The following is a 228309-nucleotide window of genomic DNA, read 5'->3' as shown; positions in this document are numbered from 1 at the left end:
GCGAAGAAGGGACAGGATCGCCATGATCAATCGACCGGCAATTCGAACGTCGCGCGGGCGCGGATAACGTTGCCCGGCGACGGAACGAAGCTTGATCGCAAGAGGCTGTCCTGCGGCACGGTGAAGGTCACAGCGACGGTGATCGCCTCGGTCGTTTCGGATACGGCGACACTGTGCGTGCCGCCGACCGCCTGCAGGCTGCGGCCGACCGCGCGCGATGCGACCGCGCTGCGGTCGGCCGCGTCGAGACCGACGATCGACGCGCGCGCGCCGTCGTTGGCCGCCTGCTGAACACTATGCGCGAGCATGAAATATTGGCCATAGACCAATATCCCCATCAGCAACGCGAGGAGCAGCGGCAGCACCAGCGCCATTTCGACGATGGCGGCGCCACGCTCCCCGCGCGCCAAGGTAAGACCCGTCAGGGCGATTTTGCGGACGCGCCGCGAAAGTCGGATGGAACCTGTCATGCCGGCAGAATGGCCGCCCGCAAATGAAAGCGGCGTCGAGAGAGCCCGACGCCGCTTTTGCGTATTTTGCAGGTTTTTTCGGCACCGGAACCGGGCGGATTTGGTGGCGCGCTGCCTATCGTTGAAGAACCGCTAATTTCGGCGCGGCGTCTTCAAACGAATAATGTGAATTATTCGGCCCCCTCCAACTTGTCCTGCGTGCGCAATTCAAAGTCCGACGCGTCGTGCCGCTCGCGCAGCTGGCTCGCCGGATCGCCCGTCACGCGGTTGACCATCCGCCCGCGCTTGACCGCCGGGCGCGCCGCGATCTGGTTGGTCCAGCGCTGGACATTCTTATAGTCATCGACCTGCAGGAATTCACCGGCGTCATAAACGAGTCCTTTGGCGAGCGCGCCATACCAGGGCCAGATCGCCATGTCGGCGATCGTGTAATCAGCCCCCGCGATATATTCGCTTTCCGCAAGGCGGCGGTCGAGCACGTCCATCTGGCGCTTCACCTCCATCGCATAGCGGTTGATCGGATATTCCTGCTTCGTCGGCGCATAGGCATAGAAATGCCCAAAGCCGCCGCCGAGGAAGGGCGTGCTGCCCATCTGCCACATCAGCCACGACAGCGTCTCGGCGCGCTTCGCGGTTTCGGTCGGCAGGAAGGCGCCGAATTTCTCGGCGAGATGGATCAGGATCGCGCCCGATTCGAAGACACGGATCGGCTCGGCGCCGCTGCGGTCGACGAGCACGGGGATCTTGCTGTTCGGATTGGCCGCGACATAGCCGCTCGAAAACTGGTCACCTTCACCGATATTGATGAGCCACGCGTCATATTCGGCGCCGCTATGTCCCGCCGCGAGCAGTTCCTCGAGCATCACGGTGACCTTCACGCCATTGGGCGTGCCGAGCGAATAGAGCTGCAAGGGATGCTTGCCGATCGGCAGCTCCTTGTCGTGCGTCGGGCCCGCGACCGGGCGGTTAATATTGGCGAAACGCCCGCCGCTTTCCTTGTCCCAGGTCCAGATTTTCGGCGGCACATACTCGCTATTATCGGTCATGGAGAACTCCTGGGCTGATTTTTGTACTGACCGGTAACTTAAGCGGCGATTGCCGTTTGTCCACCCTTCCCGGCTCAAATAATGTTTGCGGCGCGCAAAGCCGAAATGGCTTCGGCGTCATATCCGAGCTCAGCGAGGATCGCGTCGCCATGCTCGCCGATCTGCGGCGCGCGCCGTGCGGTGCCTTTGTCGCTAGCTGAAAGGCGGATCGGCGCGCGGATCATGGGAACCTCGCCCAGCGCGCCCGGATAACCCACCGGCTCGACCAGTCCCATCGCCGCGACCTGCGGCTGCGCCAGCGCCTCGCCCGCGCGCAGGACCGGGGCAGCCGGAACGCGACCCGCGGCGAGCTCATCAATCGCCTCCGCGCTCGTGCGCTCGATGCACCAGCGCTGCATGACTGCGCTCAGCTCCGCGCCATTATCGCCGCGCAAGATATCGCTGGCATAAAGCGGATCGCCGACCAGATCGGGCCGCCCGACCAGTTCGGCCCAGCGCGCGAAGATGCCATTGCCGACAATCTGGGTGATGATCCATCCGTCGCGGGTGCGGAAGATGTCGGTGGGTCCCGAACTAAAGGCGCGGTTGCCGATCGGCTGGCGATCGATGCCGTTCAGCGCATGATCGATCGTCAGCGCGTTCGACATCGCGAGCGCGGTGCCGAGCAGCGATCCCGATACACACTGCCCCTTGCCCGTCGCCTCGCGTTCGCGCAGCGCGAGCATCACGCCAAAGGCACAGTGGAGCGCGGTCCCGAAGTCGACATAATTGACCTGCGCACGATAGGGCTGGTCGGGCGTGCCGGTCAGATGCACCGTCCCCGACATCGCCTGCCCCACCGCGTCGAACCCGACGCGGCTCGCCAGCGGTCCCTCGCTACCGAATGCCGATGCGGTCGCAAGGATAATGCGCGGGTTTATCGCTGCCAGGCTGTCGTAATCGAGCCCGAGTTTTACCAGGGCATCGTGCGGCAGGTTCGCGATCACGACATCGGCGGTTTCGACCAACCGGCGGACGATCTCCCGCCCCTCCGGACTTCCGGGCTTCAGCGTCAGGCAGCGTTTGGCGCGGTTCATTTGCATGAACATCGCGCCCGACCCATCTTCGGCGACCGGCACTGAATAGCGATCGTCATTGCCCCCCGGCGCCTCGATGCGGATGACATCGGCGCCATAATCGGCGAGCAACGCCGCGCAATAGGGGCCGGCGATATAGCGGCCGAAATCCAGTACCTTGATTCCCTGCAGCGGCACGCTTTGCTCTCCCAATCCCGTTCTTTCGACCGGGCTAGCAGCCGCTTGTCGACCCTGCCAGCGCCTTCGTCGAAAGCTGCAGCTTGCATGTTCGCGAGCGAACCATATGGTCGGCACATAATTTCAAACGGGGATAATTTCATGGCGCGCTTCGCTCTCGCCCTCGCGGCGACTTTGGCTTGTTCAACCTCGGTCTGGGCGCAGAGCGCGCCCGCCTCTCCTCCCGCCGCCGACGCGAAACCCGACAAATGGGACGTCAACGCGCCCCCCGGCCTCGCAACGCGCAAGGTCCAGCTGTCGGTCGACGAGGGCAGCTGGATGAACGTCGACGTCGCGCCCGACGGGCGGACGATCGCGTTCGACATGCTCGGCGACATTTATACGATGCCGATCGAAGGCGGGACGCCGACGCGGATCGCCGAGGGGCTCGCCTATGAGCATCAGCCGCGCTTCTCGCCCGACGGCAAGCGCATCGCGTTCGTCTCAGATCGCGCGGGCGGCGACAATATCTGGCTGATGAACCGCGACGGCAGCGACAAGAAACAGATCTCGAAAGAAGATTTCCGCCTGCTCAACCAGCCGAGTTGGTCGCCCGACGGGCAGTTCATCGTCGCAAAGAAGCATTTCACCACGGGCCGCTCGCTCGGCACCGGCGAGGTGTGGATGTACCATGTCTCGGGCGGCGCGGGCGTGCCGCTCGTCAAAAAGCCGAACGAACGCCATCAGAAGGAACTCGGCGAGCCGATTTTCGCCGCCGATGGCAAGAGTGTCTTCTACACGCGCAACGTCACCCCGGGTCCGATCTTCGAATATGCGCAGGACAGCAACACCGACCTCTTCCACATCGAACGCTACAATCTTGAGGATGGCAAGGTCAGCACTGCGGCGTCGGGACCCGGCGGCGCGGTGCGCCCGACCCCCTCGCCCGACGGCAAGCGCCTTGCCTTCGTGCGCCGCGAAGGAACGCAGTCAAAGCTCTATGTGAAGGACCTCGCCTCGGGCACCGAGAAGAAGGTCTATGACATGCTCGACCAGGATGTGCAGGAAACCTGGGCGGTCACCGGCGTCTACCCGAATATGGCGTGGACCCCCGACAGCCGCGATATCGTCTTCTGGGCCGGCGGCAAGCTCCGCCGCGTCAGCGGTGCCGGCGGCGACGCGCGGATCATCCCGTTCAGCGTCAACGACGACCGCACGATCGTCGATGCGACGCACCCGGCGGTGGAAGTCGCACCCGACAGTTTCGCGACCAAAATGCCGCGCTGGGCCGAAGTGTCGCCCGACGGGCGCAGCATCGTGTTCGAAACGCTCGGCAAGCTGTGGGTCAAGCCCGCGACCGGCGGCAGCGCACGGCGGCTGACCGCGGCGAAGGACGATGCGATGGAAGCGTGGCCGAGCTGGTCGCGCGACGGCAAATCGCTCGTCTTCGTGCGCTGGACCGACGGCGGCATGGGTGAAATCCACGTCGTTGGCGCGGGCGGGGGCGCCTCGCGCAAGCTGACCAACTCCCCCGGCCATTATGCCGAACCGCGTTTCTCGCCCGACGGCAAGACGATCGTATTCGAACGGCGCGGCAGCGGCGGGCTGACCTCGGCGCGCTGGAGCGAGGATCCAGGCGTCTATCGCATCGCCGCGGGCGGCGGGGCGGCCGAGCGGATCAGCAGCGACGGCGCCAAACCGCAGTTCGCGTCGACCAGCGACCGCGTCTTCATGGTCACGGCGGGCGACGGCAAAAGCCAGCTCGTCAGCACCGACATGAGCGGCCAGGACAAGCGCGTCCACGCCAATGGCGAGTTGGTCAGCGATTATGAAATATCGCCCGACGGCCGCACCTTGGCGTTTCGGCAGAACTACGACGCCTATGTCACTCCGCTGATGCCCGGCGGACAGGATGTCTCGCTCGGAACCAAGAGCGGCGCACTGCCCGTTACGCGCGTCAGCGGCAGCGGCGCCGAATATATGCACTGGTCCGACGGCGGTCGCCGTCTGCACTGGAGCCGCGGCGCGACTTTGTTCAGCGCCGATCTCGCCAGCCTCTTCACCAACGCTCCCGTCGACGACAAGGCGCCGAAATTCATCCCACCGACCGATGGTATGTCGCTATCGATGACGCAGGCGGCGTCGAAGCATAAGGGCATCGTCGTCATCACCGGCGCCAAGATCGTGACGATGGCCGACAAGGACGGCGTGATCGAAAATGGTGCGATCGTCATCGACGGCGACCGCATCACCGCGGTCGGCCCCGCGGGCGCGATCACCGTGCCGGCGGGCGCGGTCACCGTCGATGCAACGGGCAAGACGATCGTCCCCGGCTTCGTCGACGCGCACGCGCACGGCTCGCACGGCGACGACGAGTTGGTGCCGCAGCAGAACTGGTCGGAGATCGTCAATCTCGCGATGGGCACGACGACGAGCCATAACCCTTCGTCGCGCGCGTCGGAAATCTTCGTCTCGTCCGAAATGCAGCGTGCGGGGCTGATCCTCGCGCCGCGTATCTTTTCGACCGGCGAGGTCATCTATGGCGCCAAGGCATCGGGGGTTTATGCCGAGATCAACGGCTATGACGACGCGCTCGCGCATGTTCGCCGCCTGAAAGCGCAAGGCGCGCACAGCGTCAAAAACTACAACCAGCCGCGCCGCGACCAGCGGCAGATGGTCGTGAAGGCGGCGCAGGTCGAGGGTCTGACGGTGGTGCCCGAGGGCGGATCGCTGTTCACGCAGGACGTCACGCTGATCCAGGACGGCAACTCGACCGTCGAGCACAACATCCCGCTCCACACCTTCTACAAGGATCTGGTGCAGCTGTGGGGGCAGACGCAGGTCGACTATACCCCGACGCTCGTCGTGACCTATGGCGGCCCCGCTGGCGACCCCTATTGGCGCGCGCACACCAATGTGTGGGAGCATCCGATCCTGTCGCGCCACGCGCCGCCGACCGAGCTTGCGGCAAACAACAAGCGCCGCGTGATCGCGCCTGAGGGCGACTATGTCGATGATGATTCGGCGCGTGAGGCGGGCAAGATCGCCGCGGCGGGCCGCATGGTGTCGATCGGCGCGCATGGTCAGCAATCGGGGCTCGGCGCGCATTGGGAAATCTGGTCGTTCGTACGCGGCGGGTGGAGCAACATCGATGCGCTGCGCGCCGCGACGATCATGCCTGCGACCTCGCTGGGCTATGCGAAGGATGTGGGATCGCTCGAGGCGGGCAAGCTCGCCGATCTGTTGATTCTCGACGCCGATCCGACCGAAAATATCCGCAATACCGAGCAAATCCATCGCGTGATGCTCGGCGGGCGGCTCTACGATCCGCTGACGATGAACGAGGTCGACACGGGGACGCGCAAGCGCCAGCCCTATTGGTGGGAAGCCGACAAACCCTGAGCGATCCTTATAATCCCGCGGCGGGCCGTAATTTTGTGACGAGAGGGTTGCAAGACGTTCGGACCGCCGCTAGGGGCGTCTCCTCTCAGCGAGGAGAGTTGGCTGAGTGGTCGAAAGCGTCGCACTCGAAATGCGAAGTGCCGGCAACGGTACCGAGGGTTCGAATCCCTCACTCTCCTCCATTTTTCTACAATTTGACCACAGCAAGCAGCCCCGGCGCATCACCGGGGCCGCTCGCGTGCGCGTTACCTTATGGTAGCGAATGATGGCGCGGCGAGCGCCGCGACGACAGCGCCAACGATCAGGAACAGCACAATATAGACGATAATCACGACCACCGTGTAGCCGAGCGCCTTGTCCTGCGGCGCCTTCATCAGCACCGGCAGGCCGAGATACAGCAGATAAAGTCCGTAAAGCGCAAACAAGAGGCCGATGACGGCGAGCGCGGGCAGGATCCCGAAAATACCGCCGACCCAGCCGGCGGTCGCCGAATAGGCCGCAACCTTCAGCGCCTGGACCTGATCCTTTTGCCCGCCGAAGTTCGGTGCGAGCCCGTCGATGACCAGCGCGAGGATGAAGATCGTCGCCAGCGACAGTCCGTAAGAGACGATCGCCGACACCAGCGCGCCCACCAGCGGTGGATGATAGGTCACACCGAGCATGGTGAACCCGAAAACCTGCCCGCCGATGAACCCGGCGAGCGGGCCGATCGCCGCCAGGACCAGCACATAGGGCACATAGATCGATTGCGTCGTCGCCGGCTCGGCGGCGATGACCGGCCAGGTCTCTTTCGGCTTGAGAAGGATGTCCTTCGCGCGCTGGATAATGCCCGAAGCCGGGCCGGAAATATTGGGTGGTAAGTCCGTCATAATGCGTCTCCCCTGATCGTGCGGCCCACAACCCGAATGGGATATGCAAAAGCCAGAAGAGCACTTTAGCCCGCATCGCCAATGCATCTGTAACGCTGATCACAGCCCGATTCGGCAAACCACAGCCGAATTGGAATGTAACGGACTTGAAACGTGCGTAAACTGCCATAGATTGATCCTATGACGCCCGAATCCACTTCCGAACTTCCCGCCACCGTTACTGCACCGCTGATCGGTCGCGCGCGTTTCGCGCCGGGCGATATCGTGCGCCATCGGATGTTCGACTTTCGCGGCGTCGTGTTCGACATTGACCCGGTCTTTGCGAACAGCGACGAATGGTATGAAGCGATCCCGGAGGATATCCGCCCGGCGAAAGAACAGCCCTATTACCATCTGCTCGCCGAGAACGGCGATTCCTCGTACATCGCCTATGTCAGCCAGCAGAATCTGGTCGCCGACGGCGACAGCGGACCGATCGACCATCCACAGATCGACGCGATGTTCGAGGGGCTGGAACGCGGCCGCTACCGCGTCCGCGCCATCCATCGCCACTAATCAGGCTTTCAGCTTCCACCCCGAGGCAAGCAGGCGATAGGTCAGCAGGCCCAGTCCGATATTGACCCCGACCAGCACCAGCGCCGCGGTCAGCACAGGGTTGGCGATCGTCGAATCGACCGTGCCGATGAAACCGTAGCGAAAACCCATGATCGCATAATAGACCGGATTGCCGTGCGCGATCGTCTGGAACCATGGCGCGAGCTTGTCGACCGAGTAAAAGGTCCCCGACAGCAGCGCGAGCGGGGTGACCACGAAATTGGTCACCGCGGCGGCATGATCGAACTTCTCGGCCCAAACCGAGGTGATGAGGCCGAGGAACCCGAGCATCGAAGCGCCAAGCACGCCAAAAACCGCGACCGCCCAAAGATGATCGGGCATGACATGCACACCGGGCCACAGCAGCATCGCGAGCCACAGCGCCAGGCCGACGAGGATCGAGCGCGTGATCGCGGCGCCAACCAGCGCGATGATCAATTCGCCCACGGCGAGCGGCGGCATCAGATAATCGACGATCGTCCCCTGGATCTTGCCGACGAGCAGCGAAAAGCTCGAATTGGCGAAGCTGTTCTGCAGCATCGCCATCATGATGAGGCCGGGCGCGATGAAATCGGCGAAGGGAACCCCGATGACCGTCCGCCCCGCCCCGCCCAGCGCGACGGTGAAAATGACGAGGAACAGGAGCGTGGTAATCGCGGGGGCCCAGATTGTTTGCAGCTGGACCTTGAAAAACCGCCGCACCTCCTTGACATATAGCGCGTGCATGCCGGGCACGTTCAGCGTTCGAATATGGGGAACGCCGGGTTCGGCAAAAGTTGGAGTCGCGGCGGAATTTGTCGAGTCGGGGCGCGAAATTTGGGGCTGGTCGTTCATGGCGTTCTCGCCTATCGCCTCCCCGATCTTACCGCAAGCTGGGCAACGACTGAATGCCGGTCCCGAAAGGATCGACAATGCGGATCGCCTGACCGCCCGCAGCGTGAATGATGAGGAATAGATTATGTCATGGACCGACGAGCGCATCGAAAGCCTGCGCACCATGTGGGAAAAAGGGCTGACCGCCAGCCAGATCGCCGACGAACTCGGCGGCGTGAGCCGTAACGCGGTGATCGGCAAGGCGCATCGCCTCGGCCTGAAATCGCGCCCGTCGCCCGTCAAGGCGACCGAAAAGACGAAGCCGGTCAAGGTGGCAGCGCCCGCCACGCCGAAACCCGCAGCCCCCGTTTCCGCGCCGCGTGCTGCCGCACCGGTGGCGCCGCGCCCAGTGGCACCTGCCCCGAAACTCGATGCCAAGCCGGTCGTCGACACGCCGAACGCGGACGGCGGATTGGGTGATCCGACGCCGAAGGCCGATGCGCCGCGCATCGTCTCGATTGGTCCCGGCGGTTTCATCCGCCAAGGCCCCGGCGATCAGCAGGCGCCGATTCCGCCCGCGCCGCCGCGCCGGCTGGTGCCCGCCAAGCCGAGCCCCGAGATCGCCGACAAGACGACCTTGCTCGACCTCAATGACCGCATCTGCCGCTGGCCGATGGGGCATCCGGGCGAACCCGACTTCCATTTCTGCGGCGAAGCCGTGAACCCGGGCTTCCCCTATTGCGTCGAGCATTGCGGCCGCGCCTATCAGGCGCAGCTGCCGCGCGGCACGCGCCGTCCGCCCCCGCCGCCGCCATTCGGTGGTCCCCGAGTTCGTTAAGGCGCGTCCGGTGAGGCCTTTCGGCCAGGATTTCCAGTTCGCGCGCGCGCTTGGCCTGCAAATGGTCGAGCGCGGCGACGGGCGCTGCACGATGGCGATCGACATCGAACGCGAACGCCACTTCAATCCGAACGGCGTGGCGCACGGCGGCGTTGCCTATTCGCTCGCTGACACCGCAATGGGCGGCGCGCTGATGAGTATGCTCGAAGACGGGCTGGTCTGCGCGACGCTGGAGATCAAATTCAACTATCATGTCGGCGTGCGCGAAGGCCGGCTGACGTGCGAGGCCACCGTCCTTCACCAAGGCAAACGGATCGCCAATATCGATGCGCGGCTTTATCAGGACGGCCGCCTCGTCAGCAGCGCGAACGGCAATTTCGCAATTTTCGCGGCGCCATCGGCCCGATAGGCGAAAGGCGCCGGGTCCTTCGACCCGACGCCTCCCGTTCCCGCTCCCAAGAGGTCAGAAGCGGTAACTGATGCTCCCGCGAACACTGTGCGTCCGGAAATGCGAGCCGCTGCGCTGGATATCGGTGCCCCCGCCATTCAGCAGGAACGGATTGGTCGGCGGCGCGGTGCCCGGCCCGACGTTCACTCGGTAATCGTCGTCCTTCACGTCGGAATAGAGATACTCCAGTCCGACCGCGATCTTGTTGGTGAGCATCAGCTCGGCGCCGCCGCCCGCCGCGTAGCCCCAAGCGTGCGTCTTGCCATTGTCGGCAAAGCTGTTCGCGGTGTTCGAGGTCACGAACTTGTTGTCGAGGCGCGCGTAAGCCGGGCCGCCGGTGACATAGAAGAGCGCGCCGCCACCGGGCGTATAACCGGCGCGGACGCGCAAGCTGCCCTGATAGTCGGCCTCGCGGCTCATCGTATAGCTCGCGGGCGTGGTCGAAAAACCGCTCGCGCTGTCGCGCGCGACGCTGCGACCGCCTTCCAGAAGCGCGCCGACAACGAAATTACCCATGCGCTGGTCGAGGCCGATGCGGCCAAAGAATTCGGGGCCATCCTTGTCGTTGCGGCAGCCGAGGTTCGCGGTGCCCGTCGCGGCGCCGTTACAAAATCCCGGCGAAAAGGCGTTGGCGCCGCCCGACGTCGTCACCTGGTCGCCATAGGTGCCGTCACGGTTGGTGTCGAAGACGAGCGTTTCGCCGCGGTCGTTGCCCTGAAGCGTGCCGCCGCCACCGATGCTGATATAGGGTCCGTTGAAATCCTGCGAGGTGTCGCGGCCTTCCTGCGCCATCGCGGGCATCGCGATAGCGGTGGCCGCAAGCGCGGTGAGGAGAGAGAGGTTTTTCATTTTTTACTCCACTTTTTGAACGACTTTGCAGTCGGCATCCCAACCCTTCGCATCCGACCAAGGTTCCCTCTTGCCTCGAAAATGGGGTGAACCGGGCTGCGCACTGTCGCCGAAAAGCGCCCTTGCCAGCCGCCTTGGCAGCCCCCTATAGCTGGGTCATGAGTCACGATTTGTTCGACGCCGCGACCCCCGCCACCGACAGCTATAACGCTTCGCAGATCGAGGTGCTGGAAGGGCTCGAACCCGTCCGCCGGCGTCCCGGCATGTATATCGGCGGCACCGACGAGCGCGCGCTGCACCACCTTGCCGCCGAAGTCATCGACAACAGCATGGACGAAGCGGTTGCGGGCCACGCGACGCGGATCGAGATCGAGCTCGACGTCGGCAACCGGCTAACCGTCGTCGACAACGGCCGCGGCATGCCGGTCGACCCACACCCCAAATTTCCCGGCAAGTCGGCGCTCGAGGTCATCATGACCATGCTCCACTCGGGCGGCAAGTTCGAGGGCAAGGCTTACGCGACTTCGGGCGGCCTGCACGGCGTCGGGGTCAGCGTCGTCAACGCGCTATCCGTCGATACCGAAATCGAAGTGGCGCGAAGCAAGCAGCTCTATCGCCAGCGCTTTTCGCGCGGCACGCCGCTCGGCGGGCTTGAGGAGCTCGGCCCGACGCCGAACCGGCGCGGGACCAGTGTCAGTTTCGTCCCCGACCCCGAGATTTTCGGCGATCACGGACGGTTCAAGCCGCAGCGCCTGTATCGCATGGCGCGCTCGAAAGCCTATTTGTTCGCCGGGGTCGAAATCCGTTGGAAATGCGCGCCCGAGCTGATCGGCGACGACACCCCTGCCGAGGCGGTGTTCCAGTTTCCCGGCGGGCTTGCCGATCATCTCAAAGAACAGATCGGCACACGCGAATGCGCGACCGCCGAACCTTTCGTCGGACGCCAGGATTTCCCGGGCGACCAGGGCCGTGCCGAATGGGCAATCGCCTGGCCGCTCTGGTCCGATGGATCGTATAGCTGGTATTGCAACACCATCCCGACCCCCGCCGGCGGAACGCATGAAGCGGGTCTGCGCTCGGCGCTGACCAAGGGTTTGCGGGCCTTTGGCGAGTTGATCGGGCAGAAAAAGGCGGCACAGATCACCGCCGAAGACGTTTTCAACGGCGGCGAGATGATGCTCTCGGTCTTCATTCGCGATCCGCAGTTCCAGAGCCAGACCAAGGATCGCCTCTCGAGCCCCGAAGCCGCGCGCTTCACCGAAAATGCCGTGCGCGACCATTTCGACCATTTCCTGTCGGACAATATGGACCGCGGCCGCGCGCTCTTGGGCCTCGTCCTCGACCGGATGGACGAGCGCCTCAAGCGCAAGGCCGAGCGTGAGGTAAAGCGCAAGACCGCGACAAGCGGCCGCAAGCTGCGCTTGCCGGGCAAGCTCACGGACTGTGCGAACGACGGCCCCGAAGGCACGGAATTGTTTATCGTCGAAGGCGACAGCGCGGGCGGCAGCGCCAAGCAGGCGCGCGACCGCAAGACACAGGCGATCCTGCCGATCCGCGGCAAGATCCTTAACGTCGCGAGCGCCAGCAACGACAAGATCCGCGCCAATCAGGAAATCGCCGACCTCGCGCTCGCGCTCGGCTGCGGGATGCGCAAGGATTGCGACGCCGACCGGCTGCGCTACGAAAAAATCGTCATCATGACCGATGCCGACGTCGACGGCGCGCATATCGCAACGTTGCTGATGACCTTCTTTTTCCAGGAAATGCCCGACATCGTGCGCCGCGGCCACGTCTATCTGGCGCAGCCGCCGCTCTATCGCATCACCTCGGGCAACACCTCGGTCTATGCGCGCGACGATGCCCATCGCGCCGAGATCGAGGCGACACAGTTCAAGGGCAAGAAGGTCGACGTCGGGCGTTTCAAGGGTCTCGGCGAAATGAACCCGAACCAGCTCAAGGAAACGACGATGGATCCCGCGACGCGTTCGATGCTGCGCGTGACGCTGCCGCAGGAATATGAAGAGCGGCATTTGGTCAAGGACCTGGTCGACCGGCTGATGGGCAAGCACCCCGAACACCGTTTCCAGTTTATTCAGGCCAATGCCGCGACGCTCGACGAGGCGGCCATCGACGCCTGATTTTGAGCTTTGACCGATACCTTCCTGCGTTCGGGGAGGATTAATGAGCGGGCGGCGGACAGAAATTGAAGAAGGGCGTTGGTGAGCAAGCGATACAGCGGCGGATGCCTGTGCGGTAGCATTCGGTTCGAAGCAGCGGGAGCCGCCGCCAAACCCCATACTTGTTCTTGTAAAATGTGTCAGCGGCACACGGGGGCACTGACCACGGCCTGGGTCGAATTCCCTACCGACGAAATAAGCTGGACCGGTCCCGGAGGGCCGCCTTCCACTTGGCGATCATCGGATTTTTCCAGCCGGACCTTCTGCCCGACCTGCGGGAGCAGCTTGGGCGCGATCGATGACGAACCGATTGTCGCCTTGCTTATCGGGGTGTTCGACAAGCCGGACGACAAGGCGTTGATGCCGATTTCGCACGCCTTTCGCGACTGCCGTCCCAAATGGTGGTGTGCTGACGTAAAAGCCGCGCTTCCCCAAAACGACCCGTCCGCCGGGGCGCTGGATTGAGGAGAAGGCCTTGATATCCGTCTTCAATAGGCTCGCCGTCGCAATGCTTGCGGCCGCCCTGCCCGCTTCCACCACGCTGGCCCAATCGCCCGAAACGACCGCGCCGGCTCCGGCTACCGCCTTCGACCGTCGCGCTGCCCAACTGGTCGATCTCCTCGCCGGCAGGATCGCCTTTGCTGACTATTTCGACCCGTCATTCCAGAAGGCCGTCCCCGAAGCTCAGTTCAAGACGTTCATCGCCGGCCTGATTGCGCAATATGGAAAGCCGGTCGCCATCGACAGCGCTACCCCGACCAGCGGCCGTTCGGGAACGGTCCTGCTTCGCTTCGAAAGGGGCGTCGCAACCGTTCTGCTGGACGTCGGCGTAGCGGCCGGCGAGCGCGTCACCGGGCTGCGCGTCACCGGCGTCACCGTGGCCAACGACAGCTTCGACAAGGTCGCGGCCGAAATCGCCGCGCTGCCAGGGCAAACGGGTTTCCTCGTCGCCGAACTGGGTGACGCCGGCGTCCGGCCCCTTGCCTCCGCGAACCCCGACCGGCAGTTCGCGGTCGGATCGACGATCAAGCTCTATATCCTCGACGAACTCGCGGCGCAGGTTGCCACGGGCAAGCGCAAATGGTCCGACGTCGTGCCTCTGTCGCATTTCAGCTTTTCATCGGCGGGGACCGCGAACTGGCCCGCCGATACGCCCGTGACGCTGCAGACGCTCGCGAACTGGATGATCTCGGTCAGCGACAATGGTGCGACCGACACGCTGATCCACCTGCTTGGCCGCGCGCCAATCGAAGCGCGGATGAAGGATGCGGGGCACAGCGATCCGTCGAGCAACATCCCGCTGCTCACGACGGTCGAAGCCTTTGCTCTTAAGGGAAATAATTTCAATGATTTGCGTCCCGTATTTATCAAGAGCGAGGATGCCGCGCAGCGGAAGCTGATCGAGAGCAACCAGAACCGCCTCACCCTCGCCAATGTCGACGGGATCAGTTTCACCGACGGCCCGCGTTTCATCGACAGCCTCGAATGGTTCGCCAGCCCCAACGATATCGCACGGCTGATGGTTGACCTACGCGCACGCCAGTCGAGAACCCTGCTCGCCGCGATGGCGATCAACAATGGCGTCGGTCCGGTCGCTGCGGCCGACTGGACATATCTCGGTTACAAGGGCGGGTCGGAAAATGGCGTTTTGTCGATGAGCCTGCTCGGGCAGCGCAAATCGGACGGAAAATGGTACGTCGTCACCGCGAGCTGGAACAACCCCGATGCCAATGTCGACACCGGCCCTTTGGTCGGGTTCGTCACACGCCTGCTCGCGCTGGCCGCGAAAACCGCTTCCTGAGTCAGGCCGCCGGTCGGGCGTGCGGCGTTTCCCGCAATGCATGACCGGCGTGAAGCGCCAGTGCCAGACAGGCGGCAAGCAGGACGGCATCCTTGAACAGGAATTGCGCGGTCGACCCCATGAACGGAAAACCATAGCCTTCCTCCCACAAGGTCGCGCCAAAGCTGAAGCTGAGCGTGATAAGAAAAGTCGCCATACCCATCAGGCCGCCAAGCAGGCCTGCACGATGCGACCATGCGCCCAGCCCGATCAGCGCGCCGGTCGACAATTCGATCGTCCCGATCACATTGCTCGTCCCCTGAACGCCGATCAGCGGGTACATCCAGGCGAACAGCGGATAGTGCATCGCCGTACGCGCGACGCCTTCGGCTTCATAAGCCGCAAATTTGGCGATTCCGAATAAGGCGAAGATGAAGACCATCGACCAGCGAAGAGCGCCGACGGCGAAAGTCTGGGCCGGCAGCTTGTCCAGAATTTTGTACATGAGTCCCCCTGAATGACTGTTGCTGGGGTATTCGTGCGCTATCCCGGTTCGGTTACATCAGGCGGCGGTCAGCGCCGCCACCAGCGCCTTGACCTTCGCCTGTCGCCATTGCGGGGTGGGAGCAACGAGCCAGTAGCCGCGCTTCACCGCGACCGCCTCACCGACCTGCCGGACACGTCCCGCCGCGATATCGGCCTCGGCGAGCATCGCGGGGACATTCGCCTGTCCGAGCCCGTTGGCGGCCGCGTCGATCGCGAGCCCGGCATCGCCGAGGCGCAGCGCGGGTTCGCCGTCTGCCACGGGGCAGCCCGGCCACGCGATGCGCGTGTCGCTGGTGCTTCCCGGGCCGGTAACGGTGACCATCGACGCGTCGGCGAGCGCCACGCCTTCATGTTCGCCCGCCCCGTCGGTCCAGAAGATCGCAAGATCGAGGTTCGCTTCGGTGAAATCGATGCCGCTGTCGGCCGACACCAATGTGAAGCGCACATCGGGTGCCTGCTGGCTGTAGCGGGCGAGGCGCGGCGCGAGCCATTTGGCGGTGAGGTCGCGCGGCGCGGCGATCGTCAGCGACTGCGAAGATTGCCCCGCCTGCATCGCACGCACCGACTCTTCGAATTGCAGGAAGCCCTGCCGCAGCGCGTCGAGCCCGGCATCGGCCTCGCCCGTGAGCTCCAGCCCCTTCGGCGTTCGGCGGAAAAGCACGACGCCCAGCATATCCTCGAGCGCACGGATCTGCTGTCCGACCGCGGCGGGGGTCACTGCCAGCTCGTCGGCGGCGCGCGTGAAGCTCAGGTGGCGGGCAGCGGCGTCGAACACGCGCAGGGCGTTCAGGGGCAGATGGGTGCGCTTCATGACGCGGTCGCAGGCGCCACGAGCGGGAAATGCGGGATGGCGACAAGCAATTGCGACCCGTCGCCGAGTTCCATCGCATAACTCCCCACCATCGACCCTTCGGGGGTCGGCAGCGGGCAGCCCGAGACATAATCGTACGCGCCGCCGGGCACGATCAACGGCTGCTCGCCGACGACGCCCTCGCCCTCGACTTCGCTGATCTGGCCGCGTCCGTCGCTGATCCGCCAATGACGGCTGATCAACTGCACCGCGCCCTCGCCGTGATTTTCGACACGCACATGATAGGCCCAGAACCAGCGGCCGAGCGCCGGATGCGATTGTTCGGGCAAATAGCTGACCGCCACGCGCACGGTGATCGACCCGGTGGTCGCCGCAAAGGGGAAAAAGGAGTCGATCATCGTGCTCATGGCGCCAGCGTCGCTCAAAGCCCGACCTTGGTCAATGCCTGGTCCAGATCGACGATCACGTCGCGCGGATCTTCGAGCCCGATATTGATGCGCAGCATACCCTCGACGACTCCCATGTCGATACGCGCTTCTTCGCTCACGCCATAATGCGTCGTCGACCAGGGATGGCAGCAGAGGCTGCGCGAATCGCCGATATTGTTGCTGATGTCGACGAGTTCGAGCGCGTTGAGGAACGCCATCGCCTGCTCGCGGCCGCCATCGAGCACGAAAGAAAAGATCGGTCCGCACGCGCTCGATTGGCTCATCGCCAGGTTATGCTGCGGATGGCTCGCAAGCCCCGGGTGGAGCATGCGCGCAACGCGGCCTTCGATCGCCTTGCCGACCGCGAGCGCATTTTCCGACTGGCGCCGCGCGCGCAGGTCGAGCGTCTCGAGCCCCTTCAGCACCACCCAGGCGTTGAACGGCGACAGGTTCGGCCCCGTGTTGCGCTGGAACGGCAGCAGCACGTCGTTGATGAATTTCTCGGTTCCGCACACCGCACCGGCGAGGACGCGCCCCTGCCCCTCCATCAGCTTCGTCGCGGAATAAGCGACGACATCGGCGCCGAAATCCATCGGACGCTGGAGCACCGCGGTGGCAAAGGCATTGTCGACCACGGTCGTGATACCATGCGCCTTCGCGAGGCTGCACACATGCTTCATGTCGACGATGTCCATCGTCGGATTGGCCGGGGTTTCGAAGAAAAAGACCTTGGTGTTCGGCTTGATCGCCTTTTCCCACGCGTCATTGTCGCGGCCATCGACGACGGTCGTCTCGATGCCGAAGCGCGGACAGAGATGGTCGACGAGCCAGCGACACGACCCGAAGGCGGCCTTCGCGGCGACGATATGGTCGCCCGCCGACAGCTGGCAGAGCAAGGCGGTGGTCATCGCGGCCATGCCCGTCGCCTGCGTGCGGCACGCTTCGGCGCCTTCCATCAGCGCGATGCGTTCCTCGAGCATCGAAACGGTCGGGTTCTGGAGGCGCGAATAGGTCATGCCCTGCTCTTCGCCGGCAAAGCGCGCCGCGACTTCCTCGGCGCTGTCATAGGTATAGCCCGAGGTGAGGAAGAGCGCTTCCGACGTCTCGCCATGCTCGCTGCGCCAGGTGCCGCCGCGCACCGCCTGCGTCGCGGGATGCCAGCCCTTTGTTTTGCTGCGGTCGAAACCCGTCGTTTTTTTCATCTTATCTATCCGTTCAAAGCCGAAACAACCGCATCGCCCAATGCCGCCGTTCTCATATTGCCCCCCAGATCCGCACCGCGGCACCCATCCGCCAGCACCTTTGCGACCGCCGCCTCGATCCGCACCGCGCTCGCCTCGTCGCCGCCCGAATGGCGCAGCAGCATCGCGAGCGACAGGATCATCGCCAGCGGGTTGGCAACGCCCTTGCCCGCGATGTCGGGCGCGCTGCCGTGGATCGGCTCGTACAAGCCCAGCTTGCCGTCGCTGAGCGATGCCGAGGCGAGCAGCCCGATCGACCCGACGCACATCGACGCCTGATCGGACAGGATGTCGCCAAAGAGGTTGCCGGTGACGACGACGTCGAACTGGCCGGGGTTGCGCACAAGCTGCATTGCGGCGTTATCGACATACATATGGGTCAGCGCCACGTCGGGGTAATCGGCGGCGACCTCGATCACCACATCGCGCCAAAGCTGCGAGGTTTCGAGCACATTCGCCTTGTCGACCGAGCACAGCCGCTTTTGACGACCCTGCGCCGCGCGGAACGCGACATGCGCAATCCGGCGCACTTCGCTCTCGCTGTACGACATGACGTCATAACCTTCGCGCTCGCCGCCGGGCGTGGTGCGCGTGCCCTTCTCGCCGAAATAGACGTCGCCGTTTAGTTCGCGGACGATCAGCAGGTCGATCGCCGACGCGACCTCAGGACGGAGCGCCGAGCTGTCCTCGAGTCCGGTGAACAGCTTGGCGGGGCGCAGGTTGGCAAACAGGCCGAGTTCGGCACGCAAGCCGAGGATCGCCTGTTCGGGGCGCAAATGGCGTTCGACATTGTCGAAGCGCGGATCGCCGACGGCGCCAAAGAGGAGCGCATCGGCGGCTTTCGCCTTCGCGAGCGTTTCGGGGGGCAGCGGGTGGCCCGTGGCTTCATACGCCGCCCCGCCAACGAGCGCGCGGTCGAGCGTCACCGGCAATGCGAGCGCGGCGAGGACCTTCTCGGCCTCCGCCATGATTTCCGGACCGATACCATCGCCAGCCAGCAGCAGGATTTTCAACGTGTCGCCCTTTCGTGTCTCGCCAGCCGCTTAGACAGCGGCGGCGCGTCACGCAACCGCCCTGCCCAGCCGGGAGACCAATCTTTCCCTTACGGTCAGCAAGTCGCGGTTGCGGCCGTCGAGGATATCGCGGTCGATGAAATGGCCCGTGATGATCAGGCCGTCGAGAACATCGGCCATCGGCGGGCTCGCATCATGGCCCCGCAGAAACGGCGGCAGGCGAAACAGCCGTTCTTCATAACCCGCCGCAGCGCCGGCGCTCACCGCGCCGCCCGATTTGGGGCTGATAAAGGCGAGATTGTCGGGCGAGCCGGTCACGACGCATTCCTCCAGGTTCAGCCCAAAGCCCAGTTCGGCGAGCAGCAGTAACTCGTAGCGCGCCAGCGCCGCAGCCCATTGCCGCGCCGAAGAGGCCACTCCAATCGCGTCCAGAACGGCCGACAGCGCCGAGTAGAGCGCCGGATAAGGTTGGCTTTCGGGTAGAGTCGACGCAGTGAGGCTCGTCGCCCAGTCGATCGCCGCCGACGCCAACGGCTCGGCGAGCAAAGGCGCGCGGCTTTCCAGAAGCTCCACGGTTGCACCGCCAAGCTGTTCCTCGGTACGCGCGCGCAATTCGAGCACGATCAGATTGCCGGGCATGAGGATCGGCCGCAGCCGCCGCGAGCGTCCGCCGCGCACATAGCCCGCGATTAGCCCCGCTTCCTCGGTCAGCGCGCGCAGAATCGCGCCATGCTCGCCATGCGCGCGGACCGCGCAGACGATGGCATCGGCGGTCAGGCTGGCCAAAGCACCATCTGCGTCTGCGTCACCAGCGCGACTTCGGCGCCATCCTCGGTGCGGATGCGTGTCTGCCACACCGACAGGCGCTTGCCGATCTTCACCGGGGTGGCCTCGCCGATCAGCACCGATCCGACCGGCCCGGCGCCGAGGAAATTGGTTTTGCTCTCGATCGTCGTCGTGCCGTTGGCGCCCTCGGGCAAGGTCAGGAAGGCCCCAACGGCGCCGAGGCAGTCAGCAAAGGCCATGATCGCTCCGCCATGAACGATCCCGCCCGCGGTGCAGATTTCGGCGCGGACCGGGAGCTTGCCCGCGATACGATCCTTGCTGCCTTCATGAATCGTGACGCCCAGCGTTCCCGCAAGCGGCATGGCTGCTGCAAAATCCATAATACTCCCCTCACCGTCCCGAATGATAGAAATCATGCACCGCCTGCGCGACCGCTGCGCTGACCCCCGGCGCTTTCTGCAAATCCTCGAGGCTAGCGCCGCGCACCGCGCGTGCGGTGCCGAAATGCATCAGCAGCGCCTTCTTGCGCGACGGTCCGATCCCCGGAACCTCGTCGAGCGGCGATGCCCCCATCGCCTTCGACCGCTTCGCCCGGTGCGCGCCAATCGCGAAGCGGTGCGCCTCGTCACGCAGCCGCTGAATATAGAAAAGCACCGCATTATTCGGCGGCAGCGTGAATTCGCGGCCGTCGGGGTGGTAGAAGGTTTCACGCCCGGCGTTGCGGTCTGGCCCCTTGGCGACCCCGACAAAGGTCAGATCGTCGATCCCCAGTTCGGCAAACACCGCCGCGACCGCCGACACCTGCCCCTTGCCGCCGTCGATCAATACCAGGTCGGGCCATTCGCCCTTCGTCCGCTCCGGATCCTCCTCGATCGCGCGCGCGAAACGGCGCTCGAACACCTCGCGCATCATCGCGAAATCGTCGCCCGGCTGCGTCTCGGCGCGCTTGATGTTGAACTTGCGATAGGCGCCCTTGATCCAGCCCTCGGGCCCCGCGACGACCATCGCGCCGAGCGCATTGGTGCCCTGGATATGGCTGTTGTCGTAAATTTCGATGCGCCGCGGCGGATTTTCGAGATCGAAGAGCTCGGCGAGCTCGCGTCCGAGTTTCGCCTGGCTGCTGCTCTCTGCGAGCCGGCGGTCGAGTTCCTCGCCCGCGTTGCGCACCGCCTGTTCGAGCAGGCGGCGACGATTGCCGCGCTGCGGTACACTGATCTCGATCTTGCGGCTGCCGCTCTCCCCCAATGCCTCGGCAAGCAGCGCGCATTCCTCGGGCTCGCGGTCGACGAGGATGAGCTTCGGCGGCGGCACGCCTTCGTAGAATTGCATCAGAAAGCTCGCCATCACCTCTGCCTCGGGTACCCCCGATACATGCGCCGGAAAAAAGCTGCGATGCCCCCAATTCTGCCCGCCGCGGATGAAGAAGCCCGCGATGCACAGCTGCCCGCCCTTCGCCGCGAGCGCGAACACGTCGGCGTCGCCGAGCCCGTCAGCGTGGACCGACTGGCTCCCCTGGATGAAGGTCAGCGATTTCAGCCGGTCGCGCAGCACCGCCGCCTGCTCATAATCCATCGCCTCGGCCGCCTGCGTCATCGCCGCCCCCAGCCGTTTCTGGACTGCGGTCGAGCGGCCCTCGAGGAAATCCTGCGCGTCGCTCACCAGCCCGGCATAATCCTCCTTCGAGATGCGGTCGACGCACGGCGCGCTGCACCGCTTGATCTGATACAATAAACACGGCCGCGACCGGTTGGCGAAAAAGCTGTCGGTGCAGCTGCGCAGCAGGAAGGTTTTCTGCAGCGCATTGAGCGTCTGGTGGACCGAGCCGGCACTGGCGAACGGGCCATAATAGCGCCCCTTCGCGCGCCGCGCACCGCGATGCTTCTGCACGCGCGGGAAAGCGTGATCGGTGCGCAGAAGGATGAAGGGAAAGCTTTTGTCGTCGCGGAGCAGCACATTGTACGGCGGGCGGTACCGCTTGATCAACTGCGCCTCGAGCAGCAACGCCTCGGCCTCGCTCGTCGTCGTGACGATCTCCATCGCGCGCGTCTGTGACACCATGCGCTGCAACCGCTGCGGCAGCCGCGCGACCTGCGTGTAATTGGTCACGCGGTTCTTCAGCGCCCGCGCCTTGCCTACGTACAGCACGTCGCCGCGCGCATCGAGCATCCGGTACACGCCCGGGCGCGTCGGCAATTTGCGCACCACGCTGCGGATCGCCTCGGCGCCGCGTTCGAGGTCGGGCTGGTCGCCCTCGCCGTCGCCGCCGCGGATGACATAGGTCGCTTTTTCTTCGTTGAATCGGTCGGGAGCGTTCGGGCGAGCCATGATTTTGCATGTAGGCGATGGCGGTGCGACCCGCCATAGTGCGCGAGGTAAAACATAGGAGGGGTCTTATGGAACTACGTGGAAAGCTCGCGCTGGTGACCGGCGGCAGCGACGGCATTGGGCGCGAGATTGCGCTGCAACTGCAGGGTGCGGGCGCCAACGTCATCGTCACGGGCCGCTCGGCCGACAAATTGCAGGCGATGGCGGCGCTTGGTTTCGGCACGATCGCGGGCGATTTGTCGACCTCCGCGGGCATCGATGCGGTCGTAAGCGGTGTGGCGGGCAAGCCGCTCGCACTGCTCGTCAACAACGCCGGCGTCGGCAGCGAATATGAGCTCGACGATGCCGCGACGTTGGAGAATGCGGCGCATTGCATCCGCACCAATCTCGACGCGCCGATCGCGCTCTGCACCCGGCTGCTGCCGGGGCTGCGCGCCCAGCCCGAGGCTACCATCGTCAACGTCACCTCGGGCCTCGCGATCGCGCCGCGCGCCGGCGGGTCGATCTATTGCGCGACCAAGGCTGGGCTGCGCAGCTACACGCAGGCGATCCGGTATCTGCTGAAGGACAGTAATGTCCGCGTGATCGAGGCACTGCCTCCTGTGGTCGAGACCAACATGACCGCGGGCCGCGGCGGCAGGAAGATGCGTGCACACGACTGCGCCGCCGAGATCGTGCGCGGCATTCGTACCGGCAAAAGCGAGGTCGATGCGGGGATGGTGAAGATGTTGCGGCTCGTGCACAGCATCTCGCCCGCGCTGGCGCGGCGCATCATGATCCAGTTCTGAGGATTGCAGGCATGATCACTCTATACGGCGAAGGACGCGGCTTCCGTGTTGCCTGGTTGCTCGAAGAAATGGGGCGCCCTTATCGCGTACGGCCGGTAGATCTGCTCGACGGTGTCGAACAGGATACCGAATTCCTGGCGATCAACCCTGCCGGATTCATCCCTGCGATCGTCGACGGCGACACGGTGATGGTCGAATCGATCGCGATCATGGAATATCTGCTCGCGCGCTACGGACCGGGCCCGCTTGCGCCGACGCCCGACGACGCGGCGTTCGCGACCTATCAGCAATTTCTCCATATGGGTGAGGCGGGCCTCGCGGGTCCGATCAACGCCATCGTCGCGACGAACATACTCGCCCCCGAAGCCGAACGGGAAAACTGGACCACGGGCTGGGCGCTCGGCATTTTCAAGAGCCGCCTCGGCCTCGTGAGCCGCCAGCTTGCGCGTACGCCCCATATCGCAGGAGACCGCTTCACCGCCGCCGACATTTCGGTGACCTACGCGCTCCAATTCGCCCAGCGCACGATCGGCTTCGCGTTGGGTACGGTGGAACTGGACTATGTCGAACGAACCACGGCGCGCGCGGGATATCGGTGCGCGATGGACAATTTCCCCGCGACAAAGGCGTGGGTCGCGGGATTGGCCGGAGCGAACTAGCCCCAAAGCAAAACGCCCGCGGAAATCCGCGGGCGTTTCGGTAATCGGCGATGGAAAGGCTCAGCCCTTGGCGACGCCCGCGATAGCCTGATCGACCAGCGCCTTGTCGGCCGTGGCGTCATGCTTTTCGGCAATCAGCGCGGCGGCGGCTTCGGTCGCAGCCTTCGCAGCGGCCGAGCGGACTTCGCTAAGCGCGGTTGCTTCGGCCGCGGCGATGCGGTCTTCGGCCATCTGCTTGCGGCGGCCGATCAGCGCGGTGGCGTCGGCCTTGGCTTTGGCGACGAGCGCTTCGGCCTCCGCATCGGCGCGGGCGCGCATCTCGTCGGCTTCCTTGGCGGCGTCGGCGAGCTTCGCCTCATATTCGGCCTTCAGCGATTCGGCGTCGAGACGCAGCGCTTCGGCTTCCTTGAGCTGCTTCGAAATCTCGGCAATCTTGTTGTCGAGCATGCCCGCGACCATCGCCGGCACCTTCTTCCACAGCAGGATCGCGATGAAGATCGCCATGGCGATCGAAACCCAGACGGTCGCATCGATGAAGCCGAACGAGGCCGGCTCGACATGCACTTCGCCCGCGGCTTCGGACAAGATGGTCAGAACATTAGCCATGGAGCACCGCCTTCACCGCCGCCTTGGCGTCCGCCGCAGCGACCTTCACGCCCGACAGCTTGGCGACGAGATCGCCCGCTGCTTCGGCCGCGACCGATTCGATTTCGGCCATCGCCGAGGTACGCGCCGCATTGACGTCGGCTTCGGCCGCCGACAGCTTGTCGGCGAGTTCGGCGTCGACCTTTGCCAGACGCTTTTCGGCGTCTTTCGCGGCCTTGTCTTTGGCGTCGGTTACCGCCTTTTGCGCAGCGGCGCGGCTTGCGTCGCTTTGCTGGCGATAGCTTTCTTCGAGGTTGTCGGCGGCGGCATGCGCGGCTTTCGCAGCGGCCAGATCGTCCGCCACCTTGCGGTCGCGTGCGTCCACCGTCGCCTCGATCTTCGGCAGCATGCCGCGGCCGATGACGAAAAAGACGAAGCCGAAGGTCAGCAGCACCCAGAAAATCTGCGATGCGGCGTACCAGCTTTCAGCGAATTGGCTGATTTGAGGCATGGATTTACTCGACCGACAAAAGAAAAGCAGTCGCGGGGCCGGCTTTTAGCGAGCCGGCCCCGCAGACGAAATCAGGCTGCCTTGAGGTACAGCAGGATTGCGATCAGGAACGACAGCAGGCCGAGAAGTTCGGCAGCCGCGAAGCCGATGAACAGGCGGCCCTGCTGGCCGTCGGCAGCAGCCGGGTTGCGCAGCGCGCTTTCGAGGAAGCTACCGAAGACGTTGCCCACACCGATGGCGGCCATACCGGCACCGATAGCGGCCAGACCGGCGCCGATGAGCGAAGCAGCTTGAACGTCCATTTTATACTCCTTGGGAAAAACGTTGATTATACAGTTGAAATATCAGTGCAGATTGACCGCGTCGTTCAGATAGAGCGACGTGAGCAGCGCGAACACATAAGCTTGGATACCCGCGACCAGCAGCTCGAGGCCGCTGATCCCGACCATCAGCGCCATGCTGGGGATGCCGACGCCCAGACCGACAGCCGGACCGGCAGCGATCCCGTCGATGATGAACGAGGCGAACACCTTCATCAGCACGTGGCCAGCGGTCATCGCGACGAACAGTCGGAGAGCAAGGCTGAACGGGCGAACAAGGAACGACACCAGCTCGATCACCGGGATCAGCCACAGCAGCCACCAGGGCGTGCCGTGCGGGACGAACAGCGAGAAGAAATGCAGGCCATGGCGCCAGAAACCGACGATCAGCACGATCGAGAAGCTCAGGATCGCGAGGAAACCGGTGATCGTGAAATGGCTCGTCACGGTAAAGGGATGCACGCCGAACAGGCCGAGCGGCATCAGCCCGATCACGTTCAACATCAGGATGAACATGAAGAGCGAGAAGACATAGGGCGTATATTTGCGGCCTTCGGGGCCGATATTGGCGTTCATCATGCCCGAAATGAAGCCGGTGAAGCCTTCGACGGCGACCTGCCAGCGGCCGGGGACGAGCTGGCGCTTCATCCCGCCGATCATGAAGACCCACAGCAGAAGGCCGGCGACGACCATCCACATCGCGCTGGTCGTAAAGGCAACCTCATGATTGCCGACATGGAACATGTCGAACATCTTCTGCACCTCGAACTGGTGCATCGGGTCCACTTTGCCTTGATCCGCCACGCGATACCTCGCCTAAATCCCAGTAATTCAGCTTCAATCCGGCTTTGAAGGCCGGATATTCGCTATTCGAAATATGCTTCTGAAGGCGACGACTATTCCAAGGAACAGCACCACCAACAGGCCCCAGGGAGCGGTGCCGGCAAAATGATCGATCGTCCAACCGACCAAGGCGCCGCCACCGATACCGCCCAGCAGTTCGGCCAGAACGCGGTTACCGAGCTTATAGTTAGCATCGGTCTCCGGTCCGGCGTTCACTGCGGTCCGTTTCGCTTCTGCGGCTTCGGCCCGGTCCAATCGCTCTTCGAGCGAGACCAGGCGCGAATCCTCCGAAGCTGGTTCCGGATCGCTGCCATTCCCCGTCATTTGTGCCATCCTCCTGAAACAGAGCCGATATCGATCGATTCCGCCTGCGAAAAAAGGCCCGAAAATTCGGGGGACCCCTAAGGCGCGGTCCGTTTAGGAACGACACCCGATTAAGTCAATGCTTGTGCGCAGGTGCACAAAAATGTCGCCGTCGGGGCGCACAAAAATGCCGCCGACCTCTCCGCCCCGTTCGCATCGAGCGAAGTCGAGATGCCGTGAGGTCGCACGCCGTCGGGGGGTGTCTCGACTTCGCTCGACACGAACGGATATCGGGTATGGATTTCGCACCCAAAACTCGCAAAAATGCCGCCGCGTTTAGGGGCGCGGCGGCATCTGAGGGCCCGCAGGCCCTATTATGCGGCTTGTTCGTTTACGGGCAGCGCGCGTCGCGTTCGGGCGGGCTGCCGTCGCGGGTTTTCCAGGCGCCGCCGGGCGTCTGATATTTTTCGCCCGGCTTGGTCTGCGCGATCAGGTTGCAGCCGCTGGTAAAGGCGAACTGCTCGACCGTGCTGCCGGTCGACTGCGCGCTCGCGGTATAGGCGGCCTTGCGCTTGATATTGAGGTCCTGCACCAGCGCGCGGATCGCCGGGGTCGGCGTGGTCGCGAACCCCAGATAGCCGTCGACCTGCTCGCCGATCTGCCCCGCGGCACGCGCGGCGGCATAGGCGGGATCGCGCTGCGCCATAGCCGACGGCACGGCCAGCGCAACGGCGGCGGTGGCCGCAATCGCAGCAAGTGCCAGTCCGGTCGGTTTCCACATCGTCTTGGTCATCTTCTTGTTCCCCATCAGAATATCTCGCTATTCTGCTCGATGAGCTTCTTGGCGTCGCCATCCAGCCTGTACACCACTTCCTGACGGATGTTGATATTCAGGTTGATTTCGATCGGCTTGTCGGGAGTGTCGATCTGGACGCAGCCCGCAAGCGCGGCCGCCCCGATCGATACTGCAACATACCTATAGCCTATGGCCAGCCTCCTAGCTCCGGTCTCGGGTATCTTCATTGCACGGGCTCGCTTTCTGGGGGCTGAACGGGGACGATTGTTGCTTTTTTCGCGTCTTCCTGCGCGCGGATCAGCGCGGGCAGATTCTGTTCGATCAGCAGCGACGGGTCGTAAAAGCCCTTCGCCGATGTCAAAAGCTGGCGGAACGGCGCCCGAATCTTCACGTTGAAGATCAACGGCAGTTTCGCGACCTGGTTGGTCAGGAAATTACGCGTCGCGCCTTCGCCCTGCCCCACGCCGCCAAAGCGGATATCGGTCACCATTTCGCCGTCGAGGTCCCCGTTCAGGATGATCGTCAGATCATCATATTTGAGGCTGCGCAGCGCGCCAAAGGCAAAATTGGCGATGACACCCAGATTGCGGTTCGACAATTCGCCGACATAAGCGAGCGTGCCGCCGCCGCCGCGCGAATCGATGCGGCCACCCACGATGCGCCCGCCCATCCCATCGAACTCGACCGGCAAGGTTCCGTCGAACACGCCCGTCGCGTTGATATTATCAAAGCCGAAGCTTTGCAGGAACACCGCCGCATCGACCCCGACGATATCGAACGACAGCCGCCGCGCTTTCTCCGTGCCGAAATCGAGCGTCGTCGGATGGAGGAGCAACTGCCCGCCGCCAAAGGGCCAACTCCCGCCCTCGACCCGGACACGATTATTGTCGAGCAACTGATATTCGATCTCGCCGTCGACGACCGGAATACCCGGGTTGATCTCCTTGATCTTCGCGATCTGACCCGGCGCCGATCTAAGGCCAATCAGGTCGTCGAAACTGAGCGTCGTCGTCAGCCCCGTCACCGGTCCAAACGCCGCGGCGAGGCTGGCGTCGGCGGTCGCGAAGGTTCCGCGGCTCGTGACGCCGTCCGCGGTCCATTCGATACGGCCGTCGCCGACCACCGAACCTTGCACGTTGGCCACGACGCCGAGCGCGAGACTGGTCAGCTGGTCGGGCTGGAACGCCTCATTGAACCGCAGCTCCTTGACGACAAGGTCAGCCGAACCGCTGCTGTCGGAAAGCCGGTGGCGGATCAACGTGTCGAGGATTTTTGTTCCGGTCTTCTGCTCGCTGAAACCCGCCTTCGCTTCGATCATCCCGTTCGCGAAGCGCAGATTCGCTTCATTGCTGACCAGCGGGAAGAAGCGCGGATCGGGCGCCGCGTCGGTGAGCAGCAACCCGCCGTCGAGCGTCAGCGCGCCATTCGCGAAGCGCCATTGCCCCGCAATCTCGCCCATGTTCAGGGGCACCGCGCCGATCTTGCTGCTCGCACCGTTGAGATCGCCCGCCATACCTTGCGGCGTCGCACGCCCGGTCAGGCTCTCAGCGGCAAAGCGGGTCACGCTCTCCCCCTCGCCCAGCCGGATATCGGCTCGCGCCAGCGACCAGCGCATCGCGGACAGGTCGATGTTCGCCGGGCCGCTTTTCAGGCTGAACGGCGAACTGCCGCTCGTCCCGCGCAGTGCAATACCGGGAATGCGGATATCGCCGCGAAGCCCGTCGGGCCCGGCGCTGAGCAGCGGCGCGCCCGGGCGACTGCACAGGTCGATCGCGCTGCGGCCCAGCCGGAAGCCGCTGACATCGATCCGGTCGGCCACTACGCGGCTGCATCCGCCGTCGAACGCGAGAGCTCCGGTCGGGGCGAGAAAGCCGTTCAACGGCACCGTCAACCGCTCGACGCGCCCGCCCGCGAGCGGCCCCGACAGCGTCGCGGCCGTTGCGAAGCGCAGCAACCCGCCCGCGCCGCCCGAAAAACGCACCGGCGTCAACGCCAGCCGCGCGCCTTCGGCGCCATAAGGATCGAAGCTGGCGAGCCCCGTCACCCTTCCCTCGGCGCTGCGATCGATACTCAGCGTTCCCGACGGCAGGTCACCGCCCGCGATGCTCCAGCGTCCCGTCGCAATCACCGCGGGCTCGTCCGCGCCATAAAGATAGCCGATGCGGCTGTCCGCGCTGCCGGTGAAATGCGCGCCGCTCGCGCTCGTCAGTTCGGGCGCGATCAGGTCGACGCGCGCCGTTGGCCCTTCGCCCGCAAGCGCGAAGCCCGCGCTACCGCTCGCATCGGCGAGCACGCGGCTCAGCGCGCCGACGGCCTTCACCGCGAGAGGCCCGACCGGCGTGCCCGCCAGCCCGCGCGCGCTTTCGGCGAGCGAGCGCCGCAAATCGGCACTGCCGCTGGCCCGAGCGAAGCTGATCTGCCCGTCGAACTTCGGCGCAGCGCTACCGACGCTGCCCTTGGCTTCGAGGTTTACCGTCTCGGCCGCGAAATCGGCACCGCGTAGGCGCGCCATGTCAGCATCGATGTCGAGCTTTGTCAGCACCGCAGTGCCGTCGAAGCGGGCGACCACGCCCATCCGGTCGGCCGCGACGGGTCCCGCGACGAGCCGCGCGATGCTCGCGTCGGCCTTGCCCTTCCAGCTTTGCAGATCCTCCGACAGCGAAAGGTCGAGCGCGACTTGCGGCGAAGCCGCACTGACACTGCCGTCTGCGCAGCGCAACGAACCACCACGCAAGGGACCGACGAGCTGCGACCGCACGTCGCGAACGAGAAGCGTGCCGTAGAAACTGATATCATCGCCGCTACACCCCGCCGCCGCAATGCGCGGCGCGACGAGCGCGAGTTTGCCGGTGAAGTCGCGGCGCAGATTGCCGCCGCCGCTAAGCGCCGCACCGATATTGCCCCACGGCGTTTCGACGCGGGCTCGCGCATCGCGCAGCGCGACCGACAGGTCGGGCAAGGCGAACGGATCCTTGCTCGTCGGATCGCGGAACTTGTCGAGCGAGCCGAACGACAGGCGGCCGTCGACGAAGCGGCCATAAAGCCGAACGCCCTCGGCATTGATTCCCGAAACATAGGGACCGCGCCAGCCATAACCGAGCAGGACCTCTACGCGCTTCGCGGTCAGGTCGGGATGCTTCGGGTCGCCGATGACAATGTCGGATAGTTGCTCGCTGCGAAAGCCGATCCGGTCGATCCTATAGCGCGCCGGAACATCGCGGCTTTCGAGCTGGTCGCGAATGAATTCATCGGCGATCGGCTCGCGCGCGACCCAGACCCCTGCGATGAGGATGATTACGGCGCCAGCGGTCAGCCAGCGCTTTTTGAACAGCAGCTTCCGATATTTCCACCGCGGTTTTACGCCGTCTTCCGTGTCAGTCATGGAATATGGCCGATGACGTCATGGCGGCAAAATCTCGTCCCTCGGCCCGAACCCCGTTCAGGGCACAAACGCCGGAAATCCCGTTTCGATGCAGGAATTTGATCCGGTTCGCCATCTTCCTTACCCTATGACCGTTGAGTGCGCCTCACAAGGCGGTTATTGCCGCGTCATGGGGGATACGCCGGACCATCTTGGGCATCGCGCGCGGTTGCGGGCTCGCCTGCTCGACGACGCCGAAGGCTTGGCCGATTACGAGCTGGTCGAATATCTGCTCACGCTCGCAATCCCGCGCCGAGACACCAAGCCGCTCGCGAAAGCGCTGCTCCGCGAATTCGGTTCGCTGGCGCAGCTGGTCAGCGCCGACCCCGAATCGCTGCGCCGGGTCGACGGGCTCAGCGATACCGGCATTGCGGCGGTGAAGATCGTCCAGGCCGCGAGCCTGCGCCTGCTTAAAGGCGAATTTCGCGACAAACCGTTATTGTCCAGCTGGGACGCGCTGCTCGACTGGCTGCGCGCCGACATGGGGCCGATCGACGTCGAGCGCGTTCGCGTGCTCTATCTCAATTCGCGTAACATGCTGATCCGCGACGAACTCGCGAGCGAAGGGTCGATCGACCAGTCGGCGATCTATGTTCGCGAAGTCATCAAGCGCGCGCTCGAACTCGGCGCTTCGGCGATCATCCTTGTCCACAACCACCCCAGCGGCAGCCCCGAACCGAGCCGGCAGGATATCGCGATCACCAAGGATATCGCAGGCGCCGCCGCGAAACTTGGAATCGCGCTCCACGATCACATCATTATCGGCGGGTCCGATTACCGCAGCTTTCGCGCGATGGGACTGCTCTAGCCAAATTTGACTTCCGCCGCGCGCGGCCACATCATCAGGGCCATGCAGATTCGGCGCAGCCTTCTCCATTTCCGCCATCACGGGGGACAACTTCTCGCGGGCATTTAGCCCCGGGTTCCGGCGCGCTCGCCCCGAACCCGGGGCACCTTCCGTCCAGACATTGCCGCGCGTGGCCAGCCGCCGCGCGCCAGCCGGAAAGTCCGCGCCATGACCAAGAAGAAAAACGGGGCCGCGATGCCCCATATCCGCATGATCGACAGCGAAGCCGACGTGCTGACCGAACTGACCCTGCAGCAGCAGCGCGATTCGGTTCGCTTCTATGAATTGCTGCTCGATGAGATCGATCGCGCCGCGATCTGCGAACGCACCAGAATCCCGCCCGACGTCGTGACCATGGGCTCCAACGTCACCTTCATCGATGAAAAAAGCGGCGCCGAACGGACAGTGCGCCTCGTATATCCCGCCGAAGCCGACATATCCGCCGGGCGGATGTCGATCCTGACGCCGATCGGGGCGGGCCTGATCGGCCTCAGCGTCGGCCAGTCGATCAACTGGCCCGATCGCGGTGGCATCGAACACCGGTTGACGATCGTCGCGGTCGAGCAACCCGCTTAGCTGGCTGCAAACGGCTTAGCTTGCTGCAAACGGCGATGCAGCCGCCGGATCGCTCCGACGGCTGCACCACCCCGCGGGACGCCGTTTAGGCGCCGCGCGACAGGAAACCGGTCAATTCGGTCTTGTTAACCGCGCCCGACTTGTCGCCATCAGCCGATGCGAAAGCCTGACCAATCCAGGTCTTCACTTCGGCCGATTCGACGTCGGCGCTCGGATCGGTCGCTGCACGCAGCTTCTTCATCCACGCGCCGAACTCGGTTTCGTTCAGGTCGCCATTCTTATCCCCGTCATAGGTCGGGAATTCCTGGTCGACGATCTGCGCAATCTGGGTCGGCGTTGCCGCTCCACCCGAAGGCGCGGCCTGGCCCGAAGCCGGCGGGGTCGACGCATCGGGTGCCGGGGCGGGTTCAGCCGGGGGCGTCGATGCGTCGGGTGCCGGAGCCGGCTCGCTCGCCGCCGGCGGTGTGGTCGGGTCCGACGCTGGGGCAGTCGTCTGAGCCAGGGCCGGGAAACTCACGGCAGCGGCGCCGATCAAAAGCATCTGTTTCAACATGGTCTATCTCCTGTGTGCGGGGTTATTCGGGTTCCGATTCGGGCTTTTCTTCGGAATCCGGAGCAGGCTGGTCAGCCGGAGGGGCGGGCTCAGCGGCGGGGGGCGTATCGCTCGGGGTCGCGTCCTCGGTGGGCGCCGTTTCATCCGTCGGCTTCGTTTCGTCCGTCGGCTTGCTATCGGGCGCGGGGGCCGTGGTGTCGGTCGGCGCCGGCTGCGACTGCGTCGTGGGGGCCGGCTCTTCGGCCGGGGCAGTCGTCTGGGCCAAAGCGGGGAAACTGACAGCCGCCGCGCCGATCAAAAGCACTTGTTTCAACACATTTATTCTCCTGTAACGGCGACTTCGATGGTCTCTGCGACCCGTCGCCTTTCTGATGGGGCATAGGAGCAACCCATCGTCTTTCCGCAAAGTTGCGCGCCCTCGGCATTTGGCGAAACGCCCCGTCCCTGCTACGGGGCGCCCCATCGTGGTTCCGCGTGGATTCCGCGATAAGGCGCCCGAAAAGGAAGGAAATTCAATGGTTCCGCGTTACGCACGGCCGGAAATGACCGCGATCTGGTCGGCCGAGAATCGGTTTCGCATCTGGTTCGAGATCGAAGCGCACGCGACCGACGCCCTTGCCGAACTCGGCACCGTGCCGAAATCGGCCGCGAAGGCGCTCTGGGACTGGTGGGCAACGAACCCGGTGATCGACGTCGCCGCGATCGACGCGATCGAGGCGGTTACCAAGCATGATGTCATCGCCTTCCTGACGTGGGTTGCCGAGAATGTCGGCGACGAAGCGCGCTTCATGCACCAGGGCATGACCAGCTCGGACGTGCTCGACACCTGCCTCGCGGTTCAGCTCAGCCAGGCGGCCGACATATTGCTCGCCGATCTCGACGCGCTGCTCGAGGCGATCAAGCGCCGCGCCTATGAACATAAGCTCACCCCGACGATCGGCCGCAGCCACGGCATCCACGCCGAGCCGGTGACCTTCGGGCTCAAGCTCGCCGAAGCCTATGCCGAATTCTCGCGATGCAAGCTGCGCCTCCAGGCCGCGCGCGCCGAAATCGCGACCTGCGCCATTTCGGGCGCGGTTGGCACCTTCGCCAATATCGATCCGCGCGTCGAAGCGCATGTCGCGGCAAAGCTCGGCCTCGCGATCGAGCCCGTCTCGACGCAGGTGATCCCGCGCGACCGCCACGCGATGTTCTTCGCGGTGCTCGGCGTCGTCGCGTCGTCGATCGAACGGCTGTCGGTCGAAGTCCGCCATCTCCAGCGCACCGAAGTGCTCGAGGCCGAGGAATATTTCTCGCCGGGCCAGAAGGGCTCGTCGGCGATGCCGCACAAGCGCAACCCGATCCTGACCGAGAATCTGACCGGCCTCGCGCGCATGGTGCGCAGCGCCGCGATCCCCGCGATGGAGAATGTCGCGCTGTGGCACGAGCGCGACATCAGCCACTCGTCGGTCGAACGCTTCATCGGCCCCGATGCGACGATCACGCTCGACTTCGCGCTCGCGCGCCTGACCGGAGTCGTCGACAAGCTGCTCGTTTACCCCGCGCGGATGCAGAAGAATCTCGACCGCATGGGCGGGCTCGTCCATTCGCAGCGCGTCCTGCTCGCGCTGACGCAGGCAGGCGCGAGCCGCGAAGAAAGCTATGTCCTCGTCCAGCGCAACGCGATGAAGGTCTGGGATTCGGACGGCCAGCTCTCGCTGCTCGAACTGCTCAAGGCCGATACCGACGTCACCGCAAAGCTCTCGGCCGACGAGCTGACCGCGCTGTTCGACCTCGGCTATCATATGAAGCACGTCGACACGATCTTCGACCGGGTGTTCGGGGCGGCATAGCTCCCGGACTGGAATCGCGCGGCAATCTGTCATAGGGTCGGCGCCAGACCGACAGAGGAGCAAGACGAAGTGGGCATCCTGCGAACGATCATCTGGGTCTCGTTGACCGCCATCCTCGTCATTTTCGCGATGGCGAACTGGATTCCGGTCACCGTCACGATCTGGCCGGGACAGGTGCTCGACACCAAATTGCCCGTGTTGATCCTCACAGCGTTCCTTATCGGCAGCGTGCCGATGTGGATCGCGCTGCGCACGACGCGCTGGTCAATGAAGCGCCGCCTCGACGCCAGCGAGCGGCAGGCGGCGGATTTGCGCGCGCTCGCCAACCGGCCCGTCGAGGTCACGCCCACTCCTCCGGTCAACGACATCCCGCCCGCCCCATCCGACCTTTTCTCCACGGACAAGCCATGACTTCACCGCTTTATCTCGCCATCGACACCACGCACCTCGATGCCGCGCTGACGCTGGCGCAAAAGGTGCGGCGCCACGTCGGCGGGCTGAAGCTCGGTCTCGAATTCTTCTGCGCCAACGGGCACCACGGTGTGCATGAAATGGCGAAGCTGGGCCTGCCGATCTTTCTCGACCTCAAGCTCCACGACATTCCCAACACCGTCGCCAAGGCGATCCAGGCGCTGCGCTCGCTCGAACCGGCAATCATCACCGTCCACGCCGCGGGCGGCCGCGCGATGCTCGAAGAAGCGAAGGCATCCGCGGGCACGAACACCAAGGTCGTCGCGGTAACCGTGCTCACCAGCCTCGACGCGCCCGATCTGGAAGACATCGGCGTCGGCGGCAGTCCGCACGACCAGGTGGTGCGCCTCGCGGCGCTCGCCCGCGAATCCGGCCTCGACGGCATTGTCTGTTCGGGACAGGAGGTGAAAGCGGCGCGCAAGGCTTGGCCCGGTGGCTTTTACGTCGTCCCCGGGGTGCGCCCCGCGAACGGCAAGATCGGCGATCAGAAACGCGTCGTCACGCCGGCGCAGGCGATGGCCGACGGCGCCTCGATCCTCGTCGTCGGCCGCCCGATCAGCCAGTCGGCGGACCCCGACCTTGCCGCGCGCGAAATCGAAGCGACGCTTTAAAACCCTTTCCCATTCCCGTTCGTGTCGAGCGAAGTCGAGACACCCATCGGAGCAGCGCAAGATCGAGGGGCCTCTCGACTTCGCTCGATGCGAACGGACAAATTAGAGTCTGACCATGCCCCCACTCGTCAAAATCTGCGGCCTCAAGACGATCGAAGAGGTCGATGCCGCCATCCGTCACGGCGCGACGCACATCGGCCTCAATCACTATGAGCCGAGCCCGCGCTATGTCGACCTCAAGACCGCGGCCGAGCTGCGCAAACGCGCGGGCGCGGCCAACATCAAGGTTGCGCTGCTGTTGGTCAACGCACCGCAGCAACTCACCGGCGACGCGCTCGGCATGGTGCGCCCCGACATCGTCCAGTTCCACGGCACCGAAACCCCCGAATGGCTGGGTGTCGTAAAGCGGCTGACACCCGCCGAAGTGTGGAAGGCCATCGGCCTTAAGGACGCCGACACGCTCGTGCGGATGCAGAAATATCAGGGCGTCGCCGATCGCATCCTGTTCGATGCGCCCGCCGCCGCCATGCCGGGCGGCACCGGCACGCGTTTCGACTGGTCGCTGCTCAAAAACCATCGCCACGGCATCGACTGGGGCATTGCGGGCGGCCTCACCCCCGAGAATGTCGCAGAAGCGATCGCCGCGACCGGCGCGCCGCTCGTCGACGTTTCGTCGGGCGTCGAAAGCGCGCCGGGCGTCAAGGATGTGGACAAGATCGCGGCTTTCCTTAAAGCGGCGGGTCGATGACCGACTTACCCAACAGCCTTCGCTCCGGCCCCGACGAACGCGGCCATTTCGGCCAGTTCGGCGGCCGCTATGTCGCCGAAACGCTGATGCCGCTGATCCTCGACCTCGAGCGCCACTATCGCGCGGCGCAGGCCGATCCCGCGTTCAAGGCCGAGTTCGACTATCTGCTCAAACATTATGTCGGCCGCCCCAGCCCGCTGTGGTTCGCCGAGCGGCTGACCGAGCATCTCGGCGGCGCGAAGATTTACCTCAAGCGCGAGGATCTCAACCACACCGGCGCGCACAAGATCAACAATTGCATCGGCCAGATCCTGCTCGCCAAACGCATGGGCAAGACGAAGATCATCGCCGAAACCGGCGCCGGCCAGCACGGCGTCGCGACCGCAACCGTCGCCGCGCTGTTCGGCCTGCCCTGCACCATCTTCATGGGCGCGGTCGATGTTGCACGCCAGCAGCCGAACGTGTTCCGCATGAAATTGCTCGGCGCCGAAGTCGTCGCAGTCGAATCGGGCGCCAAGACGCTGAAGGATGCGATGAACGAGGCGCTGCGCCATTGGGTCGCGAACGTCCACGACACCTTTTACATCATCGGCACCGTCGCGGGCCCGCACCCCTATCCCGAGCTCGTCCGCGATTTCCAGTCGGTGATCGGCGACGAAGCGCGTGAACAGATCCTCGAGGCCGAAGGTCGCCTCCCCGACATGCTGATCGCTCCCGTCGGCGGCGGATCGAACGCGATCGGCCTCTTCCATCCCTTCCTCGACGATGCAGACGTCGAAATCGTCGGCGTCGAGGCCGCGGGCGAAGGGCTCGACAAGAAGCACGCCGCCAGCCTCGCGGGCGGGCGCCCAGGCATTCTCCACGGCAACAAGACCTATCTGTTGCAGGACGAGGACGGCCAGATCACCGAGGCGCACAGCATCTCGGCGGGTCTCGACTATCCCGGCATCGGCCCCGAACATAGCTGGCTCCACGAAATCGGCCGCGTCCGCTACGAACCCGTCACCGACGATGAAGCGCTCGCGAGCTTCCAGAAGCTCACCAAGCTCGAAGGCATCATCCCCGCGCTCGAAAGCGCGCACGCGATCGCCGCCGCCGAACGCATCGCGCCGACGCTGGGCAAGGACAAGATCATCATCGTCAACTGCTCGGGCCGCGGCGACAAGGATATCTTCACCGTGGCCGATGCGCTGGGGGTGGAGCTGTAATGCAATCGAAGCCGGTTCGGATTTTTACCGATTTCTGCCTCTTTCTGGTCGTCTTGTCGTTCGCCGACCTGCTGTTTCGGCATGGCTTGAATTTCGACGCCTGGAATCTCGCCTCCGCAAGACTGGCCTATAATGCGAGCATTGCTGCCGTGTTCGCGATTGTCTTTTATTTGAGGGCGCCTTCCCGATGACCCGCTTCGCCGCCTCCTTCGCCAAGCCCCATCCCGCGCTTGTGGCCTTCATCACCGCGGGCGACGGCGACACCGCCGCGAACCTCGACGCGCTCGTCGCGGGCGGTGCTGATGTGATCGAGCTTGGCATGCCCTTCACCGATCCGATGGCCGACGGCCCCGCGATCCAGGCCGCGAATTTGCGCAGCCTCGCGAAAGGCACGACCACCGCCGACATCTTCGCCATCGCGTCAGCTTTCCGCCAGCGCCATCCCGAAACGCCGCTCGTCCTGATGGGCTATGCCAACCCGATGACGATCCGCGGGTCCGACTGGTTCGCCGCCGAATGTGCCAAAGCAGGCGTCGACGGCGTGATCTGCGTCGACATTCCGTCTGAAGAAGACGCCGAACTCGGCCCGAGTCTTCGCGCCGCTGGCGTTGACCTGATCCGTCTTGCCACGCCCACCACCGATCCGGCGCGCTTGCCCGCCGTGCTCGATGGAGCAGGTGGTTTCCTTTATTATGTCTCGGTCGCGGGGATCACCGGCCAGCAACAAGCGGCGCAGGCGAGCATCGACGAAGCTGTTGCACGCCTCAAAGCCGCCACCGACCTTCCCGTCGCCGTAGGGTTTGGCGTCCGCACCCCCGAACAGGCGGCCCCGATCGCCAAGGTCGCCGACGGCGTCGTCGTCGGATCGGCTTTCATCGACATCATCGCGCAGCATGGCGACGCCGCCGCGCCTTATGTCGAGACCTTCACCCGTTCGCTCGCCGATGCTATCCACGGCGCAAAGGAGATCGCCGCATGAGCTGGCTCGACCGCGTTCGCAACGCGCTGCCCTTCGGGGTCAAACGCGACACCGCCGACAATCTCTGGCACAAATGCCGCCAGTGCCAGCAGATGGTGTTCGTCAAGGAATGGGAAGACAATCTCAACGTCTGCCCGCGCTGCGATCATCACGACCGCATCGGCGCGACCGAGCGTTTCGCGCAGCTGTTCGACGGCGGCCTCCACGAACTGATCAGCGCACCAGCGGCGCCCGAAGACCCGCTGAAGTTTCGCGACACCAAGAAATATGTCGACCGCATCAAGGCGGCGCGCGCGCAGACCGGCGACCGCGATGCCTATCAGAATGCGGCGGGCAAGATCGACGGCCAACCCGTCGTGATCGGCGTCCAGGATTTTGCCTTCATGGGCGGATCGATGGGCGTCGCCGTGGGCGAAGCTTTCGTCGCCGGGGTCGAGGAAGCGATCAGGCGCGGCTGTCCCTATCTCGCAATCACCGCCGCCGGCGGCGCGCGCATGCAGGAGGGTACGCTGTCGCTGATGCAGATGCCGCGCGCCACCGTCGCGCTCGCGCGCCTGCGCCGCGCCGGCCTTCCCTATATTGTGCTCCTGACCGATCCGACCACGGGCGGCGTCACCGCCAGCTATGCGATGCTCGGCGATATCCAGATCAGCGAGCCCAAGGCATTGATCGGCTTTGCGGGTCAGCGCGTGATCGAGAATACGATCCGCGAAAAACTGCCCGAAGGTTTCCAGCGCGCCGAATATCTGCTCGATCACGGGATGATCGATATGGTCGTGCATCGCAAGGAATTGCCCGAGACGCTGGGACGACTGATCGGCTATCTCGCGCCCGAGAAGGCGGCATGAGCACGGCAACGTTGCTCTCGCCAGCAACAAACTATGCGGTTGTCCAACTCCCCGGCCGGAATTTTCCGGGCGTTGTTGTCCAAGGCGATTCCTTGAACAATTTGGTCAGCCTGTTGGATTCAGCTTTGCTCGATGAAAATGAGCGAATGGATTTGATTGCGGAAGCGTTGGACATACTGAAGGGCGCGCGAAACAGGTACGAAGAAACCTGTGTGAACGCAGGCATACCGCTTCCCTACTGATATGGCAGATCACGCTCGTTCCAGCGACCCTGCGGTGCAGGCCCAACTCGATCGCCTCGCAGCCCTATCACCGGGCCGCGACATCCTCGGGCTCGAGCGCATCGCCGAACTTTGCGCGCGTCTCGGTAACCCGCATCTTCAGCTTCCGCGCACCTTCCATGTCGCGGGGACCAACGGCAAGGGATCGACCTGTGCCTACCTCCGCGCGATCCTCGAAGCGAGCGGACGGCACGTCCACGCTTACACCAGCCCGCACCTCGTGCGCTTCAACGAACGCATCCGCCTCGCCGGAACGCTGATCGACGACGCGCTGCTGGCGGCATTGCTCGAAGAGGTGCTCGACGAGGCGGCCGACCTGCAAGCGAGCTTCTTCGAAGTCACCACCGCGGCCGCTTTCCTCGCCTTCGCGCGCATTCCCGCCGACGACTGCATCATCGAAGTGGGCCTCGGCGGCCGCCTGGACGCCACCAACATCATTCCGCCGCCCGCCGTCTGCGGCATCGCCTCGCTCGGCATCGACCATGAAGCCTTCCTGCTAGCCCCCGAAACAGGAACGCCCGACGATCCGGCGATACGCATCGCGTGGGAAAAGGCGGGAATCATCAAATCCGACACGCCCGTGGCAACGTTCGACTATTCTCCGGGCGTGCGCGACATCATCGCCGCCAAGGTCGCCTCCGTCGGCGCCACCCTATTTCCCGAAGGAAACGGCTGGGCGATAGAGGCCGGCGGCGACAGCTTCCGCTGGACCTCGAAACTGGGTTCGGTAGCGGAGCCCATGCGTCCGCGCATGGCCGGGCCGCACCAGATGCGCAACGCCGGGCTCGCCATCGCGATGCTGCGCCTCGCCCCCGGTCCGCAGCCGACCGACGAAGCGATCGCGCACGGCGTCGCGGACGCCTTCTGGCCGGGCCGCATGCAGCACCTCGGCGCCGGCCCCCTCGCCGCGCTGTTGCCCGGCGGCACCGACGTCTGGCTCGACGGTGCGCATAATGTCGATGCGGGGCTCGCGCTTGCACGCCAGTTCGCGGACGAGCCGCGGCGCGTCCATCTGATCACCGGCATGCTCGCGAACAAGGATCCGGCGGCGATTGTCGCGCCGCTGGCCGATCGCCTCGCCAGCCTGACCGTCGTCCCCGTCCCGGGGCACGAGCATCATGGCGCCGCCGCGTTTGGCGCCGATGCAAAGGCGGCCGCTTCGGTTGCCGACGCACTGAGCGATCTCGCTGTCGATCCCGCGCGCGAAATCGTCCTGATCGCCGGCTCGCTCTATCTCGCCGGCGAAGTGCTCAGCGCGAACCTGCAGTTTCCGGACTGACGGCCTGAGGCGACGCTTCGGGTATCTCGACCTCGCCCGCCGTACCGATCGAGCGATCGACCAGTCCCGACCGCATCATCCACCAGAAGATAAGGATGCCGGGAACCGCCAAAGCAGTCGTCAGCAGATAGAAATCGACATAGCCGAACTGTTCGATCAGCTGGCCCGCGCTGGTCCCGGTGAGGAACCGCCCGAGGATACTCGCGGCGGCCGAGAAAAGCGCGAAGTGGGTCGCGGTAAAGCGCAGATCGGCCAGTGCCGACAGATAGGCGACAACGCAGACGCCGCCGATTCCGCTGGCAAAATTCTCGAACCCGATCGCGCCGGCCATGCCCCAATTGCTGTGCCCGGCGGCGGCCAGGCCCGCAAAGCTGAAATTCGAAATCGCCATCAGGACGAGGCTGAGCAACACCGACCGTTTCATGCCGAGCCGCGCGTAGATGATCCCGCCGACGAACACCCCGGCGAGCAGCGCCCAGAAACCCAGGCCGACATCGTAAAAGGCGATTTCGTCATTGGTGTAGCCGAGATCCTCGAACAGCAACCTGAAGGTCAGGTTGGCGAGCGTGTCGCCGATCTTGTGGAGCAGCAGGAAGAAGAGGATCAGGATTGCCCCCTCGCGCGAGAAAAATTCCGCCAGCGGCCCGACGGCGCCCTTGTCGGCGGCCTGCCCTTCGCGCGATTTGGTCGGCAGCGCGACCAGCGCCCCGATGACGAGCGCGCCAACGGCAAGGACGAACCAAAGCAGCGTCGACCCGACATAGGCGGCGATCGTCCCCCAATCCGCCGCCAGCACCGCGACCAGCGCCAGCGCCGGCAGCGCGATGATCCAGTTGATGTGCCCGCTCCACCCGATGTCGCGGGCGCGCCGGGCACTCAGGTCGAACAACGGGAACAAATATCCGACCAGGACCATCAGCGTCAGGATGTCGACGCCGAGCCATAGGTCGATCTGCCGCGCGATCAGAAACGCGAGCGGGAAGCTGCCAATGAAGAGCGCGTAGTGGGCACGCGACAGGAACGCCGGCCAATGCCGCTCGATCTTGCGTTCGGGCTCGCCCATCACCAACCCGGTGATGATTGCCGGGAGGACCAGCGCCGCGCAGACCATATAGGCAACGCCCCAACCGGCGCGTTCGGCGACAACGAGCGCCAGGGCGCCCGCCACCGCCGCACCGATGCGCCAGCCGTATTGCGACATGCCCGACCCCGTGCCCAATTGTTCTGGCGCAAGCAGTTCGATGCGATAGGCGTCGATTACGATGTCATAGGTCGCGCCGGCGAGCCCGACCGCGATCGCCGCGAGCGCGACGACCGCAAGCGAAGCCTTTGGATCGAGATTGCCCAGCACCGACACAGCGACGAAAACAAGCGCGCCGACAAGGATCAGCCACGATCGCCGCTGGCCGATCCGCCCGAGGACAGGGATGCGGAATCGGTCGATCGCGGGCGCCCATGCCCATTTCAGATTATAGGCGAGAAAGGTCAGCGCAAAGGCGGTGACGGATGACTTCTCGATACCGTCCTGTGCGAGCCGTGTCGTCAGTGTCGCGCCGATCATCGCGAACGGGAAACCCGACGATATGCCAAGGAACAGTGCAGCAAGGGGCGCAGGCTCCAGATAGGGTCGCAGACTGTCGCGCCACCCCTTCGGTGCCGGCATCGCCGCATCTGTCGCCATCATATTCCCCCTTTTGGACCTGTGACGGGCCGCGGCCGGTCATATCTTGGCCTAAAGCGTTGGGGACAAATTGGAAGCGGCTAATTGGCTGCCGATCCGCCGTGCGCGGTCGGTCCGTCGCATCTCACGCCGCTTCGGGACGCCAAAAGGTCGTGAGGCCGCTGACCTTGCGCGGCGCCTGATTCTTGCACGCCATCGTCTCGACCGCACGCAGCGCCGCGACGAGCGCAGAGGCGCTGTGCGGCTTGCCGAGGCAGGCGACCGCGATGTCGGCGCCGTCCTCGGGGCATTGGCCGGTCACCAGCAGCACGGCAATACCGCGATCGCGTGCGAGACGCGCGACCTCGCGCCCCGTCATATGGCCCGCCAGCCCCAGATCCAGAACGACCGCGTCGATCGGCTCGGCGGCCATAATCGCCACCGCGGCCTCGCCCGAATCGACCGTTGCGACGATGTCGTACCCGCTGAGTTTCAACGTGTGCTCATTGTCGAACGCGGTCAGCGGATCATCCTCGATGATCAGCAACCGCTTGATGCAGGTGGGGCGGTGGGCGAAGAGCATGATGACTCCCTTTAACATCGCCATGACTCGCTCCGCGCCGTCCTGCAAGATTGCTTCTGCTTGCCATCGACGAAGCGAGTCTTTTCCGGCTATGAGCGTGATCACAACGCAACACTATTTTCCTTGAAAACGACAAGAAAGCCGCATCCGTTCCGATGACGACACGCCGTCCACCCCGCTCGACGCCTCGCCCCACCGCAGACCGCGACGCCCCCAAGGGCCGCCGCGCCGCACGCGGCGCCGCAACCGCGCTCAAAACCAAACCCGCCGAGGCCGAGCGCGAGGACGGACCGCAGCGCATCGCCAAACTGCTCGCGCGCGCCGGCGTCGGCTCGCGCCGCGACGTCGAACGCATGGTTGAAGAAGGCCGCATCGCGCTCAACGGGCAGGTCATCGTCCATCCCGCCCCGCTGCTCACCTCGCTCGAAGGATTGACCGTCGACGGCAACCCCGTTGCCAAGCCCGTCTCGACGCGCCTCTACCGCTTCAACAAGCCCGCGGGCTGCATCACCGCGGCGCGTGATCCCAAGGGACGCAAAACGATCTACGATCTGCTGCCCAAGGATCTTCCGCGCCTGATGCCCGTCGGCCGTCTCGACTATAACACCGAGGGGCTTTTGCTCCTCACCAATGACGGCGAATTCAAGCGCCAGCTCGAACTGCCCGCGAGCGGCGTCGAGCGCACCTATCGCGCGCGCGCGTTCGGCGACATCAGCCAAGCGCAGCTCGAGGAGCTCGCGATGGGGATCGAGATCGACGGCGTCCGCTACGGCAAGATCGACGCCAACCTCGAACGCCGCACGGGCCGCAACCAGTGGGTCGAAATGACGCTGACCGAAGGCAAGAACCGTGAAGTCCGCAAGGTGCTCGAACATTTCGGGTTGCAGGTCAGCCGACTGATCCGCACGCGCTACGGCGCGTTCGAACTCGGCGGCATGCCGCTCGGCGCGGTCGATGTCGTCCCGCGCGACGAATTGTTCAAATTCCGGCGGCACCTCGGCTGATGCGCGTCATCGCTGGCGAATGGCGCGGCCGCAAGCTGCTCGCGCCCAAGAATGACGCGACGCGCCCGACCGCCGACCGCACGCGCGAGACGCTCTTCTCGATGCTGACGAGCCGCGTCGGCAGTTTCGAGGGACTGGTCGTCGCCGATCTCTTCGCGGGGTCGGGCGCGCTCGGGATCGAGGCGCTGTCGCGCGGCGCCGAACAATGCCTGTTCGCCGAGCAGGATCGCGACGCGCTCGACGTGTTGCGCAAGAATCTGGGCGCATTGGAGGCCACCGCACGCGCCGACATCCGCGCCGGCTCGGTGATGAGCCTCGGCCCCGCCAAGCGCACCTACGATCTGCTGTTGCTCGACGCGCCCTACGACACCGGAGCGGGCAGCGTCGCGCTCGATAAGCTCAACCGCCTCGGCTGGATCGGCGCCGACAGCTGGGTGTCGATCGAGACCGCGCACAATGAAGCGGTCGACGTCGCAGGCTTCGAGATCGATGCCGAACGCAAGGTCGGCAAGGCGAAGCTGACGCTGCTGGTCCGGGCGGGCCGGCTTTGACCGCAAGAAGCGGGATGCTTCGCCGTTCCGTTCGCCGCTAGGGCCCCGTCATGACAGCACCGATCAACTTCCGGATGGGCGCCGCCGAATGGGGCATGTTGATCCTGCTCTCGATCCTGTGGGGAGGCTCCTTCTTCTTTCTGGGCATAGCGCTGCGCGAGGTTCCGCCCTTCACCCTGGTCCTCGCCCGCCTTGGCCTCTCATCGTTGCTGATGCTGGGCTTCATGGCCGCTACCCGCCGCGTTATGCCGCGCCGCGCCGGGCTCTGGCCCGCGCTTTTTCTTCTCGCCCTGCTCAACACTGCGCTCCCCTTCTCGCTTTTCGCCTATGCGCAGACCCAGATCGCAAGCGGCCTCGCCTCGATTCTCAACGCGACCACCCCGCTCTGGGGCGTGATCGTCGCGCATCTTTTCACCCCCGATGAAAAGGCCACGCCCGCGAAACTCGTCGGTGTCGGCGCGGGCATCGCCGGGGTCGCGGTAATGATCGGCGGCGGTGCGCTGTCGGGGGTAGGCACCAGCCTCTCCGCACAACTCGCCTGCCTTGGCGCGACCTTCTGCTACGCGCTCGCCGGGGTTTACGGCCGCCGGTTCCGCGCTTGGGGCGTCGGCCCGCTCGACGTCGCGACGGGGCAGCTTGTCGCGGGCACACTGCTCATTTTGCCGGTCGCGCTGTTCGTCGACGCCCCGTGGCAGCTTGCCCTTCCCGGCACGACCACGCTCTTTGCGATCGGCGGGCTCGCGCTGCTTTCGACAACGGTCGCCTATTTCCTCTATTTCAGCCTGATCGCGCGCGCCGGTGCGACCAACGCGCTGCTCGTCACGCTCCTCATTCCGGTCACCGCGATCCTCCTCGGCACCCTGCTGCTCGGCGAAGTGCTACTACCGCGGCACTGGATCGGTATGGCGCTGATCGCCGCAGGTCTCGTCGCGATCGACGGCCGCCTCTTCGACCGTTTTCGCGTCAGGCGTCCCGCCTGATCCCCCGCCGCCGGACCATCAGCAGACCCAGCCAGCTCACCACGCCCGCGATCGCGAGATAGAAGCCAACCGTCGCGGTCCCACCCCATTCGGCGAGCGCCTGCGCGATGATCGGCGCCATCGCGCCGCCCAATATCCCGCCCGCATTGAAAGCGACCGAGGCGCCGGTATAGCGGACATGCACAGGAAACAGGCCGGTCAGCCAGCTGCCGAGCGGGCCATAAACGAGCCCCATCACAAAGAGCGCCGTCGCGAGGCCAAGGAAGATGAGCAGCCAGCTTCCCGACGCCAGCGCCGGCCCGAACACAAACCCCACGAGCACCGTCGCGCCGCAGCCCCAGGTCAATACGCGCTGTTCGCTCGACGCGTCGCTGACATAGCCTGCGAAAATGATTCCCACCGCCATGAACAGGATCGCGCCGAGCTGGATCAGCAGGAACTGCTCCTTGGGATATCCAAGCGTCTGCGTCCCGTGCCCGAGCGCAAAGCTCGTCGCGAGATAGAAAATCGCGAAACAGGCGACCACCGCGAACGTCCCTGCGAGCGTCGCAACCAGATGATGCCGGAACAGGTCGCCGAGCGGCACCGCGACCGGCGCCTTATTCTCCAGCGCCTCGGCAAAGTCGGGCGTCTCGGTGATCTTGAGCCGCACCCACAACCCCAGCCCGACGAGCACCGCCGACAGGAGGAACGGAATGCGCCAGCCCCATGCCGCAAAATCGGCATCGCTGAGGCCCAGCCCGAGTAACAGGAACAGTCCGTTCGCCGCGATGAAACCCACCGGCGCCCCCAATTGCGGGAACATCCCAAAGCGCGATTTCCACCCCGGCGGCGCATTCTCAACCGCGAGCAGCGCCGCCCCACCCCACTCGCCGCCGAGCCCGAACCCCTGTCCGAAGCGCAGGATGCAGAGCAAGAGCGGCGCGATCCACCCAACCATCGCATAGGTCGGCAGAAAGGCGATCAGCAAAGTCGAGGCGCCCATCAGCATCAGCGACGCAACGAGCGTCGACTTGCGCCCGATCCGGTCGCCATAATGGCCGAAGACGATCGCCCCCACCGGCCGCGCGAAGAAAGCGAGGCCAAAGGTCATGAAGCTGTACATCAGCTGCGCCGAGTCCGAACTCTTCGGGAAAAAAAGCGGCCCGAATACAAGCGCCGCCGCGGTGCCATAGATATAGAAATCGTAAAATTCGACCGCGGTGCCGACAAGGCTCGCGGTCAGGATGCGCCGATGCGCGCGATAGGGTGCCAGATCCAAGGTGAACGCCTTTCGATATCGGCGCCGCTTTGAACGCGTTCCCCGGTCCGGCGCAAGCCGGAATGCGCTCCGCCTAGCGCCCCTTCACCGGAAGCTGTGCCCTAAGCCGTTGCAGTTCCTCCCCCGACAGAGGCCGGAGTCCCGCGGCGGGCTTGCCCTCGCGAAGCCGTTTGCGGTCCTTTTCCGACGGTTCGACACGGCGCACGCGCACCGGGGCGTGGCCCTGTGCCTTGATACCGAGCTCTTCGGCGGCGCCGCGCGAGAGGTCGATGATCCGCCCGAGCGCAAATGGGCCGCGATCGTTGACGCGCACGATGACACGGCGCCCTGTGTCGAGCGCGGTCACCTCGACATAGGTCGGCAACGGCAGCGTCGTGTGTGCCGCGGTGATCCAGCCCGGACGGAATTGTTCGCCATTAGCGGTGCGGTTGCCGGACTCGCTCCCGTACCAGCTGGCATAGCCGACCGCGTCATAGGCCGGGGCGGCGGCGGGCACATAGGTCGTGCCGCGGATCGAATAGGCTGGCCCGATCCGGACCGGCGCGTCGACCACGGGCCGGAAATTGCCGCCGGCACAGGCCGAAAGAATCGAAATTGCCGCGGCGGCGCTCGCCAGCCGGATTGTGGGATATGCGTGCATCGCCCGACCGTAGATGCAGAGAATGTCGAGATAAAGTCCCGACCGTCGCTAAAGGACGGCCATCAAAGATATCACCCCCGTCGTTCCAGCATCGGCGTCTCGTCGCGGCGCAGCGTCAGGACCTCGACGCCGCTGCCTGTCACCGCGACCGTATGTTCGAATTGGGCGGAGAGTTTCCGGTCGTTGGTCACGACGGTCCATCCGTCACGTGCCGTCGTGACCTTGCGGGTGCCCTGGTTCACCATCGGCTCGATGGTAAAGACCATGCCCTCGCGCAGCTTCAGGCCCGTTCCCGGCCGTCCGTAATTCAGCACCTGCGGCTCCTCGTGCATCTCGCGGCCGATGCCGTGCCCGCAATATTCGCGCACGACCGAATAGCCGTTCTTTTTGGCATGCCGCTCGATCGCGAAGCCGATGTCCCCCAGATGTGCCCCGGGGCGCACCTGACCGATGCCCTTCCACATGGCTTCCTGCGCGACGCGGGCAAGCCGCCTTGCCGCCGGCGGAACATCGCCGACCAGATAGGTCTTGCTCGAATCGGCGATGAAGCCGTTCTTTTCGAGCGTGATGTCGAGGTTGATGATGTCGCCGTCGCGGATGATCTCGTCCGGATCGGGCACGCCGTGACAGACGACATGGTTGATCGAGCAGTTCAGGACATATTTGAAGCCATATTGCCCCTTGCTCGCCGGACGGGCGGCAAGGTCGACGCTGATGAAGCGATCGACGAGGTCGTTGACCTGCATCGTCGACATGCCGGCCAGGTCCAGCCCGTCCAGCATTTCGAAAACCGACGCCAGCAGTTTACCCGATACGCGCATCAGCGCCAGTTCGTCCGAGGTCTTGACCATGTCAGGCGGCGGCCACATCCACGAGGCGCACCTGCGCCGCAACGAGCTGCGACTGCACGATATCGTTGAAGGAGAGGGTTGGATTGGCTTCGGCCAGCATGCCGATCTTCATCCAGAACTCGGCCTGCGCATTGATCGACCGGCACATTACCGTGCTGGCCCGCCGCGCTTCTTCATGCAGGTCGTCGTCGATTTTCACAATACCCATGGGCTTCTCTTCCAGCTGATCGATATACGAATCATATATGTTTTGTGTGCAATTTGGTCAATCGGAAGCCGTGACGAAAGATGCCCGTTCGCCACATTGGCGAAACCGCTGCCGACACGTTACAGCGCTGGCATGGACAATCCCCCATCCCGTAAGTTCGGCATCATCGGCGCGGGCCGCGTCGCCCAGGCGCTCGCCATCGCGTTCGCAGCGCATTCGGCCGCCCCGCCGCTGCTCTGGAGCCGTTCCCCCGAAAGCGCGCGCGCAGCCGCGGCGCGGATTGGGCGTGCCGATGTCGCCGCAGGTGCCGATCGCGTGATGGCCGCGTGCGACATTATCGCCATCGCGGTGTCGGACGACGCCTTGGCAGAAATTGCCTCTGACATTGGAAAGATGCTGCCGACGGACCGCACACCCTTCGTCTTCCACGTCAGCGGGCGCAGCGGCGCCGCGATTCTCGAACCGGTTCGCGCGGCGGGCGGGCTGACGGCAGCGGTGCATCCCGCGATGACATTCACCGGACACCCCGAAAGCGAGGCCCGGCGCATGGCCGGGGCGCGGTTCGCGATCACCGGCTCGACGCCCGAAGCCACCGGTCAGGCGAAACATATTGTCGACCTGTTGAACGGCGTCGTCGTCGAAATCGCCGAGGAACGGCGCGCGCTCTATCACGCCGCATTGTGCCATGCGTCCAACCATCTGGTGACGCTGATCGCCGGCGCATCGGACGCGCTGGTCGACGCCGGGGTCGACGATCCGGCGGCGCTGCTCGCTCCGCTTGTCCGGGCAGCGCTGGAAAACAGTCTCGATCGGGGTTTTGCAGGTTTATCGGGGCCGTTGCTGCGCGGCGATGACCGGACGATAAGCGACCATATCGACGCGCTCGCCGCCTATTCGCCGAAGCTTCTGCCCGCCTATCGCGCAATGGCGCTCGCCACGATCGACGAGTTGAGGCGCACCGGAACGGGCGCTTCCTCTCGCCTCACCGCACTGGACAGCCTGCTCGCTGTTCCCTAATCGTTCGCGCGTGAACGATACCCCTGCCTCCCTGCCCGACCTGACCCGCCCCGACCCGTCGGACCCGCCCTATCTGCAGGGCCTCAACGGCCCGCAGCGCCAAGCGGTGCTGACCACCGAAGGCCCTGTGTTGATGCTTGCGGGCGCGGGCACGGGCAAGACCGCCGCGCTGACCGCGCGCCTCGCGCACATCATGGCGACGCGCCGTGCGTGGCCGTCCGAAATCCTCGCGGTGACCTTCACCAACAAGGCGGCGCGCGAAATGCGCGAACGCATCGGGCGGATGGTCGGCGACGTCGTCGAAGGCATGCCATGGCTCGGCACCTTCCACAGCATCGCGGCCAAGATGCTGCGCCGCCACGCCGAGCTTGTCGGCCTGCAGAGCAATTTCACCATCCTCGACACCGACGACCAGCTGCGCGTCCTCAAACAGCTGATTCAGGCCGAGGGACTCGACGAGAAACGCTGGCCCGCGCGCCAACTCGCCGGCCTCATCGACAAATGGAAAAACCGCGGGCTCGTTCCTGCCGACCTCGACGCCGCCGACAAGGAATCCTACGCCGACGGCAAGGGCCAGCATTTCTATGCGCTCTACCAGGCGCGGCTGAAGACGCTCAACGCCTGCGATTTCGGCGACCTGCTACTCCACATGCTGGTGATCCTGAAGACGCACCGCGACGTGCTTGCGCAATATCAGGATCGCTTCAAATATATCCTCGTCGACGAATATCAGGACACCAACGCCAGCCAGTATCTCTGGCTCCGCCTGCTCGCGCAGCAACGGAAGAATATCTGCTGTGTCGGCGACGACGACCAGTCGATCTATTCGTGGCGCGGCGCCGAGGTCGCGAACATCCTGCGTTTCGAGAAGGATTTCCCCGGCGCGACCGTGATCCGCCTCGAACAGAATTATCGCTCGACGCCGCAAATCCTCGCGGCCGCCTCGGCGTTGATCGCGCAGAATTCGGGGCGCCTCGGCAAGACGCTGTGGACCGACCTCGAACCCGGCGACAAGCTCCGCGTCGTCGGCGTGTGGGACGGGCCCGAGGAAGCCCGGCGGATTGGCGAGGAGCTGGAGACGCTCCAGCGCCGCCGCGTGTCGCTGGAGCGCGCCGCAATCCTCGTCCGCGCGCAGTTCCAGACGCGCGAGTTCGAAGACCGCTTCATCGCCATCGGCATGCCGTACCGCATCGTCGGCGGCTTCCGCTTCTACGAACGCGCCGAAATCCGCGACGCGCTCGCCTATCTCCGCCTCGTCCAGTCGAGCGCCGACGATCTCGCCTTCGAACGGATCATCAACACCCCCAAGCGTGGGCTCGGCGACAAGGCGCTCGCGCGCATCCACCAGTTTGCGCGTATCGAGCAGGCGCCGCTCCTTCATGCCGCGTCGCGCATCACCGAAACCGACGAGCTGACGCCGCAGGCGCGCCGCCAGCTCGCGAATTTCATCGCCCAGATGCGCGGCTGGCAAACCAAGGCGAACGAGCTGTCGCATCCCGAGCTCACCCAGCTGATCCTCGACGAATCGGGCTATACCGCGATGCTCCAGGCCGACCGCAGCGTCGAGGCCGCGGGCCGGCTTGAGAACCTCTCCGAACTCGTCCGCGCGATGGAGGAATATGAATCGCTCGAGGCCTTCCTCGAACATGTCAGCCTCGTCATGGACCGCGACAACAACGATACGACCGAAACCGTTACGATCATGACGATCCACGCCGCCAAGGGGCTTGAGTTCGACCATGTCTTCCTTGCCGGATGGGAGGATGGCGTCTTCCCGTCGCAACGCTCGATGGACGAAGGGGGAGTGCAAAGCCTCGAAGAGGAGCGCCGCCTCGCCTATGTAGCGATCACACGCGCCCGCGAACGCGCGAGCATTTATCACGCCGCCAACCGGCGCATCTATGGCCAGTGGGTGAGCAGCATCCCCAGCCGCTTCATCGCCGAAATTCCGCCCGAGCATGTCGACAGCGAGAACAGCTTCGGCGGCGGCCAGAGCCTGTGGCGCGCCAACTGGTCGGCGCAAGGCGATCCCTTCGCGCATGTCGCCGAACGCCAGCCCGCTCGCACGATGACGCGCGGCCCGGCATGGCAGCGGGCGGCGGCGCAATCGTCGACGATAACCCGCGCGCCCGCGCCGTCGGAACGCGGCCCCGCCGCCTCGGTCGGTGCGAAGGCACGATCGGACCTCGCGATCGGGATGCGCGTGTTCCACGAGAAGTTCGGCTATGGCGACATCACGGACATCGACGGCAACAAGCTCGAAGTCGAGTTCGAACAAGCGGGCAGCAAGAGGGTATTGGACAGCTTCATCAAGCTCGCCTGAAATTGATTGTCTACTCTTTCAATTATGATATTTCATATCATGCGACCATGAGTCGCATATTGGGAGAGACTTCATGAAAACCAAGCTCTTAGCGGGCGCGATGGCGCTCGCCCTGGTCGGCTGTTCGGAAAAAAATTCGGAATCGGTGAGTGTCCAGGGATCTCCTACCTATGACATGGCCCCGGTCGATACCGCCGCGGAAGCCACGCCGCTGTCGATCCCGGCTCCTTCGGATAGCTCGGCACGGGCCGTGCGTCCGCCCAACGTCGGGGTCACGTCGGCGCCCGGCGTCGCTTTCAACTATGCCTATGCTTTCCGCCTCGACGACAATCGCATTGCCAAGGTGCAGGAGGAACATGCCGCCGCGTGCGAAGCGCTGGGGGTCAACCGTTGCCGCATCGCCGGCATGACCTATCGCCTCGTGCGCGAAAATGAGGTTGAAGCCCAACTCCTCTTCAAGCTCGATCCCGCAATAGCCCGCAAATTCGGCCGCGATGCCCTCGCAAGCGTCGAAAAGGCGGAAGGCGTGCTCGCGGCGACGCGGATCAGCGGCGAGGATGTCGGGACGCAGATCAGTGACTCGCAGCGCCGCAGTGCCGACCTCAACGCTGAGATCGCGCGTCTCGAAACGCGGCTCCGGCAGGGTGGTCTCGGCGATCGCGAGCGCGCCGAATTGCAGCAGCAGATCGCGGGAATGCGCCGCCAGCTCGACGGCGAACGCGACACGCGCCGGACCGGCGAGGCCATGCTCGCCACGACGCCGATGCAATTCGATTACGTCGGCACCGGCGGGCTGCCCGGCATCGGCTATGGCAACCCGTTCAGCGACGCGTTGAACATGCTCGTCCACAGCGGCAGCGTAATGCTGTCCTTCATCCTTGTCGTTGGGGCCGCCGTCCTGCCGTGGGCGCTGTTCTTCGCGCTGCTGATGATGATCTGGCGGACCCGGCCCATGCTCGTCGCCCGGAAATGGCTCCGCGGCGCAACCAGGCCGCCCGAAGCTTCCCCTACTGCAGCCTGAGGCACGCGGGGCGTCGCTTGCAAAGGTCCGATGCTGCGTTATGGCAAGAGCCATGACGCAGCAGACGACATGGCTGGACCGGGCACGCGACGCCCATCGCCGCGGCGATATTGCGGCGGAAACCGCGGCGCTCGACGATGCGATCCGCGCCGACCGCGGCAATATCGCGGTGCTGCTCGCCATGGCCGAACTCAAGCGCCGCCTCGCCGACGATCGCGCGGCGGTGAGCTTTTACCGGTTAGCGCTCGGAACCGCAGCACAGGCCCGGAGTGTCCCGCCTGCCCTTCATCCCGGCCTCCAGCGCGCCGAACAATTCCTCGCCGAAACCGACCGCGCCTTTGCAGAGCATCTTCTCGGCCAATTGCGCGGTGCCGGGATCGACGCCGGCACCGCAACACCGCGGGTCGCCGAGGCCCTCCGAATGCTTGCGGGCGAACAGCCGCTTTATTTGCAACAACCCAGCATGTTTTACTTCCCCGGCCTCGCGCAGCGCCCCTTTTTCGACCGGGCCGACTTCGATTGGGTTCCCGCAGTCGAAGCCGCAACGGGGGCAATCCGCGCCGAACTCAGCGCCTTGATCGACAACTCGTCCGATCGCTTCGGTCCCTATGTGACCGCCAGCCCCGACCGACCGCCGCCCAACAACCCCCTGCTCGACAAGCCCGACTGGGGCGCCGCGTGGTTATGGAAGGACGGGGTCGTTGCCGACGGGATGGACGAACGCTGCCCCGCCACCCTCGCCGCGCTCGAACTGGCGCCGCAGCCGGTGATCCTAGGCGGCGCACCGATCGCACTCTTCTCGCGCCTCACGCCCGGCACGCATATCCAGCCGCATCACGGCCTGCTCAACACGCGCCTTATCTGCCATCTGCCGCTGATCGTCCCCGATGGCTGCGGTCTGCGTGTCGGCGCGGAAACGCGTGCGTGGCGCGAGGGCGAGATGCTGATCTTCGACGACAGCTTCGAACATGAAGCCTGGAACCGCGGCACCAGCGACCGCACGATCCTGCTGTTCGAAATCTGGCGCCCCGACATCGACGCCGACGAACGCGAGCAACTCACGCGTATTTTCTCGGCGATCGACACCTACGCCGAACAATAATCAAGGGACAGGAAGACGATGACCAATCCGGGAATGGACGCCGATATCTATGAAGCCTTCATCGAACAGCTGCAGCGCTATGTCCGCGAGCGGTTGATCCCGGCGGAAGACCAGCTGGAGGAACTCGGCCGCGTTCCCGACGATATTCTTGCGGGAATGCGCGACATGGGCCTGTTCGGCGTCACGATGCCCGAGGAATATGGCGGCGCGGGCATGAACGTCAGCCAATATGTCGGCTTTATCCGCGAGATCGCCTATGCCTCGCCTGCCTATCGCTCGATCGTCTCGATCAACATCGGCATGGTCTGCAAGTCGCTCGTCGGGTTCGGCACGGCGCAGCAGAAGGAGCATTGGCTGCCCAAGCTCGCCGCCGGAGAAATCGCGGCATTCGGCCTCACCGAGCCCGACAGCGGATCGGACAGCGCCGCGATGAAGACGCGCGCCGTGCGCGACGGCAATGGTTATGTCCTCAATGGCACCAAGCGTTACATTACCAACGCCCCCTTCGCCGACGTCATCCTCGTCATGGCGCGCACCAATGCCGAGGCGCTGCCCAAGAATGCGCATGTCAGCGCCTTCATGGTCCCGCGCGACGCGCCGGGGGTGTCGATCGGCAAGCCCGATGGCAAGATGGGCCAGGCCGGGTCGCAGATCGCCGACGTGATCCTCGAGGATGTGCATGTCGACGGCGACGCACTGCTCGGCGGCGAGGAAGGCATCGGGTTCCGCGCGGCGATGCAGAGCCTCGATAACGGGCGCCTGTCAGTCGCGGCGGCGAGCGTCGGCTATGCCAAGCGCATGCTCGACGCCGGCCTGAAATATGCGATGGAGCGCAAGGCGTTCGGCGAGCCCATCGCCAACTTCCAGCTGATCCAGGCGATGCTCGCCGACAGCAAGGCCGAAATCTATGCCGCCGAATGCATGCTCGCCGATGCGTGTGCGCGCGCCGACCGCGGCGAGAAAATCCTCGTCGAGGCCGCGGCAACGAAAATGTTCGCCAGCGAAATGTGCGGGCGCGTCGCTGACCGCGTCGTGCAAATCCACGGCGGCGCGGGTTATCTCAAAGAATATCTGGCCGAACGCTTCTATCGCGACTGCCGCATTTACCGCATTTATGAAGGGACGACGCAGATCCAGCAGCTAGTGATTGCGAAGAATATGATTCGCGATTTTGCAGGCTGATCGGTCGGGAAGGTCGCTGGTGGAGCCGAGGGGAATCGAACCCCTGACCTCTGCAGTGCGATTGCAGCGCTCTCCCATCTGAGCTACGGCCCCGCGACCGGCAGCGTATTAACGACGCTGATTGGCAGTGGCAACGGCTTTTCTGACGATGACCACCGTCGCCGGCGAAATTGGGAATGGGGGGATTCCGATGGCCAAGGCTTGGCATTTGACCAGTCGTCCGCAGGGGCTGCCGACGATCGACAATTTCGCGTTGCGCGAGGTGCCCGACGCGCCGCTCGAAAAGGACCAGCTTCGCATCCGCAATCTCTGGCTGTCGGTCGATCCGTACATGCGGGGGCGAATGAACGACGCCAAAAGCTATGCCGCCAGCTTCCAGATCGACCAGCCGATGACCGGCGGGGCGATCGGTGAAGTCATCGAAAGCAGGATGGAGGGCTTTGCTCCGGGTGACCTGATCCTCCACATGGGCGGTTGGCGCGACGGCGGCGTCATCGGTCTCGACATGATGCCGAACAAGCTGCCCGGCGACATGCTGGCCGCGGGCCTGACCCCGCAAACCTTCCTGCACAATATGGGCCTGACCGGCGGAACCGCATGGATCGGCTTGCTCCGCATCGCGGCGGCCAAGCCCGGCGATACGATATTCGTCTCGGCGGCCGCAGGTGCGGTCGGTTCGGCGGTCGTACAGATCGCCAAAGCGCGCGAAATGACCGTAATCGGCTCGGCCGGCGGCGCGGACAAATGCGCGTGGGCCCTTGATCTCGGCGCCGACGCGGCGATCGATTATAAGGCTGGGCCGGTGCTCCCCCAACTCGCCGCCGCGCTCAAACGCCTCGGCAAGTCGGGCATCGACGTCTATTTCGACAATGTCGGCGGCGAGCACCTCGACGCGGCCTTTGCGACGGCGAATGATTTCGCGCGCTTCGCGATCTGCGGCATGATCGACGTCTACAACGACGCGAAGCCGCAGGAGATGAAATATATAATCCGGGCCATTCCGGCCCGGATCCGCATGGAAGGCTTCATCTACACCGACCAGTTCATCGACTGCATGGAAGAATTCTATGCCGACATGGGCGGCCTGATCGCCAGCGGCGCGGTCACGATGCGCGAGACAGTGCACGACGGGTTGACGTCGGCGCCCGACGCCTTCCTCGGCCTGTTTTCTGGCAGCAATATGGGAAAGATGCTGGTCAGGGTCTGACCAGCAACCGCTTTCCGCCCGGCGTCAGCTGTCGAAACCGACCGACAGGAAGCCCGGCATCGGGCCGTTCCAGCCATCGTCGGGGCCGTCCAGATCGTCACGCTTGGCGGGCGCCGGCTTGCGATCATTGCGCGGCTTCCTGTCCTCGCGCGGCTTCGCGGGCTGCGCTTCGGCGGCGGGTGCGGCCGGCGCCGGACGCGCAGGTGCCTTCTCCGGCTTCGCAGCAGCTTTGCCGCGCCCGCCGCGCGCCGAACGTCCGCGCCGCGGCTCGCCCTCTTCCGCATCGCGGTCGGGCTTGGCGACATCCGCCGCCGGCGCGCCGCCGCCATGGATCGGAATCTTGTAGCCGGTCAGCTTCTGGATATTGTCGATCGCCTCGTCATCCGACGGCGTCACCAGAGTGAAGGCGCGCCCCTGGGCGCCTGCGCGGCCGGTGCGGCCGATGCGGTGGACATAATCGTCGGGGTGCCACGGCGCGTCGAAATTGAAGACGTGGCTGACGCCCTTGACGTCGAGCCCGCGCGCCGCGACGTCCGACGCGACCAGGATGTTGATCGTGCCGTTCTTGAACCGTTCGAGTTCGGCGGTGCGGCTCGACTGGTCCATGTCGCCCTGGATCTCGCCCGCCTTATAGCCATAGCGTTGCAGCGATTTAGCCAACTCGCGCACGGTCGTCTTGCGGTTGCAGAAGATGATCGCGGTGCCGACCTTCTCGGTCTCGATCAGGCTGCGAAGCGTGTCACGCTTGCTGCGTTCCGATGTCTTAACCAGGAACTGCTCGATATTCTCGTTCCGGCTTGCCGGACGCGCGACTTCGATCGTCTTCGGGTTCGACAGAAACTTGTCGGCGAGCCGCTTGATCGGCGCCGGCATCGTTGCCGAGAAGAGCAGGGTCTGCCGAGTCGCCGGCAGCTTGGTGCAGATATTCTCGATGTCGGGAATGAAGCCCATGTCGAGCATCCGGTCGGCTTCGTCGATGACAAGCAGGTTGCAACCGGTCAGCAAAATCTTGCCGCGTTCGAACAAATCCATCAGGCGGCCCGGCGTCGCGATCAACACGTCGACACCCTTTTCGAGCGCCTTGACCTGATCGCCCATCTGCACGCCGCCGATCAGCAGCGCCATCGAAAGCTTGTGATATTTGCCGTATTTTTCAAAATTTTCAGCGACCTGCGCCGCGAGTTCGCGCGTCGGCGCGAGGATCAGCGAGCGCGGCATCAGCGCACGGGCGCGGCCATGAGCGAGGATGTCGATCATCGGCAGCACGAACGACGCGGTCTTGCCGGTGCCCGTCTGGGCGATGCCGATGATGTCGCGCATCATCAGGACCGACGGAATAACTCCCGCCTGGATCGGGGTCGCTTCGTTATACCCCGACTCGTCGATCGCGCGCAAAAGTTCGTCGGAAAGGCCGATGTCGGCAAATTTCATAAGATCATCATGTCCGGAAAAGAGTTGGCGCCCAGCCTCCCACGCAGGCGGACGTTGCCGCGGCCATTGGGCAAATGATGGGGAAAAGTCAAGGAAAGGCCGCGATAAACGCGATTAATCGTCTTCGCGGACCGGAACCATCAGCTTGAACTTGTCGATCTCGCACTTTGCGCCGGTCCGAGCGTGGATCTGATCACGATCCTCGCACAATTTTCCGTCCTTGCTACCTTGCATGTAGAAACCGGCATAAAAATCGAGCGCGCGGCAACCGCGGTTGAGTTGCGCGCGTAGCCGCTGCTTCTGCCGCGTGATGATATCGATGCTGTCGCGCTGGACCGCCTGCATCCCCAAAATATTGCGCATCGATACGCATTTGGGTGCCTTTTTCTCTTTCCAGACGACCGGCAGTTCGGTCGCGCGTTTGGACATCGATGGGCCCGCCGCGAAATTGTTGAGCTGCGAACGCTGGGCGGGCACGCGGATGATCAGCTGCTGCTCGATCACCACCTGCCAGAAGGAAGAAACCTGTTCGGGCGTCGGCGAGGAAATTGCGACCAACGGTTCCGGCGCGGCAACGGGCACCGCCGCGTCCGCCGCTGGCGCCGCGGCCACAAACCACAGGAATGCCGCCGTCAGCACAGCCCCGCTGCCGCTCCTTTGGCGTTCTGACCGAAGATTTCGCTCACCTATGGCTCCCGCGTCCATGCCCGCTGGACGAAAAGATACTATTCGTCCATCGCTCCCTTTAACAAGGATGATTGAACATCAAATGAACTGCTGTCACCCCCTGCCCGCTTGTGGAGCAGGAAATTTCCGGAGTGGACCGGCATGACGCGCCCGCCATCTGCATCGCTGCTCGACGCATTCGCAAATTTGCTCGGCCCCAAAGGCTATAGCGCCGACCCGGATGCGATGGCGCCTTGGCTGACCGACTGGCGCGGCAAATATCACGGCCGTGCCGCCGCGATGCTATCGCCCGCGAGCACCGACGAAGTCGCTTCCATCGTGCGCCTGTGCGCCGAGGCCGAGGTCGCACTGGTCCCCCAAGGCGGCAACAGCGGCATGGTAGGCGGCGCGACCCCCGATGCCAGCGGTGATCAGCTGCTGCTCAGCCTGCGGCGCCTGAACCGGATACGCCATATCGACGAGGCGGGGCAGCTTGCCGTTGCCGAAGCCGGCGTGATCCTGGAGAATTTCCACAACGCCATCCTCGCGCACGGGCTCCGTTTTCCGCTCACTCTTGGAGGCAAGGGCTCAGCAACGATCGGCGGGCTGGTGTCGACCAACGCCGGCGGCACCCAGGTGCTCCGCCACGGATCGATGCGCGCGCTGGTTGCAGGCATCGAAGCGGTTTTGCCCGATGGCAGCATTTTCGACGGGCTGGCCCCGCTCAAAAAGGATAACCGCGGCTATGACCTGCGGCACCTGTTCTGCGGGGCCGAAGGGACGTTGGGGATCGTCACCGCCGCATCGCTGCGCCTCGTCCCCGCGGCCGCCGCCCGGCGGACGGCGTGGATCGGGATCGATTCGCCCGAAAGCGCGCTGCTGCTGCTGCGCCAAGTCGATGCCGCGATCGGGCGCGAGCTTGAGGGGTTCGAGCTGATCCCGGACGCCTGCCTCGACGCGGTGCTGCGCCATATTCCCCAGACGCGCGCGCCGCTTGCGACCGCGCAGCCGTGGTATGTCCTGCTCGAACTCGCCGGCGAAAGCGATCAGGCTTTGGGTGAAGCCTTGGAACGGCAACTCGCTGCGGCACTCGACGCCGGGTTGATCCGCGATGTCGTGATCGCCAAAAGCGACCGCGAGAGCGAGGATTTCTGGCGTCTGCGCGATTCCATCTCGGAAGCGGAACGCGCGGAAGGTCCGGCGCTCCAGCATGACATCAGCGTACCCGTCGATCTGATGCCAACTTTCATCGCCGAGAATCCGGCGCGATTGAATTCGGTCTTTTCGGGTGCTCGCGCGCTATCTTTCGGGCATCTTGGCGACGGCAATGTCCACCATCATGTCCAGCCGCCCGCCGACGCCGATGGCGCGGCATGGCTCGCCGAGCATGGCGCAGCCGTCAGCCGGCTGGTCTATTCGCACGTTCTCGAACTCGGAGGGTCGATCTCGGCCGAACATGGCATCGGCCAGATGAAGCGCGACATCCTGGCCGAACTGGACAGTCCGGCGCGCTTGTCCGCGCTGCGCGGAGTCAAGGCCGGGCTCGACCCAGCGGGCATCTTCAATCCCGGCAAACTGGTCGCCTGACCACCGCTCCGTCCCGCCGCGCCGCATATCACCCGCTTGCATCATCCCCCTCTTGCGCCGCGCGGCGCGGGTCAATAAGGCGCTTTATCCTTTTCGTCCCGAGCTTCGGGACTTTTACCGGAGTTCAAACATGGCCACCGCGCCCGCACCTGCCAATCTGCCGCTGTTCTACAAGGACCTTGCCCCGCTTTCGAGCGTCGAGCACGCCGATTTCCACGCACGTCCGCTCGACAGCGCCGAATTCCTGGTGGGCCAGCACGCCATCCCGCTGACCTCGGACGAATTCGTGTCGGCATGCCGCTTTTTCCCGATCGTCTTCTCGGCCGGCGACAATCCGGTTCCGCTCGCGCTGATGGGCCTGAACGAAGGCATCAACACCTTCGTCGACGACGAAGGCAAGCTGATCAATCCGGTCTATGTCCCGGCCTATATCCGCCGCTACCCCTTCCTCCTCGCGCGGCTCCAGCCCGATTCGGAAGATCTGTCGCTGTGCTTCGACCCGACGTCGGGCGCGATCGGCAAGTTCGACGAGGGCGATGCGCTGTTCATCGACGGCCAGCCGTCGGAACAGGTTCAGGCCGTTCTCGAATTCTGCAAGAATTTCGAAGAAGCCGGCCAGCGCACCGGCATGTTCATGGACGAACTGAAGAAGGCCGACCTTCTGATGGACGGCGAAGTCGCCATCCAGCAGGAAGGCAATGACAAGCCTTTCGTCTATCGCGGTTTCCAGATGGTCGACGAGAACAAGCTGCGCGAACTGCGCGGCGATGTGCTGCGCAAGCTGATGCAGAACGGCATCCTCGGCCTGATCTTCGCGCACCTCTTCTCGCTGCAGCTTATGCGCGAAGTGTTCGCCGAACAGGTCAAGAGCGGCAAGATGCCCCTCAACACCGAGCTTCCGGCCGTCTAATCACAAAAAACTGTGGCCGTCCTTGCTCAGTGCAAGGGCGGCCATTTAAATTCCGGCGCTATCTCTAGATTATCGGCCGAACCGCGGCGCCCCGATCAGAAGTCGACCGCGACCCCCTTCAATTCCCAGTCGCCATAGCGCACAGGGTTGCGCCCGCCGGGTTGGTCCTCGGCCCTATCCTCGTGGATGGGCTCGGGCGACGGAACCGCGCTGTTCGTCCAGCCTGCGGGAGCTTTCACATGCGCAGGGCGCTTTACAGCGCGCGGCGTTCCGCCGATGGTTCCATTTTGGCTGCTGTCGGTCATGATACCCGCCTTATAGGATTTTTCATGCGTCACGCCAACCACGCCGTTGCCCATCATGGCTGATCGCCGCCCGCCCCGGCGCCCGCGATCGTCCGGCGGCGCCGATCCCGCGGGTACGGCGACGCGACGCGCCGCGCTGCGGTTGATCGACGCGATCCTGCGGCGCGGCGACCCGCTGGACATCGCAATGCATGCCGCCACCCAAGGCCTGACGGCCACCGACCGCGCCTTCGCGGTGGCGATCGTGTCCGAAACGCTGCGCTGGATGGTCGACCTCGACGCGCTGATCGACGGCGCGACGGCGCAAATTCTCCCTGACGACGTCAAATCGCGCGCTGTGTTGCGGATTGCGCTGGCGCAGTTGCTCGTTCTCAAAAGCCCCGGCCATGCGGTCGTGTCGACCGCCTTGCCGCTCGTCGATGGCGGGCCGCGACGGCTGGTTCACGCAATCCTGTCGCGCGCGCAGCAGGAAGAATGGCAGCTGCCCGACCGCGCCACGCTTCCCCTGCCCACCGCCGAACGGTGGGCCGAGCAATGGGGCCTGCCGATGGTCGAAGCGGCAGAAGCGGCGTGGAGTGCGCCGCCGCCGATCGACCTCAGCTTCGCCGCCGAACCGGGTACGGAAGAATGGCCCGACGCCGTTTCGCTCGCACCGCGCCATCGCCGCCTGCCCCGCGGGCAGGCGGTCGAGACGATGCCAGGCTATCGCGAAGGCGGCTGGTGGGTGCAGGATCTGGCGGCCAGCCTGCCCGCGCGCCTGCTCGGCGCCGGCGAAGGCCGGACCGTACTCGACCTCTGCGCCGCGCCCGGGGGCAAGACAATGCAGCTCGCGGCGGCGGGATGGAACGTCGTCGCGGTCGATTCCAGCGCCAAACGCCTCGAACGGCTGCGCGCCAATATGGAACGGACCGGCCTGTCGGCCGACATCGTCCAGGGCGACATCCGCTCGTGGGCACCCGAAGATCAAGCCGACGCGGTGCTCCTCGACGCCCCCTGCTCGGCTACCGGTATCTTCCGCCGGCACCCCGATGTGCTCCACCGCATCGAACCGCGGCAGATCGCCGAAATGGCAGAGCTTCAGACCGAACTGCTGTCGCGCGCGGCGCGCTGGGTCAAACCGGGCGGGACGCTGATCTATGCGACCTGCTCGCTCGAGCAGGCCGAGGGCGAGGATCAGGTCTCGACCTTCCTCGACCGCCATGCCGGATGGAGCATCGATCCCGCGCGCGCCGACGAACTGCCCGAAGCGGTTGTCGCCGACGACAAGGGCCTGATCCGTACGCTCCCCGCCATGCTCGCCGACGCGGGCGGTCTCGATGGCTTTTTCGTCGCGCGGCTGCGCGCACCATCAGGCTGAGCTGCGCGACAATCGATAGAGGGCGAGCTCGCCATAGTCCTTGGCGAGCTGCACCTTGCCGACATAATCGCAATCGAAATCGCGGGCGTTGCGGAGTGCGAGCATCGCCGCTAGCGGCTGCGTGCAATAAACCTGCCCCACCAGTGTGACCGGCTCGATCCGCGCAGTGCGGGTCACCTCGGTGCCGTACCATAGCTCGTTCCCGACGACGGGATCGATGCCGCGATAGATCGGCCCGAAATGAATGCCCGTCCGCATTCCGGCCTTTTGGCCGTCGAGCCCGAGCCCCGGTGGCAGAATATCGAGCCGCTCCTGCATAGCGAGCGCGATCCGCGCCGCCGTCGCCGGGTCGTCGATGATCGCATAGACTGCGTCACCCCAGCTATTGCGGAACAACACCGCATCACCGAAATCGTCGAGAATGCGGCCGATCCCGCCCATCACCTCGCTGGCAAAGATCGGCAGTTCAGCTTCGCCCAGCTTCGAAAAGCCCGCGAAATCCGCGAACAAGATGGCGTAAAGCCCGCGGCGCGTCCCGTCCGGCGGCGTTGGCGCTGCGGGAAAGTCGAGGTTGCGGTCGAGAGCGCCAACAGAAATCGTCAGGGTCTCGCCGCCATGCTCCTGCCACAACGCAATATCGGCATTCGTCCCGGCGATCGCAGCTGAGGAACGCGCCGCGACTTCGGGATCGACCACCGCGAGCTGGATCGCGGTCGTTTCCAGTTCGCGCGCGCGCAGCTTCGCGAGGCCCATCATCGTGTGCGAGCCGAGGACGAACTGGCAATCGTCGCTGACATAGCGCGAACCGCTGGCGAAATGGACCATCGCGGCCCGGTCGCGGCACGCGACATAACGCGCCAGCCAGGCCTCACCGCCCGACAGCACCGACTGGGCAATGAAGTCTTCCTCGGCGAAGGGCAGCACGACAGTCAGGTCGATCCCGCGCGCGATCGCTTCTTCAGCGAACAGGATGTCGGCGCCGCAAGCCAGCGGGCCGATCAGCGCCGAAAGCGGCTGCGTATCGAGCGCGGTGGCGATGGCGGTGCGGGCATTGACCTCGCCGGCGCCGCCCGCACGGAACATCCGCCCGCAATAGACCCCGACCGGGGGCGGACGAAGCAGGTCGACGATCGCACCGGCATGACCTGCGTCAATCGCACCGCTTTCGGCAAGGCGCGACAGCTGGCGGCACGTTGAGGCGCGGTCTCCTGCGCGGATCCCCGCCTGATTATTGGCCGCTTGTGCGGGACGCAGCGCTTCCTCGCCGCGGTTCAGCAGCAGCAGTGCCTCGACCAGCGTCACCAGATCCCAATAATTATCGGCGGCGCCATTTGCGGCGATCGGCCCCGCCAACGCCGCGGCGCGCTCGCGCTCGCCGAGCAGCGCATAGAGGCTCGCGGCGTTGATCGCCGGAAAGGCGGCGCCCGAAAGCGTCCACGCATGATGATAGGCGGCCACGGCCTGCCCCAGCAGCACCGTGCGGCGGTCGCCGCTTTTGTCGAAGGCGGCATCCTTCCATATCCGCCCCGCCAGCGCGAGGCTGTCGACATCGCCCGACGCGGCGAGGCCCAGCTGCTCATAGAGGTGCATTGCGCCCAGGCTGTCGCCCGAGGCGGCGAGTGCGCGCACCATCAGGTAGCGCAGGCGCGGGCTTTCAACGCCGTCGCGCCGGGCCGCAGCAGCGCAATCGAACGCACTCAGCGCATCGCCCTCGGCCAGCCGGTGCGCGACCTCGGCTTCGGCGGCCGTGGTTCGGTCCGCCGATCCCGTCATCGTGCCGCTGTTTCGGCCGATTTCAGCAACGCGACATTCGCTTTCTCGGTGGCGGACAGTTCGACCGTGTCGCTGGTTGGGCTATACCAGCTGAATTGGCTGAAATGCTGGCGGAGCGACGGATCGCTGAAGCGGAACCCGTTGCGTGCGAAAATCTCGTTGCGTGCTATCCGGAGTTCGAGCGCGCTGTAATTGCCCAGCTCGTCGGCCGAAAGCAGCCGGTCCGAGGAATCGGGAATGACGACACCGCTGCCACCGACGCCGGTCGGCGCGGCACCGGCGGGGATCGCCGGCGTGCGGCCTTCGACGAGCCGGATATATTTGCGGAACATGAAGCCCGTCGTGCCGTCGGCCTTGCGCACGCGCCACCACTGGCCCGACTGCTTGTAAGTCAGGAATTTCTCGCCCTCGAGCACTTTGCCAAGGATCCTGCTTTGGGCGCTGTGCTCCGAACGGATGTTGGTGAAGCCCTCTGGGTCGTCGATCACGGCCGCCAATGTGAAGGCTTCGACTGGCTCGCTCGGCGCAGCCCTGGCTTCATCGGCCGGAGCAGGCGCGGCATTGGTCGCTGCCGAAGTCGCAACCACGGTCGCTTCGGGCGCCGCCGCCGGCTGCAATAACTTCCACGCCAGCAGTGCGACGGCGATCACGGCCAACCCGAGCAGGGCCCAAGGGAGGAATGATGACTTTGAGGGCGGCGATGCTGCCTGCCAATCACCCGAAGCGAGTGGTGGAGGCGCGACCGGCGCCGATGCGTTTTTTTCCACCGGTGCGGGCGCCGCTTCGCGCCCGCACAGCTCCTCGAGACTCATCAGAACCTTGCGCCAGCCGCTGTGCGCCGGATCGCCGTTCCAGTCGCGCAAATCGGCGAACTGGATCTGGTTGAACGGCAGCGGCGGCATCACATCGTCGATGGCGGTCTGGACGAGCTTCTTCTGGTTTCGCGCGACGTCGGCCTCGGCGCGCACCCATTCGGATTGCGCCGATGTGTACGACCAGACGACGATCGCCGCCTTCGCACTGCCGATCTTCTCGGCGATCACATCGCCGTACGAGCGATGCGGCGGCAGCTCGGCATCCCACCAGACATCATAGCCCGCCGCGGTTACGGCCGCGGCGATGTCGGCGACGCGCGCCTTGTTGTCGCGCGAATAGGAAATGAACACGTCAACCATCGGCTAGCCCCCTGTTTTGAAGAGGCTAGCCGTCGGTCGTTCGATTCGCCAGCCTCAGAAGACCGCCTTCGGCGCCTCTTCCTTCATCATCGCCGCGCGAACCATCGGGATCGGCGGGCCGCCGTACGACAGGAACTCGTCGTGGAACGCTTTCCACCTCGTCTTGTCGCCCTTGGTCCAGTCTTCGCGCAGCTTGCGGATCATCAGCTTGCCCATCGTGTAGTTGAGATAGGCGGGATCGTACGTACCGCGCGCCGCCTGCTGCCGTGCATTGCCCTCATCCTGATAGCATTGCTCCTTGAACAGCTTTTCGGAGTCCGCGACGGTCATGCCCTTGGTGTGCAGCCCGATTGCCGACAGGTAACGGCAATCGCGCAGCAGCGCGTTCGAAAGCTGGCCGATGTGCGTTTCGGGATCGCCCTCGCCGAGCCCCGCGTCCCACATCATTTCCTCGGTATAATGCGCCCAGCCTTCGGCGAAGGCATAGCCGACGAACAGCTTGCCGAAGATGCTTTCGGCGCGGTTCGAGTGAAGGAAATTGAGGAAGTGGCCCGGCCAGACTTCGTGGACCGAAGTGAACATCAGATCCTTGCGGCCCGGTACGAAATCGGCCTGCGTCTGCTTGTCCCACGCCGGATCGGGCGGCGAGATATAATAGACCGACGGCAGACCTTTCTCATACGGCCCGGGGATATCGATATAGGCGCTGTTCTGCCGGTTGTACGGCGGCGATTCCTCGACCTGCGCCTGCTCGGTGCCCGGGATCGTGACGATATCCTTTTCGATCAGGAAGGCGCGCAGCGTCGGCAGCTGGCGCCGCGCCTCCGCGACCGGGCCGTCGGCGGGCTTGTCCGAGTTCATCTTCTTCATGCAGTCGGCGATCGTCATCCCCGCAGCATAGGTGGAACAAGCCGCCTTGAGCGCGTCCTGATTGCGCTTGAGGTCGGCCTGCCCGATGCGCTCGAGTTCGTCGAGCGGCGTGTCGACGCCTTCGTTGGTCAGGATCATCTTCGAGAATTTCGCGGCGCCGAGCGCGTAGCCGTCGGGCGTGCCCGGCTGCGATCCGACATATTTGGCAAGGTCGGTCATCGCTGCACCCGCCTTCGTAGCGGCCTCGTCGAACTGCTTCTGCAGCGCCGCATCCTTGACCGAGGCAAAGGCGGCTTTGGCGTCGCCCTTATAATAGTCGGCAAAACCGCCGAAGCCCGCGGTGCCATATTTGACGAAGGTCGCGGGCAGCGGAAGCTTGAGGTTGGCCTTGATCTGCGCAGCAGCCGCGGGGACCTTTTCAGCGTAAGCGATAAAGGCCTTCATCCGCGTCGTCGCGTCGGCATAGGGGCGCGCGATATAGACGTTGGGGTCGAGCGCGCCAGTGTAGAAGGACGGGTTCTTCTGCGCGAAATCGGTATCGCGAAGGAAGAAGAGCTGGCCCTGCGCAACATGGACTAGGTAATCGCGCTCGAACTTCTCGGCATCGGTCATCTCGCCGTCGAAAGCCTTGGCATCGGCAATCGCCTTTTCGAGATAGGCCGCCTGCTTTTCGAGTCCCTCGGGCGACCAGTCGGGCAATTGGCCGTCGAACTCATGCTTGCCCTGATAGACCGCGAAATTCGGATTGAGCGGAAAATAGCCTTTCAGGAAATTATCGCGGAATTCGGTCCAGTTCTTCGCGCTCGGGGCGGTTGCCGACTTGTTGTCGGATGCGTTGCACGCGGTGAGAACCAGCAAAGTCGCGGCCATTGCAGCGCCGCCGAAGCGGGCAAGTTTGTTTTTCATTCGAGTGTCTCCCTGACTCCTGTGGGGGTGCTTCTGCCAGCGGCCCCGATCAATGACATCCGATAATCGACGAACGGCAAAGCTATGCCATCTGGACAGTCCCGAAAAGCGGGCTACGGCGGTCTGCAATGGCGACGATCCCTCCCCCCGAAGGCGAAGACCCGGTCATGCCGGAAGCAACGCCCAAAGCCCCCTCCCCGCTCAGTTTTCCCGACTTTCGCTATTTCTGGCTCGCGCGCTTCACCGCGGTCATGGCGACGATCGCGATGGTCGTCGTGATCGGTTACCAGCTCTATGACACCGCGCGCACCGACTATGGCATGTCGATCAAGGAAGCGTCGTTCCAGCTCGGGCTGCTCGGCCTCTTCCAGTTCGTTCCGCTCGCCATCCTGACGCCCGTCGCGGGATGGGCGGCCGACCGGTTCGAGCGGCGCAGCGTCGCGATCTTTTCGAACCTCATCGATCTCCTCATTGCCGCCACGCTCGGCTGGTTCACCTGGCACGACCAGTTGACGCTGCCGTTGCTCTTCACCCTCGCCGCGCTCCACGGCGTCGCGCGCGTCTTCTCGGGGCCAGCAATGAGCGCGATCGCGCCCAATATCGTCCCGCCCGCGGTGCTGCCCCGCGCGATCGCGATGAGCAGCATCGCGTGGCAGTCGGCGTCGGTGATCGGCCCTGCGGCAGGCGGCCTCATCTATGCGGCTCATCCGGGCGCCGTGTATGTTTTCTCGGCCATCCTCCTTGCCATATCGGCCTTCACGCTCAGCCGGGTGCGGCGGGTCCAGCCGCCGCACCCGGCTGAGCGTGAAGGCCGATATGGCAAGGAGGATGGCGGGTCCAGCCGCCGCCCGCCGAAGTCCGCCGCCATCCGCTGCGCGAGATGGTCGACGGTTTGCGCTTCGTGTGGATCGAGCGTTTCCTGCTCGGGACGATCACGCTCGACCTGTTCGCCGTGCTGCTCGCAGGCGCGACCGCGATGTTCCCGGTGTTCGCGCGCGATATATTGCACGCCGGACCCGAAGGCGCCGGATTGATGCGCGCCGCCGTCGCCTTTGGATCGGTTGGCGTAGCGGTCGGCCTCGCCATCCGTCCGATCGAGCGCAACGTCGGGGTGAAGATGCTGTGGGCGGTCGCCGCCTTCGGCGCCGGGACAGTGGTGTTCGGGCTCTCGACCAACCTGTTCCTGTCGCTCGGCGTCCTTGTCCTGATGGGCGCCGCCGACATGTTCTCGGTCTTTGTGCGCGGCACGCTGATCCAGCTCAACACGCCTGACCATATGCGCGGCCGCGTCAGCGCCGCGTCGGGGCTTGCCATTTCCGCTTCGAACGAGCTCGGCGAAATGCGCGCCGGGGCGATGGCGGCGGCGCTTGGTCCGGTCAGCGCGGTTGTCGTAGGCGGCGCCGCGGCGGTCGGTGTGACCGCGCTCTGGGCCTGGATATTTCCCGAACTGCGGCGTGCACGGACGTTCGAGCCGCAGTTCAGGCAGACCAACGGATAAGATAAAACCATTCGCCGTACCTCGTGCTCCTTTCGTCAAAAGCATATTGTCAATTTAATCAGTTGAGTTAAATAGGGCTCACCCGTCACCGCGGTTCCCCTCTCTCCCCCGATGGAGCGACCGCCATGCACAATTCGAATATCCGCCATAAAATCCTGACCATTCCCGGGCTTTACAACAGCGGCCCGACCCATTGGCAAAGCCTGTGGGAGCGAAGCTTCGCTCGCTGCGAACGAGTCGAACTCGGCGGGTGGGACGAACCCGTGAAAGACGAGTGGGTCGAGAAGATCGCCGCCGCGATCGATGCCGAACATGAACCCGTCCTCGTTGCGGCACACAGCCTTGGCTGCCATGCCTTTGCCCATTGGTTCGCCGCCGCCAGCAGCGTCGCACGCGACCGGATCGCCGGCGCGCTGCTCGTCGCGCCGCCCGACCTGACGCAGCTCAGGCGCGACACGCGGGTCGAAAGCTTTACCGACTCGCCGCCGCTTTCGTCGCAGACGCCGATGATCGTCGTAGCCAGCGATGATGATCCTTATGCCAAAACCTCCTATGTCTGGCGCCTGTCGCGGCACTGGGACGCGCGGTTCGTCAACGCCGGGCCGTTCGGCCATATCAACGCGGACTCGGGCATCGCGGACTGGCCTTATGGACAGTATCTGCTCGCCTCGTTACAACCCGCGACCACGCCGGCGCTGGCGGACGAGGCGCTCTGGCTGCGTGCCGGAGACTGGCCAAATCGTGTCCGCCGCGACCCGCGGTTCGAATTCAAGGAAAGAGCGCACCGATCATGAAAGCCAATTCGATCCTCGATACCATCGGCAACACGCCGCACATCCGTGTCGCCAAGCTGTTCCCCGACGCCGAAGTCTGGGTGAAGTCGGAACGCAGCAATCCCGGTGGATCGATCAAGGATCGAATCGGCCTTGCGATGATCGAGGCCGCCGAAAAGGACGGCAGCCTGAAAGCCGGCGGCACCATCGTCGAGCCGACGTCGGGTAACACCGGCATCGGCCTCGCGATGGCCGCCGCGGTCAAAGGCTATAAGCTCGTGCTCGTCATGCCCGAAAGCATGTCGGTCGAACGCCGCCGGTTGATGCTCGCCTATGGCGCGACCTTCGACCTGACGCCGCGCGAAAAGGGCATGAAGGGCGCGATCGAGCGCGCGATCGAACTGGTCGAGACGACCCCCGGCGCGTGGATGCCGCAGCAGTTCGAGAATGAAGCCAATATCGACGTTCACGTCCGCACGACGGGTCCCGAAATCCTCGCCGATTTCAAGGACAGCCCGATCGATGTGCTGATCACTGGCGTCGGCACCGGTGGGCATATCACGGGCGTTGCACAGTTCCTGAAAGGACATTGGCCGAATTTGAAGGTCTATGCCGTCGAACCCGATCTCTCGCCCGTGATTTCGGGCGGCCAGCCCGGCCCGCACCCGATCCAGGGCATCGGCGCCGGCTTCATCCCGCGCAACCTGCACACCGACCTGCTCGATGGCGTGATCAAGGTCGATGCTGCCGACGCCAAGACTTTCGCACGCCGCGCCGCGACCGAGGAGGGCATGCTTGTCGGCATCTCGTCGGGCGCGACCCTCGCGGCCATCGCACAGAAGCTCGCCGAACTTCCCGCGGGCAGCCGCGTGCTCGGTTTCAACTATGACACCGGCGAGCGTTACCTGTCGGTTCCCGATTTCCTCCCGGAGATCTGAGGACCGCTCGTGCACCCCCACGACGATCAAACGGCGTTGCCCCTGCGGCGCGACTGGACGGGCTGGCTGTTCGTCCTGATCGTCGTCGCGGCGGTGGTGGCGGTGATCTATACGAGCCATTCGACCGGCACGCGAAAGCATGTGGCGCATCGGCAACCGGTGGCGCCGCCCGCCGACATCGTGCCCGAAGTCGAGCCGATGGTACTGGCGCCGGTCACCGAAGACGACGCGCGCGCGCAGAACGCCGAGGTCGCGCTGATTACGAAGGGCTTCGTCGCGGCGCGACCGTTCGTTTATGCGGGCGGCGGCGACGCGAAGGCCCGCGCCCGCGACTGCCTTGCCGCCGCGATGCTTTATGAGGCGGGCGACGACGCCAAGGGACAGCAGGCGGTCGGCCAGGTGGTGATCAACCGCGCCCGCCATCCGGCCTTCCCCAAGTCGATCTGCGGCGTCGTGTTCCAGGGTTCGGAACGCACGACGGGGTGCCAGTTCACCTTTACCTGCGACGGGGCATTGAACCGCCGCTATTCGGACGCGGCCTGGCAGCGCGCGCGGGGCAATGCCGACATGATGCTGTCGGGCGGCACCTATCCGCCCGTCGGCCTCGCCACCCATTATCACACCGACTGGGTCCGCCCCTATTGGAGCGACAGCCTCGAGAAGATCGCGATCGTCGACACCCACCTCTTTTTTCGCTGGCCGGGCTATTGGGGCACCCCGGGCGCGTTCCGTGGCGCGGTGTCGGGAAGCGACGGCCCGGTGGCGAAGCTCGCGGCGATATCGCCGCTGCACGCGATGGCACTTGGCTTGCCGGTCGAAATGGCGGGCGTCGATGCCAATGCCGCGGTCGGCGAAGCGCGCGTCGTCGCCGGCGCGGGCGAGAGCGCGGGCCGCGACACCATCTACACCCAGCTCGACCGCAAGGCGGCGCCCGAGAGCTTCGTTACCACCGCGCTCCGGCTGTGCGGCGACAAGCCCTATTGCAAGTTCATGGGCTGGACCAATCCGGTGTTGAAGCCCGACAGCGACGCGATGAGCGACACGCAGCGCGCGGCGATGACCTTCTCCTACCTCCGCGACGACAAGGCGGGGTTCGAAAAGGCGCTGTGGAATTGCAGCGAATATAAGCGCGACGATGTGCGTCAGTGCATGAAACGCTGATTCACGAAATGGCGGAACTCCGCCTAACTTCACTCTGAAATCGCACTTCGTTCGGCGATAAAGCCACAAAAGCCCCGCATGCACGCATGCGAATTGTGGCTTTTGTGGCTTTAAGGCGGCAAATGATACCAATGCGCGCGTCGAAAATATCGCCTTTGTCGCTTTAAGCAGCAGACCGAGTTTCTACGAAATCAAAGAGCCAGAGCCGACGCTGACATATGGAAATAATGTAGGAAAGCTGTGTTTTGTGGGTCGTGACCGATCGGGGATGGGAAGCGGTCCGCGCACCCTTTCCCTTCGTACGGGGTGTCCGCTTCCGGTCGTGACCGGACGCAACCCCATCCTATCCGTGCGGCTTGATCAGATATTTCTCGCCCGTGCGCTTCGCATTATACGCCTGCGCCGTATCGACATTCAGCGCCTCGGTCAGCGAGATTTCGTGACTGTAGTGGCTCTTGAACGTCGTCGTCAGTTCATCGACGACGCGTTTCCGCATCCGCCCGACGGTCTCCATGCCCGCCTTCGCCATGAACGGGGTCAGCAGGAAGCCGCCGAGCGCCCAGGTCAGACCGAAGCTCCGCGCCGAGAAGGTCGTCGGGGACAGGTCGAGCGCGCCATAGATATAGACCTGCTTGAACGTGTCCGAGCCATAGCGGCTGTAGGTCGTCATGCGCTTGACCGCGGCGGCTTCCATCGCGGTCAGGATCTGGCCCGCGAGCTTGCCGCCGCCGGTCGCATCGAAGCCGATCGTCGCGCCGGTCTCGACGATCGCGTCGACCAGTCGCTCCATGAAATCGTCGGCGCTGCTGTTGACGATATATTTCGCGCCGATGCCTTTCAGTATCTCGACCTGCGCGTCGCTGCGCACGATGTTGACGAGCGGGATGCCGTCCTTGGCGCAAATCTTGACGAGCATCTGACCGAGGTTCGAGGCCGCGGCGGTGTGGACGATCGCGCTGTGATTCTCCATCCGCATCGTCTCGGTGAACGCGAGCGAGGTCAGCGGATTGACGAAGCAGGAAGCCCCGTCGGCGGGATCGGTGCCGTCGGGGAGCGGCATCACCATCTGCACCGGCAGGCAGCGATATTCGGCATACATTTCGCCGCCGAGCAGCGCGACAGTCTTGCCCAGCAGCGCCTGCGCCTCGGGCGTGTCGCCCGCTGCGACGACGGTGCCGCAGCCTTCGTTGCCGATCGCGAGCGCATCGCCGATGCGGCCGCCCATTGCGCGCATGCCCGCGGGCGGGACGTCAGCGGTGATCCGCGGCTGGCCGTCCCTGGTCGACGCACGCGCGGTCGACATGTCGGCGCCGCCGAACAGCAGGCCGAGGTCCGACGGATTGATCGGCGCGGCAAGCACCTTCACCAGCACCTCATGCGGCTTCGGCGTCGGCATCGGGCGGGGTTCGAGCGACACCTCGAGCTGCCCTTCGGGCTTCACGAGCGTCAGCATGGTAAGGTTGGTTTCAGGCAGGTCGGTCATCGCGCATCTCCCGTATTCGGTTTCTTGATGCAACGGATTAGGCGAGGCGGCCGCGCGTGACAATGGGCCCGCCGTCACTTTTCTCTCCGTTCGCATCGAGCGAAGTCGAGAGGCCTATTAGGCACGCGCTCCCGACGGGTGTCTCGACTTCGCTCGACACGAACGGGATTTGAGTCGCTTTTAGCCCGGCGAATATTGCGCGGCGAGGCGAAGCACCTCGGCGGCAAGCTCTTTCCGGCAGATCAGCAGGTCGGGCAGATAGGTGTCAGCGTTGTTGTAGCGAAGCGGCGATCCGTCGACCCGGCTGACGTGCAGCCCCGCCGCCTGCGCAACCGCGACGGGCGCACAATTGTCCCATTCATATTGGCCGCCGGTGTGGAGATAGATGTCGGCCTCGCCGCGCACGACCGCCATCGCCTTGGCGCCCGCCGAGCCCATGGCGAGCAGTTCGGCGCCGATCCGTTCGGCGACGAAGACGGCTTCGGCAGCGGGGCGCGTGCGGCTGACGAGCATCTTGAGCGGGGTATTCGCGGGCTGGAGCGGCGCGGGGGCGGCCGATGTCAGCGTCAGCCCGAGCCCCGGCAGCGCGACCGCGCCGACGCTTGCCACGCCATCGACCGCAAGCGCGACATGCACCGCCCAATCGTCCCGCCCCTCGCCATATTCGCGCGTGCCGTCGAGCGGGTCGACGATCCAGACGCGGCTCTGGCCACAGCGCGCCACATTGTCCTTTTCTTCCTCGGACAGCAGCGCGTCGTCGGGACGCACGGCGCGGATTTCGCGGCACAGCATCGCGTTGGCGGCTTCGTCGCCCGCTTGACCCAGCGCTTTGCCGTCGAGGTCGCCCTTTCCGCGCAGGTCGAGCAGGATCGCGCCCGCGGCGGCCGCGAGCCTTTCGGCGAGTTCGGCGTCACTTTCAGCCATATTGTTCCAATTATCCCAGCAGGCGGTCGATGATGAGGTCGGCCGCTTCCTCGGGCGTCATCGCGGTCGTGTCGATGCGAATTTCCGGGCTCTCGGGCGCCTCATAGGGGCTGTCGATGCCGGTGAAATTCTTGAGCTGCCCCGCGCGCGCCTTTTTATAGAGGCCTTTGACGTCGCGCTTCTCGGCCTCGGCCAACGGTGTATCGATGAAGACTTCGATGAACTCACCCTCGGGCAACATGCCGCGCACCATTTCGCGCTCGACGCGGAACGGCGAGATGAAGGCGGTGATGACGATCAGGCCCGCATCGCTCATCAGTTTCGCGACCTCGCCGACGCGGCGGATATTCTCGATCCGGTCGGCCTCGGTAAAGCCGAGGTCGCGGTTGAGCCCGTGACGGACATTGTCGCCGTCGAGCAGGAAGCTGTGGCGGTTCATCCGGTGCAGCTTTTTCTCGACGAGGTTCGCGATCGTCGACTTGCCCGATCCCGACAGCCCGGTGAACCAGAGCAACGCGGGCCGCTGGTTCTTCAGGTTCGCGCGCATGTCGCGGTCGATGTCGGTCGCCTGCCAATGGACATTCTGCGCGCGGCGCAGGCTGAAGTGCAGCATGCCCGCGGCGACCGTCGCGTTGGTCAGCTTGTCGATCAGGATGAAGCCGCCCATCACCTTGTTGGGGCTTGTGCGGTTGTCGCCATAGGCCTCGAACACGATCGGCTTGTCGGTCGACAGCTCGACGACGCCGATACCGTTGAGGTCGAGCGTCTTCGCCGCGAGATGGTCGAGCGTGTTGACGTTGATCTCGTACTTCGGCTGCTGGATCGTCGCCGAGACGGATTGTGTCGCGAGCTTGAGCCAATAGGCCCGGCCCGCAATCATCGCCTCGTCGGCCATCCACACGAGCGTTGCCTCGAACTGGTCGGCGGCCTCGGGCGGCGCGTCGGCGGCGGCGATGACGTCGCCGCGCGAGCAGTCGACCTCGTCGGCGAGCGTCAGCGTCACCGACTGGCCTGCGACGGCTTCGCCCAAGTCGCCATCGAGGGTGACGATACGATCGACCGTCGTCGTCTTGCCGCTCGGCAGGATGCGCACGGCGTCGCCGGGCCGGACCTTGCCGCTCGCAAGCTGGCCCGAGAAGCCGCGGAAATCGAGGTTCGGGCGGTTGACCCACTGCACTGGCAAGCGGAAGGGCTTGGCTTCGTCGGCGGCGGCTCCGATCTCGACATTTTCGAGATGTTCGATCAGCGCCGGCCCCTTGAACCACGGGGTGTTGTCCGAGAGCGCGGTGATATTGTCGCCCTTGAACCCCGAAATCGGGATCGCGGTGAAATTGGTGATGCCGATCTCGCTCGCGAAAGCGCGGTACGCCAGCGTGATGCGGTCGAACACACTCTTGTCATAGCCGACAAGGTCCATCTTGTTCACCGCGAGCACGATATGCTTGATGCCGATCAGGTGCGCGAGGAAGCTGTGGCGGCGCGTCTGCGTGAGCACGCCCTTGCGCGCGTCGATTAGGATCACGGCGAGGTCGGCGGTCGAGGCGCCGGTGACCATGTTGCGCGTATATTGTTCGTGTCCCGGGGTGTCGGCGACGATGAACTTGCGCTTCTCGGTCGTGAAAAAGCGATAGGCGACGTCGATCGTGATCCCCTGCTCGCGCTCGGCGGCGAGGCCGTCGACGAGCAGCGCGAAGTCGATCTCCTGCCCCTGTGTGCCGACGCGCTTGCTGTCGGCTTCCAATGCTGCAAGCTGATCCTCGAAGATCATCTTCGAGTCATAGAGCAGGCGCCCGATCAGCGTCGATTTGCCGTCGTCGACCGAGCCGCAGGTGATGAAGCGGAGCAAAGATTTCTGCTGATGCTGTTCGAGATAGGCGTCGATATCCTCGGCGATAAGGGCGTCGGTGACGTAAACAGGATCGGTCATCAGAAATACCCCTCCTGCTTCTTCTTCTCCATCGACGCGTCACCACCATCCTTGTCGATGATGCGCCCCTGGCGCTCGCTGGTGGTGGTGAGCAGCATTTCCTGGATCACCTCGGACAGCGTGCTCGCCTCGCTCTCGACCGCGCCGGTGAGCGGGTAGCAGCCTAGGGTGCGGAAGCGGACCGAGCGTTCGACGGGCGTCTCGCCCGGCAGCAAGGGAAAGCGGTCGTCATCGACCATCAGGAGCAAGCCGTCGCGCTCGACGGTCGGGCGCGGTGCGGCGAAATAGAGCGGCACGATCGGGATATTCTCGCGCGCGATGTACTGCCAGATGTCGAGCTCGGTCCAGTTCGAGATCGGGAAGACGCGGATGCTCTCGCCCTTCGCCTTACGGGCGTTGTAGAGGTTCCAGAGCTCGGGGCGCTGCTTCTTCGGATCCCAGCCATGGGTCGCGGTGCGGAACGAGAAGATGCGCTCCTTGGCGCGGCTTTTTTCCTCGTCGCGGCGCGCGCCGCCGAAGGCGACGTCGAAGCCGTGGAGGTCGAGCGCCTGCTTCAGCCCCTCGGTCTTCCACATGTCGGTGTGCAGCGGACCATGGTCGAACGGATTGATCCCACGCTCCTTGGCCTCGGGGTTCTGATAGACGAGCAATTCCATCCCGCTTTCGCGCGCCATGCGGTCGCGGAGTTCATACATCGCCTGGAATTTCCACGTCGTATCGACGTGGAGCAGCGGGAACGGCGGCGGCGAGGGATAGAAGGCCTTGCGCGCGAGATGCAGCATGACGGCGCTGTCCTTGCCCACGCTGTACAGCATCACGGGCTTGGCCGCGTCGGCCATCACTTCGCGCATGATATGGATGCTCTCGGCCTCGAGCCGGTCGAGATGGGTCAGCTCCAGTGATTTTGTCTGTAACTCAGACGACAACAAACTCGCCTCCTCGCGCTTCCGCCGTGGAGAGCGGAATAGGGCATTTTTCATCTAGTCATACGTCCAAATGGACGGGGTGAAGGACGCCGCCGTACCGCTGCGTGATGCGAGGGGGCAAACGTTATGGCCTTTCGACGCTGCAAGCCAGACTTGGGGGTGCGGGTCTTGGGAGCGCGGGTCATGCGGCGGTATCGACCTTCATCTGTCGCCATTCGGCCGCGATCGCGCCGATCGTTTCGAGCGCGTGCGCGAGACGCGGCGCGATTTCGGGGAGCGTACGCCACGCGGGGTCGGCGATCAGCCCGAGTTCGCGGCGGAAGTCATAGCCCGCGACCTTGAGCGGGACGATGCCGTCGATTGCGAGCGAGACGGGCGCTGTGGTGATCCCGATCCCCGCCGCGACCATGCGCAGGCAACGCTCGTCGCTTTCGCTGCGCAGCGCGAAGCGCGGGCGGACGCCGTGGCGCGTGAAGAAGCGGCTGGTCGCATCGAGGAATTCGCACGAGCGGCGCGCGATCATCGTTTCAGCAGCTAGCTCCTCGGGGCCGACCTCGATGCGCCCGGCCAGCGGATGGTCCGATGCGATGAACATCGCGAGCGGTTCTTCATAGAGCGGCATCACATGGTCGCCGCGCTCGCCCGGCCGCAGCGGGACGAGCGCCATGTTGATGCGGCCGCTGCCGAGCGCGGCGCGCAGTTCGGAGTCGCTGTTTTCGACGAGTTCGATCGCAAAGCTCGGCCGCAGCGCGGCGGCGATCGCTTGCAGCAATTCGGCAGGCGCCGAGCGGATCACCCCGAGCTTGAGTTCGCTCGACCGGCGGTCGCTATCGCGCCCGAAGCCGTCGGCGGCGCGAAAGCCGCGTTCGAGATCGCGCGCGATCGGCAGGAAACGCCCGCCCGCCTCGGTCAACCGGATCTGGCGGCGGTTGCGAATGAACAGTGCGGTCCCGACCAGCTTTTCGAGCTCGGCGATGCCCGTCGACAGCGCCGGCTGGGTGACGCGGATGCGCAGCGCCGCCTGGGTAAAGCTGCCGGCGTCGACGACGGCGAGGAACTGGCGGATATGCGTGCGCTTTATCATAAATTTTCTTTATGCCAAATCTCACCTCGTTTCAATTTCCCTATGCTGATATTTTGATGCACACTCGCGCGCAGTCCCGCCCCCTCGATCGATAGGTAATCCATGCGCGCCACCCCCGATTTCGATTTCGCGCTCGGCGAAACCGCCGACATGATCCGCGACACCACCGCCCGCTTCGCCGACGAACAGATCGCGCCGCTCGCCGCCAAGGCCGACGCCGACGACTGGTTTCCGCGCGACGAATTGTGGACGCAGATGGGCGACCTTGGGCTGCACGGCATCACCGTCGAGGAAGAATTCGGCGGGCTGGGCCTTGGTTATCTCGAACATGTGATCGCGGTCGAGGAAGTGAGCCGCGCGAGCGGCGCCATCGGCCTCTCCTACGGCGCGCATTCGAACCTTTGCGTCAACCAGATCCGCCGCTGGGGCAATGCCGAGCAGAAAGCCAAATATCTCCCCAAGCTGATCAGCGGCGAGCATGTGGGCAGCCTTGCGATGTCCGAGGCCGGCGCGGGCAGCGATGTCGTGTCGATGAAGCTGAAGGCCGAACGCAAGGGCAGCGGCTATGTCCTCAACGGCACCAAATTCTGGATCACCAATGCGACACACGCCGACACGCTTGTCGTCTATGCGAAGACCAGCCCCGAGGCGGGATCGCGCGGCATCACGGCGTTCCTGATCGAAAAGGACATGCCGGGATTCAGCATCGGACAGAAGATCGACAAGGTCGGCATGCGCGGCTCGCCGACCGCCGAACTCGTCTTCACCGACTGCGAAGTGTCCGAAGAGCAGGTCATGGGCCCCGAAAATGGCGGCGTCGGCGTGCTGATGTCGGGGCTCGACTATGAGCGCGTCGTGCTCGCCGGGCTGCAGCTCGGGATCATGCAGGCGTGCCTCGACACGGTCATCCCCTACGTGCGCGAGCGCAAGCAGTTCGGCAAGCCGATCGGGTCGTTCCAGCTGATGCAGGCGAAGGTCGCCGACATGTATGTCATGCTCCAGACGGCGCGCTCCTATGTCTATAACGTCGCGAAGGCGTGTGACGCGGGGCAGACGACGCGCTTCGACGCCGCGGGCTGCATCCTGCTGGCGAGCGAGAATGCCGTGAAGGTCGCGGGCGAAGCGATCCAGGCGCTGGGCGGCGCGGGTTACACCAAGGACTGGCCGGTCGAGCGCTACTGGCGCGACGCCAAGCTGCTCGACATCGGTGCGGGCACGAACGAGATCCGCCGCATGCTGATCGGCCGCGAACTGATCGGCGCCGGCGCGTGATCTGGCTGTGGCTGTCGGCCGCCTTCATGGTGACGACGGCCATTGTGCATGGCGCTTTGGGCGAACGGCGGTTGATTGGACCGCTGATGATGCTCGATCAAGGCATCATGGGTGTCGATCTCGCGCGCAGGGTGTTTCGCCTCGCGTGGCACGCGCTGTCGCTTCTGATGCTGGTATCGGCGGCATCGGTCATCTGGCCGGGGACACCGCGCGAGCTGATCCTGCTGATCGGCGCGGCGTGGACCGCAACCGGATTGTTCGACGCGATCTACACGCGCGGCCGCCATATCGGCTGGCCTATCCTCACCGCTTCGGGCGTCTTCGCACTGCTGGGGGCGGCATGAGCGCGCGCGGGCTGGTCCATCATATCGACCTGACGGTCAGCGACCTTGCCCGCTCGCGCGCCTTCTACGAAGCCGTGCTCGGTTTTCTCGGCTACCGGCGCTCGGCCGATCACGACAATGGCAGCGACTGGGACCGCGTCGGCGAGCCCTTCCATTCGATCGGCATCGTGAAGGCGCGCGGCGACGGCGCCGGGCGCACGCATGATCGATACTCGCCCGGCCTCCATCATCTGGCGTGGACGAGCGACAGCCGTGCGGATGTCGACCGGCTGTACGCGCTGTTGCTGGAGATCGGCGCGATGATCCTCGACGCACCTGCCGATTATCCGCGCTATGGCCCGACCTATTACGCGGTCTTCTTTGCCGATCCCGACGGGCTGAAGCTCGAATATGTCCATGGCGCAACGGCGAGCGAACGATGAGCGGATTTCACGTCACCGGGTTCGACCATATCGTTCTTTGCGTCCGCGACGTCGCGGCGACGCGCGCCTTCTACGAGCGCGTGCTCGGCATGACTGCACGCGAGGAGCGGCCGGGCAAATATTCGCTGCAGTTCGGCGCGCACAAGATCAGCCTGCAGGATGCCGCGACCAGCCCAGCCATCGCGCGCGACACGGTGCCGGGCAGCGGCAACTTCTGCCTGCTCAGCGACGCCCCGGTTACTGAGTGGCGCACACATCTGGAATCCCAAGGCGTCGCGATCATCGACGCGGGATTGCGCGATGGCGCGACCGGGACAATCGACTCGCTCTATTTCCACGATCCCGACGGCAATCTGGTCGAGGTCAGCAATCTCATCGAGCCGCGATGAGCGATACATTGCTCACCGCATTGCAATATTATGGTGCCGGCGCGGCGACCCTCGCGGCACTCGTTGTGTCGCTCAACCTCGGGCGGCGCTGGACCGGCTGGGCGTTCGTCGTCTTCGTAACGAGCAGCGCCGCGCTGATCGGCTGGGGTTTCCTGCAGCCCGATAGCGAGGGTATCGGGTGGCAGAACATCGCGCTGCTCGTCATCAACGCGATCGGCGTCTATCGCTACCTGATCCTGAAGGAAAAGCCCGGCGCGCCGTCCGGTGAGGGCGAGGCGAAATGACGCCCCGCCCTTCCCGTTTCTCAACCCCAGACGCGGACGCGCTTGTCGGGCGCAAGGTACAGCTTGTCGGTCGGCTGGACGTTGAACGCCTTGTACCATGCGTCGAGGTTGCGCACTGTCAGCGCGCGGTACATGCCCGGCGCATGACCGTCGGTCGCGACGCGCGCGCGCAGCGCCTCGGCGCGCATCTTGGTCGCCCAGGTCTGCGCAAAGGCGATGAAGAAGCGCTGGTCGCCGGTGAAGCCGTCGATCACCGGCGCTTCCTTGCCGCCGAGCGAGGCGCGATAGGCGTCGTACGACGCCTGCAGCCCCGCAACGTCGGCGATATTTTCGCCCAGCGTCAGCTTGCCGTTGACCGCGAGGTCGGGGAACGGCTTGTAGGTGTCGAACTGCGCCGCAAGCGCATCGCCAGCGGCGTCGAATTTCGCCATATCCGCCGGGGTCCACCAGTTGCGCAGCGCGCCGGTCGAATCGAACGCCGCGCCATTATTGTCGAAGCTGTGGCTGATCTCGTGCCCGATCACGGCGCCGATCGCGCCATAGTTGAACGCCGGGTCGGCCTTGGCGTTGAAGAAGGGCGGCTGCAGGATCGCGGCTGGGAAGTTCAGCGCGTTCTGGACGGGCAGGTTCACCGCGTTGACGGTCTGCGGGACCATCCACCATTCACCCTTGTCCATCGGCTTGCCGATCTTGGCGAGCTGGTGCGCATATTCGGCCTGTTGCCCCGCAACCTCGTTCGCATAGGCATTGGCGCCGACGGTGTAGCTGCCGTAATCGCGCCAGGTATCGGGGTAGCCGACGCCGACCGCGATCGTTTCGACCTTCTTGATCGCTTCCTTCTTGGTCTCGGGCGCCATCCAGTCGATCGTGTTCACGCGGGTCGCGAAGGCCGCCTTGATGTTCTTCACCATGTCGCCGACTTCGGCCTTGGCCGAGGCGGGGAAATATTTGTCGGCATAGGCTTTGCCCACCGCATCGCCGAGATAGGTGTCGAGCGCGTCGAGCGCGCGCTTGTCGCGGCTGCGTTGCTGCGGAGTGCCCGCCATCGTCGTGCCGTAGAAGGTGAAGTGCGCGCCATCGATCGCGCTCGGCAGCACGTCGGCGTGGCTGTTGATCTGGTGGAAGGCGAGCCAGTCCTTCCACGCGTCGAGCGGTTCGGACGCGACGAGCGCCGACAGGCCGGTGATCGCGTTCGCGTGATAGGCGCCGAACTTCGCCGCGCCGTCAAGCTTCGCGGCGCTCATAAACGCGGGCCAATCGATGCCGGGCGCCTTCTTGGCGAAATCGGCCTTCGCCCAGACGTCGGCCGATTTGGTAAAATCCTCGCTCTGTTCGCGCGTCGCGTGGGCCTTCGCGATCTTGACCTCGAGATCGTAGATGCGCTTCGCCTTCGCAGCGGCGTCGCTCTGACCCGCGGCGGTCAGCAGCTTGGCGATATAGGCTTGGTACGCGGTGCGGATGCTCGCCATCTTGGGGTCGGCCGACAGATAATATTCGCGCTCGGGCATGCCGAGCCCGCCCTGCAGCAGATAGGGGATGACCTCGCCCGGGGTCGCGAGCCCCTGCGTCACGAAGACGCCGAAGAGATTCTCGGTGCCGAAATCGGTCGCGTTCAAGGGGTCGACGTCGGCGCGGAGCTGCTCGCCGAGGACCTTCGACAGCGCGGCCTTGTCGGTGATCGCGGCAAAGCGTGCGAGGTCGGCGGCGACGGGCTTCATGCCCGCGGCGTCGATCGCCTTGGTGTCGGTGTAAGCTTTATAGAAAGCGGCGATGCGGCCCTCGTTGGTATCGGCGGCTGCGTCGCCCTTGACGATCGCATCGACCAGTTCGCGGTTCCGCTTTTCGGTTTCGAGCTGCGCGACGTAAAAACCACCGATCGACGAGCGGTCGGCGGGGATTTCGGTCGTCTTGTCCCAATTGCCGTTGGCATAGGCGTAGAAGTCGTCGCCGGGCTTCGCGGCGGTGTCCATCGCGGTCTTGCTGATCCCGATTTCGGTGCCGACGGTGTAGGCGGCGGAGCTGTCCTTGCCGCTGCTACAAGCGACGGGGCCCGCGAGAATTGCGGCGGTGGACAGAAGAACGGCAAAGACAGCTTTTTTCATGGAAATGACCTTGTTTTGTCACGGATAGGCAGGCGGCCGACGCGTGCGAAAAACTGGTTTCAACGCCAACCATTTTCGGCCTGCTGCGCTTTTCAATCGACGAGCGACGGGTTAGTTCCGCACCGACTTCCAGGAGAGATGATACAGTGAGCGCACCGGTTCTAGGCACCAGCATCAACGCGGACAGCGACGAATATCGCACCTGCAGCGCGCATAACCGTGCGCTGACCGACGCGCTGCGCTCGGCGGTTGCCGAAGCGGCGCTCGGCGGCAACGAAAAGTCGCGCGAGCGGCACACGAGCCGCGGCAAATTGCTGCCGCGCGAGCGCGTCGAACGGCTGCTCGACCCGGGCGCGCCCTTCCTCGAAATCGGCCAGCTGGCGGCGAACGACCTCTACCATGGCGAGGTGCCGGGTGCGGGCCTCATCTGCGGGATCGGGCAGGTGTCGGGACGCCAGTGCATGATCGTGTGCAACGACGCGACGGTGAAGGGCGGCACCTATTACCCGATGACGGTGAAGAAGCATCTGCGCGCGCAGGAGATTGCCGAGGCGAACCGCCTGCCCTGCATCTACCTCGTCGACAGCGGCGGCGCGAACCTGCCGCATCAGGACCAGGTGTTTCCCGACCGCGACCATTTCGGGCGCATCTTCTTCAATCAGGCGAATATGTCGGCAAAGCGCATCCCGCAGATCGCGTGCGTGATGGGAAGCTGCACCGCGGGCGGCGCCTATGTTCCAGCGATGTCGGACGAAACGGTGATCGTGCGCAATCAGGGCACGATCTTCCTCGCCGGCCCGCCGCTGGTGAAGGCCGCGACGGGCGAAGAAATCAGCGCCGAGGACCTTGGCGGCGGCGACCTGCACGCGAAAAAGTCGGGCGTCGTCGATCATCTCGCCGAAAATGACGAACATGCGCTGACGATCGTGCGCGACATCGTCAGCCATCTGGGCGCGGACAAGGGGTTCGAGGTGCCGATGAAGGCCCCGCGCCCGCCCAAATATGACGGCGAAGAGCTGTACGGCGTCGTCCCCGACGATGTCCGCGCGCCGTACGACGTCCACGAGGTGATCGCGCGCATCGTCGACGCCAGCGAGTTTCACGAGTTCAAGGCGAATTACGGCGCGACGCTCGTGTGCGGTTTCGCGCATATCTGGGGCATTCCGGTCGCGATCCTCGCGAATAACGGCGTGCTGTTCAGCGAAAGCGCGGTGAAGGGCGCGCATTTCATCGAACTCGCGCAGCAACGGCGCATTCCCCTGCTCTTCCTCCAGAACATCTCGGGCTTCATGGTCGGCGGAAAATATGAGGCCGAAGGCATCGCCAAACATGGTGCGAAGCTGGTCACCGCCGTCGCAACCGCAACGGTGCCCAAGATCACGGTGCTGATCGGCGGCAGCTTCGGCGCGGGCAATTACGGCATGTGCGGGCGCGCCTATAGCCCACGTTTCCTGTTCAGCTGGCCGAACAGCCGGATCAGCGTGATGGGCGGCGAGCAGGCGGCGAGCGTGCTCGCGACCGTCCACCGCGACGCCGACAAATGGACGCCCGAGGAGGCCGAAGCCTTCAAGGCGCCGATCCGCCAGAAATATGAGGATGAAGGGAATCCCTATCACGCGACGGCGCGCCTGTGGGACGATGGCATCATCGACCCCGCGCAGACGCGCGATGTGCTCGGGCTGGCCTTTTCCGCGACGCTGAACGCCCCGGTCGAGGACCGCGGGTTCGGCGTGTTCCGGATGTGATGATGCGCGACCGGCTCTTCCTTCTCGATCCGCTGTTCGAAGACCCGGCATTGCCCGGGCGGAATTTCTATTGCCGGGATTGCATTACCGTCGACGGGTTGCTCGCGGCCTATCCCGAACAGGCAGCAAAGCTCGACATCATCCGCATCGGCTATCCGCGTCCACGAAATGCCGTGATCGCCGCGATCGGCGCGGCGAACCAGAATCTGCCCGTGCTGGTGTTAGCCGATGACGCGCCCGGCGAGCTTGCCGACGGCGAGCATGGAGGCACACGCTTTGTCGGCGATTTCAAACGGCTGCTGCACGCGCTGCACGTCCGCCACGGCTTTCCGGAGGCGCATCCATGATCGCGCGGCGCTGGCATGGGATCGTCCCCAGGGGCAAGGCCGAAGCCTATTTCAGGCTGATGCTCGACGTCGCGATTCCCGACTATCGGTCGGGCGCGGGCAATCGCGGCGCCTGGTGCCTTCGACGCGCCGAGGGTGATGTCGTCCATTTCGAGATGCTGACCTTCTGGGACAATCTCGAGGTGATCGAGGGCTTTGCCGGCACGCCGGTCGACGCCGCCAAATATTATGATTTCGACGATGACTTCCTGATCGAAAAGGAAGCGCATGTCCTGCATTTCGAAGTGAACGGAACCCTATGATCCAGTCCCTCCTCATCGCCAATCGCGGCGAAATCGCCTGCCGCATCATCCGCACCGCGCGCGAAATGGGTATCCGCACCGTTGCGGTCTTTTCGGACGCCGACGCCAGGGCGCTGCATGTGCGCGAGGCCGACGAGGCGGTGCATATCGGGCCGTCGCCGGCGCGTGAGAGCTATCTGATCGGCGAGAAGATCATCGCCGCAGCGAAAGCGACCGGCGCCGATGCGATCCATCCCGGCTACGGCTTCCTGTCCGAAAACGCCGAGTTCGCGCAGGCGGTGGCCGATGCCGGACTGATGTGGGTCGGACCGAAGCCTTCGTCGATCACCGCGATGGGTCTGAAGGACGCCGCGAAGAAGCTGATGGCCGATGCCGGTGTGCCGGTGACGCCCGGCTATATGGGTGAGAATCAGGACCCCGCCTTCCTCGCCGAACAAGCGGCCGAGATCGGCTATCCGGTGCTGATCAAGGCGGTCGCGGGCGGCGGCGGCAAGGGGATGCGCAAGGTCGATGCGGCAGCGGATTTCCTCGACGCGCTCGCCTCATGCCAGCGCGAGGCGGCGGCGTCGTTCGGCAACGACCATGTGCTGATCGAGAAATATATCCTGACCCCGCGCCATATCGAGGTGCAGGTGTTCGGCGATACGCACGGCAATGTCGTCCACCTGTTCGAGCGCGACTGCTCGCTGCAGCGCCGCCACCAGAAGGTGATCGAGGAAGCCCCAGCCCCCGGAATGGACGAAGCGACACGCGCCGATCTCTGCGCCGCCGCGGTGCGCGCGGCGAAAGCGGTCGACTATGTCGGTGCGGGCACGATCGAGTTCATCGCCGACGCGTCGGAGGGTCTCCGCGCCGATCGCATCTGGTTCATGGAAATGAACACGCGCCTGCAGGTCGAGCATCCGGTGACCGAAGAGATCACCGGCGTCGACCTGGTCGAATGGCAGCTCCGCGTCGCGTCGGGCGAGCCGATCCCGCTCGCGCAGGACGAACTAGCGATCAACGGCTGGGCGATGGAAGCGCGGCTCTATGCCGAGGATCCGGCGAAGGGCTTCCTGCCCTCGATCGGCACGCTCGAACTCTTCCAGCTCCCCGAGCATATCGGCCGCGTCGATACCGGCGTTTATGAAGGCGCCGAGGTCTCGCCCTTCTATGACCCGATGATCGCGAAGGTCATCGCCTGGGGCGAGGACCGCGAGGAAGCGCGCGAACTCTTGTCGGAGATGCTGGAGGACAGTGCGATCTGGCCGGTGAAGACCAATTCGGCGTTCCTGATCAACGCGCTCGATCATCCCGATTTCGTCGCCGGCACCGTCGACACCGGCCTGATCGGCCGCGACGGCGACGCGATGACCGAAGAGCCGGTGCCGACAGCGCAGGCGCTGACCAACGCCGCGATGGCGATGGTGCCGCGGTCGCTGCAGTCGGGCTTCCGCCTCAACGCACCCGATGTGCGCTCGGCGCCCTTCCTGCTCGACGGCAAGCGCGTCGAAGTCGAACTGCACGGCCCCGGCGCCGAGGAGCCGTCTCCAGCGATGCTCGTTGCGGAGGGTGGTTCGGTCTGGCAGTTGACGCCGTGGCGTGCCGAAGCAAGCGCGGGCGTGGGTGCAGGCGACGGCGCGATCCTGTCACCGATGCCCGGCAAGGTCATTGCGGTCGAGGTCGCGGCAGGCGACAAGGTGACCAAGGGGCAGAAATTGCTGACGCTCGAAGCGATGAAGATGGAGCACAGCCTGACCGCGCCGTTCGATGGCGTCGTCGCCGAGCTCAACGCATCGCCCGGCGCGCAGGTGCAGGTCGAGGCGCTGCTCGCGCGGATCGAGGCGGCGGAGTGAGCAACCTCGTCCTTCGCGACGCGGCGGTGGCGGACCTTCCCGCCATCCTCGCGATGCTCGCCGAAGAGACGATCCCGCCGGGGCGCGAAGCCGATCCGTCGGACCCGCGCTACCTTTCGGCTTTCGCGGCGATCGACGCCGATCCGAACCAGCGCCTGATCGCCGCCGAACTGGACGGACGCGTGGTCGGGACGATGCAATTGAGCTTCCTTCCCGGGTTGTCCTTCATCGGCAGCTGGCGCGGGCTGATCGAAGCGGTCCGCATCGTGGCCGACCTGCGCGGGCAGAAGCTCGGCGAGCACATGATCCTGTGGGCGGTCGAGCAATGCCGCGCGCGCGATTGCAAGCTCGTCCAGCTCACATCGTCGGCGACCCGCACCGACGCGCATCGCTTTTACGCCCGACTCGGCTTTGTCCAAAGTCATGTCGGCATGAAACTCCATCTAAGGGACTGAACATGGCAGGACGCTTTTTCGACGAATGGGCCATCGGCGATACGCTGACCCACGACATCCGCCGCACGGTGACCGAGACCGACAATCTGCTGTTCACCGTGATGACGCACAATCCGCAGCCTTTGCACCTCGACATCGAGGCGGCGAAGGCGTCGGAGTTCGGGCAGATCCTCGTCAACGGCACCTTCACTTTCAGCCTGATGGTCGGGCTGTCGGTCGGCGACACGACGCTCGGCACGCTCGTCGCGAACTTGGGGTACGATAAGCTGGTGATGCCGAAGCCGGTGTTCATCGGCGACACGCTGCGCGCGACAAGCGAAATCATCGGCCTCAAGGAATCGAAATCGCGGCCGAATGCGGGGATCGTGACCTTCCTCCACCGTGCGATCAATCAGCGCGATGAACTTGTCTGCCAGTGCGAGCGTTCTGCCCTTGTCCAGCGGAAGGCCAGCTAATGCGACTTCGTTCCCTCCTCTTCGTCCCCGGCGACCGCCCCGAGCGTTTCGCCAAAGCCGCCGCGTCGGGCGCCGATGCGATCATCCTCGACCTGGAGGATTCGGTGTCGCTCGCGAACAAGGAAGCCGCGCGCCACGCGATCGCCGACTATCTGGCGGGAACGCGCGAAGTCGTGACGCTGGTGCGCGTCAACCCGCTCGACGGGCATCTGACCGCCGCCGACGTTGCCGCGATCGCCGCGGCGCGGCCCGACGCGATCATGCTGCCCAAGGCCGAAGGCGCGCCGAGCATCGCACAGCTCGACACGATCCTGCGCAGCGAAGCCGCGCGCGATGCCACGCTACCGCCGATCCTGCCGATCGCGACCGAAACCGCTGCGGCGATCTTCACGCTCGGCAGCTATCGCGAGGCGAAGGACCGGCTGCTCGGGCTGACCTGGGGCGCCGAGGATCTGCCCGCCGCGATTGGCGCGACGACGAGCCGCGAGGCCGATGGCAGCTACACCTCGCCCTATGAGGTCGCGCGCGCGCTGACGCTGTTCGCCGCCCATGCCGCGGGCGCCGCGGCGATCGACACAGTGTTCCCGGCGATCAAGGACGAGGCGGGACTTTCTGCCTATGCGGCGCGCGCACGACGCGACGGCTTTACAGGGATGATGGCAATCCATCCCTCGCAGGTCGAGGCGATTAACGCCGCCTTCACGCCGTCGGCGGAAGAAGCCGCGCGCGCGCAGGCGATCGTCGATGCCTTCGCCGCCAATCCCGGGGTCGGCGTGTTGCAGGTCGACGGCAAGATGGTCGACGCGCCGCACCTCAAGCAGGCGAAGCATATTCTTTCGCTGGCGGATTAGGGCAACCCGCTATTCCCGTTCGTGTCGAGCGAAGTCGAGACACCCATCGAGATAGCGCCACGCCGAGGGGCATCTCGACTTCGCTCGATGCGAGCGGAATTTTAGTTCGATTTGCGCCCGAAGGGCCGGTGGTGCTTCATCCAGTTGCGGCCACGGTGCCAGCTCTTCTTGAGGCCGCGTTCGGTGAAGCCTTCGAACATCGCATCGGGACTAGTCGGATCGAGCACCTCGTTCTCGGCAATGAATTCGTCGAACGGCCCTGGCGCGACAAGGTCGAGCAGTTCGAGCGAACGCCCCTTGCCGCGCAGCGCCTCGATCGTGTCGATCAGCGAGCCGGTGCGCTTGAACGTCGCCGCGACCTCTTCTTCCTTCACATCGAGATGCTCGGCGATCAGCGACGTGCGCAGCCGTGCGATCGCGGGTTCAATGTCTTTATTTGCTGGCAGCGCGGCGTCGATCGTCACGTCGCACTCGCTGTCGAGCCCCATCGACCGGTTGTTCATATTCGCCGAACCGACGCGAATCATGCGGTCGTCGACGATCGCAGTCTTCGCGTGGACATAGATCGGCTCGCCGCGCCTCGTGCGCGGATAATAGACTTTCAGGCGGTCGCCATGCTTCGCCTTCGCAATCTCGCGCACCAGTTGCACGCGCGCGGCGTCCATCGCCATCTGCTCGAGCCAGCCGTCGGCGGTCTGCGGCATCACCATCACGAATTCGGGCGGCTCATCCTCGTTCAGCCGCGCCGAGAGGGCGGCGGCGATCTTGCCGGAGGTGAAATATTGATTTTCGAAATAGATGAAGCGTGTCGCAGCCGCGATCATGTCGAGATAGAGCTGCTCGATCTCGTGGATTTCCTCATAGCCCTCATATTCGGCGCGCGTGCGCGAGATCGCGACATCGACGCCCTCGAAATCGGGTTCGAGATCATCGGGCCAATTCTCGCCATCACCCTTGACGTCGCGCAGCGGCTTTTTGGTCGCACGCTGCCAGCGCTCGTTGCCGAGCTCGGCGAGCGCGTTGCCGACGGGACCGGCGAGGATCATCGTCGAATCGTGCCAGGGCATATAGGCTTTACCGTCGGGCGCGGTGCGGTGCGCGTCGCCGTCCTTGTGATCGCGCGTATCCCAGCGGCGCGCGCCCACGTCGATCCCGCCGCAGACCGCGAGATGATCGTCGAACACCGCGACCTTCTGATGATGGCTGCACCCGACGGGATGCGCGCTGTCGAGGCGAAAGCTGATCGCGCGCGTCAGTTTCCAGCGTGCGATCATCGACAGGATGCGCGGCATCGCAAATTGCTTCAGCCCGCCGAAATTCCAACGCAATATGTCGATGTCGCGGTCAGGTTTTTCCTTGGCGAGCCGCAGCAGATAATCGCCGAGCGGTTCACCCTTGCCCTGCTTGTCGGGCTTCAGCGCGATGCGCGGATCGAAATCCCAGCCGATGAGCAGGATGCGCTCTTTCGCCTCGGCCATCAGCCGTTCGAGCAGCGCATAATAATCCGCCGCATCGACGATCATCCGCGCCTTTTCGGCGCGTTCGATGCGCCAGCAATTGCGGCCTTCGACGACGATTGGTGATAGCTCTGTCCCCATCGCCGCCACCACGCATGATGGCGGCGATAGTTGCAAGGGCTAACGTCAGGCTGAGACGAACTGTTCGGGCGTCAATGCCATCATCGCGTCGCTGCCCGCCTCGATCTTGCGGCGGAGCGAGCCCGCGTCGGGCAGGAAGCGTTCGGCGAAATAGCGTGCGGTGACCAGCTTGGCTTCTAGGAAACCCTTGTTGCCGCGGCCTTCGGCGAGCGCCTTGCCCGCCGCTTCGGCCATCATCAGCCACATCGAGCCGAGCGCGACGATCCCCAGGATATGCATATAGTGATGCGCGCCGGCGCCGACATTGTTCGGGTTCGCCATGCCATTCTGCATGAACCACATCGTCGCGGCCTTGAGCTCGCCATTGGCTTTTTCGAGACGCGCCGCGAAATCGGCGAGCGCGTCATCGCCCTTGGCGCGCGCGCATTCCTCGTCGACGATCGCGAAAAATGCCTGGATCGCGCGCCCGCCATTCTGCGCGAGCTTGCGGCCGACAAGGTCCATCGCCTGCACGCCGTTCGCGCCTTCATAGATCATCGTGATGCGGGCATCGCGGACATACTGGCTCATGCCCTGTTCTTCGATATAGCCGTGGCCGCCGAAAACCTGCTGCGCGTTGGTCGCGACTTCATAGCCCTTATCGGTGCCAAAGCCCTTGATCACCGGGGTGAGCAGGCTGACAAGATCGTCAGCGCGCTGGCGCTCTTCCTCGCTCTCGGCGACATGCGCGAGATCGACCTGCAGCGCGCCCCAGGTGCACAGCGCGCGCAGCCCCTCGACCGTCGCCTTGCCGTCCATCAGCATGCGGCGGACGTCGGGGTGGACGAACAGCGGATCGGCCTTTTCCTGCGGGTCCTGCGGACCGGTGAGCGCGCGGCCCTGGCGGCGGTCTTTCGCATATTGGACCGCGTTCTGGTGAGCGACGTCGGCCTGGCCGAGGCCCTGGATGCCGACGCCGAGGCGCGCGGCGTTCATCATCACGAACATCGCGGCGAGGCCTTTATTCTCCTCGCCGACCATCCAGCCCTTGGCGCCGTCATAGTTCATCACGCAGGTCGAGTTGGCGTGGATGCCCATTTTGTGCTCGATCGACCCGCACGACAGCGTGTTGCGTGTCCCGAGCGAGCCGTCTTCATTGACGAGGAATTTGGGCACGATGAACAGCGAGATGCCCTTGACGCTGTCGGGCGCGTCGGGGGTCTTTGCGAGAACGAGGTGGATGATGTTGTCGGTGAGGTCGTGCTCGCCCGACGAGATGAATATCTTGGTGCCGGTGACGGCATAGCTGCCGTCACCGTTCGGGACCGCGCGGGTGCGGATCATGCCGAGGTCGGTGCCGCTGTGCGGTTCGGTCAGGTTCATCGTCCCGCCCCATTCGCCCGAAATCATGCGGGGGACATAGGTCGCCTTCTGCTCGTCCGATCCTTTGACGAGGATCGCCGCGGTCGCGCCCTGCGTCAGCCCCGGATACATGGCGAACGCCTGATTGGCGGCGTTGCGATATTCCTCGACCGGAAATCCGATGACGTGCGGCAGCCCCTGCCCGCCGAATTCCTCGGGGGCGGTCAGCAGACCCCAGCCGGCTTCGGAATAGGCCTTATACGCTTCCTTGAAGCCCTTGGGCGTCGTCACCGAGCCGTCGTCGTGGCGCGTGCAGCCTTCGAGGTCGCCCGACTGGTTGATCGGAAACAGCACTTCCTCGCAGAATTTGCCCGCCTCGGTCAGCACCGCCTCGATCATATCAGGGGTCGCGTTCGCGAAACCGGGCAGGTTCGAATAGCGCTCGATCCCGAGCACGTCGTTGAGAAGAAAGAGGGTGTCCTGCACGGGAGCGCGATAGACGGGCATGGGTTATCCTTCTGAAAAGCAGCTAACAATGTCACACTTGCCCGGGGAGAGGCTCAGGCCGGCTTATTGGCCGGCGTCGACTTTTTTCACCATGTCGATGAAACGTGACAGCTCATCTACAGCGCTGTCAATATCGTCGCGCTGGCGTTGCAGCAAGCCGATGCGCTGTTCGCATTTCTCGATCGTCACCTGCCGCTGCAGCTTACGGCCATCGCCGACGTCGTAGAGGTCGATCATCTCGCGAATGTCGGCAAGGCTGAAACCCGTGCGCTTGGCGCGCAGGATCCATGCGAGGCGGGCGCGGTCGCGTTTCGAATAGATGCGCGACAATCCCTTGCGCGACGGGCTGATCAGCCCTTCATCCTCATAGAAACGCAGCGCGCGGGCGGTGACCCCGAACTCGGTCGACAAGTCGGTGATGCTGAATTGTTCGCGCCCCAGATGGTCGGGCGTATCGATATGGGCGTGGCCATATTGTTCGGTCATGCCGGTGAAACTAGTTTCCGTTGACGTGAACGTCAAGCCCGGCAGAGCGGGTCAATTCGGGGCAGGTCCGCCCTCGCAAGGACGCTGCATATTGCCGTCTCGATCGGTAATCCGCAAGTCCCCCGCGTCGCTTGCCGACCAGCTTGCGCGCGGCAGGCGGAGCCCCGCGAGCGAGGCGCGGCCGGGGCACAGGCGGCGGCATTGCGGCGGCAGCTTTCCGGGCAAGCGAAGCTCATCCTCTTCCTCATGCACAAATGCTTCGCAGCCATCGGCGCCGGCAAAGCGCATCCGCCAGCCGCGACCCTCGCGAACCATCGTTCCGCTGGCGGCGCACGAGAGGCTGGGACCGAAGGCGGCGGTGACGGCGAAGCGCCATTTCCCGGCGCCATCGGGAACGACGCACATCGCATCGCGGCCAAGATCGTGCGCGCGCTCGAACACGCCGACCGGCGTCGCGGCAGCGGAGTGCACGACGCCGCGCTGACGCGCGGTCACTTCAAGCGGGTTGCCAGTGTCGATCCCAGTGGCGCGCTCGTCCGGCGCAGGCCGCCCGCACGCCGCGAGCAGCAGAACCGCAAGCGCGGCAGCGTCAACCTTGCGCATCGTCCGCCAGGAAGGTCAGGCCGCCATCGGCCTCGACACGGCGATAAAAGCAGGATCGGCGACCCGTGTGGCAGGCGGGGCCCGCCGGCTTCACGCGGAGCAGCAGCGCGTCCTGGTCGCAATCGACGCGCATCTCCAAGACCGTCAGGCCGTTGCCCGACGTCTCGCCCTTGCGCCACAACGCAGCGCGCGACCGCGACCAGAAATGCGCCTGCCCCGTCGCGCGAGTCTGCTCGATCGCCTCGGCGTTCATATGCGCAACCATGAGCAATATATGGCTGTCGGCGTCGACGACGATCGCCGTCACCAGTCCGGCGGCGTCGAAACGCGGAGAAAATCGGTCGGTCGTGTCGCGCTGATCATCCATAAACCGCGCTTTAGAGCAGGTTTGAAGCCACTGTCACGCCGTTGTTCGCGCCCAGTGTGACAAATGCGTGATTAGGGGGGCGACATTTGCGATTGCCGTCCCTATATGCGCCGCAGTCACTGCCCCCCTGCCCCTGGAATGACATGCTGACGACCCACCCTTTTGATGACGACAAGCTCCGCGAGGAGTGCGGCGTATTTGGTATTCACGGCGCCGATAGCGCTGCCGCGGTAGTCGCGCTGGGGCTTCACGCCCTGCAGCACCGTGGACAGGAAGCCGCGGGCATCACTGCCTTCGACGGCAAGGAGTTCCACACCCACCGCGCGATGGGCCATGTCGCAGGCAATTTTGACCGCGACGACATCATGCGCCAGCTGCAAGGCGGATCGGCGGTCGGCCATGTCCGCTACTCGACGACGGGCGAGACCGCGCTGCGCAACGTTCAGCCGCTGTTCGCCGACCTGTCGACCGGCGGCTTCGCGGTCGCGCATAATGGCAATATTTCCAACGCGGCGGCGCTCAAGAAGGTGCTCGTCCGCCGCGGTTCGATCTTTCAATCGACCAGCGATACCGAGGTGATCATCCACCTCGTCGCAACATCGGCCTATCGCTCGCTGCTCGACCGCTTCATCGACGCGCTGAAGCAGGTCGAAGGCGCCTATTCGCTGATCTGCCTGACCGCCGAGGGCATGATCGGCTGCCGCGATCCGCTCGGCATCCGCCCGCTCGTGATCGGCAAGCTCGGCGACGCGCACATCCTCGCGTCGGAAACCGTCGCGCTCGACGTTGTCGGCGCCGAATTCGTGCGCTCGGTCGAGCCCGGCGAACTCGTCATCATCCGCGACGGCCAGCTGACCTCGCACCGCCCCTTCGCCGACCATGCGGCGCGGCCGTGCATTTTCGAATATGTCTATTTCTCGCGCCCCGATTCGATCGTCGACGGGACGAGCGTCTATTCGGTGCGCAAGGCAATCGGCGCCGAACTGGCGCGCGAAAATCCGGTCGATGCCGACCTTGTCATCCCGGTTCCCGATTCGGGTACGCCCGCGGCGATCGGTTATGCCCAGGAATCGGGCATTCCGTTCGAACTCGGGATCATCCGCTCGCACTATGTCGGGCGCACCTTCATCCAGCCGGGCGACAAGGTCCGCCATCTCGGGGTCAAGCTGAAGCACAACGCCAACCGCGCGCTGATCGCGGGCAAGCGCATCGTGCTGATCGACGATTCGATCGTGCGCGGCACGACCAGCCTGAAAATCGTGCAGATGATGCGCGATGCCGGCGCGACCGAGGTGCATATGCGCATCGCGAGTCCGCCGACGCAGCACAGCTGCTTCTATGGCGTCGACACGCCCGAACGCGCCAAATTGCTCGCAGCGCAGATGAGCGTCGGCCAGATGGCGAATTTCATCAACGCCGACAGCCTGTCCTTCATCTCGATCGACGGCCTGTATCGCGCACTGGGCGAAGCGAAGCGCAGCGACGACGCGCCGAAATATTGCGACGCCTGCTTTACCGGCGACTATCCGACCACGCTGACCGATTTCGACGAGCATGGGCTGGAAGATCAATTTTCGCTGCTTGCCGAACGGGTTGTCTGACAGAATGAATACGACGTCTAAAGAACTGGCGGGCCAGGTTGCGCTCGTCACCGGGGCAAGCCGTGGCATCGGCGAAGCGATCGCCGAATCGCTCGCCGCACGCGGCGCGCATGTCGTGATCACCGCACGCACCGCAGGCGGGCTCGAAGAACTCGAAGACCGCATCCACGAAGCCGGCGGCAGCGCGACGATCGCGCCGCTCGACCTCACCGACGGCGACAGCATCGCGCGCCTCGCGAGTGCAATCGCCGAACGCTGGCAGCAACTCGACATGCTCGTGCTCAACGCCGCGATGCTCGGCACGCTGACCCCCGTTGCCGCCATCGACGGCAAGGAATTCAACAAGCTGCTGACGCTGAACCTGATCGCGCAGCAGGCGCTGATCGCCAATTTCGACCCGCTGCTGCGCCGCGCCGCGAACGGCCGGCTGATCGCATTGTCGAGCAGCGTCGCGCGCGAACCCCGCGCCTATTGGGGCGCCTATGCGGCGTCGAAGGCGGCGTTCGAGACGCTTGTTACCAGCTATGGCGCCGAAATGCGCAATATCTCGACCGTACGCACCGCGATCCTCGATCCCGGGGGCACGCGGACGCAGATGCGCGCGCGCGCCTATCCGGGCGAAGACCCGCAGAGCATCAAGGACCCCGCCGCAGTCGGCGAATTTGTCGCGGCGCTGATGGTCGAGGGCTTCGACAGCACCGCCTTCCACGCGCTGCCCAAGGTCATGGAAAAAGCTTAACGCCATCTTTGTTTTCCTGCGCTAAGACGCTCGCATAAGAGGGTTTGCGAGGGCGCGGGAATGACCAAGGATATTTTGCGGACGGCGATTGCGGCGGTGATCGGCATCGTCGTCGCGTTCGGGCTGATCTGGCTCGCCCAATATGCCGGCAGCGAAATTTCGCCCGACGTCTATGACCCCGACAGCGGCGAAGTCCTGATCCCGATCGGATCGACAATCGCGCTGATCGTCGGCTGGTTCATCGGCACCTTCGGCGGCAGCTGGTTCGCGATGCGCATTTCGGCAGGCACCGGAGCCGGGTGGATCGTCGCGGGCGCGGTGATCGGCGCGGCGCTTTACCGCGCCGTCACGCTGGCTGACGCATGGTGGATCATGGCGCTGGGCGTCGCCGTCCCGCTTGTCGCGGTGTGGCTGGCCCAGCGCGCGACGGCAACTGCCGTCGATTAATGCACGTCGCCCCCGCGAAGGCGGGGGCCGCTGGAAGCCTTACGCTACATCGCCAGCGGCCCCCGCCTTCGCGGGGGCGACGGCTTATTTCGCTTCCTTGTCTACAGCGGCCTGCACGCTCTTGTAGAACGCCTCGCGCGCGGCGCCGACGCCCTCGGGATCGGTGGCGGTCGGCCAGTTGCCGTTCGACGCGATCACCAGTTTGCGTTTCGGGTCGATGAAGATGCCCTGCCCGAAGATTCCCTGCGCCGCGAAGCTGCCATCGTCGTTGGTCCACCACTGATAGCCATAGCCGCGGCCCGGCAGGTCGATCCCCGCCTGCTTCGTCGTCGCCGCGGGCAACCAGTCGTCGGGAAGCACCTTTTTGCCGCCCGCAACCCCGCCGTTCAGGATGAACTGGCCGAAGCGCGCATAATCCTTGAGGCTCGCCGACATACAGCAGCCACTGATCTCGTGCCCCGTCGCGCCGAGCATCCACACCGCGTCCTGCTCCATCCCGAACGGCTTCCACACCTTTTCGGACAGATAGGCCGACAGCGTCTTGCCCGTCGCGCTCGACACAAGCACGCCGATCAAATTGGTTTCGCCGGTCTTGTACACCCACTTCGACCCGGCAGGCGCTTCGCGCGGCAAGGTCTTCATATAGCTGACCGTTATGTCCTCGCCGGCAACGGGCTTCTGCATATTGAACAAAGCGACGTCGGACTTGGGATCGGTATAATCCTCGTTCCATTTGACGCCCGAGGTCATGGTGAGCAGCTGCTTCACCGACACATCGTCATAGGCCGAGCCCTTGAGGCCCGGAATATAGACGGTGACCTTGTCGTCGAGGCTCTTGATATAGCCGTCCTTCACCGCCGCGCCGACGAGCGTCGAGGTGAAGCTTTTGGCGACCGAGAAACTCGTCCAGCGGCCCGCGGCGCCATAGCCGAGCGCATATTTCTCGAGCCGGATCTTGCCGTCCTGCACGATGATCAGTCCGGCATTGCGCTGCTTCGCCATATGGGCATCGATATCATCGAGGTCGATCGGCTTGCCCTGCGGCAGCGGATAGACGGGTCCGCCCGCCTTCACGGTGTTGACGACAACCTTGGGGACCGTCTCCATCGTACGGAAGGCGGCGTCGCGTTGATCCTGGGTCCAGAACAGCACATTCAGATCCTTTGGCAGTTTATCGGTGGTCTCGGTCGGTGCGGGCGCGCTGCACCCCGCCGCCGCGGTGCACAGCAGCACCGCCGCCAAAAATCTTCGCATGTACGTCTCTCCCCCTGTTTTCAGGCTGTCTTTTCGAGTGTGACTTGCGCGACGTCGATGCCGCCGCCACGAAAGCCGCCCTCGCAATATTGCAGATAATAGCGCCAGAGCCGGACGAAGCGCGCGTCGAACCCCGGCGGAAGCTGGTCCGCAGCAACCGCCGCGTCGAAGCGCTCGCGCCATTGGCGCAGCGTCTCGGCATAGTCGCCGCCGAAGCGGTGCACGTCGCGCCACGCAAGGCCGCGCGCCTCGGCAAGCGCGCGAAAGCGGCTTTCCGAAATCAGGCAGCCGCCCGGAAAGATATAGGCCTGGATGAAATCGCTGCTCGCAGCGTAGCGGTCGAACAGCGCGTCGTTGATCAATATATACTGGATCGCCGCCTTGCCGCCGGGGCGCAGCAGCCGCGCGATCGCGTCGAGATAGGCGGGCCAATAGGCCTCGCCCACCGCCTCGACCATCTCGACGCTGGCAATCGCGTCATAGGGGCCCTGCGCGTCGCGGTAATCGCAGATTTCGATGCGAGAGCGATCCGACAGATCGACCGCCGCGAGCCGCGCGTCGGCGATTTCGGCCTGCGCGGGCGACAAGGTGATGCCGGTGTAGAGCACGTCGTGGCGTTCGACCGCGCGCTCGGCGAGCGCCCCCCAGCCGCAGCCGATCTCGAGCAGCCGGCTTCCCGACCGGAGATCGAGCCGGTCGAGGATCGCGTCGACCTTTGCCGCCTGCGCCTCCTCGAGCGACTGGCCGGGATCGGTGAACAGCGCACTCGAATAATTCATGCTCGGATCGAGCCACAAGCGATAGAAATCATTGCCCAAATCATAGTGGGCGTGGATATTCCGCTTCGCGCCGCGCCGATCGTTGCGATGGAGCGCGTGGATCGCCTTATTAAGCCATCGCCATGGCCCATGCGCGCGCGCGACATTGCCCAGCGCTTCTCCGTTGCGCATGAACAAGTCGAACAAAGGCACCGGATCGGGCGACGACCATTCGCCGGCTTCCCACGCGCGATACCAACCCACCGAGCCCGAAAGCGCCAGTCGTGCGAGCGAGGCCCAGCTGTGGAGATGAACGACCGCAACCGGCCCTTTGCCGCGTCCGCCGAGCAGGCGCACGCTGCCGTCGGGCAGATGGCTCTCGATCGTTCCGTGGGCGAGCCCCGCATCGATCCGGTCGAGCATGCGGTGAAAGAGACTCGCGGGCGCGAGCGCGATCAGCCGCGCCATGCCGCCGCCCGAGCGATAGGCACGGTCGGCGCGAAGCAGTTCCTTACCGCGGCGCGGGCTGACATGCGTGTTCATTGTCACCTTCCTGCCTCAAACGCATCGCGCTGACAATCGGTTGAAACACGCGGCGCCATGACGTCACGCGGGCGCGCTCATTCGGGATGGCTGGCGGTGTCGGGCGCGGTCAGCCGAACCTGGAACCGATCCTGCGCGAGCGGGTGCATGAAACGCTGGTCGCGCAGCAGGATCGCGTCGCCATCGCTTTGCGCCACGGGCATCCGCGACCAGAACAGGAAAGCGCGCGCCGCGGGATCGGCCTTGACCCAGGTCGCGAGGCGCGGATCGTCCATGCCGGTCGGTGCGCCGGTCAGATTGACTTCGCCGCCGGCGCCCGGAACGAAGCTTGCGTTGCCATAGCGGTCGGCGGTCCGCCAAAAAATGTCGCGCTTCCAAAAGGCAAGCGGCGGCGGGCTTGCAACGACGAGTGCGTCCTTTTGACCGCTCGCCTCAAGCGCGCGCGAGGCCATGCGCTCGGCAGCGCCGGTGATGAGGCCGTTAACGAAGATATAGGCACACACAGCGGTGAAACCGATCCACGCCGGGCGTCGCCAGTTCGCCGCCCCGCGCCGCTCGCCGCGCAGCGACAGCCAGAGCGACACGGCGAGCGCGATCCATATCCACAGGTCGATGATGAAGATGCTGTCGCCGTAAAACCAGCGATGGCTGAACGGTTCGAGCAGGCGAATGCCGTAATTGTTGAGCCAGTCGAGCGCCGGATGGCTGAGGCAGCCGATATAAGCGAGCGCGAGCAACCAGCCCTTGTGGACCGGAAGGCGCCCCGCCGGCCGTTTTCCGCGCCGCTCCTGCCAGCGGTCGAAGGCGAGCATCAGCCCCCACAGCAGGATCGGCAGCACCAGCAGCGCGATCGGCCCATGGGTGATCCCGCGCCGCATCGACAGCGATTCGATGCCATAGACCGCGCAGGCCGCGTCGATATCGGGCAGGTTCGCCGCGATGATCAGCGTCGGCATCGCAAGGCCGGTTTTCTTCTTGAGCCCCATCTGGCCAAGAACCGCGCCGACGAGGCTGTGGGTCAGATTGTCCATACCGAGCTATAGATCCGGCGCGCGGTGCCGCGGCAAGATCAGAGCTCGGGCCCGCCCTCGGTCACCGTCCAGGTCTGTCCCTTTTTGAGCAGGCTCTGCAGGTCGGCCGTCTTGCCTTCGGCAGCCGCCTTGTTCTGGCGGACGACGTCGGCCTCGAAGGTCGGGCGCGGGTCGTCGTAGAGGACGCCCAAGGCCATCGGGAATTCGCCGAAGCGCATTTCGACGAGCATATGCGCGACGCTGCGGTTCGTGACGTCGTGGACGATGACGCCGGCCGCCTGCCAGTCGCCATCGACGACATCGACGGTCTTGAGGTGCAGCGCCTCGGCGTCGAGCGCGATGCCCTTGGTCCCCTTGGCATAGATCATCGGTTCGCCATTCTTGAGCCAGAGCTGGCGATCCTCGGCGCCCTTCGGCGCGGCGAAATCCTCGAACACGTCTTTGTTATAGACGATACAGTTCTGGAAAATCTCGATAAAGGCCGCGCCCTTGTGGGCGTGTGCAGCCTTCAGCACGTTCGGCAATTCCTTCGACACATCGAAGCCACGCGCAACGAAGCGCGCTCCGGCGCCGAGCGCGAAGGCCGCGGGCTGCGCCGGGCGGTCGACCGAGCCATAAGGCGTCGACGGGCTGGTCGTGCCGACGCGGCTGGTAGGAGAATATTGCCCTTTTGTAAGGCCATAGATCTCGTTGTTGAACAGCATGATCTGACAGTCGAGATTGCGGCGGATCAGGTGCATCGTGTGGTTGCCGCCGATCGACAGCCCGTCGCCGTCGCCGGTGACGATCCAGATGTCGAGGTCCGGGTTGGCAAGCTTCAGCCCCGTCGCGAACGCCGGCGCGCGGCCGTGGATCGTGTGAAAACCATAGGTTTCCATATAATAGGGGAAGCGCGACGAGCAGCCGATACCGCTGACGAACACGGTGTTTTCGGGCGTCGTGCCGATTTCGGGCATCGTGCGCTGCACGGCTTTCAGGATCGCATAGTCGCCGCACCCGGGGCACCAGCGGACTTCCTGATCGGTTTCCCAATCCTTGAGCGTCGTCGTCCGCGCGATGGTGGTCATTTCATTCACTTGAGTGCCTCCTCGATGGCGGCTTCGATTTCGGCGATGGTGAAGGGCTGGCCCGACACCTTGTTCACCGGCTTCGCATCGACCAGATACTGGTCGCGCAGCACGGTCTTGAGCTGACCGGTGTTCATCTCGGGGACGATCACCTTGTCATAGCTTTTCAGCAATTCGCCGAGATTGGCGGGCAGCGGCCAGATGTGGCGGATATGGACGTGGCTGACGTCGAGGCCTTCGGCGCGCTTGCGGCGCACGGCCTGATGGATCGGGCCGAAGGTCGAGCCCCAGCCGACGACCGCGAGCTTGCCGCCCTCGGCGCCGAGTTCGACGACCTGGTCGGGAACCTTGATGCCGTCGATCTTGTCCTTGCGGATATCGGTCATCGCCTGATGGTTTTCGGGCGCATAGTTGATGTGCCCGGTGTCGAGTTCCTTCTCGATCCCGCCGATCCGGTGGAGCAGGCCCGGCGTACCCGGCTTTACCCACGGACGTTTGAGATTTTCATCGCGGCCATAGGGCTTGAACCCGCCCTCGGGCGCTTCGGTGAGGAATTCGACCGGGAAGGCTTCGTAGGTCGTGAGATCGGGCACTGCCCACGGCTCCGCCGCATTGGCGATATAGCCGTCGGTCAGCAGCATCACCGGGGTCATATATTGCACCGCGATACGCACCGCCTCGATCGCGCATTCGAACGCGTCTCCGGGCGAGCGCGCGGCGACGACGGGCATCGGCGCGTCGCCGTTGCGGCCATAGACCGCCTGATAGAGATCGGACTGTTCGGTCTTCGTCGGCAGGCCCGTCGAGGGGCCGCCGCGCTGCGAGTTGACGATGACGAGCGGCAGCTCGGTCATAATCGCAAGCCCCATCGCCTCGCCCTTCAGCGCGATGCCGGGGCCCGACGAGCTGGTGACGCCCAGCGAGCCCGCATAGCTCGCGCCGATCGCCGAGCAGATCGCGGCAATTTCGTCCTCGGCCTGGAAGGTCGTGACGTCATATTCCTTGAGCCGCGACAAATGATGCAGGATCGCCGATGCCGGCGTGATCGGATAGCCGCCGAAGAACATCGGCAGCTTGGCCAGCTGCGCGCCCGCAACGAGGCCGAGCGCGATGCCCTCGGCGCCGGTCAGCGTGCGATAGAGGCCGGGCGCCACCGGCGCGGGATCGACATGATGCTGCTTGAGCGGGCCCGCGAGCTCGGCGGTCTCGCCATAGGCGTGCCCCGCGTTGAGTGCCGCGACGTTCGCCGCGGCGAGATCGGGCGCTTTGGCGAATTTCGCGTTGAGCCAGTCGATCAGCGGCTGGCGGTCGCGGTCGAACATCCAGAGCGCGAGCCCCAGCGTCCACATATTCTTGCAGCGGAGCGCTTCCTTGTTGCCGAGCCCGAACGGCTTCACGGCATCCATCGTCAGCTGGCTGATGTTGAGCTTGAGCAATTGCCACTTCGCGAGGCTGCCGTCGTCGAGCGGGTTCGCCTCATATTTCGCTTTGGCGAGATTGCGGTCGTTGAACTCGCCCTCGTCGGCGATGATCAGGCCGCCCTGCTTCAATTGCGGCACGTTGGTCTTGAGCGCTGCGGGGTTCATCGCGACGAGCACGTCGGGCGCGTCACCCGCGGTGTCGATCGCCGACGATCCGAAATTGATCTGAAACGCCGACACGCCGAACAATGTGCCCTGCGGCGCGCGGATTTCGGCGGGGAAATCGGGGAAGGTCGCAAAGTCGTTGCCCGCGAGCGCGGAGGACAGAGTGAATTGACCGCCGGTCAACTGCATCCCGTCGCCACTGTCCCCGGCAAATCGTACAACTACCGCATCCGAAAGGGGGGACTGCCGTTTGTCGGCCTGGTCCACTACCGCTGTCGCCATTATCTCTTCTGCCTCAAATCTTGCGAACCTGTGACATCGGCCTAGGCCGGTGTGCGCCAAGCCGCAATTGAGAAAAAATTGTACCCTGCAAAGCGTGAAGCGCAGGTGAGTTTCATTTCGGGATTGAATTTGCCCCGCCGATCCCGAATAGCATGGCGAAAATGGCGATCAGGGAGAGACGCAGATGACCGACGGCACCACCCCATATACGCGCCCCGACGTGGCGGCTTTCCTTGCTTTCCTGAATGCGCAGGAAGGCCCGAAGATGGAAGAGATGCCACCCGAGGGCGCGCGCGCGATGTTCCGCATGATGGGCCAGCTCGCCGATGTGCCGCGCGGCGAGATCGCGCATGTCGAGAATCGCACCATCCCCGGCCCCGCCGGCGAGATCGCTATCCGCATCTACGACGACCGCCCGGCCCGCGAAACCGGCCCGGTGATGGTTTTCTATCATGGCGGCGGCTGGGTGATCGGCGACCTCGACACGCATGACGCCTATTGCGCGGAAGCGGCGCGGCTGCTCGACATGCCCGTAATCGCGGTCGATTACCGCCTCGCGCCCGAACACCCCTTCCCCGCCGCGCCGATCGATTGCGAGGCCGCGACGCGCTGGGTCGCCGACAACATTCCCTGCACCGGGCTTGTCCTCTCGGGCGAAAGCGCCGGGGGCAATTTGACGATCGCCACCGCGCTCACGCTGCGCGACAAGCCGGCCTCGAAACCGGTGATCGCGATCCATCCGATTTATCCCGCCGTGACGACGCACGACGACTGGCAAAGCTATCGCGATTTCGGCGAAGGCCATCTGCTGACGCAGGGCAGCATGACCTGGTTCGGCAATCATTACGCCGCCGACCCCGCCGACTACCGCGCCTCGCCGCTCGATTTTCCGGCCGCGGGACTGCCTCCGACGCTGCTGATCACCGCCGGGCTCGACCCGCTGCGCGATCAGGGGCGCGCCTATGCGGCAAAGCTGATCGAGGCCGGGGTGCCGACCACCTATCGCGAGGCGACGGGAACAATTCACGGCTATATCAACCTCGCGCAGGGGATTCCGAGCGCCAAAGAAGATATTCGCGGGGCATTGACCGTATTGAAAGCGATCGTCGCTGAAGCTACCGGGGCGGCATGATCGACCATAGCTCTCTCCCTTACCGTCCCTGCGCGGGCGTCATGCTCGCCAATCGTGATGGCCGCGTCTTCGTCGGCCAGCGGCTCGATACGTCGAGCGAGGCGTGGCAGATGCCGCAGGGCGGGATCGACGATGGCGAAGATGCCGAGGAAGCGGCAATCCGCGAACTCGGCGAGGAAACCGGCGTCCATGGCGGGTTGGTCGAAATCATCGCGCGCAGCCGCGAGGAATATTTCTATGACCTGCCCGACCATCTGATCGGCAAGATGTGGGGCGGCAAATATCGCGGCCAGCGCCAGCACTGGTTCCTGATGCGCTTCATGGGTGAGGATGGCGACGTCAACATCCACACCAAGCATCAGGAATTCCGCGCGTGGAAATGGGCCGAGCTGAACGAGATCGAGAAACTGATCGTCCCGTTCAAGCGCGTCCTTTACCGCGGGCTGGTCGAGGAATTCGGCCCGCTCGTCTGATCCTTGAGCGTCAGCGCGGTGCGGAAGACCTCGGCGAACATTTCGGGCGTCAGCCGCCCGGTATTCGTGTTGTAGCGCGAGCAGTGGTAGCTATCGATCAGATGCCGTCCGTCGGGCAGCATATGCACTGCGCCATGGCCGAAGGGGGAGCCCGCGAGGCGCGCGCCAGCCGCCCTTAGCGTGGCGTCATGCGCGATCCGCCCTAACGCGATGATCACGCGAACTTTCGGCAACGCTGCCAGCTGCGTTTCGAAAAACGGGCGACAATTCGCGATTTCGGCGGGCGTGGGTTTGTTCTGGGGCGGCAGGCATTTGACGCTGTTGACGATAATCGCGCCGTCGAGCGTCAACCCGTCGTCGATGCGCGCATCGTAGCGGCCCCGACTCAACCCGAATTCGGCGAGCGTCGCAAACAGCAGGTCGCCAGCATAGTCGCCGGTGAAAGGCCGGCCGGTCCGGTTCGCGCCATGCTTGCCCGGCGCGAGTCCCGCAAAAGCGAGCCACGCATCGGGATCGCCGAACGCATGGACCGGGGCATTCCACCAATCGGGATGCTCGGCTTGGCATTCGCGGCGAAACGCGACGAGCCGCGGGCAGCGCGGGCAATCGCGCGGCGGCTCGGTTCCGGGCAATGGGCTGTCAATTTCCACGCATCTGCGATAGGCGCGGGGCCATGAGCAACGCAATGCCGCTTCCCCTCTACGCCATCGGGCTCGGATCGAATCGGCGCCATGCGCGGTTCGGCGACCCGCGCGCGGTGCTGCTCGCCGCACTGGCGGCGCTGGAGAGCGCCGATATCGAGGCGGTCGACGCGAGCCCGATCATCGCGAGCGATCCGCTCGGCCCGTCGCGCCGCCGCTACGCGAACGCCGTCGCGCTCGTCGCCTCGCCGCTCAGCCCCCCCGAAATGCTCGCACGGTTGCAAGCGATCGAGGCGAGCTTCGGCCGCCGCACCGGCCAGCGCTGGAGCGCACGGACGCTCGACCTCGATATCCTGCTCTGGTCGGGCGGCGCCTGGTCCGACGGCACACTGACCATCCCGCATCCCGCCATCGAAGAGCGTGCGTTCGTGCTCGGCCCGCTGCGTGCGATCGTCCCCGAATGGCAGCATCCGCTGCATGGTCGCAGCGTCCGCCAACTCGCCGCGCGCCTGGCGCGTCCAAAGCCGGTTGACCGGACCGCATCGGCGCACTAGGGCGACGGCTCACTTCGCAAGCCCGCTTCGGCGGCGCCGCGATGGGCCCTTAGCTCAGTCGGTAGAGCAACTGACTTTTAATCAGTAGGTCGCTGGTTCGAACCCAGCAGGGCTCACCACTTTTCAGAGGCTTGATTACTTCATTCAGAACCAGGAATGCTCCAGGCAACATTCCTTCCCTTCACATCGGCTATGGCAAGCGCTCGCGCTCAACCTGATTATCCTGACTTTAGAGGCAGTAGCCTGCATGCCACCGGAGCGGGCTGCCAGCCCTGCGTCGGATTTTCTCCAGGAGCTTTCCCAGATGAAGCAGCTTGTCGCATTCGATCTCGACGGAACTCTCGCTGAAAGCAAACAGCCGCTGTCCGACCGGATGGCGGAGGCGTTCGCCGATCTTCTGCAGGTGGCCCAGGTCGCCGTCATATCCGGTGGCGACTGGCCCCAGTTCGACAAACAGGTAGCCAGCCGATTGCCGCAGCGCGCTAATCTCGCGCAGCTATGGTTGATGCCGACAACGGGAACCAAGCTTTATACCCACGGCGACGGGAAATGGTCCCCAGTCTACGCCGAACTCTTCGATGAGGCGCAAAAACAGACGATATTTGCGGCTTTCGACGCTTCGCTCGAAGCTACCGGCTTCGTACCTCAGGAAACATGGGGAGAACGGATCGAAGATCGCGGCAGCCAGATCACATTTTCCGCCCTCGGCCAGCAGGCGCCGATTCACGCCAAGGAAATCTGGGATCCCGATTTTGCGAAGCGGAAGATCATTCAGGCAGATTTGCGCACGCGCCTGCCGGGGCTGTCGATCAACATGGGCGGCGCGACCTCGATCGATATTACGCGCGAAGGCGTCGACAAGGCTTATGGCCTCAAGAAACTGCGCGACGCGAGCGGCATACCGCTCGACGCGATGATGTTCATCGGCGACGCGATCTTTCCGGGCGGGAATGATTATCCTGCGAAACAACTCGGCCTGGACACCGTCCGCGTTCGCGATCCAGAGGAAACACTGGCTGTGATCGGAGCGATTGTCGCCTGCCAAAAGAGGTAAAATCCCGCCGATGGCAGCCCAAATCATGTGGTTCGCATAATTCCCGCCGCCTGCAGGGTATCGATGATCGATGCAATCGACTTGAGAGCCGTGGCAAGGTCGACGGGATCAGCGACTTTCGGCAGCATCGGGAGCGGCAAAATCGACGCGATCTGCCGGCCATAGCCAGCCTCGAGCAGATGGATATCATAATGCCAGCCGGCGCGGGGGTTGACGATAGCATAGGCGGCGTGGCCCTTGCTGTTGGTGCTCACCGCCGCCGATTTTACAAAGCCTTGGTTCGCGTAGATGCGCCCCTGGTTGACGCCGAAGCCGGTTTCGCCCGGGGCCATGAACGATTTGTCGGTAACCCGTCCATTGCTGCCGATTTCGGCGGTCATGGCATAAGTGATCGCCCGATCGGTGAAGTTGCCAGCAATGGTCTGCATGACATAAAATATGCCATCAGTGTCGGAAGCCCACGTTAGGCGCAGGATTTGACCGTCAGATATTGCCTTATTGCCTGCTATCAGGGTGGCGGTCGCACCAGCGGGGATGGTCCAGCCAGCCGTGCCGTCAACAAACGCAGGGTTCTTCAAGAGATTACCCATCACGTTCATCGCGACAACGTCGATCATCGGCTCCGAGGCAGAGACGTTCTGAATTTCCTTGACGGTGATATCCTCAAGGATCGGTAGCACCGCCGAGTAATAGGACCGCAAGCGGCTGATGCGGATGGGGCACTTGCCAGACCGATCATATTCATCCCACCACCTATTCGCGGCCGCCTCGTGGACGTCCCTTCGAAGATCGCTATTGACCATCTTTATTAGGCCATCGGTCCGCGAGGATACGAAGATAGGTCGGCGCAACTCGGTGCCATAGCTCTGCTCCACCAGCAGCATGGTCTTAAAGGCGCTCAGTTCGTGATGGTATCCGTCGATCAGCGTGTTCTTGGCGTTAACGACGTGGAGACTGTCTTTCCTGGCGTTGCCATTGAGGTCGAGGACCAGATTCTGGAAAGTGACATGGGTGGTGGGGTTCTTGTTGGTGGGATCGCCAACGCGAATCAGGGGGTCACTGTTGCTTCCCGTGAATCCCGTCTTGTCGATGTCCCGAAACATCAGATGGTGCCCCTGGACGTTGATGAGCTGCTCCGCCCGGCCGACGAAACGGATGCGCTCGAAGGTGGCGCATTGGCTGTAGCAGTCTCCCAACGCGATCCCATAGGGGGCGGCAATGTCGACGTCGGCGATGCGATAGTTGGTCAAAAAGGACCCACCCGATGTGTCGTGAACATGAGCGATATCAGGGTGCTTGCGCACAAATGCTCCGCCCGCCTTGAGAACGCTGTAGGCGCCGCCCTCGATCCTCCATTCGTTCGCCCAGCCCGTTTGCAATTTCGAGCCACCCACACGGAAAATCTCGTCTCCGGTGGCATCTTTCGCGAGCGTGAGTCCGCTGGCCAAGCCATTCAATCCCCGTACCGCTGTCTTGGCCCATAGCGTCGAGGGAGCCTTAACGGCGTACTGTCTCGGCAGGGTGACGCTCTTGACCGCGTCCGCCGCGACGGCGCCACCATCGGAATAGGTGACGGAGTTCATCTGCTTCTGCGCATCGAGCAATCTACCGATTACGGCGGCGTTGTCGGCGGCTGTAGCTAGAGCTCCTCCGTCCTCGACACTAACCGCATTGTCGAGCAGCGTTTCATGTACGCTGCGGACTACCATTCCGTCGCCGGATCGTTTGAAGGGCACCTTGGCCGAACTGCGATAAGAGTGGGGCTGCCAAGTCTGCTCCGTCGTGCCGACGGTGATCATACCCTTGGTGGCCAAAGCCCAAGCACCGGCCTGATCGCCCCCGTCGACCTGAACGAGCGCCCCGGTAACTGCCGCACCGCTGGTATTGAAGTCCGCTGCGCGCGACCAAGCGCCGCTAGCGGCGACATAAACGCCGTTCTCACTACCGCTGTTCTGGTTCTTCACCAGCACGCGGTCGGTGGGAACCACTGCTACATCATCGATTGTCTGCGCACCGGAGAGCAAAATGTTTGTAGTGGTAGCGGCGACTACGGGGTCTATGATCGAGTAACCTGCTGCAGCGGCGACTTCATTGACCGCTTGGTTCAGGAGTTCAATCATCTCAGCGCTGGTGGCATTTGCAGGCACGGGAACGCCGGCAATCAAGCCGGCACGACGGGCGATATCTTCGACGGAAGCTCCACAAAGACCGCCACTTGCAAGCTGGATGAGCTCGCGGCGGTTCGGCAAATTATCGACCATTTGGTATTCCTTCTTACTGCGCCAAGCGGCTTACGTTCATCCATCCCCCTTGTATCACCCTTTGATCATTACCGAGTAGGCGCTCCAGAATATCTTAGCGTTTTCAGTTACAACAGCTTGGCGACCGCGCACCGTGCGATGTCGGCCAGCGATCTGAGCCAATGGCAGCTTTCATCAGTTGGAGCCTGCAGGCGCAATTTGCACGGAGCAAAACACCGATGCGTGTATATTTTCCGCTCGCTTGGCACGCGCTTTCAAGCGCGCCGCGCAGCGCCACCATCATTCCATCGATATAATGGCAGTTCGGTGCCGACGTGGCACGCAAAAGGCCAGCCTTCGGGACGCTTTGCCCGAAAGCCGGCCTTTCGACTGTCCGCCCGGTTGAACCCGGCGAAACCTCACCATTTGTAGCGCAGCGACCCCACGACGGTCCGCGACGCGCCGAAATAGCAGCTGTTCGAGAAGAAGCAGGACGAGACGTGCTGCTTGTCGAACAGATTCTGTGCGTTCACCGCGACGCTGAGGCCGTCCAGCGCCGGGCTGGCATGCCCGAGGTCGTAGGCGAGCATCGCGTCGAACAAAGTGAAGCTCTTCGTCTTGAACAGTTCGAAGGTCGTCACGCTGTTCACGACCTTGTAGCTCGTCGAGCCGAAAGAGCCGCCGACATAGCGGAAGCCCGCGCCGAGACTCAGGCCGCCAAGCGAGCCTTCGCCCGCCCCGCCGCGGCCGAAATCGTACGACAGGAAGCCCGATGCCTGCCACTCGGGCACGCCGAGCGGGACGGTGCCCGTGGTCGACGGCGTGCCGGTGCTGCCCAGCCGGGTGAGCGTCGGCGCCGAGGCGGGAACGGGGGGGGCGCCCTGCGTGATCAAAGCATCGGTGTAGGTGCCGGCAAAGATGATATCGAGCCCCGGGCGGAGCTCGCCGCGGGCTTCGAGTTCGACGCCGCGGACGCGCGTTTCGCCGATCTGGATCTGCGAATTCGCCGGCCGGCCGCCGGTGCCCGCGAGCGGATCGCCGACCGGAACATTCTGCCGCTTCAGCTCATAGGCCGAGAGCGTGATGAGCGCGTTCAGGCCGCGCGGCTGATATTTGAGCCCCGCTTCATACATCTTGCCCGTGGTCGGCGAGAAGGGATTGCCGAGATAGTCGGCGCCCGCCTGCGGCTCGAAGGATTCGGTGTAGCTCACATAGGGCGACAGGCCGAATTCGAACTCATAGAGCGCGCCAAAGCGCATCGTGAAGGCGCTTTGCGAGAGCGGCGTCAGCACGCGGTTCTTCTTGTTGAGCGTGCGCTGGTCATACGAGTCCCAACGGCCGCTCGCGATCAGGTGGAGCCCGCCGATTTTCACCTGGTCCTGGATATAGATGCCCGTCTGGTCGCGCGTCGTATAGCTGTTCGTGTAGGCAGCCGAGAGCAGCTTCAGGTCGAGGCTGGGGATGCCGACACCATAAACGGGCGCGTAGAGGTTGAGGTTCGGAATGCTCGTCAGCGGGTTGGCGGTCTGCCCGGTATTGAACTGCTGGAAATTCTCGCCGGTGATCCGCAGATAATCGAGGCCGACCAAGATGTCGTGCTCGATGCCCGCGGTTTCGAACTTCGCGTTGAAGCTGCTGTCCATCGTCAGCGTGTCGAAATCCTCGTCGGCGCCGCCGCCGCCGCGGATGATCGTGCTGTAATCGGTGTTGATATTGAGCCCGGTGCCCGTCGTCGCAAAGCCGCCCACATAAAGCTGGCGGTAGCTCAGCTTGTTGTTCTGGAACCGGACGTTCGACCGAAACGCCAGATGTTCGTTGAACTCGCGCCGGAACAAGAGTGCGACCGACTTCTGCTTGTGATCATAGACCTCATAGGCGGGATCGCCGGTGTTGATATGATATTCGACCGGGCCGGCGGGGCTGGGCAGCACGCTGCCATAGGCCGGCACGCCCGAATAGCCGCTGCCCGACGGCGCATGCTGATAGGATGCGATGAGCGTGATGTTCGTCTGGTCGTCGGGCGCGAAGGCGATCATCGGGCTGATGTGATAGCGCTCGCTCTCGGTGCGCTTGGTGAAGCCGTCGGCCTTCTGCCACCCGCCGACAAGACGCACGCGCCACTTGCCCTCGGCATCGAGCGGCTGGTTGATGTCGCCGACGAAGCGCAGGCTGTCATAATTGCCGACCTGCGCCTCGAAGCGGCCGAACGCTTCGGCTTCGGGCTTCTTGCTCGACAGGTTGATGAGGCCGCCCGGGGTGCCATTGCCATAAAGGACCGATGCCGGCCCCTTCATGATGTCGATCTGCTCGATGCGGTTGAAATCGGTTTGCGGGGTCGAATAGGGCCCCGCGATCAGCCGCATGCCGTCGAGGAAGAAGCCGGGCGAAAATCCGCGCAGATACATCTGGTCGTAACGCGACACCGTGCCGCCGCGCTGGTTCGCCGCGACGCCGGCGACATAGCCTACCGCCTGGTTGAGCGAGATCGCATTGCGGCGCTCGAGTTCTTCGCTGTCGATCACCGTGATCGTCTGCGCCGTTTCGATCAGCGGGGTTCCCGTCTTGGTCGCCGACGAGACGCTGGCTTCGCGGAGGCCGGTCACAACGATCGTCTCGCCTGCCCCGCCGCTCTCGGCCGCGTCTTCGGCCGCCCAAGCTGGTTGCGCGCCCACAAGCATCGCCGCGGCAAGCGCAGCGCGCGACAGATTCGACCGCACGACGGCGCGCGAGTTCGGCTTCATGATAACCCCTTATTGCTATTGCTACAGATTCGCAGTTGCAGCTAGTCGCATAATCTGTTTAGGGCAAGTCGAAGTCGGACGATTGACGATGAAGGGGAAAATGGCGGGCTCATCTATCGCGAACGGCCGAATGGCCGCGCGGGCATTTACCGCGATCGTCGGCGGCTATGCCGCGGCGGCGGGCTTCGTCTCGCTGCTCGCGCGGATCGCGCCGGTCGACCGCGCCGAGGCGACGATATGGGCGATGACGTTGTCGTTCCTTGTCTATGCGGGCCTCCTCCTCTGGGCCTTTCATGAAACCCGGCTTGCCCGCGTCGCGGTCGCCATCTGGGGTCTTGCGTTCGGGACGGTCGGAATTCTGTGGCTGCTCGGACCAGCACTATGAGCAAAGTGGCATCGAACGAGGCGCCGGGCGTTCGCCAGTCGATGGCGTGGATCCACGGCTGGCTCGGGCTGCTCGCGGGGTGGATCCTGTTCGCGATGTTCCTCACCGGGACCGCGAGCTATTTTCGGCCCGAAATCACGCGCTGGATGCAGCCCGAGATCGACCTGCACCCGGTCGCGCCCGCGACCGCCGCGGACACCGCGGTCGCACACCTGCAAAAGGTCGCGCCGACCGCCGAGCAATGGTTCATCACCCTGCCCGATGCGCGCACGACCGCGACGCGCATCTTCATTCGCGAGCGCCCGAACCCCGATCCGAATGCGAAGCCGGCGCCGCGCCGCGCCGAATTGCGGCTCGACCCGGCGACGGGCGAAGAAGTGACCGCGCGCGACACGCGCGGCGGCGAGCATTTCTATCGCTTTCACTTCCAGCTGCAGATCCCGCATCCGTGGGGACGCTGGCTCGCCGGGCTCTGCGCGATGGCGATGCTGGCGGCGATCATCTCGGGCGTCATCACGCACAAACGCATCTTCGTCGATTTCTTCACGCTGCGGTGGAGCAAGGGGCAGCGCAGCTGGCTCGATGCGCATAATGTATCGGCGGTGATCGCCCTGCCCTTCCACGCGATGATCACCTACACCGGGCTCATCACGCTGGTCGCGATGTATATGCCGTGGCCGATCGAGGCGAACTACAAGGATCCGGCGACGTTCGAGACCGCCGTCTTCGGCGCCGAGCCCGACGGCGAGGCAACGGGGCTCCCTGCCGCGCTGACGCCCGTCGCGCCGCTCATCGCCAGGGCATCCGAAGAATGGGGCGGCGGCCGGCCCGCGACGATGGTTGTCCGCAATCCGAATGACGCGACGGCTACCATCACCCTGTTCCAGAGCGCGAAGGATCGGCTCAACGCGCGCGGCGGATCGATCGTCTTTTCGGGCGTCGACGGGCGGCGGCTATCGGCATCCCCACCTCCCGGTCCGGCTGCCGAGACGAGCGGGGTCATGCTCGGTCTGCACATGGGCAGCTTCGCCGGTCCCGTGCTGCGCTGGACCTATTTCCTGCTCGGCCTTGCGGGTACGGCGATGGTCGGCACGGGCCTCATGCTGTGGACGGTCAAGCGCAAGCGTCCGGGCGCGGAGCCCTTCTTCGGAATAAGATTGGCCGAGCGGCTGAACGTCGGCGCCATCGCCTGTCTTCCCGCGGGCATGGCCGCCTTCCTCCTCGCCAACCGCCTGCTGCCGGCGACTCTGCCAGCGCGCGGGGACGTCGAGGTGAGCATCATGTTCTGGACCTGGTTCGGGCTCGCAGCGCTGGCCTGTGTGCGGCCGATCCGCCGCGCCTGGACCGAAACGCTGGCGATTGCGGCGGTCGCTTTCGTTGCGCTGCCGCTGGTCAACGCGCTCACGACCGATCGGGGATTTGTCCGGTCTTTCGCGAACGGCGACTGGTTGTTCGTCGCGTTCGATCTCGCGATGCTTGCGACGGGCGCGTTGCTTGGCTTCGGCGCCTGGCGGGCCGCGCAAATATCGTCGCACCCGGCACGGAAACCCCGCGCCGCAGCGCGTCCCGCCAACCCGTTGCGCGAGGCCGTCGATGCGCGTTGAGCCGGCCCTTCTCTCCTATGCGGCGCTCGCGTGCCTTGCATTGAGCACCCACCGGTTGCGGCGGGACGTCGCGGTCGAGCGCCTTCCGACTGTCGCCACTCTGCGCACGTTCGCCGTCGTGCTGCTCGTTCTCGCGGCATGGCGCGCCGTCCATGACTTCGGTCCCTATCAGGGGCCCGTCGCCTTCATCGGCATGGTCTCGATCGCCGGGCTGCCGCTCGTGCTGCTGCTTTCACGCTGGCCGAGGGGTACGTTGGTCACGGGACTCGCCACCGCGGCGGTGGCGCTTGGCATGTTGATACCGCTCGGCTGACGCTTACCAGCGCAGGAAGCCGGGCAGGATCAGCCGGCCGGCGATCGCCGAGAAGGGCACCGCCGACGCATGCCAGAGCGTGATGTGGACAAGGTCGTCGCTCGAGCACAGCAGCGCGACGATCGTTGCCCCCGCCGCGCCCGCCGCAACCCCGATCACCCAGCCCGCGCGCGTCGGCGAGGTCGGCGCGCTCGCCCGGAGCCAAAGGAACAGCGCCGCCCCGACGCCCAGCCCCGAAACCACGCCTTGCGCGAGGCAGTGAATGTCGAAGCCGCGCCGCGCGGTGTCAGCGGGGCCATGCGCATCGCCGAAAAACACGAACAGCGCCGCGAGCGGCAACGCCAGCAACGCGCCCACCGCCCAGCGCCAGCCGCCATAGTCGCGCCCGACGCCGGGCAGCCCCATGCGCAGCGCGCTCCATACCGCGGCGACACCCGCGGCGGCGAGCAACCAGAAGGCAAGCATCGAAAGCGGCGGCATTGCGCCCGTGGCGAGATCGTGCCGCCTCCCGAACAGCCCGACCAGCAAAGCGCCGACGCCCAGCCATCCGGCCGCGACCCACAGCGACCCGCGCACGACGCGCCGTGGGCGAACGGGCTTCAGGTCGCTTGCCAAGCCGTCGATCAGCTCGTCGATCGATGCGTCCTTCATCTCACTCACTCTCGATCAGTTCGGCGAGCTTTTTGAGCCCGCGATGGATATTCACTTTGACGAGCGATTCGCTCTGCCCCGAAATCTGCGATGCCTCGGCGATCGAAGCGCCCTCGATCTTCACCAGCGTGATCGCCTGCGCCTGCCCCGGCGGAAGCAGCGTCATTAGATGGTCGATGCTGAGCTTTGCGTGCACCGCCTCGTCCTCGGCGCCGACCGCGGCGTCGTTGTCGCCCAGTTCGGCCTCGTCGCGCTGGCGGCGGAGCATGTCGATCCAGCGATAGCGGGCGATCGCCGCAAGCCACGGGAGGAAAGCCCTGCTGCTATCCCATGTCGCCAGCTTGCGGTGCATCGACACCAAAGTTTCCTGGACGAGATCGTCGATATGGTGCGGCGCAATCCGCCGCGCGAAATAGCGCGTGAGCCATTTGCGGCAATCGCCGAGCAACGCACGATAGGCCGCGCGATCCCCCCGCTGCGATGCCGCCATCAGGCGCGCCAGCGAAGGTTCGTCGATGCTCAATTGGCGAATCCTAACAAAAGCGAATGACGGCGTTTGAAGACCTGTTCGCCGATATCGCAGCGAAGGTTACACCAAAACCGGCGAATGGCCGGCGGACAATGATTTGGCAGGATGTCGCGGATAGAATAGGTCCATCCGCGACGGTCGCTGCGCGCGAATGGAGATGATCGAGCGATGAATATTCTACTGACCGGCGGCGCAGGATATATCGGCAGCCATGTCGCGGCGCCGCTTGTGTCGGGCGGCCATCATGTGGTGTGCTTCGACAATCTGTCGAACAGCGATCCCTCGGTCATGGAGCGGCTTGAGGCGATCACGGGCCAGCCGATTCCGCTCGTCACCGGCGATATCCGCGACGGCGATGCGCTGCGGCAGGTCATGACCGACCATAGGATCGAGGCAGTGATCCATTTCGCGGGCCTGAAGGCGGTCGGGGAATCGGTCGCCGAGCCGATGAAATATTACGACAACAACGTCCGCGGCACATTGTCGCTGCTCGAAGCAATGGCCGATTGCGGCGCGAAGACGCTCGTCTTCTCGTCGAGCGCCACGGTTTATGGCCAGCCCCAATATCTGCCGCTCGACGAGAATCACCCGACCTCGGCGACGAACCCCTATGGCCGCACCAAGCTGATGATCGAGGAAATGCTGGCCGACGTCGCCGCCGCCGATCCCGAATGGCGGATCGCGATCCTGCGTTACTTCAACCCGGTCGGCGCGCACGACAGCGGGCTGATCGGCGAAAATCCGAACGGCATTCCCAACAATCTGATGCCCTTTGTCAGCCGCGTCGCCGCCGGGCGGCTGAACGAGCTGTCGGTGTTCGGCAACGACTATGACACGCCCGACGGCACCGGAGTGCGCGATTATATCCATGTCGTCGACCTCGCCGACGGCCATGTCGCGGCGCTGGCCGCAATCGCAGAGGCCGACCAGCCGCTGTCGATCTGGAACCTCGGCACCGGCCAGGGCTATTCGGTGCTCGACATGGTCGAGGCGTTCGAGCGCGTGAACGGGGTGCGCATACCCTATCGCATCGCGCCGCGCCGCGACGGCGATGTCGCAAGCTGCTTCGCCAGCCCCGACCGCGCCGCGCGCGAGCTGGGCTGGACGGCGGAGCGCGATCTCGACGCCATGTGCTCGTCGAGCTGGAATTTCGAGCGCACCCTTGCCGGGCGCAACGCCGACTAGCTCAGCCAGCCCGCGGTCTGCACCAGCACCCACAGGCCGATCACGAGGAACAGGCCCGCAGCGACCTTGCGAACCTTCGCCAGATCGACGCGCTTGAGCAGTTCGTGGCCTAGGAAGATCGCGGGAACGTTGGCGATCATCATGCCGAGCGTCGTGCCCGCGGTCACCGAAACGACGTCGTGATATTGCGCGCCGAGCGCGATCGTCGCGACCTGCGTCTTGTCGCCCATCTCGACGAGGAAGAAGGCGACGAGCGTCGTCAGGAACGCCCCGAACCTCGGCTTTGGCGCGTCATCGTCCTCGAACTTGTCGGGGATCAGCGTCCACGCCGCCATCGCGATAAACGACAGGCCGATCGCATAGCGGAAAACCGGGCTGTCGAGGAAAGCGGCGGCCGATGCGCCGAGCAGCGCCGCGAGCGCATGGTTGGCAAGTGTCGCGAACAAAATGCCGAGGATGATCGGCGCCGGGCGGTTGAACCGTGTCGCGAGCAGGATCGCGAGCAGCTGCGTCTTGTCGCCGATTTCGGCGAGCGCGACGACGGCGGTCGAGGTGAACAGGGCTTCCATGGGGTACTCCGGGGCCGAGCGGCTTCGCGATTCCAATAGACACCGAACCCGCCGCCCGGCCCGGACGAAGGTCGATGCCATTGGTCTCGCCCAAGCGGTCTCCCGCTTCCACCGCACCACGACCTCTCGGCCGAGTATGTTGACACGGTGGCCCGTCGCGAACGACGGCTGGCTACTCCCCAGATGACGGAGGCGCGTTAGACGGCTTGGCCGCGGGTTGCAAGCCTTCCGATGCGGCCGATGCGGCAGCGTCGGACTTGGCGATGTCGGCGTCCATCGCCTTCGCGCGCGCCTCGATCTCCTTCGCGGCCTTGTCGTAGCGTTCCTCGAAACGCGGCTCGTCCTTGCACGCCGCGAGCAGCAGCAGCGGGACGAGCAGGACGGCGGCGCGCATCAATAATCCTTGCGGTAACGGATGCTGAGGTTCGATCCGCCCGACCCACCCGCCTGACTGAGCAGAGACAGCGCCGGGGTCAGGCTGATTTCGAGCTGCGTCGCCGTATAGCCGCGCGCGTCGGTGATCACCTCCAGATAAATATCCTTGGTGATATATTGCCCGGCCGCCAGCGCCGCGCCGCGCCCGACGGTGTCGTCGGGACCGAGCACGCGCAGCCGGTCGATTCCCGTCGCCGACTGAAGCGAGCCAAGCGGGCTCAATCCGCCGCCGCTGCCGCTGAGCGTGTTGAGCGACGAGGCGAGTTGCACCGCCTGTAGCGGCGACAGCGTGGTGATCGAATCGCCGAACAGGATGCGCGAGACGATTTCGTCCTGCGGCAGCCCGGGAACGCTCGAGAAGGCGATCTGCGGGTTGCTCGCGCGGCCCGTCACGCTGATGCTCACCGTCACCGTCTCGATCGTATCGCTCGCGAGCAGGCGGATCGCGGGATCGAAGGCTTCGCCCGTCGGGAAGGTTACCCGGCCCTCCTGAAGCTCGAACGAGCGCCCCGCAAAGCCGAGCGTGCCGCGGACCAGCTCGATTTCGCCCGTGACGCGCGGATCCTGCGTCGTGCCGCGCAGCACGACATCGGCCTTCCATTCGGATTCGAGCCCCATGCCGCTGACATAGATTTCGTCGGGCGCTTTCAGCGCGATATCAAGGCGGATGAGGTCGAACAGGCTGCCGCCGACCGCCGCGAGCCCGTCGCCACTGATCCGCTGGCGCCCCGCGGGCGGCTTGCGCCGTACCCCCGTGAGCACCGGAACCTGCGCCGCGCCCTCGCGAATGATGCGATAGCGCGTTTCGGGCAAGCGCAGGCTCCCCGACAGGAGCGCGGTCTGCCCCGCGACCTTTTCGAGCGTCAGATTGCCCGTCGCGCGCGCGGCGATATTCTCGCTCTTGGCGAGGCGCGCATTGTCGAGCGTCGCCGAGATATTCATCGGATAGCCGTCGGCCGAAGCAAGGCTGATATAGCCCTTGGCCTGGACGGTGCCGTCGCCGGCGGTCGCAGTCAGCTGCTCGATCTCCAGCCGGTTGCCGGTGAAGCGGCCGTTCACGACCATATTGGTCAGCCGCGTGCCATAGGTCTGGTTTTCATAGACCATGTCCTTGCCGCGAACGACGCCCTGCAGGCACGGATCGGACACGCTGCAGCTAAAATCGGCGGCGACCGCGATCGGTCCCGACACATGCTGCGTCGCCGGGCCGAAAAAGGAGTAGAGCGTGTCGGCGGGACCATTGTAGCGAATGCCGCCACCCAGCGGCGCCGCCATCAGCCGTTCGGTCCAAGTGCCTGCGCCAGCGCCGAGCGGGCGCAGCGATGCCTGCATTCGCCCGATGACGCTGCCGCGCTTGCGCATCACCGCGCGCGCCTCGCCGCCGTCGGCCAGCAATTTGCCGGCGAAATTGACGTCGACCGGCTGGCTGACCGACGCCGCGGTGGTGCGGGTGAAGTCGGTGATCGTCAGCCGCGCGTCGGCGCGCGGGAAGCTGTCCGAATTGGCCTGCTCGAAATCGAGGCTGCCCGTCGCGCGGCCGCCGAGCCCCATGTCGGGATAGACTGCGTTGAGGATCGCCATGTTGACGCGTTCGAGCCGGCTCTGGAGCATGATGCCGTCGCCGAAGCGCCCCGCAATCCGCGCGCGGCTGCCGCGGCCGAGGGTGATGTTCGTCGGCAAAAGTTCGTAGCCGTCGGCGCCGGGGATGATGCGCGCGGGCGTAGTCGTGCGGAAATTGATCCCGGTCGCGCGCCCCTGCACCGCCGCGCGCCAGAGCTTGGGCTGGAGGTCGGCGTTGGCGGCGATGCGGAACGGCACACCGCTCGTGCCCTCGACCAGCGCCTGTGCCTTGCCGGCGCCGCCGCGATAGTCGATCTTCACGCGGCCAACCGCGATATCATAGTCGCGGATCTGCGTGTCGGCGATCTGGATATCGGCGACGATATGCGGCGTGTCATAGAGCGTCACATCAGCATCGACGATTGCCGACCCGACCGCAAGTTTCGCCGCGCCGGGGAGCACGACATCATTGGCCCGGACGTTGATCGCCGCGGCCTGATATTGCCCCGCGGCAGTCAGGCGGACGAGACCGCCGAGCCCCTGCCCCGACGCGTTGAGCTGGCCGACGAAGGGTCCCGCGTCGCTCTTGACCAGCCGGCCGTTGAACCCGATCCCCGACAGGTCGCCGCGCTCGACATCGATCGTGAGCGGTCCTGACGCGGTGAGCAGCACGACGTCGGCCGACAGCGGACCGTAATCGGTGTCGCCGGTCGCCGCGAGGCGATAGCCGTTTTTCGCGCCGTTGATCTTTGCCACCAGATTGGCGAGCCCGATCCCGAGTCCCGGACGCGCGGCGGTTACGACCGCCCGAGGATCGGTGATCGTCCCGGCAAGCTGGACCCCGACGGGACCATAGTCGGTCGAATTCGCCCGCGCCGTCAGCCGGATCTGGCCGTTGGGCGCATAGCTCCCCTGCCCGCCCGTGACCCGCAGCCGCGGCGCCGACATCCGCAGATTGGCAAAGCGGATCATGCCGTCGGTGCCATAGCGCACGTCGCTTGACGCGGTCGCATTGCCGCCGAGGAAATCGCGCACGCCCGAGTTGAACAATTTGGTCGAGCGCGCGCGGACGCGGCCGACGATCTCGAACCCGCCGCGCGGCGCGGTCTTCAGATCGGCGTCGGTGTCGATGTCGAAGATGCCGACGCTTTCGATGCGATAATCGTTGATCCGCCCGTCGATCGCGCCCGTGTAAAAGCCCTTGTTGAGATCGGCGATGATGATCGCCTTCGCATCGATACGCGGCGAGCGCAGGCGCAGATTGTCGCTGAGGATACGGCCGTTGCTGTAAGCCAGGTCGCCGTCGAGGCGCACCTGCACCAGCGTGCCGCCCGCGACGGTATCGAGCCCGCGGATGCGCGCTGCGCGGCCCGCGACGGGGATGACGATCTGGTCGGCGTCGACGCGCGCCTTGCCCGCGAGGCTGATCCCCTCGACGACAATGTCGTTGAACGCGAGGCTGTTGGCATCGGCGCGATAATCGACCGTCGGCAACGCGAAGGCGCCGTCGAGCGTCGCCGTCGCGCGCAGCCCGTTCGCCCGCACCGCCGGGGCAATCGCACTCGGGCGGAGGATATTGGCCGCGAGTTTCAGCCCTTCATAGCGGCTGTTGCCAAGGTCAATGCCGCCGCTGATCCCGAGCTGCGCGGCATCGGACGACAGCCGCCCGTCGATCGCGGCCTTGCGCTCCTCAAGCCGCGCGGTCAGGTCGATCGCGGTTTCGGTGCCCAATATCTCGGTCATCGGCCCGGTCAGCAGCCGCGAGGCCTGCGCCGTCCCCTTTGCGGCAAACGTGCCGTCACGCCCCGTAAGCGCGACGCGCGCGAGCGGCGCCGTGCCGAGGTTCGCGGTCAGATTGCCGTTCCACGCCTTCCAGTCGCCGCGCCCGTCGAGCTTCGCGGTCAGCGTTTCCTTGAAGCCGCCCATCGCCGCGAGCACCCCGCCCTGCGGCGCGGTGAGGTCGAGCTTGATCGCGAACCGGTTCGCCTCGGGCACCGCGTCGAGCACCAGCTTCAGCGCATCGCCCTGTCCGCCGCCGCCCGCGATCGTTTCGGCATTGGCGGTGACCTGTGCACGGCGGTCGGCAATCGCGATCTTGCCGCTCAATTTCGCGACCTGACGCTCGCCCGCCACCGGGGGCTCGAAAACGAAACGGTCGACGCGCACCAGCCCGACGTCGATATCAAGATCGGGGAGCAGCGGCTCGCCGGTGTCGGGAACGACCTTGAACTCGGGCAGCTTGCGCATCGTCATCGTCGCGGCGGTGGCCGAGCGGACATCGACATGGTTCGCCAGATAGCGGATCGGCCGCCAGTCGACCCTGACCTCGGGCGATGCGATGAACACACCCTTGGTGTCGGACAGCGTGAAATTGCGGATGATCATCTGGCCATAAAGCGAGCCGTCGAGCCGGCCGATGCCGATCTTCATCCCGTTTTCGAATTCATATTTCTCGATCTGGGTGACGACGAAACGCCGTCCGGCGTCGCTGTTGAGCCCGACGAGGAACAGTGCAAACAGCAGCACAAGCCCGAGCAGGGTCAGCCCGACCCAACGCAATATGGTGAGCGGCCACGAGCTCGAGGCCTTCGCCGGCGCGGCTCCCTCTTCGGCGAAAGGCGCGTCGTCCGCCATCAGAACGCCTGCCCGATCGAAACATAGACGCTGACGCGCGCCTCACCCGGCTTGCGCCCGATCGGGGTCGCGATGTCGAAACGCATCGGGCCGAAGTTAGTGTAATAGCGCGCGCCGATCCCCGCGCCGAAACGCAGATTCTGGAAGGTCGGCGCCGATGAGCGATACACCTGCCCGGCGTCGACAAAGCCGACGACACCGAAATTGCCGAAGCGATAGCGCGCCTCGAACGCCGCCTCGGCGACGCTGCGGCCGCCGATCGGGTCGTTGTTCGGATCCTTTGGCCCGAGTTCCTGATAACCAAAGCCGCGCACCGAGCCGCCGCCGCCTGCATAAAAACGCCGCGACGGCGCCAACTTTTCGCGCGCCGCACCAAGGATCGACCCGACGCGCACCCGCCCCGCGACCACGATGCTGTCGGTCACCGGATAATAGCCGCTGACGTCGGCCCTGAGGCGCGCATAAGGTGAGAAGCTCCCGGCGAGCGAGCCTTCGGGCTGGATCAGCGAGGTGATGCGGAAACCCTTCGTCGGGTCGAGCAGGCTGTCGGTGCGGTCCATCCCGACCTGTCCCGTCAACCCGAGGATGGTGTAGAAATCGTACGAGCGCGTGCCCGTCGTGAAATCATAATCATCCTCGCGCGTCGCGATCAGCTCGGCGCCATAGGCATAGGTGAATTTCTTCTGCCAGATCGGCGTCGAATCATAGCTGACGCGCACGCCCACACGGCCCGTGATCGCATTGAAGGCATCATAATTGCTGCGCGTAACCTCGGTGACGAGCTCCATTGTGCGGTCGCGGCGTCCCCAGTTCGAGCGGCGCAGCGTCGCCCCGATCCCCTGTTCCTGCGTCCCCAATACACCGCGGAAGGTCAGCGCGCCTTCGGGCGGCAGAAGGTTGCGATGCGTCCAGCTGCCTTCCAGCCTGATGCCCTCGCCCGTCCCATAACCCGCGCTCGCAGCCAGCGTGCGCGGCGGGCCAGCCTGCTGGGTCACCAGCATCGTCACATATTCGGTATCGTCGCCCGCGCTTTCGCCCGTCGGCTGAGGTTCGGCGGCGACGGTCGCGAACAGCCCCGTGGCGACCAGCGCCTGTCGAAGGTCGTCGACCATGCGGCTGTCGTAGAGGTCGCCGCGCTTGAAGCGCGCGAGCACCTCGACATGCTCGGCATCGAAAGCGAGTTCGCCCGTCGTCTCGATCCCGCCAAAGCGCGATCGTTTGCCGATATCGACGGGCAAGGTGTAGACGCCGTCGCCCGTCGCGCCATCGAGCAATATGTCGCGCTGCCCGACCTTGGCGAACGGATAGCCTTCCTGCGGCAGCTTGAGCGCGATCGCGGCTTCGGCACCCTGGATCCGCTGCGCGACGATCGGTTCGCCGACCGCGAGCGGGAAATTGTCGGCGATCAGGTTCGGCGGGACCGTCGGCGCGGCGTTGATGACGATATCGGCCAGCGTGTAACGCTTGCCCGGCTTCACATCGATGACGGCGGTGATCGACCGGCGCTGGCCTTGCTGACCTTGCTCGCCCTGCTGGCCTTCCGGCCCTTCCTGCCGCTCGCCGCGGTCGATCCGCGTATCGACGACCGCATCATAATAGCCCTCGGACGCGAGGATACGGTGCATCAGCTCGCCGTCGGCGGTCAGGCGCGCACGGATCATTGCCGTATTGTCGGCCTTGCCGTCGCCGTCGTACAGCGCCGACAAGTCGCCGAACAGATCGGCTAGGTCGACATCGGTGCTATCGTCGGCGGCGTCCAGCCCGTTGAGCTTGACGGTATAGGCGACGCTGACATTGTCCTTGTCGTCCTCCGCCTCGGCGAACTGGACGGGCTCGACGTCGAAGTTTTCGAGCGGCGGCAGCGGGGCCGCAAGCTCGCTATCGCTTATGGGAGCGTCGCCGATCGCCTCGACAGTATCCCCATCGGCCAGCGCCGGCACGGGAACGCCATCCACCTGCGGCGGCTGCGTTTCGACCGTCGCTTCTGCGGTTCCCTCCGCGGCCGGTTTTGCGCCTTTCGCGGCGTCGGCCGCCTGACGTTTTTCGAAATCGGCGATCGATTCCAGCGGGCGGTCGAGCTCGGCGTCGTCCTCGGCGCTGATCGGCGGGATCGCCTTCTCGAACTCCTCATCCTCGATGATCGGCGCCACTTCGGGCAGCACGGCATCGGGCGGGGGTGGCGAAGGCGCTGCGATCGGGTCGGTCTTGGTGGTTTCGACGGTCCGGACGACCTGCGGCGGTTCGACTTGCTGGGCATGGGCAGCGCCGGCCCAGGCGAGGCAAAGAAAAGAGGTCGCACCGATCAATAGCGGCCGCACCCGCGAGGATCGGCTGCCTGACGATACACAGGAATTTTCAGATTTTTTCATTCGCTGGCCACCGGTACGCACTTGTGGCTTGCGAGATATGGCTGTGCAACCCGTTTCTCCCCATTTGACAAGCTAACTCTCCGACAATGGGACAGTTCCCGGCGATGCGGCGAGTTGCGGCGATGGAGAAAGCTCAGGAATCGGCGCCGAACAGGTCGCGGCTGTAAACCTTGTCCGCGACATCGGCGAGGTCGTCGGTCACGCGGTTCGCGATGATGACGTCGGCCTCGGCCTTGAATGCGGCAAGGTCGCGGATCACGCGTGAGTTGAACAGGCGATCCTCCTCGACCAAAGGTTCATAGACGATCACCTCGATGCCCTTGGCCTTCACGCGCTTCATCACGCCAAGGATGCTGCTGGCGCGGAAATTGTCCGATCCCGCCTTCATCGCGAGACGGTGAATGCCGACAACGCGTGGGGTCCGCTTGATGACTTCGGACGCGATGAAATCCTTGCGCGTGGTGTTCGACGACACGATCGCCTGGATCAGATTCTGCGGCACTTCCTGATAGTTGGCGAGCATCTGCTTGGTGTCTTTGGGCAGGCAATAGCCGCCATAGCCGAAGGACGGGTTGTTGTAGAATTGCCCGATGCGCGGATCGAGGCACACGCCCTCGATCACCTGACGCGAGTCCACACCATGCGACGCGGCATAGGTATCGAGTTCGTTGAAGAAGGCGACGCGCATCGCGAGATAGGTGTTCGCGAACAGCTTGATCGCCTCGGCCTCGGTATTGCCGGTCTGCAAAATCTCGGCATCGGGTTTGAGCGACCCTTCGAGCAGCAGCTGCGCAAATTCCGCCGCGCGCGGGTGCGTGTTGCCGACGATGATGCGCGAAGGATGGAGATTGTCGTAGAGCGCGCGTCCCTCGCGCAGGAATTCGGGCGAAAAGACGATCGCGTCGCTGCCATGTTCGGCGCGCATCCGCTCGGTAAAACCCACTGGCACGGTCGATTTGACGATGATCAGCGCGCCCGGCGCCTTCACCAGCGCATCGGCGATCACGCTCTCGACCGTCTGCGTGTTGAAATAATTGGTGTCGGGATCATAGTCGGTCGGCGTTGCGACGATAACGAATGCCGTGCCCGAATAAGCCGCATCGCGATCGGTCGTCGCGATCAGGTTCAGCGGCTTGTTCGCCAGATAATCCTCGATTTCGGGATCGGCGATCGGCGATTGCTTCGCATTGATCTGCTCGACCTTGCGCGCATCGATGTCGAGCGCGATCACCTCATTGCGCTGCGCCAGCAAAACAGCGTTGGAAATACCGACATAGCCCGTGCCGACGACTGTGATTTTGACGGACGGCGCATGCGGCACATTTGCTGGGGGCAATGACTTATCCTCTGATCGATGTGGCGCCGTCCCTAGCAATTGCGGCGCAGCGGCTCAACCATGGCGGGCGTCAGGTGCCGCAGAAGGTCTTGTAAGGGCCGGCATCGGCGGGGCCCGGCGCGGCGAACCGCTCGTGTCCCGGCCGCAGCGCATAGGGATCGCGCACGACCTCGAGCAGTTCGAGCCACGGCGCAAGGTCGCCCGCCTCCGCGGCGTCCAGTGCGGCTTCGACCAGATGATTGCGCGGGATGTAGAGCGGGTTTACCGCGTCCATCGCGGCGGCATGTTCCAACGGCCCCGTCGCCTCATGCGCGATCCGCTCCCACCACAGGGCGATCCACGGCGCCATCGCGTCGGGGGCGGGAAGCAGGCTTTCGAGCATCGCGCCGTCGCCGCGCAGCAGCATGGCGAGCGCACGAAAGAAGGAGGTGAAATCCACCTCATGTTCTTCGAGTTCGTCGAAGAGCGTATCGATGAGTTCGCCGTCGGCGGTGCCCTCGCCGGCCAGCCCCAGCTTTTCCCGGACCCGCGTGTGCCATATCGCGCGGAAACGGACAGGAATCGCATCGACCAGTGCCTTCGCCGCGTCGACATCGCCGGGCGACACCCGGTGGATCGCGGGGAGCAAAGCCTCGGCAAAACGCGCCATGTTCCAGTGCAATATCTGCGGCTGGCGGCCATAGGCATAGCGGCCGTTGGCGTCGATCGAGCTGAAGACCGTGTTCACGGCAAAGCGATCCATGAAGGCGCACGGGCCATAGTCGATCGTCTCGCCGCTGATCGCGACATTGTCGGTGTTCATGACGCCGTGGATGAAGCCGACGCCCAGCCACTGCGCGACCAGTTCGCATTGCAGGCCGATCACGCGATCGAGCAGCGCAAGCGACGGGTTGGCTGCTTCGGCTAGCTCGGGGAAATGGCGGCGAATGCTGTAATCGGCAAGCTGGACGACATGATCGGCGCCGAAATGCGCGGCAAAAAACTGGAAGGTTCCGACGCGGATGTGGCTGCTCGCGATGCGCGTCAGCACCGCACCTGGATGCGCGCGTTCGCGCTGGACGCGGTCCCCCGTCGCAACGGCGGCGAGCGCCCGCGTCGTCGGGACGCCCATCGCGGCCATCGCTTCCGACACGAGGAATTCGCGAAGGACCGGGCCGATCGCGGCCTTGCCATCACCATTGCGCGAAAAGGCGGTCGGCCCGGACCCTTTCAACTGAACGTCGAACCGCGCCCCGTCGGGAGCGACGATTTCGCCCAGAAGCAGCGCACGCCCATCGCCGAGCTGCGGCGAAAAATGCCCGAACTGGTGCCCGGCGTAGGCGAGCGCGAGCGGATTGGCACCCTCGGGCAGCGCTTCGCCCGAAAACAGCCGCGCCAGCTGATCATCGCCGGCGTTCGATGCGTCGAGCCCGAGCGTCTCCGCGAGCGAATGATTGAAAATCAAAAGCTTTGGCGCAGAGGGCTTCGCGGCTTCGGCAGGCGCGTAAAAGCCCTCCATCGAATCGTAAAAACTGTTGTGGAAAGCGAAATCCATGGATTCTATGTCGAGCCTCGACATCATAAATGCAAGCGCACCGAGCGACAGTCCATCGGGCGGCTCTCGGCGGCTATCGCCGCAGGATCACGGCAGATCGAACAGCGCGATCATCCGCTCCGCCACGTCGTTCCAGTCGCGCGGTATAAGCGCCAGGCGCGCCGTGTAATCGGGCTGCCAGCCTGCCGACAGCCGCTGCTTAAGCTCGGTGATCGCTTGGTCGAGCGCGCCGCTGTCCATGGGATCGAAATAGATCGCCGTATCGCCGCACAGCGACCGGGCATAGGGCAGATCCGCTACGACGATCGGCAGGCCGAGGGTCATCGCCTCGACAAGCGGCAGACCATAGCTTTCGGCGAGCGACGGAAAAAGGAGTGCATCGGCACGATGATATTGATCGCGCATGCCCTCTTCCCCCTGAACGCCAATAGGCATCAACATGCCGGGCTGATCAGCTCCCTCAGGGTCCAGCGTCACGACGATATGGACATCCTCGCGGGCGCCGAAATCGCTTGTATAACGATTCAGGAGTGCGTGATTTTTGTGCGGATAAGCGCTTGCAGGATAGAATAGCCGGAGCGGCCGTTCGCCGTTCCATTCGCCCCACTGCTTCCGCGCGGCGACAGAAAGCCATCGGGGTGCCGGCTGCGGAATGACGCTGATACGCCCATCGAGCCCCGGGAAATTATCGCGTAGCTCATTGCCGACGATATCCGACTGCACGATCGCGCGATGGATATATTTGGCGTTGCGGCGAAACAGCCAGCGGCTGACCGCGACCTTGGCATTGCCCGATGCCGATCCCGTATCGGCGCCCGAGACCATATGCAGCCGATGGACCAGCAAAACCTGTTTCCCGGGGATCGCCAGCGGCAGATCGCCCAGCACCAGCATGTTGCCATCCACCGGGTAATAGCGCGAGGTAGAGAGGCATTCAACGACACGCGACGCCGCATTTGGGAGCCGGCGCGCGATCTTTGCAGCCGATAGCCCAAGATCGGCGGCAAGCCCCGCGAGCGGCCCGCTTTCAGGGACGAATATGGTACCCAGCCTGTCGCGGCCGACAGCAGCCAGCGCGGGAAGCAGCGATTGAACGAGTTGGGACGCGCCGAGCCCATGGATATTGGAAGCCGAGACATGGATCGGTCTCGTCATACGCGACGGGCCATATCCGCCGAGAAGCGCTTGCGCGTGATCGAAGGGATCGCAAGTTCACGCAGCCGATGAATGGCGTGCGACGGATTCTCCAACATCTTGCGAAAACGCGCGCCGCGCAGAAAAGTCATCACATCGCCATCGATCGGGGCGTTCAGTATATCGGCATGGATGCGCCGATAATCCGCGTCGAACCGCCGCTGATGGGCTTCGCCCGCCGCGCCGCCCGAAATGCCCCCGGGATATAGACGAAACGCGCCAAAGCGATCGTCGACGATGGCAAAGGGCACCTCGGCCGCAGCAAAGTCGGCGAGCAGTTCGTAATCCCACGTCGACCGGTTGGCGGCATTGAATCCGCCAACGGCGCGAAATTTATCCATCGCGAAGGAAAAACCCTGCTGAACGATGGTCGCAGCCCCGCTCGCCAGCGTGGCCTTGTCGTTGGCCGTCGGCAACAATTCGCGGTCGACGCTACCATCCCCGCCAACGCGCCACGCCCGGCCGAGAAGCAAGCCGATGCCGGGGTGATCGGCCCACTGCCGCAGCAAGGCATCGATCGCACCCGGCACCATAAAATCGTCGCTGTTCAGAAAATAGCCCACGCGCCCGCGTGCGGCGGCGAAGCCCTTGTTGAGGCCGTCGGCCGGCCCGTCGTCGGGGTCGAGTATAACCGTATCGATGCCTTCGCGATACTCGGCGATGATATCGCGGCTGCCGTCGGTCGAGCCAGGATCGACGACAATGAATTCGACGGCATCGCTTTTTTGCGAAATGACCGACTTTAGAGCCTCCGGAAGATAGTCGGCCTGATTGAACGACAGGGTGACGATCGACAGAAACGGCTCTTTTGCCGCCTCCCCCGTCTCGCCGTCAGGCGAAGACGGGTTTGACATCGCGGTTCCAATCGACGCTGGGGTGGTCGAGTTCCGCCAGTGGCAGATCATGTTCGCTCAACACCTCGTCAGGCGCCAGCAAGCGCCGGGCCATCAAGGAAAGTTCGATGAAGGAAGAATAGCTGCCACTGTCGTTCACACCAAAATTATTGGCGTGAAAATGAACCAGCACAAAGTCTTCGTTCATCGCGGCGATGAATTTTTCCAGTGCGTCGATATGCTGATCGATCAAATGGAATTCGATCACGCAGGCCACGAAATTTTGCCGGTTCGCCACGATGGCGTCGAGGATTTCATATTCCGCCCCCTCGATGTCCACTTTCAGCAGAACATCCTTGTCCATACCGGCAAGTTGCATCGCCTTTTCCAGCCCGACCATGCCCGGAGCATGGCCGATACCAATCTGGAAATGGCGCCGGGCCGTGCCATCGAAAAAGCGGCGATAGGCAAACGGAAGCGGAAGTTTTCGGCGACGGTCGGCTTGCCCCTGAAGCACGCCGCGCACCAAATGGGTCGCCGTCCGGCGGAGCCAGAAACGCCAGTTAACCGTGTGATCGAAGATGGCGATCTTTGCCGCTGTGCGTTCGTGGATCCACGCCTCGAAGCTCCAGTCGTCAAAAAGCCCCATGCCAAGCACGCCACGCACCTCGCTCAAAACGCGGCGCGGGAGGACGTAGCCGCCGTCGCCCGCGCTGCCGGCGCGGATCAGATCGGCGGGTGCCGCCGGACGCAGCCAGAGCGGATAATTGTCGGGGGTGCTCATGCCAAAGCTCCCTGCTTTATAAACAGGCCATCGAAAAACAGCACGTCGCCGTCGCGGCTCAATACCTGGTCGAAAGTGCCGCAAAAGACAAAGCCCAGCGCGCTGAGTTCGGCGTAAATATCGCTGAACCGCGACGTGCCTTCATATAGTTCGCTCACTTGCACCTCGACGATACACGCGACAGCGGAAGCGAGAGTTTTGCGGCCGCCGCGAATGACATGGGCCTCGTAGCCCTGCGTATCGATTTTCACCAGCAGGTCGGGCGTGAGCGCCAGTTCGGGGGCCACATCATCCAATCGCTTGATCTTCGCAACGCGCTCTTCGGTTCGTTCGAGCTGCGGGAAAGCCCGAATATTCGTATCGGTCTGTTCCAGAAACGAGGATGATGCCTGAAAATCGACGTTAACGAAAAACGTCAGTTCGGCGTCTTCTTCGCCGAGCCCGAAATGATGGGGAATGATCCGGCCGCCGCTTGCCGCGGCCCGTTCCGCAAGCAAGGGAAACGCATCCGGCGAAGGTTCGAAACAATGGATCGTCGCACCGGGAAAGGCGGGCGCGAGGATGTCCTCCGCGAATTCGCCGCGCAATGCGCCGATATCGAGGACCGTCTTGATCGGAAGGCGCGTCAACCCGCCCCATGTTTCATTTGCCTGCTGCCATTTGGGCACGATGGCATAACCGAGACGGTCGAACACCGCCTTCGTCGCACGCGACGGCCACCGGCCGCGCCACCTGTCAACTATCTTGCTCATGGGTGCTAATTACATTCCTTGGCTTCGCTGGAGGCAACATGATCGATGGTGCCGGCGATGGCTATCAAACTGTTCCAGGGTGTCAAAATGACGACGATCAGGCCCATCAGCGCCGTTCCGGCACCAGCGGTTATCCACGTCGGCACAATGCCGGTCGCGGCCATATACAATTGACCGGTCAATACCAAGAGCGTCAGCACAGCCAGCCACAGACTTTGGCGGAAGGACGGACGAGACAGGCTGGAAGCGGCCCTGGCCGGCCTGTCCGCCATGACGAACAGCAGCCAGGACGATATCACAACGCCTGTCATGGCGCCCGTAATCGCGCCGAGAAACCCACCCAACTGGCCGCCCAGGAAACCCAGCAGCACCATGCCGCCGACCATCACGATATGCGACAATGTCAGCACGCGTAGATTTCGGCGTCCGAAGAGCATGAAATATTCGGTCGAAGCGACGAGATTGGATAGCCAGCCAATCGCCAGGATCGCGGTGATCAAGGCTGCGTCGATGCTCGTCTGCTCGATGAATATCCACCCCGCGAGATAGGCGCCGCCGATTGTCGCGCTCAGCATCGTTACGCTGAGCGGTACGATCATCGCGCGCGAATGGTCGAACAATCGGCGCTGCTCCTCCTCCGTGCCGAACGCAGTACGCGCGAAGGCGGGGACCATGGTCTGGCCGATGGAGCCGATGAAGGTTCGGGGAATCTGGCACAGGCGCGACGCGAAATCGACGACACCGACGCTGGCGAGACCGCCGAAATGGTTGGCGATCAGGCGCAGGATCGGCTCGGTCAGCAATTGCATCGCGCCGAGGCCGATTGCTTTCGATCCAAAACCCACAAGTTGGCGGACCATACGGCCGTCGAACAAGCGAAACGCCTGCCCGCGCATCATGCCGAAGTGAAAAACGAACAAGGCGAACAACAGCATTGCGACGCCCTGGATGATCTGGGCAATCACCATTCCGACCAGGCCATAGGTCGGCGCGAGCAGTAAGGTGCCGGCCAGGAAAATCAGACTGCCGCCGATCGTCTGGATCGCTTTCAACTCGGGCCGTTCAAATCCCAGAAAGCCGAGTTGATAGATCCCGCCCACTGAATTGAGCCAGAAGCTGATCAGCATCAACGGCAGAATGTCGATGAGCAGCAGCTCCGCCGAATGATCGACGGCCAGACCAAGCCCCCACCACAGGAGCGGCGCGGCGAGGAGCGTTACGACGGCATAGCCTCCGGCGCCAGCCGCCGCTGCGGTCGAGACATAGGTGGCCGCAGACGCATCGCCGTCGGTGACACGGGCCTGCGCCACGAATGCGCTGACGCCGCGGGACCATACATCGACGCTTCGCGCAAAAGCCATGACCGAGCTGACGAGCGCCCAAAGCCCCACGGTCGCAAGATCGGTAATCCGAACGATGACCGCATAGGTGAGAAACGCCAGCAACGCGTTGATGAAGGTTTCTGACAGGACGATGCCGGTCCGCGACTTGACGCCGGTCCACAAGGCTTTCATCGGCGCATCGCTATCTTCGCACGCGACGGCCGCCGTGCCGGTTGGCGCGTCATCCGATCCTCGACAATATCCGGTCGGCAACAGAGTCCCAGCCGTGCCGATCGAGGACGACCCGCTGCCCCGCCTCGGCCATCCGTTCCAGATCGGCTTGCGGCGTCGCATAAGCCGCCAGAACCGCCTGCGCCAGCGCCGTGGGTTCGGCCTTCGCAATCAGGAAGGCGTTGCGTCCATTGTCGGTCAATTCGGGAAGCGCGCGATGATCGAGCGACACGACAATCGTCCGCGACTTCATCGCTTCCAGATAGACCTGTCCCCAGGGATCGCCCAGCATCGGCTGGGTCAGGAACGAGGCGCCGTGAAATTTCGCTACCAGATCATCCCACGGCAGGAAATCATGGGCGGTGACGCCAGGGATACCGCGGGCGCGTTCGACGGCATCCTTGCTGCCGATCAGCGTCAGCCGCGTTTGCGGGCGCCGCGCCAATATCTCCGGCCAGGCTTCAAGCAGCAGGTCGCCGCCTTTGTCCGAAAACTGATGCTTGGCGACGAACAAGATGTCGCCGTCGGCATATGTTTTTACCCCTTCGAACGGGGGGATGGGTCCGCTTCCGCAACCGACCGCAAAAACCCGGTCGCGCGCGACGCCATAATGGTCGACGACATCGTCCGCGACATGTTGCGAAAAGGGAAGAACATGCGCCGCGGCGGCGAATGCCGCGCCGTCGAGCGCATCGATCATTGCGGCGGCGCGCCCGGTAAAACCGGGGGACATGGGCGTCTGCTGCAACAAATGGACGGTGTCGTCGATCCAGATCGAATAGGGAATATTCGTCGGAGCGGGCGCGTCGATCGACGAAGTACAGAGGATATGATCGACCCCCGCCTGTTCGGCGGCCGCGGCGACCGCGCGGCTGCGCAGCGCGCGAATGGTGTCGAACCGCGAGATATCCTTGACGGGCAAGCCCCGCGCCACGTTGCAGGCGGCCGCCAGCGCCTTGCCCGCCTTGCCGACGACGCGACTGTCGAACGGCACGATGTCGACGCCCTTTGCCGCCAGCGCGCGCGCCACGTTGGACGGCGCCGAAGACCATGTGCGGCTGTCGAGGGGATCGCCCATGGGCGATGTGAGCAGAAGGCGCATCAATTGTCCGTCTGTGCGGCTTTGGCGGCGGCGGCCCGGGCATTCGCGAGAAAGGTCAGCACGAATGTCAGCAGCGTAAGCCGGAGCGCCATATCCATGCGGTGCGGGCCAGGCGAGAACAGCACGTCCCATATCGTCGTGCTGGCGATGAAAACGACCACGGGGGTGATCGGATGCCGCCAGGTCATACCTTGCATGATCGCCAATATGCTAACGATCAGCACCACGAGCCACGACAGGCTTGCAAAGAAACCGCCATCAACCCAGGCACCGAAATAATGGCTATGGCTGGGAAGCCCGCCTTCCCATTCCTGATAGAATGTATTCCGGTAGATGGTGCTAAAATCGACGCGCGTACGCCAGTTGGCCGTCAGCAAGTCAATATAATAGCCCCAGATGACTGGATCATATGCGGTCGAGCCCCAGCCCAGCACGGGCCGTTCGGCTATGGCGCTCACCGCAGCCGCCGTTTCGGGGCGGGCCGTCGCTGCGAGACCATAATTGCTATAGACCTGCACTTCGGTTCGCTCCTGAACCTCCGCAGGCAATAGCCGTTTTTCGGTTGCCAGAATGATCGAATAATAGCCGGCCGCGATGCCCAGCGACAATATGCCGATGACGATGAGAAACCGGCGCGCCGTCACCTTGGGCGCGATCGGCTTGCCGAAAAACGAAGCGTAGAGGGAGGCCAGAAAAGCGAACAGCGTGAAAATCGCGATCGAACGGCTGCCCATAACGATGTTCAACGCCGCGACCGGCAGCAGCGCGGCCACTGCGACCGGATACAAGCGGGGCAGCAAACTGAGCCCCAGGCAGGTTGCGAGCGTGAACGCCCATCCCAGGCCAAGCCGCCATGCGTTGTCCTGATAATTTTCGGCGGCACTCGTGCCGACGAAATAAATGAAGACCCACGACAGGCAATAGCCGCCCAATATCCATCGCAAGCGGGTCCATTCGGCAAGCGACAAGAGCTTGCAGGCAATGAATAGGCCGATGAAGATGACATAGGTCCCGACGCGCTTGATCGTGCTGTCGGCATAGACGCCGTTGACCATGTCCGACAAAATTTGACTGAGCGCTGTAACGATGAAGAGAATGATCAGGACTTTGGTCAACCGGTCGACAAAAGCCCACGCGCGGTGCGCATTGACGAACAGGAAGATCAGGACGGCCAACTCGACATAGCGCAGCTGTCCGAACAGTTCGAACGCCGGTCCATAGAGGGCGAACAACATGAAGGCGGCAAGGTTCGACAACAGGCCGCTGCGCTGCAACAGCCCCTTGCCGACTGCTCCCGCACCCGTCGCTGGATTATCGGCCGGAAGGCCGGCCGCAGCCGTGTTCACACCACTCGTCATCGCAGCGCCTGCATCAGAATGACCACCGCTTCAATGATTGCTTCCCACAGGAAATTCTTGAAAGATCGAGGTGCGTATTGCCGACCGCCATCAGCGCGACACCTTTGCTTTGCGCCGCTCGGCGCAGAATCCCGCCTCGCCATTTTTCCGCATCCGACGACACCCGGCCTTGTCCTGTCATCTTACTCACTCATGCACTCGCTGACGCAGCAATAAAGCAAGCGATCGGGTCGACCGACGGGCGGCCATAGGCAGCCGCGACTTGCAGACTGGCGCCCGCTTGTCAACGCCGCTTGCGGTAGCCGGAACCGGCGACCCCGTCCACAACGAGCGGCCGCCTTTTCCCGCCCGGGCACACAATACAAAGCGCCGGCATAGCCACCTGACAGGGCAATTTGCCTTGCCAGCATTTGCCGATGCCCATAAAGCGACCGGCGATGCCCACCTCACGACCACCCAAAATCAGCGTGATTACCGTCTCTTATAATGCTGCCGGCACAATTGCAGAAACAATAATATCGGTGGCGGCGCAAGACTATTCGCACGTTGAACATATAGTCATCGATGGCGCGTCAAATGACGATAGCGTCGCGATTGCTGAAAAACATCTTCGCCCCGGCGGCATCATCCGGTCCGAACCTGACAAGGGACTTTACGACGCGATGAACAAGGGCCTCGCCCTTGCTTCCGGGGACATCGTCGCGGTGTTGAATGCCGACGACCATTTTGCCCATTCGTCGGTCCTGTCCGATATCGCCGCCCGTTTTGAGGCATCGGACAAGGACGCGGTTTTCGCCGATATCGCCTTTTTCAACCCGGACAATCCGGACAGGATCGTGCGGCGATATCGCAGCGACCGCTTTCGCCCCGAACGGATCGGCTGGGGCTGGATGCCCGCCCATCCGGGGATGTTTGTGAAGCGCTCGGTTTATGAAAAGGTCGGCGGCTATGACATCGGCTATCAGATCGCGTCCGATTTTGATTTTGTTGTTCGCGCATTCGGCCGACATCGCTGCACATATGAATTCACAAACGAAATTGCCGTTCTGATGCGCCCGGGCGGGATCAGCACGGCCAACTTCGCTGCGCGCAGGATGATCAGCCGGGAGATGCTGCGCGCGTGCCGGACCCACGGAATTCGATCGAACTGGTTGATGCTTCTGTCGAGATATCCGGCCAAGGCGCTGGAGTGGCTGCGATGAAGGTAGCGGTTAGCGGGGCTCGCGGCTTTGTCGGCAGGGCACTGGTTTCGCGGTTGCATGTCGCCGGGCATGAGGTTCTTGAGCTGGTCCGCGGCGAAGCATCGGATCCGACGGCTTTTTCGATTGGCAACCTGGCGGCTCCGGTCGATGTCCCGCCCCTGCCGGCAATCGACGCGATTATCCATCTGGCAGCAATTTCGACAAGCAGCGCCGCAACCGAAGCGGAACGCGAAGCGGCCTTTCACGACACCAATGTGGAGGGAACATTGAAGCTTGCGAGAGCGGCTGTCGCGGCGGGCGCAAAGCAATTCATCTTGCTCAGCAGCATCAAGGCGATGGGGGAACAATCGGAACCGGGCGAACCTTTTGGCGCATCGACGCCGCCCCGTCCCGAGACGGCTTATGGCCGCTCGAAATGGCTTGCCGAGCAAGAGCTCGCCAGCTTCGCCAGCGGCAAGATAGACTATACGATCGTTCGCCCGCCGCTCGTTTACGGCCGCGGCGCGAAGGGCAATGTGGCGATGCTGGCAAAATGCGTCGATCGGGGCATCCCATTACCGCTCGCCGGAGCGAACAATCGCCGTTCGCTGATTTACAACGATAATTTGGTCGATTTCCTGACCTTTTGCCTGACCAGCCCGAACACAAAAGGTCAGACTTTTACCGTTTCGGACGACCGCGCCGTGTCGCTTGCCGAAATCATCGAGATGATCGCGACAGCGAAAGGGAAGCCCGCGCGCAATTTCGCCTTCCCCACCCGCTGGCTGGAAGCCGCCGCGAGACTTGCTGGCCGGCAGGATGCCTATCGCAAGCTGTTTGGCAGCCTGGAAATTGATGCCGGCGAGGCGCCCAGGCTTAGCGGATGGCGACCCCCTTTCACCATCCAGAGCGGATTTTCCCGAACTTTCGGCGAGCCCTAACCCCGCGTTAAACGGGATTTCCTGTGTCCGGGTACGCATCGAGAAACCACTGATAGGTCGATGCGATGCCATCGGCCAGCCCGATGCGCGGAGTCCAGCCAAGACCGCGCAGCCGGTCGGCACTCATCAGCTTGCGCGGCGTGCCGTCGGGCTTGGAGCTGTCGAACACCATGTCGCCAGTGAAACCGACGGCATCGCGCACCATTCCGGCGAGTTCGGCGATGGTGACATCGTCACCCGACCCGACATTGACGTGAATATCGCCGGAATAATTCGACAGAAGATGCACGCACGCGTCGGCGCAATCGTCGGCGTGCAGGAATTCCCGCCGCGGGGTCCCCGTGCCCCATATGGTCATGGCCGGATCGCCCGCCAGCTTGGCCTGATGCGCTTTGCGGATCAGCGCCGGCAGGACATGGCTGCTCTGCAGGTCGAAATTGTCCCCAGGGCCATAGAGATTGGTCGGCATGGCCGAGATATAGTCGCGGCCATATTGCCGACGATAAGCCTGGCAAAGCTTGATGCCCGCGATTTTGGCGATGGCGTACCATTCGTTCGTCGGTTCGAGCGAGCCCGTCAAAAGCGACTCTTCGACGATCGGCTGTTCGGCAAATTTGGGATAGATACAGCTCGACCCCAGGAACAGAAGCCGGTCGACATCGGCGCGGTGGGCCGCTTCGATGCAATTGGTCGCGATCACCAGATTCTGGTAGAGAAAATCCGCCGGATAGGTGTCGTTCGCCAGGATACCGCCGACCTTGGCAGCGGCAACGATTACGACATCGGGGCGCTCGCGCGCCATCCATTCGTGGATCGCCTTCTGGTCCGACAGGTCGACGACATCGCGGCCCGCGAGCAGGAGGTCGCAATTTTCCTGCTGGAGGCGGCGCACGATGGCGCCGCCCACCATGCCGCGGTGTCCCGCGACAAAAACGCGTTTGCCGGCAACCGAAAGGTCTGTCACTTCCCCGCCGCCTTGCGCTCACGTGCTTCGGCGAGATCGGCTTCGACCATTTCGCGCGCCAACTCACGCGCGCTGATGCTGTGCTTCCAACCCAGCTTTTCATTCGCCTTGGTCGGATCGCCGATCAACAGCTCGACTTCGGTCGGACGGAAATAGCGCGGATCGATCTCGACCAGGCAACGGCCGGTTTTCTTGCAATAGCCCTTTTCGTCGACCCCTGTGCCTTCGAAACGCAGTTCGATGCCGGCGTCGGCGAACGCCCACTCGACAAAAGTCCGGACATGGGTCGTCTCGCCGGTTGCGAGGACATAGTCGTCGGGCTCGTCCTGTTGCAGCATCATCCACATCCCGAGAACATATTCACGGGCATGCCCCCAATCGCGCTGCGCATCGAGATTGCCCAGATAGAGCTTTTCCTGCTGGCCTTCGGCGATCGCCGCTGCCGCGCGCGTGATTTTGCGGGTCACAAACGTCTCGCCGCGGATCGGCGATTCATGGTTGAACAGGATCCCGTTCGACGCGTGGATTCCATAGGCTTCGCGATAGTTCACCACGATCCAATAGGCGTAGAGCTTGGCTGCGGCATAAGGCGAGCGCGGATAAAAGGGCGTGGTTTCACGCTGCGGCACTTCCTGAACCAGGCCATAGAGTTCGGACGTCGACGCCTGATAGAAACGGCAGCTTTCCTGAATGCCGAGAATGCGGATCGCCTCGAGCAGGCGCAGGGTCCCGATCCCGTCGGCATTCGCCGTATATTCGGGTGTTTCGAAGCTGACCTGCACATGGCTCTGCGCGGCGAGGTTGTAAATTTCGTCCGGCTTGGTTTCCTGGATGATACGGATCAGGTTGGTGCTGTCCGTCAGGTCACCATGATGCAGGTGGAACCGGGCGGAATCCTGATGCGGATCCTGATAAATATCTTCGATACGGCCGGTGTTGAAGGATGACGACCGCCGCTTCAGGCCATGAACGACATAGCCTTTCTCAAGCAGAAGACGCGCCAGATAAGCGCCGTCTTGCCCGGTGACGCCTGTAATGAGTGCAGTTTTGGTCATATTCTCTTTCACCAGTTTTCGGGGGAGTTTCGTCCACGCCGGATCATATTGTCATTCGAAGAGGATTTAGCCGCCGGTACCTTTTGACGCAGCATCGCCATTGCCTCTTCCCGCTACAGTTTGCCACAAAATTTCGATGTCTCTGCCCAGGCTCCACGCGCCCAGATAGGCCGCGTCGGCTTCCGCCAGCCGATGGGGATCCGACATGTCGAGGCCGGCAACTTGGGAAACGCCGGTGATCCCGGGCTTGATCGCCAGCACCCCGTGCCGCAGTCGCTCTTCGGTCAGCACGACTTGCGATGGCAGGTGCGGGCGCGGGCCGACGAGCGACATGGTGCCGTTGAGCACATTCCACAATTGCGGCAATTCATCGACCTTCAGCCGGCGATAGATGCGGCCGCTTTTCAGCAATGTGGCGACGCCGACTTCATGCGACGCGCCTTCCCGTGTTCCAGGCGACATCGTCCGCAATTTCAGGATCGAAAAGGGGATGCCATTCCGCCCCACCCGAACCTGCCGAAAAAACGGCGATGCGCCGGCTTCGAACAAGATCGGGATGGCCGCGATCAGACAAACAGGGATCGCGACGGGCGCCAGCCCGATCGCCACCAGCAAGTCGAACAGGCGTTTGCCAGGATGATGGCCGACATTGCCGGCGGCCGAGCTATCCGTGATCATCGATCGACATCCGGGATCAAGGCTTGGCGGCGGCAACCGGACGGACGGATATATCGGATACTGTCCACTGGCTGCTGCTGCCCGAACTATCGACCCGTGTTTGCAGAGCGACGTTCTGAACCGTGCAACCGGCCGGCACCGTGAATGTCACCGCGAGCTCGCGGTTTTGCGACCCGGGGCGCTCGGCGGGCGCCGCCCCGATTTCCCGGCGCTGCAATCCCGGACAATCGATCAACCACGACAGTCCATCGCGGCTCTTGTCGCGGCGCGCGTCCCTGCTGCCGTCCGACGGACTTTCTTCGCCGTTGTCGTTGGTCGCTTTCCATCCCAGACGATATTGACCGGGGGCCAGGAACAAGAGTTTGCTCGCCACCGTTCCGCTCGTGCCGGCTTCGGCATAGGCGACCATCTCGGCCTTGCCGGTTCGCGATAGTTCCGCCCCGATGGCGCCATCCGACTGCAGCCACCATGTTACCGGACGATAAGGCGTCTGCTTTGCCGACGGCAGCGCCATCGATGTCACCGCCGCGCGATCGGCGCCGGGAAGACGCGGATAGAGCTTCCGCACGATCGCATACTCACCCTCTTGAGCTAACCGGCTCACGACCTGGTCATAGTGCAACCGCTGCTGCACGGTGTCGGGCAGCGAAGGAACCTCGGACAGAAACTGCCCATAGAAACGGATCGGAGGCGTATTGCTCAGGATCGCGCCACCCAATCGGCCGAACCAGGGATTGTCGCGGTTGGCATAAGGGATCATCCCTTTGCGAAACTTGGGATCTGCCAACGCAAGCCCCATATGCTCCATGTAACGAGCGCTCGCGACCGGCATGCTCCGCAGCAAGGCGTCGAAATGCTCGAGCGCCGCGGCCATGTCGGCGCGCTTGGCTGCATCGTCGATGAGCAGGCTTTCGGTCACCCCGTCACGGCGCGAAAGTTTGTGCGAAAGGCGCAAAAGCCGGATCGGCTGCGCGTTGCGGGGATCGGTCGAGCCGCCAGAGGCCAACGCAATATTGCGCACAGCGGCAGGATTCAGCGGAACAAGATTGATGGCCGCGCGGGCAAGCCGCATGGCCTGGCCCTTGTCATTGAGCACATTGTCGCGCCCGAAGTCGGCGATCACCGGAGCCTGAAGCGCCTGGGTGGCGCAGAACGCCGGATGGAGCACCGGACAGGCCCCAGCGGATTTGCTGACATGTACGAAGCTGTTGAACCCGGCGAGGCCCGCGAGGACGAGGGCGGCGGGCGCCGCTACCAGCCACCGCCGGTCGAGATTCACCGCCGAGAAATTTTGCCGGATCTGGGAAAGGGTCGATTGCTTGCTGCTCCCGCCCCGAGAGCGCCTTCGGTTGGTCATGAGCCCGACTTCCAAGCTCCGCCCGTCTCGGACTTCGCATCTTCGTCGCGCCCATAGCCATAACCATAGCCGTAGCCGTAGCCGTAACCGGTGTGCTTCGATTTGAACTTGGTCAGAACGATGCCAAGCACCTTACCGCGCGCTTCGCGCAGGCGCTGCAGCGCGCTGCTGACCCCGCGCGCCGCGACGCGTTCGGATTCCACGACGTAAACGACACCCTCAACCGCGCGAGCAATCAATGTCGCGTCCGCGAGACCGAGCATGGGCGGCGCGTCGACGAGCACATGGTCATATTTCTTGCCCAACGATTCAACCAGCTTTTGCAGGCGGTCGCTCGAGAGCAATTCCGCCGCGCTTGGCGGCTGAGGACCTGCGGACAGGAAGTCGATGTTGGCGATCGGCGACCGCTGCATCAAATCTTCCCAATTATTGTCGCCGGCCAGATAGTTGCTGAGGCCCTGATTATTTACCAGGCCCAGATTATTGTGCATCGCCGGCCGGCGCATGTCGCTGTCGACCAGAACAACCTTGCGGCCGAGGCGCGAGAGGACGAGTGCCAAGGCCATGCCCGTCGTCGATTTTCCTTCGGCCTCGACCGTGCTGGTGACCATGAAGGATCGCGGCACGCCATGATCGGTCGCGAACGCCAGATTCGAGCCAACGGTAAAATAGGCCTCGTATATCGAGGACTTCGGATCGCCGAGCTCGACATAGTGATCGCCACTTTCCGACACCGGCGTGGTGCCCAGAAGCGAGGCGTCGAACAGGGCCGCGACCTTGCTCGGGTCGATCACCGTTTCGTCGAGATTCTCAAGGACCAGCACAACACCGAGGCCGATGCCGAGGCCCATGAACGTGGCGAGTATGAGGTTCAGCAAAAGATTAGGCGACGAAGGTTTCACCGGCAGTTCGGCGGCATCGACGATCGACACATTGTTCGCGCCAACACCGGCGACGCCAATTTCCTTATAGCGCTGAAGGAGGCCATTATAGAGTTCGCGATTGGTATCGACATCGCGCTGATAGATGTTGAACTGGATCAACGCGCGTTCCTGCGTGTTGAGCTTGCCCAACCGCGCATCCACGCGAGCACGAAGCCCCTGCTCGCGCGCCACTGCCGCGTCATAGGTCGCCTGGACAGCCGAAACCGCGCGCCGCTCTTCGCGAGCGATGCTGGCGTCGAGTGCCGTCAGTTCTTCTCGCAGCGATTTCGCAGGCGGATAATCGGGTTCGAAGCGGGCGAGCATGCCCGCCAATTCGGCAGCCACTTCCGCGCGCTTTGACCGCTGGTTGTTGATCGACAGATTGTTGAGCGAGCCTTCGCTGACGCCGCGCGCGCGGGACGCATTCAGCTGCCCCTCGGCCGCCACGCGATCGGCGGTAGCCATCGCGAGTGCGGCGTTTACCGATTGCAGGTCGACCGAAGCCAAGGTCTGCATGCCCGGGCTGCTGCCGGTCTTGCCGGTGCCCGACGTTTCGAGACGCACGATATTATTTGCCGCAGCATAGCGGACGAGTTCGCGCTCCGACGTCTCCAGCCGTGTTCTGAGCTCGTCCAGCCGGCGTTCGAGGAACTCGCGCGCATCGGTGGTCGAGGCAAAGCGACGGTCGAGATTGCTCTGAATAAACTGACGAACCCACGCGTCGGCGATACGCCGCGACAGCGCGGGATCGCCGCTTGTGTAGCTGATATCGAACAAGGACGAACCACGGACAGGTTCTGCCGAGACATGTTTGAGCAGCGTATCGACGACAAGCCGCTGGCGCCGCTGGGCGCTGGTCAGCGAAGCGCCCGCCGGCGTAGCGCCGACACCCTCGGCCGCAGCGTCGGGGTCAACACCATGCGCGATGAAAAACGCGTCGTTGCGCGAGAGGTTGAGCTGTCGACTGACGCGTTCCGCCAACGAACGCGCGGTCAACAGCGCGTTCTGCGTCGCATAAAATTCCAGGTCGCGGCCCGCGTCTTCGGGCTGCACGCCTTCAACCGACGTAATATTTGCCTGCTCGCGAGCAACCTCGATCCGCGCCCTGGCGGTATATTGCGGATCGGCGAGCAGCGTCAGGATCAGCCCGGCCGCTACGGTGGTCGCAACCACCGTAATGATCAACAGACGCCGATTCCAGATGACGTTCCAATATTGGCGCAGCATCGGAATTGCGGAGCCGGCAACGCCACCGCTGGCGGGAGCGCCGCCCACGGGATTAATCAGCGTCATTGAATTCATGGAAATAACCTATTGGATTATCGGCGCTGGATGAGCGCGACGACAGGACTGACAAGCAGAGTGCCCGCCTGGACGATTTGCTGGAACATGCGGCGCCCACGGGACTCGCCCACGACCACGATATCGCCGGGAAAGACTTCGGGATCAGCATAGGCACCGCGCCGGATGGCGCCCAGATCATACATCGCGACCATCTGGTCGGCACCCACGGTCCGGAAAATAACCACATCGCTCAGCTTGGCAAATTCGCCCGTGCCCTCGGCGCGCGCCACGGACTGCATGAGCGTCACCCTGCCGACAATCGGCTGGGGGCCAGGCTTGCCGACTTGTCCATCAATCGTGACGAATCGGCTCCGCGCCTCGTTCAAGTTCACCGTGACCAGCGGATCACGGATGTATCGCTGCCGGAGACGCTGGGTCAGGCTTTCGGCGAATTGTTCCGCGGTCTGATTGCTGGCATTCAGCGTGCCCGCGAGCGGGACAGCGACATTGCCAGCCCCGTCCAGCGAAAATTTTCGCTCTTTCAACTCGTCGATACCGACGACGTCGACAAGGATTTCGTCCGATGGGCCCAACAGATAAGGCCGGACGTCGCCGCTGATGTCGATGCCGTTCGGCGGCGGCAGTTGCTTCGCATCGACGACCTGCAGACCTTCGCCGTTCGCGCCACCGAGCGCTTTCGTGCCGGCACAACCCGACAACAATGCCAGGCCGAGCGCGCCCGACATGATTTTCACCCCGAAAGAGCGCCGAATCATGCCTTGGAACCTTCCTCTAAATTGTCGACTTCATTGCGCCGACGGGAGTTTGCTGCGGCGCGGTCGCCATACCCGGGGGCGCGAAATGCGTCTAGTGCAAATACAATGAAACCCGTTGCAATCGCAGCGAGAGCGGCCAGCGACGGAGTACGCAAAGGATAGTCGAACACGCTGCCGACACCGAGCATGACGAGGATCGCGATCCCCGCATATCCCAGACGCAGCCGCTCGACGGCAGCCGATTGCTGCTTGGACAACAGCGCACGGAGTGACCACAACCTGATGGCCGCGACCAGCAGCATGATCAGCGCGACGGCTATCAGCGCGATGCCGAACAGGCCATATTCGAAGAATATTTCGAGGAAGTCGTTATGCGCGTGGTTGAGATAGTTTTCGGACAGGAGCTCCGCGGGTTCTATGACCTTGTATGCGTTGGCGAACGATCCCGTTCCCCACCCGAAAGGAAAGGCGTCGAGCCCCATTTTCCATATATGGGGCAGCGCCGCGAACCGGGGATCGTCATCGACATTTTCGTTCAGGAGGCGATCGATCGTTGTCTGTCGCCTCGACAATGCGAGAAGGAAGATCACCAACGTTGCAACCCCCGCCATGATGGCAGCAATCAGCCCCCCGACCTGCCGCGCCCCGCGCGCCTTCACGCCGCTGTCCGGCCGGCGATATATCAAAGCCGCGAAGACCAGTCCCATCGCTCCGACCAACAAGCCTGCGCGTGATTCGGTGATCAGGATGGTCGGCAACAAGGTTACGGCGCCGGCAATGGCGACGAGGCCATAGGCGCGCTGCTGCTGCATCGTCCCCTTCAGGCCCGAAGCCCATACGGCGAGCAACGGAAAACCGCACGCGAGGAACATCGCATTATGGTTGCGATTGGCGAACAGTCCCGTCGCGGACTCCCAATTGGTGATGCGATAAAGATAGAAACCATTGCTGGGGCCACCGATGATCTGCAGGACGCCCAGGAAGGCGCTTGCGAACACGATAATGCAGAGCAGCTTCAGCAATCGCCCGCCGATTTGCTCGCCGCTGGCCGCCATCAATATCAGCACGGCGGCGGGAACAGCCATCGAAAACAAACTGTTCCATCCGGCAAATGCGTCGACGGTCAGAGGCTGCCAGCTCTCTTTGATCCCGGTCACTTGAAAGATCTCGGCAATGAGGCCGCGGCCCGGAAGCGATGACCATAGAGCCGGGGGCAGCGGAACCAGATGGAGGAGCACCAAAAGTGCCGAAGCGCCGCCGAGCCACCATATCGGCTTGAAAGGTTTCGCCTGCTCCTTCGTCAACGTCATAAGGCCGGCGACCAGAGCGATAAATGCAAGCGGCCTCAGCAACAGCAGAGAGGTCACGTCCGGCCGCGCTCCGCCACCCAGCAGAAAGGTCAGGGCGACGAAGGACAGCAGGATGAGGCCACTGGCAGCCCCGGACAGAGTGCGTCGGCGCGGATCGAAGTCGTTCCGAGCGAATGCGCGAGCCATTACCTAAATTCTCCTGATAGATTCAATTTGCGACTTGCCGGCCGGCACCGGCCCTTTGGCGCATTTGACGGAATGCATCGCTGGGCTGGTATCCCGGGACGATCTTTTCGACAACCGCAACCGCCGCGACAACGTCCCCTTCGGCCAAGGCATCCTGAAGCGCCATAAGATACCCCTCAAGTTCGCGCCATGGGATCATCGCCTCTTCGGCCGAATATATCCTGGAATGCGCCGTAGGCCGCGCGGTGCTGTCGATCAGCAACTCTTCGAACAGCTTTTCGCCCGGACGCAGCCCCGTTTCGACAATCTCGATATCGCCGTCGGGATTTTCCTCGCTCCTGACAGTCAGCCCCGACAGGCGGATCATCGTCTCGGCGAGCGCGGCGATCCGAACGGCCTCGCCCATTTCCAGCAGAAACACTTCGCCGGACCTTGCCATGGCGCCCGCCTGAATCACCAACTGCGCGGCTTCGGGAATGGTCATGAAATACCGCGTGATCGAACGGTGCGTCACGGTGACCGGTCCGCCATTTTCGATCTGACGCCGGAAATGCGGGACCACCGAGCCGCTCGAACCCAGCACGTTGCCAAAACGCACCATCGTGAAAATCGTCCGATCGGGTTCGGTTGCCATCGCCTGCAATATCAATTCGCAAATTCGCTTGGTGGCTCCCATGATGTTGGTCGGGCGCACGGCCTTGTCGGTACTGACCAGGACGAAGCGTTCGACGCCGCAAGCACGGGCGGCCTTCGCCGTCGCCAGCGTTCCCAGAACATTGTTGCGGGCAGCGGAAAGCGGATTCGCTTCCAGCATCGGAACATGTTTGTAGGCGGCGGCATGGAACAATGTGTCGGGGCGATACTGGGCGAGGACGCGTCCGATCGAAGCTTCATCAGAGCAATTGCAAAGTTCCACGCGCAGGTCGATGGACCGGCCCTCGGGCTCGATCTCCAGCCCGCCAGCGATGATCTGTTGCTCGATCGCAAAAAGCGCCGATTCCGACACGTCCAGCAATATCAGCTGCCGCGGCCGCATTTTCCGGACCTGACGGACAAGCTCCGCGCCGATGGATCCACCCGCGCCGGTGATAAGGACGACTTTTCCGGCGATCGAAGAGCCGAGAAGATGCAGGTCGGGCGCGACCGGCTCGCGGCCGAGCAGGTCCTCGACGCGAACCTCGTGCACATCCTTGAGCGAGACCTGACCGCTAAGGACGCTGGTCATGTCAGGAACGGTGCGCACACGCACCGACTGGCGTTCAAGCATGCTCACGATCTCTGCCCGGCGGGCGCGGTTCACGCGTGGCAGCGCCAATATGACCTCATCGACCGCGTCATTGCGAAGGACATTGGCCAGATTTTCGGGACTCCAGACCGTGACGCCGTCGACGCGGCGGCCCTGCATATGGACATTATCGTCGAAAAATCCTGCGAGCCGCATTTCGGGATGCGAGCGCATCGACAAGGCCAGCTCCTGCCCCGACTTGCCGGCGCCATAGATGAATACGGTGCGTTGACGACCACGCCGGACCCGCGAGGGCAGCAGATCGGATATGATCACGCGCATGATCGCGCGGCTCGAAATCACAGCAGCCGTAAATATGACGACATAAATGATCGAAGCAGTCCGCGGGATGCCCACAACGCCCAGCGCGACGACCGCCACGACGAGAACCACGCTGTGAACAAAGGATGCTGCGACGATATCGCGCACCGTACGCACCCCGGCATAGCGGATAATCTGGCGATAAATGCCAAATATCTGCGCGGCAACCAACCAAGCGGAAATGGCGAGCCCGAAGAAGATCGCGACCGGGACGAAGGAGATTTCCCACGTTCCCAACCGGAGCCAGAAGGACAATATTGCCGACAGGGCGGCGATTACAATATCAAGCAGGACCAGCGTAGCCCGCTTAATTGCGCCATTGGCCAAAATCAGGCGCCGCAACTGGACAACGAAATACTGCATGGCGCTGTCGAAACTATCCTAGGCACGTATCCCGGAACGGGAATCAGAAACTCGGCTTGACCATTTTATTAGGCAAGCCGCACCGGATTGCCGCATTCGTCCGGCGCGCGCAACTACGGTTATCCCCGTTCGATGGCAATCCACAAATGCCGCATGGCCGCATCAGCTCGCCGCAACACGAGATTTGCTGCCAACGTCGACGCGTCGGCGGTGTATGATTTCGCCCGCTATCTGCCCCGCGGCGGCGATCGGCACCGGCTGGACGGAAAATTGCAGCTGAATTTGTTAACCAGCTTAAAAGGCGCACGTTTTACATAAGTGGGGAGGGTTGCGTTCCGCGGCCGTTGCGGCTGCAATGCCGCATCACCAGCGAGGGGATCGATTCAGATGGCGGCTATCCTTGTCACCGGGGCAGCCGGCTTCATCGGAATGAGCGTGGCCGAACGGCTTTTGGCCCGCGGCGATACGGTCATCGGGATCGACAATCTCAATGATTATTACAGCGTTGCGCTGAAAAAGAGCCGATTGAACCTCCTCAGTCAGCGATATGGCGCACACTTCCGCTTTCACGAGATCGATTTCGCGGCAATGGCCGATCTGGAAAATGCGCTGCAGGGGCAGACGTTCGACGGCATCGTGCATTTGGGGGCGCAAGCCGGGGTGCGTTTTTCAATCGAAAACCCGCATATCTATATGCAATCCAACATGGTCGGGCACCTCAACATGCTCGAAATTGCGCGGCACCGGTCGACGGGCCATTTCGTTTATGCATCAAGCTCGTCGGTCTATGGCGCCAACAAGTCGATGCCCTTCAGCGTCGGCGACCGCGTCGATCATCCGGTCTCGCTCTATGCCGCGACCAAGAAAGCCGACGAGATGATGAGCGAGGTTTATGCGCATCTCTATCGGTTGCCGCAGACCGGTTTGCGATTCTTTACAGTCTATGGCCCGTGGGGGCGCCCCGACATGGCGATGTGGTTGTTTACCGATCGCATCCTGTCGGGACGGCCGATCGATATTTTCAACGAAGGCGATATGAAGCGGGACTTCACCTATATCGACGATATCGTCACCGGCGTCGTCGCCTGCCTCGACAATCCGCCGGTCGATGACGGGCTGGAGAAGGCCGGCGGAAGCATCAGTCCGCACCACATCTACAATATCGGCAACCATAAGGCGGAGCCGCTGATGCGGCTGGTCGAACTGCTCGAAGACGCCTGCGGCCGGAAAGCCGAACGCCGCTTCCTTCCGATGCAGGCGGGCGACGTCAAGGAAACCTATGCCGATATCGCTGCCATACAGAAGGATCTCGGCTATCAGCCGTCGACCAGCATCGACGTCGGCATACCGCGATTTGTATCCTGGTATAAAGCGTATCACGGGATCGGCTGAACGCCGCCCCTGACCGGGCCTTTGTAGGTCAGGCCGCTTCGGCCAGCCCGTCGGTCTTGAGATAGCGGCGCTCGGTTCCTTCGAGGACAATCGCCGTCAGCACCCCCGATCGATAGGCGCCGGTGTCGATGCCGATCCGGTTCGGCCATTCGTCCACATCGCTGCGGATGGTATGGCCATGCACGACCATCACGCCGTGATCGCGCACATCCTCGAGGAAGTCGTCGCGAATCCAGCGCAAGTCCGACAGGGTTTGTTTCTGAAGCGGAACGCCGGGGCGAATGCCCGCATGGACAAAGACATAGTCGCCAATTTCAATGACGTCTTCGCCCTTCCCCAGAAATTCAACATGTTCTTGGGGAACCATCTTGCCGAACCGGTCGGCGACATAGTCGAAGCTCGCATCGCTCAGTTCAACCTCGTCGCGCCAATAGCTCTGCACCGTCGCTTCGCCGCCGATACGCATGAAATAGCGCAGACGCCGAACATCGCCGCCAAGTGCCGCGAGGAAACATTCCTCATGGTTGCCGATGAGCAGCCGGGTATCCGGGAAATCGCCGCGCAATCCGATCGCGCGTTCGACAACGGCGGCCGATTGCGGGCCACGGTCGACCAGATCGCCGAGCAGGACAATGGTGATTTGGGCAGAGGGCCGCGCGGCGACATCGGCGCGAATCTTGTCGATCAGTTCGGCAAAAAGGTCGTCACGCCCGTGGATATCGCCGATGGCGTACACACGCCGGCCGCTCGGCACAGCGAAACCGCTGCGCACGGTGTCTGCCGGCTGGCTCTTACGCTTCCAGAACATTCGAAAACCGATCCAACTTCCAACTATGGGGTGGCGCCGTTCAGAAACGGCGAACCCGAAAATGATAGCAGCCCCTAGCGGCGCATTGCTTTGGTGACAACATACGCGCCGACCTTCGAAGCGTTGCAGCGCGCCATCATATCCTGTTTTCTTCCCCTTCCATCGCGGTTTAAGGGTGTCGCAAGCTTTGACGCTTAATCGCCCTTCAGGCGGTGTTTGATGACGTCACGATGCGGGAGTCCTTGAAAATGAAAGTAATGACGGTCTTCGGCACCCGTCCGGAAGCCATCAAGATGTTCCCGGTCGTCCATGCTTTACAGGCCCACAGCGGGATCGACGCCCGCGTTTGCGTCACCGCTCAGCATCGCGAAATGCTGGACCAGGTGTTGGATATCGCGCGCATCATACCCGATATCGACCTTGACGTCATGCAGGCCAATCAAACGCTCGACGGACTCCTCGCCCGACTCGTCGTGGGCCTCGGTGAGACGTTCGACGCCGAAAAACCCGATCGCATCCTTGTCCACGGCGATACATTGACGACGATGGCTGCAACGCTCGCAGCCTATTTTCGCAAGATTCCGGTCGGCCATGTCGAAGCGGGCCTGCGCAGCGGCAACATCTATCACCCCTGGCCCGAGGAGGTGAACCGCAAGGTCGCCGGCGCGGTAGCCGACCTGCATTTCGCCCCGACCGAAACCGCGGCGACGGCACTCCGCAGCGAGAATGTCCCGGCCGAGCGGATCCACATCACCGGCAACACCGTAATCGACGCGCTGCTCGCGACAAAGGCGCGGATCGACGAAGAACCGTCGCTTGCCGCCGGTCTCGATCCCCTGATCGGCCGCTTTGCCGGCAAAAGGATCATCACCGTCACGTCGCACCGCCGCGAGAATTTCGGCGACGGCATGAAAGCCATCGCCGAAGCTATCTCTGCAATCGCGGCGCGCGACGATGTCGCGGTCGTCTTTCCGGTCCATCCGAACCCGCATGTCCGCGGTGCGATGGAGCCGATCCTGGGCAGTCATTCCAACGTGGCGTTGATCGATCCGCTCGACTATCCGCATTTCGTCCGCCTGCTCGCGACGTCGGAACTGGTGCTGACCGACAGCGGCGGGGTGCAGGAAGAGGCGCCATCGCTCGGCAAGCCGGTGCTCGTCATGCGCGAGACGACCGAGCGTCCCGAAGGGATCGAAGCGGGCACGGCCCGCCTCGTCGGAACCGACAAAGCGCGCATTGTTTCCGAAATTTTCAAGCTTTTGGACGACAAGGACGCCTATACAGCCATGGCGCGTGCCCATAATCCGTTCGGTGACGGCACGGCGGCAAAACAGATTGCGGAGATTGTTGCGCGTGCCGATTGATACGGAACAGAAGGTCACGGTCCTCGGGCTCGGCTATATCGGCCTGCCCACGGCGGCGCTGATCGCGCGCTCGGGTTGCAAGGTCACCGGCGTCGATGTCAGCCAGACGGTGGTCGACACGATCAACAGCGGCCGGGTCCATATCGAGGAAGTCGATCTCGACGGCCTCGTCCAGGGCGTCGTGTCGCGCGGTGCGCTGGTTGCTTCGATCGAGGTCGCCCCGGCCGACACGTTCGTCATCGCCGTGCCGACGCCGCACGACGACGAGCACCGCCCGGACATCAGCCACGTGCTGTCAGCGGCACGCGCGATCGCGCCGAAGCTTGACGCGGGCAACCTCGTCATCCTCGAATCGACGTCGCCCGTCGGCACGACCGAAAAAGTCGCGGAACTGATCGCCGAGCTGCGACCCGACCTGAAGGTTCCGGGCGCGTGCAACGGCGCGGCCGACATCTTTGTCGCCTATTGCCCCGAGCGCGTGCTTCCGGGCCGCATCCTCGTCGAGCTGGTCGACAATGATCGCTGCATCGGCGGCGTCACGCCGCGCTGCGCGCGCCGCGCGATGACCTTTTACCGCCAGTTCGTGCGCGGCGCCTGCGTCACAACCTCGGCGCGCGCCGCTGAAATGGTGAAGCTGGTCGAAAACAGTTATCGCGACGTCAACATCGCCTTTGCCAACGAGCTGTCGATGATCGCCGAGCAGATGGGTGTCGATGTATGGGAGGTGATCCGCCTCGCCAACCGCCATCCGCGCGTCAACATCCTCCAGCCCGGCCCCGGCGTCGGCGGTCATTGCATCGCGGTCGACCCCTGGTTCCTCGTCCATGGGGCGCCCGACCACAGCCGGCTGATCCGCACCGCGCGCGAGGTGAACCTGGCCAAGACCGCGCACGTCATCGGCGCCGCCGAAATGCTGGTGTCGCAGCATCCAGAGGCGCGCGTCGCCTGCCTCGGCCTCGCTTTCAAGCCCAATATCGACGATTTCCGCGAAAGCCCCGCAGTCGAGGTCGCCGCCGCGCTGGCGCGCCGCTTTGGCAAGCAGATCGAGATCGTCGAGCCCTACGCCCGCAGCCTGCCAATGGAGTTTGCCGGAACCGGCGCGTCATTGACCGACCTCGATACCGCTCTTGCCACGTGCGACCTGCTCATCGTTCTGGTGGATCACGACCTGTTCAAATCGATCCCGCTTGAAGAGCGCGGGGACAAAATCGTCTATGACACGCGCGGCCTGTGGCTCGACCAGCCAAAGGCCGGAGAAGGCGGCCATTTTAATCGGGCGGCCTGACTCCGCCGACTTGACGATCGAACCGCGGGGCGACATGAACCGCGCATGTTCACACGTCTTCAAACACTTGTCGTGGAAAAACCCTGGGGGCGCACGGATATTCCCAGCGATTTCGGTGACTTCGGTGATCGCCGTATCGGCGAAATATGGTTTGCGCATCCCGAGGGCGATGACGCGCAGATCATGGTCAAATTCCTCTTCACGTCCGAACGCCTGTCGATCCAGGTTCACCCCGACGACGAGGCCGCGCAAGCGGCGGGCTATCCGCGCGGCAAGGAAGAGTGCTGGCTGGTGCTCGACGCGAAACCGGACGCCGAGCTCGGGGTCGGGCTGATCGCGGAAACGACGCGCGAAGCCCTTCATGGCGCAGCGCTCGACGGCACGATCGTGGACATGATCGATTGGCGCCGCGCACGGGCCGACGATTTCGTTTATAACCAGGCGGGCACGATTCATGCGATCGGCGCCGGGCTGACAGTCGTCGAAGTGCAACAGAATGTCGATTGCACCTATCGCCTCTATGATTATGGCCGCCCGCGCGAACTGCACTTCGAAGCGGGGCTCGCGGTATCGGAAACGGCGCCGCGCCCCGATCCGCGCGACGGGCGTGTCGCGGCGAACGACAACCGCCTGCTCGTCGACGGGCCGCATTTTCGCCTGCTCCACCTGTCGGGGCCCGACGCCGCGGGGCTGTTGCCGCAGCATGACGCCGACTTCACCCTCACCCCTCTGTCGCAGGGATGCAGCATATCGGGCGAAGAGGTGAAACTCGGCGAATGCGTCGCGACCGACCGCGCCGACCGCATTGCGCTTGCCCCGGGGGCACGCGCGCTGCTGTGCTGGCCTGCCTGACACCCCCTGAAAATCGAGACAATAGATGATCATCCCAGTCATATTATCGGGGGGTTCGGGCACGCGGCTCTGGCCCGTTTCGACCAATAGCGCGCCGAAACAGTTCCAGCCGCTGACGGGCAAGGGCAGCATGTTCCTGCAAACGCTCGACCGCGCGGTCGACCGGCGCCGCTTCGCCGCGCCGATGATCGTCTGCGGCCCGGCGCACGTCGCGCATGTCGAGGCAGATCTGCTGGCGGCGGGTGTCACCGACGCACGCATCGTCGTCGAGCCTGCCGCGCGCAACACCGCCCCAGCGATCGCGCTTGCCGCGTGCGCGGCGCTTGCCGAAGATCCCGACGCGACGATCCTCGTCATGCCCGCCGATCATGTCATGACCGACGTACCCGCGTTCCTGCGCGCCATCGAGGCCGCGATGCCGGCCGTCGAGGCGGGCGCGCTCGCGACCTTCGGCATTGCGCCGTCGCATCCCGAAACCGGTTATGGCTACATCGCCGCAGGTGCCCCGCTCCCCGCGACACCGGGTATCTACGAGGTCCGGCGCTTTGTCGAAAAGCCGCCGCGCGACAAGGCAGAGGCAATGCTTGCCGAGGGCGGCCACTATTGGAATGCCGGTATCTTTTTGATGCGTTCCGACCGCTTCCTGGCCGAACTCGAAAGACAGCAGCCCGCGATCGCGGCGTCCTGCTCGGCAGCGATGACGAAGGCGCGGCAGGACGGCGCCCGCGTCCATCCCGCATCCGATGCCTTTCTTTCCAGCCCGTCGGATTCGATCGATTATGCGGTGATGGAGGGCGCCGAACAGGTGGTCGTCGCCCCGGTCGATCCCGGCTGGTCCGACGTCGGCGGCTGGGCGGCACTGCACGAGCTGGGCGAAAAGGATGAAAGCGGCAATGTTCGCATCGGCGACGTCATCGCGATCGACGCCGCGGATAATTACCTTCGCGCGTGCGAAGGAAAGCGCGTGGCCGTCGTCGGCGTTTCCGACATCATTGTCGTCACGCACGGCGACGATATCCTGATCATTCCGCGCGACCGCGCGCAGGAGGTCAAGGCGATCGTCGAATATCTGGCAGCCAACCCCTCGCGCTAAAAGGGGCGGCCGCCCCTCCCCTTGCAGCGCGCGGGCCCATCGCCCATATCCCGCCGCATGAGTAATCCCCATGCGCACAGTGCCGCGCCCTGGCACGGAACCACCATCCTTTCCGCCCGCAGCGCCGACAAGGTCGTCATCATCGGCGACGGTCAGGTGTCGATGGGCCAGACGGTGATGAAGCCGAACGCCCGCAAGGTGCGCCGCCTCCACGACGGCAGCGTCATCGGCGGCTTTGCCGGCGCGACCGCCGATGCCTTCACGCTGTTCGAACGCCTCGAAGCCAAGCTCGAGCGCCACAACGGCCAGCTGCTCCGCGCCGCGGTCGAACTCGCCAAGGACTGGCGCACCGACAAATATCTGCGCAACCTCGAGGCGATGATGATCGTCGCCGACAAGGAAGTGACGCTGGTCATCACCGGCAACGGCGACGTGCTTGAACCCCAGGGCGGAATCGCGGCGATCGGATCGGGCGGCAATTTCGCGCTCTCGGCGGCGCGCGCGCTCGTCGACTATGAAAAGGATCCCGCGGTGCTCGTCCGCAAGGCGATGGAGGTCGCCGCCGACATCTGCGTCTACACCAACGACCAGTTCACCCAAGAAATCATCGAAATCCAGGCATAATCGAAATGAACAAAGACCTGACTCCCAAGGCCATTGTGGCCGCGCTCGACACGCACATCATCGGCCAGGACGCCGCGAAACGCGCGGTCGCGGTGGCGCTGCGCAATCGTTGGCGCCGCCAACAGCTTTCGGCCGACCTGCGCGATGAGGTGAGCCCCAAGAATATCCTGATGATCGGCCCCACGGGCTGCGGCAAGACCGAGATATCGCGCCGGCTGGCGAAGCTCGCCGACGCGCCGTTCATCAAGGTCGAGGCGACCAAATTCACCGAGGTCGGTTATGTCGGCCGCGACGTCGAACAGATCGCGCGCGACCTTGTCGAGGAAGCGGTGCGGCTGGAGAAGGATCGCCGCCGCGAGGCGGTGCGCGCCGCCGCCGAAGAGGCGGCAATGGAGCGATTGCTCGACGCCCTCACCGGCAAGGGCGCCAGCGAGGCGACGCGCCAGAGTTTCCGCCAGCGCATCCGCGAAGGGCATCTCGACGAGAGCGAGGTCGAGATCGAGGTCTCCGATGCCCCCGGCATGCCGTTCGAATTGCCTGGCCAGCCGGGACAGATGAGCATGATCAACCTGTCGGACATGCTCGGCAAGGCGATGGGCGGCCTGCCCAAGAAGCGCCGCAAGCTGAAGGTGATCGAAGCCGCGACGCGCCTTATCGAAGAGGAACAGGACAAGCGTCTCGACCAGGACGACGTCGCGCGGATCGCGCTCGCCGATGCCGAGGCGAACGGCATCGTCTTCCTCGACGAAATCGACAAGATCGCCGTCAGCGACGTACGCGGCGGTTCGGTGAGCCGCGAGGGCGTCCAGCGCGACCTGCTGCCGCTGATCGAAGGCACCACCGTCGCGACCAAATATGGTCCGATGAAGACCGACCATATCCTCTTCATCGCCTCGGGCGCTTTTCATGTGGCCAAGCCGAGCGACCTGCTGCCCGAACTCCAGGGGCGCCTGCCGATCCGCGTCGAACTCGGCGCGCTGACCGAGGAGGATTTCGTGCGCATCCTCAGCGAGACGAAAGCCGGCCTGCCCGAACAATATGTCGCGCTGCTCGGCACCGAAGGCGTGACACTGACCTTCACGGACGATGCCATCGCGCGCGTCGCGAAGCTCGCGGCCGAGGTCAACGAGAAGGTCGAAAATATCGGTGCGCGCCGCCTGCAGACGATCATGGAGCGGCTGGTCGAGGAAATCAGCTTCACCGCCGAGGATGTCGGCGGCACGACGCTCGAGATCGACGCCGCCTATGTCGAACGCCAGCTTGCGGAGATCGTCGGCGACACCGACCTCAGCAAATATGTGCTCTGACGTGCTGTTTTTCGGACGGAACTAGATCGGCTTTCTTTTCAGCCGGTCGATTGCCGAACTTCATTTGACTTTGCCGCGCGGTCAATGCGATGACTGCGCGGCACGATCGACATGGGTTGCGAACGGTCGGCACCGGAGACAGCAATGGCAGAAGAAGAGGTCGCCACCCAAGGCGAACTGGCGATTACGCGCACGGGCGATCGGCTGCGCCTCGCGCGCGAAGCGGCAGGGCTTTCGCTCGCCGATGTCGCAACGCGGACGCGCATCACCCAGCGTCACTTGGCGGCGATAGAAAAGTCCGATTTCTCGGAACTTCCGGGCCGTACTTATGTCACTGGCTTCGCACGCGCCTATGCCCGCGCCGTCGACCTTCCCGAAGCCGAGATCGGCGCCGCAATTCGCCACGAGCTCGAAGAAGACGCCTATGGCTCGCGTCCGCTGTACGAAGCCTATGAGCCGACCGATCCGGCACGCCTGCCCACCGCGCGGCTGACCTGGACGCTGGTCATCGTCACGCTGCTGCTGGCGTCGGCGTACGGCGTATGGCGTTTCCTGTCGGTCGAGCCCGACGAAGCACTGATCGCCGCGCAGAATCGCGCCGCCGATGCGTCGGAAGCACCGCAGAGCGATGCTGCGACAACCCCGGCGACCAAGGCCGCAACCGGGCAGTCCGCCGTCGCCGCGAATGCTCCGGTCGTGCTGACGGGCGTTTCGGAAGTCTGGATCGGCTTCGACGACGCAAAGGGCAAGACCGAGAATTGGCGCACGCTCGACGCCGGCGAAACCTATCAAGTTCCGCCCGAATATATCGAACAGTTCACGCTGCGCACGAGCATCCCGCAGGCGCTCAAGGTCACCGTCGGTGGCCGCGACATCGGCCCGATCGGCCCCGCCGATACGCTGGTCAAGAATGTCTCGCTGAAGCCCGCGGATCTGGTAGCGCGCGCCGAAGGCAATGGCGCCGCGGCTCCGGCGGCGGGACCACGCCCCAAGGGCTGAACCGCCGATCATTCGGGCCGGCTCGAGCGGCAGTGCACCGAAATGGGTTTGCGCTGCCGTGCTTTGCCGCGTTATGAGCAACGAAATGGTTAATTAGTGGGGACCTAACGGCAGATGATGATGCGTCAGATCACTTTCCTGGGAGCGGCAACAATTGCGCTCGTCGCGGCGATGCCCGTGGCGGCGCAGGACAATGGCGTCGTCAAGCGGGTCGAACGGCTCGAAAAGGAAATGCGCGCGGTGCAGCGGTCGGTTTTCCCCGGCGGCAGCCCGACCTTCTTTGAGGGCGAGATTGCTCCCGACAACACCCCCGGAGAGCGCGCGCGCACCAACGCCCCGGTGATCGACCTGACCGCGCGCGTCGATGCGCTCGAATCGCAGCTACAGGCATTGACCGGCCAGACCGAACAAAATGCCTTCCATCTCCGCGAACTCGAAAAGCAGTTCACCGCGTACAAGGCCGAAATGGACAAGCGCTTCGCCGATCCGGCGGCGGTGTCGGCGCCGACCGCGACGCCCGCCGGCCTCGCCCCGACGGTGAAGCCGCCGGCAGCGACGACCACGGTCGCGGCAACCCCGGTGAAGAAACCCGCCGACAAGCCGGCGGCCAAGCCCGCGACTACCGACGCCGCGCGGCTCGCGCTCGTCAAGAAGGTCGAGGTTCCCGCAAGCGGCAACGAAACCAAGGACGCGTACGACTATGGCTATCGCCTGTGGGAAGCGAAGCTCTATCCCGAAGCGCAGGCGCAGCTGAAGACCGTCGTTACCAAATGGCCAAAGAGCAGCCAAGCGAGCTTTGCGCAGAATTTGCTCGGCCGCTCCTATCTCGACGAAGGCAAGCCGAGCCTCGCCGCGGTCGCTTTTTACAATAATTACAAAGATCGCCCGAGCGGCGCGCGCGCGCCGCACAGCCTGATGTATATGGGCGTCGCGCTCGACAAGCTCGGGCGGAAGGCCGACGCCTGCAAGGCGTTCCGCGAACTCGACGAAGTCTATGGCGACAAGGCGCCGCAGGATGTCCGGACCGATGCTGCCGCCGCAAAAACAAAAGCAGGTTGCTGACCGCGACGCCGCGGACCGGCTGGCCGGCGATCTCGCCGCGCTCGTCGGATCCGACTGGCACCGCCTCCATTATGGCATCGCCGTTTCGGGCGGGCCCGACAGCATGGCGCTGCTCTGGCTGATGGCGTCCTTGCTGCCCGGACAGGTCTGGGCAGCGACGGTCGACCATGGCCTGCGCAAGGGCTCGGACGATGAGGCGCGCATGGTCGCGGGCTTTTGCAAGCGCGAGCATATCCCGCATTCGACGCTGCGCCCGCCAACGCCGATCAAGGGATCGCAGCAAGCCGCAGCGCGCACCGAACGCTACCGCCTGCTCGAACAATGGCGCGAAGCCAAGGAACTCAAGCATATCGTGACGGCGCACCATGCCGACGATCAGCTCGAGACGATCGTCATGCGGCTCAACCGCAGCAGCGGCGTCGGCGGGCTCGCCGCGATCCGCGCGCGCAACGGCGCCATCCTGCGCCCGCTGCTGCACTGGCGGCGCAGCGAACTCGTCCATCTGGCGCTCGAAAACGACCTGCCCTTCGTCGACGATCCGTCGAACAGCGACGATCGCTTCGACCGGGCGCGGCTGCGCCATGCCCTTCAATCGCAGACCGCGCTCGACCCCGCCGCCGCCGCCAAATCGGCGGCATGGCTTGCCGAAGCCGACGAGGCGCTCGACTGGGCGGTCGAGCGGCTGATCGCATCCTGGCCCGATGCGTCGGACATCGCGGTGATCCGCGACGATGGCTATCCGCCCGAGATGTTTCGCCGCATCGTCGCGCAGCGGCTGCGCGCCAACGCGCCGCAACTCGTGCTGCGCGGTGCCTCGCTCGACGGCGTGATCGCCGCGATGCACGAAGGGCGGCGAGCGATGGTCGGCGCGCTCTTGATCGACGCGGTGCGCGGCCTCGAAGGGACGATCTGGCGTATTTCCGCGGCGCCGCGCCGGAAAGCAGCGAAAAAGGGCTGATTGCCTCATTGTCATTTAACCCGATTATCCTATCTTGTGCGGATAGGAGCGCAGTACCGCGCCGTTGAGGAACGAATCCGAATGCAGGACGACAAGGAACCGCAGGGCAACCCCTGGATGAAGAGTGTGATGATCTGGAGCGGCATTCTGCTTGCGATGCTCCTCGTCGCCTCGATGTTCGGCGGCGCTTCGCAGCCTGTCGGCAATCCGCTTGCCTATTCCGAGTTCCGGCAAAAGGTCGAGGAAGGCGCCGTCAAGGACGTCGTGCTATCCGAGGACAAGGTGACGGGCACGCTGTCGAACGGCGATCGTTTCAGCGCCAACGTCGTGCGCGATCCCGAACTGCTCAAGATGCTCAACGACAATGGCGTCAAATATGACGGCAAGGCGACCGAAGCACCGAATTTCTGGATGTATATGCTCGTCCAGTCGCTGCCCTTCCTCCTCATCCTCGGCATCGCTTTCTTCGTCTTCCGCCAGGTCCAGAAGAACAACGGCTCGGGCGCGATGGGCTTCGGCAAATCGCGCGCCAAGATGCTGACCGAAAAGCAGGGCAAGGTGACCTTCGACGACGTCGCGGGCATCGATGAAGCACGCGAAGAGCTCGAAGAAATCGTCGAGTTCCTGCGCGATCCGACCAAATTCTCGAAACTCGGCGGCCAGATTCCGAAGGGCGCGTTGCTCGTCGGCTCGCCCGGCACCGGCAAGACTTTGCTCGCCCGCGCGATCGCGGGTGAAGCGGGCGTTCCCTTCTTCACCATTTCGGGTTCGGACTTCGTCGAAATGTTCGTCGGTGTCGGCGCCAGCCGCGTCCGTGACATGTTCGAACAGGCGAAGCGCAATGCGCCGTGCATCGTCTTCATCGACGAAATCGACGCGGTCGGCCGCCATCGCGGCGCCGGCCTCGGCAACGGCAACGACGAGCGCGAACAGACGCTGAACCAGCTGCTCGTCGAGATGGACGGTTTCGAAGCGAACGAAGGCATCATCATCGTCGCGGCAACCAACCGCCCCGACGTGCTCGACCCCGCGCTGCTGCGTCCGGGCCGTTTCGACCGACAGGTCGTTGTGCCGCGCCCCGATATCGAGGGCCGCCAGAAGATCCTTGAGGTCCACACGCGCAAGAAGCCGCTTGCACCCGACGTCGACCTCCGCCGCGTCGCGCGCGGAACGCCGGGCTTCTCGGGCGCCGATCTGGCCAATCTTTGCAACGAAGCCGCGCTGCTTGCCGCGCGCAAGGGCAAGCGCCTGATCGCGAACGACGAGTTCGAAGAGGCGAAGGACAAGGTCATGATGGGCGCCGAGCGCCGCTCGATGGTGATGACCGAGGACGAGAAGAAGTCGACCGCGTACCACGAGGCCGGCCACGCGCTCGTCTCGCTGCACGTCGATGGCTGCGACCCCCTCCACAAGGTCACGATCATCCCGCGCGGCCGCGCACTTGGCGTGACGTGGAACCTGCCCGAACGCGATCGCTATTCGACCAATATGAAGCAGATGAAGGCGCGCCTCGCGCTCTGCTTCGGCGGCCGCATCGCCGAACAGCTGATCTACGGCAAGGACGAGCTCAACACCGGCGCGTCGAACGACATCCAGCAGGCGACCGACATGGCGCGCTCGATGGTCATGGAATATGGCATGTCCGAAAAGCTCGGCTGGCTGCGCTATCGCGACAATCAGGACGAGGTGTTCCTCGGCCACAGCGTGTCGCGCGCGCAGAATATGTCGGAAGAAACCGCCAAGCTGATCGACGCCGAGGTCCGCCGCCTCGTCGAGGAAGGCGAAAAGGTCGCGCGCAAGGTGCTGACCGACAATATCGACGAGCTTCACCTGCTCGCCGGTGCGCTGCTCGAATATGAGACGCTGTCGGGCGAGGAATCGAAGCGCGCGATCAAGGGCGAAGACATTGGCCGCGAAGACGAAGCGGGCAAGCGCGGCACTCCGGTGTCGGGCCATGCCGGCGGCATCCCGCAGATCAAGCGCAAGCCGCGCCCCTTCGGCGACGCCAACCCCCAGGGCGCCTAGGCTCTTCGATTCAGGGACTATTCATTGGCTGGGGGCAAGCTGCGGCATATGACCAATTGGAAATATGCGCGCATCTTGCCTCCCCTTCTCGCCGCCCCCTTCCTCTGTGCGATGGCGCCGGGCGACATGAGCGTCGCGGCATTCCTCGCGCGCGCGACGTCGCTCGAACGGCTCGGTCCGCTCGCGCTCGCGACCCCGCAAGGAAACCAGCTCAAGAGCGAAGTGGTCGCCGCGGGCAAACGCTATAAGGCGCGCATCGATGCCGAACGCCGCGCCGGTCGCAAGACGACGAGCTGCCCCCCGGAATCGGGGAGCCTGACCCCCGATCAATGGCTTTCGCACCTCCGCAGCTATCCCGTCACCGCACGCAAGTCGGTCAGCGTCTATTCGGCGTTCGATGCGCTGATGAAGAAACGCTATCCCTGTCCCGTTTGATGCGTCAAAGGTGCGACCCGGACCAAAGGAGACGGCGATGATCGGCAAAGCGTGGAATGCCCTGGCCATGGCGGCCCTTTTTGCGGCGGGCGCCCCGCCGGCGGCGGCACAGGGAACCGGTTCGTTGACAAGCAAGATCGAACTCGAAAAATCGACCGCATCGTCGGACGGCCAACCGCCGAAAAAAACCTATGTTGCACCCGATGTGGTCGTCCCGGGCGACCGCGTCCGCGTCGCGCTCACCTTCACGAACAACGGCGCCGCCCCCGCGGCAGGGCTCAATCTGGTCAATCCGATCCCCGACGGCCTGATGTTCGACGACACCGCCGATACGGCGGGTTTCGGCGTTTCGACAGACGGCGGCAAGACGTTCGGCGCACTCGCGGCGCTGACGGTGCCCGTCGATGGCGCAGCACCCCGCCGCGCGACCGCAGCCGATGTGACGCATGTCCGCTGGCTGTGGCCCGACGCGATCGCCCCGGGGCAAAGCCGCTCGGTCGCCTTTTTCGGCCGGGTTCGGTGACCCGCTAAATGACCATTTATTGCGATGAATCGGGCGGCCTCAACGCCGGCGCGATGACCTTTTCGGCGGTGATGCTGACCCCCAAGGCCGCGGCCGACATCCACGCACGCTTTCGCAGCGTGACCGGGCTGCGCGGCGAGCTGAAAGGCAGCCGGATCAGTATCGTCGAGCGTGCCTATCTGCTCGAGCTTTTCGATCGCGCCGGCGGCCGCGCCTGGGTGGCCGTCGCCGAGCGCGACAAGCTCGCGCAAAACCCGGGCGGCACGCTGCCCAGCGACCTCGCGCTCTATGGCGCCTTGCTCAACAGCGCGGTTGGCCACTGGCTGCCCGAAACCGGCGGGGTCTGTACCGACGTCGTGATCGACGACGGACGCTATGATCCGAAGATCCTTTCGCATGTACGCGAAGAGATACAGGCGGGGCTCGGCCAATGGGGCCGTGCGTCGCTCGCCGACAGCAAACGCAGCGACGGGGTCCAGATCGCCGACGTGATCGCGAACAGCCTGTTCAATATCACGGTCGGTTCGCCGCGCGCCTATCGCATCCAGCGGATCATCGAACCCATGCTGGCGTCAAAGGCCATCCGCATTGCCGAGTTGACCGAGGTCGACTGACACAAAAAGGGCCGCAGTTTCCTGCGGCCCCCTTGGTGATCGGATTATACAGCGCTTATTCGAAGTCGCTGCCACCACCCGCGGGGCTGCGCGGCGGCGCAGCGGCGGTCAGGCGAAGCGCTTCGGCCGAGCGGCTGATCGAGCTGATTTCATCGGGCGTATCGTCATCGTCGACGACGACCTTCTGCATCGAACCGACCAGCGTTTCCTTGAGGTCCTTCGGACGCACGGTCTGTTCGGCGATCTCGCGCAGCGCGACGACCGGGTTCTTGTCGCGGTCGCGGTCGACGGTCAGCTCCGAACCACCCGAAATCTCACGCGCGCGATGCGCGGAGAGCAGGACCAGGTCGAAACGGTTGGGAACTTTGTCGACGCAATCCTCGACGGTAACGCGGGCCATATTGTTTCCTTAGGTATAGGAGAGGCCAGCCCTTTGAAGGGGCATGGCGGCAAGCGCTGCGCGCTAGCAGCACCGCCGGGCGATGTCAATCAAAGCGCTGCCCTTGCGGGCTTTGCAGACACCGGCCTATGAGCGGTTGATGACCGAAGCCTGCGCACCCGTCGACTTGTCCGAACGACTGACGGCGGACGTGGCTGGTCACCGGCTCGAGCTGATCTTCGACGGCGGCGAGCGGCTGACCCGGCTGCTCGACCTGATCAACGGCGCGGCGCACAGCATCGACATCATCATGTATATTTTCGAGGGCGACGCCGCGGGCGTGCGCATCGTCGACGCCTTGCTGGTCGCAGCCAAACGCGGCGTGCGCGTGCGCGCGGTTATCGACAGCTTCGGGTCGGGGGACACGCCCGACGGCCTGTTCGCGCCGCTTCGCGAAGCCGGCGGCAGCGTTACCTTTTTCTCGCGCCGCTGGCGCTCGACCTATTTGATCCGCAACCACCAGAAACTGGTCCTGATCGACGATCATGTCGCGGTAACCGGCGGCTTCAACATCGCCGACGATTATCTGAGCCCCCCGCGCAGCGATTGCTGGTTCGACATCGGGATGATCGTCAAGGGGCCGAGTATCGCACGCGCGGCGCTATGGTTCGACGAAATCCATGATTACACCGTCAACAACGACGGCAAACTGCTGATGTTGCGGCGACTGATCCGCGAATGGCCGATCGACAATGGCGCGATATCCTGGCTGGTCGGCGGCCCCACCCAGCGGCTGTCGCCCTGGGCCCGCGCGGTGCGCGCTGACCTCGAAAACGCGCGCCAACTCGACATGGCGATGGCCTATTTTTCCCCGGGCCAGGGCATGCTCCGCCGCCTCGGACGCGTCGCGCAGCGTGGGCGGGCGCGCTTCGTGATGGCAGGCAAATCGGACAATGCAGCAACGATCGGCGCATCGCGCCTGCTCTACGGCTATTTGCTGCGCAAATCCGCCGATGTGTGTGAATATCAGCCGTGCAAACTGCACATGAAGCTGATCATCATCGATGATGTCGTCTATATCGGTTCGGCCAATTTCGACGTGCGCAGCCTGTTCGTGAACGTCGAGGTAATGGTGCGGATCGCCGACGCGGGCTTTGCCCGACAGATGCGCGGTTTCGTCGCGGAAATGCGGTCCGATTGCGAAGTCATCACACCGAATTCGCACAAGGCGCGCGCCGGTTGGCTGACGCGCATCCGCTGGACGCTCGCCTGGTTCGTGGTCGGCATCGTCGATTATACGGTGTCGCGAAAATTGAACTTCGGGCTCGGCGATCCCGACCCGGAAGTTTAGTCCTTCCAGCCCCAGAACAGGAAGCAGGGCGGGACATTGACCCATTCGAACGCATTGTCGATGCGATTGAAGTGGACGGCCAGGAAATCGCGCGCGCGAGCGCGGAACTGATAGACAAGGAACGCGCCGCCGGGGCGAAGCACGCGGTGCGTCGCGGCGGCAATCGCCGGGCCGACGCCGGCGGGAAGCGTCGAAAAAGGCAAGCCCGAAAGGACATAGTCGGCGTGCTCGAAACCATGCGCGCGTACGATCTCTTCGACATCAGAGGCCGAGCCGTGGACCGCGATGAAGCGGCTGTCGCGGATGTCCTTACGCAGATAGTCGATGAAATCCTCGTTGGTGTCGATCGCGATCAGCGTCGCATCGCCGGCCATATGTTCGAGTATGGGGCGGCAAAATGTGCCGACGCCCGGGCCATATTCGACGAAGAGCTTCGTGTTCTTCCAGTCGACGGGCTTCAGCATGTGGCGGATCAGCGTCGGCGACGACGGCACGATCGATCCCACCATGACCGGATGCTTGATGAAGCCGCGGACGAACATGCCCCACGGTCCGAAAAAGCGTTTTACGCCCTCGCGAACCCGGCGGGTCAGCGGGGCTTTTGTTTCTTGGGCCTGCGCCCGCGGATTGGTCATGTTGGCTTTCGCGTTGTTGCGGTTACCAAAGGCGTGGCAAAATCGGCGCGTTGGCGCAAGGAAAGAGTCTGTCTTGACTCTAGACAGCGGGGCGCCCGCGTGTAGGGAGAAGCGGCGTTACCGACCAAAGCCAAGGAGGGGGCGAACATGGCGACGACATCGCATTCCATCCCCTCCGACCGTATGGCGGTGCTCTTTGCGGTGATGCTAGTCGCCGCCGCGGGTAACACCGCGATGCAATCCATCCTGCCCTCCATCGGTGCCAAATTGCGCATCCCCGACGTCTGGGTCAGCCTGGCGTTCAGCTGGTCGGCGCTGCTCTGGGTGCTCACCGCGCCGCATTGGGCGCGCCAGTCGGACAAGCGCGGCCGCAAGGCATTGATGGCGCTCGGCGTCATCGGCTTCCTGTCGTCGATGGCCTTGTGCGGGCTGACTCTCTGGGCCGGACTTCAGGGCTATCTCGCCGCGGGGGTCACCTTCATCGTCTTCGCGGTGTTTCGCAGCCTCTACGGCGGCTTCGGCTCGGCGTCGCCCCCCGCGGTGCAGGCTTATGTCGCCGCGCGCACCGATCCCGAGCAGCGGACGCAGGCGCTTTCGCTCGTTTCCTCGTCCTTCGGGCTCGGTACCGTCATCGGCCCGGCAATCGCTCCCTTCTTCATCCTGCCGATCGTTGGCCTCGCCGGGCCCTTGCTCGTCTTTGCGCTGATCGGCCTCGGCGTGCTCGTCATGCTGCGCTGGCGCCTGCCCGACGACATGCCCCGCTATGCCGCGCGCGGCGCGATCGTTTCCTATCCCACCACGGGTGGCTCACCGCAGACCGCCGCCGAAGAAGCCGAGGACCAGATCATCGATCAGGCCGTCGATACCCCTCCCCTTCGCTGGACCGATACGCGCGTGCGGCCGTGGTTGCTCGCCGGCTTGTTCGGCGGGCAGGCGCAAGCGATGGTGCTCGGCGTGATCGGCTTCCTGATCCTCGACCGCCTGCACTTGCGCCTGCGTCCCGACGAGGGCGCCGCGATGACGGGGATCGTATTGATGGCGGGAGCCTTCGCAACGCTGCTGTCGCAATGGGGGTTGATCCCGCTGCTCAAGATGTCGCCGCGTACCGCGGTGCTTTGCGGCGCCAGTCTCGGCGGGCTCGGCACGGTGATGACCGGCCTGTCTTATGACTTCCACGGCATCATCATCGGCTTCGCCCTCGCCTCGCTCGGCTTCGGCCTCTTCCGCCCCGGCTTTACCGCCGGCGCATCGCTATCGGTGCCGCGCCGCGATCAGGGCAGCGTTGCGGGGATGACCGCGTCGATCAACGGGTCGGCCTATATCGTATCGCCCGCGGTCGGCGTGCTTCTCTATAACTGGCACCCGATGGCCGCTTACGGTCTGATGGCGAGCTTTTGCGGCTGGCTGGTCCTGTGGGGCTGGTCGGCGCTGAAACCGAACCAGCCCAAGGAACAACCGCTTTAGTCGGCCGTATCGTCGTGCTTGCGCTCGCGCACGGGCTTGAGCATGCCGGGCGCGAAGAAGCCGATCGGATCGACGCTCATCGCGGCCTGCTTGATCTCGCCCTGGATCTTTTCATAATCCTTTTCCATCGCTTCGGTCACCGACGCCCGGGTGTCCTTCAGCGCGGCTTCGAAATCCTCCATCGTGACCGTGTCGCTGTCGAGTGAGCGCTTGAGCGCGGCAAGCCCCGCACGCCGCGTCAGATCTTCGAGGTCTGCACCGGTGAAGCGATCCGACTTTTCGGCGAGCACCGCGAGGTCGACATCCTTCGCGAGCGGCATCTTGCTCGTCTGGATTTCGAGGATACGCCGGCGCCCTTCCTTGTCGGGCACCGCGACGTAAATCAGTTCATCGAGCCGGCCCGGACGAAGCAACGCCGGGTCGATCAGGTTCGGACGGTTGGTGGCGCCGATGACGACCACCGACTGCATCTCCTCGATCCCGTCCATCTCGGCGAGGATCGTGTTGACGACGCGTTCGGTCACCTGTGGTTCGCCCGACGCGCCGCTGCCGCGTGCTGGCACCAGACTGTCGAGTTCGTCGATGAAGATAATCGTCGGCGCAACCGCGCGTGCGCGGGCGAACAGACGCGCGATCTGCTGCTCGCTCTCGCCATACCATTTCGAAAGCAAATCCGACGATTTGATCGAGATGAAGTTCGCGTCGGATTCGCGTGCCGCCGCCTTCGCCAACAGGGTCTTGCCGGTTCCGGGGGGCCCATAAAGCAGGAAGCCCTTCGCCGGACGAATGCCGAGCCGACGAAAGGCCGCAGGGTTCTTCAGCGGCAGTTCGATCCCCTCGATCAGCTTGTCGCGCGCGGCGTCGAGCCCGCCGATGTCGCTCCACCGCGTCTTCGGCGCCTGCACCATCACTTCGCGCATCGCCGACGGCTGGACGCGTTTCAGCGCGTTGTTGAAGTCCTCGCGCGTGACGCGCAATTCCGCGAGCACCTCGGGGGGGATCGTGCCTTCCTCAAGGTTGAGCTTGGGCATGATCCGCCGCACCGCCTCGATCGCGGCTTCGCGCGTCAGCGCCGCCATGTCGGCGCCGACGAAGCCGAAGGTCGTGCGCGCAAGTTCGGCAAGGTCGACATTCTCGGCGAGCGGCATGCCGCGCGTATGGATGCCTAGGATCTCGCGCCGGCCGCTTTCATCGGGAACGCCGATCACGATCTCGCGGTCGAAACGGCCCGGACGCCGCAGCGCCTCGTCGATTGCGTCGGGGCGATTGGTCGCCGCGATGACGACAAGGTTCGTTCGCGGCTCCAGCCCGTCCATCAACGTCAGCAATTGCGCGACGAGGCGCTTCTCGGCTTCGCCCTGCACCTGCCCGCGCTTCGGTGCGATCGAATCGATCTCGTCGATGAACAGGATCGACGGTGCAGCCTTCGCGGCCGCCTCGAACACGTCGCGCAGCCGCTTTTCGGACTCGCCATAGGCGCTGCCCATGATCTCGGGCCCGTTGATCAGGAAAAATTGCGCGTCGCTTTCATTGGCGACCGCGCGCGCCAGCCGCGTCTTGCCTGTTCCCGGCGGCCCATGCAGCAGCACCCCGCGCGGCGGATCGACGCCGAGGCGCTGGAATAGTTCGGGATAGCGCAGCGGCAGTTCGACCATTTCGCGAAGCTGGTCGATCGTATCGCCAAGCCCGCCGAGATCGTCGTAAGTGACGTCGGTGCGGCGCGCGTCGTGCGGCTCCTGATATTCGGGAAGCAGTTCGATTTCGGTATTCTCGTCAATGAAGACGATTCCCTTGGGGGTCGCCGATACGACGAGCAGGCGTACTTCGGCGAGCGCATAGGCGGGCGCATTGAGCATCTGGCGAAGCTGCGGCGGCATGTCGCCCGACTCCAGCCGCTGCTGCCCTGCGGTCGCAACCGTATCGCCTGCGACCACCGGCCGGCCGAAGAAGCTGCGCTTCAAGGCATTGGCCGAGCCCTGCAGGCGAAGATTCTCCTGCGCCGGAGCGAATATGACGCGCGTCGCGGGGCGCGGTTCCACGCGGCTCAGCACAACCATATCGCCCGCGCCCGCGCCCGCATTGGCGCGCAGCAGGCCGTCGAGCCGGATGACTTCCAGCCCTTCATCCTCGGCATAGGGAAGCACGACGCGCGAGGCTGTCTCGCGTTTGCCGCTGATCTGGACGATATCGCCTTCGGTGACGCCAAGTTCGGCCATCGCGGAGCGCGGAATACGGGCGATTCCTCCCCCGCTTTCTTCGGCGCGTGCATTCGCCACCTGCAGTTTGACCTGTTTTTCTTTTACCGCTGCGTCGGCCAAGGCGTGTCTCCCGCAAAATAGTCAGAATGCCGAAGATAGGATGGTCGTTCCCGATTTGCGACCCCCGGCACCACAGCCATTTATGACGCACTGCACAAAATTCTGGCATGTCCGGCAAGGTCATGTCATCATCGGCACCCGATATGCCACGCCTTCCCCCCATCAGCAGCATGGAGGCCTTTCTCGAGGTCGCCCGCCACGGCACGGTCAAGGCGGCCGCAATCGAACTCGGCCTGTCGATGCCCGCTTTGTCGCGCCGCATCCAGACATTGGAGCATACCGTCGGCCGCCCGCTGTTCAACCGCCACCACCACGGACTCAGCCTGACCGAAGCGGGCCGGGCGCTGCACGAACAATTGTCGCCGATTCTCGACGAATTGCGTAACGTGATCGAACAGGTCGGCAGCCCCGACGCCTCGCTGCGTCTGCACCTCAACGTCCTGCCGCTTTTCGCGCAGCAGCGCCTGTTCCCCCGGCTTCCCGAGCTTCGGCGCCAGCACCCTGAACTGCATATCGACATCGACACCATGTCGCATGCCGAAGCCCGGCTGGGCGACGGCATCGACGCCGCGATCGCGCTCGCACGCTCGATCGACCCCGTGCTCTATGCCGCGCGGCTCGACCAGGACAAGGTGTTCCCGATTGCCTCGCGGACATTGACCGACGGCGATCGCGCGATCGCCGTGCCCGAACAGATGCAACGGATGACCGTCCTGCTCCATCGCGAGATGCCGGAGACCTTCGCCGAGTGGAAAAAGGCGATCGGCATGCCCTATCTGGAGCCGGCAGGGATCGATTATTTCGATTCGGGGCCGCTGATGCTCGAAGCCGCAGCGCAGGGCATCGGCGTCGCCTTCATGCATGGCCATCATTTCGACGATGCGCACGACCCGCGCCTCGTCCGCCTCTTCGATTTCGACGTCGATAGCCCGTACAGCTATTGGTTCGTGTGCCGCCCCCGCGCGCTGCGCCAGCCGGCGGTCAAGCTGTTCCACGACTGGTTGCTCGCCGCGAAGATATAGCATCATGAATACGATGCGGACAGGCACGACGGACCCGTCGACGACGGGAATTGCACTCGCCACATAAGTGCGCGACAAGGCTGCGACCCTCTAAGCTTCATCAAGCTCGGGAAGGCTGCAAAATGGATCTGGTGAATTTCGCACGTCGTTCGCGGTTCATCCGTTCGGTCTTTTCGCTCCCGTTATATGGGCGGAACAGGTGGATGGGATATCGGCAGGCGCCCGCCAAAGCCGTTCTCGATCGCGTCGAGGGTCTCGTCGCATCGGATGTCCGGGTGAGAGTCGAAGAGTTTGACGGCGAATTCATACTGGGGCCGCGCTCGCATATCCTTCGGCGTCTTCTTTCCCAGGGCTTTTACGAACCCCAATTGGTGCAGCTTTTCCTGTCCCATCTGACGCCCGATCGTGATGTTGTCGATGTTGGCGCGAACGTCGGCTTTTTTTCGGTTCTGGCGGCGAAGCGGCTGACGACGGGGCGCGTCCTCGCCGCAGAGCCCACAACGGCCGCATTTTCGCGCCTCTCGCAAAATGTCACGATCAACGATGTCGAGACGAAGGTCATATTGTACAACGGCCTGGTGTCGAACGAGGCGAGTTTGGCGACGCTGGACATCGTTCCGGGCCGCGAAGAATATTCGTCCATGGGAGGAATCGTGCACCCGTCGGTAGCTGGCCAGGCCGTGCAGACCGAAACGGTTCAGGCCAGGCCCCTCGACAGCCTCGTCGCCGAGAATGGGCTGCGGCCTGCCGTCATAAAGGTGGACGTCGAAGGCGCGGAAGGCATGGTCTTCGAGGGCGCGCAACAGACTTTGCGCGATTATCGGCCTGTGGTCCTTTCCGAATTCAGCCGCCCGTTGCTCGCAAGGAACGGATCGTCACCCGAAGCGATTATCGCGCTCTTCGATCGCTGCGGCTACGATGTCCACAATCCCTTCGATCGATCCGCGAGCGCCGGCGCGATCGATTTCGACGAGATCATCGCAATTCCCCGTCCGGCCTGAAAACCCTGACCTGATCGGCTAGCGCGCCTGCTCTGCGGGCTCGGGACGTCCGATTCCGGAACGCGCGACAGGATTATCCGGTCTTCGCCGATTGCGGATATTCAGCATGGTTTGCGCGGTAAAACTGCGACGACCTTGCGCGTCGTTTTCAGCGCGCCGGCTGCTGTGCGAACTTCCGAGTTCTTCAGGAAAATGGTGCTGCTGGACAGGATTGAACTGTCGACCTCGTCATTACCAATGACGCGCTCTACCACTGAGCTACAGCAGCAACCGGGATGCCGGCAAACGGATGTTCGCTGGGCAGGCGCGGCCTATGACGGGGCGCCTTGCGCCTGTCAAGGTGCGAGGCTTGACGATATGGCGATTTCGCGGGCATGGCTCATAGCGTGAGCAAGACGCCCTCCCCCTCCGATATCGAACGCGAACGCCGCCTCGCCGAGGCGCTGCGCGCCAATCTGCGCAAGCGCAAGGCGCAGGCGCGCGATAGCAAGGCCGAAACACCGCCTAAAGACTGACGGTCACCGTCACGTCGTCGCCCTCGGCGATCCCCTCGGCCTTTCGCACCATCGCCTTGACCGGCAGCAACCAGCCGCCACTTTCCTTGTGCGGAAAGACCGACGTCTTCCAACGCGTGCCGCCGATATTCGCCTCGACACGCGCAGATCCGAATCCCTTTCGCCCGTCGAGCCACTGGCCGGTCATCGCCGCCATGCGAATCCCATCGGCGGCCTCACCGGCGATCGTGACGAAGAACCACGCGGCGGGCGCGGTCGCCGATTTCCAGCGCCAGAGCGGCGTCGTGACGGTGAAATCCTCCAAGGAATTACTTCGCGGCGACCGGGCGTACCGGCACCGGGATATTGCAGATATCGGCGCCGCCCGCCGGCGTGATGAAGAAGGGATCGCGCCGGTTCTGCCGCGCATCGGCATAGCGCGCAAAGCTGTCGCTTTCGGTGGACAGATATTCGAAGCGGGGCTGATCTGCGGCGGGCAGTTCGGTCGCAACGCGAATCGACGTGATCGCGACGCGTTCGGCCGCATCCTCGTAAAAGCCGAGCGCGCCCGTCCCACGCGGCAGACTCGACAGATGCTCGATCCCGCTGACAACCCGGCCGACGACGGCGATATTGCGGTCGAGATGGCGTGGTGCATGGCCAATTACCGTGTAGAGTTCGGCGCCGCTGCCGGTGTCAGGCGACATGTTGCGACCGACGCCGACCGCGCCATAGCAGTGGACGGGCCAAACACCTGTCGTGTCTGCAGCCAAAACCCATCCGTTAACGGCACCCGCAAATTGAGCGTAATTATCTGTGAATTTCCCGTCCGACTTTGGCATTGAGGCCGCCCTAATCGCCTGCTCTGCAGCGTCTTCCGCAGTTGTCACCTTATCCGATTCTTTTGCCAATCGACCGCTAATATATGAATAGCCTCGGCCACTTGAAACATATTGTCGTTCCGACACCACCGCCAATCCCTTCGGCAGCGCCTTCTTCTCGGTCGCATCGCCCCATTGCGCGACATAATTGTCCTGCACGCGGTTGACGCTCGTTCCGTCCCACCAGTGCGCGGCGGCGAGCTTGCGGATATTGCCGATCCATCCCTGACTGAACGGCGCTGGCATCAGCTGGATGACAACGCGGCGCGGATTGCCCTTCGCATCGGGCGCGAGGTCCATTACCAGCAGGTCCGACGGTGCAATGGCGACCCAGTCGCTCGCCGGCGCCGCAGCGGCAATCTCTCCCGGCGAGGGGATTGGTGCGGGCTCCGCGCCATATGCGGGAAGGATGAGCGACGCGGCAGCAACGGCCGACAGGAGCAGATGTTTCATAGCCGATGTCTGCCATGCCCAATCGGCTTGCGAAAGCCCCGCCAAGCGATTAGGGCGCCCGTTCCAGAGCATGCGGAGCGGTGGCCGAGTGGTCGAAGGCGCTCGCCTGGAAAGTGAGTATACGTCAAAAGCGTATCGAGGGTTCGAATCCCTCCCGCTCCGCCACCCGAACAATATTCCAGTCAAATCGGCACGATCCTCGGTGGAGCCTCCGCTTTTCGCGTGGTCAACAGAGCCAGGCAGCCGTTGATCCAATTGTGGTTGAAAATATCAAAATCCGGGCAAGATATGTTAGCTTGGATGCTCGAAACACGATCCCCCTAGCGGTTTCGAACGCCACGCCGTAAAGGCGCCGCCATGCGGATCGCGATCATCGACACCAGCACGACGCGCGCGGCGATCATCTCCGATGGTTTGCGCGAGGCGGGGCTCGACGATCTGGTGCTGATCGATCCGGCGGGCGCGCTGGTCGCGCAAATCGAAGCGGCGAAGCCCGAAGTCATATTGGTCAATCTGGAAAATCCCAGCCGCGATCTGCTCGAGGATTTCTTTGCCATGTCGCGCGCGCTCGCCCGGCCGATCGCGATGTTTGTCGACCAGAGCGATACCGAGGCGACCGGCGCCGCGATCGACGCGGGGGTGTCGGCCTATGTCGTCGACGGCCTGTCGAAGCAGCGGATCAAACCCGTCATCGACCTTGCGGTGCGCCGTTTTCAAGCCTTTTCGCGGCTCCAGCGCGAGCTCGACGAAGCCAAAAATGCCTTGGCCGAACGCACGGTGATTGATCGCGCCAAGGCCATACTGATGAAACGCCGCGCAATCGACGAGCCCGCCGCCTACGCGCTGCTGCGCGGCCAGGCGATGCGCACCAACCGCCGGATCGCCGAGATCGCCGAGGCGATCGTCACAAGCGACGCGCTCCTGGGAGACATGGAATGAGCGCCGAAACATTCCGCATCGGATTCCTGCCGCTGGTCGATGCCGCGCTGCCGATCCTCGCGCATGAGCTGGGCTTTGCGGCGCGCGAAGGGATCAGCATCGAACTGGTCCGCGACATGACATGGGCGACGGTGCGCGACCGGCTGCTCTATGGCCACACCGACGCGGCGCACATGATCGCGCCGCTCGCGATCGCGACCGCGCTCGGTCGCGACCGGCCGGCGGTGCCGATGGCGGTGCCCTTCGTGCTCGGTCTCAACGGCAATGCCGTGACCTTTTCGACCCGGCTCGCGAAAGATGTCGGGCTCGGCGATACACTCGGCGACCCCGCGGCGATCGGCGTAGCGCTCGAACGCGTCGCCGCCGCGCGGAAGGTGGCGGGCAAACCGCTACGCTTTGGCGTGGTGCACCGCTACTCCAGCCATAATTACATGCTGCGCTACTGGCTCGCCGGGGTGGGCATCCGCCCCGACGCCGACGTCGAAATCGTCGTGACCAGCCCGCCCTTCGCCGCCGATGCACTCGCCGCGGGCGAGGTCGACGGCATATGCGTCGGCGAGCCGTGGAACTCGATCGCGGTCGAGCGCGGCGTCGGACATATCGCGCTCGCCACCGCGCAAATCTGGCGCCGCGGCGTCGAAAAGGTTCTCGCGATGCGCGAGGCCGTCATCGACGAGCGGCGCGATGCCGTCGAGGCGCTGCTGCGCGCGCTCCACGCCGCCGCCGCGCATTTCGTCGCACCCGGCACCGCCGAAGAAAGCGCCGACTTATTGGCGCGGGCCGAATATCTGGGCGCCTCGCGCGATGCGGTGCTGCGCGCGATCACCGACCGCATCCGCCTCGTCCCCGGCGGCGAGCCGATCCACTATCCCGACTTCATGTTCCAGTATCGCGAAGCCGCGAATTTCCCATGGCGCAGCCAGGCCGCATGGCTTTATTCGCAGATGCTTCGGTGGGACCGGGCCGACTATTCGGCCGCCGATGCCACGACAGCCGCCGCGGTGTTCCGTCCGGACGTTTATCGCGCCGCACTGGCGGGGTCGGGCGCGCCCCTTCCCGGCGCCAGTTCAAAGCTCGAAGGCGGGATCGGCGAGCCCCTCGGCGCCGGATCGACACAGGGCCGCCTTGTGCTCGGCAGCGACCGCTTTTTCGACGGGCGCGCCTTCGATCCCGACGACATTCAAGGCTATCTTGCTGATTCTAATTAGCTTTATTTCTGCATTCGAATTTATGCTGCACCTGCGAAATAACCGGTTGCGCGCCATCTGCGAATCAGGCAGTTTAAACGCACTCGGCGACGCTGCCGGGGCAGGATAAAGCGGCTACGGCTCCAACGACGGGGCCGGTCCGCGCGGCAGGCAGGGAGCCTTTTCCCTGCACTCCAACAGGCAATGAAGCCGTCAGGATGCGCCCGCGTGGCCGCCGTCCTGGCGGCTTTTTTATTGCCCGTCGCACAAGGGGACGGACGATGACGGACATGACAAGCGGCGCCGGCGCCGGGGCAAAATCGAACTTCTGGGCCAGCGGCCACTGGCCGACACTGGTCGCGGCCTTTCTCTATTTCGACCTCGCCTTCATGGTGTGGGTCATCCTCGGGCCGCTCGCCCCCGCGATTTCCGAAGACCTCGGGCTCACCCCGGCGCAAAAAGGGCTGATGGTCGCGGTGCCGACACTGGCGGGCGCGTTGCTCCGCGTCGTCAACGGCCTGCTCGTCGACCGCATCGGGCCGAAGCGGTCGGGCGCGATCAGCCAGCTCATCGTCATCGCCGGGCTGTTCTCCGCATGGGCGATGGGGGTTTCAAGTTTTGCCGGCACGCTCGCGCTGGGCATCGTCCTCGGCTTCGCGGGCGCGAGTTTCGCCATCGCATTGCCCCTCGCCAGCCGCTGGTATCCGCCCGAGCATCAGGGCAAAGCGATGGGCCTCGCCGGCATGGGCAATTCGGGCGTTGTGCTTGCGGCGCTTTTCGCACCCGGGCTCGCTAAGCTGTTCGGCTGGAACGCCGTGCTCGGCCTTGCGTGCATCCCGCTGACCATCGTCTTCTTCGTCTACCTCGCGATGGCGAAGGACGCGCCGAACGCGCCCGCACCCAAGAAGCTGATCGATTATTTCGAACCGCTCAAGACCGCCGACGCCTGGTGGCTGATGGCCTTTTACGCGGTCACGTTCGGCGGCTTCGTCGGGCTCGCGGCGTCCTTGCCGATCTATTTCACCGACCAGTTCCACCTGACTCCGGTGATGGCGGGTTATTGCACCGCGGGCTGCGTCTTTGCCGGCTCGCTCGTGCGGCCGATGGGCGGCGCGCTCGCCGACCGGATCGGCGGGGTCAAGGCGCTGATGATGGTGTTCGTCGTCGCGGCGCTGGCGATTGCCGGGGTGCCGCAGGCCGACACGCTGCCAGCCGCGCTCGGCCTGTTCGTGATCGCGATGCTCGCGCTCGGCACCGGGAATGGCTCGGTCTTCCAGCTCGTGCCGCAGCGCTTTTCGGCCGAAATCGGCGTAATGACCGGGCTTGTCGGCATGGCGGGCGGGGTCGGCGGTTTCTACCTCGCCTCCTCGCTCGGCTTCGCCAAGCAATGGGCGGGCACCTTCGCCCCCGGTTTCTATATCTTCGCCGGACTCGCGGTGGTCGCGCTGGTCGCGCTGCTCTTCGTCAAGGGCCAGTGGCGCCGGACGTGGGGCGCGGCCGAAGGCGTGCGGATCTGATCGATGACCCGCACCCTCATCTTCCTGGCCGCGCTCGCGCCCGCCGGGGTCGCGCAGGCACAGGATATCGTCCTGAAGCCGATAGGCGAAGCGCGCCTGCGCTATGAGCAGGTCGATCAGGACAGCCTGCCCGCCAATGCCGAGGCCCTGACGCTGCGCCTCCGCGCCGGGGTCGAGGCCAAGGCGGGCGGCTGGTCGGCGCTGGTCGAGGGACAAGGCAACCTCGCGATCGTCGACGACTATTTCGACGGTCTCCACGGCGCCGCGACGCACCCGCTGATCGCCGATCCCGACAATATAGCCCTCGCCCGCGCGCAAATCCGCTATGCGTCGCCCGTCTTCGCGCTCACCGCGGGGCGCCAGCGGCTCGGCTTCGACGACGAGCGTTTCGTCGGCAGCGTCGGCTTTCGCCAGAACGGCCAGAGCTTCGACGCGGTGCGGGCCGAGATCACGCCGCTAAAGGGCGTGAAGGCCGACCTCGCCTATGCGTGGAGCGTGCGGACGGTCTGGGGCATCGACGGCACCGGGCCGCGGCAACAGGCGGTGTCGGGCGACAATGTCTTCGGCAACCTCAGCACCCAGACCCCGATCGGCAAACTCTCGACCTTTGCCTATCTCATCGATCAGGACGAGGCGGCAATGCAGGGTTTTCGCCTGTCGAGCCAGAGCTATGGCGTGCGCCTCGACGGAACCCAGCCGCTCGGCAAGGCGAAGCTCGCATATCAGCTCAGCTACGCACGCCAGTCGGACTGGCACCACAATCCCAACAATTATGCGGCGGTCTATTATCTCGCCGACGTCGCGGTCGATCTTGGAGGCCCCCGGGTCGGCGTCGGGTATGAAATACTCGGCGCCGACGACGGCACGGCACTTACCAGCTTCCAGACTCCGCTCGCGACGGGTTTCAAATTCCAGGGCTGGGCCGACAGATTCCTCACCACCCCGCCTGACGGGGTGCGCGACCTTTATGCGAACGCAGGGTGGAGCTGGAAGGCGGTCGGTCCGCTCAAGGCCGTCACGCTGCAAGCCGCGTACCACGACTATCGAAGCGACCGCGCGAGCCGCTCCTATGGCGACGAGATCAACCTGCTCGCGAGCGCGAAGCTCGGCAAGGTCACCGCCGCGGCGCGCTACGCTCGTTACGACGCCAACACTTTCGCCACCGATACCGACAAATTCTGGCTGCAACTGGACTGGACGATTTAATGGAACACCGCCCCATCAAGACCGACGCCGACACGCGCGACCATCTGGTCGTCATCGGCAACGGCATGGCCGGATGCCGCGCGGTCGAGGAATTGCTCGCGCGCGATCCGGCGCGCTACCGCGTGACGATCTTCGGCGCCGAGCCGCGCGTCAACTACAACCGCATCATGCTGTCCCCCGTGCTCGCGGGCGAGAAGAGCTTCGACGACATCGTCATCAACGACGCCGAATGGTATGCGGCGAACGGCATTGCGCTGGTCGCTGGCGATCCGGTCGCGCAGATCGACCGCGCCGCGAAGACGGTAACGACGCGCGGCGGCTCGACCGAAAGCTATGACCGGCTGCTGATCGCGACCGGCTCCGATCCCTTCATCATCCCGGTGCCGGGCAAGGACCTGCCCGGGGTGATCGCGTTTCGCGACATGGACGATGTCGACACAATGCTCGCGGCCGCGGATGCGGGCGGCGATGCGGTCGTCATCGGCGGCGGGCTGCTCGGGCTCGAAGCCGCGCACGGGCTTTCGCTCCGCGGGATGAAGGTCACCGTCATCCACCTGATGCCGACCTTGATGGAACGCCAGCTCGACGAGGCGGCTGGCTGGCTGCTCAAGCAGGCATTGGAAGGCCGCGGCCAGACGATCCTGACCGGCGCCGACACCGCCGCAATCGTCGGCGACGCCAAGGTCGAGGGGGTGAAACTCAAGGACGGGACGCTGATCCCCGCCAGCCTCGTCGTGATGGCAGTCGGCATCCGTCCCTCGGTCGCGCTTGCCCGCGACGCCGGACTCGCGGTCGGGCGCGGCATCCAGGTTGACGACCATATGGTCACCAGCGACCCCGCGGTGCTCGCGGTGGGCGAATGCGTCGAGCATGACGGGCAGGTCTACGGCCTCGTCGCGCCGCTGTGGGACATGTGCCGCAGCCTCGCCGACGGGCTCGTCGAAAAGCCGACGGGCTATCGCGGCTCGGTCACCTCGACCAAGCTCAAGGTCTCCGGCATCGACGTCTTTTCGGCGGGCGATTTTTCGGGCGGCGACGGGTGCGAGGACATCGTGCTGCGCGATGCAAGCCGCGGCGTCTACAAGCGCGTGATTGTCAGGGACGACCGGATCGTCGGCGCGGTGCTCTATGGCGACACCGCCGACGGTAGCTGGTATTTCGACCTGCTCAAGAAACAGGAGGATGTCTCCGAGCTTCGCGACCTGCTGATCTTCGGCCAGTCCTTCGCCTCAGGAGGGGGCGCGGCGGACCCTAAGGCGGCCGTTGCAGCGCTCTCGGATGATGCCGAGATCTGCGGCTGCAACGGCGTCACCAAGGGCCAGGTCGTGTCGTGCATCGCCAAGGGGGCGCACAGCCTCGACGCGGTCCGCGGCACCTGCAAGGCGTCGGCGAGCTGCGGCAGCTGCACCGGCCTGGTCGAGAATCTCCTCGCGCTGACGCTCGGCGACGATGTCCAGGCGGGGCCCAAGACTATGTGTAAATGCACGAGCTTCGGCCATGACGACGTCCGGCGTGAGATCGTCGCGCAGGCCATGCGCTCGATCCCCGAAGTGATGCAGAAGCTGCACTGGACGACCCCCGACGGCTGTTCGTCGTGCCGCCCGGCGCTCAACTATTATCTGCTCTGTGCGCTTCCCGGCGACTATGTCGACGACCAGCAGAGCCGCTTCGTCAACGAGCGGATGCACGCCAACATCCAGAAGGACGGCACCTATTCGGTCGTGCCGCGCATGTGGGGCGGGCTCACCAACCCGACCGAGTTGCGCGCGATCGCCGATGTCGTCGAGAAGTTCAATGCGCCGATGGTCAAGGTCACCGGCGGCCAGCGGCTCGACATCTTCGGAATCAAGAAGGAGGATCTGCCCGCGGTCTGGGCCGACCTCAATGCCGCCGGCATGGTCTCGGGCCACGCTTACGGCAAGTCGCTCCGCACGGTGAAGACGTGCGTCGGGTCCGAATGGTGCCGCTTCGGCACGCAGGATTCGACCGGCCTCGGCGTCAAGATCGAGCGGATGAGCTGGGGCAGCTGGATGCCGCACAAGTTCAAGATCGCGGTGTCGGGCTGCCCGCGCAATTGCGCCGAGGCGACGATCAAGGATTTCGGCATCGTCTGCGTCGACAGCGGTTACGAGCTGCACGTCGGCGGCAACGGCGGCATCCATGTCCGTGCCACCGACCTGCTTTGCAAGGTCGCGACCGAGCAGGAGGCGATGGATTATTGCGCCGCCTTCATCCAGCTCTACCGCGAGGAGGCGCGCTACCTCGAACGTACCGCGCCGTGGATCGAACGCGTCGGGGTCGATTATGTGAAGGCGCGGATCGCCGACGACCCCGCGGGCCGCGAGGCACTGCGCGCGCGCTTCCTTTATGCCCAGAGCTTTTCGCAGGACGACCCGTGGGCACAGCGCGCCGAGGGTGCCGAACGCGAACATCATGCGCCGATGGCGCGCTTCACCCCGCAGGAGGAACTCGCATGACGACCGCAGAATGGCTCGACATCGGCTGGGTCGACCAGATTCCCGTGCGCGGCAGCCGCACGGTGCAGGTCGAAGGCGGCGATGATATCGCCGTCTTCCGCACCGCCGAAGGCAAGGTCTTCGCGCTGCGCGACCGCTGCCCGCACAAGCATGGGCGGCTGAGCCAGGGCATCGTCCACGGGCGCGCGGTCGCCTGCCCGCTCCACAATTGGCGGATCAGCCTGTCGACCGGCGAGGCGCTGGGCGAAGACAAGGGCTGCACGCCAACCGTTCCGGTCAAGATCGACGCAGGACGGGTGCTCATCTGCCGCGCCAGCACCCTGAAGGCCGCGGCCTGATGAGCGAAGCGGTCCGCACCACCTGCGCCTATTGCGGCGTCGGCTGCGGCATCCGCGCGACGGTGACGGGCGAGCGGACGGTAACAATCGAAGGCGATCCCGACCACGCCGCCAACCGTGGGCGCCTTTGCTCGAAGGGCACGCATCTTGGCGAAACCGTCGGGCTCGAAGGTCGTCTGCTCGCGCCCATGATCGGCAAGAAGCGCGCGAGCTGGGACAAGGCGCTCGACCTCGTCGCGAAGCGGTTCAAGGAAACGATCGCGCGCCACGGCCCGAACAGCGTCGCCTTTTACGTCTCGGGGCAACTCCTCACCGAGGATTATTATGTCGCGAACAAGCTGATGAAGGGCTTCATCGGCACCGCGAACATCGACACCAATTCGCGGCTCTGCATGTCGAGCGCGGTCGCGGGCCACACCCGCGCGTTCGGCGAGGACATCGTCCCGGCGACCTACAACGATCTCGACGCCGCCGACCTGATCGTCCTCGTCGGCAGCAACACCGCCTGGTGCCACCCGATCGTCTATCAGCGCATCCGCGCACGCTGCGAAGCGGGCGCAAAGCTCGTCGTGATCGACCCGCGCCGGACCGAGACCGCCGAGGAAGCCGACCTGCACCTTCCGCTTCGCCCGGGGAGCGATGTCGCGCTGATGAACGGCCTGCTGCAATATTGCCGCGAGGCGAGCGTGATCGACGAAGGGTATCTTGCCGCGCATGTCGCGGTGCCCGAAAATTTCTGGGACGAGCTTGGAGAGGGGAATGACCTGTGGTCGGTGGCGCGCGCGTGCGACGTGCCCGTCGCCGACCTCAGGCGTTTCTATGAGCTGTTCGCCGCAACGCCGCGCACGGTGACGATGTTCAGCCAGGGGATCAACCAGTCGACGTCGGGCACCGACCAGGTGAACGCGATAACCAACCTCCATCTCGCGACCGGACGCATCGGCAAGCCCGGCGCCGCGCCCTTCTCGATCACCGGCCAGCCGAATGCGATGGGCGGGCGCGAGGTCGGCGGGCTCGCCTCGACGCTTGCCGCGCACATGGATTTCGCGCCCGAAAACCGCGACCGCGTCCAGCGCTTCTGGGCCGCGCCGGCGATGGCGGAGAAGCCCGGACTGAAGGCCGTCGACCTGTTCCGCGCGGTCGGCGAGGGCCGCATCAAGGCGTTGTGGGTGATGGCGACCAACCCCGCCGTGTCGATGCCCGACGCGAACCGCGTGCGCGAAGCCCTCGCCGCCTGCCCCTTCGTCGTCGTCAGCGACGTGATCGAACAGACCGACACCGGCGCCTTTGCGCATGTCCGCCTTCCCGCCGCCGCGTGGGGCGAGAAAGATGGCACCGTCACCAACAGCGACCGCACGATCAGCCGCCAGCGCGCGCTGTTTCCTTTGCCCGGCGAAGCGATGCCCGATTGGTGGATCATCAAGGAAGTCGCGCGGCGGATGGGCTGGAAGACCGCCTTCAGCTATGACCGTCCGGCCGACATCTGGCGCGAGCATTGTCGCCTGTCGACCTATGACAATGACGGCGCGCGCCTCTTCGCGCTCCCCGGCGCCGCGCAGGGCGGCAATGCCGCCTATGACGACATGATGCCATTTCGCTGGGGCGGCGATCAGACCTTTGCCGACGGCCGCTTTTCGACCGCAGACGGACGCGCGCGGCTTGTGCCGGTGGCGCAAAAGCCCCTGCCCGAACCGCTTGCGAAATGGCCGTTGACGCTCAACACCGGCCGCTATCGCGATCAGTGGCATACGATGACACGCACCGGCCTCGCGCCAAAGCTTGCGCGTCATCGCGAGGAGCCGCTGGTCGAGGTGCATCCCGATGACGCCGCGCGGCTCGGGCTTGCCGACGGCGGGCTCGCGCGCGTCGAAACCCCGCAGGGCGAGAGCGTGTATCGCATCGTCGTTTCGGATGGCCAGCGGCGCGGCGAGCTGTTCGTCCCGATCCACTGGACCGACCGCACCTCGAGCGGCGGTCGCACCGGGCTCCTCCCGCGCCCGCTCGTCGACCCCGTGTCGGGGCAACCGGGCTTCAAAAGAACCCCCGCCGCGATCGCGCCGGTCGCGACGAAATGGCGCGGTTTCCTGTTGCTCTCAAACGAACTCGACGAACGGCCCGCCTGCCTGTGGGCGACCCGCGTCGCGGTGCCGGCGGGGGTGCTCTGGGAACTCGCCGGCAACGGCGACCTCAAGCGCATCGAAGCGCTGCTCCCGCGCGGCGAACGGATCGAAGCGCAGGACAGCGCGCGCGGAACACGCCGCGTCGCGGTCGTCACTGGGGGGCGTCTCGCCGGCGCGCTCTTCGTGACCGAAAGCGGCGAGCTTCCCCCTCGCGACTGGCTGATCGCGCAGCTTTCGGCCCCTGACGTCGCGCCGACGCTGCTCGCCGGTCGGGCGCCGGGGGTCCAGGCCGACCGCGGTCCAATCATCTGCGTCTGCTTCGATATCGGATTGAAGACGATCGCCTCGGCCATCCGCGACCAGCAGCTCGCCGACGTCGCCGCAATCGGCGGCGCGATCGGCGCGGGAACCAACTGCGGATCGTGCCGCCCGGCGCTCGCCCGCATATTGGCAGAGGAGACGAGCGATGCAGCCTGACGATTTTCCGCCCGGCACGGTCTGGCTCGTGGGTGCCGGCCCCGGCGACCCCGACCTTTTGACGCGCAAGGCGATCCGCCTCATCGAACGCGCCGACATCATATTCCACGACGCCCTCGTCGGCCCTGCCGTTCTCGACCTCATCCCGGCGGGCGTCGAACACGTCAGCGTCGGCAAGCGTTCGGGGCGCCATTCGAAGGAGCAGCAAGAGATCGACGCTCTGCTGGTGGCCGCCGCCGCGGCGAACAAGCGCGTCGTTCGCCTGAAAGGTGGCGACCCTTCGCTATTCGGCCGTTCGACCGAGGAAATCGCCGCCTTGCACGCGGCCGGCTATCCCGTTTCCGTCTGCCCCGGCATTACCGCGGCGAGCGCCACCGCGGCGTCGGCGAAAATATCGCTCTCGCTCCGCGGCGTCGCGCGCGATGTCCGTTTTGTCACCGCACACAGCCGCCGCGGCGCGGCGCTCGACATCGACTGGAACTCGCTCGCCCGCTGCGGATCGACCCTTGCCTTCTACATGGGGCGCGACGCGGCGCCCGAGATCGCCCGCGGCCTCATCGGCGCGGGCATGCCGGGCGATATGCCCGTGATGATCGCTTGCAACGTCAGCCGCGCCGACGAGCAGCGGCTCACGACGCGCCTCGACCTGCTCGGCCTTGCAACGCGCGCGCTGGCGAACGACGCCCCGACGCTCATCCTGGTCGGGGCCGCGGTTGCGCTCGCCATGCCGGCAAAAGCTCGTGCGACGGCTGCCGACAGCGCGCTTTAGCATCGATTGAGCGGCTTCGCGCTCGCAACCGGGGGCGTTCGATCGTCCCGTCCGATACCGCGCGACTACCAGAATCGCTTGGTATCGACGAAATCCTCATACGCATCGGCGGCCGTTTCGATGAGCCGTCCCTTCTTGCCATGTGCCATCAATTCGGCCGCGCCGGGGCTTTCCGCGATGCCAAGCCTTGTCAGCAGCTCGGGGGCGGCCGCAAGATCGTTGAGCGCGCCGAGTTGGTCCTGCAGCGCTTCGAGTGCCTTGACGAAGCGTTTGTGCCGGCGTTTCTCGCCCTTGCGCTCGAACAGGCCGGCAAAGAATTCCGCTGCGTAACGTAGCTTCTTCGCGCTCTTGCGCACCTCGTGCCGCGCATCGTCATCGAGACTGGCCAGATTACGCCCCTTGCGCTTCACCTTTCGCCGATAGCGGTCGAGCGCCCGGGCGGCGAAGTCCCGCGCCGGTCGATTGCCTTCGCGTTCACCGTCCGCCGTCCCCGACCAATCCGACGCCGCAATCCACGCCGTCACCTCGAGCATGAGCCGGCGCGCCCGCGCGGAGGAGAGAATTTCGCACACATCGTCATAAGCGGCCTCGCGCATCGTCGCGATCCGGTCGTGCAGCGGTCCGCCCTCGGCACGCTTCAGGAGCACGTCGAGATCGCGCACCTTGCCCAGTTCCGACGCCAGCCAGCGCAATTCCGTGCGCAAATCGATGCCCGCGTCCCCGATCATCGGCTTGAAGATCGCGAAGGCCGATCGAAGGCGGCGCAGCGCGACACGCGCCTGATGCAAGGCTTCGGCGTTCCGGTTCGCGAGCAAAAGCGCCTCGTTGAGCCGGAACTGCCGGATGCACGATTGCATGATCTGCCCAAGCGCCTGTGCCGCGGTTGTGTCGCCGGCGAGTATCACCGTTTCGGCCGTGACCCGCGCCGGGGCCGCTCCGGTGAGCCGATAGCCGCGCTCCGACTTGCTGAGGACGCCAAGGCGTATCGGCACGACCGCGTCGATCCGGCGCGCGAAAGCAAACAGCGCGGCAGGATCGCCGGACTTCAGCTCAAGCTCGATCTCACACACCGGCGACCGGCGCTCGCCGAGCACGACGTCGCCGCGGTCGAGCACCAGTTCGATCGTTGCGCCGCTCTCGTCGATGGTCCAGCTCTGGCGGTCGATCTCCACCTCGAAAGCTGGCGCGATGGCATCGATCTTGTCGCCGAGCAGCGAGGGAAGCGGCGTGGCAAAATCGAGGACCGGTGTGTCATTTTCCGCCGCGCGCTCCCATTCGGATCGGATGAAGAGACCGGCAGCACTGCCGCCGTCCGCCTTGATCGTCTGGACACGCTTCTTGCCCGAACGGCGGATACGAAGCGAAAAGCCCGCGTTCGCAACGTCATGATCGGGCGTGTCGAAATAGGTCGATATCTGCCGCATTTTTTTGGGGGCGCCCGCCAACAAACCCGATGCCTCGAATTTTCCGGCGTCTTCGCTCACAATTTCGAGTTTCAGCTCGACCTCGTCCGCCATCTGCATATTCTCCGGAAAGATCGGTTCGATCGTCACCTTCGCGTGCGCAACGGACGCCGCATATCGGACCTATCCTGAAAATTTGACGATCCGGCGATAAGCAGCCTGTTTATCGCAATATGCGGCCAGCTGAAAGATCGGGCGCGGCCGCTCGCCTGAAGCCCGTTTGTCGTGCATGAATATGGGGAAACCCGCTCATCCGACAGCATCGGACCATGGCAGGAAGGAAATGGCGCACCCGGAACGATTCGAACGTCCGACCCTCAGATTCGTAGTCTGATGCTCTATCCAGCTGAGCTACGGGTGCGTGGAGAGGCGCCTTTAAGACCCGTCGCGCGGGGGCGCAACCCCCTATTTCAGCTTTGTGACCGTTCCGCACGACGATTGGCGGCGGATCGCGTCGAGCCCGCCGATTTCCGCGGGCTCTTTCAGCAAAAGACGGATCAGCGCGATGCCATGATCATGGTTCGTGCGCACGACTTCGGTGCCTTTGGGCACGGCCTGTCCTGCGCGCGCGACGATGATTCGAAACGGCTTGCCGCCCGCCTCGACATCGTTGCGCACGAAAATGACGTCGGTCGCGGCGTCAAAGATGCTGAGCGATGTATAGCGGCCCGGAACCGGCGCGACGTCGATCGCGATCGGGCCGCCCGAAAGGTCATAGGGACAGCTCGAATAAGCGAGGTCGGGGCTGGGCCGCACGACCGGCTGGCGCTCGGGCGTCGCGAGGTTGCCATAGGACATGGTGTTGACGCCGCCCTGCCCCAGCCGATCGATCGCGACATTCATCAGGCCATAGGGAATCGCCCAGATCGCCGCATAGGCGGTGGCCACCGCGACGATCAGGCCTAGGGCGAGCGGGCCGAGCCAGCTGCGCATCTCAGCAGCCCTCCTTCACGATTTGCGGGAGCACGGCTTTGGCGGGGTCGGCGCGGAACGCCTTGCCGGGGTTGTACATGCGCAGGGTCAGGTGAAAGGGCTGGCCCTTGGTTCCGGGCAACCAAGCCCCTTCCGCGGGCTTTGTCGGGGCGATGGTGACGCGCCATTCGCCCTTGGCATCGAGCGCGACATTGGCGCCGTTCACCGACCAGATGTTTGCCGGGTTCGCAACGAGATAGCCCGCCTCGTCATAGATGGTGACGCTCCACCAGCGCGCGTCGAGCGGCGTGCCCGACAGGCTGTAACGGCAATTGCCGTCGAGTGGCGCGCCCGCGGCGTCGGTCTTCGCCGACCAGTAGACGGTTTCCTTTGCGGGGAGCGCAAGCAGACCCGCGCGCGCCACCGCGGCGCGCGTGATCGGGTCCGTTGCCTTGGTGCCGTAACCGAGCGAGGTCGACCAGGGACCGTTCTCGATTCCGCCGTCGCGCAGCCCGCCGCCGGTTATGGCCCAGGCCGCGCCGAGCCCCACCGCCAATCCGCCCACCAAGGTGATCGTATAGCGGTGCCAGCCCTTCATGCGCGTTCCCCCTTCGCCGTCACCCCGGCGAAGGCCGGGGTATCGCCGTTGCATGATGACGCGAGGGTGAGATCCCGGCCTTCGCCGGGATGACGAAGTTAGGAATTACCCCCGCTTCAGCGCAGCCTGTGCGGCCGCGAGCCGGGCGATGGGGACACGGTAAGGCGAGGCGCTGACATAGTCGAGACCCGTCTTTTCGCAGAAATGGATGCTCGGCGCGTCGCCGCCATGCTCGCCGCAGATGCCGAGCTTGACGTCGGGGCGCGTCTTGCGGCCGCGATCGGCGGCGATCTCGATCAGCTGCCCGACGCCCTCGACATCGAGGCTGACAAACGGGTCGGTCAGGAAAATGCCCTTGTCGACATATTGCGTCAGGAAGCGGCCGGCGTCGTCGCGGCTGATGCCGATCGTCGTCTGCGTCAGGTCGTTGGTGCCGAAGCTGAAAAATTCAGCGGTTTCCGCGATCTCGCCCGCCATCAGCGCGGCGCGCGGCAGTTCGATCATCGTGCCGACGAGATAGGCGATCTCGCGGCCCTTTTCGGCAAACACCGCCTTGGCTTGCGCATCGACGACCGCTTTCATCAGGTCGAATTCGCGGCGCGTCGCGACCAGCGGGATCATCACTTCGGGGATCGGTGCCGCGCCAGTTTCGGCGGCGACGTCGCACGCCGCCTCGAAAATTGCACGTGCCTGCATTTCGTAGATTTCGGGATAGGTCACGCCGAGGCGGCACCCGCGATGACCGAGCATCGGGTTGAATTCGTGCAGTTCGTTCGCGCGCGCCTTCAGCGCTTCGATCCCGACACCCGCAGCCTCCGCAACATCTGCGAAATCCTCCTCGCGGGTCGGCAGGAATTCGTGGAGCGGCGGATCGAGCAGGCGGATGGTGACGGGAAGCCCCGCCATCACGCCGAAGATCGCGGCAAAGTCGCCGCGCTGTTCGGGCAGCAGCTTCGCAAGCGCGGCGCGGCGTCCGGCTTCGCTGTCGGCGAGGATCATCTCGCGCACCGCGGTGATGCGCGCGGCGTCGAAGAACATATGCTCGGTGCGGCAGAGCCCGATGCCCTCGGCGCCGAAATCCCGCGCGACCTGTGCATCCTGCGGCGTTTCGGCGTTGGCGCGCACCTTCATGCGGCGAACCTTGTCGGCCCAGACCATCAGCGTGCCGAAGTCGCCGACCAGTTCGGGAAGCAGGGTCGGAACCTCGCCCGCCATCACTTCGCCGGTCGAACCGTCGAGCGTCAGGATGTCGCCTTCGCGGAGCTCACGCCCGCCCACACGCAAGATGCGCGCCGCGCCGTCGATCGACAGCCCGCCGGCGCCCGAAACGCAGGGGCGCCCCATGCCGCGCGCCACCACCGCGGCGTGCGACGTCATGCCGCCGCGCGCGGTCAGGATGCCCTTCGCGGCGTGCATGCCGTGAATGTCTTCCGGCGAGGTTTCGACGCGGACGAGGATCACCGCTTCGCCCATTTCGGCCGCCTTTTCAGCGCCATCGGCGGTGAACATGATCTTGCCCGAAGCCGCGCCGGGGCTTGCGGGAAGTCCCTTGGTGAGCACATCGCGCGGCGCCTTCGGATCGAGCGTCGGGTGGAGCAACTGGTCGAGCGCGCCCGGATCGACGCGGCCGACGGCTTCCTCTTCGGTGATCAGCCCCTCGGCCGCCATGTCGACCGCGATCTTGAGCGCCGCCTTCGCGGTGCGCTTGCCCGAACGCGTTTGCAGCATCCAGAGCGTCCCGCGTTCGACGGTGAACTCGATGTCCTGCATGTCGCGATAATGCGTTTCAAGCGTATCGAAGACGCGGCCGAGCTCGGTGAAGGTCTCGGGCATCGCCTCTTCCATCGACGCCGGCTTGGCGCCCGCTTTCTCGCGCGCGATCTTCGTCAGATATTGCGGCGTGCGGATGCCCGCGACGACGTCCTCGCCCTGCGCGTTGATCAGCCATTCGCCGTACCAGGCGCGCTCGCCGGTCGCCGGGTCGCGCGTGAACGCCACACCCGTTGCCGACGTGTCGCCCATATTGCCGAACACCATCGCCTGGATGTTGACCGCGGTGCCCCATTCGGCGGGGATCGAGTTCAGGCGGCGATAGACTTTCGCGCGGTCGCTTTCCCAGCTCGCGAAGACGGCGCCAACCGCACCCCAAAGCTGGTCGTTCGGTTCCTGCGGGAAGGGCGCGCCGGTCTCGCGTTCGACGATCGCCTGATATTCCTTGACCAGCGCCTGCCAATCTTCAGCCGACATCTCGGTGTCGAGGTAGAGGCCCTTGTCTTCCTTGGCGATTTCGAGCGCTTCCTCGAACTCGGCATGGTCGAGGCCCATGACGACATCGGCGTACATCTGGACGAAGCGGCGATAGCTGTCCCACGCGAAACGCGGATCGCCCGACGCGTCGGACAGGCCGATGACGGTGCGGTCGTTGAGCCCGAGGTTGAGCACGGTGTCCATCATCCCCGGCATCGACACGCGCGCGCCCGAACGGACCGAGACGAGCAACGGATCGGCTGCGTCGCCGAACTTCTTGCCGGTGATCCCCTCGATATGCGCGATGCCCGCGGCGACCTCATCGATCAGGCCCGCGGGAAATTGCTCGCCATTGGCATAATAAGCGGTGCAGACGTCGGTGGTGATCGTAAAGCCCGGGGGCACCGGCAGGCCGATCGAGGCCATTTCGGCGAGGTTCGACCCCTTGCCGCCCAGCAATTCCTTCGAGCGCTCGGCCGTCGTGGCCGCGCCGCCGAACAAATGCACCATATTCGTCATCTTATGCTCCTGCTGCCCCGGGGAGGAGGTGGGCGGGGGAATAGGGTCGAACCGCAAACGGGTCGACTCAGTTTTGCTTTAGCGGTGTCAGGCTGGCCTGCCTCCATGACGGGTCTGCCAATGGTCGAAAATTGCCTGCCCCGCGCCGCCGCCGAAGGTCAATATCGGCACGTCGCGGCGAAAGGCTAGCGACCAGGCCTTGATCCACAGCGTCTTGCGCGGCTCGATCGCAGCGATCTGGTCCCAGCCGATGTGCAGCGGCGGATGAAACAGGCGGAAGAAGAGCGGCGGGCGAAGATAGATGCCGCGCTGGTCGAGCCAGACGTTCATCGCATTCTTGTAGCTGACCCCGCCCGGAAAACGCCCGATGACCATCGTCGCCCACGAAAAGCGCCGCGCATCGGCGGGGATCGGGCGGTCCCACGCGAAGGCGGGCAGATATTTCGACCAGCCCACGAACGACAGGACGCGCGTGACGAGCAGCCACATCGCGACAAAGAACAGCGGAAAGCCGATCGCAAAAATCCAGACGAGATGCGTTTCGTTCATGGCACCCCTTCCCTCGCGCTGCCGCGCCTATCCTTCGATCTTCGAGAAATCGGCGACACCGTGCACCGCGCCGGTGAAGCGCGACAGCAGGCCGAGCCGATAGGCGCGGACGTCCTCGTCGGGGTCGTTGACCATCACGCCGTCGAAGAACGCGTCGATCGGGGCGCGGAGGCTGGCGAGTGCGGCCATCGCGTCGGTGAAACGTTCGTCGGCGACCGCGGCTGAGGCCGCAGGTTCGGCGGCGTCGAGCGCGGCGAGCAGCGCCTTATCCATCTCCGTCGCCCCAGCGGAAGCTGGGGCCGCCATCGTCGATTCACCATCGCCAGCGATCCCAGCTTTCGCTGGGATGACGGCATCTTTGCCCGCCTGCTTCAGGATATTCGCCGCGCGCTTGTAGCCCGCGAGCAGGTTCGTGCCGTCCTCGGTCGCCATGAATGCCTGCAGCGCCTTCACGCGTGCAAGCAGGCGAACGACGTCAGAATCGATACCCCGATCGCCGTCAATGATCAGCGCAGCTCGAAATATGTCAAAACGAGTCCCGATTGCCTTCTGGGCAACTTCTAACCGATCCAGCACAAAATCGCGGACTAGTGCAGCCGTGTTCAACGCGCGCTCAAATGACGCCTGCTGTCGTTCTGCAATTTCTTCCGGCGAGTTCGAATCTTTCGTAAGTTCAACGATCGCCTTTAACGCCGCGCTCGGATCAAACAGCGTGACGATCTGATCCAACGCGTCGCGCTTTTCCTCGGACCATTGGTATGGGTTTGGTTCCCGCCCATCTCTCAAAACTGTTTGAAACGCAGTCAGCAGAACATCCATGCGCAGCCCGTTTGCCATGATCAACGAAGTCATGCCAATCGCGGCCCTCCGCAGCGCGAATGGGTCCTTTGATCCGGTCGGAACTTCATTAATTGCAAAGAAGCTACAAATTGTATCCAGCTTATCCGCCAGCGCCACGGCCACCGTCACCGGCGCGGTGGGAACATCATCGCCCTGCCCGACCGGCTTGTAGTGATCGCGGATCGCATCGGCGACCGCATCGGGCAGACCTTCGGCGCGGGCATAATAGCCGCCCATCAGGCCCTGCAATTCGGGGAACTCGCCGACCATTTCGGTGACGAGGTCGGCCTTCGCCAGTTCCGCCGCCTGCCGCGCGAGCGCGGGGTCGCAGTTCGGGACGATGCCTTCGCTCGCCAGCCATTCGGCGAGCTTCGCGACGCGCTCGACCTTGTCGGCGACGGTCCCTAGCTTTTCGTGGAAGGTGATGTTCGCGAGCTTTTCGGCGTGCTGCGCGAGCGTCTTCTTCTGGTCCTGTTCCCAGAAGAAGCGCGCGTCGGACAGGCGTGCGGCGAGCACCTTGCGGTTGCCTGCAACGATCTCCGCGCCGCCGTCGACCGCGTCGATGTTCGCGGTGCAGACGAAGCCGTTGGCGAGCTTGCCGTCGGCGCTGTTCACGACGAAATATTTCTGGTTCACGCGCGCGGTCAGCTGGATGACCTCGGGCGGCACCTCCAGAAACGCTTCGTCGAAGCGGCCGAGCAAGGGCACCGACCATTCGGTGAGGCCGGCATTCTCGATCACCAGCCCCTCGTCCTCGACAAGCGTCAGGCCGGCGTCGGCCGCGGCCTTGGCGGCGCCGTCGCGGATAATGTTCTGGCGTTCTTCATGGTCGACGATGACGTGGCAGGCGCGCAGCTTTTCGGCATAGTCCGATGCCGAGCCGATCGTGATCTCGCCCGGGCAGTGGAAGCGGTGGCCGCGCGTTGCGAAACCCGCGGAAATCCCGCTAACTTCACACTCAACAAGGTCTTCGCCGAAGATCGCGACGATGCCCGACAGCGGGCGGACCCAGCGCAGGCTCTCGCTGCTCGCGCTTTCTTTGCCCCAGCGCATCGACTTCGGCCAGGCGAAGGCGCGGACGATTGCGGGGATCGCCTCGGCGAGCACCTCGGCGGTCGCGCGGCCGGGTTTGTCGATGACGGCGAAATACACGCCGTCGCGGTCTTCGAGCTGATCCTGCGTCAGGCCGGTCTTGCGAAGGAAACCCTCGAGCGCCTGCGGCGGCGCGCTGCTGCGCGGGCCCTTGAGTTCCTCGCTGACCGCGGCGGTCGCTTCGGGCAGATCGCGGGCGATCAGCGCGAGGCGGCGCGGGGTCGACCAGATGGTGAGGTCGCCCGTTTCGAGGCCCGCGGCGCTCAATTGCGCACGGAACAGCTTTTCGAGTTCGGCGCGCGCGCCGGCCTGCATTCGCGCCGGGATTTCCTCGCTGCGCAGTTCGAGAAGAAAGTCGGTCACAGCGTCCACCCCGGATGTTTTGCGGTCCAGCGTTCGGACTGGCTGTCGATCCACGCCTTGCAGCTGCCCTTTGCGAGGTCGCGGACGCGCGCCATATAATTTGCGCGTTCCTGTACGCTGATCACGCCGCGCGCCTGGAGCAGGTTGAACAGATGGCTCGCCTCGATTGCCTGATCATAGGCGGCAAGCGGCACGTTCGCTTCGATCGCGCGCTGACATTCGGCCTCAGCGGCCTTGAAACCCGCGAACAAGGTGTCGGTGTCGGCGACCTCGAAATTCCATTTCGAGAACTGCTTTTCATTCTCGAGGAACACGTCGCCATAGCTCACCGCGGCAACATCGCCGACCGCGTCGGAGAAGCGCAGGTCGTACACATTGTCGACATTCTGGATATACATGGCGAGGCGTTCGAGCCCGTAAGTGAGCTCGCCCGCGACGGGCTTGCAGTCGAAACCGCCCATCTGCTGGAAATAGGTGAACTGGGTGACTTCCATCCCGTCGCACCAGACTTCCCAGCCGAGACCCCAAGCGCCGAGCGTCGGCGATTCCCAGTCGTCCTCGACGAAGCGGATATCGTGGAGCAGCGGGTCGATGCCGATCGCGGCGAGCGAACCCAGATATTGTTCCTGCAGGTCGGCGGGCGACGGTTTCAGGATCACCTGATACTGGTAATAATGCTGCAGCCTGTTCGGGTTCTCGCCATAACGGCCATCGGTCGGGCGGCGGCTCGGCTGGACATAAGCGACGTTCCACGGCTCGGGGCCGAGGCTGCGCAACGTCGTCGACGGGTGAAACGTCCCTGCCCCGACGCGCATGTCGTAGGGCTGCAAAATCGCGCAACCGCGCGCCGCCCAATAGGCGTGCAGCGTCAGGATCATGTCCTGAAAACTGAGTGGTGTCTTGTCCGCCCCGTCGGCCACGGCCGCAATTCCTTCGCAGGTGCAAAAATCGCCGCCGCATTGGCCCAGCGGCGGCGCATGGTCAAGGCTCCCCGCCGCGCGCTCGTCGACGAAAAGGCGCGTCTTAGTCAGGTCTCCAAAACTTTTTGTAAGGTTTTATTGACACAGTCAGCGAATCGCGACATATAGTCATGCATGCCTGACATGAAGACAGGTTGAGCTGACCAAAACCAGTCGATCCAAGGAGAATAGACATGATGACCCGCACGCTGATCCTCGCGCTCTCGCTCACCGCCGCTGCTGCGCCCGTCATGGCGGCCGAGACCGGAAACCCCGCCGTCGAAGTCCGCATCGACGATCTGAACCTGACCCACACGGCGGATCGCGAGCGCCTCGACACCCGATTGAAGAGCGCCGCGCGCAGCCTCTGCTACACCGGCCTTCGCGGCGCTGCGGAAAATGCGCGCCAGTCGGCATGCCTTTCGAACGTCCTTGCCCACGTAGAGCCGCAGACCAAGCAGGCGATCGCCCGCGCACAGAACGGCACCCAGCTCGCGCTGCTGATGATCAGCGCCGCGCGATAAGCGACGGAAATGATGGCTTCGCTCGCGCCGTGCCTCCCCGGTGACGGCTGGCGACTTGGACTGGAGCGCCCTCCACAGGGCGGCGCTCCAGTCTCTTGCTTGGCGAAGGACGATCCGACCCTGTCGCCCCCAATCCCGGCCATCCCGAAGGGCCGGACAAAATTTCCCTTCCCCGACATTTTGATGCGCTATGGGAAGGCCATGATCCTTCGGATGGAAATGCTGGCGAGGCGCCGATGAACAATAAATTGAAAGTGCTGCGCGCGATGCGGAACTGGAGCCAGGCGGAACTCGCCGACCGGCTCGATGTCTCGCGGCAGGCGGTGAATGCGATCGAAACGGGGAAATATGACCCGTCGCTGCCGCTCGCCTTCAAGCTCGCGCGGCTGTTCGACATGCCGATCGAGGAGATTTTTGATGATGGTTTCGAAGGAGGCGACGATGAGTGATGCAAGCAAGCCTGCCAAGCGTCCGATGTCGCCGCGGCGTAAACGTTACTGGACCGCACTCGGCCTGGCCGGCGCGTTCGGCGGCGTCCTGGGCGCCTGGATGCAGATGACCCAGACCGACGGCGCGACGATCGGACTGGCGCTGCTGAGCAATTCGGCGCTGCCGGCCAATTTCGCGATCGGTTCGTCGATCGTGTGGGTCGTCGGCATGGCGATCTCGCTGATCCTCTATCATCGCTCGGTCGACGATCACGAGGAGCGGGCGTATCTGTGGGCCGGCACCGCGGCGTGGTATACGCTGACGCTCGCGGCACCGACGTGGTGGGTGCTCCACCGTGCCAGCCTTGCCCCCGCGCCCGATGTCATGCTGCTGTTCCTTGGCGCACTAGCGGTCAACGCGATCGTCTGGCTGTGGCTTAAATACCGTTGAGTATTTTTCACTCCCCTTCCCTGTTCGATCCGGCCATAAGCGCCCGTAACGAAAGTGATTTCCTGATGAAAACCTGGTTGAAGAAGCTTGCCACCACGTGCGCGATCGCCGCCTTCTCGGCGTCCGCGATGCTCCCGGCCGCCCATGCCGCCCAGCCGGCCGCGGCGGCGGCACCCGCAACGTCCCCCACGACGACCGACGCCGATCCGGCGCTATGGGTCGTCAAGGACAAGGACACGACGATCTATCTCTTCGGCACCGTCCATGTGCTGAAACCCGGCCTCGGCTGGTTCGACGAGGCGGTGAAGACGGCGTTCGACAAATCGGACGAGCTGATGCTCGAAATGGTGATGCCCGACGACCAGGCGGCGATGGCAAAGGAAATGATGCCGCTGGCGATCGACCAGAGCGGCAAGACGCTTTCGTCGCGCCTCGATGCCGAGCAGCTCAAGGCGTATCAAGCCGCGCTGGCAGGCCTTGGCATCGCGCCGGCGCAGTTCGACATGTTCGAACCCTGGTTTCCCGCGATCACCCTGTCGGTCCTGCCGCTCACCAAGCTCGGCTATGATCCCGAACAGGGCGTCGAAAAGCTGTTGACGGCCTCGGCCAAAAAATCCGGCAAGCCGGTGGCGGGCCTTGAAACGCTGAGCCAGCAGCTGGGCTTTTTCGATGCGCTGCCCGAAACGCAGCAGATCGCCTTCCTGAATTCGGTGGTGAAGGATCTCGACAAGCTGGGGCCGCAACTCGACAAGATGGTCGCGCAGTGGGCGAAGGGTGATCCCGACGCGCTGGCCGTGACGATGAACGAAAGCCTGGCCGAAACGCCCGAACTCGCCGCGACGCTGCTGTGGGATCGCAACGCCCGCTGGGCCGATCAGCTGAAAGCACGGATGGATCAGCCGGGCACCGTGTTCGTCGCGGTCGGCGCTGGCCATATCGCGGGCGCGAAGAGCGTCCAGGATTATCTGAAGGCCCGCGGCCTCGTCGCCAAGCGGGTCAAATATTGAGGGGAACAGCCCGCCCTTCGCCTCATTGGGGTCGCCGCCTTGCGGCGGCCCTTTTGCCATGCCTGCTCGCCGCTTGCGGCACCGCGGAGCCGGCACGGCAGGCGCGGCCCGCGATGTGGCTGGTCGCCGACGATGATACAAAAATCTATATGCTGGGCGCGATGCACGCCCTGCCGCGCGGCACCGACTGGAAAGGCGGCAAGGTCGCCGAGGCGGTCGGGACGGCTGACGAACTGGTGATGGAATTGTCGCCCGCCGAACTGGCGAAGGCGGGCGCCGTTTTCCAGGCACTCGCACCCCGGACCGCCCCGCTCGCGATGGAGAAACGGCTGCCGCCGCAGGCGCTCGCCGGCTATCGGGCCCTGGAGGCGAGCGGCGGCGATTTCGGCGGCGACGCGCTCGACGATTGGGCGGTGATGGTATTGATGGGCCAGCGCGTGGCGCAGAATGCCGAACTCGATTCCTCCGACGGCGTGGAAACGCGCCTCACCCAGCAGTTCAAGGGCGCCCGAAAGCCGATCGGCGGGCTGGAGACGGCACGCGAGCAACTGATGCTGTTCGAAACGCTCGACCCGAAGACGCAGCGCACGCTCCTGACTCGCTCCGCCCAAAAATCGGGCGACGCGGCAAAAGACGTCGGCGCCCTGACCGCGGCGTGGGGCCGCGGTGATGTCGCAGCATTGGAAAAGGTCATCAACGAGGATGTCGATGCCGTACCGGCGGCGCGCAAGGCGATCATCACCGACCGCAACCGGCGCTGGAGCGCGTGGGTGCAAAAGCGGCTGGAACAACCTGGCACGGTGCTGATGGCGGTTGGCGCGGGGCATCTTGTCGGGGCCGACGGCGTACCCGCGATGCTCGAAGCGGACGGGCTGAAGGTGACGCGGGTGCAATAAGCGCCGTCGCGCTTGCATTTCCGCCGCTTCCCCGCTAAGCGCCCCGGCTTCCGTCCATGGTCATCCCTGGAGGCGTGGCGGAACTGTGTAACTGTTTCTCGGAGAAATAATATGAGCGATCAGCTGACGCTGACGGCCGAGACGCGCGAACGCGGAGGCAAGGGAGCCTCGCGTGACCTGCGTCGTAATGGCCGCGTCCCCGCCGTTGTCTATGGCGGCAAAGAAGAACCCCTGATGATCCACGTCGAAGAAAAGCTGCTGATGAAGCAGCTGATGACGGGTCACTTCATGAACTCGGTCGTCATGGTCGACGTGGGTGGCAAGACCATCCGCACCCTGCCGAAGGACGTCGCTTTCCATCCGGTCAAGGATCGCCCGATCCATGTCGATTTCCTCCGCATCTCGAAGGACGCCAAGGTCACCGTCGCGGTTCCCGTCGTGTTCACGAACGAAGAAGCCTCGCCGGGCCTGAAGCGCGGCGGCGTGCTGAACATCGTCCGTCACGAGCTGGAAATCGCCTGTGACGCGGACAAGATCCCTGACGAGATCACGATCGACGTCACCGGTTTCGACGTTGGCGATTCGATCCACATCAGCAACGTCACCCTGCCCAAGGGCGCCGAAAGCGCGATCACCGATCGCGATTTCACCATCGCAACGATCGTCGCCCCCTCGGCGATGAAGTCGAGCGAAGGCGACACGACGGTCGACAGCGGCGAAGCTGCTGCTGCCGAAGACGGCGAAGAAGCCTAATCATATCCGGGCGGCCCCTCCCCCGGCGGGAGGGGCCTTCCACGAAAGGCGAATAGCATGCAGCTCTGGGTCGGCCTCGGAAATCCAGGGCCCCAATATGCGATGCACCGCCACAATGTCGGCTTCATGGCCGCCGATGTCATCGCCGATGTCCACGACTTTCCATCGCCCGCGAAGAAATTCCAGGGTTGGGTCCAGGAAGGCCGCATCGGGTCGCAGCGCATCCTGCTGCTCAAACCCGGCACCTTCATGAACGAAAGCGGCCGCAGCGTGCGCGCCGCGCTCGATTTCTATAAATTGACCCCGCAGGATGTCACCGCCTTCTACGACGAGCTCGACCTCGCGCCAATGAAGGTCAAAGTGAAACATGGCGGCGGCGCGGCGGGCCACAATGGCATAAGGTCGATGATCCAGCATATCGGCGAGGATTTCCGCCGCGTGCGCATCGGCATCGGTCATCCGGGACACAAGGACCGCGTCACGGGCCATGTCCTCGGCAATTATCACAAGAGCGAAATGGAGCCGCTGATCGACCTGCTCGGCGCGATCGCCGCCGAAGCGAAATGGCTCGCCGGCGGCGACGATGTGCGCTTCCAGAGCGATCTCGCGGTGCGCCTGCAGGGATGACCGCCACGCGCGATGCAACGGCGGCCGATCGCGATGCCGTCGTCGCGATCTGGCAAATGTGCGGCCTGACGCGCCCATGGAATGATCCGGACGCCGATTTCGGGCGCGCGCTCGGCCATGAAGCTTCGACGGTCATTGTGGCTGAACGCGGCGCGCGGATCGTCGCCACCGCCATGACCGGCTTCGACGGACACCGCGGATGGATCTATTATCTGGGCGTCGCGCCGGACCATCAGGGACAGGGTCTTGCGCGACAATTGCTCGACGCCGCGTGCGAATGGCTCCGGCTTCGCGGCTGCCCCAAGGTCGAGTTGATGCTTCGCGATGGCAACCCCGTAGCGGGCCTTTACGAGCATCTCGGTTGGGAACCCCAGGACGTCCGTGTTTTCGCCCGCTGGCTGACTGATCCGACGGCTCCTGATGTCACTGAAGCGTCATAGGAATCATACGCTCCCGACATGGTGAAGCCATCTAGCTGACACCTCCCTCTGCAATCGGTGCGCCACCTCATCCGGACGATCCAGTCCGGGGCTCAACCGAAAACAGGGGGACTGCATGTCACATCTTACCGACGACGCCCGCGGCGACACCGATACGCTTCCGGGGCCCGACAGCCTCGAGGCGATCGTTGCCAAAAATCCCTCGCGCCGGACGCTGCTCCGCAACGGCCTCTTCGGTCTGTCGATCCTGCCGGCACTCGCGGCGTGCGACGACACCAGCGGCGATCCCTCGGTCGTTCTGCCGACGCCCACCCCGACACCGACCCCCACCCCGACGCCCCCGCCGGTCAGCTACGCCGTCAGTTTCGCCGCGGTCGCCGCGAATCAGGATGACAAGGTCACCGTGCCCGCGGGCTACACCGTCGACGTGCTGCTGAAGGCTGGCGATTCGGTCGAAACGGGCACCGCCTATTCGGGCAGCTTCCCCACCCCCGCGGTCGCCGAGAAATGGGCGGGCGGCAACCATGACGGCATGGAATATTTCGCCTTTCCGGGCGTCGATGCCAATAACCGCGGCATCCTGGCGATGAACTTCGAATATCCCGACTTCAACATCCTGATGACGGGCAACTACAACGCCGCCACCGCGACGGCCGACCAAAAGGCGCTCGCCCTGTCGGCGGTCGGTATCGGCGTCGTCGAAATCGCCAAGGGCAGCGACGGCAAATGGGCCGTGCAGCCGGGATCGACCTATAACCGCCGCTACACCGGCAACAGCAGCTATCGCGCCGGCGGCCCCGCCGCCGGCCTGCTGTCGGGCTCCATCAAGGGCATGCTCAACAACTGCTCGAGCGGCCGGACCCCGTGGGACACCTATCTGACCTGCGAAGAGACGACCGACAATTATCTCGATCCCACGCAGCCCGCGCGCGATTATGGCTGGGTTGTCGAGATCGACCCGCTGCGCGAGTTGGCGCAGCCGACCAAGCGCACCGCGATGGGCCGCTTCAGCCATGAAAACGTCGCCTTCATGTCGAACAGTGACCGTCGCGTCGCCTTTTACATGGGCGATGATTCGACTCCCGGCTGTATCTACAAATTCGTTCCAGACCGGGCCTGGAGCAACACCAATCGCGCCGCGAACACCGACCTGCTCGACTATGGCACGCTCTATGTCGCGCGCTTCAACGGCAATGGCACGGGCGAATGGCGCGCACTCGTCGTCGGCCAGAACGGCCTGACCGCCGGAGCGCAGGACCCGGGCAACGTCAGCCAGAGCACGACCCCGCCGGCGCCGACGACGGTCAACTTCAACAATCAGGCCGATGTGCTGATCAACTGCCCGTCGGCGGCGCGCGTCGCGGGCGGCACCGTGATGGATCGCCCCGAATGGCTGACCGTCGCGCCCGACAACAAGGCGATTTATTGCACGCTGACCAACAACAGCGGCCGCCGCGTGGTCGACCCCGCCAACCCGCGCGTCACCAACCTGCACGGACACATCATCAAGTTCCGCGAAGAAGGCGATTCGCCGCTGGCGACCAAGTTCAGCTGGGAAATCTTCCTGACCGCGGGCGATCCGTCGCTGTCGGCGGGCGGCAGCAATCTCGTCGGCAATATCAACGGCGACACTTTCTCCAGCCCCGACGGCCTCCGCATCGACCCGCAGGGTCGCATGTGGGTGCAGACCGATCACAGTGTTCCCGGTAACTCGGGGGTCGCGGGACGGACGATCGATCAGGCGTTCGGGCACAATGCGATGTTCTATGTCGACCAGGTGACGAAGCAGTCGAAGCGCTTCCTCGTCGGCCCGCTCGGCTGCGAGATCACGGGGCTGGCCTATACGCCCGACCTCAAGACCTTCTTCGTGAACATCCAGCACCCGACGGGCAACTGGCCGGTCGCGGGGCAGCAGCCGCGCTCGTCGACCGTCGTCGTGCGCCGCACCGACAGCCAGCCGGTCGGGGCCTGATCGCGCGCCGTCCGCTCTCCCCTTCGCCGGGCGGGAGCGGATGGCCCGTCAGGGTGTGCGCTTGGGCGGCGGCGGCGGCGGCGAACCATCGCGCGTCTGCGACATCAAGGTCACGCACATCGTCCGGTGCACCGGATGCCGGCCGCATGCGATGCCGGCATAGCGGTGCGTCGCACGCAGCAGGCTGTGGCGATGGCCGCGGTCGGGCACGCCGTCGTCGATCAGCAGCTGGTCGACGACGCCTTCGGGGGTGTGATGGCCATAGGTGATGACTTCGTTCACATAAGGCCCGCCGCCGCGCGCCCTCATCCGTTCGCCGGGACCGCTGCCCCGCGTATAATGCCCCACCGCGCCCGAGCGCGACTGGACCGCGACATGGTCGGCCGCCGCGCGTGCCAGCGGATCGCTCCATTCCAGTTCGGGAAGCGGCTTTTCGCGGCGAAGGTCGCGGATCGCCTCGTCGACCGCGGCGACGCCCTCGCGCGTCATGATGTCGATCTCGCTGTCGTCGTCGCTGACCAGCAGCTTGCCTTCGAAGCGCGGGCGATAGTCGCGCAGATATTCGGCATAGCCGGCGGGATCGCTGCGAAAGCGGTTGAGTTCGGTGAAGACACCTTCCTCGAAGCGGTTCGGCGCGGCGACGGCAGCGGTCCCACCGAGAGTCAGAAGGATAGCGGCGGCGAGGAGGCGGGGTTCCGTCATGGCGGGTGCGATAAAGGCGCAAGTCTGAACCGGGCGCAACGGCAAAGACTGGCGCCCGAGCCAATCTGGCGCTAGGGGCGCTGCAACACAGGCCCCTCATTCACGGCAGGCCGAACCTCACGGAGTTTTTATGGGTTTCAAATGCGGGATCGTCGGCCTGCCCAACGTCGGCAAGTCCACCCTGTTCAACGCGCTGACCGAAACAGCGGCGGCGCAGGCGGCGAACTATCCTTTCTGCACGATCGAGCCGAATATCGGTAACGTCGCGGTGCCCGACGCGCGGCTCGAAAAGCTGGCCGGAATCGCGAGCAGCAAAAAGATCATCGCAACGCAGCTCGCCTTCGTCGACATCGCCGGCCTCGTACGCGGCGCGTCGAAGGGTGAAGGGCTGGGCAACCAGTTCCTCGGCAACATCCGCGAAGTCGACGCGATCGTCCATGTCCTGCGCTGTTTCGAGGATGACGACATCCAGCATGTCGAGAACAAGGTCGACCCCGTCGCCGACGCCGAAACGGTCGAAACCGAGCTGCTGCTGTCCGACCTCGAAAGCCTCGAAAAGCGTGTGCCCGCCTTCGCGAAGAAGGCCGCGCAGGGCGACAAGGAAGCGAAGATCGCCGCATCGGTGCTCGGTCAGGCGCTCGACCTGCTGCGCGAAGGCAAGCCCGCGCGACTGACCGAACCCAAGGATGACGAGGAAGCCCGCGTGCTGCGCACCGCACAGCTGCTGACCTCGAAGCCCGTCCTCTACGTCTGCAACGTCGATGAAGGCAGCGCCGCAAACGGCAACGCCTTCTCGGAAAAGGTCTTCGCCAAGGCGGCCGCGGAAGGCGCGCAGGCAGTCGTCGTTTCGGCCGCGATCGAAAGCGAGCTGGTGACGATGGACATGGCCGACCGGCTCGAGTTCCTCGAAGAAATGGGCCTCCACGAAACCGGCCTCGCGCGCGTTATCCGCGCGGGCTACGAGCTGCTCCACCTGATCACCTTCTTCACCGTCGGCCCGCAGGAAGCACGCGCGTGGACCGTCCACACCGGCGCGACCGCTCCCGAGGCCGCGGGCGAAATCCACAGCGATTTCCAGAAGGGCTTCATCCGCGCCGAAACGATCGCCTATGACGATTATGTCGCGCTGGGCGGCGAAGCGAAGGCGCGCGAGGCGGGCAAGCTACGCGCCGAGGGCAAGGCCTATGTCGTGCATGATGGCGACGTGATGCATTTCCTGCATAGCTGATCCGAAGGCCCGTCAGCCGAAGTAGCGCCGAAACCAGCCCCGCTTTTTCGGGGTCAATGGAGGTTGCCCGGAAACCCGCACCAGATAATTGCCCAGGATCGCCGCTTGCTGTTTGGTCATAAGGAACCGAAATAAATCGGGATCGTGCTTCTTGACCGCTTCCGAAGACTGTACGCTTTCGAGCCGGAGCATTATGCGATCGCCCGCATCATGGTGTGTCCAGCCGACCAGTGCTCCAAAATTCTCCACCATCTCGCCCGCTCCCTCACGATTTTCGCGCGACGGGCGCCGACAGCCCGTGACGGCAGGCTACCAGACCTTCGGCGGAATGTCGTCTTCGGGCGGTTAGCGGAAGTTCGCTACCCAACTTTCGTCATCCCGGACTTGATCCGGGATCCACAGCCGCGCCGTCGTCATGGACCCCGGATCAAGTCCGGGGTGACGAGAGTGTTGGAGTCCGCAAACGGTCACTTCCTCCCATTCGTCATTGCGACCCCTTCGACAGACTCAGGAATGACGGTCCAAAGTTCAGGAAAGTTCAGCCCTATGCGCACGCCGATTTGAACCCTCGCGGCGTGTTGACGCCGCGCCTTGCTGCACCAGACTGTTCGGGTAGCGACCGCCTTTATCCACCAATTCAAAGAGCCGGGATGAAGGCTGACACAGCCGAATAGTGTAGGACAGCGCTTTTTTTCGAGCGGCAGATGCCTGCTTTGGGGTGGTAAGCTGTCGCGTTTCCCCTTCTTCGTCATCCCCGCGAAGGCGGGGATCCCGCTTGGCGGCGGCGAGAATGAAGCGGGATTCCCGCCTTCGCGGGAATGACGGGAATCGGTCGAAAGCCGCCGTCTCCGGAACGGCTCCGACGGCGCTAAGGCTCAAACGCTGTCAAAATCGGGCACGGTCCCTTGTCGCTCGCCGCGCATTGCTCGGCGAGGCGCGCGAGGGCGGCGCGCGTTGCGGCCATCTGCTCGATCTTTTCATCGAGAGCCTCGATCCGCTGGTGCGCGAGGGTGCGCACCCGCATCCGGTCGTCGCCGGCCTCAAGCGCGAGCAATTCGCCGATCTCCTCCAGCGTAAATCCGGCCGCCTGCGCCGCGCGAATGAACTTCAGCCGCCTGAGGTCGCTTTCATCATAACGCCGGATCCCGCCGCCCCAGCCGTCACCGCCGCTTCGTGCGGGCGTGTCGAGCAGCCCGCGGCGCTGGTAATAGCGCACGGTTTCGACCCCGACATCGCCCGCCGCCGCCAATTTTCCGATCGTCAATTGCATCGCTTGACTCCGTACCATAGTACGGAGGCTATATGGGGCGCATGAAAAAACAAGCAACCCTCCATCGCATGGTCATGCCGGGGCACACCTGTCCCTATGGCCTCAAATCGAAACATCTGCTCGAAAGCCGCGGCTTTACGGTCGACGACCGCTGGCTGACGACGCGCGAGGAAACCGACGCGTTCAAGGCCGAGCATCGCGTGAAGACGACGCCGCAGACCTTCATCGACGGCGTGCGGATCGGCGGCCACGACGATCTGCGCCGTCATTTCGGGCTGAAAGTCGCCGATCCCGACGCCACCAGCTACGCGCCCGTCATTGCGCTCTTCGCGATGACGGCATTGATGGCGCTCGCGACCAGCTTCTCGGTCTATGGCGATGCTTTCACCCTGCGCGCCGCGGAATGGTTCATCTCGTTCAGCATGATCGTGCTCGCGCTGCTGAAGCTGCAGGATGTCGACAAATTCGCTACGATGTTCCTGAATTACGACCTGCTCGCGAAGCGCTGGGTGCCTTATGCGAGCGTCTATCCTTTTGCCGAGGGGCTCGCCGGTGTTCTGATGACCGCACACGCGCTGCCCTGGCTGTCGATCCCGCTTGCGCTCTTCATCGGCGGCATCGGTGCGGTGTCGGTGTTCAAGGCGGTCTATATCGACAAGCGCGACATCAAATGCGCGTGCGTCGGCGGCAGCAGCAAAGTTCCCTTGGGCTTCGTCTCGCTGACCGAGAATGTGATGATGGTCGCGATGGCGCTGTGGATGGCGCGGATGTGGTTCTGATCCCCTCCCGCATCGGTCATTGATGAAACATATGGCTGGGCTATCAGGGGCGGTGATTCGCCCCCGGGGAGCCCAGCCATGTTCAACCGCCGCCATTTCCTTGCCGGGGCCACGCTCGCCGGCCTTACCGTCCCCGCGATCCTGCGCGCCGAGGGCGGGATCTTCCGCGAATTTCCGTTCAGCCTCGGCGTCGCCGCGGGCGATCCGGCGAGCGACGGCTTCGTCATCTGGACGCGCCTCGCCCCCGAACCGATGGAACGCCACGGCGGGATGCCGCTGGCGAACTTCCCCGTCGACTGGGAGGTCGCGAGCGACAGCGGCTTTCGCGACGTCGTCGCCAAGGGCACCGAACTCGCGCGCCCCGAACTCGCACATAGCGTCCATGTCGAGGTCGCGGGGCTGCAGCCCGACCGGCCCTATTATTACCGCTTCACCGCGGGCGGCGAGCGCAGCCTGCGCGGCCGCGCGCGCACCCTGCCCGCGCCGGGTGCGAAGGCCGATGCGCTGAAATTCGGGGTCGCGGGATGCCAGCATTTCGAGGCGGGCTTCTTCGGCGCCTATCGCCACCTCGCGCGTGAAGATCTCGCCTTCGTCTATCATTATGGCGACTTCATCTACGAATATAGCGAGGAATATCTGTTCAACACCGGGCTGCCGACGCGCCCGGTGCGCAAGCATGCGCACCGGGCACTTGTCGACGTCAATGATTTCCGCACCGCCTATGCGCAGCAGCTGGGCGACATCGACTTGCAGGCGGCGCGATCGGTCCACGCCTTCCTGTCGAGCTTCGACGATCACGAGATCCGCAACGACTGGGTTTCGGACGTGGACAATTGGAAACTCGGCCTTGACGTCAACGATCCCGAAGCCGCCTCGCCCGAGGTCTTCATGCTGAAGAAACAGGCCGCGATGCAGGCGTGGTACGAACATATGCCCGTGCGCAAGGCGTTGCTGCCGCGCGGCGGCATCGTCGCGATGAACCGCGAATTTCGCTGGGGCGACCTGATGGCGATGCAATTGCTCGACACGCGCCAATATCGCGACGACCAGCCGTGCGACGACGGCTTCAAGCCCGCGTGCCCCGACGTGTTCGCCAGAGACAGGCAGGTGCTCGGCAAGGCGCAGGAAGAGTGGCTCGGCCGCAATCTGGCGAAAGGCGGTGCGACGTGGAACGCCTTTGCGCAGCAGATTACGATGATGTCGCTCGACCGGCGGCGCAAGGCCGACGAGCCCAAGAAGATCGTCAATCTCGACAGCTGGGCAGGCTATGAAGCGCCGCGCGAGCGCATATTGTCGCGCATGGCGGGGCTGAAGAATAATGTCGTGCTGACCGGCGACGAGCATCAGAATTTCTGCGGCGATCTGGTGCACAAGGATAAGGTGGTCGGCGCCGAATTCGTCGCAACCTCGATCTCGTCGGGCGGCGACGGCAGCGACAAGCGGAATGGCACCGACGTCTTCCTGAGCCAGAACCCCGAGCTCAAATTCGCGAACGACCAGCGCGGTTATCTCGTGTGCGACGTCAATCGCGAGGCGTGGCAGACACATTTCATGGTGGTGGACAAGGTCACGACGCCGGTGAACACGCTGTCGAAGCGCGCAACGGGCGTGGTCGAGCGCGATGTCGCCGGGATCAAGATGGCGTGATGTGTCGCCGGGTCGTCACATACGCGCCATAGCGGAGCGCGCATGAACCGCCTTTTCTCACTACTGCTCGCCCTCCTGCTTCCGCTCGCCGCGCACGCGCAGGAGGGAAGCGAGCGCAAGCCCGTGACGATCCTGATCTCGATCGACGGCTTTCGCGCCGATTATCTCGATCGCGGCATCACGCCGAACCTGTCGCGGCTCGCCGCCGAGGGCGCGCGCGGCAAGCTGCGGCCGTCCTTCCCGACCAAGACCTTCCCCAACCATTATGCGATCGTCACCGGCAAGCGCCCCGACAATCACGGGATCGTCGGCAACAATATGATCGATCCGCGGCGCCCCGATGTGCGGTTCAGCCTCGGTGATCCGAAACAGTCGCTCGATCCCTTCTGGTGGGACGAGGCCGAACCGGCGTGGGTGACGGCGGGCAAGGCCGGGGTGCGCAGCGCGACGATGTTCTGGCCCGGAAGCGAGGTCGCGATTCACGAGAGCCGCCCGCCCGACTGGATGCGTTATGACGCGCACGTCGGCTATGCGCAGCGGGTCAACACCCTGCTCGACTGGATGCGGCGCCCCGCCGATATCCGTCCTGCCTTCGTCACGCTCTATTTCGAGGCGGTCGACGATGCCGGACACAAATTCGGTCCCGACAGCGCCGAGGTGAACGCCGCGATGACCGAAGTCGATGCGCGCATCGGCGACCTCACCACCGGCCTCGCAGCGATGGGCCAGCCCGCGCGGATGATCGTCGTCGCCGACCATGGGATGCGTGCGATCGACGAGAGCCGCACCATCCAGCTCGCTGACCTCATCGATCTTCCCAGCATCATCGCGGTCGAGACCGGCTCCTACGCCGCGATCGAGCCCGCCGCGGGAACCGACAACCGCGTATATGACGCGCTGCTGAAACCGCACGAGCATATGGTCTGCAACCGCCGCGAGGAGTTGCCGAAGCGGCTGCACTATGGCCGGAACCCGCGCGTCGCCGCGATCATCTGCATCGCCGAACCCGGCTGGTCGATCGTCGCGGGCACCCCGACCTGGCCCGTCAAGGGCGGCGCGCACGGTTATGACAATCAGGATCCCGAAATGCTCGCGCTGTTCGTCGCGAGCGGCACCGGCCTGAAAGGCGATGTCGGCATCGTCGACAATATCGAGGTCTATCCGCTGCTGATGCGGCTGATCGGCGTAGCGCCGCTGCCGAGCGACGCGACGGGCGACCTCGCCAAGCGCCTGCGCTGATCAGTCGCGCAGCACCGCCATCGCGTGAATCGATGCGGTCGGCGCGTTGACGATCTGGAGCTGGTAGCGCCCCGGCGTCACGTCGAATTCGACCATCTTGCGGATGCCCGAGCAGGCGGGGCCATGCCCGTGCGTGACCGACTTCACCACCACGCCCTCGCGCACCAGATCGATCCATGCGCCCGCGTCGAGCGCGACGATCAAGCGACCTGCCTTCTTGACCTCGATCGGAATCATGCCGCCGAATTTATGGACGTCGGGCTTGCGCTCGGGCGCGACGCCATAACGCAGGCTTTCGAACTTGTGCAGCGGCAACGCCGTCCGCGCCGCGCCAAGCGGCGACCAGTCGGCGCCGAGGTCGTCGCCATAGGCATAGATGGTCTTGCTCGACGTGTTGCGCGCCCAGTCGGTCAGTTCGGGCGGCAACACCGGCGCAGCGGGACAGGCCGTTGCCGGCTTCCCGGCAGGCGCAGCAAAGGCGGTCGCGGACAGTATCGAAGCCAGCGAAATGGCGATGATCTGGACCTTCATCCTATTTCCTCCCGAACAATTTTTCGACATCGTCCATCGCGAGCTTCACCCAGGTCGGCCGCCCATGGTTGCACTGGCCGCTGTGCGGCGTGACCTCCATCGTGCGGAGCAGCGCGTTCATTTCGGCGACGCTGAGCGTGCGCCCTGCCCGCACCGATCCATGGCACGCCATCGTCGCGGCGACCAGTTCGAGCCGTTCGCTGAGGCCGAGCGCGGCGTCATAGCCCGCGAGATCGTCGGCGATGTCGGTCACCAGTTTCTGGCAATTGATCGCCCCCAGCATCGCCGGGGCTGCGCGCACCATCACCGCGGCGGGGCCGAAGCGTTCGAGTTCGACGCCGAGCGCCGCGAGCTGCGGCGCGGCGGCTTCGAGCCGGTCGCACGCGGGCTCGTCGAGTTCGACGACTTCGGGCAGCAGCAGCCCCTGCGACGGCACCGCCTGCCCGCCCATGCCGCGGCGGAGTTGTTCGAGCACCAGCCGTTCATGCGCGGCGTGCTGGTCGACGATGACGAGGCCGTCCTCGGCTTCGGCGACGATATAGGTTTTCGCGATCTGGCCGCGTGCGATGCCGAGCGGGTGCGCCCCGGCCTGCGGCACCGGCGCGGTCGCGGGTTCGGCCCGGCCCATCGGGAGCGCATCGCGCGATGGGGCGAAATCGACGATGCGGTCGTGAAGCAAGGCCGTCGTCGCGAGATCGCCCTCCGCCCCGAAGAGATGTGTCGCCGGCGCGTGCGGGTATGGCAGATGCGCGGCGAACAAGGTCGGCGCAGGGGGCTGCGGCGCCACGGGCTCCTGCTGCCACGCCGCAAGCGCCGCCTCGGCGGGACGCTGGACGCTGCGGAAACCATGCTCGTCGAGCGCGCGGCGGAGGCCGCCGACGATCATCCCGCGAACGAGCTGCGGATCGCGGAAGCGCACCTCGGTCTTCGCCGGATGGACGTTCACATCGACCTCGCTCGTCGGCACGTCCAGGAAGAGCGCGACGACCGGATGGCGATCGCGCGCGAGCAGGTCGGCATAGGCGCCGCGCAGCGCACCGACGAGCAGCCGGTCCTTTACCGGACGCCCGTTGACGAACAGATATTGATGGTCGGCGATGCCGCGATTGTAGGTCGGCAGGCTGATCACGCCGCCCAGATGCACCTCGCCGCGGTCGATATCGACCCCGATGCTGTTCGCGGCGAGATCGCGCTGCGTCAGCGCCGCGACGCGCGTCAGCTGGTCCTGCCCGCCCTGCACGTCGAGCACGCGGCGTCCGTCATGCTCGACGATGAAACCGATGTCGGGCCGCGCCATCGCGAGGCGCTTCACGACGTCGAGGCACGCGGCATATTCGCTGCGCCCGCTGCGCAGAAACTTGCGCCGCGCCGGCACCCGCGCGAACAGGTCTTCGACCATCACGCGGGTGCCCTTGCCCAGCGCCGCCGGGCCTTCGGCGACCACCGCACCATTGTCGACGACGCGCTTCCAGCCGTCGCCGCCCGCGACGCGGCTTTCGAGCGTCAGCCGCGCGACGCTCGCGATCGAGGGCAGCGCCTCGCCGCGGAAACCCAGCGTCGTGACGTCCTCGATCGCATCGTCGGGCAGCTTCGACGTCGCATGGCGTTCGAGCGCGAGCGCCATGTCGGCGGCGGTCATGCCGCAGCCGTCATCCTCGACCTCCAGCCGCGAAATCCCGCCCTCGGCGATTCGCACCGAAATGCGAGTCGAACCGGCGTCGATGGCATTTTCAACCAGTTCCTTGAGCGCCGCGGCAGGTCTTTCGACCACTTCACCGGCCGCGATCCGATTTACTAGCTTTTCGGGCAGGCGACGTATTGACATGGCCGCTCTCCTAGCGCAGTCGAACGCAAATCGCGACCCATCCGCACAGCCCTGATCATTTTGTCCAGCCACCCCAAAAGGAAGAGCCGGAATCTCCCCCTGATTAGCTGTCGCCGGCCGGGCGCGCCGGTAAAATCACGACAGGGGCGCGCCCATCATGGACGCGGCTTCGATGACAGGAAGCAGTATCGATGTCCTTCTTTTCCCGCTGGTTCAAATTCAATTCCCAAGACATGGCTATCGACCTCGGCACCGCGAACACGGTTGTCTATGTGCGCGGCAAGGGAATCGTGCTGAACGAGCCCTCGGTCGTCGCGGTCGAGACGCTGAACGGGATCAAGCGCGTGAAGGCGGTCGGCGACGACGCCAAGCTGATGATGGGCAAGACCCCCGACAGCATCGAGGCGATCCGTCCGCTGCGTGACGGCGTCATCGCCGACATCGACGTCGCCGAACAGATGATCAAGCACTTCATCACCAAGGTGCACGGCGGCAAGCCCAACGCGTTCCGCAGCCCCGAAATCGTGATCTGCGTCCCCTCGGGGTCGACCAGCGTCGAGCGCCGCGCGATCCGCGACGCGGCATCGAACGCGGGCGCGAGCGAAGTGTGGCTGATCGAGGAACCGATGGCCGCGGCGATCGGCGCCGACATGCCGGTCACCGAACCGATCGGATCGATGGTCGTCGACATCGGCGGCGGCACGACCGAAGTCGCGGTGCTCTCGCTCCGCGGCCTCGCCTACACCACCTCGGTCCGTGCGGGCGGCGACAAGATGGACGAAGCGATCGTCTCCTACGTCCGCCGACACCATAATCTGCTGATCGGCGAAGCGACCGCCGAGCGGATCAAGAAGGATTTCGGCATCGCGCGCATCCCCGCCGACGGCGTTGGCCTGACGATCCACATCAAGGGCCGCGACCTGGTGAACGGCGTGCCCAAGGAAATTTCGATCAATCAGGCGCAGATCGCCGAAGCGCTGTCCGAACCGATCGGCACGATCGTCGAGGGCGTCCGCATCGCGCTGGAAAACACCGCCCCCGAACTCGCCGCCGACATCGTCGATCAGGGCATCGTCCTGACCGGCGGCGGCGCGCTGATCGCCGAGCTCGACGAGCTGCTCAAGGATGCGACCGGCCTGCCGGTCACGGTCGCCGATGATCCCTTGACCTGCGTCGCGATCGGCACCGGCCGCGCGATGGAAGACCCCGCTTTCCGCGGCGTGTTGCAGCAAGCCTGATCGGGTACAGCTGAAGCATGGTCCGCCCGGCACATCGACGTCCGGGACAATCCCGAAAGGCTCAATACAGCCTGTTCGTTGCCTATGTCATCGCGGTGACAGGGGCAGTGGCGGGCCTGTTGCTGGCGATCCTGTCGGTCGTTGATCCCATCGGCTTCGCCCAGCTGCGTGTGGCGAGCCAGGAAATCGCCGCGCCCGTCGCACGCGCGTCGCGGTCGGTGATCGGGTCGATTTCGGGCATCGACGATACGGTCGGCGCCTATGTCGCTGCGGGCACGCAGAACCGGCGGCTGCGCAAGGAACTCGCCGACACGCGGCGCGAACTCGTCGCGACCAGTTCGCTGCAGGAAGAGAACCGCCAGCTCAAGGCGCTGCTCAAGCTGCAGGAAACCGACAAGACCGCGCTCGCCAACGGCTATCTGCTCACCTCGACCTCGACGAGCAGCAAGCGCATCGCGCTGCTCAGCATCGGGCGCAACCTTGGCGTTGCCGCGGGCCAGCCGGTGCGCGGCGCCGACGGCCTGATCGGCCGCGTGCTTGGCGCCGGCCCCTCGGTATCGCAGGTGCTGCTGCTCACCGACGTCGACAATATCGTCCCCGTGCGCCGCGCGCGCGACGGTCTGCCCGCGCTCGCCAGCGGCCGCGGCAATGGCGATCTCGACGTGCGCACGCTCAATATCGCGAACAACCCGTTCAAGCCCGGCGATATCCTCGTCACCTCGGGAACCGGCGGACTCTATCCGCCCAATATCCCGGTCGCGATCGTCGTGCGGCGTCAGGACGACGGCGCCCTCGCGCGCCCGCTCGCCGACCCGGGCAAGGTCGATGCGGTGTCGGTGCTGCGCCCCTACACCCCCGACAATATCGAAGCGCAGGGTCTGCCCGGCCCGGCGACGCCGCCCCCCGCCCCCGCCGGCGCGCCATGAACCAGAAGGGTCCGCGCCTCGGCGAACCGGCATCGCTGTGGCGGATGCGCATCGTTCCGATCGCGAGCGTCATGTTCGCCTCGGCGCTGCCGCTGATGCTGCCGCTGATCGCCAACTCGCCGGTGCTGCCGCCGCTCGGGCTGCTCTTCTTCCTGTGCTGGCAGCTGCTGCGCGCAGAAATGTGGCCGGTGTGGATCGGGCTGCCGCTCGGCCTGTGGGACGATCTGTTCAGCGGCGCGCCGATCGGCACCGCGATGGGGCTGTGGACGGTCGCCAGCATCGCGATCGCCTATTCGTCGCAGCGCATCTATTGGCGCGGCTTCTTTCACGACTGGGCGATTGCCGCGGCGTCGGTCGCGATCATCCAATCGCTCGCCGCGCTGATCACCCACCCGCATGCAGCGACCGGCCGCGTGCTCGGCCTGGTGGTGCCGCAGATCATCGTCTCGGCGCTGCTCGTCCCGCTGTTCATGCGCCTGACCGGCAAGTTTGACAATTTCCGCCTGAAACGCCGATAGACTGGTTCCAATCCCCTAATGCCGAAGAAGAAGAGTCCGCCGATTACCGAAGCCTGGAGGGGCATAACCTTCACCCGCCGCGCGCTGGTCGTCGGCGGTGCGCAGGCGGCGGTCGGCGTCGCGCTCGCAGCGCGCATGGCCTATATTTCGGTGGTCGACAACGACCGCTATGTCCTTGAATCCGAAAGCAACCGCGTCAATCTGACGCTCGTGCCGCCGCGGCGCGGCTGGATCGTCGACCGCAGCGGCAAGGCGCTTGCGAACAACCGCGTATCCCTGCGCATCGACATCATTCCCGATCGCCTGCACAACAAAGAGCTGGTGCTGGGGCAGCTCCAGACCCTGCTGCGCCTCGATGGCGACACGATGGAACGCATCAATCGCGACCTGAAGGCCGCATCGGGGTTCCAGCCCGTCGCGATCAAGGAAGACATGACCGAGGCCGAGTATAGCTCGATCCTCGTCCGCCTGCCCGAACTGCCCGGCATCGCACCGCAGCGCGGTTTTGCCCGCAACTATCCGACCGGCGCGGCGGTCGGCCATCTGATCGGCTATGTCGGCGCCCCGAACGCCGAGGAATATCAGAAAGCCAAGGATCCGCTGTACATCACGCCGGGGTACAAGATCGGCAAGGATGGGCTGGAGAAATATTTCCAGGACATGCTGAAGGGCCAGCCGGGCGCGCGGCGCGTCGAGGTGACCGCGCGCGGCAAGGTCGTCCGCGATCTCTCGACCCAGCCCGACGTACAGGGCAAGACCGTCCACCTGACGATCGACGCCGACCTGCAGGAATTTGTCGCGCGGCGCATGGGGCGCGAGTCGGGCGCGGCGGTCGTCATCGACTGCCAGAATGGCGATATCCTTTCCTTCGTCTCGATGCCGAGCTTCGATCCGAACAGCTTTTCGGACGGGATCAGCAGCAGCGAATATGCCTGGCTGCGCGCCGACGATCACCAGCCGCTGATCAACAAGGCGACGCGCGGCCTTTATCCGCCCGGATCGACGCTGAAGCCGATGGCCGCGATCGCCGCGGTCGAACATGGCGTAGACCCGAGCGAGCGTCACACCTGCGTCGGCGGCTATCGGCTCGGCAGCCGCTTCTTCCGCTGCCTCGGCACGCATGGCAGCCTCGATATGCCCTCGGCGATCATGAAGAGCTGCAACAGCTATTTCTACTGGCTCGCGCACCGGCTCGGCTACGACGCGATGGCCCCGACCGCGCGGCTGCTCGGGCTCGGCGAGGAATATCAGCTTGCGGGCAGCAACCAGCGCTTTGGCACCATCCCCGACAGCGCGTGGAAGATGAAGAAGTATGATCAGGAATGGTCGGCCTCGGACTCGCTTAACGCCGTCATCGGACAAGGCTATGTGCTCGCCAATCCGCTCCAGCTCGCCGTGATGGCGGCGCGGATCGCGTCGGGACGCCGCCTTTACCCGCGCCTGATCAACCGCGAGTTCAAGAATGAGCCCCTGCCCTTTTCGCCCGAAGCGCTCGCCGTCGCGCGCCAGGGCATGGACCTCGTCGTCAACGGCGCAGGCACCGCGGTGCGCAGCCGCCTGCCGCTCGACGGCATCACGATGGCGGGCAAGACGGGCACCGCGCAGGTGCGCGGGCTCGGCACCGGCAACGGCAAAAGCGGGACGTGGAAATTCCGCGATCACGGCCTGTTCATCGGCTTCGCGCCGGTCGTCAATCCGCGCTACGCAACGGCGGTCGTGATCGAGCATGGCATGGGCGGATCGCGCGCCGCAGCGCCGGTGGCCAAGGATTTCATGACTTTCCTCTTCGACCGCGAAAAGGCGATGGAAGCGCTCGAAACCTTCGAAGCCGGCTGGGGCGGCACCATCAAGGAACGCATGGACCGCGACTATGCCGCGTGGAAGGCGGGTGCGTCGAAGCCTGACCCGGAGCTCGCACAATGATCCCCGTGCCGCCCGCCATCCAGCGCATCCCCTGGAAATTGATCGCGATCCTCGCGGGCATCACCGGTTTCGGCCTGCTCGTCCTCTATTCGGCGGCGGGCGGCAACTGGTCGCCGTGGGCGCTCAATCAGGGCGTGCGCTTCCTCGTCTTTCTGACCGCGGCGCTGGTAATCGGCCGCTTCCCGATCCGCATTTTCGAGGATTTCGCCTATATCGCCTATATCGGCATCCTGATCCTGCTGATTGCGGTCGAGCTGCTCGGTTTCGTCGGCGGGGGCAGCCAGCGATGGCTCAATCTCGGCTTCATGAACCTTCAGCCGTCGGAGCTGATGAAGGTTGCGATCGTCATCGCGCTCGCGCGCTTTTATGCGCAGCTTCCCCCCGGCAACACGCGGACCTTTACCGCGCTGTGGCCCGCGCTGGTGATGATCGGCTTTCCGGCCGCACTCGTCATGCTGCAGCCCGATCTCGGCACGGCGCTCGCGATCTGCATCGGCGGGGTCGTGGTGATGTTCGTCGCCGGCTTGCCCTTCTGGTGGTTCGGCAGCACCGCGGTCGCCGGGCTCGCGGCGCTCCCCATCCTCTTCTCCTTCCTCCATGATTATCAGCAAAAACGCGTGCTGATCTTCCTCGACCCCGAAAGCGATCCCCTGGGAGCCGGCTATCATATCAGCCAGTCGAAGATCGCGATCGGTTCGGGCGGTATCGGCGGCAAGGGTTTCCTCAACGGATCGCAAAGCCACCTCGATTACCTCCCCGAAGGCCATACCGACTTCATCTTCGCCACGATGGCCGAGGAATGGGGGCTGATCGGGGGGCTCGCGCTGCTCTTCGGCTTCTTCCTGCTGCTGCGCTGGTCGACGCGCGTCGCATTGAAGGCGCGAACGCGCTTCGGACAGCTCACCGCCGCCGGCCTTACGATGACGATCTTTTTCTATATCGCGATCAACCTGATGATGGTCATGGGTCTCGCCCCCGTCGTCGGCATTCCGCTGCCGCTCTTTTCCTATGGCGGTTCGTCGATGCTGACGATCATGACGTGCGTCGGCATCATGCTCGCGATCGAAAACGACAGCAAAACGGGCACACGCCGCTTTCATTGAGAAAAAACTTCGGCAAAAAGCCATCGGGGGCATTGCCATCCCCCCGGAGCCATGATAGCGGGCCGCTCGCTTCGCAGCAAAGAGCACAACTCTTCGCAGCAAGGCACGCCTGAAATGGCAGTGGACGCATAGCTCAGTTGGTAGAGCAGCTGACTCTTAATCAGCGGGTCCTAGGTTCGAGCCCTAGTGCGTCCACCAAATTTCCCAATAATATCAGAATAATAGACACCATTCCCGGGCACCCTGACGCAATTTGACACCCGGGCGCTCCTATGGGTGCCATATGGGTGTCATCGCGACGCCGATCATTAGCGGACCTTGGTGGTCGCCGACAGACAAGGGAATCCATCTGGCTCCAGATTCGGCGTTGCCAATAATCGCTCTCTGAGAGCCTTGTTCTCACCCGCTGCCTTGCCGCACCTTTCGGCCTGCCCAGCTAGTGGCTCGAGTGGCGCCTTGCATCTCAAACAGACGCTATCCGTCAGCGAGACGGACAGACAACATAAGAGTAATGGCCTGTAGAGGACCGTCGGCTTTTAGATGAAAGTTGCAATAAACAGACCTTGGACAATGACAACCATTGGGAAAAAGCAAATCTCGCTAGCGGATTTGTGCGCTGCAGCGTACAGGCGCCGCTATGAGGATCGCGATTATCGACACCAGCGCCGGGCGAGCGGCCGTCATATCTGATGGCCTGCGCGAGGCGGGCCTCGACGATCTGGTGCTGATAGATCCTGCCGGCGCGCTGGTCGCGCAGATCGAGGCGGCGAAACCCGAAGTCATTCTGATCAACCTCGAAAACCCGAGCCGTGATCTGCTCGAGGATTTCTTCGCCATGTCGCGTGCGCTCGCGCGGCCGATCGCGATGTTCGTCGACCAGAGCGACGCAGAGGCGACCGGCGCGGCGATCGACGCGGGCGTGTCGGCCTATGTCGTCGATGGCCTCTCGAAACAACGGATCAAGCCGGTGATCGACCTTGCAATCCGCCGGTTCCAGGCCTTCTCGACGCTCCAGCGCGAGCTCGACGAGGCAAAGAATGCGCTCGCCGAACGAACGACAATCGACCGGGCGAAGGCGATCTTGATGAAGCGGCGGCAGATCGACGAACCCGCCGCCTATGCACTGCTCCGCGGCCAGGCGATGCGGACCAATCGGCGGATCGGCGAAATCGCCGAAGCCATCGTCACAAGCGAAGCGCTGCTGGGAGACATGGAATGACCGAGAGCTTCCGTATCGGCTTCCTGCCGCTCGTCGACGCCGCCCTCCCCATTCTCGCGCACGAACTCGGCTTAGCCGCGCGCGAGGACGTCGCGATCGAGCTGGTCCGCGACATGACGTGGGCGACCGTGCGTGATCGCCTGCTCTATGGCCATACCGACGCCGCGCACATCATCGCACCGCTGGCGATCGCCACCGCGCTCGGCCGCGATCGCCCGCCCGTCGCGATGGCGGTGCCCTTCGTACTGGGGCTCAACGGCAATGCCGTGACCTTTTCGATTGCGCTCGCCCGCGCGGTCGGCCTCGGCGAGACGCTGGGCGATCCGGCCGCGATCGGCGCGGCGCTGCGCGAGGTCGCCGCGGCGCGCAAGACGGCGGGCAAGCGGCTGCGCTTCGGCGTCGTCCATCGCTATTCGAGCCACAATTACATGCTGCGCTATTGGCTCGCGGGCGTCGGCATCCATCCGGACGCCGATGTCGAGATCGTCGTCACCAGCCCGCCTTTCGCCGCCGACGCGCTCGCCGCTGGCGAGGTCGACGGCATCTGCGTCGGCGAACCGTGGAACTCGATCGCGGTCGATCGCGGGGTCGGACAGATTGCGCTGGCGACCGCCCAGATCTGGCGACGCGGGGTCGAAAAGGTGCTCGCGCTGCGCGAAACTCTAGTCCACGAGCGCCGCGACGCCGTCGAAGCGCTCATCCGCGCGCTCCATGCCGCAGCGGCACATTTCGTCACGCCCGAGGCCGCCGAGGAAAGCGCCGATATATTGGCGCGTCCCGAATATCTGGACGCGCCGCGCGATGCGGTATTGCGCGCGATCACCGACCGCATCCGTGTCGTCCCCGGCGGCGAGCCGATCCATTATCCCGATTTCATGTTCCAGTATCGCGAGGCCGCGAACTTCCCGTGGCGCAGCCAAGCGGCGTGGCTTTATTCGCAAATGATCCGCTGGGACAACAATGTCTTCTCCGAAGCCGACGCCGCAACGGCTTCCTCGGTCTTCCGTCCCGACATCTACCGTGCTGCACTGGCCGGCACCGGCGCGCCCCTCCCCGGCGCCTCGTCGAAGCTCGAAGGCGGCCTCGACCAACCCATCGGCGCGGGCTCGGTGCAAGGCCGCCTCGTGCTCGGAAACGACCGTTTTTTCGACGGCCGCGCCTTCGACCCCGACGATATTCCAGCCTATCTTGCTGGACTTGAATGACTTTTCCGGCCGTTTAAATTTATGCTGCACCTGCGAAATAACCGCTTGCGGGACAACGGCGAATCAGGCAGGTTAAGACCACTCGGCAAAGCTGCCGGGGCAGGATAGAGCGGCGACGGCTCCAACGAGGGGGCCGGTCCGCGAGGCGGGTGGGAAGCCTTTTCTCACATTCCGACATGGCAATGAAGCCGTCAGGATGCGCCCGCATAGCCGCCGTCCTGGCGGCTTTTTTATTGCCCGTCGCACAAGGGGACGGACGATGACGACAGCAAGTGGAGCAGCCGGAACGGCGCCTGGATCGGGGTTTTGGAACAGCGGGCATTGGCCGACGCTGGTCGCAGCCTTTCTCTATTTCGACCTCGCCTTCATGGTGTGGGTGATATTGGGGCCGCTCGCCCCGTCGATCTCGGAAGCCCTCGGCCTGACCCCCGCTCAAAAGGGCCTGATGGTCGCGGTGCCGACGCTGGCGGGCGCGGTGCTCCGCTTGGTCAACGGCCTGCTCGTCGATCGCATCGGGCCCAAGCGGTCGGGCGCGATCAGCCAAACGATCGTCATCGCGGGCCTGTTCACCGCTTGGCTCATGGGCGTGCACAGCTTCACTGGCACACTCGTGCTCGGCGTGATCCTCGGCTTCGCGGGAGCAAGCTTTGCGATCGCGCTGCCGCTCGCTAGCCGCTGGTACCCGCCTGAGCATCAGGGCAAGGCGATGGGCCTCGCCGGGATGGGCAATTCGGGCACCGTGCTCGCCGCGCTCTTCGCCCCCGGCCTCGCCAAGCTGTTCGGCTGGAACGCGGTGCTCGGCCTCGCCTGTATCCCGCTGACGATCGTTTTCTTCATCTATCTCGCGATGGCGAAGGACGCGCCGGGCGCGCCGGCACCCAAGAAGCTGGTCGACTATTTCGAACCGCTCAAGACCGCCGACGCCTGGTGGCTGATGGCCTTTTATTCGGTGACCTTCGGCGGCTTCGTCGGCCTCGCCGCCTCGCTGCCCATCTATTTCACCGACCAGTTCCACCTCACCCCGGTGATGGCGGGCTATTGCACCGCAGCCTGCGTCTTCGCCGGATCGCTGGTGCGGCCGATGGGCGGCGCGCTGGCCGACCGCATCGGCGGGGTCAAGGCGCTGATGATGGTCTTCGTCGTCGCCGCGCTGGCGCTCGCCGGGGTGCCGCAGGCGGCGACGCTGCCCGCCGCGCTCACCCTCTTCGTCATCGCGATGCTCGCGCTCGGCACCGGCAACGGCTCGGTGTTCCAGCTCGTGCCGCAGCGCTTCGCGAAAGAAATCGGCGTGATGACCGGACTTGTCGGGATGGCGGGCGGCGTCGGCGGCTTCTACCTCGCCTCTTCGCTCGGCTTTGCCAAGCAATGGAGCGACAGCTTTGCGCCGGGCTTGTACATCTTCGCGGGGCTCGCCGTCCTCGCGCTGGGCGCGCTGCTCTTCGTCAAGGGCCAGTGGCGCAGGGCATGGGGCGCGGCCGAAGGCGTGCGGATCTAGTCATGACCCGCACCCTTTTCATCCTGCTGGCGCTCGCGCCGGCCGGGGTGGCGCACGCCCAGGACGTCACCCTCAAGCCGCTCGGCGAAGCCCGGCTGCGGTACGAAAATGTCGATCAGGACGGCCTGGCCGCCGGTTCCGACGCCCTGACCCTGCGCATCCGCGCCGGGGTCGAGGCAAAGACCGGACCCTGGTCGGCACTGGTCGAGGGTCAAGGCAATCTGGCGGTCGTCGATGAGTATTTCGACGGCCTCCACGGCCCCGCCACCCGCCCGCTGATCGCCGATCCCGACAACATCGCCCTCGCCCGCGCGCAGATCCGCTACAGCCGCCCGGCCTTCACGGTCACGGCGGGGCGCCAGCGGATCGCGCTCGACGACGAGCGTTTCGTCGGCGGCGTCGGCTTTCGCCAGAACGGCCAGAGCTTCGACGCGGTCCGCGCCGAAGTGACCCCGATCAAGGGCGTCAAGGCCGACCTCTCCTATGCGTGGAGCGTCCGCACCATCTGGGGCATCGACGGCGCGGGTCCGCGGCAACAGGCGGTGTCGGGCGACAATGTCTTCGCCAACCTCAGCGCGCAAACCCCGGTCGGAAAGCTCGCTGCCTTCGCCTATCTGGTCGATCAGGACGAGGCGGCGGTGCAGGCCTATCGCATGTCCAGCCAAAGCTATGGCGCGCGGCTCGACGGCACGCAAAAGCTCGGCAAGGCGAAGCTCGCCTATCAGCTCAGCTATGCGCGCCAGTCCGACTGGCACCGCAACCCCAATGACTATGCCGCCGACTATTTCCTCGCGGACGTCGCGGTCGACTTGGGCGGTCCCCGGCTTGGCGGTGGTTATGAAATACTGGGCGCTAGCAATGGCACCGCGCTCACCAGCTTTCAGACCCCGCTCGCGACCGGCTTCAAATTTCAGGGCTGGGCCGACAAATTCCTCACCACCCCGCCCGACGGCGTGCGCGATCTTTATGCAAGCTGGGGCTGGGGCTGGAAAGCGGTCGGCCCGCTCAAGGCGGTGACGCTGCAAGCGGTCTACCACGACTATCGCAGCGACCGCGCCAGCCGCGCCTACGGCGAAGAGATCGACCTGCTCGCCAGCGCAAAGCTCGGCAAACTCACCGCCTCCGCCCGCTACGCGCACTACGACGCCGACACTTTCGCCACCGACACCGACAAATTCTGGCTGCAACTGGACTGGATGCTCTGATGGAACACCGCCCCCTCAAACCCGACGCCGATACGCGCAAACATCTGGTCGTCGTCGGCAACGGCATGGCCGGCTGCCGCGCGGTTGAGGAATTGCTTGCGCGCGATCCGGACCGCTACCGCGTCACGATCTTCGGCGCCGAACCGCGCGTCAATTACAACCGCATCATGCTCTCTCCCGTGCTTGCGGGCGAGAAATGCTTCGACGATATCGTGATCAACGATGCCGACTGGTATGCATCGAACGGCATCGCACTGATCGCGGGCGACCCGGTCGCCCATATCGACCGGGCGGCCAAGACGGTGACGACGCGCGGCGGCACCGTCGAAACCTATGACCGGCTGCTGATCGCGACCGGCTCCGATCCCTTCATCATCCCCGTCCCCGGCAAGGATCTGCCCGGCGTCATCGCGTTCCGCGACATGGACGATGTCGACACCATGCTCGCCGCCGCCGATGCAGGCGGTGACGCGGTGGTGATCGGCGGCGGTCTGCTCGGCCTCGAAGCCGCACACGGCCTGTCGCTGCGCGGCATGAAGGTCACGGTCGTCCATCTGATGCCGACGCTGATGGAGCGCCAGCTCGACGAGGCCGCGGGCTGGCTGCTCAAGAACGCGCTCGAAGCGCGCGGCCAGACGATCCTGACCGGCGCCGACACCGCCGAGATCGTCGGCGACGGCAAGGTCGAGGGCGTGAAGCTGAAGAACGGGACGCTTATCCCCGCCAGCCTCGTCGTCATGGCGGTCGGTATCCGCCCCTCGACCGCCCTCGCCCGCGACGCCGGGCTCGCGGTCGGGCGCGGCATCCAGGTCGACGATCATATGGTCACCAGCGACCCCGCCGTGCTCGCGGTCGGCGAATGCGTCGAGCATGACGGTCAAGTCTACGGCCTCGTCGCGCCTTTGTGGGATATGTGCCGCAGCCTTGCCGACGGGCTGGTCGAGAAGCCGACCGGCTATCGCGGCTCGGTGACCTCGACCAAGCTCAAGGTGTCGGGGATCGACGTCTTCTCGGCGGGCGATTTCTCGGGCGGCGACGGGTGCGAGGATATCGTGCTGCGCGACGCGAGCCGCGGCGTCTACAAACGCGTGATCGTCAAGGACGACCGCATCGTCGGCGCCGTCCTCTACGGCGATACCGCCGACGGCAACTGGTATTTCGACCTGCTCAAACGCCAGGAGGATGTCTCCGACCTCCGCGACCTCTTGATCTTCGGCCAGGCCTTCGCCGCAGGAGGCGGCGCGGCGGACCCTAAGGCGGCCGTTGCGGCGCTCTCGGACGATGCCGAGATCTGCGGCTGCAACGGCGTGACCAAGGGCCAGGTCGTCTCGTGCATCGCCAAGGGCGCGCACAGCCTCGACGCGGTGCGCGGCACCTGCAAGGCGTCGGCGAGCTGCGGCAGCTGCACCGGGCTTGTCGAGAATCTGCTCGCGCTGACGCTCGGCGACGGTGTTCAGAGTGGCCCCAAGACGATGTGCAAATGCACCAGCTTCGGCCACGACGACGTCCGCCGCGAAATCGTTGCGCAGGCGATGCGTTCGATCCCCGAGGTGATGCAGAAGCTGCACTGGACGACCCCCGACGGCTGCTCCTCGTGCCGCCCCGCGCTCAATTACTATCTGCTCTGCGCGCTCCCCGGCGATTATGTCGACGATCAGCAGAGCCGTTTCGTCAACGAGCGGCTGCACGCCAATATTCAGAAGGACGGCACTTATTCGGTCGTGCCGCGCATGTGGGGCGGGCTCACCAATCCGCGCGAGTTGCGCGCGATCGCCGACGTCGTCGAAAGGTTCAACGCGCCGATGGTCAAGGTCACCGGCGGCCAGCGGCTCGACATCTTCGGGATCAAGAAGGAGGATCTGCCCGCGGTCTGGGCCGATCTCAATGCCGCCGGGATGGTCTCGGGCCACGCCTATGGCAAGGCGCTGCGCACGGTAAAGACCTGCGTCGGATCCGAATGGTGCCGCTTCGGCACGCAGGATTCGACCGGCCTCGGCGTCAAGCTCGAACGGATGAGCTGGGGGAGCTGGATGCCGCACAAGTTCAAGATCGCGGTATCGGGCTGCCCGCGCAACTGCGCCGAGGCGACGATCAAGGACTTCGGCGTCGTCTGCGTCGACAGCGGCTATGAACTTCATGTCGGCGGCAATGGCGGGATCCACGTCCGCGTCACCGACCTGCTCTGCAAGGTTGCGACCGAGCAGGAGGCGATGGATTATTGCGCCGCCTTCATCCAGCTCTACCGCGAGGAGGCCCGCTATCTCGAACGCACCGCGCCGTGGATCGAGCGCGTCGGGCTCGACTATGTAAAGGCGCATATCGTCGATGACGATGCGGGCCGCGAGGCACTCCGCGCGCGCTTCCTCTACTCGCAAAGCTTCAGCCAGGACGACCCCTGGGCCCAGCGCGCCGAGGGCGCCGAGGCCGAACATCATGCGCCGATGGCGCGCTTCACCCCGCAGGAGGCTTTTGCATGACGACCACCGCAGACTGGCTCGACATCGGCTGGGTCGATCAGATCCCCGTGCGCGGCAGCCGCACCATCCAGGTCGAGGGCGGCGACGACATCGCCCTCTTCCGCACCGCCGAGGGCAAGGTCTTCGCCCTCCTCGACCGCTGCCCGCACAAGCATGGCCGCCTCTCACAAGGCATCGTCCACGGCGGGGCGGTCGCCTGTCCGCTGCACAATTGGCGGATAAGCCTGTCGACCGGCGAAGCGCTGGGCGAGGACAAGGGCTGCACCCCGACGGTGCCGGTCAAGATCGACGGCGGCCGCGTCCTGATCTGCCGCGCGAGCACGTTGAAGGCCGCCGCCTGATGACCGCCGCGGTCCGCACCACCTGCGCCTATTGCGGCGTCGGCTGCGGCATCCGCGCGACGGTGACCGGCGAGCGCAGTGTCGAGATCGCGGGCGATCCCGACCACCCCGCCAATCGCGGGCGCCTCTGCTCGAAAGGGACGCATCTCGGCGAAACGGTCGGGCTCGAGGGCCGCCTGCTCCACCCCATGATCGGCGCCAAGCGCGCGAGTTGGGACAAGTCGCTCGACCTCGTCGCGAAGAAGTTTCGCGAAACGATCGCCCGCCACGGCCCCGGCAGCGTCGCCTTCTATGTCTCCGGCCAGCTCCTGACCGAAGATTATTATGTCGCGAACAAGCTGATGAAGGGCTTCATCGGCACCGCGAACATCGACACCAATTCGCGCCTCTGCATGTCGAGCGCGGTCGCGGGGCACACCCGCGCATTTGGCGAGGATGTCGTGCCCGCGACCTATGACGATCTGGACGCCGCCGACCTGTTCGTTCTGATTGGGTCGAACGCCGCCTGGTGCCACCCGATCGTCTATCAGCGCATCCGCGCGCGCTGCGAGGCGGGCGCAAAGCTCGTCGTCATCGACCCGCGCCGCACCGAGACCGCCGAAGAGGCCGATCTGCATCTGGCGATCCGCCCGGGCAGCGACGTCGCGCTGATGGCCGGCCTGCTGCAGCACTGCCGCGAGGTCGGGGTCGTCGACGAGGCCTATCTCGCCGCGCATGTCGCCGAGCCGGAAGGATTTTGGGACCAGCTTGGAGAGGGGAATGACCTGTGGTCGGTGGCGCGCATTTGCGATGTCCCCGTCGCCGACCTCAGGCATTTCTATGATCTGTTTGCAGCGACCCCGCGTACCGTGACCTTGTTCAGCCAGGGGATCAACCAGTCGACCGCAGGCACCGATCAGGTCAACGCGATCACCAACCTCCATCTCGCGACGGGGCGCATCGGCAAGCCCGGCGCCGCGCCCTTCTCGATCACCGGTCAGCCCAATGCGATGGGCGGGCGCGAGGTCGGCGGGCTCGCCTCCACCCTCGCCGCGCATATGGATTTCGCCCCCGAAAACCGCGACCGCGTCCAGCGCTTCTGGGCCGCGCCCGCGATGGCCGAAAAGCCGGGGCTGAAGGCGGTCGACCTGTTCCGCAGCATCGGCGAGGGACGGATCAAGGCGCTGTGGGTGATGGCGACCAACCCCGCCGTGTCGATGCCCGACGGCAATGCCGTGCGCGAGGCGCTCGCCTCCTGCCCTTTCGTCGTCGTCAGCGATGTAGTCGAAAACACCGACACCAGCGCCTTCGCCCACGTTCGCCTCCCCGCCGCAGCATGGGGCGAAAAGGACGGGACTGTTACCAATTCGGACCGCACGATCAGCCGCCAGCGCGCGCTGTTCCCGCTCCCCGGCGAGGCGATGCCCGACTGGTGGATTGTCAAGGAGGTCGCGCGGCGGATGGGATGGAAGACCGCCTTTGCCTATGATCGCCCGGCCGATATCTGGCGCGAGCATTGCCGCCTGTCGACCTACGACAATGATGGCGCGCGCCTGTTTGCTCTGCCCGACGCGGCGCAGGGCGGCAACTCCGCCTATGATGCGATGACACCCTTTCGCTGGGGCGGCGACCACCCCTTTGCCGGCGGCCGCTTCCCGACCGACGACGGCCGCGCGCGGCTTGTCCTCGTCGCGCAAAAACCGCTGCCCGAACCGCTCGCCAAATGGCCGCTCACCCTCAACACAGGGCGCTACCGCGACCAATGGCACAGCATGACGCGTACAGGCCTTGCCCCGAAACTGGCGCGTCACCGCGAGGAGCCGCTCGTCGAGGTCCACCCCGACGACGGCGCACGGCTCGGCCTCATCGACGGCGGCCTCGCGCGCGTGGACACCCCGCAGGGCGACAGTCTTTACCGCGTCGCCTTCCACCCCGGCCAGCGGCCCGGCGAGCTGTTCGTGCCGATCCACTGGACCGATCGGACGTCGAGCGGCGGGCGCACCGGGCTGCTTTCCCGCCCGCTCGTCGACCCGTTTTCGGGCCAGCCGGGGTTCAAGCGCACCCCCGCGTCGATCGCCACCGTCACCCCCAAATGGCGCGGTTTCCTGCTGCTATCGCGCGAACTCGCTGCCGCCCCGCGCTGCCTGTGGGCGACGCGCGTCGCGGTGCCGTCGGGCGTGATGTGGGAGGTCGCGGGCAACGGCGACCTCAAAGCCATCGAGGCGCTGCTCCCCAAGGGCGAGCACATCGAGGCACAGGACGCCGCGCGCGGCACGCGGCGCATCGCCATCGTTGCGGGCGGCCGCCTCGCCGGCGCTTTGTTCGTCACCGAAACCGGCGAGCTGCCCCCGCGCGACTGGCTGATCGCGCAGCTCGCCGCGCCCGAGGTGGCCCCTACCCTGCTCGCTGGCCGCGCGCCGGGGGTGCAGGCCGACCGCGGCCCGATCATCTGCGTCTGCTTCGACATCGGGCTCAAGACCATCGTCGCGGCGATCCGCGACCAGCGCCTGACCGATACCGCCGCGATCGGCACCGCGATCGGCGCCGGCACCAATTGCGGCTCGTGCCGCCCCGCGCTCGCGCGCATCCTGACCGAGGAGAAAAGCGATGCAGCCTGACGATTTCGCACCCGGCAGTGTCTGGCTCGTCGGCGCCGGCCCCGGCGATCCCGACCTGCTGACGATGAAGGCGGTGCGCCTGATCGAGCGCGCCGACATCGTCTTCCACGATGCACTGGTCGGAGACGGCGTGCTGGCACTGATTCCGCGCGCGAGCGAGAGGGTCAGCGTCGGCAAACGATCCGGACGCCACTCGAAAGACCAGAAGACGATCGACGCGCTGCTTGTCGAAGCAGCAGCCTCCGGGAAACGTGTTGTTCGCTTGAAGGGCGGCGACCCGTCGATCTTCGGTCGCTCGGCCGAGGAGTTGAGCGCGCTAAAAAAGGCCGGATACGCAGTTGACATCTGCCCTGGCATCACCACAGCCTGCGCGGCTGCCGCGTCGGCGGGGATATCTCTCTCGCTGCGCGGGGTGGCACGTGACGTTCGTTTCGTCACCGCACACAGCAAGCGCGGGGCGGCGCTCGACATCGACTGGTCCTCGCTTGCTCACGGCGGTTCGACCCTTGCCTTCTACATGGGTCGCGACGCCGCCGGCGAGATCATGCGTGGTCTGATGCAGGCAGGAATGTCGGGCGGCATGCCCGTGATGATCTGCTGCAACGTCAGCGGACCCGATGAGCAACGGCTGGCAACGCGGCTCGACCTTCTCGAACTCGCGACCGGATCCTTCGCCACGGATGCTCCGACGCTGATCCTCGTCGGCGAGGCCATCGAACAAGTCGACGCTGCACAAATTGCTCCGGCGAACTGCGCGAGACAGATGCATGGGTAAGCACGCAGCCATCCCGGCATCCGGCGCCTGCGCCGCGTCGATCGATTTCGACGGTGCTTTGGGCATCGTCGCGGCGCATGCCCGTCCCCTCGGCAAGCAAAGCGTTTCGTTGGCCGATGCAGGCGGGCGATATCTCGCTGCACCGGTCTTCGCCCGGATCGACGGACCCCGGCGGGACTGCGCGGCCATGGACGGCTATGCGGTCCGCAATGCCGACCTGAAGAACGGAACCACACTTTTACGATCGAAGGGCACGAGCTACGCGGGCGGTGCCGAGCCGGGTGCAATCTCGGCGGGAGAAACCTGGCGCGTAATGACGGGCGCGCCCTTGCCTCATGGTAGCGACCGCGTCGTGATGATCGAACATTGCCGGCATCGCGGCGACGTTGTGGTGCTCGACGCTCCGCCGCTCGGCAAACCGCACGTCCGGAAGGCCGGTTCTGATTTCCTCGCGGGCGACGCGCTTCTTGCTGCGGGCACGAGGATGACGGCGGCGAGGTTGGTCGTGGCCGCTTCCGCCGACCGTTCCGAGGTCGAAGTATGGCGCCGTCCACATATCCTGCTGGTCGCGACCGGCGATGAAATCCTCGCGCCGGGATGTGCATCGCGGATGCTGAACGCGATCCCGGACAGTCTAAGCCTCGCAATCGAGCATTTGTGTGCGTCCGCGGGCGCGGACGTCGTCACCGCCTTGAGGCTCCCCGACAATGAGCGAGCGATTGCCGACGCGCTGGAAAGAGCCGCCGCCGACGTGGTGGTTATAATTGGCGGTGCCTCACGCGGCGACCGCGATTTCGGGCGCTCGGCCTTGGCAACGCTCGGGTTGGAAGTCGCTTTTGCCGACGTCGCCATCAAACCCGGCAAGCCGGTCTGGTATGGCCGGTTGGGGCAAACACATGTCCTTGGGCTACCGGGAAACCCCACGGCTGCCTTTACGATCGCCTCGCTGTTCCTCGCGCCGCTGATCGCGGGCCTGTCCGGAGGAAAGGTATCGGACGCGCTGCCTTGGCAGCTCAGACACGCGACGAGGCCGATCCCGGCCAATGGACCGCGTGAGGCATTCTTGTGCGCATCGCTGTCCTGCGAGGGTGCCGAGATTTGCGATCGCCAGGATGCTTCGGGGCAGGCCACGCTTGCTTTGGCAGATTGCCTCGTGCGCCGCTCCGCCGACGCGCCTGCGACCAATGAGGGCGAACTCGTACTGGTACTCCCGCTGTGCTGAAGGGCCTCTTGCTCGACCGGCTTCGCGTCCATGCACCGCCGGATCGCCGGGTGAGTCAGACGAACTCGGTGAGCCTAGAAGCGACGCTCGCCGCAATTTGGCAAGTGATCGAATGCGGCGGCGGAGAGACACTGTCTGCGGCAGAAATCAAGATCTGGAACACAGCGGTCGTGATCTCTTATATGTCCTCCAGCGCGAGCGATCATATTCCTGCGAATGCCAAGGTTCTCAGCTGGGCGGCCGCCCGCGCCGGCTTCGAAGACATGGGCCTGCCAGCCGCAGCGACATTCGTGACGTCCCTGGTTGCCGAGCTCGCCTTTCGGACCGAAATGGACCCTCGCAACCGTCGGGGCGAGACAGATTCCCTCGTCCGGCTTGCCAAGTTGAAACAGCAGTTTTCAGCCATCGAGGAGCAACATGACCTCTGGGAATTGCTACGAAGAATGATCGAGCGAACCGCTCGATAGCTTCGCGCTTTCGGCTGACAAAAAAATGCGCCCGCCGCATGAAATCGACGGGCGCAAGATGAAGATTTCTGTCCCCCTTCGAGGAAGAGCTCTTCTGGGTCGCGTGGCGCAAATAGCGCGACACGCCGATTCTTGATTGTATGAAAGCGCCAAAAACGTTCGCTAGTCTCGTAGCATTGCGCTGCAGCAAGCGACGAGTGCTCGATTGCGGACCGGCAGCTGCCAGGAATGATGAGCGGTCAGCGGCCGTGAAGCGCCCAGAGTTCATTCATCGTTGGGTTTGGCGCCAAGCCTTCGGATTCAAGGCTTTTATCCGCTGAAATGCGGCGGCAATCGTTCGTGATGGTTGGAGCTTTGGCCTGATTCTGGGCTTGCTACTCTTCGCAACAGGAGCGGCGTTGGTAAGCGTTACGCTCACGAAGTATCCGATGCTACTTAGCTGGCTAGTTTTGTCAGTTTGAGCATTTCTCCTCGGTGAAGTGATCATCGACGGCAGCCATCAAAGCCGCAGTTTCGTTTTTACGACGACAGCGGTCCGCCAAGCGACGGCACCGATCAGCGGAGTGAGACGGCCAAGGACGGGCTCTGGAAATGCTGGTTCAGATCGGATTACGGCGCCTAGCAAGGAACGCGCGAAGACTATCCGTTGGAACAAGAGTAGATCTGCCGATCTTGATCGTTTCAATCTCACCAGCGGCAATCATCTGTTAGCGTCCGCGCTCGTGGTGTAATTTCCGGTGTAGGCGATGGTGTATTCCGGGGTGGGGCATGCCCCACCCCGGAATGCGGCGTCGCTGGTGGCCAC

General features: G+C 64.5%; 215 protein-coding genes, 7 tRNA genes, 1 pseudogene and 1 riboswitch (1 of these 224 only partly in view). Of the genes and pseudogenes, 123 read left to right on the top strand and 100 right to left on the bottom strand.

Annotated elements, in window-relative coordinates; genetic code table 11:
• From ATE70_RS13570 to ATE70_RS13555, 4 genes are all read right to left on the bottom strand, one after another.
• Positions 1-24, bottom strand: partial view of a TadG family pilus assembly protein gene (locus ATE70_RS13570; protein WP_058538425.1) — the 5' portion only. Its footprint begins 1605 nt before the window's first position; only the first 24 of its 1629 coding nucleotides appear in the window; its start codon is at positions 22-24; the stop codon falls past the left edge of the window.
• A 2-nt stretch (positions 25-26) separates the two neighbouring features.
• Positions 27-470 (bottom strand): TadE/TadG family type IV pilus assembly protein, encoded by a 444-nt coding sequence (locus ATE70_RS13565; RefSeq protein WP_058538424.1) that lies wholly within the window; start codon positions 468-470, stop codon positions 27-29.
• Between the two features lie 170 nt (positions 471-640).
• On the bottom strand, positions 641-1516 hold the full coding sequence (yghU, locus tag ATE70_RS13560) for a glutathione-dependent disulfide-bond oxidoreductase (protein WP_058538423.1): 876 nt from the start codon (positions 1514-1516) through the stop codon (positions 641-643).
• 74 nt (positions 1517-1590) lie between these two features.
• Complete coding sequence (locus tag ATE70_RS13555; protein ID WP_058538422.1) at positions 1591-2769, bottom strand: CaiB/BaiF CoA transferase family protein; 1179 nt, start codon at positions 2767-2769, stop codon at positions 1591-1593.
• A 141-nt stretch (positions 2770-2910) separates the two neighbouring features.
• On the opposite strand from ATE70_RS13555, the gene ATE70_RS13550 reads away from it, so the two are divergent.
• Positions 2911-6150 (top strand): amidohydrolase family protein, encoded by a 3240-nt coding sequence (locus tag ATE70_RS13550; RefSeq protein ID WP_058538421.1) that lies wholly within the window; start codon positions 2911-2913, stop codon positions 6148-6150.
• Positions 6151-6242: 92 nt separating this feature from the next.
• Positions 6243-6332 (top strand) — tRNA-Ser (locus ATE70_RS13545).
• Positions 6333-6395: 63 nt separating this feature from the next.
• On the opposite strand, the gene ATE70_RS13540 is transcribed toward ATE70_RS13545, so the two are convergent.
• Positions 6396-7019 (bottom strand): Yip1 family protein, encoded by a 624-nt coding sequence (locus tag ATE70_RS13540; protein WP_058538420.1) that lies wholly within the window; start codon positions 7017-7019, stop codon positions 6396-6398.
• 180 nt (positions 7020-7199) lie between these two features.
• On the opposite strand from ATE70_RS13540, the gene hspQ reads away from it, so the two are divergent.
• Complete coding sequence (gene hspQ / locus ATE70_RS13535; RefSeq protein WP_037515235.1) at positions 7200-7574, top strand: heat shock protein HspQ; 375 nt, start codon at positions 7200-7202, stop codon at positions 7572-7574.
• Here hspQ and ATE70_RS13530 read toward each other — a convergent pair whose 3' ends face one another.
• A complete protein-coding gene (locus tag ATE70_RS13530) occupies positions 7575-8447 on the bottom strand; it encodes an ABC transporter permease (protein WP_058538419.1) in 873 nt (290 codons plus the stop codon).
• On the opposite strand from ATE70_RS13530, the gene ATE70_RS25205 reads away from it, so the two are divergent.
• From ATE70_RS25205 to ATE70_RS13520, 3 genes are read left to right on the top strand one after another with little or no spacing between them, the layout of a single operon-like run.
• Positions 8338-8568 (top strand): hypothetical protein, encoded by a 231-nt coding sequence (locus ATE70_RS25205; RefSeq protein WP_171013343.1) that lies wholly within the window; start codon positions 8338-8340, stop codon positions 8566-8568. The genes ATE70_RS13530 and ATE70_RS25205 overlap by 110 nt on opposite strands.
• Positions 8569-8571: 3 nt before the next feature.
• Complete coding sequence (locus tag ATE70_RS13525) at positions 8572-9264, top strand: GcrA family cell cycle regulator (protein ID WP_058538418.1); 693 nt, start codon at positions 8572-8574, stop codon at positions 9262-9264.
• Between the two features lie 10 nt (positions 9265-9274).
• Complete coding sequence (locus ATE70_RS13520; protein WP_058538417.1) at positions 9275-9673, top strand: PaaI family thioesterase; 399 nt, start codon at positions 9275-9277, stop codon at positions 9671-9673.
• A 54-nt stretch (positions 9674-9727) separates the two neighbouring features.
• On the opposite strand, the gene ATE70_RS13515 is transcribed toward ATE70_RS13520, so the two are convergent.
• Complete coding sequence (locus ATE70_RS13515; RefSeq protein ID WP_058538416.1) at positions 9728-10561, bottom strand: outer membrane protein; 834 nt, start codon at positions 10559-10561, stop codon at positions 9728-9730.
• Between the two features lie 158 nt (positions 10562-10719).
• Between ATE70_RS13515 and parE the strand changes: the two genes are divergently transcribed.
• The 3 genes from parE (at position 10720) to ATE70_RS13500 (ending at position 14539) form a co-directional block, all read left to right on the top strand.
• Positions 10720-12699, top strand: a complete 1980-nt coding sequence (gene parE, locus ATE70_RS13510; protein WP_058538610.1) for a DNA topoisomerase IV subunit B — start codon at positions 10720-10722, stop codon at positions 12697-12699.
• Between the two features lie 81 nt (positions 12700-12780).
• Positions 12781-13203: a GFA family protein gene (locus tag ATE70_RS13505; RefSeq protein WP_058538609.1), complete on the top strand. Its 423-nt coding sequence runs from the start codon at positions 12781-12783 to the stop codon at positions 13201-13203.
• A 10-nt stretch (positions 13204-13213) separates the two neighbouring features.
• Entirely contained in the window at positions 13214-14539 is a 1326-nt protein-coding gene (locus ATE70_RS13500) for a serine hydrolase (RefSeq protein WP_231732691.1), read from the top strand.
• A 1-nt stretch (position 14540) separates the two neighbouring features.
• Here ATE70_RS13500 and ATE70_RS13495 read toward each other — a convergent pair whose 3' ends face one another.
• Genes ATE70_RS13495 through uvrC form a run of 8 tightly spaced genes read right to left on the bottom strand, consistent with a single transcriptional unit; the run spans position 14541 to position 21668 of the window.
• Positions 14541-15023, bottom strand: coding sequence for a DUF417 family protein (locus ATE70_RS13495; RefSeq protein WP_058538415.1), 483 nt, complete (start codon positions 15021-15023; stop codon positions 14541-14543).
• A 57-nt stretch (positions 15024-15080) separates the two neighbouring features.
• Positions 15081-15875 (bottom strand): LysR family transcriptional regulator, encoded by a 795-nt coding sequence (locus tag ATE70_RS13490; protein WP_058538414.1) that lies wholly within the window; start codon positions 15873-15875, stop codon positions 15081-15083.
• Positions 15872-16273 (bottom strand): Co2+/Mg2+ efflux protein ApaG, encoded by a 402-nt coding sequence (apaG, locus tag ATE70_RS13485; protein ID WP_082521724.1) that lies wholly within the window; start codon positions 16271-16273, stop codon positions 15872-15874. Before apaG ends, ATE70_RS13490 begins: the two co-directional genes overlap by 4 nt.
• 23 nt (positions 16274-16296) lie before the next feature.
• Positions 16297-17505 (bottom strand): trans-sulfuration enzyme family protein, encoded by a 1209-nt coding sequence (locus tag ATE70_RS13480; RefSeq protein WP_058538413.1) that lies wholly within the window; start codon positions 17503-17505, stop codon positions 16297-16299.
• Positions 17506-17510: 5 nt separating this feature from the next.
• Positions 17511-18557 (bottom strand): 3-isopropylmalate dehydrogenase, encoded by a 1047-nt coding sequence (gene leuB, locus ATE70_RS13475; protein ID WP_058538412.1) that lies wholly within the window; start codon positions 18555-18557, stop codon positions 17511-17513.
• Between the two features lie 48 nt (positions 18558-18605).
• Positions 18606-19343 (bottom strand): DNA repair protein RecO, encoded by a 738-nt coding sequence (gene recO, locus ATE70_RS13470; RefSeq protein WP_058538411.1) that lies wholly within the window; start codon positions 19341-19343, stop codon positions 18606-18608.
• Positions 19331-19723, bottom strand: coding sequence for a PaaI family thioesterase (locus ATE70_RS13465; protein ID WP_058538410.1), 393 nt, complete (start codon positions 19721-19723; stop codon positions 19331-19333). The genes recO and ATE70_RS13465 overlap by 13 nt, the downstream gene beginning before the upstream one ends.
• A 10-nt stretch (positions 19724-19733) precedes the next feature.
• Complete coding sequence (gene uvrC / locus ATE70_RS13460; protein WP_058538409.1) at positions 19734-21668, bottom strand: excinuclease ABC subunit UvrC; 1935 nt, start codon at positions 21666-21668, stop codon at positions 19734-19736.
• Between the two features lie 68 nt (positions 21669-21736).
• Between uvrC and ATE70_RS13455 the strand changes: the two genes are divergently transcribed.
• A complete protein-coding gene (locus tag ATE70_RS13455; protein WP_058538408.1) occupies positions 21737-22456 on the top strand; it encodes an SDR family oxidoreductase in 720 nt (239 codons plus the stop codon).
• Between the two features lie 11 nt (positions 22457-22467).
• Positions 22468-23115, top strand: coding sequence for a glutathione S-transferase family protein (locus tag ATE70_RS13450; protein ID WP_058538407.1), 648 nt, complete (start codon positions 22468-22470; stop codon positions 23113-23115).
• Between the two features lie 60 nt (positions 23116-23175).
• Here the strand turns inward: ATE70_RS13450 and ATE70_RS13445 are convergent, their stop codons facing one another.
• The 8 genes from ATE70_RS13445 to ATE70_RS13410 all read right to left on the bottom strand — a co-directional run bounded on the left by ATE70_RS13445 (position 23176) and on the right by ATE70_RS13410 (position 29855).
• Positions 23176-23721 (bottom strand): F0F1 ATP synthase subunit B family protein, encoded by a 546-nt coding sequence (locus ATE70_RS13445; RefSeq protein WP_058538406.1) that lies wholly within the window; start codon positions 23719-23721, stop codon positions 23176-23178.
• On the bottom strand, positions 23714-24211 hold the full coding sequence (locus tag ATE70_RS13440) for a F0F1 ATP synthase subunit B family protein (RefSeq protein WP_058538405.1): 498 nt from the start codon (positions 24209-24211) through the stop codon (positions 23714-23716). The genes ATE70_RS13445 and ATE70_RS13440 overlap by 8 nt, the downstream gene beginning before the upstream one ends.
• A gap of 71 nt (positions 24212-24282) precedes the next feature.
• A complete protein-coding gene (locus tag ATE70_RS13435) occupies positions 24283-24513 on the bottom strand; it encodes a F0F1 ATP synthase subunit C (protein WP_037515205.1) in 231 nt (76 codons plus the stop codon).
• Positions 24514-24555: 42 nt separating this feature from the next.
• A complete protein-coding gene (locus tag ATE70_RS13430) occupies positions 24556-25308 on the bottom strand; it encodes a F0F1 ATP synthase subunit A (protein WP_058538404.1) in 753 nt (250 codons plus the stop codon).
• Between the two features lie 60 nt (positions 25309-25368).
• Positions 25369-25698, bottom strand: a complete 330-nt coding sequence (locus ATE70_RS13425; RefSeq protein WP_037515490.1) for an AtpZ/AtpI family protein — start codon at positions 25696-25698, stop codon at positions 25369-25371.
• Between the two features lie 370 nt (positions 25699-26068).
• Positions 26069-26470: a YdbL family protein gene (locus tag ATE70_RS13420; protein WP_082639883.1), complete on the bottom strand. Its 402-nt coding sequence runs from the start codon at positions 26468-26470 to the stop codon at positions 26069-26071.
• Between the two features lie 14 nt (positions 26471-26484).
• Positions 26485-26700, bottom strand: coding sequence for a YnbE family lipoprotein (locus tag ATE70_RS13415; protein ID WP_082639854.1), 216 nt, complete (start codon positions 26698-26700; stop codon positions 26485-26487).
• Complete coding sequence (locus tag ATE70_RS13410) at positions 26697-29855, bottom strand: YdbH domain-containing protein (protein WP_058538403.1); 3159 nt, start codon at positions 29853-29855, stop codon at positions 26697-26699. The genes ATE70_RS13415 and ATE70_RS13410 overlap by 4 nt, the downstream gene beginning before the upstream one ends.
• Positions 29856-30024: 169 nt before the next feature.
• On the opposite strand from ATE70_RS13410, the gene radC reads away from it, so the two are divergent.
• The gene (gene radC / locus ATE70_RS13405; protein ID WP_058538605.1) at positions 30025-30702 is read left to right on the top strand and encodes a RadC family protein; all 678 of its coding nucleotides are present in this window, start codon (positions 30025-30027) and stop codon (positions 30700-30702) included.
• 207 nt (positions 30703-30909) lie between these two features.
• Complete coding sequence (gene rnk / locus ATE70_RS13400; protein ID WP_058538402.1) at positions 30910-31317, top strand: nucleoside diphosphate kinase regulator; 408 nt, start codon at positions 30910-30912, stop codon at positions 31315-31317.
• An 85-nt stretch (positions 31318-31402) separates the two neighbouring features.
• On the opposite strand, the gene ATE70_RS13395 is transcribed toward rnk, so the two are convergent.
• Positions 31403-31870 (bottom strand): hypothetical protein, encoded by a 468-nt coding sequence (locus ATE70_RS13395; protein WP_058538401.1) that lies wholly within the window; start codon positions 31868-31870, stop codon positions 31403-31405.
• A 515-nt stretch (positions 31871-32385) separates the two neighbouring features.
• On the opposite strand from ATE70_RS13395, the gene purB reads away from it, so the two are divergent.
• From purB to ATE70_RS13340, 10 genes are all read left to right on the top strand, one after another.
• Positions 32386-33702 (top strand): adenylosuccinate lyase, encoded by a 1317-nt coding sequence (purB, locus tag ATE70_RS13385; RefSeq protein WP_058538399.1) that lies wholly within the window; start codon positions 32386-32388, stop codon positions 33700-33702.
• A gap of 69 nt (positions 33703-33771) precedes the next feature.
• Positions 33772-34113, top strand: a complete 342-nt coding sequence (locus ATE70_RS13380; protein WP_058538398.1) for a lipopolysaccharide assembly protein LapA domain-containing protein — start codon at positions 33772-33774, stop codon at positions 34111-34113.
• Positions 34110-34784, top strand: coding sequence for an orotidine-5'-phosphate decarboxylase (gene pyrF / locus ATE70_RS13375; RefSeq protein ID WP_058538397.1), 675 nt, complete (start codon positions 34110-34112; stop codon positions 34782-34784). Before ATE70_RS13380 ends, pyrF begins: the two co-directional genes overlap by 4 nt.
• A 115-nt stretch (positions 34785-34899) precedes the next feature.
• Complete coding sequence (locus ATE70_RS13370; protein WP_058538396.1) at positions 34900-35532, top strand: phosphoribosylanthranilate isomerase; 633 nt, start codon at positions 34900-34902, stop codon at positions 35530-35532.
• Complete coding sequence (gene trpB / locus ATE70_RS13365; protein ID WP_058538395.1) at positions 35529-36740, top strand: tryptophan synthase subunit beta; 1212 nt, start codon at positions 35529-35531, stop codon at positions 36738-36740. The genes ATE70_RS13370 and trpB overlap by 4 nt, the downstream gene beginning before the upstream one ends.
• Entirely contained in the window at positions 36740-36931 is a 192-nt protein-coding gene (locus ATE70_RS13360) for a hypothetical protein (protein WP_058538394.1), read from the top strand. Before trpB ends, ATE70_RS13360 begins: the two co-directional genes overlap by 1 nt.
• Positions 36928-37719 (top strand): tryptophan synthase subunit alpha, encoded by a 792-nt coding sequence (trpA, locus tag ATE70_RS13355; protein ID WP_058538393.1) that lies wholly within the window; start codon positions 36928-36930, stop codon positions 37717-37719. The genes ATE70_RS13360 and trpA overlap by 4 nt, the downstream gene beginning before the upstream one ends.
• Entirely contained in the window at positions 37716-38567 is an 852-nt protein-coding gene (gene accD / locus ATE70_RS13350) for an acetyl-CoA carboxylase, carboxyltransferase subunit beta (protein WP_058538392.1), read from the top strand. Before trpA ends, accD begins: the two co-directional genes overlap by 4 nt.
• A complete protein-coding gene (locus ATE70_RS13345; protein WP_058538391.1) occupies positions 38564-38809 on the top strand; it encodes a DUF6959 family protein in 246 nt (81 codons plus the stop codon). Before accD ends, ATE70_RS13345 begins: the two co-directional genes overlap by 4 nt.
• Position 38810: 1 nt before the next feature.
• Positions 38811-40127, top strand: coding sequence for a bifunctional folylpolyglutamate synthase/dihydrofolate synthase (locus ATE70_RS13340; RefSeq protein WP_058538390.1), 1317 nt, complete (start codon positions 38811-38813; stop codon positions 40125-40127).
• Here ATE70_RS13340 and ATE70_RS13335 read toward each other — a convergent pair.
• Positions 40099-41811, bottom strand: coding sequence for an AmpG family muropeptide MFS transporter (locus tag ATE70_RS13335; RefSeq protein ID WP_231732690.1), 1713 nt, complete (start codon positions 41809-41811; stop codon positions 40099-40101). The genes ATE70_RS13340 and ATE70_RS13335 overlap by 29 nt on opposite strands.
• 121 nt (positions 41812-41932) lie before the next feature.
• The gene (locus ATE70_RS13330; RefSeq protein WP_058538604.1) at positions 41933-42370 is read right to left on the bottom strand and encodes a response regulator transcription factor; all 438 of its coding nucleotides are present in this window, start codon (positions 42368-42370) and stop codon (positions 41933-41935) included.
• 155 nt (positions 42371-42525) lie between these two features.
• Between ATE70_RS13330 and ATE70_RS13325 the strand changes: the two genes are divergently transcribed.
• From ATE70_RS13325 to ATE70_RS13315, 3 genes are read left to right on the top strand one after another with little or no spacing between them, the layout of a single operon-like run.
• A complete protein-coding gene (locus ATE70_RS13325) occupies positions 42526-43374 on the top strand; it encodes a pseudouridine synthase (protein WP_058538388.1) in 849 nt (282 codons plus the stop codon).
• Positions 43374-43925, top strand: coding sequence for a 16S rRNA (guanine(966)-N(2))-methyltransferase RsmD (gene rsmD, locus ATE70_RS13320; RefSeq protein ID WP_058538387.1), 552 nt, complete (start codon positions 43374-43376; stop codon positions 43923-43925). Before ATE70_RS13325 ends, rsmD begins: the two co-directional genes overlap by 1 nt.
• A 50-nt stretch (positions 43926-43975) precedes the next feature.
• Positions 43976-44905 carry a DMT family transporter gene (locus ATE70_RS13315; protein WP_058538386.1) on the top strand — a complete coding sequence of 310 codons (930 nt, stop codon included), beginning with the start codon at positions 43976-43978 and terminating at the stop codon, positions 44903-44905.
• Here ATE70_RS13315 and ATE70_RS13310 read toward each other — a convergent pair.
• From ATE70_RS13310 to ATE70_RS13295, 4 genes are all read right to left on the bottom strand, one after another.
• Entirely contained in the window at positions 44889-46160 is a 1272-nt protein-coding gene (locus tag ATE70_RS13310) for an MFS transporter (protein WP_058538603.1), read from the bottom strand. The two genes, ATE70_RS13315 and ATE70_RS13310, sit on opposite strands and share 17 nt — an antisense overlap.
• A gap of 79 nt (positions 46161-46239) precedes the next feature.
• Complete coding sequence (locus tag ATE70_RS13305) at positions 46240-46806, bottom strand: septal ring lytic transglycosylase RlpA family protein (protein WP_058538385.1); 567 nt, start codon at positions 46804-46806, stop codon at positions 46240-46242.
• Between the two features lie 71 nt (positions 46807-46877).
• Positions 46878-47657: a type I methionyl aminopeptidase gene (gene map, locus ATE70_RS13300; protein ID WP_058538384.1), complete on the bottom strand. Its 780-nt coding sequence runs from the start codon at positions 47655-47657 to the stop codon at positions 46878-46880.
• 1 nt (position 47658) lies between these two features.
• Entirely contained in the window at positions 47659-47865 is a 207-nt protein-coding gene (locus tag ATE70_RS13295; protein WP_037515180.1) for a ParD-like family protein, read from the bottom strand.
• Between the two features lie 132 nt (positions 47866-47997).
• On the opposite strand from ATE70_RS13295, the gene ATE70_RS13290 reads away from it, so the two are divergent.
• The 5 genes from ATE70_RS13290 (at position 47998) to ATE70_RS13270 (ending at position 54510) form a co-directional block, all read left to right on the top strand.
• Positions 47998-48882 carry a Rossmann-like and DUF2520 domain-containing protein gene (locus ATE70_RS13290; RefSeq protein WP_058538383.1) on the top strand — a complete coding sequence of 295 codons (885 nt, stop codon included), beginning with the start codon at positions 47998-48000 and terminating at the stop codon, positions 48880-48882.
• 10 nt (positions 48883-48892) lie between these two features.
• On the top strand, positions 48893-51205 hold the full coding sequence (locus tag ATE70_RS13285) for an ATP-dependent helicase (protein ID WP_231732689.1): 2313 nt from the start codon (positions 48893-48895) through the stop codon (positions 51203-51205).
• Positions 51206-51278: 73 nt separating this feature from the next.
• Positions 51279-52226 (top strand): DUF4349 domain-containing protein, encoded by a 948-nt coding sequence (locus ATE70_RS13280; RefSeq protein ID WP_058538382.1) that lies wholly within the window; start codon positions 51279-51281, stop codon positions 52224-52226.
• 52 nt (positions 52227-52278) lie between these two features.
• Positions 52279-53328, top strand: a complete 1050-nt coding sequence (locus tag ATE70_RS13275) for an aspartyl/asparaginyl beta-hydroxylase domain-containing protein (protein WP_231732688.1) — start codon at positions 52279-52281, stop codon at positions 53326-53328.
• A gap of 18 nt (positions 53329-53346) precedes the next feature.
• On the top strand, positions 53347-54510 hold the full coding sequence (locus ATE70_RS13270) for an acyl-CoA dehydrogenase family protein (RefSeq protein ID WP_058538380.1): 1164 nt from the start codon (positions 53347-53349) through the stop codon (positions 54508-54510).
• A 17-nt stretch (positions 54511-54527) separates the two neighbouring features.
• Here the strand turns inward: ATE70_RS13270 and ATE70_RS13265 are convergent.
• A tRNA-Ala gene (locus ATE70_RS13265) sits at positions 54528-54603 on the bottom strand.
• A gap of 97 nt (positions 54604-54700) precedes the next feature.
• Between ATE70_RS13265 and ATE70_RS13260 the strand changes: the two genes are divergently transcribed.
• Positions 54701-55717, top strand: a complete 1017-nt coding sequence (locus tag ATE70_RS13260) for an NADP-dependent oxidoreductase (RefSeq protein ID WP_082639889.1) — start codon at positions 54701-54703, stop codon at positions 55715-55717.
• 24 nt (positions 55718-55741) lie between these two features.
• Here the strand turns inward: ATE70_RS13260 and ATE70_RS13255 are convergent, their stop codons facing one another.
• Positions 55742-57148 carry a DEAD/DEAH box helicase gene (locus ATE70_RS13255; RefSeq protein ID WP_058538379.1) on the bottom strand — a complete coding sequence of 469 codons (1407 nt, stop codon included), beginning with the start codon at positions 57146-57148 and terminating at the stop codon, positions 55742-55744.
• A 114-nt stretch (positions 57149-57262) separates the two neighbouring features.
• Positions 57263-57787, bottom strand: coding sequence for a hypothetical protein (locus ATE70_RS13250; protein WP_058538378.1), 525 nt, complete (start codon positions 57785-57787; stop codon positions 57263-57265).
• 189 nt (positions 57788-57976) lie between these two features.
• Here ATE70_RS13250 and ATE70_RS13245 point away from each other — a divergent pair, with 189 nt between their 5' ends.
• Both ATE70_RS13245 and ATE70_RS13240 read left to right on the top strand, forming a co-directional pair.
• Positions 57977-59401, top strand: a complete 1425-nt coding sequence (locus ATE70_RS13245) for an FAD-binding oxidoreductase (RefSeq protein ID WP_058538377.1) — start codon at positions 57977-57979, stop codon at positions 59399-59401.
• Between the two features lie 130 nt (positions 59402-59531).
• The gene (locus ATE70_RS13240) at positions 59532-60311 is read left to right on the top strand and encodes a SapC family protein (RefSeq protein WP_058538376.1); all 780 of its coding nucleotides are present in this window, start codon (positions 59532-59534) and stop codon (positions 60309-60311) included.
• A 95-nt stretch (positions 60312-60406) separates the two neighbouring features.
• Here ATE70_RS13240 and ATE70_RS13235 read toward each other — a convergent pair whose 3' ends face one another.
• Positions 60407-60616 carry a DUF1674 domain-containing protein gene (locus tag ATE70_RS13235; protein ID WP_058538600.1) on the bottom strand — a complete coding sequence of 70 codons (210 nt, stop codon included), beginning with the start codon at positions 60614-60616 and terminating at the stop codon, positions 60407-60409.
• A 55-nt stretch (positions 60617-60671) separates the two neighbouring features.
• On the opposite strand from ATE70_RS13235, the gene ATE70_RS13230 reads away from it, so the two are divergent.
• Positions 60672-61973: an RsmB/NOP family class I SAM-dependent RNA methyltransferase gene (locus ATE70_RS13230; protein WP_058538375.1), complete on the top strand. Its 1302-nt coding sequence runs from the start codon at positions 60672-60674 to the stop codon at positions 61971-61973.
• Here the strand turns inward: ATE70_RS13230 and ATE70_RS13225 are convergent.
• Genes ATE70_RS13225 through ATE70_RS13215 form a run of 3 tightly spaced genes read right to left on the bottom strand, consistent with a single transcriptional unit; the run spans position 61965 to position 66697 of the window.
• Positions 61965-63746 (bottom strand): adenylate/guanylate cyclase domain-containing protein, encoded by a 1782-nt coding sequence (locus ATE70_RS13225; protein ID WP_058538374.1) that lies wholly within the window; start codon positions 63744-63746, stop codon positions 61965-61967. The two genes, ATE70_RS13230 and ATE70_RS13225, sit on opposite strands and share 9 nt — an antisense overlap.
• Positions 63743-64921 (bottom strand): YARHG domain-containing protein, encoded by a 1179-nt coding sequence (locus ATE70_RS13220; RefSeq protein WP_058538373.1) that lies wholly within the window; start codon positions 64919-64921, stop codon positions 63743-63745. Before ATE70_RS13220 ends, ATE70_RS13225 begins: the two co-directional genes overlap by 4 nt.
• 54 nt (positions 64922-64975) lie before the next feature.
• On the bottom strand, positions 64976-66697 hold the full coding sequence (locus tag ATE70_RS13215) for a DUF885 domain-containing protein (protein WP_082639857.1): 1722 nt from the start codon (positions 66695-66697) through the stop codon (positions 64976-64978).
• 128 nt (positions 66698-66825) lie between these two features.
• Here ATE70_RS13215 and ATE70_RS25840 point away from each other — a divergent pair.
• From ATE70_RS25840 to ATE70_RS13195, 4 genes and pseudogenes are all read left to right on the top strand, one after another.
• Positions 66826-68195 (top strand): annotated as a pseudogene (locus ATE70_RS25840) (MFS transporter).
• Between the two features lie 125 nt (positions 68196-68320).
• Positions 68321-68989: an RBBP9/YdeN family alpha/beta hydrolase gene (locus ATE70_RS13205; protein WP_058538372.1), complete on the top strand. Its 669-nt coding sequence runs from the start codon at positions 68321-68323 to the stop codon at positions 68987-68989.
• A complete protein-coding gene (gene cysK, locus ATE70_RS13200) occupies positions 68986-69906 on the top strand; it encodes a cysteine synthase A (RefSeq protein WP_058538371.1) in 921 nt (306 codons plus the stop codon). Before ATE70_RS13205 ends, cysK begins: the two co-directional genes overlap by 4 nt.
• A 9-nt stretch (positions 69907-69915) precedes the next feature.
• The gene (locus tag ATE70_RS13195) at positions 69916-71067 is read left to right on the top strand and encodes a cell wall hydrolase (protein ID WP_058538370.1); all 1152 of its coding nucleotides are present in this window, start codon (positions 69916-69918) and stop codon (positions 71065-71067) included.
• A gap of 343 nt (positions 71068-71410) precedes the next feature.
• On the opposite strand, the gene ATE70_RS13190 is transcribed toward ATE70_RS13195, so the two are convergent.
• The 5 genes from ATE70_RS13190 to ATE70_RS13170 all read right to left on the bottom strand — a co-directional run bounded on the left by ATE70_RS13190 (position 71411) and on the right by ATE70_RS13170 (position 77411).
• Complete coding sequence (locus ATE70_RS13190; protein ID WP_058538369.1) at positions 71411-72550, bottom strand: zinc-binding dehydrogenase; 1140 nt, start codon at positions 72548-72550, stop codon at positions 71411-71413.
• A 180-nt stretch (positions 72551-72730) separates the two neighbouring features.
• Positions 72731-73474 carry a 3'(2'),5'-bisphosphate nucleotidase CysQ gene (locus tag ATE70_RS13185; RefSeq protein WP_058538368.1) on the bottom strand — a complete coding sequence of 248 codons (744 nt, stop codon included), beginning with the start codon at positions 73472-73474 and terminating at the stop codon, positions 72731-72733.
• 10 nt (positions 73475-73484) lie between these two features.
• Positions 73485-75401 (bottom strand): sulfate adenylyltransferase subunit CysN, encoded by a 1917-nt coding sequence (gene cysN, locus ATE70_RS13180; protein WP_058538367.1) that lies wholly within the window; start codon positions 75399-75401, stop codon positions 73485-73487.
• The gene (gene cysD / locus ATE70_RS13175) at positions 75401-76327 is read right to left on the bottom strand and encodes a sulfate adenylyltransferase subunit CysD (RefSeq protein WP_082639860.1); all 927 of its coding nucleotides are present in this window, start codon (positions 76325-76327) and stop codon (positions 75401-75403) included. The genes cysN and cysD overlap by 1 nt, the downstream gene beginning before the upstream one ends.
• Before the next feature lie 181 nt (positions 76328-76508).
• Positions 76509-77411: a LysR family transcriptional regulator gene (locus ATE70_RS13170; protein ID WP_058538365.1), complete on the bottom strand. Its 903-nt coding sequence runs from the start codon at positions 77409-77411 to the stop codon at positions 76509-76511.
• A gap of 102 nt (positions 77412-77513) precedes the next feature.
• Between ATE70_RS13170 and ATE70_RS13165 the strand changes: the two genes are divergently transcribed.
• Genes ATE70_RS13165 through ATE70_RS13145 form a run of 5 tightly spaced genes read left to right on the top strand, consistent with a single transcriptional unit; the run spans position 77514 to position 80122 of the window.
• A complete protein-coding gene (locus ATE70_RS13165; RefSeq protein WP_037515154.1) occupies positions 77514-78683 on the top strand; it encodes an isovaleryl-CoA dehydrogenase in 1170 nt (389 codons plus the stop codon).
• Positions 78680-79027: a hypothetical protein gene (locus ATE70_RS13160; RefSeq protein ID WP_058538364.1), complete on the top strand. Its 348-nt coding sequence runs from the start codon at positions 78680-78682 to the stop codon at positions 79025-79027. Before ATE70_RS13165 ends, ATE70_RS13160 begins: the two co-directional genes overlap by 4 nt.
• Positions 79024-79449, top strand: a complete 426-nt coding sequence (locus ATE70_RS13155) for a VOC family protein (RefSeq protein WP_058538363.1) — start codon at positions 79024-79026, stop codon at positions 79447-79449. The genes ATE70_RS13160 and ATE70_RS13155 overlap by 4 nt, the downstream gene beginning before the upstream one ends.
• The gene (locus tag ATE70_RS13150) at positions 79446-79838 is read left to right on the top strand and encodes a VOC family protein (RefSeq protein ID WP_058538362.1); all 393 of its coding nucleotides are present in this window, start codon (positions 79446-79448) and stop codon (positions 79836-79838) included. Before ATE70_RS13155 ends, ATE70_RS13150 begins: the two co-directional genes overlap by 4 nt.
• Complete coding sequence (locus ATE70_RS13145) at positions 79835-80122, top strand: hypothetical protein (protein ID WP_058538361.1); 288 nt, start codon at positions 79835-79837, stop codon at positions 80120-80122. The genes ATE70_RS13150 and ATE70_RS13145 overlap by 4 nt, the downstream gene beginning before the upstream one ends.
• A 20-nt stretch (positions 80123-80142) precedes the next feature.
• On the opposite strand, the gene ATE70_RS13140 is transcribed toward ATE70_RS13145, so the two are convergent.
• Positions 80143-82224: a M13 family metallopeptidase gene (locus ATE70_RS13140; RefSeq protein WP_058538360.1), complete on the bottom strand. Its 2082-nt coding sequence runs from the start codon at positions 82222-82224 to the stop codon at positions 80143-80145.
• 146 nt (positions 82225-82370) lie between these two features.
• Between ATE70_RS13140 and ATE70_RS13135 the strand changes: the two genes are divergently transcribed.
• From ATE70_RS13135 to ATE70_RS13105, 7 genes are read left to right on the top strand one after another with little or no spacing between them, the layout of a single operon-like run.
• Positions 82371-83969 (top strand): carboxyl transferase domain-containing protein, encoded by a 1599-nt coding sequence (locus ATE70_RS13135; protein WP_058538359.1) that lies wholly within the window; start codon positions 82371-82373, stop codon positions 83967-83969.
• The gene (locus tag ATE70_RS13130) at positions 83969-84316 is read left to right on the top strand and encodes a DUF3088 domain-containing protein (protein ID WP_058538358.1); all 348 of its coding nucleotides are present in this window, start codon (positions 83969-83971) and stop codon (positions 84314-84316) included. Before ATE70_RS13135 ends, ATE70_RS13130 begins: the two co-directional genes overlap by 1 nt.
• A complete protein-coding gene (locus ATE70_RS13125; protein WP_058538357.1) occupies positions 84313-84618 on the top strand; it encodes a hypothetical protein in 306 nt (101 codons plus the stop codon). The genes ATE70_RS13130 and ATE70_RS13125 overlap by 4 nt, the downstream gene beginning before the upstream one ends.
• Positions 84615-86453 (top strand): acetyl/propionyl/methylcrotonyl-CoA carboxylase subunit alpha, encoded by a 1839-nt coding sequence (locus ATE70_RS13120; RefSeq protein ID WP_058538356.1) that lies wholly within the window; start codon positions 84615-84617, stop codon positions 86451-86453. Before ATE70_RS13125 ends, ATE70_RS13120 begins: the two co-directional genes overlap by 4 nt.
• Positions 86450-86908: a GNAT family N-acetyltransferase gene (locus ATE70_RS13115; protein WP_058538355.1), complete on the top strand. Its 459-nt coding sequence runs from the start codon at positions 86450-86452 to the stop codon at positions 86906-86908. The genes ATE70_RS13120 and ATE70_RS13115 overlap by 4 nt, the downstream gene beginning before the upstream one ends.
• 2 nt (positions 86909-86910) lie before the next feature.
• Entirely contained in the window at positions 86911-87363 is a 453-nt protein-coding gene (locus tag ATE70_RS13110) for a MaoC family dehydratase (RefSeq protein ID WP_058538354.1), read from the top strand.
• Positions 87363-88214, top strand: coding sequence for an HpcH/HpaI aldolase/citrate lyase family protein (locus ATE70_RS13105; RefSeq protein WP_058538353.1), 852 nt, complete (start codon positions 87363-87365; stop codon positions 88212-88214). Before ATE70_RS13110 ends, ATE70_RS13105 begins: the two co-directional genes overlap by 1 nt.
• A gap of 101 nt (positions 88215-88315) precedes the next feature.
• On the opposite strand, the gene ATE70_RS13100 is transcribed toward ATE70_RS13105, so the two are convergent.
• The 5 genes from ATE70_RS13100 to hisI form a co-directional block, all read right to left on the bottom strand.
• Positions 88316-89812 (bottom strand): phospholipase D-like domain-containing protein, encoded by a 1497-nt coding sequence (locus ATE70_RS13100; protein WP_058538352.1) that lies wholly within the window; start codon positions 89810-89812, stop codon positions 88316-88318.
• A gap of 45 nt (positions 89813-89857) precedes the next feature.
• Positions 89858-91660 (bottom strand): acyl-CoA dehydrogenase C-terminal domain-containing protein, encoded by a 1803-nt coding sequence (locus ATE70_RS13095; protein ID WP_058538351.1) that lies wholly within the window; start codon positions 91658-91660, stop codon positions 89858-89860.
• Between the two features lie 63 nt (positions 91661-91723).
• Complete coding sequence (locus ATE70_RS13090) at positions 91724-92146, bottom strand: MerR family transcriptional regulator (RefSeq protein ID WP_056375045.1); 423 nt, start codon at positions 92144-92146, stop codon at positions 91724-91726.
• Positions 92147-92197: 51 nt separating this feature from the next.
• Entirely contained in the window at positions 92198-92749 is a 552-nt protein-coding gene (locus ATE70_RS13085) for a hypothetical protein (RefSeq protein WP_058538350.1), read from the bottom strand.
• Positions 92736-93116 carry a phosphoribosyl-AMP cyclohydrolase gene (hisI, locus tag ATE70_RS13080; protein WP_058538349.1) on the bottom strand — a complete coding sequence of 127 codons (381 nt, stop codon included), beginning with the start codon at positions 93114-93116 and terminating at the stop codon, positions 92736-92738. Before hisI ends, ATE70_RS13085 begins: the two co-directional genes overlap by 14 nt.
• 143 nt (positions 93117-93259) lie before the next feature.
• Here hisI and purF point away from each other — a divergent pair, with 143 nt between their 5' ends.
• The 3 genes from purF to ATE70_RS13065 are packed head-to-tail and all read left to right on the top strand — an operon-like array spanning position 93260 to position 95903.
• Positions 93260-94717, top strand: coding sequence for an amidophosphoribosyltransferase (purF, locus tag ATE70_RS13075; protein WP_058538348.1), 1458 nt, complete (start codon positions 93260-93262; stop codon positions 94715-94717).
• Between the two features lie 4 nt (positions 94718-94721).
• Entirely contained in the window at positions 94722-95456 is a 735-nt protein-coding gene (locus ATE70_RS13070) for an SDR family NAD(P)-dependent oxidoreductase (protein WP_058538347.1), read from the top strand.
• 60 nt (positions 95457-95516) lie between these two features.
• Complete coding sequence (locus tag ATE70_RS13065; RefSeq protein WP_058538346.1) at positions 95517-95903, top strand: hypothetical protein; 387 nt, start codon at positions 95517-95519, stop codon at positions 95901-95903.
• Positions 95904-95987: 84 nt separating this feature from the next.
• On the opposite strand, the gene ATE70_RS13060 is transcribed toward ATE70_RS13065, so the two are convergent.
• The 5 genes from ATE70_RS13060 to ATE70_RS13040 form a co-directional block, all read right to left on the bottom strand.
• Entirely contained in the window at positions 95988-97157 is a 1170-nt protein-coding gene (locus tag ATE70_RS13060) for a serine hydrolase domain-containing protein (protein WP_058538345.1), read from the bottom strand.
• 20 nt (positions 97158-97177) lie between these two features.
• The gene (locus ATE70_RS13055) at positions 97178-98458 is read right to left on the bottom strand and encodes an SAM-dependent methyltransferase (protein WP_058538344.1); all 1281 of its coding nucleotides are present in this window, start codon (positions 98456-98458) and stop codon (positions 97178-97180) included.
• A gap of 77 nt (positions 98459-98535) precedes the next feature.
• The gene (locus ATE70_RS13050; protein WP_058538343.1) at positions 98536-99489 is read right to left on the bottom strand and encodes a metal-dependent hydrolase; all 954 of its coding nucleotides are present in this window, start codon (positions 99487-99489) and stop codon (positions 98536-98538) included.
• Positions 99490-99527: 38 nt separating this feature from the next.
• Positions 99528-100565, bottom strand: coding sequence for a 2-oxoacid:ferredoxin oxidoreductase subunit beta (locus ATE70_RS13045; RefSeq protein WP_058538342.1), 1038 nt, complete (start codon positions 100563-100565; stop codon positions 99528-99530).
• Positions 100562-102424 carry a 2-oxoacid:acceptor oxidoreductase subunit alpha gene (locus ATE70_RS13040; protein WP_058538341.1) on the bottom strand — a complete coding sequence of 621 codons (1863 nt, stop codon included), beginning with the start codon at positions 102422-102424 and terminating at the stop codon, positions 100562-100564. The genes ATE70_RS13045 and ATE70_RS13040 overlap by 4 nt, the downstream gene beginning before the upstream one ends.
• Positions 102425-102608: 184 nt before the next feature.
• On the opposite strand from ATE70_RS13040, the gene ATE70_RS13035 reads away from it, so the two are divergent.
• A complete protein-coding gene (locus tag ATE70_RS13035) occupies positions 102609-103556 on the top strand; it encodes an alpha/beta hydrolase (protein ID WP_058538340.1) in 948 nt (315 codons plus the stop codon).
• Positions 103553-104029 carry an RNA pyrophosphohydrolase gene (locus ATE70_RS13030; RefSeq protein ID WP_058538339.1) on the top strand — a complete coding sequence of 159 codons (477 nt, stop codon included), beginning with the start codon at positions 103553-103555 and terminating at the stop codon, positions 104027-104029. The genes ATE70_RS13035 and ATE70_RS13030 overlap by 4 nt, the downstream gene beginning before the upstream one ends.
• Here the strand turns inward: ATE70_RS13030 and ATE70_RS13025 are convergent.
• Positions 103990-104679, bottom strand: coding sequence for a uracil-DNA glycosylase (locus ATE70_RS13025; RefSeq protein WP_058538338.1), 690 nt, complete (start codon positions 104677-104679; stop codon positions 103990-103992). The genes ATE70_RS13030 and ATE70_RS13025 overlap by 40 nt on opposite strands.
• A 23-nt stretch (positions 104680-104702) precedes the next feature.
• Between ATE70_RS13025 and folK the strand changes: the two genes are divergently transcribed.
• The 3 genes from folK (at position 104703) to ATE70_RS13010 (ending at position 106278) form a co-directional block, all read left to right on the top strand.
• Positions 104703-105224 carry a 2-amino-4-hydroxy-6-hydroxymethyldihydropteridine diphosphokinase gene (folK, locus tag ATE70_RS13020; RefSeq protein WP_156419621.1) on the top strand — a complete coding sequence of 174 codons (522 nt, stop codon included), beginning with the start codon at positions 104703-104705 and terminating at the stop codon, positions 105222-105224.
• Between the two features lie 43 nt (positions 105225-105267).
• Positions 105268-105343: transfer RNA gene (locus tag ATE70_RS13015), tRNA-Lys, on the top strand.
• A 185-nt stretch (positions 105344-105528) separates the two neighbouring features.
• Entirely contained in the window at positions 105529-106278 is a 750-nt protein-coding gene (locus ATE70_RS13010) for an HAD-IIB family hydrolase (protein WP_058538337.1), read from the top strand.
• Between the two features lie 23 nt (positions 106279-106301).
• Here the strand turns inward: ATE70_RS13010 and ATE70_RS13005 are convergent, their stop codons facing one another.
• Both ATE70_RS13005 and ATE70_RS13000 read right to left on the bottom strand, forming a co-directional pair.
• Positions 106302-108539 (bottom strand): hypothetical protein, encoded by a 2238-nt coding sequence (locus ATE70_RS13005; protein WP_058538336.1) that lies wholly within the window; start codon positions 108537-108539, stop codon positions 106302-106304.
• A 398-nt stretch (positions 108540-108937) separates the two neighbouring features.
• Positions 108938-111259, bottom strand: coding sequence for a TonB-dependent siderophore receptor (locus ATE70_RS13000; RefSeq protein WP_058538335.1), 2322 nt, complete (start codon positions 111257-111259; stop codon positions 108938-108940).
• A gap of 130 nt (positions 111260-111389) precedes the next feature.
• Between ATE70_RS13000 and ATE70_RS12995 the strand changes: the two genes are divergently transcribed.
• The 3 genes from ATE70_RS12995 to ATE70_RS12985 are packed head-to-tail and all read left to right on the top strand — an operon-like array spanning position 111390 to position 113561.
• Positions 111390-111644 (top strand): hypothetical protein, encoded by a 255-nt coding sequence (locus tag ATE70_RS12995; RefSeq protein WP_058538334.1) that lies wholly within the window; start codon positions 111390-111392, stop codon positions 111642-111644.
• Positions 111641-113248 (top strand): PepSY-associated TM helix domain-containing protein, encoded by a 1608-nt coding sequence (locus ATE70_RS12990; protein WP_058538333.1) that lies wholly within the window; start codon positions 111641-111643, stop codon positions 113246-113248. Before ATE70_RS12995 ends, ATE70_RS12990 begins: the two co-directional genes overlap by 4 nt.
• Entirely contained in the window at positions 113238-113561 is a 324-nt protein-coding gene (locus ATE70_RS12985; RefSeq protein ID WP_058538332.1) for a DUF3325 family protein, read from the top strand. Before ATE70_RS12990 ends, ATE70_RS12985 begins: the two co-directional genes overlap by 11 nt.
• Before the next feature lie 3 nt (positions 113562-113564).
• On the opposite strand, the gene ATE70_RS12980 is transcribed toward ATE70_RS12985, so the two are convergent.
• The gene (locus ATE70_RS12980; protein ID WP_058538331.1) at positions 113565-114212 is read right to left on the bottom strand and encodes an NrsF family protein; all 648 of its coding nucleotides are present in this window, start codon (positions 114210-114212) and stop codon (positions 113565-113567) included.
• A gap of 1 nt (position 114213) precedes the next feature.
• Positions 114214-114735, bottom strand: coding sequence for a sigma-70 family RNA polymerase sigma factor (locus ATE70_RS12975; protein WP_082639862.1), 522 nt, complete (start codon positions 114733-114735; stop codon positions 114214-114216).
• Positions 114736-114909: 174 nt separating this feature from the next.
• Here ATE70_RS12975 and galE point away from each other — a divergent pair, with 174 nt between their 5' ends.
• Positions 114910-115926 (top strand): UDP-glucose 4-epimerase GalE, encoded by a 1017-nt coding sequence (gene galE / locus ATE70_RS12970; protein WP_058538330.1) that lies wholly within the window; start codon positions 114910-114912, stop codon positions 115924-115926.
• On the opposite strand, the gene ATE70_RS12965 is transcribed toward galE, so the two are convergent.
• From ATE70_RS12965 to ATE70_RS24870, 14 genes are all read right to left on the bottom strand, one after another.
• Entirely contained in the window at positions 115923-116495 is a 573-nt protein-coding gene (locus tag ATE70_RS12965; RefSeq protein ID WP_058538329.1) for a TMEM165/GDT1 family protein, read from the bottom strand. The genes galE and ATE70_RS12965 overlap by 4 nt on opposite strands.
• A 16-nt stretch (positions 116496-116511) precedes the next feature.
• Positions 116512-116689: riboswitch (yybP-ykoY riboswitch) on the bottom strand.
• Positions 116668-116889: a hypothetical protein gene (locus ATE70_RS12960; protein ID WP_058538328.1), complete on the bottom strand. Its 222-nt coding sequence runs from the start codon at positions 116887-116889 to the stop codon at positions 116668-116670. Its footprint overlaps the riboswitch before it by 22 nt.
• Complete coding sequence (locus ATE70_RS12955; RefSeq protein WP_058538327.1) at positions 116889-121124, bottom strand: translocation/assembly module TamB domain-containing protein; 4236 nt, start codon at positions 121122-121124, stop codon at positions 116889-116891. Before ATE70_RS12955 ends, ATE70_RS12960 begins: the two co-directional genes overlap by 1 nt.
• Complete coding sequence (locus tag ATE70_RS12950) at positions 121124-123442, bottom strand: autotransporter assembly complex protein TamA (RefSeq protein WP_331458520.1); 2319 nt, start codon at positions 123440-123442, stop codon at positions 121124-121126. The genes ATE70_RS12955 and ATE70_RS12950 overlap by 1 nt, the downstream gene beginning before the upstream one ends.
• 184 nt (positions 123443-123626) lie before the next feature.
• Positions 123627-124829 carry a nucleotide sugar dehydrogenase gene (locus ATE70_RS12945; RefSeq protein WP_231732687.1) on the bottom strand — a complete coding sequence of 401 codons (1203 nt, stop codon included), beginning with the start codon at positions 124827-124829 and terminating at the stop codon, positions 123627-123629.
• A 70-nt stretch (positions 124830-124899) separates the two neighbouring features.
• Positions 124900-126363, bottom strand: a complete 1464-nt coding sequence (locus tag ATE70_RS12940) for a protein adenylyltransferase SelO (RefSeq protein WP_058538324.1) — start codon at positions 126361-126363, stop codon at positions 124900-124902.
• A gap of 87 nt (positions 126364-126450) precedes the next feature.
• Positions 126451-127518: a glycosyltransferase gene (locus ATE70_RS12935; RefSeq protein ID WP_058538323.1), complete on the bottom strand. Its 1068-nt coding sequence runs from the start codon at positions 127516-127518 to the stop codon at positions 126451-126453.
• On the bottom strand, positions 127515-128411 hold the full coding sequence (locus tag ATE70_RS12930; protein WP_058538322.1) for a glycosyltransferase: 897 nt from the start codon (positions 128409-128411) through the stop codon (positions 127515-127517). Before ATE70_RS12930 ends, ATE70_RS12935 begins: the two co-directional genes overlap by 4 nt.
• The gene (locus tag ATE70_RS12925) at positions 128389-129174 is read right to left on the bottom strand and encodes an FkbM family methyltransferase (protein ID WP_058538321.1); all 786 of its coding nucleotides are present in this window, start codon (positions 129172-129174) and stop codon (positions 128389-128391) included. Before ATE70_RS12925 ends, ATE70_RS12930 begins: the two co-directional genes overlap by 23 nt.
• On the bottom strand, positions 129171-129869 hold the full coding sequence (locus tag ATE70_RS12920; RefSeq protein WP_197411456.1) for an FkbM family methyltransferase: 699 nt from the start codon (positions 129867-129869) through the stop codon (positions 129171-129173). The genes ATE70_RS12925 and ATE70_RS12920 overlap by 4 nt, the downstream gene beginning before the upstream one ends.
• A gap of 62 nt (positions 129870-129931) precedes the next feature.
• Positions 129932-131521 (bottom strand): oligosaccharide flippase family protein, encoded by a 1590-nt coding sequence (locus tag ATE70_RS12915; RefSeq protein WP_156422302.1) that lies wholly within the window; start codon positions 131519-131521, stop codon positions 129932-129934.
• Complete coding sequence (locus tag ATE70_RS12910; protein WP_171013359.1) at positions 131490-132557, bottom strand: glycosyltransferase family 4 protein; 1068 nt, start codon at positions 132555-132557, stop codon at positions 131490-131492. The genes ATE70_RS12915 and ATE70_RS12910 overlap by 32 nt, the downstream gene beginning before the upstream one ends.
• A gap of 23 nt (positions 132558-132580) precedes the next feature.
• A complete protein-coding gene (locus ATE70_RS25200; protein WP_197411455.1) occupies positions 132581-133939 on the bottom strand; it encodes a hypothetical protein in 1359 nt (452 codons plus the stop codon).
• 13 nt (positions 133940-133952) lie between these two features.
• Complete coding sequence (locus tag ATE70_RS24870) at positions 133953-134129, bottom strand: hypothetical protein (RefSeq protein WP_156419619.1); 177 nt, start codon at positions 134127-134129, stop codon at positions 133953-133955.
• Positions 134130-134355: 226 nt separating this feature from the next.
• Between ATE70_RS24870 and ATE70_RS12900 the strand changes: the two genes are divergently transcribed.
• Positions 134356-135141 carry a glycosyltransferase family 2 protein gene (locus ATE70_RS12900; protein WP_331459071.1) on the top strand — a complete coding sequence of 262 codons (786 nt, stop codon included), beginning with the start codon at positions 134356-134358 and terminating at the stop codon, positions 135139-135141.
• Positions 135138-136061, top strand: a complete 924-nt coding sequence (locus tag ATE70_RS12895) for an NAD-dependent epimerase/dehydratase family protein (protein ID WP_082639866.1) — start codon at positions 135138-135140, stop codon at positions 136059-136061. The genes ATE70_RS12900 and ATE70_RS12895 overlap by 4 nt, the downstream gene beginning before the upstream one ends.
• Before the next feature lie 7 nt (positions 136062-136068).
• On the opposite strand, the gene fcl is transcribed toward ATE70_RS12895, so the two are convergent.
• The 8 genes from fcl to ATE70_RS12855 all read right to left on the bottom strand — a co-directional run bounded on the left by fcl (position 136069) and on the right by ATE70_RS12855 (position 146563).
• Positions 136069-137025 carry a GDP-L-fucose synthase gene (gene fcl, locus ATE70_RS12890; RefSeq protein ID WP_082639874.1) on the bottom strand — a complete coding sequence of 319 codons (957 nt, stop codon included), beginning with the start codon at positions 137023-137025 and terminating at the stop codon, positions 136069-136071.
• Positions 137022-138080 (bottom strand): GDP-mannose 4,6-dehydratase, encoded by a 1059-nt coding sequence (gene gmd, locus ATE70_RS12885; RefSeq protein ID WP_058538595.1) that lies wholly within the window; start codon positions 138078-138080, stop codon positions 137022-137024. Before gmd ends, fcl begins: the two co-directional genes overlap by 4 nt.
• Before the next feature lie 66 nt (positions 138081-138146).
• Complete coding sequence (locus ATE70_RS12880; RefSeq protein WP_058538314.1) at positions 138147-138758, bottom strand: sugar transferase; 612 nt, start codon at positions 138756-138758, stop codon at positions 138147-138149.
• 16 nt (positions 138759-138774) lie between these two features.
• Positions 138775-139881 (bottom strand): hypothetical protein, encoded by a 1107-nt coding sequence (locus tag ATE70_RS12875; protein WP_156419618.1) that lies wholly within the window; start codon positions 139879-139881, stop codon positions 138775-138777.
• A 230-nt stretch (positions 139882-140111) separates the two neighbouring features.
• Positions 140112-142331: a GumC family protein gene (locus ATE70_RS12870; protein WP_058801219.1), complete on the bottom strand. Its 2220-nt coding sequence runs from the start codon at positions 142329-142331 to the stop codon at positions 140112-140114.
• A gap of 26 nt (positions 142332-142357) precedes the next feature.
• Complete coding sequence (locus tag ATE70_RS12865; RefSeq protein ID WP_058538311.1) at positions 142358-143098, bottom strand: polysaccharide biosynthesis/export family protein; 741 nt, start codon at positions 143096-143098, stop codon at positions 142358-142360.
• Positions 143095-144594 carry an O-antigen ligase family protein gene (locus ATE70_RS12860; RefSeq protein WP_058538310.1) on the bottom strand — a complete coding sequence of 500 codons (1500 nt, stop codon included), beginning with the start codon at positions 144592-144594 and terminating at the stop codon, positions 143095-143097. The genes ATE70_RS12865 and ATE70_RS12860 overlap by 4 nt, the downstream gene beginning before the upstream one ends.
• A gap of 22 nt (positions 144595-144616) precedes the next feature.
• Positions 144617-146563, bottom strand: a complete 1947-nt coding sequence (locus ATE70_RS12855) for a polysaccharide biosynthesis protein (protein ID WP_058538309.1) — start codon at positions 146561-146563, stop codon at positions 144617-144619.
• 153 nt (positions 146564-146716) lie between these two features.
• Here ATE70_RS12855 and ATE70_RS24865 point away from each other — a divergent pair, with 153 nt between their 5' ends.
• On the top strand, positions 146717-146881 hold the full coding sequence (locus ATE70_RS24865) for a hypothetical protein (protein ID WP_156420166.1): 165 nt from the start codon (positions 146717-146719) through the stop codon (positions 146879-146881).
• Positions 146882-146950: 69 nt separating this feature from the next.
• On the top strand, positions 146951-147955 hold the full coding sequence (locus ATE70_RS12850) for an NAD-dependent epimerase/dehydratase family protein (RefSeq protein ID WP_058538308.1): 1005 nt from the start codon (positions 146951-146953) through the stop codon (positions 147953-147955).
• A gap of 28 nt (positions 147956-147983) precedes the next feature.
• Here ATE70_RS12850 and ATE70_RS12845 read toward each other — a convergent pair whose 3' ends face one another.
• Positions 147984-148763, bottom strand: a complete 780-nt coding sequence (locus tag ATE70_RS12845) for a metallophosphoesterase (RefSeq protein ID WP_058538307.1) — start codon at positions 148761-148763, stop codon at positions 147984-147986.
• 248 nt (positions 148764-149011) lie between these two features.
• Here ATE70_RS12845 and wecB point away from each other — a divergent pair, with 248 nt between their 5' ends.
• The 13 genes from wecB (at position 149012) to ATE70_RS12780 (ending at position 161904) form a co-directional block, all read left to right on the top strand.
• On the top strand, positions 149012-150127 hold the full coding sequence (gene wecB / locus ATE70_RS12840; protein ID WP_058538306.1) for a non-hydrolyzing UDP-N-acetylglucosamine 2-epimerase: 1116 nt from the start codon (positions 149012-149014) through the stop codon (positions 150125-150127).
• Positions 150117-151412, top strand: a complete 1296-nt coding sequence (gene wecC, locus ATE70_RS12835) for a UDP-N-acetyl-D-mannosamine dehydrogenase (protein ID WP_058538594.1) — start codon at positions 150117-150119, stop codon at positions 151410-151412. The genes wecB and wecC overlap by 11 nt, the downstream gene beginning before the upstream one ends.
• A 45-nt stretch (positions 151413-151457) precedes the next feature.
• Positions 151458-152264, top strand: a complete 807-nt coding sequence (locus tag ATE70_RS12830; protein WP_058538305.1) for a class I mannose-6-phosphate isomerase — start codon at positions 151458-151460, stop codon at positions 152262-152264.
• A 25-nt stretch (positions 152265-152289) separates the two neighbouring features.
• The gene (locus tag ATE70_RS12825) at positions 152290-153357 is read left to right on the top strand and encodes a mannose-1-phosphate guanylyltransferase/mannose-6-phosphate isomerase (protein WP_058538304.1); all 1068 of its coding nucleotides are present in this window, start codon (positions 152290-152292) and stop codon (positions 153355-153357) included.
• 57 nt (positions 153358-153414) lie between these two features.
• Positions 153415-153981 (top strand): ATP-dependent protease subunit HslV, encoded by a 567-nt coding sequence (gene hslV, locus ATE70_RS12820; protein WP_058538303.1) that lies wholly within the window; start codon positions 153415-153417, stop codon positions 153979-153981.
• 5 nt (positions 153982-153986) lie between these two features.
• Positions 153987-155288, top strand: a complete 1302-nt coding sequence (gene hslU / locus ATE70_RS12815; protein WP_058538302.1) for an ATP-dependent protease ATPase subunit HslU — start codon at positions 153987-153989, stop codon at positions 155286-155288.
• Positions 155289-155432: 144 nt separating this feature from the next.
• Positions 155433-156287, top strand: coding sequence for a helix-turn-helix domain-containing protein (locus tag ATE70_RS12810; protein WP_058538301.1), 855 nt, complete (start codon positions 155433-155435; stop codon positions 156285-156287).
• Positions 156288-156401: 114 nt separating this feature from the next.
• Entirely contained in the window at positions 156402-157349 is a 948-nt protein-coding gene (locus tag ATE70_RS12805; protein ID WP_058538300.1) for a tetratricopeptide repeat protein, read from the top strand.
• A complete protein-coding gene (gene tilS / locus ATE70_RS12800; RefSeq protein ID WP_082639875.1) occupies positions 157303-158307 on the top strand; it encodes a tRNA lysidine(34) synthetase TilS in 1005 nt (334 codons plus the stop codon). Before ATE70_RS12805 ends, tilS begins: the two co-directional genes overlap by 47 nt.
• A gap of 81 nt (positions 158308-158388) precedes the next feature.
• Entirely contained in the window at positions 158389-160332 is a 1944-nt protein-coding gene (gene ftsH, locus ATE70_RS12795) for an ATP-dependent zinc metalloprotease FtsH (protein WP_058538299.1), read from the top strand.
• Positions 160333-160380: 48 nt separating this feature from the next.
• A complete protein-coding gene (locus ATE70_RS12790) occupies positions 160381-160767 on the top strand; it encodes a hypothetical protein (RefSeq protein ID WP_156419616.1) in 387 nt (128 codons plus the stop codon).
• A gap of 37 nt (positions 160768-160804) precedes the next feature.
• Positions 160805-161290 carry a DUF11 domain-containing protein gene (locus ATE70_RS12785; RefSeq protein WP_058538298.1) on the top strand — a complete coding sequence of 162 codons (486 nt, stop codon included), beginning with the start codon at positions 160805-160807 and terminating at the stop codon, positions 161288-161290.
• Positions 161291-161298: 8 nt separating this feature from the next.
• Complete coding sequence (locus ATE70_RS12780) at positions 161299-161904, top strand: DUF3800 domain-containing protein (protein WP_058538297.1); 606 nt, start codon at positions 161299-161301, stop codon at positions 161902-161904.
• A 55-nt stretch (positions 161905-161959) separates the two neighbouring features.
• On the opposite strand, the gene rpoZ is transcribed toward ATE70_RS12780, so the two are convergent.
• A complete protein-coding gene (rpoZ, locus tag ATE70_RS12775) occupies positions 161960-162304 on the bottom strand; it encodes a DNA-directed RNA polymerase subunit omega (protein WP_037515032.1) in 345 nt (114 codons plus the stop codon).
• 139 nt (positions 162305-162443) lie between these two features.
• Here rpoZ and ATE70_RS12770 point away from each other — a divergent pair, with 139 nt between their 5' ends.
• Complete coding sequence (locus ATE70_RS12770) at positions 162444-163634, top strand: phospholipase D-like domain-containing protein (protein WP_058538591.1); 1191 nt, start codon at positions 162444-162446, stop codon at positions 163632-163634.
• On the opposite strand, the gene ATE70_RS12765 is transcribed toward ATE70_RS12770, so the two are convergent.
• On the bottom strand, positions 163631-164269 hold the full coding sequence (locus ATE70_RS12765) for a class I SAM-dependent methyltransferase (protein WP_137888726.1): 639 nt from the start codon (positions 164267-164269) through the stop codon (positions 163631-163633). The genes ATE70_RS12770 and ATE70_RS12765 overlap by 4 nt on opposite strands.
• A 147-nt stretch (positions 164270-164416) precedes the next feature.
• Between ATE70_RS12765 and ATE70_RS12760 the strand changes: the two genes are divergently transcribed.
• A complete protein-coding gene (locus tag ATE70_RS12760) occupies positions 164417-165733 on the top strand; it encodes an MFS transporter (protein ID WP_058538296.1) in 1317 nt (438 codons plus the stop codon).
• On the opposite strand, the gene ATE70_RS12755 is transcribed toward ATE70_RS12760, so the two are convergent.
• The gene (locus ATE70_RS12755; protein WP_231732686.1) at positions 165730-168051 is read right to left on the bottom strand and encodes a CDC48 family AAA ATPase; all 2322 of its coding nucleotides are present in this window, start codon (positions 168049-168051) and stop codon (positions 165730-165732) included. The two genes, ATE70_RS12760 and ATE70_RS12755, sit on opposite strands and share 4 nt — an antisense overlap.
• 143 nt (positions 168052-168194) lie before the next feature.
• Here ATE70_RS12755 and ATE70_RS12750 point away from each other — a divergent pair, with 143 nt between their 5' ends.
• Complete coding sequence (locus tag ATE70_RS12750) at positions 168195-169073, top strand: LysR substrate-binding domain-containing protein (RefSeq protein ID WP_058538588.1); 879 nt, start codon at positions 168195-168197, stop codon at positions 169071-169073.
• Between the two features lie 122 nt (positions 169074-169195).
• Complete coding sequence (locus ATE70_RS12745; protein ID WP_058540037.1) at positions 169196-170074, top strand: FkbM family methyltransferase; 879 nt, start codon at positions 169196-169198, stop codon at positions 170072-170074.
• 193 nt (positions 170075-170267) lie between these two features.
• On the opposite strand, the gene ATE70_RS12740 is transcribed toward ATE70_RS12745, so the two are convergent.
• Positions 170268-170342, bottom strand: a tRNA-Thr gene (locus tag ATE70_RS12740).
• Positions 170343-170448: 106 nt separating this feature from the next.
• On the opposite strand from ATE70_RS12740, the gene ATE70_RS25195 reads away from it, so the two are divergent.
• On the top strand, positions 170449-170589 hold the full coding sequence (locus ATE70_RS25195; protein ID WP_197411453.1) for a hypothetical protein: 141 nt from the start codon (positions 170449-170451) through the stop codon (positions 170587-170589).
• Here the strand turns inward: ATE70_RS25195 and ATE70_RS12735 are convergent.
• Together ATE70_RS12735 and ATE70_RS12730 are read right to left on the bottom strand one after the other, a co-directional pair.
• Entirely contained in the window at positions 170579-170893 is a 315-nt protein-coding gene (locus ATE70_RS12735; RefSeq protein ID WP_058538294.1) for a DUF1905 domain-containing protein, read from the bottom strand. The genes ATE70_RS25195 and ATE70_RS12735 overlap by 11 nt on opposite strands.
• A gap of 4 nt (positions 170894-170897) precedes the next feature.
• A complete protein-coding gene (locus ATE70_RS12730) occupies positions 170898-171902 on the bottom strand; it encodes a peptidylprolyl isomerase (RefSeq protein WP_058538293.1) in 1005 nt (334 codons plus the stop codon).
• A gap of 74 nt (positions 171903-171976) precedes the next feature.
• On the opposite strand from ATE70_RS12730, the gene ATE70_RS12725 reads away from it, so the two are divergent.
• The 9 genes from ATE70_RS12725 to cobA (ATE70_RS12685) all read left to right on the top strand — a co-directional run bounded on the left by ATE70_RS12725 (position 171977) and on the right by cobA (ATE70_RS12685) (position 182932).
• Positions 171977-172067, top strand: a tRNA-Ser gene (locus tag ATE70_RS12725).
• A gap of 192 nt (positions 172068-172259) precedes the next feature.
• Positions 172260-172841: an ANTAR domain-containing response regulator gene (locus ATE70_RS12720; RefSeq protein ID WP_058538292.1), complete on the top strand. Its 582-nt coding sequence runs from the start codon at positions 172260-172262 to the stop codon at positions 172839-172841.
• Positions 172838-174049 (top strand): CmpA/NrtA family ABC transporter substrate-binding protein, encoded by a 1212-nt coding sequence (locus ATE70_RS12715; protein WP_058538291.1) that lies wholly within the window; start codon positions 172838-172840, stop codon positions 174047-174049. The genes ATE70_RS12720 and ATE70_RS12715 overlap by 4 nt, the downstream gene beginning before the upstream one ends.
• A gap of 260 nt (positions 174050-174309) precedes the next feature.
• Complete coding sequence (locus ATE70_RS12710; protein WP_058538290.1) at positions 174310-175545, top strand: nitrate/nitrite transporter; 1236 nt, start codon at positions 174310-174312, stop codon at positions 175543-175545.
• 3 nt (positions 175546-175548) lie between these two features.
• Positions 175549-176751, top strand: coding sequence for an alginate export family protein (locus ATE70_RS12705; protein WP_058538289.1), 1203 nt, complete (start codon positions 175549-175551; stop codon positions 176749-176751).
• A complete protein-coding gene (gene nirB / locus ATE70_RS12700) occupies positions 176751-179228 on the top strand; it encodes a nitrite reductase large subunit NirB (RefSeq protein WP_058538288.1) in 2478 nt (825 codons plus the stop codon). Before ATE70_RS12705 ends, nirB (ATE70_RS12700) begins: the two co-directional genes overlap by 1 nt.
• Complete coding sequence (gene nirD / locus ATE70_RS12695) at positions 179225-179566, top strand: nitrite reductase small subunit NirD (RefSeq protein WP_058538287.1); 342 nt, start codon at positions 179225-179227, stop codon at positions 179564-179566. Before nirB (ATE70_RS12700) ends, nirD (ATE70_RS12695) begins: the two co-directional genes overlap by 4 nt.
• The gene (locus tag ATE70_RS12690) at positions 179566-182163 is read left to right on the top strand and encodes a nitrate reductase (RefSeq protein ID WP_058538286.1); all 2598 of its coding nucleotides are present in this window, start codon (positions 179566-179568) and stop codon (positions 182161-182163) included. The genes nirD (ATE70_RS12695) and ATE70_RS12690 overlap by 1 nt, the downstream gene beginning before the upstream one ends.
• On the top strand, positions 182153-182932 hold the full coding sequence (gene cobA, locus ATE70_RS12685) for a uroporphyrinogen-III C-methyltransferase (protein ID WP_058538285.1): 780 nt from the start codon (positions 182153-182155) through the stop codon (positions 182930-182932). Before ATE70_RS12690 ends, cobA (ATE70_RS12685) begins: the two co-directional genes overlap by 11 nt.
• Before the next feature lie 65 nt (positions 182933-182997).
• Here the strand turns inward: cobA (ATE70_RS12685) and ATE70_RS12680 are convergent, their stop codons facing one another.
• From ATE70_RS12680 to ATE70_RS12645, 8 genes are all read right to left on the bottom strand, one after another.
• Positions 182998-184485: a CYTH and CHAD domain-containing protein gene (locus tag ATE70_RS12680; protein WP_231732685.1), complete on the bottom strand. Its 1488-nt coding sequence runs from the start codon at positions 184483-184485 to the stop codon at positions 182998-183000.
• 194 nt (positions 184486-184679) lie between these two features.
• Positions 184680-184756: transfer RNA gene (locus ATE70_RS12675), tRNA-Arg, on the bottom strand.
• A gap of 44 nt (positions 184757-184800) precedes the next feature.
• Complete coding sequence (locus ATE70_RS12670; protein WP_058538284.1) at positions 184801-185328, bottom strand: DUF1254 domain-containing protein; 528 nt, start codon at positions 185326-185328, stop codon at positions 184801-184803.
• Position 185329: 1 nt separating this feature from the next.
• Positions 185330-185905: a DUF1214 domain-containing protein gene (locus ATE70_RS12665; protein WP_058538283.1), complete on the bottom strand. Its 576-nt coding sequence runs from the start codon at positions 185903-185905 to the stop codon at positions 185330-185332.
• A gap of 105 nt (positions 185906-186010) precedes the next feature.
• A complete protein-coding gene (gene ppdK, locus ATE70_RS12660) occupies positions 186011-188671 on the bottom strand; it encodes a pyruvate, phosphate dikinase (protein ID WP_058538282.1) in 2661 nt (886 codons plus the stop codon).
• An 87-nt stretch (positions 188672-188758) separates the two neighbouring features.
• Positions 188759-189220 carry a hypothetical protein gene (locus ATE70_RS12655; protein WP_058538281.1) on the bottom strand — a complete coding sequence of 154 codons (462 nt, stop codon included), beginning with the start codon at positions 189218-189220 and terminating at the stop codon, positions 188759-188761.
• 27 nt (positions 189221-189247) lie between these two features.
• Complete coding sequence (gene glyS / locus ATE70_RS12650; RefSeq protein WP_058538586.1) at positions 189248-191515, bottom strand: glycine--tRNA ligase subunit beta; 2268 nt, start codon at positions 191513-191515, stop codon at positions 189248-189250.
• Entirely contained in the window at positions 191512-192393 is an 882-nt protein-coding gene (locus ATE70_RS12645) for a glycine--tRNA ligase subunit alpha (protein WP_058538280.1), read from the bottom strand. The genes glyS and ATE70_RS12645 overlap by 4 nt, the downstream gene beginning before the upstream one ends.
• Before the next feature lie 275 nt (positions 192394-192668).
• On the opposite strand from ATE70_RS12645, the gene ATE70_RS12640 reads away from it, so the two are divergent.
• From ATE70_RS12640 to ATE70_RS12595, 9 genes are all read left to right on the top strand, one after another.
• A complete protein-coding gene (locus ATE70_RS12640) occupies positions 192669-192998 on the top strand; it encodes a UrcA family protein (protein WP_058538279.1) in 330 nt (109 codons plus the stop codon).
• A gap of 236 nt (positions 192999-193234) precedes the next feature.
• A complete protein-coding gene (locus ATE70_RS12630; RefSeq protein ID WP_058538277.1) occupies positions 193235-193447 on the top strand; it encodes a helix-turn-helix transcriptional regulator in 213 nt (70 codons plus the stop codon).
• Positions 193440-193877 carry a hypothetical protein gene (locus tag ATE70_RS12625; RefSeq protein WP_058799855.1) on the top strand — a complete coding sequence of 146 codons (438 nt, stop codon included), beginning with the start codon at positions 193440-193442 and terminating at the stop codon, positions 193875-193877. Before ATE70_RS12630 ends, ATE70_RS12625 begins: the two co-directional genes overlap by 8 nt.
• Before the next feature lie 65 nt (positions 193878-193942).
• Positions 193943-194884 carry a TraB/GumN family protein gene (locus tag ATE70_RS12620; protein ID WP_058538275.1) on the top strand — a complete coding sequence of 314 codons (942 nt, stop codon included), beginning with the start codon at positions 193943-193945 and terminating at the stop codon, positions 194882-194884.
• A 53-nt stretch (positions 194885-194937) separates the two neighbouring features.
• Positions 194938-195780 (top strand): TraB/GumN family protein, encoded by an 843-nt coding sequence (locus ATE70_RS12615; protein ID WP_231732684.1) that lies wholly within the window; start codon positions 194938-194940, stop codon positions 195778-195780.
• A gap of 111 nt (positions 195781-195891) precedes the next feature.
• A complete protein-coding gene (locus tag ATE70_RS12610) occupies positions 195892-196533 on the top strand; it encodes a 50S ribosomal protein L25/general stress protein Ctc (protein ID WP_058538273.1) in 642 nt (213 codons plus the stop codon).
• Positions 196534-196590: 57 nt separating this feature from the next.
• Entirely contained in the window at positions 196591-197160 is a 570-nt protein-coding gene (pth, locus tag ATE70_RS12605) for an aminoacyl-tRNA hydrolase (protein WP_058538272.1), read from the top strand.
• A complete protein-coding gene (locus ATE70_RS12600) occupies positions 197157-197600 on the top strand; it encodes a GNAT family acetyltransferase (protein WP_058538271.1) in 444 nt (147 codons plus the stop codon). Before pth ends, ATE70_RS12600 begins: the two co-directional genes overlap by 4 nt.
• 115 nt (positions 197601-197715) lie before the next feature.
• Positions 197716-199572 (top strand): PhoX family protein, encoded by a 1857-nt coding sequence (locus ATE70_RS12595; protein WP_058538270.1) that lies wholly within the window; start codon positions 197716-197718, stop codon positions 199570-199572.
• Between the two features lie 48 nt (positions 199573-199620).
• Here the strand turns inward: ATE70_RS12595 and ATE70_RS12590 are convergent, their stop codons facing one another.
• Positions 199621-200274 carry a CAP domain-containing protein gene (locus ATE70_RS12590; RefSeq protein ID WP_058538269.1) on the bottom strand — a complete coding sequence of 218 codons (654 nt, stop codon included), beginning with the start codon at positions 200272-200274 and terminating at the stop codon, positions 199621-199623.
• 130 nt (positions 200275-200404) lie between these two features.
• Between ATE70_RS12590 and ychF the strand changes: the two genes are divergently transcribed.
• Complete coding sequence (gene ychF, locus ATE70_RS12585; RefSeq protein ID WP_058538268.1) at positions 200405-201502, top strand: redox-regulated ATPase YchF; 1098 nt, start codon at positions 200405-200407, stop codon at positions 201500-201502.
• 12 nt (positions 201503-201514) lie between these two features.
• Here the strand turns inward: ychF and ATE70_RS12580 are convergent, their stop codons facing one another.
• On the bottom strand, positions 201515-201754 hold the full coding sequence (locus tag ATE70_RS12580; RefSeq protein ID WP_058538267.1) for a hypothetical protein: 240 nt from the start codon (positions 201752-201754) through the stop codon (positions 201515-201517).
• A 616-nt stretch (positions 201755-202370) separates the two neighbouring features.
• Positions 202371-202772: a MerR family DNA-binding protein gene (locus ATE70_RS12575; protein WP_058538266.1), complete on the bottom strand. Its 402-nt coding sequence runs from the start codon at positions 202770-202772 to the stop codon at positions 202371-202373.
• Between the two features lie 41 nt (positions 202773-202813).
• Here ATE70_RS12575 and ATE70_RS12570 point away from each other — a divergent pair, with 41 nt between their 5' ends.
• From ATE70_RS12570 to ATE70_RS12560, 3 genes are all read left to right on the top strand, one after another.
• Positions 202814-203551 (top strand): glutaredoxin family protein, encoded by a 738-nt coding sequence (locus tag ATE70_RS12570; protein ID WP_231732835.1) that lies wholly within the window; start codon positions 202814-202816, stop codon positions 203549-203551.
• Positions 203552-203629: 78 nt separating this feature from the next.
• Positions 203630-205198: an alkaline phosphatase D family protein gene (locus tag ATE70_RS12565; RefSeq protein ID WP_058538264.1), complete on the top strand. Its 1569-nt coding sequence runs from the start codon at positions 203630-203632 to the stop codon at positions 205196-205198.
• A 42-nt stretch (positions 205199-205240) separates the two neighbouring features.
• Positions 205241-206437, top strand: coding sequence for a nucleotide pyrophosphatase/phosphodiesterase family protein (locus tag ATE70_RS12560; RefSeq protein ID WP_058538263.1), 1197 nt, complete (start codon positions 205241-205243; stop codon positions 206435-206437).
• Here the strand turns inward: ATE70_RS12560 and ATE70_RS12555 are convergent, their stop codons facing one another.
• The gene (locus ATE70_RS12555) at positions 206438-206968 is read right to left on the bottom strand and encodes a hypothetical protein (RefSeq protein WP_058538262.1); all 531 of its coding nucleotides are present in this window, start codon (positions 206966-206968) and stop codon (positions 206438-206440) included. It abuts the gene before it with no gap.
• Between the two features lies 1 nt (position 206969).
• A complete protein-coding gene (gene mutL / locus ATE70_RS12550) occupies positions 206970-208793 on the bottom strand; it encodes a DNA mismatch repair endonuclease MutL (protein WP_058538261.1) in 1824 nt (607 codons plus the stop codon).
• 191 nt (positions 208794-208984) lie between these two features.
• Between mutL and ATE70_RS12545 the strand changes: the two genes are divergently transcribed.
• The 16 genes from ATE70_RS12545 to ATE70_RS12470 all read left to right on the top strand — a co-directional run bounded on the left by ATE70_RS12545 (position 208985) and on the right by ATE70_RS12470 (position 227504).
• Entirely contained in the window at positions 208985-210031 is a 1047-nt protein-coding gene (locus tag ATE70_RS12545) for a rod shape-determining protein (RefSeq protein ID WP_056370044.1), read from the top strand.
• 17 nt (positions 210032-210048) lie between these two features.
• Positions 210049-210957, top strand: a complete 909-nt coding sequence (gene mreC, locus ATE70_RS12540; protein ID WP_058538260.1) for a rod shape-determining protein MreC — start codon at positions 210049-210051, stop codon at positions 210955-210957.
• Positions 210954-211475, top strand: a complete 522-nt coding sequence (locus tag ATE70_RS12535) for a hypothetical protein (RefSeq protein ID WP_058538259.1) — start codon at positions 210954-210956, stop codon at positions 211473-211475. The genes mreC and ATE70_RS12535 overlap by 4 nt, the downstream gene beginning before the upstream one ends.
• Before the next feature lie 18 nt (positions 211476-211493).
• Complete coding sequence (gene mrdA / locus ATE70_RS12530) at positions 211494-213398, top strand: penicillin-binding protein 2 (protein WP_058538258.1); 1905 nt, start codon at positions 211494-211496, stop codon at positions 213396-213398.
• Positions 213395-214501 carry a rod shape-determining protein RodA gene (gene rodA / locus ATE70_RS12525; protein WP_058538257.1) on the top strand — a complete coding sequence of 369 codons (1107 nt, stop codon included), beginning with the start codon at positions 213395-213397 and terminating at the stop codon, positions 214499-214501. Before mrdA ends, rodA begins: the two co-directional genes overlap by 4 nt.
• 122 nt (positions 214502-214623) lie before the next feature.
• Positions 214624-214699 (top strand) — tRNA-Lys (locus ATE70_RS12520).
• A gap of 439 nt (positions 214700-215138) precedes the next feature.
• Positions 215139-215720, top strand: coding sequence for an ANTAR domain-containing response regulator (locus tag ATE70_RS12515; RefSeq protein ID WP_058538256.1), 582 nt, complete (start codon positions 215139-215141; stop codon positions 215718-215720).
• Positions 215717-216925, top strand: coding sequence for a CmpA/NrtA family ABC transporter substrate-binding protein (locus ATE70_RS12510; protein ID WP_058538255.1), 1209 nt, complete (start codon positions 215717-215719; stop codon positions 216923-216925). Before ATE70_RS12515 ends, ATE70_RS12510 begins: the two co-directional genes overlap by 4 nt.
• A gap of 259 nt (positions 216926-217184) precedes the next feature.
• Positions 217185-218420: a nitrate/nitrite transporter gene (locus tag ATE70_RS12505; protein WP_058538254.1), complete on the top strand. Its 1236-nt coding sequence runs from the start codon at positions 217185-217187 to the stop codon at positions 218418-218420.
• 2 nt (positions 218421-218422) lie between these two features.
• A complete protein-coding gene (locus ATE70_RS12500; protein ID WP_058538253.1) occupies positions 218423-219625 on the top strand; it encodes a hypothetical protein in 1203 nt (400 codons plus the stop codon).
• Complete coding sequence (gene nirB, locus ATE70_RS12495; RefSeq protein ID WP_058538252.1) at positions 219625-222102, top strand: nitrite reductase large subunit NirB; 2478 nt, start codon at positions 219625-219627, stop codon at positions 222100-222102. Before ATE70_RS12500 ends, nirB (ATE70_RS12495) begins: the two co-directional genes overlap by 1 nt.
• Positions 222099-222443, top strand: a complete 345-nt coding sequence (gene nirD, locus ATE70_RS12490) for a nitrite reductase small subunit NirD (protein ID WP_058538251.1) — start codon at positions 222099-222101, stop codon at positions 222441-222443. The genes nirB (ATE70_RS12495) and nirD (ATE70_RS12490) overlap by 4 nt, the downstream gene beginning before the upstream one ends.
• Positions 222443-225040 (top strand): nitrate reductase, encoded by a 2598-nt coding sequence (locus ATE70_RS12485; protein ID WP_058538250.1) that lies wholly within the window; start codon positions 222443-222445, stop codon positions 225038-225040. The genes nirD (ATE70_RS12490) and ATE70_RS12485 overlap by 1 nt, the downstream gene beginning before the upstream one ends.
• Entirely contained in the window at positions 225030-225815 is a 786-nt protein-coding gene (gene cobA, locus ATE70_RS12480; RefSeq protein ID WP_058538249.1) for a uroporphyrinogen-III C-methyltransferase, read from the top strand. The genes ATE70_RS12485 and cobA (ATE70_RS12480) overlap by 11 nt, the downstream gene beginning before the upstream one ends.
• Positions 225808-227037, top strand: coding sequence for a molybdopterin molybdotransferase MoeA (locus ATE70_RS12475; protein WP_058538248.1), 1230 nt, complete (start codon positions 225808-225810; stop codon positions 227035-227037). The genes cobA (ATE70_RS12480) and ATE70_RS12475 overlap by 8 nt, the downstream gene beginning before the upstream one ends.
• Positions 227031-227504, top strand: a complete 474-nt coding sequence (locus ATE70_RS12470; protein ID WP_058538247.1) for a hypothetical protein — start codon at positions 227031-227033, stop codon at positions 227502-227504. Before ATE70_RS12475 ends, ATE70_RS12470 begins: the two co-directional genes overlap by 7 nt.
• Positions 227505-228309: the final 805 nt, after the last annotated feature.

Source organism: Sphingopyxis sp. H053 (assembly GCF_001468225.1).
In the GTDB taxonomy this organism is placed as follows: domain Bacteria; phylum Pseudomonadota; class Alphaproteobacteria; order Sphingomonadales; family Sphingomonadaceae; genus Sphingopyxis.
This window is presented reverse-complemented; position numbering and strand designations above follow the sequence as displayed.

Bases quoted from the DNA above. Each gene is read 5' to 3' on its own strand.
- ATE70_RS13565 (WP_058538424.1), bottom strand. From the start codon at position 470: ATGACAGGTTCCATCCGACTTTCGCGGCGCGTCCGCAAAATCGCCCTG.
- yghU (WP_058538423.1), bottom strand. From the start codon at position 1,516: ATGACCGATAATAGCGAGTATGTGCCGCCGAAAATCTGGACCTGGGAC.
- ATE70_RS13550 (WP_058538421.1), top strand. From the start codon at position 2,911: ATGGCGCGCTTCGCTCTCGCCCTCGCGGCGACTTTGGCTTGTTCAACC.
- ATE70_RS13540 (WP_058538420.1), bottom strand. From the start codon at position 7,019: ATGACGGACTTACCACCCAATATTTCCGGCCCGGCTTCGGGCATTATC.
- hspQ (WP_037515235.1), top strand. From the start codon at position 7,200: ATGACGCCCGAATCCACTTCCGAACTTCCCGCCACCGTTACTGCACCG.
- ATE70_RS25205 (WP_171013343.1), top strand. From the start codon at position 8,338: ATGCCGGGCACGTTCAGCGTTCGAATATGGGGAACGCCGGGTTCGGCA.
- ATE70_RS13530 (WP_058538419.1), bottom strand. From the start codon at position 8,447: ATGAACGACCAGCCCCAAATTTCGCGCCCCGACTCGACAAATTCCGCC.
- ATE70_RS13525 (WP_058538418.1), top strand. From the start codon at position 8,572: ATGTCATGGACCGACGAGCGCATCGAAAGCCTGCGCACCATGTGGGAA.
- ATE70_RS13515 (WP_058538416.1), bottom strand. From the start codon at position 10,561: ATGAAAAACCTCTCTCTCCTCACCGCGCTTGCGGCCACCGCTATCGCG.
- parE (WP_058538610.1), top strand. From the start codon at position 10,720: ATGAGTCACGATTTGTTCGACGCCGCGACCCCCGCCACCGACAGCTAT.
- ATE70_RS13495 (WP_058538415.1), bottom strand. From the start codon at position 15,023: ATGTACAAAATTCTGGACAAGCTGCCGGCCCAGACTTTCGCCGTCGGC.
- ATE70_RS13490 (WP_058538414.1), bottom strand. From the start codon at position 15,875: ATGAAGCGCACCCATCTGCCCCTGAACGCCCTGCGCGTGTTCGACGCC.
- apaG (WP_082521724.1), bottom strand. From the start codon at position 16,273: ATGATCGACTCCTTTTTCCCCTTTGCGGCGACCACCGGGTCGATCACC.
- ATE70_RS13480 (WP_058538413.1), bottom strand. From the start codon at position 17,505: ATGAAAAAAACGACGGGTTTCGACCGCAGCAAAACAAAGGGCTGGCAT.
- ATE70_RS13465 (WP_058538410.1), bottom strand. From the start codon at position 19,723: ATGGATTTTGCAGCAGCCATGCCGCTTGCGGGAACGCTGGGCGTCACG.
- uvrC (WP_058538409.1), bottom strand. From the start codon at position 21,668: ATGGCTCGCCCGAACGCTCCCGACCGATTCAACGAAGAAAAAGCGACC.
- ATE70_RS13455 (WP_058538408.1), top strand. From the start codon at position 21,737: ATGGAACTACGTGGAAAGCTCGCGCTGGTGACCGGCGGCAGCGACGGC.
- ATE70_RS13450 (WP_058538407.1), top strand. From the start codon at position 22,468: ATGATCACTCTATACGGCGAAGGACGCGGCTTCCGTGTTGCCTGGTTG.
- ATE70_RS13445 (WP_058538406.1), bottom strand. From the start codon at position 23,721: ATGGCTAATGTTCTGACCATCTTGTCCGAAGCCGCGGGCGAAGTGCAT.
- ATE70_RS13440 (WP_058538405.1), bottom strand. From the start codon at position 24,211: ATGCCTCAAATCAGCCAATTCGCTGAAAGCTGGTACGCCGCATCGCAG.
- ATE70_RS13435 (WP_037515205.1), bottom strand. From the start codon at position 24,513: ATGGACGTTCAAGCTGCTTCGCTCATCGGCGCCGGTCTGGCCGCTATC.
- ATE70_RS13430 (WP_058538404.1), bottom strand. From the start codon at position 25,308: ATGCACCAGTTCGAGGTGCAGAAGATGTTCGACATGTTCCATGTCGGC.
- ATE70_RS13425 (WP_037515490.1), bottom strand. From the start codon at position 25,698: ATGACGGGGAATGGCAGCGATCCGGAACCAGCTTCGGAGGATTCGCGC.
- ATE70_RS13420 (WP_082639883.1), bottom strand. From the start codon at position 26,470: ATGACCAAGACGATGTGGAAACCGACCGGACTGGCACTTGCTGCGATT.
- ATE70_RS13415 (WP_082639854.1), bottom strand. From the start codon at position 26,700: ATGAAGATACCCGAGACCGGAGCTAGGAGGCTGGCCATAGGCTATAGG.
- ATE70_RS13410 (WP_058538403.1), bottom strand. From the start codon at position 29,855: ATGACTGACACGGAAGACGGCGTAAAACCGCGGTGGAAATATCGGAAG.
- radC (WP_058538605.1), top strand. From the start codon at position 30,025: ATGGGGGATACGCCGGACCATCTTGGGCATCGCGCGCGGTTGCGGGCT.
- rnk (WP_058538402.1), top strand. From the start codon at position 30,910: ATGACCAAGAAGAAAAACGGGGCCGCGATGCCCCATATCCGCATGATC.
- ATE70_RS13395 (WP_058538401.1), bottom strand. From the start codon at position 31,870: ATGTTGAAACAGATGCTTTTGATCGGCGCCGCTGCCGTGAGTTTCCCG.
- purB (WP_058538399.1), top strand. From the start codon at position 32,386: ATGGTTCCGCGTTACGCACGGCCGGAAATGACCGCGATCTGGTCGGCC.
- pyrF (WP_058538397.1), top strand. From the start codon at position 34,110: ATGACTTCACCGCTTTATCTCGCCATCGACACCACGCACCTCGATGCC.
- ATE70_RS13370 (WP_058538396.1), top strand. From the start codon at position 34,900: ATGCCCCCACTCGTCAAAATCTGCGGCCTCAAGACGATCGAAGAGGTC.
- trpB (WP_058538395.1), top strand. From the start codon at position 35,529: ATGACCGACTTACCCAACAGCCTTCGCTCCGGCCCCGACGAACGCGGC.
- ATE70_RS13360 (WP_058538394.1), top strand. From the start codon at position 36,740: ATGCAATCGAAGCCGGTTCGGATTTTTACCGATTTCTGCCTCTTTCTG.
- trpA (WP_058538393.1), top strand. From the start codon at position 36,928: ATGACCCGCTTCGCCGCCTCCTTCGCCAAGCCCCATCCCGCGCTTGTG.
- accD (WP_058538392.1), top strand. From the start codon at position 37,716: ATGAGCTGGCTCGACCGCGTTCGCAACGCGCTGCCCTTCGGGGTCAAA.
- ATE70_RS13345 (WP_058538391.1), top strand. From the start codon at position 38,564: ATGAGCACGGCAACGTTGCTCTCGCCAGCAACAAACTATGCGGTTGTC.
- ATE70_RS13340 (WP_058538390.1), top strand. From the start codon at position 38,811: ATGGCAGATCACGCTCGTTCCAGCGACCCTGCGGTGCAGGCCCAACTC.
- ATE70_RS13335 (WP_231732690.1), bottom strand. From the start codon at position 41,811: ATGATGGCGACAGATGCGGCGATGCCGGCACCGAAGGGGTGGCGCGAC.
- ATE70_RS13330 (WP_058538604.1), bottom strand. From the start codon at position 42,370: ATGCTCTTCGCCCACCGCCCCACCTGCATCAAGCGGTTGCTGATCATC.
- ATE70_RS13325 (WP_058538388.1), top strand. From the start codon at position 42,526: ATGACGACACGCCGTCCACCCCGCTCGACGCCTCGCCCCACCGCAGAC.
- rsmD (WP_058538387.1), top strand. From the start codon at position 43,374: ATGCGCGTCATCGCTGGCGAATGGCGCGGCCGCAAGCTGCTCGCGCCC.
- ATE70_RS13315 (WP_058538386.1), top strand. From the start codon at position 43,976: ATGACAGCACCGATCAACTTCCGGATGGGCGCCGCCGAATGGGGCATG.
- ATE70_RS13305 (WP_058538385.1), bottom strand. From the start codon at position 46,806: ATGCACGCATATCCCACAATCCGGCTGGCGAGCGCCGCCGCGGCAATT.
- map (WP_058538384.1), bottom strand. From the start codon at position 47,657: ATGGTCAAGACCTCGGACGAACTGGCGCTGATGCGCGTATCGGGTAAA.
- ATE70_RS13295 (WP_037515180.1), bottom strand. From the start codon at position 47,865: ATGGGTATTGTGAAAATCGACGACGACCTGCATGAAGAAGCGCGGCGG.
- ATE70_RS13290 (WP_058538383.1), top strand. From the start codon at position 47,998: ATGGACAATCCCCCATCCCGTAAGTTCGGCATCATCGGCGCGGGCCGC.
- ATE70_RS13280 (WP_058538382.1), top strand. From the start codon at position 51,279: ATGAAAACCAAGCTCTTAGCGGGCGCGATGGCGCTCGCCCTGGTCGGC.
- ATE70_RS13275 (WP_231732688.1), top strand. From the start codon at position 52,279: ATGACGCAGCAGACGACATGGCTGGACCGGGCACGCGACGCCCATCGC.
- ATE70_RS13270 (WP_058538380.1), top strand. From the start codon at position 53,347: ATGACCAATCCGGGAATGGACGCCGATATCTATGAAGCCTTCATCGAA.
- ATE70_RS13260 (WP_082639889.1), top strand. From the start codon at position 54,701: ATGGCCAAGGCTTGGCATTTGACCAGTCGTCCGCAGGGGCTGCCGACG.
- ATE70_RS13255 (WP_058538379.1), bottom strand. From the start codon at position 57,148: ATGAAATTTGCCGACATCGGCCTTTCCGACGAACTTTTGCGCGCGATC.
- ATE70_RS13245 (WP_058538377.1), top strand. From the start codon at position 57,977: ATGACGCGCCCGCCATCTGCATCGCTGCTCGACGCATTCGCAAATTTG.
- ATE70_RS13240 (WP_058538376.1), top strand. From the start codon at position 59,532: ATGGCCACCGCGCCCGCACCTGCCAATCTGCCGCTGTTCTACAAGGAC.
- ATE70_RS13235 (WP_058538600.1), bottom strand. From the start codon at position 60,616: ATGACCGACAGCAGCCAAAATGGAACCATCGGCGGAACGCCGCGCGCT.
- ATE70_RS13230 (WP_058538375.1), top strand. From the start codon at position 60,672: ATGGCTGATCGCCGCCCGCCCCGGCGCCCGCGATCGTCCGGCGGCGCC.
- ATE70_RS13225 (WP_058538374.1), bottom strand. From the start codon at position 63,746: ATGACGGGATCGGCGGACCGAACCACGGCCGCCGAAGCCGAGGTCGCG.
- ATE70_RS13220 (WP_058538373.1), bottom strand. From the start codon at position 64,921: ATGGTTGACGTGTTCATTTCCTATTCGCGCGACAACAAGGCGCGCGTC.
- ATE70_RS13215 (WP_082639857.1), bottom strand. From the start codon at position 66,697: ATGAAAAACAAACTTGCCCGCTTCGGCGGCGCTGCAATGGCCGCGACT.
- ATE70_RS13205 (WP_058538372.1), top strand. From the start codon at position 68,321: ATGCACAATTCGAATATCCGCCATAAAATCCTGACCATTCCCGGGCTT.
- cysK (WP_058538371.1), top strand. From the start codon at position 68,986: ATGAAAGCCAATTCGATCCTCGATACCATCGGCAACACGCCGCACATC.
- ATE70_RS13190 (WP_058538369.1), bottom strand. From the start codon at position 72,550: ATGACCGACCTGCCTGAAACCAACCTTACCATGCTGACGCTCGTGAAG.
- ATE70_RS13185 (WP_058538368.1), bottom strand. From the start codon at position 73,474: ATGGCTGAAAGTGACGCCGAACTCGCCGAAAGGCTCGCGGCCGCCGCG.
- cysN (WP_058538367.1), bottom strand. From the start codon at position 75,401: ATGACCGATCCTGTTTACGTCACCGACGCCCTTATCGCCGAGGATATC.
- ATE70_RS13170 (WP_058538365.1), bottom strand. From the start codon at position 77,411: ATGATAAAGCGCACGCATATCCGCCAGTTCCTCGCCGTCGTCGACGCC.
- ATE70_RS13165 (WP_037515154.1), top strand. From the start codon at position 77,514: ATGCGCGCCACCCCCGATTTCGATTTCGCGCTCGGCGAAACCGCCGAC.
- ATE70_RS13155 (WP_058538363.1), top strand. From the start codon at position 79,024: ATGAGCGCGCGCGGGCTGGTCCATCATATCGACCTGACGGTCAGCGAC.
- ATE70_RS13150 (WP_058538362.1), top strand. From the start codon at position 79,446: ATGAGCGGATTTCACGTCACCGGGTTCGACCATATCGTTCTTTGCGTC.
- ATE70_RS13145 (WP_058538361.1), top strand. From the start codon at position 79,835: ATGAGCGATACATTGCTCACCGCATTGCAATATTATGGTGCCGGCGCG.
- ATE70_RS13140 (WP_058538360.1), bottom strand. From the start codon at position 82,224: ATGAAAAAAGCTGTCTTTGCCGTTCTTCTGTCCACCGCCGCAATTCTC.
- ATE70_RS13130 (WP_058538358.1), top strand. From the start codon at position 83,969: ATGATGCGCGACCGGCTCTTCCTTCTCGATCCGCTGTTCGAAGACCCG.
- ATE70_RS13125 (WP_058538357.1), top strand. From the start codon at position 84,313: ATGATCGCGCGGCGCTGGCATGGGATCGTCCCCAGGGGCAAGGCCGAA.
- ATE70_RS13120 (WP_058538356.1), top strand. From the start codon at position 84,615: ATGATCCAGTCCCTCCTCATCGCCAATCGCGGCGAAATCGCCTGCCGC.
- ATE70_RS13110 (WP_058538354.1), top strand. From the start codon at position 86,911: ATGGCAGGACGCTTTTTCGACGAATGGGCCATCGGCGATACGCTGACC.
- ATE70_RS13105 (WP_058538353.1), top strand. From the start codon at position 87,363: ATGCGACTTCGTTCCCTCCTCTTCGTCCCCGGCGACCGCCCCGAGCGT.
- ATE70_RS13100 (WP_058538352.1), bottom strand. From the start codon at position 89,812: ATGGGGACAGAGCTATCACCAATCGTCGTCGAAGGCCGCAATTGCTGG.
- ATE70_RS13095 (WP_058538351.1), bottom strand. From the start codon at position 91,660: ATGCCCGTCTATCGCGCTCCCGTGCAGGACACCCTCTTTCTTCTCAAC.
- ATE70_RS13090 (WP_056375045.1), bottom strand. From the start codon at position 92,146: ATGACCGAACAATATGGCCACGCCCATATCGATACGCCCGACCATCTG.
- ATE70_RS13085 (WP_058538350.1), bottom strand. From the start codon at position 92,749: ATGCGCAAGGTTGACGCTGCCGCGCTTGCGGTTCTGCTGCTCGCGGCG.
- hisI (WP_058538349.1), bottom strand. From the start codon at position 93,116: ATGGATGATCAGCGCGACACGACCGACCGATTTTCTCCGCGTTTCGAC.
- purF (WP_058538348.1), top strand. From the start codon at position 93,260: ATGCTGACGACCCACCCTTTTGATGACGACAAGCTCCGCGAGGAGTGC.
- ATE70_RS13070 (WP_058538347.1), top strand. From the start codon at position 94,722: ATGAATACGACGTCTAAAGAACTGGCGGGCCAGGTTGCGCTCGTCACC.
- ATE70_RS13065 (WP_058538346.1), top strand. From the start codon at position 95,517: ATGACCAAGGATATTTTGCGGACGGCGATTGCGGCGGTGATCGGCATC.
- ATE70_RS13060 (WP_058538345.1), bottom strand. From the start codon at position 97,157: ATGCGAAGATTTTTGGCGGCGGTGCTGCTGTGCACCGCGGCGGCGGGG.
- ATE70_RS13055 (WP_058538344.1), bottom strand. From the start codon at position 98,458: ATGAACACGCATGTCAGCCCGCGCCGCGGTAAGGAACTGCTTCGCGCC.
- ATE70_RS13050 (WP_058538343.1), bottom strand. From the start codon at position 99,489: ATGGACAATCTGACCCACAGCCTCGTCGGCGCGGTTCTTGGCCAGATG.
- ATE70_RS13040 (WP_058538341.1), bottom strand. From the start codon at position 102,424: ATGGCGACAGCGGTAGTGGACCAGGCCGACAAACGGCAGTCCCCCCTT.
- ATE70_RS13035 (WP_058538340.1), top strand. From the start codon at position 102,609: ATGACCGACGGCACCACCCCATATACGCGCCCCGACGTGGCGGCTTTC.
- ATE70_RS13030 (WP_058538339.1), top strand. From the start codon at position 103,553: ATGATCGACCATAGCTCTCTCCCTTACCGTCCCTGCGCGGGCGTCATG.
- folK (WP_156419621.1), top strand. From the start codon at position 104,703: ATGAGCAACGCAATGCCGCTTCCCCTCTACGCCATCGGGCTCGGATCG.
- ATE70_RS13010 (WP_058538337.1), top strand. From the start codon at position 105,529: ATGAAGCAGCTTGTCGCATTCGATCTCGACGGAACTCTCGCTGAAAGC.
- ATE70_RS13005 (WP_058538336.1), bottom strand. From the start codon at position 108,539: ATGGTCGATAATTTGCCGAACCGCCGCGAGCTCATCCAGCTTGCAAGT.
- ATE70_RS13000 (WP_058538335.1), bottom strand. From the start codon at position 111,259: ATGAAGCCGAACTCGCGCGCCGTCGTGCGGTCGAATCTGTCGCGCGCT.
- ATE70_RS12995 (WP_058538334.1), top strand. From the start codon at position 111,390: ATGGCCGCGCGGGCATTTACCGCGATCGTCGGCGGCTATGCCGCGGCG.
- ATE70_RS12990 (WP_058538333.1), top strand. From the start codon at position 111,641: ATGAGCAAAGTGGCATCGAACGAGGCGCCGGGCGTTCGCCAGTCGATG.
- ATE70_RS12985 (WP_058538332.1), top strand. From the start codon at position 113,238: ATGCGCGTTGAGCCGGCCCTTCTCTCCTATGCGGCGCTCGCGTGCCTT.
- ATE70_RS12980 (WP_058538331.1), bottom strand. From the start codon at position 114,212: ATGAAGGACGCATCGATCGACGAGCTGATCGACGGCTTGGCAAGCGAC.
- galE (WP_058538330.1), top strand. From the start codon at position 114,910: ATGAATATTCTACTGACCGGCGGCGCAGGATATATCGGCAGCCATGTC.
- ATE70_RS12965 (WP_058538329.1), bottom strand. From the start codon at position 116,495: ATGGAAGCCCTGTTCACCTCGACCGCCGTCGTCGCGCTCGCCGAAATC.
- ATE70_RS12960 (WP_058538328.1), bottom strand. From the start codon at position 116,889: ATGCGCGCCGCCGTCCTGCTCGTCCCGCTGCTGCTGCTCGCGGCGTGC.
- ATE70_RS12955 (WP_058538327.1), bottom strand. From the start codon at position 121,124: ATGGCGGACGACGCGCCTTTCGCCGAAGAGGGAGCCGCGCCGGCGAAG.
- ATE70_RS12940 (WP_058538324.1), bottom strand. From the start codon at position 126,363: ATGGATTTCGCTTTCCACAACAGTTTTTACGATTCGATGGAGGGCTTT.
- ATE70_RS12935 (WP_058538323.1), bottom strand. From the start codon at position 127,518: ATGACGAGACCGATCCATGTCTCGGCTTCCAATATCCATGGGCTCGGC.
- ATE70_RS12930 (WP_058538322.1), bottom strand. From the start codon at position 128,411: ATGTCAAACCCGTCTTCGCCTGACGGCGAGACGGGGGAGGCGGCAAAA.
- ATE70_RS12925 (WP_058538321.1), bottom strand. From the start codon at position 129,174: ATGAGCACCCCCGACAATTATCCGCTCTGGCTGCGTCCGGCGGCACCC.
- ATE70_RS12910 (WP_171013359.1), bottom strand. From the start codon at position 132,557: ATGGGCGATCCCCTCGACAGCCGCACATGGTCTTCGGCGCCGTCCAAC.
- ATE70_RS25200 (WP_197411455.1), bottom strand. From the start codon at position 133,939: ATGACGAGTGGTGTGAACACGGCTGCGGCCGGCCTTCCGGCCGATAAT.
- ATE70_RS12900 (WP_331459071.1), top strand. From the start codon at position 134,356: ATGCCCATAAAGCGACCGGCGATGCCCACCTCACGACCACCCAAAATC.
- ATE70_RS12895 (WP_082639866.1), top strand. From the start codon at position 135,138: ATGAAGGTAGCGGTTAGCGGGGCTCGCGGCTTTGTCGGCAGGGCACTG.
- gmd (WP_058538595.1), bottom strand. From the start codon at position 138,080: ATGACCAAAACTGCACTCATTACAGGCGTCACCGGGCAAGACGGCGCT.
- ATE70_RS12880 (WP_058538314.1), bottom strand. From the start codon at position 138,758: ATGATCACGGATAGCTCGGCCGCCGGCAATGTCGGCCATCATCCTGGC.
- ATE70_RS12870 (WP_058801219.1), bottom strand. From the start codon at position 142,331: ATGACGCTGATTAATCCCGTGGGCGGCGCTCCCGCCAGCGGTGGCGTT.
- ATE70_RS12865 (WP_058538311.1), bottom strand. From the start codon at position 143,098: ATGATTCGGCGCTCTTTCGGGGTGAAAATCATGTCGGGCGCGCTCGGC.
- ATE70_RS12860 (WP_058538310.1), bottom strand. From the start codon at position 144,594: ATGGCTCGCGCATTCGCTCGGAACGACTTCGATCCGCGCCGACGCACT.
- ATE70_RS12855 (WP_058538309.1), bottom strand. From the start codon at position 146,563: ATGCAGTATTTCGTTGTCCAGTTGCGGCGCCTGATTTTGGCCAATGGC.
- ATE70_RS24865 (WP_156420166.1), top strand. From the start codon at position 146,717: ATGGCCGCATCAGCTCGCCGCAACACGAGATTTGCTGCCAACGTCGAC.
- ATE70_RS12850 (WP_058538308.1), top strand. From the start codon at position 146,951: ATGGCGGCTATCCTTGTCACCGGGGCAGCCGGCTTCATCGGAATGAGC.
- ATE70_RS12845 (WP_058538307.1), bottom strand. From the start codon at position 148,763: ATGTTCTGGAAGCGTAAGAGCCAGCCGGCAGACACCGTGCGCAGCGGT.
- wecB (WP_058538306.1), top strand. From the start codon at position 149,012: ATGAAAGTAATGACGGTCTTCGGCACCCGTCCGGAAGCCATCAAGATG.
- ATE70_RS12830 (WP_058538305.1), top strand. From the start codon at position 151,458: ATGTTCACACGTCTTCAAACACTTGTCGTGGAAAAACCCTGGGGGCGC.
- ATE70_RS12825 (WP_058538304.1), top strand. From the start codon at position 152,290: ATGATCATCCCAGTCATATTATCGGGGGGTTCGGGCACGCGGCTCTGG.
- hslV (WP_058538303.1), top strand. From the start codon at position 153,415: ATGAGTAATCCCCATGCGCACAGTGCCGCGCCCTGGCACGGAACCACC.
- hslU (WP_058538302.1), top strand. From the start codon at position 153,987: ATGAACAAAGACCTGACTCCCAAGGCCATTGTGGCCGCGCTCGACACG.
- ATE70_RS12810 (WP_058538301.1), top strand. From the start codon at position 155,433: ATGGCAGAAGAAGAGGTCGCCACCCAAGGCGAACTGGCGATTACGCGC.
- ATE70_RS12805 (WP_058538300.1), top strand. From the start codon at position 156,402: ATGATGATGCGTCAGATCACTTTCCTGGGAGCGGCAACAATTGCGCTC.
- tilS (WP_082639875.1), top strand. From the start codon at position 157,303: ATGTCCGGACCGATGCTGCCGCCGCAAAAACAAAAGCAGGTTGCTGAC.
- ftsH (WP_058538299.1), top strand. From the start codon at position 158,389: ATGCAGGACGACAAGGAACCGCAGGGCAACCCCTGGATGAAGAGTGTG.
- ATE70_RS12790 (WP_156419616.1), top strand. From the start codon at position 160,381: ATGACCAATTGGAAATATGCGCGCATCTTGCCTCCCCTTCTCGCCGCC.
- ATE70_RS12785 (WP_058538298.1), top strand. From the start codon at position 160,805: ATGATCGGCAAAGCGTGGAATGCCCTGGCCATGGCGGCCCTTTTTGCG.
- ATE70_RS12780 (WP_058538297.1), top strand. From the start codon at position 161,299: ATGACCATTTATTGCGATGAATCGGGCGGCCTCAACGCCGGCGCGATG.
- rpoZ (WP_037515032.1), bottom strand. From the start codon at position 162,304: ATGGCCCGCGTTACCGTCGAGGATTGCGTCGACAAAGTTCCCAACCGT.
- ATE70_RS12770 (WP_058538591.1), top strand. From the start codon at position 162,444: ATGACCGAAGCCTGCGCACCCGTCGACTTGTCCGAACGACTGACGGCG.
- ATE70_RS12765 (WP_137888726.1), bottom strand. From the start codon at position 164,269: ATGACCAATCCGCGGGCGCAGGCCCAAGAAACAAAAGCCCCGCTGACC.
- ATE70_RS12760 (WP_058538296.1), top strand. From the start codon at position 164,417: ATGGCGACGACATCGCATTCCATCCCCTCCGACCGTATGGCGGTGCTC.
- ATE70_RS12750 (WP_058538588.1), top strand. From the start codon at position 168,195: ATGCCACGCCTTCCCCCCATCAGCAGCATGGAGGCCTTTCTCGAGGTC.
- ATE70_RS12745 (WP_058540037.1), top strand. From the start codon at position 169,196: ATGGATCTGGTGAATTTCGCACGTCGTTCGCGGTTCATCCGTTCGGTC.
- ATE70_RS25195 (WP_197411453.1), top strand. From the start codon at position 170,449: ATGGCTCATAGCGTGAGCAAGACGCCCTCCCCCTCCGATATCGAACGC.
- ATE70_RS12730 (WP_058538293.1), bottom strand. From the start codon at position 171,902: ATGAAACATCTGCTCCTGTCGGCCGTTGCTGCCGCGTCGCTCATCCTT.
- ATE70_RS12720 (WP_058538292.1), top strand. From the start codon at position 172,260: ATGCGGATCGCGATCATCGACACCAGCACGACGCGCGCGGCGATCATC.
- ATE70_RS12715 (WP_058538291.1), top strand. From the start codon at position 172,838: ATGAGCGCCGAAACATTCCGCATCGGATTCCTGCCGCTGGTCGATGCC.
- ATE70_RS12710 (WP_058538290.1), top strand. From the start codon at position 174,310: ATGACGGACATGACAAGCGGCGCCGGCGCCGGGGCAAAATCGAACTTC.
- ATE70_RS12705 (WP_058538289.1), top strand. From the start codon at position 175,549: ATGACCCGCACCCTCATCTTCCTGGCCGCGCTCGCGCCCGCCGGGGTC.
- nirB (WP_058538288.1), top strand. From the start codon at position 176,751: ATGGAACACCGCCCCATCAAGACCGACGCCGACACGCGCGACCATCTG.
- nirD (WP_058538287.1), top strand. From the start codon at position 179,225: ATGACGACCGCAGAATGGCTCGACATCGGCTGGGTCGACCAGATTCCC.
- ATE70_RS12690 (WP_058538286.1), top strand. From the start codon at position 179,566: ATGAGCGAAGCGGTCCGCACCACCTGCGCCTATTGCGGCGTCGGCTGC.
- cobA (WP_058538285.1), top strand. From the start codon at position 182,153: ATGCAGCCTGACGATTTTCCGCCCGGCACGGTCTGGCTCGTGGGTGCC.
- ATE70_RS12670 (WP_058538284.1), bottom strand. From the start codon at position 185,328: ATGCGCAGCTGGCTCGGCCCGCTCGCCCTAGGCCTGATCGTCGCGGTG.
- ATE70_RS12665 (WP_058538283.1), bottom strand. From the start codon at position 185,905: ATGAAGGGCTGGCACCGCTATACGATCACCTTGGTGGGCGGATTGGCG.
- ppdK (WP_058538282.1), bottom strand. From the start codon at position 188,671: ATGACGAATATGGTGCATTTGTTCGGCGGCGCGGCCACGACGGCCGAG.
- ATE70_RS12655 (WP_058538281.1), bottom strand. From the start codon at position 189,220: ATGAACGAAACGCATCTCGTCTGGATTTTTGCGATCGGCTTTCCGCTG.
- ATE70_RS12645 (WP_058538280.1), bottom strand. From the start codon at position 192,393: ATGATCCTGACGCTGCACGCCTATTGGGCGGCGCGCGGTTGCGCGATT.
- ATE70_RS12640 (WP_058538279.1), top strand. From the start codon at position 192,669: ATGATGACCCGCACGCTGATCCTCGCGCTCTCGCTCACCGCCGCTGCT.
- ATE70_RS12630 (WP_058538277.1), top strand. From the start codon at position 193,235: ATGAACAATAAATTGAAAGTGCTGCGCGCGATGCGGAACTGGAGCCAG.
- ATE70_RS12625 (WP_058799855.1), top strand. From the start codon at position 193,440: ATGAGTGATGCAAGCAAGCCTGCCAAGCGTCCGATGTCGCCGCGGCGT.
- ATE70_RS12620 (WP_058538275.1), top strand. From the start codon at position 193,943: ATGAAAACCTGGTTGAAGAAGCTTGCCACCACGTGCGCGATCGCCGCC.
- ATE70_RS12610 (WP_058538273.1), top strand. From the start codon at position 195,892: ATGAGCGATCAGCTGACGCTGACGGCCGAGACGCGCGAACGCGGAGGC.
- pth (WP_058538272.1), top strand. From the start codon at position 196,591: ATGCAGCTCTGGGTCGGCCTCGGAAATCCAGGGCCCCAATATGCGATG.
- ATE70_RS12600 (WP_058538271.1), top strand. From the start codon at position 197,157: ATGACCGCCACGCGCGATGCAACGGCGGCCGATCGCGATGCCGTCGTC.
- ATE70_RS12595 (WP_058538270.1), top strand. From the start codon at position 197,716: ATGTCACATCTTACCGACGACGCCCGCGGCGACACCGATACGCTTCCG.
- ATE70_RS12590 (WP_058538269.1), bottom strand. From the start codon at position 200,274: ATGACGGAACCCCGCCTCCTCGCCGCCGCTATCCTTCTGACTCTCGGT.
- ychF (WP_058538268.1), top strand. From the start codon at position 200,405: ATGGGTTTCAAATGCGGGATCGTCGGCCTGCCCAACGTCGGCAAGTCC.
- ATE70_RS12580 (WP_058538267.1), bottom strand. From the start codon at position 201,754: ATGGTGGAGAATTTTGGAGCACTGGTCGGCTGGACACACCATGATGCG.
- ATE70_RS12575 (WP_058538266.1), bottom strand. From the start codon at position 202,772: ATGCAATTGACGATCGGAAAATTGGCGGCGGCGGGCGATGTCGGGGTC.
- ATE70_RS12570 (WP_231732835.1), top strand. From the start codon at position 202,814: ATGAAAAAACAAGCAACCCTCCATCGCATGGTCATGCCGGGGCACACC.
- ATE70_RS12565 (WP_058538264.1), top strand. From the start codon at position 203,630: ATGTTCAACCGCCGCCATTTCCTTGCCGGGGCCACGCTCGCCGGCCTT.
- ATE70_RS12560 (WP_058538263.1), top strand. From the start codon at position 205,241: ATGAACCGCCTTTTCTCACTACTGCTCGCCCTCCTGCTTCCGCTCGCC.
- ATE70_RS12555 (WP_058538262.1), bottom strand. From the start codon at position 206,968: ATGAAGGTCCAGATCATCGCCATTTCGCTGGCTTCGATACTGTCCGCG.
- mutL (WP_058538261.1), bottom strand. From the start codon at position 208,793: ATGTCAATACGTCGCCTGCCCGAAAAGCTAGTAAATCGGATCGCGGCC.
- ATE70_RS12545 (WP_056370044.1), top strand. From the start codon at position 208,985: ATGTCCTTCTTTTCCCGCTGGTTCAAATTCAATTCCCAAGACATGGCT.
- mreC (WP_058538260.1), top strand. From the start codon at position 210,049: ATGGTCCGCCCGGCACATCGACGTCCGGGACAATCCCGAAAGGCTCAA.
- ATE70_RS12535 (WP_058538259.1), top strand. From the start codon at position 210,954: ATGAACCAGAAGGGTCCGCGCCTCGGCGAACCGGCATCGCTGTGGCGG.
- mrdA (WP_058538258.1), top strand. From the start codon at position 211,494: ATGCCGAAGAAGAAGAGTCCGCCGATTACCGAAGCCTGGAGGGGCATA.
- rodA (WP_058538257.1), top strand. From the start codon at position 213,395: ATGATCCCCGTGCCGCCCGCCATCCAGCGCATCCCCTGGAAATTGATC.
- ATE70_RS12515 (WP_058538256.1), top strand. From the start codon at position 215,139: ATGAGGATCGCGATTATCGACACCAGCGCCGGGCGAGCGGCCGTCATA.
- ATE70_RS12510 (WP_058538255.1), top strand. From the start codon at position 215,717: ATGACCGAGAGCTTCCGTATCGGCTTCCTGCCGCTCGTCGACGCCGCC.
- ATE70_RS12505 (WP_058538254.1), top strand. From the start codon at position 217,185: ATGACGACAGCAAGTGGAGCAGCCGGAACGGCGCCTGGATCGGGGTTT.
- ATE70_RS12500 (WP_058538253.1), top strand. From the start codon at position 218,423: ATGACCCGCACCCTTTTCATCCTGCTGGCGCTCGCGCCGGCCGGGGTG.
- nirB (WP_058538252.1), top strand. From the start codon at position 219,625: ATGGAACACCGCCCCCTCAAACCCGACGCCGATACGCGCAAACATCTG.
- nirD (WP_058538251.1), top strand. From the start codon at position 222,099: ATGACGACCACCGCAGACTGGCTCGACATCGGCTGGGTCGATCAGATC.
- ATE70_RS12485 (WP_058538250.1), top strand. From the start codon at position 222,443: ATGACCGCCGCGGTCCGCACCACCTGCGCCTATTGCGGCGTCGGCTGC.
- cobA (WP_058538249.1), top strand. From the start codon at position 225,030: ATGCAGCCTGACGATTTCGCACCCGGCAGTGTCTGGCTCGTCGGCGCC.
- ATE70_RS12475 (WP_058538248.1), top strand. From the start codon at position 225,808: ATGGGTAAGCACGCAGCCATCCCGGCATCCGGCGCCTGCGCCGCGTCG.